The following is a 230,686-nucleotide window of genomic DNA, read 5'->3' as shown; positions in this document are numbered from 1 at the left end:
GACCAGTACCACCCTCGCGCCCCCGCATGTGATCGGGGACGCGGGAGGATGGAGAGCATGACGACGACACCCCCCGGAGCTGGACTGGGCGCGATGATCCGCACGTGGCGGAACCGGCTGCCCCCGTCAGCCGCTGGGCTGCCGGTCGTCCGCAAGCGACGGGCTGTCGGGCTGCGGCGCGAGGAACTGGCCGACCTGGCCGGAGTGTCGGTCGACTACGTCGTGCGCCTGGAGCAGGGGCGGGCCACGACACCCTCGGCGTCGGTGGTGGCGTCCCTGGCGCGCGCTCTCCAACTGTCCACCGCCGAGCGGGACCACCTCTACCGGCTGGCCCAGATCGTGCCGCCGGCGGACGGCACGATCTGCGACCATCTCCCGCCCGGTATGCAACGGGTACTCGTCCGCCTCGGAGACGTACCGGTGGCCGTGTTCGCGGCGGACTGGCAACTGGTGTGGTGGAACCACGGGTGGGCCGCCCTGCTGGGAGACCCCTTGGCCTCGCCGCCGCGGATGCGCAACTTCGCCCGCGACAGGTTCCCGGTGGACGTCGATCACACCCCCCTCGCGCTGTGGCCGGTCACCGAGACGGACCCCGACACCGCCGACGCCGCCCTCGTCTCCGATCTGCGCCGCGCCACCGGCCGCTTCCCCCGGGACAGCCGCCTGGCCGCGCTGGTCCGCGACCTGAACGCAGGCAACGAGAGGTTCGCCGAGCTGTGGGCGACGGGAGAGGTGACCGCGAACCGCGAGGTCCACAAGAGGGTCGATCACCCGTCGGTGGGCCCGGTCACGGTGGACTGCGATGTCCTGACCGACGGCGACACGGAGCTCAAGATTGTCATCATGACCGCCGCGCCGGGCAGTGAGGACGAGACCAAACTCCAGCTCACCACCGTCGTCGGCCCACCGGCCGGCACGCGCAACTGATCCGCCCCGCCCATCGGCCGACCGACGGCTCACGGTTTTCGTGACGCACCAAACCGTTGGACACGCACCGACGGGTGATCAGGACGGCCCGCTGGCGGACTGCCCGGACAGCGCCCTCGTTCCGCCTGGCCACGAACCGCGGTGCCCTGTTGACATCACCCTCGCCGCGCTGGGTGGTCGGTGGACGCCGCTGGTAGTCCGCGAGTTCCTACGCCGCGGTCAGACCACATACTCCGAACTGTCCGCCGCCCTGCCCGCTCTCTCGGACAGGCCGACCCAGTTGACCAGTGCGGGCGTCATCGAGCGTCACCGCACCCCGGGCTGGCCTCCGCGCGTCCGCTACATTCTGACCAGCCAGGGCCGGGCGCTGGAACCAGTGGCGCGCAGCATGTGGGAGCGAGGCACAGCGCGACGGGACGCCCTTAACCAAACGCCAGACCCGTAGAGCTCGCCGGGTGCCGACGCTGCCGACGCTGCCGACGCTGCCGACCGGAACAACGACTCCAGTACTGAGAGGTCGCCCCCACTCCGCGTCCAGCTCGAACGCGAACAGAGGCGCACGCAATCGCCACAGGGCCGGCGTGGCGGCGTGACGCCGCCGGAGTGGCGGCATGGTGGCGGACCGCTCGGTCAGCGCTGCATCATCGCGCGAATCCTTGAGGTCCATCGCTCCCCGCTCGTTCTCTTCGCCTCGGGGCAGTCCAGGGACCGCCGGTTCCCGCTGTCGTACCTCTGCGCCATGATCCATCCATGCTGTGTGCGAGAACCGAGCGCGGACTCACCGTGGAGAAGCCCGGCCAGACAGCCCTGAGTCGGCTGGTGGCAAACCTGGGACGCGGCGATTCCCACGTGGTCGTCGAACGACTCGGCGAGGACGAGCCCGAGGGCGACTGGTACATGCAAGTACGGCTCCGGGAGAACAACACCTACCAACTCGAGTTCCGCGACGGGATCGCGGCGGAGCACTACCAGACCATCACCGTCTCCCAGGAGAAAGTGATCGTCGCACTCACGGCCTGGGCTGCCGGCCGCTCGGGGTGGCGAGAGGCGTTCATGTGGACGAACATCGGCAGTTCGTTCACGACGAACGAGGTCGCCGCTCAGCCGGGCGAGGCCGCCGACCGATCCTCCGGCTGAAGGCCGACGCCGGGCGTTGGCGGTCCGGTGCGGTCTGCTCGCCATCGTGGACCCAGCGGCAGCGTGGAACGAGAAGCCGGCAGCCATCACCGTACCCAGCAATCGCCGTCCCTTCAGTGCGACTTGACCCTCACGCAACGGGAGGCCCTACGGTCCGAGCCATGAGGATTGTTGTTCACGACACGGCTTCCGCGATGCTCGACCTCCTCCAGCGGCCGGTGGAGGAGCGGCCCGACGCGCTGCGAGAAATGCTCAGCCCGCTCCAGAGCGTGATGTCCGCGGCAAGTGGCATAGACCTGGTTCGGATGCACCAGGTGGGCAGTGGCTTCCGGGTCGACCGTGAGGACGCGCGGTACCTACCCGCCCTGCGTCAGCTACAGGACGCGGGGGTGTGGAACCGGATCGAGGAGTCTCTCGCCGGCGCGTGGGAACGGATCAGCGGTGCGGTGCCCGGCGTCAGGCACGCCGAGACCGTGCACGTGGTGGTGGCGCTCGGCGACCCCGACGACGAGCATCTCACCGTCCGAAGTTCCGGCTATCTCGGCATGGGCGGGTTCCCGGGGGCGATCTACCTGCTGGTGTGGCCGACCGGCACGAGCCTGGAGTTGATCGGCCACGGCGCCGCACACGAGCTCCACCACAACGTGCGCTACGCGAACGTGGCGTGGAACCCGATGACCGTCACGGTCGGCGAACAGGTCGTCGCCGAGGGGCTGGCCGAGGCGTTCGTCCGGGAGCTGGCCGGCGAGCAGGCCATGGGCCCGTGGTCGAAGGCGCTGACCGGGACCGAACTGGACAGTGTGTACGAGAGGATCACCGCCCGGATCGATGTGGTGGGGATGCAGAACCTGACCGCGTACGTGCTGGGCGATGCCACCGCGCAGCGCATGGGACAACAGCCCGTGGGGATGCCGGACTTCGCCGGGTACGCGGTCGGACTGCGGATCGTGGACGCACATCTGGCGACCTCCGGTCTGACCGCTGCCCAGAGCATCGCCCTGCCGGCACACGAGATCCTCGCCAACGCGGGCGTGCCGACGAGCATGTGACCGCCCCCGGGCAGGTCGTGCCCCGCAGGGCACCTGGTCCGACCCCGCACCGCCGCGGGGCCGGACACCCGGGCGAGGACGGACCGATCGATGCGCCGGGCGACCTGAGCTGGGCGGCAGTCAATAACACAGCTCCTGCAGGAAGTCGCCGGGCTCGGGCTCGGCATCGCGCTCGACCGCGGTCCACCGCTGGCCGGCGTTCACAGGTAGCCCCGCCGACCGCAGCACGCGTCGCCGACGCAGGCAACTCCTCGCAGTGCAAGGGAACCGGCACTCCAGGCGCGCGTCAGGCTCCCGGGCCCGGCCGGCTCATGACCACCTCCCCGGCGAACGTCCGGTGCAGCCGGTCCAAGCCCGGCGCTCCGAGCGAACGGGCCGCCAGCCAGGCGGCGGCGCCGGCCGCGTTCCCCGCGTGCGAGATCTCGGCTTCCGGCCATCGCTCCGCGATCCGCTCGCGGACCACGGCCGCCAGCGGTGAGCCGACCGAGATGACCCCACCCGCCAGCACCACCGGACCGTCCGTGCCCGGTGGGCGGACGGTGCCCAGCGTCGCGAGCAGATGGTCCGCCGCCTCGCTCACCAGGCCCCGTGCGGCCGGCTCGCCCGCCTCGGCGGCCCGCAGCACCAGCGGCGCCAGGCGCGCCAGCCGTACGGGTGGCTCCGCATGCACCGCGCCGATCAGGGCCGACCGGGGGTCAGCTGCCTCCGTGCCGCCCAGCAGGGCTTCGACCACCGCCCCCGGGAGGCCGGTCAGCTCCTCCCGCCGGTCGATCCGACCGAGGGCCAAGCGGACGGCTGAGTGCCCCAGCCAGTAGCCGGAGCCCCGGTCGCCGAGCAGCCAGCCGTGCCCGTCCGCGAGCCGGACCGGGGCGAAGTCGCGGCACTCCCCCGCGACCGCGCCCGTGCCGCTGATCAGGACCGAGCCCGCAGGATGGCGGGTCCCCGCCGCGAACGCCAACTCCACGTCGCTGGCCGGCCGCGGTTCGACCGTCAGCCCGACCCGGGACCAGACCTCCGCCAGCCCGCCCGCGGTCACCAGCCCGCCGGCCAGCCCTAGCACTCCGGCGGCTACCCGGGCTGGATCCACTCCGCTCAGTGCCGAGCCGAGGGCGTCGGCGATGCTCCGCGCGGCCTCGGCCGCGCCGTGCGAGACCGGGTTCCCGCCACCACCGCGTGCCGTACCGACGACGCGGCCGCTCGTCTCCGCGACCACCACCCGAGTGGTGGTGCCCCCGACGTCCAGGCCCAGGACCAAGTCCTCCGGCGCGAATGGCGTGTTCACGGCCTAGTCCTATCGCACCGAGACTCGATCGGACCCCCGGCGACACGCCCGGTTCTCATGCCGTGCGCCGGATCCGGCCCGCGTACCGCGCCTCCGGCATCCGGTTGTGCTCGTCACCGCCGGGGATGTCGGCGGACAGATGGACCGGCGGGGTGCCGCCCGCCTCCTCGATCAGCGAGATCACCTCGGCGACCATCTGCTGCGCGGGCAGGGTGGCCGTGATCGAGGAGATCGCACAGGCCCGGCCGCCGCCGTCCATCGGCAGGACCGCGTCCCCGTACGGCGCGCCGTTGTCCAGCACCGCGTCGGCAAGGTCGCTCAGCCGCAGCCCGGACGGGTGCCCGGGCTCGACCCGGTCGGTGTGCTCGGCTGAGGTCACGGCGATCAGTCCGTGCCCGTTCTCCTTGACCACGGGAGGACGGCCCCGGCGGGTGGGGGCCCGTTCGGCCACCGGAACTGGCAGAGGATTCGCCCCGCGATCAGTGACATGAGCCTTTCAGCCGAGCGGATTTGCTGCCACGCTTTCCATTCGGCCTCAGGGGTTGGAGCGCCCCTCTGCGGCCGCCCGGGTGGTGTGTCGAGGCACGGCGTGGAACCGCTCATCCGCCGACCGGTCCTGACGCTTCCCGCCGGGCCGAGAGGCGCTGTCTCCTGAGAGGCTCGGATGAGAAGAAAGTTTCTTCTGCCCTTCGTCACCGCGGCCGCCCTGCTGCTGGCGGCCGGTACGGCGACTCTCGCCACCCCCTCTGTGGCGAGCGCCGCCGACTGCACTTCCACCCAAGTGGTCGCCAACGGCGGCTTCGAATCGGGGAGTTCGCCCTGGTCCGCGTCGAACGGAGTGATCACCAGCGGCGGGGGCCAGAACGCCCACTCCGGCAGTTCCTTCGCCTGGCTCGACGGGTACGGGTCCTCCCACACCGACACCCTCAGCCAGACCCTCACCCTGCCGGCCGGCTGCAGCACGGCCAGGCTGGCGTTCTGGCTGCACGTCGACACCGCTGAGACGAGCACCTCGGTCGCGTACGACAAGCTCACCGTCGAACTCGGCACCAGCACGCTCGCGACGTACTCCAACCTGGACGCCAAGTCCGGGTACGTGCAACAGTCCTTCGACGTGTCCGCCTTCGCGGGCCAGAGCGTCGCCCTCTCCTTCACCGGCGTGGAGGACTCCGGGCTGCAGACCAGCTTCGTCCTGGACGACGTCGCCCTCGACGTCTCCGGCGGCGGCACCCCTCCGCCGCCCCCGGCCGACGCCACCCGCACGCCGTCCTCGGCCGCCTACACCGTCAACCTGAGCAGCGACGCCTCGGGCGCCAACTGGACCGGCCACGAGAGCGTGAGCTTCACCAACGCCTCGGCCACCCCGCTCAGCGAGGTCTACCTACGGCTCTGGGACAACTACCACGGCAGCTGCCCCAGCACGCCGATAACCGTGACCGGTCTGACCGGCGGTACCGCGTCTGCGCTGTCGGTGGGCTGCACCGCTCTCAAGGTGACGCTGCCCGCGCCGCTGGGCCAGGGGCAGAGCGGCTCGATCGGCTTCTCGCTCGGCATCAGCGTGCCGAGCGGTGCCGACCGGTTCGGCCGGGACGGGGCGTTCAGCTTCATCGGCAACGCCCTGCCGGTGCTGGCGATCCGGGACGCCTCCGGCTGGCATCTCGACCCCTACACCAACAACGGTGAGTCCTTCTACTCGCTTGCCTCCGACTTCAAGGTCACCCTCGACCACCCGTCGAACCTGCTGGTGCCCGCCACCGGCACCTCGGTGGACACCCCCGGATCCGCCGGACGTACCGTCACCACCGCGACGGCGGGCAAGGTCCGCGACTTCGCCTGGGCGGCCGGGCCGTTCACGGAGATCTCCGGCAGCTCTCCCAGCGGGGTGAAGGTCAACGTCTACTCGGTGAGCGGCATCGGCTCGTCGGACGCCCAGTCGATGCTGAGCACCGCCGAGTCGGCGATCGACGCGCACGCCCAGCGCTTCGGTGCCTACCCGTACGGCGAGGTGGACGCCGTGCTGGACAACAACTTCTGGTTCGGCGGGATGGAGTACCCCGGCTTCGTGCTCGACCTGGTCAACAGCACCGCCCTGACCCATGAGCTCGGCCACCAGTGGTGGTACGGCATCGTGGGCGACGACGAGTACAACAGCCCCTGGCTGGACGAGGCGTTCACCGACTACGCCACCGACCTCGCCCTCGGCAAGACCGGCTCCGGCTGCTGGAACAGCGTCTCCTGGGCCTCGCCGAACGAGAAGATCACCAACTCGATGGCTTACTGGGACGCCAACTCCTCACGGTACTCGACCGTCGTCTACGGCTACGGCAAGTGCGCCCTGCACGACCTCCGCAACCTGATCGGCGATGGCGCGATGACCAAGCTGCTGCACGACTACGCGCAGGCCCACTGGTACGGCGTCTCGACCACCGCCGAGTTCAAGGCCGCCGCCCAGGCCGCCACCAGCACCGACCTGAGCTCCTTCTGGACCCAGCACCGGATCGACGGCTGAGCCGCCGTCCCCGCCCGGCCGCGTGCCCCACGCTGCCGGGCGGGGGCTCCGTACCTGGTACCGGCGGCCGGGCGCAGCCGGTCGCGGATGGTGCCGATGGCCGATTACGCGGGCGTAGGCTCGCTCGGCTGGGTGAATGGCGGGTGTGCTGACGGTTCTCCGGAGCGGGAGGTGCCGACACTTTTCTGCGGGACCGCCCCCGGAACCGTCCGGCAGCGGAGGTTCCCGCATGACCAGGCACCATCCCCCCAGGAATTGGAGAAGACCGTGAAGGACATCCGCAGGGCCCTCGTGCTTGCCGGGGCAGCCGGTGCGCTCGTACTCGGGTCGGCTGGAGTAGCCTCCGCCTCGGCCACCGCCACGGGCACCGCCACCGACTCGCCGGGTGTGCTCTCCGGCAACGTCATCCAGATCCCGATCGACATCCCGGTCAACCTCTGCGGGAACACCATCAACCTGGTCGGCCTGCTCAACCCGGCCTCCGGCAACACCTGCTCCAACGCCGGTTGATCACCCCACTCCCAACCCGACGACGGGGACCGGTGCCGCCCCAGCAGGCGGCATCGGTCCCCGTCATCCGTTTCCGGGCCTCGGCGAGCCGGGGCCCGCCGTCTCCGGGCATCACCTGCCCGGACCTCAGCGCGCCTGGGCCTCGATCGCCAGTACGATCCGCTCGCACAGCTCGTGGGTGCGCAGTGCGTCACGGGCGGAGACGGTGCGGCCGGCGCGGACGGCCTCCAGGAAGGCCAGGACCGCCTGCTCGATGCCGCGCTGGCGGGCCACCGAGACCCAGTCACCGCGTCGGCGGACCGTCGGCTGGCCCCTGTGGTCGATCACCTCGGCGAGGTTGAGCACCACGCGCTTGGAGTCACCGCCCGAGACCTCCAGGACCTCCTCCGCGGAGCCGCTGGCCCGGTTCATCAAGCCGAGCGCGGTGAAACCGTCCCCCGAGAGCGTCAGTACCAGGTGCTCGACCAGTCCGTTCCGGGTCCGTGAGCGGACGTCGAAGTGCTCGATCTCACCGGGGATCAGGAAGCGGAGCGTGTCCACGACGTGGATGAAGTCGTCGTAGACCAGGGTGCGGGCGGCCTCCGCCAGGCCCTCACGGTTCTTCTGCAGCAGTATCAGGTCGCGCGGCCGCTCCTTGGCCAGCAGGCAGCCCGGCGCGTGGCGCCGGTTGAAGCCGACCATCAGTGAGCGGCCGGTCCGCTCGGCGAGGTCGACCAGGTGCCGGGCGCCGTCCAGGTGGTAGTCGAGCGGCTTGTCCACGTACACGTCCACGCCCGCCTTGAGCAGCTGCTCGACGATCGGGACGTGCTGGTCGGTGGAGGCGTGCACGAACGCGGCGCGCAGACCGCTGTCGATCAGCTCACCCAGATCGGTGAAGCGGTGCTCGGGGCCGACCCGATAGGTGTCACCGAGACGGTCGAGCTTGGCCCGGTCGCGGGTCATCAACCTCGGATCAAGGCCGGGCAGCGCGGTGAGGACCGGCAAGTACGCCTTCTGCGCGATATCCCCCAGGCCGATCACACCGACAGGAAGCGGGGCGTCAACGGCAGCGGGCTGGCTCACGGGGTCTCCTGTCAGATGGACGATCATCGCCAGCCCCACCCTATGCGTCGGTCGCCACCCATGGTCGAGCCCTGATGGGCGGCCCCGGTCAGGGTTCAGCCACTCGACGTACCTGTCCGGTCCGCGCCGACCAACTCGGCCGCCCCGCTCAGCCGGACCCGGTCGTCGCGGTCCCCGATCAGTGTTCGAGCACCGTCCGGCCACCCGTGCGGGCGGGCACACCATCGACGTCGGCGGCGGACCACCGTGGTGCGTATTCGCTTACGGAACAGGCGAGTTGCCACTATCATCGGATGGCTTCACGCCCGCCGGGTCAACGGACGCAAAGGGGGGGACGATGGCGCAGCGGACGACGCGCAGGGCTCGTGGATGGTGGCGTGCAGGCGTGCTGGTGTGCGCGGTGGTGACGTTGGCGGGCTGCGGCTCGTCCGGGCAGCGAGTGGTGTCGGTGCCGTCCGTGCCCGAGTCGACGCTGCCGGACACGCCGACGCCCACACCGCCTCCCACGCCGACGCCCGCGCCGGATCCGCCGCCGACCACACCGTCGGCTGTGATCTACGGGTGCGACGGGCAACCGGCCGCTCGGCCCGACTCCTTCATCCTGCTCTGCGGTGACGGCGGGGAGCGTCTCGAGGGGATGACCTGGTCGGGTTGGGGCGGGTCGACGGCCACGGCGACCGGGCAGGTGTGGCGCAAGAGCTGCGTCCCGGACTGCGCGACCGGCAACGTCCTGCCGTACCCCGCCACGGTGACCGTCAGCGGCCTGAACGGCGGTAGTTACGGATCCATGCGCGTGGACGCGCCCGACTCCCCCACGCCCGCCGAGGAGTTCACGCTCGACTCCAGCGGGCCGCGCGTGGTGCAGAACGGCTGAGCGTCGGCTACGCCGCGCAGGGCTGCCAGTACGGGAGTTGGGGTACGTACTGGCTCCAGCGGTCGCGGGTGAGGGCGCCCGCACTGGTGGCGCAGAGCCGCCGGATCGCCGCGGCCGCGTTCAGGTCCAGCAGGCGGACGGTGGCGTCGGTGCTGGCGATGGCGAGGGTGTGGCCGTCCGAGCTGAACGCCACCGAGTTCACCGCGCCGACCGGGCCGGTCAGCGGCTGCCCTAAGCGGGCCGGAGCCCGGACGTCGCCGACGGTCCACCGCCAGACGGTCCCGTCGCTGCCACCCGCCGCCAGCGTCCGCCCGTCCGGACTGAACGCCACCGAGCCGACCGCGCCCGACGATCCCTTCAGCGGATCGCCGAGCGGGCTCGGAGCCCGGGGATCCGTCGCGTCCCACAGCCGGACCGTACCGTCGCCACCACCGGCCGCCAGCGTCCGTCCGTCCGGGCTGAACACCACCGAAGCCACCCCGCCCGACGCCCCCGTCGGCAGGCTGCCGAGCGGGCTCGCGGCCTGCGGGTCCGCTACGCTCCACAGCCGGATCGTGCCGTCGCCACCTCCCGCTGCCAGCGTCCGCCCGTCCGGACTGAACGCCACCGAACTCACCCCACCCGCGAACCCCCGCAGCGGCTCGCCGAGCGGGCTCGCGGCCCTGGGGGCCGTCACCTTCCACAGCCGGACCGTACCGTCGCTGCCACCCGCTGCCAGCGTCCGCCCGTCCGGACTGAACGCCACCGAACTCACCCCTCCGACAAAGCCCATCAGCGTCGTCAGCGGCACCGGCTTGCGCGGATCGGTGATGTCGGACAGCCAGACCGTCCCGCCGCCCGCGCCTGCGGTGCCGAGCGCCAGGGTGTGCCCGTCCGGGCTGAAGGCCAGGGAGCCGACCGGGCTCGAGGCGCCCGACTCGGGCATGCCGAGGGGCACGGGGCTGTGCGGATCCGCCACCTCCCACAGGCGGGCCATCGTGATGCCGTTGGAGGTCGCCAGCAGATGCCCGTCCCGGCTGAACGCCACCGGGCCGCCGCCGGGGAGGAGGGTCGGCGGCAGGCTCCACAGGGTGACGGCACCGTCGCGGCCGGCCGCGGCCAGGGTGTGCCCGTCCGGGTTGAACGCCAGTGACACGGCGGCGTGCTCCGATCCGCTCGGCAACTGGCCGAGGGTGTTGGGGAAGTAGGGGTCCGTCATGTTCCAGAGGCTGATGATCCCGTTGGCGTTCGCCACGGCGAGCACCCTCCCGTCGCGGCTGAACGCCACCGAGAGGACGTCGCTGGTGAGTCCGGCCAGTGGCTGACCGCGCAGCTTGGAGCCGGGCTGCCGCGGATTCTGGATGTCCCAGATCTCCAGGGTGTCGTGCTCCCCGCCGACGACCAGGAAGCCGCGGTCCGGGCTGACCGCCATCGGGGTGCCCGCGGCGTGGAACTCCGACAGGTGCTGTGCGGGGTGCGACGTGTCGCCCATGCCCCACAGCTCGACGTCGCCGCCCGAGTCGTCGGTGATCAGCAGCCTGCCGTCCGGGCTGAACAGCAGGGAGGAGACGACACCGATCGGCCGGATCTCGGGTCCGCTCGGCTGCGCCGGATGCGCGGGATCGGTGACGTCCCAGAGGTTCACGATGCCCGAGCCCCCGCCGCCGGCGCTGCCCACCTCGGCAAGGGTGTGCCCGTCCGGACTGAACGCCACGCCGGTGACGTCTCCGGCCGCGGTCAGCGGTGGGCCGAGCCGGGTCGGGTGCCGCGGATCGGTCACGTTCCACAGGGTCACCACCCCGCCGGTGTGTCCGGACGCGCCGAGGTTTCCGGCGGCGAGGAGGTTTCCGTCGGGGCTGAACGCCACCGAGACCACCGGGCTGGCCGTCGGCGGCTGTGCGTAGCCGAGCAGCACGGCATGGTGCGGGTCGCTCACGTCCCAGAGCCGTACGCCGTTGTCCGCGCTGCCGGTGGCGAGGAGCTGCCCGTGCGGCCCGGTGGCGACCGACCAGACGACAGCACCCGGGGACACGGCCAGGTCGGTGGCGATCGAGGTGTTCTCCAGGTTCAGCAGCCGGGAGGCGGTGTCCTGGTTCGGGGCCCGGTCGTGGGCGACCAGGGCGAGTTGGGCGGCGAGTGCCGGGTCCGTGCCGGCCAGTTGCAGCGTTTCGGCGGAGATCTGGTTGTTGATGGCCGTGGTGGCTGCGGACCGAGCCGCGGCGCTCTGCCGGAGGGCGAGCACTGCGGCGGTGAAGGCGATCAGGGCCAGGGCCGTGACGGCGGCGATCCCCCGGTGGCGCCGGCGTCGCGCCCGCTGCTCCTGGCGGCTCGCGGCGCGCAGGAAGGCGACGGCGGTGGCACTCAGGTCGCCCGGGTGACCGGCGGCCCAACTGAGCGCGGATTCCAGGAGGTTGCCGCGGTAGAGCAGGGCACTGTCACGGTCGGCGCGGCGCCAGGCGGCGGCCGCCTCCTCCATCTCCTGGCGGATCAGGTTCCCGGCGCGGTCCTGCTCGATCCAGCCCTTCAGCCGCGGCCAGGCGTCGATCAACGCCTCGTGGGCGATGGTCACCGTCAGCCGGTCCTTGGTCAGCAGTCGGTGCTGGATGAAGCCGTCGACCACCGCCGCGGTCAGCCCGCCTCCGGGCAGATCGCGAACGAGGTCCAGGTGGGCGACGTGCCGGCGGGCGTCGTCGGCGTCCCGGCCGACGGCGACCAGCCGGAGGAACAGGGTGCGCGCGACCTCGCGACCCTCGGGGGTGAGGGCGGTGAAGAGATCCTCCGCCGTCCTCGCGATGGCACCTCTGATCCCGCCGGTGAGCCGGTAGCCGTCGACGGTCAGGGTGCCGTCCCGGCGCTCCTGCCAGGTCAGCCGCAGCGTGTGCGCGAGCATCGGCAGCCCGCCGGCCCACGAGCCGGCCGTCCCGTCACCCGGTGCCGGGTCCCCGACGGCGCCGAGATCGGCCAGCAGGAGCTCGACCAGGCCGTCCTGGATCTCCAGCCCGACATCCTCCGCCGGGTGGCGGATCGCCTGCTCGATCTCGGCCTCGCTCATCGGGTCCAGCAGCACCGGGTCGGCCCGCAGCGCCGCCCGCAGCTGCTCGTACGCCGCGCACTGCGCATAGAAGTCGGCGCGCAGACCCAGCACGACCAGCGCGTTCCCGGCCGGCGGCCGGGCGAGGCGGTCGAGCACCTCGATGAACCAGCGCCGCTCCGCCTCGTCGGTGCACAGCGTGAAGATCTCCTCGAACTGGTCGACCACCAGCACGAGTCCGGCCGCACCGGCGCCGTGGAGGATCTCGTCTACGCACCGCTCGGCGTCCGACCGCCAGTCCTGCGCCGCGCCATCGTGGCCGACCGCCGTCGACAGCGCCACCGCCGGGGCGGCGGTCGGGGTCAGCAGCACCTGCCGCCAGTGCGCCGAACCCTCCACCGGAAGGCTCCCGTCGGCGATGTCGGGCAGGACCCCGGCCGCGAGCAGCGACGACTTTCCCGCCCCGGACGGACCGAGCACGACGAGCGGGCCGCCCTCCCGAAGCCGCGCGTCCAACCGCCCGCGCACCAGCGCGACGGCCTGCTCGCGGCCGTAGAACCACTCGGCGTACGGCGCGGTGAACGGTTCGAGGCCGGGGTAGGGGCACCGGTCGTCGGCACCGCGCCCGGCCGGTCGGCGGGGACGGGTGCGCCCGAAGGCCTGGATGATGCTGATGTCCCCGCCCGCGACGTAGGCGTCGCCCCCGCCGGTGACGCGGACATCCAGGCGCGCGGGCGGCTCACGCTCGGCGCCCCCGGAGGCCTGGGCGTCCGGCTGCCCGGTCACGCCGACTCGCTCCGTGGGGCCCGGGCTTCGCGGTTGACCGTGAGGTCCCGTCCCGCCACGTACGCGTCTCCCCCGCCGGTCACCTGGGCGTTGATCGTCGTCGAGCCGGCGCCGGGCCGCCGTCCGTCGGCGTCGGGCTCGGCGAGCGCGCCCTCGAGCAGCGCGCGCAGTTCGTCGGCCAGATCCGGCTGGGCGAGCAGCAGTCTGGACAGCCGCGCCTGCCACTCGGCCACCAGCACCTGCTGCAACTGCTCAGCGTTGCCGGCCTGCTGGGCGGCGAGCAGGTCCGCACGGGCCTGGGCGAGATCCTCCTCGGCTCGTTCCGGATGCGAGCGCCGCCATAACGCCAGCACGACGGATTTCACCGCGGCCCAGCTGTCGGTGGCGATCACGTTCATCAGCTGGCCAGCGGCGCTCGACGCCAGCGCCGCCAGATCCGGACCCAGATCCACTGCCTCATCAACCCCATCGTGTCGGGGTGGCCACGATACTTATATCGGGCCACAATCAAACTTGTTGATGCCTCGTCATACATGTTCACACAGCAGGAGATCCGCTCCAACCTTTCGGCTGGGGAACAGGTCCGTCGCACGCGGCGGGCCGGCATGTGGGGTTCCAGGAGTCAGCCCGGGCTCCTGACGCGCAGCAATGCAGGCATCATGGCGACTCAGGGCACAATCCCCGCCAACTACCCGGCCAGCCGGTTCCGCCGGGACCGGCGAGTGGGTGACCGAAGCCCGGCAAGGGGTGGCTCCGGCGGCCTTGATGGCAATGATCCGGTCCCGGCCGCAGAGGCGGGCGGTGGTGATCGCGGCGAGTCCAACCGCACCCCGATTGTCTCAACCTGTCACACTGACGGGCGACTTGGGCGATGAACACTCATCGGCTAGATTGACTGATGGACAGTCAGAGTGCCCTCGTCTGTCATTGAAGGGCCGACCGAGGTGCCTACGGCAGGGGGCCGACCATGGAGCCGGAACTGGCAGCACTGGCAACGGGCGCTGCGACCACGTTGGTGCGGCTTCTCGCGACCGAGAGCTGGGAGCAGGCCAGAGATGCGGTCGCCCGGCTCTGGCATCGGGTCCATCCCGAGCGGGCCGAGGCCGTCACGGCGGACCTGGACGATTCTCGGGCAGAACTCCTCACGGCGCTCCAGGATGGTGACGCACAGGCCGAACAGGAGCTGATCGGCGAGTGGCGCCGACGTCTCGGCCGGCTGATCCAGGCTGGTGGACCTGAGCTGGTGGACGAACTGCGGCGGGCGATCGATGAGTTGAGTCCGCGCCCTCCCGAGGCGACCGCACCGAGTCCGGCGGCGTCCGGATGCACGCGACGGCCTCCGACCGCGGCCGGATCTACCAGGCCGGGCGGGACCAGCACATCGTCGAGCGATGACCGACCCTGACTCCGGCGGCCGACCGGAGGAGCCTCGGATCCATCTGGAGGCGCACGCGTCCGGGGATGCCGACGTCCACATGGCCGGCCGGGACCTGCACATCCACCTGGAGGACGGCACCCACGGGGTGCGGCAGCTACTGTCCGGCGGTTCCGGGACGGAGTGCCCCTACCCGGGTCTGACGGCCTTCAGCCCGGACGAATCGCGACGGTTCTTCGGACGGAACCAGGCGACCGCAACTCTCGTTCTGCGGCTGACCGAGCGCCTTGGTTCGGGCGGTACGCAATTCGTGCTCGGCGCGTCGGGAGTAGGCAAGTCCTCTCTGCTGCGTGCCGGACTGCTGCCCGCTCTGGCCGGCGGTGCGTTGCCCCCGGCAGCGGCCGCCCGATGGCCGCGGCTGGTGTTCACTCCTACCGCCCGGCCCTTGGCCGAGGCCGCCCGCGCCCTGGGCGAGGCGTTGGACCTCGATCGGGAGGCGGTCGGGCCGACCGCGGCCGACCCCGCCCGGCTGGCCGCCGCCGTGCGCGCGGGGTTGCGCGGGGCCGCCCTGGACCGGCTGGTCGTCGTGGTCGACCAACTGGAGGAGCTCTTCACCCTCGCCCCCGACGAAGACGAACGGCGCGCCTTTCTGGAGTTGATGGCGCGGTTGTCGGGGCCGGACCAGGGCGACGGGCCCGCCGCCCTGGTCGTGTACGGGATGCGGTCCGACTTTCACGGCCGGGCCAGCGGCTACCCGCTCCTGCGGACGGCGCTGGAGGACCGGCCGGTGATTCTCGGACCGCTGTCGGAACAGGGCCTGCGCGAGGCGATCCTCTTCCCGGCGCGCTCCTCGGGCCTGGACGTGGAACCGGGTCTGGTGGAGTTGCTGTTGCACGACCTCGGCGCGACCGGCGGTGGGGAGTACGAGGCCGGCCGGCTCCCGCTGCTCGCCCACGCCCTGCAGGCGACCTGGCAGCTCCGGGACGGCCACGTCATGACCGTCCAGGCGTACCGGGACACCGGAGGCATCCTCCACTCCGTCGCGTCCACCGCCGAGCGGGTGTTCGCAGGCTTCGACGAGGACGGGCGGCGGTTGGCGCGCTCGCTGCTGCTTCGGCTGGTGGAACTCGGTGACGGGACGGACGACATCCGGCGACGGGCGACCCGGGAGAGCCTGCTGCGCGAGGGCCCGGATCCGACGAGTACCTCGGCCGTGCTGGACGCCATGATCAGCGGCCGGCTGCTCTCCCAGCGGGAGGACACCGTCGAGATCACGCACGAGGCGCTGCTGCGAGCCTGGCCGCGGCTCCACGGCTGGCTCGGTGAGGACCGCTCGGGCAAGGTGCTCCACCAGCGGCTCGCCGACGCCGCCGAGGCCTGGCTGCGGGCCGGCCGGAGCCGGGGCGACCTGCTGCGGGGCCAGCAACTGGCCCGGATACGCGAGTTGGTGAAGGGTCCCGACCGCGGAGCGGAACTCTCCGAGCTGCAGCGGGAGTTCCTCGCCACCAGCGTCCGCGCTGCCCGGTTCCGGCGGTCGGCTCGCATCGGCGGGGTGCTCACACTCGTCCTCGCGGTCGTGGCCAGCGTGATCGCCGTCCAGCAGCACCGGCAGTCCGCACGCCGCGAGGCGGTGATCGCCTCCCGCCAGCTCGCCGCGAATGCGGCGGCCGTCCGTTCCACCGATCCCGCCGCGGCGCTGGAACTGAGCCTGGCCGCCTATCGTACGTCGCCCACCCCGGAAGCCCGGGACCAGATGTACGCCTCCTACACGACCCGCTACCCCGTCACCCTCGAAGACCCCTCGGACAAGAACCACACCGGAAAGGTCCTCGGCCTCGCGTTCAGTGCCGACGGGCAGGTCCTTGCAAGCGGCGACAACAGCCACACGGTCAAGCTCTGGGAGGTGACCGACCCGGCCCGGCCCGCCTTCGGCGCAGCCGTGAACACCGAGGGCACCGCCGCGGTGGCCTTCGCCCCGAACGGGCGCGTGCTCGCGACGCACGGCCGCAGGTCCCTGCAGCTGTGGGACGTGGCCGATCCGCACCACCCCAAGCTGCTCAGCGGCACTCCCGACGGGACGGACACCGCGTACTCCCTGGCCTTCAGCCCGGACGGGCACACCCTCGCGACCGGCAGCGACAAGGGAGCCGCCCAGCTCTGGAACATCGCCGACCCCGCTCGTCCCGTACCCGTCCGCACGCTCTCCGCGGACTCCAAGGAGATCACCGGCGTGGCCTTCCACCCCGACGGTCGGATCCTGGCCACCGCGAGCACGGGCGGCAGCGTCCGCCTGTGGAACGTGGGATCCGAAGAGCCGACCGTCCTGGCCACCATGTCGGTCGGGAGCGCCTGGAGCCTGGCCTTCCATCCGGCGGGCAGGCTGCTGGTCGCCGGCGGCACGTACGGGCAGCTCAACTGCTGGGACGTCACCGATCCGAGCCGACCGGCGGCGAAGGAGATGACTCCCGATCCCCTCAGCGCACGGGGGGACTTCCTGGCCGTCGCCTTCAGCGGAGGCGGTGACGCGTTCGCCGCCGCCAGCAGCGACGGCAGCGTGAACCAGTTCCAGTTCGGCCGAAAGCCCGACCCCGGAACGGTGGACCTCAACCGATGGAACGTCCTGCACGGCTCGGGGCCGCTGCGCGCCCTGGCGTTCAGCCCCCAGAACGGCACCATGGCGACCGGAGGCGACGACGGCCGGGTACGGGTGTGGACCACCCCTGGGGTGTCGATCCCTCAGCACATGGTGGGTCAGACCGGGGGAGCTCCGGGGACGGCCTTCGGCGGGGACGGCCGCATCCTGGTGACCGGCGACCGGGACGTCGGCGTCAAGCTCTGGGACATCGCCGACCGGCGCCACCCCGTCCAGGGCGCCACGCTCCCCCGCCCGTGGGCGAAGGCCGCATTCCTGGCGGATGGCCACACCCTTCTCACCGAACCGGACGACGACTCGTCCGTCGGCCTGTGGGAGGTCACGGACGCTCATCGTCCCGTCCTGGAGTCCACCTTCGAACGGACCGGACCGGCGGACGGACATCTCGAGGTGGCGGCGAGTACCGAGTCCGGCCTCCTCGCGCTGAACAACTCCTCGGAGGGCGTGGTCCACCTCTGGGACATCGCCGACCGCCGCCATCCGCGGGAGAGCGCCGCCGTGACGGTACCGGGCACGCTGACCGGGCTCGGACTTCACCAGCAGGGGCGTGCCCTGGTGGCGATCGACGCCAATCAGGACGTGCAGCTGTGGAGCCTCGCGGATCCGAGCCACCCTGACGGTCCGCATCCACTGCCCCTGGAGTTCCACGACGCCTGGGGTGTGGCCAGCAGTCCACAGCACCGGATGCTGGTCATGGAGAAGGACCGTGACGTCCAGCTGGTCGACGTGGCCGAGATCAGGAACCCCGTACGGAAGGGATCGCTTCAGGTGGCGGCGGACGCCATCCGGTTCTTCGGCGGCGGTCGGTACGTCGTGGCCGCGTCCGACAGCGAAAGGGCCGTCAGCTTCTGGGACCTCGACAAACCGGACGCCTGGATCTCGAAGATCCCGCTGGCCAACTACGGCTCCGTAGGCGACCTGGCGGTGAGCGGGGACGGCCGTACCGTCGGCCTGGCCACCGGCGGACTCACCGGCTCAGACGTGCTGTTGTGGAACGCGGCCGATCCGACGAGCGTGTCCATCGGCTCCACCCTCACCCTGAGCGGCACCGACCTGGAGTTCACTCCCGACGGCCGCACCGTGGCCACCGATGTGCCCGACCCTCTGTACGGTGACGGCGTCCGCCTCTGGGAGCTGGATCCAGATCGCATGTACCAGGTGATCTGCGCCGATGTCGGCATCCCGGCCGACAGGCAGTGGACGGCGTACGCCGGGCAGCATCCGTACCGGCAGCCGTGCGTCTGACTCCGGGCCACCGAGCCTTTTCACGTCGGGTACACCGTCAGGACACGCCTTGGCTGTCGGCTGAACACCATGGGAAGGTTGTCCGAAAGGTCTAGATCGTTTTCTCTCTTTGCGCCAGGATGCTGCGCGGCCGGTGGAACGACAAGGTGGGAGTCAGGACTGCGCTGGCAGACCTACGCCGAGGCGCTGCAGAACGCCGGCGTGAGCTGGAAGGTCTACCAGAACGCCAACGACAACTTCGGCGACAACGCCCTGGCCTACTTCACCCAGTTCGCGAACGCCGCCCCCGGCACCCCGCTGCACGACCGCGGCATGGCCTCCGTGCCCGCCGTCACCGGCCGTACTCCGGACGACATCGCGCTGGCCATCAAGAACGACGTGCTGAACGGCACCCTGCCGCAGGTGTCCTGGATCGTGGCCGACCAGCAGTCCTCCGAACACCCCTACGCCACCCCCGAGGACGGCGCGCACTTCGTGCACATGGTGATGGACGCCCTGAACGCGGACCCGGGCGTGTTCAACTCCACCGTCCTGCTGCTCAACTACGACGAGAACGACGGCTTCTTCGACCACGTCCCGCCCCCGGCCGCACCCTCCGGCCCCCCGGGTGAGTTCTACAACGGCACCAACATCGGCCTCGGGTTCCGCGTCCCGCTGATAGCCATCTCGCCCTGGAGCCACGGCGGTTGGGTCAACTCCCAGGTCTTCGACCACACCTCGGTGCTGCGCTTCCTCGAGGTGTGGACGGCCGCCCTCGGCAAGCCCGCCGGCTGCGTCAACATCAGCGACTGGCGCCGCAAGGTCTGCGGCGACCTCACCGGCGTCTTCGACTTCGCCAACCCGGTGTACGGCATGCCCTCGCTGCCCGACACCTCGCAGACGATCGGCCTGGCCACCTGCGGTCCGCTGCCCAACCCCTCGCCGAGCACCAACTCCCGGCCCGCCCAGGAGCCCGGCACCCGCCCGGCCCGCGCCCTGCCGTACCAGCCGGGCGCCAACCTGGACCGCATCGAGTACGACAACACCAGCACCACGAAGGTGTGGCTGAAGATGTCCAACGACGGCGGACACGGCGCCGCACACTTCGCCGCCTACGCCAACGCCCACCGTGACGGCGGCCCGTGGCAGTACACCGTCGACCCCGGCAGCCCGGTGAGCGACTTCTTCAACTGCGGCTGGTTCTACGGAAACGGCGCCTACGACCTGAGCGTGGTCGGCCCGAACCGCTTCCTGCGGCGCTTCATCGGCGACACCACCAAGGCGGGTGGCAACGTCGGCGTCACCGCCTCCTACGCGCCCGCACCGGACACCGGCAAGCTCGCGGTGTGGTTCGCGCTGGCCAACAACAGCGGCTCGCCGGTGACCTTCACCATCACCACGAACCACTACCGCCTCGACGGCCCGTGGACCTACACCGTCCGGCCGGGCGCGTCCGTCAGCGACTGGTTCAACCAGGTGGCCTACTGCAACGGCTGGTACGACTTCACCATCACCGTTGACTCGGACGGCGGTTGGTCTCAGCGCTTCAGCGGCCACCTGGATGACCGGAAGCCCCAGCATCTCCGGCTGACCCCCGGGGCGCGCGCGGCATGTCGGACCGGTGCAGAATGCGGCCATGGCCATTGCGCGTTGGAACGGCGAGATCATCGCCGAGAGCTCACGGACCACGGTCGTCGAGGGCAACCACTACTTCCCCGTCGACTCGGTCCGGACTGAGTTCCTGGTCCCCTCTGCGACCACCTCCATCTGCCCCTGGAAGGGCACCGCCTCCTACTACACGCTGCGGGTGGCGGGCGCGGAGAACCCGGACGCGGCCTGGTACTACGCCGACCCGAGCCCGGCCGCCGCGCGGATCGCCGGGCACGTGGCGTTCTGGCGTGGCGTCGAAGTCACCGGCGAGTAGGGCCGGTTGCGGGGTCGGGGCGGCGAAGTCGCCGACGGGCCGGGCCGGTTGACGTTCGCGGGGCGTCAGTCGACCGAGAGCCCCCGGGCCGCCGCCGTCAGGGCGTCCAGGACCGGCCGGATCAGCGGATGCCGCTCGGCGCCGCTGCGTACGGCGGCGAAGACCTTGCGGGTGGCGAGTGCGCTGTCCACCTGGCGTACCGCGACCCGGGAGAGGTCGACCCCGCTCAGGGCCGAGCGCGGGACCAGCGCCACGCCCGCCCCCGCCGAGGCGAGGGCCACCACCGCACGGAAGTCGTCGGAGGAGTGCACCAGCCGGGGCTGGAAACCCGCGTACTCGCAGGCCAGCAGGACCACGTCATGGCAGGGGTTGCCGGGGTAGGGGCCGATCCACGGCTCGGCGGCGAGCTCGGACACGGCTACCGGGCCCGCGGCGGAGGCGAGCGGGTGGCCGAGCGGGAGTACCGCCTCGAACGGCTCGGCGTAGAGCGGGACCCTGGTGAGCCGCTGGTCGTCGGCGCGCGGCGCACCCCGGTACTCGACGGCGACGGCGATGTCCGCCAGCCCGTCCAGCAGCATCGGCAGGCTGGCGTCGCCTTCGGCGTCCAACACCTTGATCCGCACCCCGGGCGCCTCCCCCGCGAGGGCGGTGATCGCCGGGGCGAGCACCAGCGCGATCCCGGTCGCGAACGCCGCCACCGTGACCTCGCCCGCCGCACCCGCGCTGTACGCGGCGAGGTCGGCCTCGGCCCGTTCGAGCTGGGCGAGCACCGCGTCTGCGTGGCCGAGCAGGATCTCCCCGGCGGCGGTGAGGCGGACGCCCCGGCCGTCGCGGGCCAGCAGGTCGTGGCCGGTCTCCTGTTCCAGCGCGGCGAGCTGCTGGGAGACGGCGGACGGGGTGAGGTAGAGCGCGGCGGCGGCGGCCGTCACGGTGCGGTGGTCAGCCACGGCCCGCAGGGTCCGCAGCCGTCTTGCGTCGATCACTCACACATTCTGCCAGTGTGGAGCGGGTGCGCGGTCGCGGCCGGTGCCCTGCGGACTGCCGGTGCCCGGTGCGGGGCCGGGCGGGTACGGCCGCGCCCGTCCTCTCCGGTAGGTGGGCTCAGTGTCGCGGCGCGGCGGGCCGCAGGTAGGCGAACCAGGTCAGCAGCAGGCACAGCGCGTAGTAGCTCAGGAAGACCAGGTAGGCGGCGTCGCCGTTGTGCGCGGTCAGGAAGGCCTGCCGGAAGGCGATGTTGACCAGGACCCCGCCGAAGGCGCCGACGGCTCCGGCGAGGCCGATCAGGGCGGAGATCGACCGGTGCGCGGCCCGTTCGGTCGCCACGGGGTCGGCGCCGGCGCGGATCGCCGTGTCGGCCCGGGCGCGGTGGATCGCCGGGATCATCTTGTAGGTCGAACCGTTGCCGACACCGCTGAGCGCGAAGAGGGCGACGAAGCCCGCCAGGAACAGGACCAGCGAGTGCTGCCGGGAGGCGGTGAGCACGGTCGCCGCGCCCGCTGCCATGGCGGCGAAGGTCCAGAAGGTCACTCGGGCCCCGCCCCAGCGGTCGGCCAGCAGCCCGCCGACCGGACGGGCGAGCGAGCCGAGCAGCGGTCCCAGGAAGGTGAGGCAGGCGGCCTTGACCGCGGTGTCGAACCGCTCTGCGACAACGGTACGGCTGCCTCATCCCGCTCCGCGACCGCCTCGCCGAGACGGGTTGGGGCTGCGACCGGCCGGCCGGAGCCGGGCGGCCCGGCCCCCGGGATCCCCGGGCGGTCGTCCTCGCGGGGGCCGGCTCCAGCGACCGGGCGGCCAACGCCGACACGGCGCGCATGGCGCGGCTGCTGCAGGAGCGGCTGGGCGTCCGGTGACCGCCTCCCATCTGAGCGCCGCCGTGCCCACCCCGGCCGAGGCCGTGGCAGCCCTCCGTGCCCGGAGACACCGCCAAGTGGCCGTCGCCGGCTACCTGTCGGCCCCCGGCTTCTTCGCCCGGCGCGCCACGCAGGCCGGCGGCTGCCTGACCTCCGCGCCGCTGGGCCCGCACGAGGCCGTCGCCCGCCTCGTCCTGCACCGCTACGACCAGGCATTCGACTGCTGAACCGCCCTCGCCTCGGGGCGCGGTGTGAGTCCGCTCCGGCGAGAGCGGTGCTGCAACACCCGGCCGGGGGGAGCGCGCGGCGCCGTCGCACTGCCGGTGCGGCCGTCCTGTCCCGGTACGGCCGCACCGACAGCGTCTCCGGGCCGCCCCGCCGGCGGCGTTGCGGCGCCGGCGGGGCAGGTCGAACGGAGCGGCCGGTACTACTCGCCGAGCGCCGCGCGGGCGTCGATGAAGGCCGCCACGGCGCGCTCGACGTCCGCGGTGGAGTGGGCTGCCGAGAGCTGGACCCGGATCCGGGCCTGGCCGTGCGGGACGACCGGGTAGGAGAACCCGATCACGTACACGCCGCGCTCCAGCAGCAGTTCGGCCAGTCGGCCCGCCTTGGCGGCGTCACCGATCATCACCGGCGCGATGGCGTGCTCACCGGGCAGGATCTCGAAGCCCGCCTCGGTCATCTTCGTCCGGAACAGCTTGGTGTTCTCGGCCAGCCGCTCGCGCAGGTCGCCGGACTGCTCCAGCAGGTCGAGCACGGTGAGCGAAGCGGCGGCGATCACCGGGGCGAGCGAGTTGGAGAACAGGTACGGGCGCGAGCGCTGGCGCAGCAGTGCGACGATCTCCCGGCGCGCGGCGACGTAGCCGCCGGAGGCGCCGCCGAGGGCCTTGCCGAGGGTGCCGGTGATGATGTCCACCCGGTCCATCACGCCGTGCAGTTCGGGGGTGCCGCGCCCGCCGGGGCCGACGAAGCCGACCGCGTGCGAGTCGTCGACCATGACCATGGCGTCGTAGCGGTCGGCGAGGTCGCAGATCTCCCGCAGCGGGGCGATGTAGCCGTCCATCGAGAACACGCCGTCGGTGACGATCAGGCGGCGGCGGGCGTCCTGGGCGGCCTTGAGCTGCGCCTCCAGGTCGGCCATGTCGCGGTTGGCGTAGCGGTGGCGGCGGGCCTTGGACAGCCGGATGCCGTCGATGATGCTCGCGTGGTTGAGCGCGTCGGAGATGACGGCGTCGCGCTCGTCGAGCAGGGTCTCGAAGACACCGCCGTTGGCGTCGAAGCAGGAGGAGTACAGGATGGTGTCCTCCTGGCCGAGGAAGGCCGAGAGCCGGTCCTCCAGCTGCTTGTGGACGTCCTGGGTGCCGCAGATGAAGCGCACCGAAGCCATGCCGTAGCCCCAGCGGTCCAGCGCGTCCTTGGCCGCCGCGACGACCGCCGGGTGGTCGGCCAGGCCCAGGTAGTTGTTGGCGCAGAAGTTGAGCACCTCTCCGGGGCGTCCGCCGGCGGTGACGGTGACCGCGGCGCTCTGCGGGGTGCCGATCACGCGCTCGGGCTTGAAGAGGCCTGCCTCGCGGATCTCGTCCAGGGTGGCGGCGATGTCCTCGCGGACGTTGTCGAACACGATGTCTCCTAACGTGGTGTCAGACCGGAGCGGTTATCGGGTCTCAGACGGTCCAGTCGAGAATGACCTTGCCACAGTTGCCACTTGCCGCCTCGTCGAAGGCGGCCTCGAAGTCCGCGGCGGCGTAGCGGCCGGTGATCACCGGGCTGAGGTCGAGGCCGCCCTCCAGCAGGACGGACATCGCGTACCAGGTCTCGAACATCTCGCGGCCGTAGATGCCCTTGATGGTGATCATCGAGGTGACGATCCGCGCCCAGTCCACCGCGAAGTCGTCGGCGGGCAGGCCGAGCATGGCGATCTTCCCGCCGTGCGTCATGTTGGCGATCATCGACTGCATCGCCTCGGGACGGCCGGACATCTCCAGGCCCACGTCGAAGCCCTCACGCAGGCCGAGCTGCTGCTGGCCCTCCTCGATGGTGTGCTTCGAGACGTCCAGCGCCAGCGAGACACCGACCTTGCGGGCCAGGTCCAGGCGGTAGGGGGAGACATCCGTGATCATCACGTGGCGGGCGCCCGCGTGCTTGGCGACGGCGGCGGCCATGATGCCGATCGGGCCCGCGCCGGTGATCAGCACGTCCTCGCCGACCAGCGGGAAGGAGAGGGCGGTGTGCACGGCGTTGCCGAACGGGTCGAAGATCGCGGCGACGTCCAGGTCGACCGGCACCCGGTGCACCCAGACGTTGGAGGCGGGCAGCGCGACGTACTCGGCGAAGGCGCCGTCGCGGCCGACGCCCAGGCCCACCGTGTTGCGGCACAGGTGGCGGCGCCCGGCCAGGCAGTTGCGGCACTTGCCGCAGACCAGGTGGCCCTCGCCGCTGACCAGGTCGCCCACGTTGACGTCGGTGACCGCCGAGCCGATCTCGGCGACCTCGCCGACGAACTCGTGCCCCAGGGTCAGCGGGGTGTCGATGGTCTGCTGGGCCCAGCCGTCCCACTTGCGGATGTGCAGATCGGTGCCGCAGACACCGGTGCGCAGCACCTTGATCAGCACATCGGACGGTCCGATCTCAGGCATGGGGACGTCCATCAGCCAGAGTCCGGGCTCGGCCTTCTGCTTGACGAGTGCCTTCACGGCGAGGGCTCCTGACGCACGGTGGAACGGACCTGCCGGGGAGGGACAGGCCGAGGTCTACCCGGCGTACGGCCCCTGCCGGGCCGGGCAGAGTGAAATCTGCCTGGTCAGAGCGGGTGCGGTCCATCGAGGAATTCTTAAGGGCCGCCACAGCTGGGCTTCACGATCCTGCCCGAGCCGTGCCCCGCACCTCCCGGCGGCCCGCCGCGCACCACTCGTTCGGCGCAGGTGGCGACCGAGCCGGGCCCGCCTGCCGGGGCCGTCGATGCGGTCCGGCTCGTAAAATCTTGTCCGTGTCTTGTCAGATATCTTCTGGGGTGCGGTCCGGCCGAACTACCTTCGTCGTCTGTGACAGACCGTCGATTCCGTCCGCTCACCGTCATCGCCACGCTCCTCGCCGCCCTCACCATGGCGCTGCTCGGCCCCGCGGACGCGCGAGCGAGCTCCGCGGGCACCGTCCGCCACGGCGCCAGCCAGCCCGTCTACTCCTACGCCGACGCCGTCCGGGAGACGGTCTGGGTCGACACCGGCCTGGACGGTGACGGCGACGGCCGCACCGACCGGGTCGCCGCCGACATCATCCGGCCCCGCGAACCGGCCGCGGCCGGCCTGCGGATCCCGGCCATCATGGACGCGAGCCCCTACTACTCCTGCTGCGGGCGCGGCAACGAGCTCCAGCTCAAGACGTACGACCCGCAGGGCCACCCGGTCCAGTTCCCGCTCTTCTACGACAACTACTTCGTCCCGCGCGGCTATGCCGTGGTGCTGGTCGACCTGGCCGGGACCAATCGCTCCGACGGCTGCGTGGACGTCGGCGGCCCGTCCGACGTCGCCTCGGCCAGAGCGGTGGTCGACTGGCTGAACGGCCGGGCCAAGGGGTACAGCACCCGGACCGGCGGCAGCACCGTCCGACCGACCTGGGCGAACGGATCGGTCGGCATGATCGGGAAGTCCTGGGACGGCACCATCGCCAACGGTGTGGCCGCCACCGGGGTGAACGGGCTGAAGACCGTCGTCCCGATCTCCGCGATCAGCTCCTGGTACGACTACTTCCGCTCGGCCGGCGCCCCGCTCTACAGCGGCACCCCCGCCGACCTGGCGAACGTGGTGGAGAGCTCCGCGGCCGCCGCCAAGTGCTCAGCCGTCCAGCGCGAGTTGGCCGCCGGGTCGCCCGCCAACGGCGACTGGACGTCCATGTGGCAGCAGCGCGACTACGTCGCCGCCGCCTCTCGGGTCCGGGCCAGCGTCTTCGTGGTGCACGGCCTGCAGGACCTGAACGTCCGCGACATCAACTTCTCCCAGTGGTGGACGGCGCTGGCCCGAACCGGCGTCGAGCGGAAGATCTGGCTGTCGCAGACCGGCCACGTCGACCCCTTCGACTACCGGCGCCCGGTGTGGGTGGACACCCTGCACGCCTGGTTCGACCACTACCTGCTGGGCGTGGACAACGGGATCCAGCGCGGCCCGGTCGCCGACGTCGAGCGGGCGCCCGACCGGTGGACCCAGGACCAGGCCTGGCCCGCGCCGGGGACGGTGACCAGTCGGCTCGGCCTGCAGCCCGGTGCCCTCACCACCAAGGCCGGCGAGGGCACCGCGAGCTTCACCGACGACCCGTCGCACGGCGAGGCCGACTGGGCGGCCGCCGCCGATGCCACCACCCCCGACAAGGTGACCTTCACCACCGGCGCCCTCACCCGGGACCTGCGGATGTCGGGCGGCGGCTCGATCACTCTGACCGTCCGGCCGTCCACCACCAGCGCCCGCCTGAGCGCGGTCCTGGTGGACCTCGGACCGGCGGCCATCCGCAACTACCTGGGATCGGGCGAGGGCATCACCACCCTGGGCACCCGCTCCTGCTGGGGCGACAGCGCCCCGGGGGACAGCGCCTGCTTCCTGGACACCGCCGCCGACACCGCCCAGGTCGACTACACGGTCTTCAGCCGGGGCTGGGCCGACGTCGGGCACTACGCGAGCCTGTCCCGCGGCGTCCCGCTCACCCCCGGGAAGACGTACTCGATCACCTTCGCCCTGGCCGGCACCGACCACGTCGTGCCCGCCGGCCACCGGCTCGCCCTGATCGTGGCCGGCACCGACAACGGACTGATCGACCCTCCCTCCACCAAGCCCAGCGTCACCGTCGATCTGGCGCACTCCTCCCTCCGGCTTCCGCTGGTCGGCGGCGCCGGCCAACTGCCGGACGTCACGGGGCAGATCAGCTCCCGGCCACTGCACGGGCTGCCCGCCGGCAGCCCCGGCACCGGCGCCCGGCCGGAACGCTTCCGCTGACGCGGCCCCGAGTGCCGGCCGGTCGTCGACCGGTCAGTCCAGCTCGTACTCGAAGGTGTACGGGACCGACAGCTCGCCATGGCTGAAGACGAAGCCGCCGGTCCCGCGCCCGCCAACTCCCCGGTGCCGGAACCGGGGACCACCTCGAAGGTGCAGCGGGTGCCGTCGCAGTCCGGTCGCGGTCTGCGACCTGCTCAGGTTCGGGTCGGAGGCGGAGGTCCTCGGCCCGCCCGAGCTACGGGAGGCCCTCGCCCGTACGGTGGCCGAGCTGGCCCGCCGTTACGGGGTCGATCCGGCGGACACCGCCGCCGAGGGGCGGCCCGGGGAAGACCGCCCGGCTCAGGGGTGGAGCAGTTCCGCGAGGTTGTAGGAGACCGGTTCCTCCAGCTGGTCGTAGGTGCAGTCGGCCGGTTCGCGGTCGGGGCGCCAGCGGCGGAACTGGGTGGTGTGGCGGAACCGGGTGCCTTCCATGTGGTCGTAGGCGACCTCGCAAACGCGCTCGGGGCGGAGCGGCACCCAGGACAGGTCCTTGGTGCCGGTCCACCGGCTCACCGCGCCGGGCAGGCGGGAGGAGGCCTGCGCGGACTCGTCGGCCCAGCCGGCCCAGGGGTGCCCGGTGATGTCGGCCATCCGCAACGACTGCAGCTCCTCGGCGAGTTGGGCTCGTCGGGCCATCGAGAACGCGGCGCTGACGCCGACGTGCTGGAGTTGTCCGGTGGCGTCGTAGAGCCCCAGCAGCAGGGAGCCGACCACCGGGCCGCTCTTGTGCTCGCGGTAGCCGGCCAGCACGCAGTCGGCGGTGCGCTGGTGCTTGACCTTGAACATGGTGCGCTGGCCGGGTCGGTACGGCTGGTCCAGCGGCTTGGCCACGATGCCGTCCAGCCCGGCACCCTCGAACTGGGAGAACCAGGTGCGGGCTCGGCCGGGGTCGGTGGTGGCGGGGGCGGTGTGGACCGGTGGCCGGGCCCGGTCGAGCGCGGTGCACAGGGCCGCGCGCCGCTCGGTGAGCGGGAGTTCGGCCAGCGCCTCGGTGCCGAGCGCGAGCAGGTCGAAGGCGACGAAGGAGGCGGGGGTGCGTTCGGCCAGGGTGCGGACCCGGCTGGCCGCCGGGTGGATCCGTTCCAGCAGTTCCTCGAAGTGCAGCCGGCCGTCGTGCGCGATCACGATCTCGCCGTCCACCACGCAACGTTCGGGCAGTTCGGCGCGGAACGCGGCGACCAGTTCGGGGAAGTAGCGGGTGAGCGTCCTTGCGGTGCGGCTGCCGATCTCGACCTCGTCGCCGTCCCGGAAGACCACGGCCCGGAATCCGTCCCACTTGGCCTCGTACTGCATACCGGGCGGGATCTCGTCCACCGCCTTCGCGAGCATCGGCGAGACCGGCGGCATCACGGGAAGGTCCATGCTCCGATAGTGGCGGGCCGGTTGCCCGCCCGCGTGCCGGACACGTCGGGCGAAGCCCGCTCGGCCTAGCGTGGGCCCATGGCGGCAACGACACGAGCGGTGGAACTCGAGGTGGACGGCCGGGCGGTACGGCTCTCCAACCCCGACAAGGTGTACTACCCGCAACGGGGCTTCACCAAGCTGGACGTGGCCCGGTACTACCTGGCGGTCGCCCCGGGCGTGCTGCGCGGCCTGCGGAACCGGCCGACCACGCTGCAGCGCTTCCCGGACGGTATCGAGGGCGAGTCCTTCTACCAGAAGCGCGCCCCGAAGAACGTGCCCGACTGGCTGCCGACCGCGCGGATCGCCTTCCCCAGCGGACGCACCGCGGACGAGATCTGCCCCACCGAACCGGCCGCCGTGCTCTGGGCCGCCAACCTGGGCTGCCTGACCTTCCACCCGTGGCCGGTCCGCCGTGCCGACACCGAGCACCCGGACGAGCTGCGGATCGACCTCGACCCGCAGCCCGGCACCGGCTTCGGCGACGCCGTCCGGGCGGCCCACGAGCTGCGCGGCCTGCTGGACGAACACGGCCTGCGCGGCTGGCCCAAGACCTCCGGCGGACGCGGGCTGCACGTCTACGTACCGGTGGAGCCGCGCTGGACCTTCACCGACTGCCGGCACGCGGTGATCGCCCTCGGGCGGGAGCTGGAGCGGCGGATGCCGGGCAGGGTCACCACCGCCTGGTGGAAGGAGGAACGCGGCGAGCGCATCTTCGTCGACTACAACCAGATGGCCCGCGACCGCACCATCGCCTCCCCGTACTCGCTGCGCGCCCACCCGGAGGCCACCGCCTCGGCCCCACTGCGCTGGGAGGAGCTGGACGAGGTCGCGCCGACCGACTTCGACCTGCGGACCCTGCCCGAGCGGTTCGCCGAACTTGGCGATCTGCACGCGGAGTTGGATGACCACGCGTTCTCACTGGAGCCGCTGCTCGAACTGTCGGCCCGGCAGGCCCGCGACGAGGGTCTCGGTGATCTGCCCTATCCGCCCGACCATCCGAAGATGCCGGGCGAGCCCGCCCGGGTCCAGCCGAGCCGGGCGCGCAAGCGGGAGCATTAGCCGGACCGGACCGGATCCGGTCAGGTCAGGTCAGGTCAGGTCAGGTCACCTCAGGTCAGTGCGCGGGTCGATGGTCCAGTGGTTGACCGCATGGTGGTTCCGGCGAACTCCGCGCCGACGTCCCACTTCTACGCCACCGAGTCGTACTGATCGCGCACCTGCGTCACCGGTGCGCGAACTGGCCTACGGCCGCCCCGGGATGATCTCCGGCTACGAAAATCCTGCCGGAGCCACATTCACGTGTACGTCGACAGCAGGTCGACATTCGATGAGCGGATCCGTCAATCGACCGTCCATCAACCCCTCCTACGGTCCTGCCTAACGCACCGTCGGCCCGTCCGGTCCGACGGTACGCCTCAGGGAGGAGCGAGCAAGTGACAGTACGTGTACTGGGCAGAGCCCTGGCCGTCGCGGCCGTCCTGGTCGCCGCGGGCGCCGGGCTGACCGGCAGCGCTCAGGCCGCGGCAGGGCAGAGCGGCCAGATCCAAGGGAACGGCGGCAAGTGCCTGGACGTGCCCGGCGGGACCACCACGAACGGCACCCAGGTGCAGATCTACACCTGCAATCACACCAATGCCCAGGTGTGGACGGCGCCGCAGGAACCGTCCGACCCGTCCACGCTCCAGCAGCAGGTCATCGACCTGGTGAACAACTACCGCGCGCAGAACGGCAAGCCGCCGCTAGAGCCGGACCCGGCACTGACACGCACCGCGCAGGACGAGGCCGATGCGGAAGCCGCGCACGGGCAGGAGGGGCACTACACCTTCGACCACATCTTCGACTCGCTGCAGGCCTACGGCTACAGCCATCCGATGGGTGCGGTGGCAGAGAACGCCGCCGGCGCGCCCGGCTTCTGGACGGACGCCCAGTCGGTGGTGCAGGCCTGGATCGACGAGCCCACCCACCGGGCCTACATGCTCGGCGACTTCACCTACACCGGCGTCGGCCTGACCGTCGACAACGGCACCTACTGGTGGGCTCAGGACTTCGCCGGCTGACGATCCATCAGCTCCAGAGCCGGTCCTCCTCGCGACCGGCGTTCACCTCACCACTCACTCACCGAACAGGACAGCTCCCATGCGCATCACCCGTACCCTGACCCGCCTTTGCGCCACCGCCGCCGTCGGGGTGGTCCTGCTGACCGTGCCGGGTACCGCCTCGGCCGCCACGCCCGACGTGGTCACCCAGACCGCGACCGGGTCCGGCAGCCAGACGTTCGCCCTCACCATCGACGACGGCCCGAGCCCGACGTGGACGCCGCAGGTGCTCGACCTGCTCAAGGCCCACGGTGTGCACGCGACCTTCTGCCTCATCGGCGACCACGCGCAGGCGTATCCCGACCTGGTGCAGCGGATCGTGGCCGAGGGCCACCACCTGTGCAACCACACGATGCACCACATCAACCCCACCACCCAGACCCCGGACCAGCAGCGGGCCGACATCCAGGCCGCCTCGGACGCCATCCACGCGGCCGCGCCCGGCGCCAACATCGAGTACTTCCGCGCGCCGGAGGGCGGCTGGACCTCCGACGCCACACAGTACGCCGCCCAGCAGGGCATGCAGCCCATCGGCTGGTCCGTGGACACCGAGGACTGGCGCACCCCGGGCGTCGACACCATCTTCCAGAACTACAAGCGGGAGTTCAGCGGTGGTGGCGTGATCCTCATGCACGACGGCTCGGAGGAGAACGACCGCAGCCAGAGCGTGGCCGCCATGGACCAGATCCTCAGCGACCTCGCCAACAACAACGTCACCGACGACGCCCCGGCCGTGCTCGGTTGAGCACACCGCCGAGACAGACAGAAGGAGTTGCCACGATGACAGGAACAAGGCTGACCAGGTTGGCCGGGCAAGCGGTGGCCGCGGCGCTGCTCGCCGTGGGCGTGCCGGTGGTCGCAACGGCCCCGGCGCACGCCGCCGACTCCTGCACCGCCTCCTGGTACGGAGCGCCCGGCGAGATACCACCGGGTTCGACGACCGCGAGCGGTGAGGTGTTCGACCCGCAGGCGATGACCGCGGCCAGCCCCGACCTGCCCTTCGGGACGGAGGTGACGGTGACCGACACCGACACCGGGGAGTCGGTGACGGTTCGGATCAACGACCGGCCGACCAACACCAGCCGATGCATCGACCTCACCCTCGGCGCGTTCAGCACCATCGCCGACCCCAACCAGGGCCTGGCCACGGTGACGCTGGACATCGCGGGGAACTGACGCCCATCCGCACCGGCGGGGTCCTCGGCCGACCGGGCCGGGGCTCCGCCCCACCGTCCGTAGGAATATGGCGGCACTATGACGTGCCGCCAGAGCCACGGCGTCATCTGCCGGTCCGCGACCTGCCCCACCTCAGATCGGGCAGCTACCGCAAATCGCAGTGCCTCGCCGGCTGCGGAGTCCGACTCGGTCCATCGCCAACGGCGGGCCGGGACCGGGCAACTCACATCGAGTTGAGGCCCGTCCGCGGCTTCCGCAGCCGACGAATCCGGTGTGGCCTGAATCTCGGTCATCTGCCCCTCCAACCCAGCCAGGTTGGCGCTAGCCGATGCGATCGGCCCAGTCGGCCGGCACCCGGCCGGCCGGGCCGGGAACGGGCTGGTCCAGCGGGTGGCTGTCGGGCGGGGCCAGCTGCGGGCCTGACTCGTAGAACTCCGACGTGTCGTAGTTCCAGAACCAGGCCTCGCCCGGTTCGAAGGTGCGGATCACCGGATGTCCGCTCGCCTTGGCGTGCGCGGTGGCGTGCTTGGCGGGCGAGTCGTCACAGCAGCCGATGTGGCCGCAGGCGGCGCATCGCCGCAGGTGCACCCACCAGCCGCCCGCCGCGTCGCACTCGACGCAGCCGGTGCCACTCGGCGCCACAGTGGGGTCGATCGGGTTCTCGGTGCTCATGGCAGCGGCTCCTACCGGTTGACGGGCTCTGCGGGGCTGATCGGGAGGCGGACCTGGAAGCGGGTGTCGCCGGGCGCGGACTGCAGGCGCAGGTCGCCGCCGTGCCGGTTCACGATGATGCGCCAGGAGATGTCCAGGCCCAGGCCAGTACCTTCGCCGACCGGTTTGGTGGTGAAGAACGGGTCGAAGACCCGGCTCTGCACATCGGCCGGCACGCCCGGGCCGGTGTCCCGGAACTCCACCAGCACGCGATCCCCGTCCCGTGCGGTGCGAACGCTGAGGGTGCCGCCGTCGCCGGTGCTCCGCATGGCCCAGACGGCGTTGTCGATCAGGTTCGTCCAGACCTGGTTCAGCTCGGCCGGGTATCCGGGGATGCTGGGCAAGGTTCGGTCGTAGTCGCGGACGACGGTGATGTCAGGGCCGATCTTGCCGGAGAGGAGCAGCAGGGTGCTGTCCAGCAGCTCGTGCACGTCGGCCTTCTGGTAGGGAGCTCGGTCCAGCTGCGAGTACTCCTTCGCCGCGCCCACGAGCGAGGAGATGCGGTGGGTGGCGTCCTCGATCTCGCTGAGCAGGGTTTCGGCCTCGACCGTGCAGCCGATCCAGTTCAGCGCCCGGCCGAGCATGTCCTCGGGCACCGCCGAGGCGATCTGCTCCAGCCAGTCGGTGCCGAGACCCGCCTGGACGAGGACGGGTGCTAGCTCCCAGCCGTCGCCGATCCTGCGGTCCTCCAGCCAGTCGCCGACCTCGTCCTCGCGGTCCGCGGCCTCCAGCGCGCCGAGCGGCGGGGCCTGCCCGATCTGGCCGATGGTCATGTCCTGAAGGTCGTTCAGGTGTGCCAGTTCCTCGCTCCGGCGCGGATCGGCCGCGAGTTCACCGAACTCGCGCCGAATCCGTGCGATGCGCTCGCGCAACGCTGCGGTGGCCCGGACGGCGGCGGCCGCAGGGTTGTTGAGCTCGTGGGTGAGCCCGGCCGTCACGGAGCCGAGAGCGAGCAGGCGTTCGCGCTGGCCGACGGCCTCCTGGGTGTTCTTGAATCCGAAGAACAGGCCCTCCAGCAGGTGGACAGCCATCGGGAACCAGTCGCGCACGATCTGCGCGAAGGCTTCCGCCGGCAGCACGAAGAACCTCGATCGTTCGGTCACCCGCAGCGAGTTGTTGTACACCTGCGGTACCTGGTCACCGAGGTACGCCTGGAAGGCCCCGGCGTAGACCCCGGGCACCGACGTGCTGCTGACGTCGACCTCCTGGCCGCCGACGAGACGCGAGAGCACGACGGTTCCCTCGAAGAGCACGTAGAAGTCGGTTGCCGGATCCCGCTCCCGGTACACCGGGCCGGGATCGAACCATTCCACATGGCCGTCCCGGCACAGCTGGGCGAGCTGGTCGGGAGTCAGCTTCTCGAACAGGAACAGCTTCCGCAGCTCCTGCTCGTCACAGAGAGCCCAGCCGCCGGTCACGACTGCTCCAGGTAGCGGTGCGCGAGCATGACGGCCATCGCGCCCTCACCGACCGCGGAGGCCACCCGCTTGGCGGATTCGGCCCGCACGTCCCCAGCTGCGAAGACCCCCGGCACATTGGTCTCCAGGTGGTACGGAGGCCGGTCCAGTGCCCATCCGGCCGGGGGACGCCCGTCGACGGTCAGATCAGGGCCGGTCAGCACGAAGCCGTGCGGGTCCCTCAACACCGTGCCGTCCAGCCAATCGGTCAGCGGCTCGGCGCCGATGAAGACGTACATCCAATGTGCATCGACCGTCTCGGTCCGCCCGGTCGCTCGGTTGAGCAGCGTCAGCCCCTCCAGGCGCTCCCGGCCGTGGGCGGCCTCCACGACCGTCTCCGTGCGCACCGCGATGGTCGGGGCGTCCTCGACCCGCTGGAGCAGGTAGTACGACATCGAGGCGGACAGCTGCGGCGCCCGCACCAGCAGGGTGACGCTCCGGGCGCTGCGGGCCAGGAACATCGCGGCCTGGCCAGCCGAGTTCGCCCCACCGACGATGTACACGTCCTGACCCTGGCAGGCGGTCGCCTCGGTCAGCGCCGAGCCGTAGTAGACCCCACGCCCGGTCAGGTCGGCGGCCCCCGGCACCTCCAGCCGACGGTACGACACACCCGTCGCCAGGATCACGGCCTGGGCCGAGATGGCCGAACCGTCGGCGAAGCGCACAGTGCGAGCCGCACCGCTCACCTCCAGGCCGCTGACCTTGCACGCCGTGAGCAGCTCCGCGCCGAATTTCGTCGCCTGGCGACGCGCCCGGTCCGTGAGCTGAGCCCCGGAGACGCCGTCGGGGAAGCCCAAGTAGTTCTCGATGCGCGAGCTCTGCCCGGCCTGGCCGCCGGTCGCCTCGCGTTCCACGACGACGGTGCGCAGCCCTTCCGACGCCCCGTAGACTGCGGCGCCGAGGCCAGCCGGGCCGCCACCGACGATGACCAGGTCGTAGAAGTCGGCCGCCGGGGTCGTCGACAGGCCCACGTGCGCGGCCAGGTCCCGCTCCGTTGGTTCCGCGAGGGCGGTGCCGTCCGAGGTCACCACCAGCGGCAGCCGCAGCGCATCCTGCCCCGCGGCGGCCAGCAGGCGCGTGCCCTCCGGCTCCTCGACGGAGTACCACCGGTACGGCACCTGGTTGCGTGCGAGGAACTCCCGGATCTGCGAGGAGCGAGCCGACCAGCGGTGGCCGATGACCTTGGTTATGCCCACGGTCCGGCCGTCGGTTGCCCGCCACGTCGCCAGCAGGTCGTCCACGACCGGGTACAGCTTCTCCTCGGGCGGCTCCCAGGGCTTGAGCAGGTAGTGATCGAGGTCGACGACGTTGATGGCGTCGATCGCGGCGTTGGTGTCGGCGTAGGCGGTGAGCAGCACTCTGCGCGCCCCCGGGTGCAGATCGAGCGCCTCCTCGAGGAACTCGATGCCGTTCATCTGCGGCATCCGGTAGTCCGCGAGGATCACCGCGACCGGCGTACCCCGCAGCTTCAGCTCCCGCAGTGCCTCCAGCGCCGACTCGCCGGACTCGGCGCGGACCACCCGGTACTCGTCCCCGTAGCGGCGGCGTAGGTCCCGGGCAACGGCGCGAGACACTCCAGGATCGTCGTCCACGGTCAAGATCACGGTCCGCACCGCATCGGCGGCCTCTGCCATGGTTCACCACCTCGGACTGTCGCCGCGGGCGAGGGGAACAGCCCTTCCGGTTTGCTCGCCGGTTGGCGGCGCAGCCCACCGTCGGGGGTATCCCGGAGGAACGGCTCCATGCGAGCGAACGCTGGGGCCGACTCGCTCTCCGCCGGCCCGAAGACCATCTCTGGCCGTTGGCCCGAGCAGCGTCACCCTCGTCGCGCAGCCCGCTGGCAGGGGACTCCCGACCACGTAGTGGCGTCTGCCACTGACCACGGATCGCACGGGATGCCGCAACCTACATTTCGTCCCAGTCTGTTTGGGAGGGCCTCTTGGCGGCGAGGCCCCGACCGGGCCCTGTGAGCTGCCAACCGACTGCGGCAGTTCTCCCCGGTGTGGTGGGAGAGGGACGCGGGGTTCCCGATTGGTTCTTTCCTCCCAATGGTATCCGTGCGCCCACGCAGGCGCTTCGCATTGGCCATGCCACCGGCCTCCTGAGGAGGAGAGAACCAGCGACCTGGTCTCGGAGGGTCTCGAGGCCCACGGCGCTATCGAGCGGTGGCGGCAGTACGCGGCAGTACACGACCGCCACCGCGGTGATCGTCAGCGACGGCGATCTCTTGAGCATCGAGGGAATGCTGCAGGAACCGAGCCCCCGCGAGATGACGGTGTCTCTACACGAGGAGCACGCATCAGTGTGCCCCTTCGGTGCCTCGGACGCGGGTGCCGCGGCGGCCGTGGCCGCGCCGGCAGGCAGGCCGAAGGCCGATCCCCACGATGAGGAGCTCGCCGAGCTGAAGAGCGCGGTCGCCCGACTTGTTTCCAGGACACGGCTCCGGCCGAGGTCTACGCGACCTTGCTCGATGAGGGCGTGTACCTGTGCTCGGAGTCGACGATGTACCGGCTCTGACCGCGGCGAGGCGACGGCATGGCCCGCCAGACCGTCATCGAGCCGGCTGAGACCGCTGTCAGGCGTTGTCGTGACGGCCCGCCCACACGGTGGGGATCCGCTGCGCCCAGGGAGCGGCCTGTTCCAGCTGTCCGGCGAGGCGGAAGAGGACGTCCTCGCGCCCGTATCCGGCGGCGAACTGGATGCCGATGGGGAGTCCGGTGGCGGGGTCGGTCTCCAGGGGGACGGACATGGCAGGGGTGCCCGCGACGTTGAACGCGGCGGTGAAGGGCGAGCGGTGGAAGAGTTGCTTGAGCCAGCCGAGACCATCGGCGCCTTCGGCGCCCTCGGCGTACGTGCCCAGGGGGACGGGCAGTTCGGGCAGGGTCGGGGTGAGTAGCAGGTCGTAGTCGGCGAAGTACTGGCCGATCGCGCGCGCGACGCTGTTGCGCATCGCGAGCGCGTGGACGAACTCGGCCCCGGTGACTTTTTGTCCGTAGGCGTAACTGGCCAGCATCTCGGGTTCGACGGTGGTGGAGTCGATGGGTCGCTCGAATGCCGCGGCGAAGCCGTCGATCCACGTCGCCAGGTTGGTGCTCCACAGGCGGGCATTGGCCAGGATGAATTCCTCCCAGCTGACACCGAGGTCGACCTGGACCTCTTCGACCCGGTGCCCAAGGGACTCGGCCAGTCGTGCCGAGCGGAGTGTGGCGTCGACCACGCAGCCGTCGACCGCCCGATCGCCCCACGGCCGCGTGAGGAGGCCGATCCTGAGGCTGCCCGGGGAGCGGGTGACCTCCTGCGCGTAGGGCCGCTCTGGCTGCTGGGCGAAATAGGGGTCGCCGATCTCGGGGCCCTGGACGAGGTCCAGCAGCGCGGCGCTGTCGCGTACCGAGCGGCTGAGGGCGCCGTGGACGGCGAGCCCGTTGAAGACCTCGTCCGCGTCGGGGCCCATGGACACCCGGCCGCGGGTCGGCTTAAGTCCGAACAGGCCGTTGCTGGCGGCGGGGACACGGATGGAGCCGGCTGCGTCGGTGGCATGCGCGATCGGGACGATGCCCGCGGCGACGGCGGCTCCCGAGCCGCCGCTGGAGCCGCCAGGAGTGCGGGTCGGGTCCCAGGGATTGCGGGTGGCACCGTACAGGACCCCTTCTGTGGTGGTGCTGTAGGCGAACTCCGGAGTCGCCGTGCGTCCGAGCGTCACCAGCCCGGCGCGACGGAAACGCGCCATGAGCGATGAATCGGTCCTGGCGACGTTTCCCGCGGCGATACGGCTGCCCAGCTCCACCCGCTTGCCGGCCATCGCGACGGCGAGGTCCTTGATCAGGAAGGGCACCCCCGCCAGTGGCGTACTGCCCGGAGCCGGCGTGTCCTGTGCGGGCCAGGTCTCAACGACAGCGTTGATCTGCGGATTCACCACGTCGGACGCCAACTGGGCGGTCGAGGCGATTTCCGCGGGAGTCACTTCGCCGCGAGCGACCAGGTCGGCCAGGCCGACGCCGTCGTAGCCCACGTACTCGGAGAGCTTCATTCTCGTCCTTTCAGGAGAAGGGCTGGTCCCGGCCAGTCCTGCACTATACCGATCGGTATCTCAGGAGACCGCTCGGTATCATATGAGACTGTTCGGTACCGTAACGTTGGAGTCGGGGCGATGCAACGCCCACCGGGCCGGTGAAGGGCGGTATGGCGAGCATGGAGAGAGTCAGCAGGCAGAGCAGGGTGGCCAAACTGCCGCCCCGGGAGCGGATCCTCGACGCGGCGGAGGAGCTCTTCTCACGCGAGGGGATCAAGGCGGTGGGCGTTCAGGCGATCGCCAACCGGGCCGAGACCACCAAGATGGCGCTGTACCGCCATTTCACGACGAAGGACGCGCTGGTCGAGGAATGGCTCCGGATCGTCGCAGCCGACTACACCGCCGTGTTCGACCAGCTAGAGACCGCGCACCCCGGTGATCCCCGGGCGCAGATCCTGGGGATGGCCCGGTTCGTCGCCGATGGGCTTCCCGAAATTTCCCACCGGGGCTGCCCGTTCATCAACTCCATCGCGGAACTGCCCGACCGCACCCACCCGGCACGCCGGCTGATCGAGGCCCACAAGGCCGGCCAAGTGCGCCGGCTCGCCGACCTGTGCGCCCGCGCCGGGCTGTCCGATCCGGACGAGGCGGCCGCGGAGATCACCTTCGTCCTCGAAGGAGCCCAGGTGAGCACCCAGAACGGAAGCATCGAGCACGCGGGCGAGCGGCTCATGAGGCTCGTCGACGCCATCCTGGACCGCCACTCGGCCTCCAAAGCTGCCCCGTGAAGGACCGCGCCGCGGAGTGATCCTCGTGTGGTGGAGCGGCCGGACGGCGGTGGGATTCTGCTCGGCCCACCCCAGCGCCTTGAGTCCGCGAGCGAGCTCCGGCGCGATGATGCCGAGGAACTGTTCCCCCGCCACGGCGCACAGCGTGCCTGCTACCGCCGTGAACGTCGTCGGACTCCTGCAGCGTTGCGTCGTGAAGCTCACCTTCACCGGCGACACCTGGTAGAGCCGCAAGATCGCCCGCGTTTGCGGCTGGTGACACGTAGCAATGATCACAGGATCCGCGATGCTCGGCGCGGCGGTGGTGACCGGGACGGCGGCGATCGTGTTGGCAGTGACCTCACGCCGAGGCCATGGCGGCTCATGATGCTGGGTCAGCCAGGCGGACCGATGTCGCCCGCCACGCAGCCTCGTTGATCCCGGGTTCCGTGAGGTCTCAGTGGTTGATCGGGGCTCGACTTCCGCGGTGGGTGGCGCTGAGTCAGGTCGCACCCCTTGACGTGGTGCAGTGGTCGTGTGCCAACGTTTCCGGCGGGAGTCGTTCGTCACCCGCTCGATGGGGCCGGGCGAGGGGGGGATTTCGCTGGCTGGCAGGATGTCGGCTCCAGCAGGGAACGTTTGGCCCGGTGAACCTTCCGCACCGGACCCGCGTCTTCCCTCACGACCGCCACCACACGCCCAGGAGAACAGACCATGGCCGACAAGGACGTTGAGCAGACCGACGAGCGGGGTTACGTCCAGGCCCCCTGGTGGGCGGAGCTCGGAACGTGGGGGGCCGTCGCACTGATCGCCTTCGGAGGAGCGGTGGCAGCGTGGGTCTCTTTCAGGCTGCCCGGCACCCCAGAGGAACTGGCGTCCGGCTACTACCAGGCCGCTAGGGTCATCGCCATCGGCCTGGTGGCTGTGGGATGCACCTTGCTGGGCCGCCGTCGCGCCCGGTCCGCAGCCATCGAGGAGACGAGCGAGCAGGAACGCGTCTGACTGCCTTATCCGATCGGCCAGTTCAGCGCGCCGCGCCTCGCGAATGGTCGGCTCGGCCGGACGGTAGACACCCGAGCGTCACTGACGAGGCGTCGGAATCCCCGGCGCCGGCTGGGCCTAAATCCCGCCGCTCCCGGCCGAAGAAGCGTCCCCGGATCGGTGGCCATCCGCCCCGGGTCAGTCGGGCGGCCGGGGCAGGTAGCGGTCGGCCCCCGACTCGATGACGGCGGCGCAGGCAGTGAACGCCCCCTCCGGCCGGCCCATCGGGTCGGGTACGTCCACGCCCTCCAAGTAGAGCCGGAGCTTGGGGGCGTTGCCGGCGCCGGCGAGGTCGCGTAGCGCGTCCAGTACGGCGGTGTCCATGGCGAGCACCAGGTCGGCCCAGTCCAGCAGTTCGGCACTGACCCGCACGCCGCGGTGGGCGGTGAGGTCGTAGCCGCGCCGGGCGGCCGCGGCAATCATGAAAGGGTGGGCGGGCTTGCCCTCCCAGCTGGCGAGCAGGCCGGCCGAGCGGACGGTCAGGGCCGGCCCTCCTCGCGTGGCGAGCACCGTGGCGGCGAACGGTGATCGGCAGTAGTTGCCCAGACAGACCGTCACGATGCGCAGGGGTGCGGTCTCGTCGGTCATCGTGTCACTCCGGTGGCGGCGGGTGGCTGTTTCGGCCTGTACGGGTGGCCCGGCACCATCATGATCCGCCTCCCGGTCCGGGCGCAGTCCGGGAAGGCTCCGGGCCGTACGGGGAGCGCGGACCGGAGGATGCTCGGCGGGCGGCACTCCCGGGGGCCGCCCGCGCAAGGATCGGTACCGGCACAGCAGAGGCCTACCGCGGCCTCGGCTCTCCCGCAGCTCCACCGCGCCCAAGCAGAACAACCGTCCCCGTCGCCGTCCCGGAGGGGACGAGTGGCGGGCGCGCGCTCTCCCGCTGCCCGTGTCCGCCATGGCGGACACCCGGGTCCCGAGGCCGAAGCCATGGAGCCCGGGTGTCCGTCGCCCCGGATCAGGCCTTGGCGGCAGCCCCGGTCCGGCGGACGACGCGTACCCGGGTGCCCCTCTTGGCACCAGGATGATGTTGCGCATGGTCGCCTGTTCGTCGGCCATCCGATCGGGTCACAGGTCGACGTGCCGGAGCACGGTACGCAGGGTGACCTCCATCTCGATCCGGCGAACATCGTGCCGCGGCAGCGGTGCGTGCCGCCGCCTCTCCTGGTCCGGGCCGAGTGCCGGCGTCGGTCGCTGCCGGCCCGCCGCGGCCGGTCCCTTCCAGCCGAGGAAGTAGGGGTCGACGGGGAAGCTGGGTACGGGCTCGGCGTCGGGGGAGGCGGGTCGTAGGGTGTGGGCATGATAGGAAAGATCTTGGCCGAGGCCGCTGATGGCGTGTTCCCGCCCGCCGACGGGTCGGTGACGGTGGTTCCGCAGCCGGACGAACGCGAGGCGGGTGTAGTCGCGTTCAGTGCCCATACGGTGGTGTTCACGCGGGAGGACCCGGACTGGGTACGCGAGACGATCGCCGCCTCCCCGGCGGATCCGCTGGCCGCGCCGATGTCCCCGTTCTTCCTGAACGCCTTCTCCGCGCGGACCGGTCGTGTGATCAACACGATCGATCTGCTGACCGTGGCCGACCGGCTTCCCGGTGAACCGCCGCTCCCCGTCGTGCCGATCGAGGACCGTGAGCATCCGCGCGTAGTCCGCGCGCTGCTCTTCCGTGACGATGTCCGGGTCTGGACCACGCCGGGTGGAGTGCTGCTGCTCGGGCGTGGCGTGGCCGGGCGCTGGGAGGTGGCGATCGAGGTCGATCCGGAGGCCCGGGGCCGTGGACTCGGCCGGGCGCTGGCGGTGACGGCCCGGCACCTGCTACCGGAAGGCGAGCACCTCTGGTCGCAGCAGGCGCCGGGCAACGCGACCAGCGTCCGCACCTTCCAGGCCGCCGGATACCGTCCGGTCGACTCCGAGGCCCTGTTGGTCCACCGCACGGGTTGAGGTCTCGCGCGTCTCCCCCGGCACTGCCGGGCTTCGGTACAGAACTGGCCATTGCGAGACCTCTCGACGGGGCGGAGCGGAGCGGAGGGGAGACGGGCCCGGTGATCGGAACCGACGAACCCCTGTCGCGGAACTCGACTGTGTGGAGCGCGAGTTGGAGATCAGCCCTCGGGCCGCTCCTACGGGATGAAGCTGCCGGGCGAGGTGGCGGGCCGGTCGAACAGGCCGGCGTCACGGTGCTTCAACCAGCGGTCGAAGAATCCGGCGAGGTAGGTCTGCTGGGCGGTCAGCACCGGACCCGGCGATGACCAGCCGATCTCCGCCTGAAGGGCGTCGGCGGACAGCCCGGTCTGCTGGGCTATCTGCGGCAGCAGTTGCTCGGCGTCCGTGTAGGAGCCGTGCTTGGTGCCGCGCAGGTGCAGATCGCGGTGCCATCCCGGGGTGTTGTCCCAAAATGCCTCCCAGGAGCGGAAGGTGTAGTGATCGCTCGCCTGACTGCCCATCAGCAGAAAAGGCCGATCCAACCCGTCCACTGCGACCGGGGCGAGGTTGGGACCGCCGTCGTCCAGGTTGGTGCCGAGCGGGCCGTCCATGTTGACGCCGGCTTTGATCCGCTTGTCGTCATGCATGGTCTCCGCCGCGGTGTAACCACCCGCCGAATGGCCGAACATGCCGATCCGGTTCAGATCGGCGAGCTTGGCCAAGTCCGGCGGGAACGTACCCGGGGTGGCCAGTCGGTCGAGCACGAAGCGGGTGTCGGCGACCCGGGTGTCGATCGTCTTCTGTGCCAGCGCCTGCATCCCGCCGTCCCGGATCGTCTTCTGGATCAACTCGTCGGTGAGGACCGTGGTGCGCACCGAGTCGTCCGGAAAGCGGACGGCCGGGGACTCGTAGGTGTGGTCGATGGTCACCACCACATAGCCCCGGCTTGCGAGATCCTCGACCAGGGTGGTGTCCCAGGACCTCGGATCCCCGCCGCCCGGGGAGTAGAGCACCACCGGCAGCGGCCCGCCGCGGGTGTCGGCCGGTGCGCCCCGGTGTGCGTGGGTGAGTGTGGCGCCCCAGTCCACCGTGCCGACCGGTATGCCGTAGTTCCGGTTCCCCGTGAACGTGTCGAAGGCGACGGCTGTTCCGGGGTCGAGCTGCGGAGCCAAGGGATAGCGACCTGCCTGGACTGCGGGATAGACCACGCTGACCATCAGTTCACGGTGCGGGACCGTGGTCACCCAGGGGTCGGGCCGCGAGGTGTCGACCAGGTGCAGCGAGACCGTACCGAGCTCGTGCGGCCCGGTGGGCGAGGGCAGTGTGAGTCGCGCCTGCTGCCCGGCGGGGCGCGGCCCGGCCGGGTGCGCCTGAACCGACCGCTGCTCTACCGGGCGCTGCCCGGATGCGAGCAACCCTGACGAGAGCTGCCCTGACGAGGGCAACCCTGACGAGAGCTGCCCGGACCAGCGTTGCTCGACGGTCTGGAGGGCGCCGGGTACTGCCGGTGCGGCGGCCGCCGCGGTGAGGGCCGCCGGAGCGGCCAGCGAGAGGATCAGAGCGGAGGGCAGGATCAGCTTTCGGACCATGGCACAAGTCTGTTGACCAGCCGTCTGCCGATCGATAGTGCGGCCACCACTTTTCTTGGTACGGCCTGCACCACCCTCGCCCCTGCACCCAGGTACAGGGGCGTCCAGGGACCTGGATCCGAGAAGCACTGCAGAACGACCGCCCGACCGGGCTGCGGCATCCGCACCAGTCGGGGACGCCGCAGCCGCTACTCCTCCACGGGCTCCATAGCCCTGACGATCTCGACGGCCTGGGAGATCTGGTCATCGGTCAGGTCGCCGCGGGCCGTCAGGCGCAGGCGGGAGATGCCGTCCGGGACCGACGGGGGACGGAAGCAGCCCACGGCGAGTCCGGCGGTGCGGCAGTCGGCGGCCCATTGGACGGCGGCCTCCGGCCCCGGAGCGCGGACCGAGACCACGGCGGCGTCCGGTGTACTCGCCCGCAGACCGGCGGCGGTGAGGCGGTCCGCCAGGGTCCGGGCGACTTCGCGGGCACGGTCGGCGCGCTGCGGTTCGGCACGCAGCAGGCGCAGAGCGCCGAGCGCGGCACCGACCGCGGCGGGGGCGAGACCGGTGTCGAAGATGAAGGTGCGGGCGGTCTCGGTGAGGTGTCTGATCACCCGCCGGGGTCCGAGCACGGCGCCGCCCTGGGAGCCGAGCGACTTGGAGAGGGTGACCGTGGCGACCACGTCGGGCTGGCCCGAGAGCCCGGCCGCGGCCGGCGCGCCGGTGCCGCCGGGGCCGAGTACGCCGAACCCGTGCGCGTCGTCCAACAGCAGCGCGGCCCCGTGCGCGCGGGCGGCGGAGGCCAGACCGGCGAGCGGGGCTGCGTTGCCGTCCACCGAGAAGACGGTGTCGCTGACCACCAGAGCCCGGCGGTGGGTTCGGGTGGCGAGCGCCTCGGCCACGGCTGCCGGGTCGCTGTGCGGGGCACGGTGGACGTCGCTGCGGGAGAGGCGGCAGCCGTCGATCAGGGAGGCGTGGTTGTACGCGTCGGAGACGATCAGCGTGTCGGGGTCGGTGAGCGCGGTGAGGGCCGCGAGGTTGGCCGCGTACCCGGAGGAGAAGACCAGCGCCGCCTCGAAGCCGCAGAACTCGGCCAGTTCCCGCTCCAGTTCGGTGTGCAGCTCGGTGGTACCCGTGACCAGCCGGGAGCCGGTCGAGCCGCCGCCCCAGCGCATCGCGGCATCGGCGGCGGCCCGGGTGACGGCCGGGTGGTGGACGAGTCCGAGGTAGTCGTTGTTCGCCAGGTCCAGTACGGGGTCCTCGGCCGGCCGGCTGCGCAGGGTGCGGGTCAGCCCGGCTCTGGCCCGGAGCTCGGCCGCCTCGTCGAGCCAGTCGAAGACGGCTGCGGGGGTGAGGACCTGCTGCTCGGGAACTGAGGACGTGACCATGGCCCGCACTCTGTCATCCCCGGTGGCGGGCGGGCAACGTGCGTCGCAGCACACATGCGGACCCGGCGACGCACACACGCGGACCCGGCGACGCACACCCGCAGGCCCGGCCGCGAGCGCGCGCGGCCCCGCGCGGCGTACCCACCCCCCACACGGCCCGCAAGGCCACGGCGAAGGCAGAGTGCCGTACCGCACCGGCGCCGGATGCGCAGCTGCAAGCAAAACCGTGCCAGGATGCACGGCCGGGGCGTACGCACCAGGTACACCCCCGGCGCGTGCACCCCGAATCTCACGCCCCGCACGTCCCCTAAACGCCTCCCGCACCCTCAGCGCCAGGCCGAACGCACTACGTCGAACGCGCCGTACCGGACGCGCCGTACCGGACGACTGCCCCGTGGCCGGGCACCGGTGCTCGGCGCCGGACGTCCGACGCCGAGCACCAGAAGCATCAGAGGAACCGGGAGCTGGGCACCGGACCGGGGAAGCGGGAGCGGTCACGCGGTCCGTCCAGCCAGTGCTCCCGAACAGCGGTGGCGAAGGCCACCAGGACCTCGTCCGAGTCCTCCGGAGACTCACCGTCCCCCGCGTCCGGGGTCGGGTCAGCGGCGCAGATCTCCGCCGCGATCTCCTCGGCGGGCAGGTGACAGAGCTCGCGGGCCCGCCCTTGGATCACTGGGGCGCAGCAGTACGGTCTCGAAGGTGTCGGCCGGACGCCTCTTGTCCCAACCTCACGACCACACACTTCACGACGACGCGTACGACAACCATCGACCCGGCGGCGTGCGCCCGCCACGGCCGCGCGCTTCACAGCCGCGCGCCTCATGCTCTGGGGCGGTAGGCGCCCTTCCTGCTCACGTCGCACATGCGCCCGATCATTCCCGAAGCCGGACCCCAGCCACAACCGAAATACCGCTTCCCGCCGTCGAAAGCCCACCCCCGCCCGCGAATGACACGCCCGACCTCTCACCTCCGCGCGCCGGACGCTCTAGACTCCCGCTCCACCGAAAGGGGAGATCTTGCGAGCGGAGATCCGTTGAACGCGGAGCTGCCCCCGGCGGCGCGGCTGACCGTGCGGGACGTACTGCGGCTGGAGTTGGTGACGCAGTGGGCCGCCGAGGTGGTGGCCTGTCCGGATCGGCTTGAGCGGCCGGTGCGCTGGCTGCACGTGGCGGAGGCGCCGGATGTGGCGGTGATGCTGGCCGGGGGCGAGATGGTGCTGACCACCGGTCTGCTGCTGGCCGGTGACGAGCGTGCGCAGGTGGAGTACGTCGAGTCGATGCGGCGGGCCGACGCGGCAGCGGTGGTACTCGGTCTCGGTCGGGCGTTCCGCACGACTCCCGAGGTGATGCGGCGAGCCGCCGAGCGGTGCGGGATACCGCTGATCGTGCTGCACCGGCCGGCGCCGTTCACCCGGCTGACCGAGGAGGTGCACGCGCGGCTGGTGCACGGCCGGTTCGCGGCACTGGACCTGTCCGAGCGGATGCGCAGCTCGTTGACCGCGCTCAATCTCTCCGGGGTCCCGCTGCAGCGGTTGCTGGACGAGATCGCGGGTTACAGCGGTGGCCCCGTGGTGGTGGCGAACCTCGCGCACCGGGTGCTTGCGACGGCGGGTGAACGGGGCGCGCTGGACGACCTGTTGCGCGACTGGGAACGGGTCTCACGCCAGATCGCCGGCCTTCTCGCACCCGCGCCCCCGGACCGCCCCCCGGAGGCCGGCCGGAGTCACCGGCCTCGTCCCGCCCCGGAAACCCCCGACGTGCCGGAGGCCGGCGGCCCGGTCACAGTCGGGCCGGACGGCTGGGTGGTCGCCCGTCTGGAGGCGCGCGGCCGGCAGTGGGGTCAACTGGCGCTGTTCGGCCACCCGGGACCGGCCGAGGCCGGCCGGATGCTGGCGCGGCGGGCGGCCGAGGCACTGGCGGTGCACCGGCTGCTCTCCGACCGTCCCGGTGCCGCCGGGGACGGACGGGCGCACTGTTGGGAGGACCAGGCGGCCGAGGCGCTGCTGACCGACCTGGCCTCGGGGACCGCCCGCCTTGAGCAACTACTGCCCCGCGTCCGGGCGGCCGGGCTTCCGGTCGATCGGCGGCGGTTCGTCCCGGTGGTGTTCCGGCCGCGCCGGGCCGGTGGCTCGGCGGCGGTGCACGAGTCGGTCGAGCACGCGCTCGCGGACGGCCGGCCCGCCGCGTACGCGAACCGGCGGACCGACGGCCGCCGGGCTCCCGAGCGGGTACCGGCCGGTCTCGCGGCCCGGATCGGCCCGGATGCGACAGCGGTGCTGCTGAGTGTTCCCGACGGGCAGGACGTCGATGCCGAGGTGTCCCGCTTCGCCGAACGGGTCCACGACCGGCTCGGCGCACTGGGCGCGGAGGCCGCCGCGGGTGCCGGGTTCACCTGCCCCGTCCTGGACGAGGTGCGCCGCTCCTTCCTGGAGGCGGTACACGTGGCGGACGCCGCACTGGCCGCTCCCCCGGCCGGCCCGGTGGCCCGGCTGCGGGACGTACGGCTGCGCGGACTGGTCCGCCTGCTGCGTGACGAGCCGGAGCTGCAGGCCTTCATCGAACGGGAGTTGGGCCCGCTCCTCGGTCGCCCCGAGCTGCTGGACGTGCTGCGCGGCTACCTCCGCACCGGCCGGAACAAGTCAGTGACCGCCCAGGAGCACCACATCAGCAGGCCCGCTCTGTACCGCCGACTGCGGAACATCGAGCTGCTGCTCGGTACGGACCTGGACGATCTGGAGAAGTTCACGTCCCTGTACGTCGCGTTGCTGGCACACGATGCCCAGCAGCAGAGCGGGAGTTGAGCGGCCCGTACCCGTCGGCACGCCCACGGGTTCGGCGCCGACTCCCGGGCGACGGGCCATCGCGGCCGGGCCTCAGGCGTCCCCGTCCAGGAGGTGCTGCTGGATCTCGCGGAACGTCCACTTGCCCGAGGTGCGGGTGAGCACCCAGACCAGGTCGAAGCGGTCCGGCCAGGTCCCCGGAGCGCCGGAGTGCTCGGCGCCGAGTCCCTTGACGATGTGCGGGATCCGGGAGTGCTCCCAACAGATCAGGACGGGCGAGGAGATGCCCAGGACGGCCTTGGCCAGGTCGGCTTCCTGGGACTCGGCGTAGCTGAGGTCCAGTTGCAGACCGAGTGCCTTGGCCAGCGGGGTGACGGTCTGCCGCATCCGGTGCGCCCCGGCCTTGGGACCCTGGTCGGTCGCGGCGAAGATCCTGGTCGGACGGGCCAGGCCCGGCTTGAGCGGCTGGCCCTGTGGCGGGTCGAAGAGCTGCGGCAGGGCCTTGGCGCGGGCCCAGCCGCGCTCGGTGAGGGAGTGGCTGTCCTGGTGGCCGTTCTCGTCGATCCCGGGCTGGCTGCCGTCGGGCTTCTCACCGTGTCTGATGATCATCACGAACACGTCACCGTCATCGCCACCGGACGGCGCGGCCGCCGCCGATGCCATTCCTGACGCGCCCTTGCCGGACGAACTCGCGCCGGACGAGGCCTTTCCGTCCTTGCCACTGTGCGAGGAGCAGCCCGCCAGCAGCAGCGGGACGGCGGCGACCAGTCCGCCGAGCATCCCACGCCGTCCCAATGAACCGGTCGTGCGTTCCGACCGTCCGGCGCCCCACGTCGCCACCGTCGATACCTCGGTCATGCCGGCCTCTCCTCAGCCTCCAGTGTCCGTACGGACGATAGCGCCCGACTCGTACCCCGAAGCGAAGGGTCCGCCTGCTGAGCCGCACCGCGTCGAGCCGGACGGCTTCGATCGGCGTCAGCGGGCTGCGGTTCAGAGCGATGTGAATCGACATCAGCCCGCTGCACGTACATTCCGACCCGGGGTCGGGCTGTCAAGGTCGGGGCCGGTGTCGTTCTCACGACAGGCGGGTGACGCGGTGCCATGATGCACGGATGAGTCGCAAGACGGGTGCGGGTGTGCAGGCGCGGGTCGGCGCGCTCCTCGAAGGACTCGTGGAGTCGGGCGCGGAAAGCGGTCTCCAGGTAGCGGCCCATCTGGACGGCGAGCTGATCGTCGACGCCTGCGCGGACGCGGCCGTGAACGGAACGGACCGGATGCTCCTCGGCAGGTGCGCCAAGGGGCTCGGCTACTTCCTCGGGCTGCCCGAAATGGCCGGTGAGCTCGCGGCGTTCGGCCACCACGGCAGCGGCGGCAGCATCGCCTTCGCCGACCGCGAGCGCGGCCCCGCCTTCGCCCTCACCCGCACCCGCACCCGCCTGGTCGGCGGCGCGGCGAACACCACGGCGCGACTGCTCGCCGACGGGATCCGGTCCCAGCTGCCGTAGCAGGCCGCACCCCGACCGGACAATCTGCCGTATGGTGCCGAAACCCGGTCCGCCAGGCCGGAGTCCACCGGAGTGCGGAATGCTCTGCCACCGTACGGCGAACGGGTTTGAGTCTCCCGTAAGGGGAGACGCGAAGGTGGGGGCATGGACGGCGACACGCTCTACTCGATCGGTGACCTGGCCCGGCGGACCGGGCTGACGGTCAAGACCATCAGGTTCTACTCCGATCGCGGGCTGGTGGCACCGACGGACCGCAGCCCGGCCGGCTACCGCCTCTACGGCATCGACGCCGTCGAACGCCTGGACCTCGTACGGACCCTGCGCGACCTGGGGATGGACCTCGCCACGGTTCGGAGGGTCGTGGACCGTGAGCTCTCGCTCCCCGAGGTCGCCGCGGCGCATGCCGAGGCGCTGGCGGTGCAGATCCGCGCCCTGCACCTGCGGCGCGCGGTGCTGATGACGGTGGCCCGGCGCGGGTCCGACCCCGAGGAGATGGAACTCATGCACAAGCTGGCCAGACTCTCCGAGGACGAACGCCGGCGTCTGGTCGGCGAGTTCCTCGACCGCGTTCGGTGCGCTGGCCGACGACCCGCGCTTCGCGGCAGTCACCCGCTCGTTGACCGCGGAGCTGCCCGACAACGCCGAGGCGGAACAGGTGCAGGCCTGGGTGGAGTTGGCCGAGCTGTCCCAAGATCCCCGGTTCCGCGCCGGTGTGCGGCGCGCGGCCGAGGACCTGGCGGCCGAGCAGGCCACCCGGCCGGACGGCGTGCCCGTGCGCCGGGACCTCGCCGCGACCGTCCGGGATCTGGTCGCCCCGGCCCTGGCCGCCGAAGTCGCGCCGGAGTCGCCCCGGGCCGACCCGATCGTCGAAGCACTCACGACCCACTACACGCGGGCCTTCGGCCGCCTCGACGGCTCGGCGCCCCACCCGCGGCTGTTGGAGTGGCTGGAGAACGCGCACGACCCCCGCCGGGAGAAGTACCTGCGGCTGCTCGCGGTGGTCAACGGCTGGCCCGCCCCGCAGAGCCCGGCGCCGGAGTTCGACTGGGCGACCCGGGCCCTGCGCGCGCGACTGCCGTGACCGCGAGCGGCCGACGCCCGACCTCAGCCGACGGCACCAAGGCCAGCGGCGACACCGGCGCTGCCGACCGTGCCGGAGAGCCGCGCCGCCACCGCCGCCGGGCTCGGCATCGCCGAGATCTCGGAGCTGACCTCGCGCGCGGTCCGGGCCAGAGCGTCGTCGGTGAGCAGCCGGTCCAGCAGCGCCGGCCCGATCTCCTCGGCGCCGGCGCTCAGCCCGGCTCCCCGCTCGCGCACCGCGTCCGCGTTGATGAAGCGGTCGGACCCGTCGGGCAGCGCGAGCTGCGGGATGCCCGCGTCCAGCGCGGCGAGCGCGGTACCGCTGCCGCCGTGGTGGATCGCGGCCGCGCAGGTGTCCAGCAGCGCCCGCCACGGCACCCACCCGTACGAGCGGACGTTGTCGGGCAGCGTGCCGAGTGTGCTGAGGTCGAGCTCGCCGGTCGCCAGCACGAAGTCCGCGTCGACCTCGGCGGCCGCAGCGATCACCCGCTCGATCCTGGTCAGGCCGTCGGTCTTGGGCGGTACGGTGCCCAGTGTCACCGCCACGCGCGGGCGGTGGGCGGGCGCGGCCAGGCGCTCGGGCAGCACCCCTTCCCCGTTGTAGGCGACGGGCCGCATCGAGCAGCCGTACCGCTCTCCCCCGGCCATGCTCGGCGGTGCCAGGTCGATGGTGTCCACCGGCTCGGGCAGCCGGTCGACTCCGTGCCGGGCGAAGGTCTCCGCCATCTCCGCGAGCATCAAAGCGCGTAGCCTGGGCGTGCGGACGAACCCCAGGTCGTGCTGGACCGCGGGCACGCCCAGGCTGGTCGCCGCGAGCAGGGCCACCGGGAACAGGTACTCGTACACCACCAGGTCCGGGCGCCACCGCGCGGCGAGTTCGACGGTGGCGTCGGCCACCGCACTGTTGACGTGGGCGGCCAGCGGGACGAATGCCTCGCGGTCGGCCGCATTGGTCTCGACCACCTGCCGCATCAGGTCGGGCCGCCGGGTGCGGCCGGCCTCCCGGATCTCCTTGCGCCAGTCCACCCCCCGGGCGAGGGGCAGGTACGGCAGCCCGGACGCGGCGACCGGCTCGCCGCCGTCCATCGAGGCCACCGCGACCTCGTGGCCCAGCTCGCGCATCGCTCTGGCCAACGGGACCAGCGGGAAGAGATGGCCGACGCCGGGTGCGCCGGCGAACAGTACACGCATGAAAGAACCTCGGTAATCGACGGGCGGGATCAGCCGGCGGCCCGCTGCAGGGCAGCTTCCAGACCGTTCAGCACGGCGTTGCAGTCGCGGTGCAGGGTGGCGGCGTCGACCGCGCTCAGCAGGTAGACCCCGAGCCAGTTGCGCGACCCCGCGGAGGGGTCGAACGCGGGTACCCGCTGTCCCGCCGGCATGGCGAAGGCGGGTACGGCCTCGATGGTGCTGCCCGGTGAGAGCAGGCTCTGCCAGTCCACCGCCTGCGGGTTCCAGACCGGCCTGGTCCGCCAGGGCACTCCGGCCGCATCGGCGGGGACGACGGCCACCGACGCGGCGGCCCGGACCCCGTCGGTCAGCATGGCCCCGGGGAACTCGACCCGCTCGCCCAGCAGCTGCCGGACCAGCATGCCGATCGGGTCGAGCCCGAACACCTCGTGGACCTGCCTGGTCGTCAGCAGGCCGCCGAACCGGGCCGCGGTCTCGATGACCACCAGCTCGCCGTTCTTCATCAGCTTGAGCTCGGTGTGGGTACCGCAGTTCTCCAGCCCGAGCGCGTCGACGGCCTGCCGCGAGACCTCCTCGATCCGGCGCTGCAGCGGCACCGGCATGACGGAGGGCGAGGTGCTGGCCACCTCGACGAAGGACGGCACGGTCGGCAGTTTGGCGGTGATGGCCAGCGGCCGGTAGACGCCGTCCGCGACGATTCCCTCCACGCTCACGTAGTCGCCGTGGCCGGGCTCCCGGTACCAGCCCTCGGTGGAGCCCTCGGCGATCTCCTCGACCAGCCGGTCCCGGTCGGTGTCCGCGGCGTAGAGCTCGTTCATGCCGACCCGGCTGCCGGCCTGGAGTCCACGCTCGATCTCGGTCCACGCCGGGGCGGCGTCCGCGGCCGAGGCCAGCACGATCTGGGCGACCGACCCGGCGCCCCAGGCCGGCTTGAGCAGCAGCGGCGGTGTGAGCTCGGCCAGCGCGGCGTCCAGGTCCGCGAGGCCGTCGACCCGGCGGAACCGGGGTATCGGCACCCCGGCGGCGGCCCACGCCTCCCGCATCAGCCGCTTGTCCCTGGCACGGATGATCCCCTCGCCGGCACCGGCCAGGCCGAGGCGGCTCGCGGCGTGCGCGACGGCCAGCACCGCGAACTCCGAGAGCGTCAGCACCGCGTCGGCTCCGATCGCCTTCGCGTACTCGACGATCAGCTCGACCAGTTCGTCGCCGCGCGGCGCCTCGGACAGCAGCTCGATGCTGGTACAGCTGGGCCGCCACACCTCCTCCGCGGTCGTGGGCAGCGGCGCCAGCGCGAGTACGTGCAGCTCCCCGCAGGCGGCGATGCGAGGGAAGGCGTACTCAAGCGGTGCTCCGCCCTTGACGTAGACGTACAGAATCCTGTTCAACGTACTTCCTCCTGACGGAAGTTCACTCGGCCCGGGTCATCCGCCGGTGCGGAAGGGGCGCAGCTGCAGCAGGCTGACCCGGTCGTCCTCGATCGCCCACTCGATGTCGACCGGGGCGGCGTAGCTCTCGTCGGGCGAGAAGTGCGACTGCAGCAGCCGGCTGATCAGGGCCAGTCGGCACAGTAGGTCCTTGGTCGCGGCGTCCAGGTCGGCGGTGGCGGAGCCCAGCGAGACCGTGCGGCTGCCGCCCTCCATGGTGTTGCACAGGTACTGGAGCGGCGCGCCCTGACCGGAGACCACCTCGGTCACCGAGTGCGGCGAGATGTTGAGGTAGACGTTGCGGAAGTCCTGCGGGCTCAGTGGGTTGCAGGTGACCAGGACGCCGCCGGTGGTGGCACCGACCTGCTCCTGGACGATCACGCCCATGCGGCAGTGGTCCAGGTGGATGCCCGCCTGGTGCCGCAGCAGCACGGCGCGTGGCGAGAGCAGCGAGGCCCAGACCTCCCGCACCGCGTCGAGGACCGCGTCCGTGCCGGTGCGGTCTGCCACCGACTCGTAGAGTCCGGCGGCGGAGAAGCCGGGCAGGTCCTCGGCGTTGGACGAGCTACGGACGACCTGGACGGTCACGCCGTACAGGTGCCGGTCGATCGCCCGGTCGATCTCGGTCCGGATCGGGTCGGGCAGCGGGGTGGTGCGGATCAGCCGCTGCGCTTCGAGGCAGAGTTCCTCGATCCGCGAAGCCCCCTTCGCAAGTGCGGAGTTGATCCGGTCGACGGCGACCTGGAGCTCCGCCGAGGAGTCGAGGAAGCGCTGCTGGAGCGAGAACGGCAGCACGATCCCGCGCGGCACCTGGGCGTGCTCCTTCACCAAGCGCTGTGTGGCCGCGGTCAGCTCGGCGTCGCCCGCGGTCTCCGGGACGCCGAGCTGCCGGGCCAGGTAGCGCAGCAGGTTGTCCCGGGGCGGCCGGGGGACGCGGTAGAACCCGAGCCAGCGCGGTGAGCCGTGCTGCAGCAGATGGGTGAGCTCACCGAGGTTGGCCGCCTTGGTGCCGAACCGGACGCGGTCACCCGCGCGCAGTTCGGACAGCGGGGTGATCGGGGTGGGCGCGAGGTCGGGCCGGTCCACGGTGATGCGTTCGGTCGGCGGCGTCGGCCGAACGCCGTCGCGGCGCGGCTGCGCGGCTTCGAGGAGGAGGTCGGCGCCGTCGGCGTCGACCCGGTAGTGGACCCATCGGCCGGCCAGCACGGCGCGGTCGATCCGGTCGACGGCTCCGATGCCGACGGCGTTGGGGATCCGCCACCCGGCGGCCATCACGTTGATGTGGGAGAGCGGGGTGGTGTGCTCGGTGTGGATGATGCCGGACACCCGGGGGATGTCCTCGGGAACCTTGGGCATCACCACGATGTCGTGCCACTCCAGCGGCTCGGGGTCGGCCCGGTACTCCTCCTCGGAGCGGAACACCCGCAGCCGCCCGTGGGCCGTCCCGGGGTTCAGCGGCACGAAGGAGGCCGTGGAGTAGAGCTCGTGGGACAGGACGCGCGGTATCTCGGTCTCCGGGATCCGAGCGACGTAGCCCTCCTGCCGGTGGTTGGCCGGCTTGAGGACCAGCGGCAGCGACGGGTCGACGTGGTCGCGCACCCGGTGGTAGAAGAGCCGCAGCATGTCCTGGGACATGGTGTCGACGTCGACGGTCTCCAACGACAGGAAGGCGTCCGCCGCCTGGCCGCTCTCCGGGCCCTGCCGGGTGTGCAGGGCGAGGGTACCGAGATAGAAGCGGCGGTCGGGATTCCGGTAGACGTCGTCGTTGAACGAATCGAGCCTGCCGGCCAACTCGTCGATCGACATGCCGAGTATCTCGCACGCGATGTAGCGGACGTGGAGGGTGCCGTCCGCACTGTCGATGAAGTGGAGCACCGACTCGGCGCGGTCGAGCACGATTTTCACATAGGGATAGCCCCCGACGTTGCCGGCGAGCTGGGAAAACTCCTGGATGGTGAGCTTTTTGCCTGGGAGGCGAGGCCGCGTGGTCGCTTCGTTGCGATCCGAACGGGGAATGCGCACAGTTCAGCCATTCGTCATCGTGTACACGATCAGTGTGCACCAGGTCAGAAGGGTGGTACGGCTACACACATATTGCCATCACATCTGGACTTCTGACGAATGGTCACATGACATCCGGTCACTATGGATTGATTCGGCCATAAAGATCCCGCCCAATGAAACTGCACCGGCGGGTCAAGCTGTGGCAAAGGTCACAACAAGTAGGCACTCGGCCGGCCGGACAATCGAAGATTTCCGGAATGTTGATTCCTGCACGATCTCCAGCCCGGAGCCCGGTGCACCCCACGGCCGTCATCCAGCTGCATGTCATGTCCAGTGCCACAAAGGTCGTCACAGATCTACTCCGAGCGTGCTCCTGCCGGTACTGTGCTCGCCACCAACATCCCGTCGGGGAGGGGTCGTCCATGGCGATCGCACGCAGATCGGTGCTCAAGGGCTCGTCGGCGGCGGGCGCCGCCCTGGTGGTGGGCGGGTCCACGGAGGCCTCCGCCGCCGAACCGGCCGCCCCGCCGGGCCCGTTACTCCAATCCCGCCCGCACCGGCTCGGGGCGCCGAGCGTGAACGGACTCCACCTGCAGTTCGGCACCGACCCCGCCACCCAGATGACCGTCTCCTGGATCACCCCGCAGTCGGTCCGCCAGCCGCAGGTCCGGCTCGGCTCGCCCGACGGCGGCTTCGGCCGGACCGTCGCCGCCGAGACCAGGACGTACCGCGACGCCGCCACCAGGGAAGAGGTGTACGTCCACCACGCCCGCCTCACCGGGCTCCGCCCGGCGACCACCTACCTGTACACCGCCGGGCACGACGGCACCGCTCCGGAGACCGGATCGTTCACCACCGCCCCGCGCGGCCGCGCCGCCTTCACCTTCACCAGCTTCGGCGACCAGGCCACCGCCAACCTCCGCAGGACGGTCGACCTCCCACCCGGCGTCCCCTCGCCCACCGGGGGCTATCCCCTCTACACCAGCAGCCAGGTGGGCTCGGCCGCCTCCGCGGACATCGTGGCGGCGGTGGAACGGGTCGGCCCGCTCTTCAACCTGGTCAACGGCGACCTCTGCTACGCGGCCGCCAGCCCCCGCTTCGGCCAGAGCCGCACCGCGACCTGGGCCGACTGGTTCATCAGCAACAGCCGCTCCGCCCGGCTGCGCCCCTGGATGCCCTGCGCCGGCAACCACGAGAACGAGCAGGGCAACGGCCCGATCGGCGCCTCGGGCTACCAGACCTACTTCGAACTCCCCCACTCCGCCGCCTCCTTCGACCAGGAGACCCGGGGCATGTGGTACGCCTTCACGGTCGGCGCGGTCCGCTTCATCTCGCTCGCCAACGACGACGTCGCCATCCAGGACGCCGGTGACAGCTATGTGCACGGCTACTCCGGCGGAGCCCAACGGGACTGGCTCGAAGCCGAGTTGGGGTCAACGCGGGCGGACCGGTCGATCGACTGGATCGTGGTCTGCATGCACCAGCCGATGATCTCGAGCACCAAGTCCGGCAGCGGGAGCGACCTGGGCGTGCGCAGCTCCTGGGGCCCGCTCTTCGACCGCTACGGCGTCGACCTCGTCGTCAGCGGCCACGAACACCACTACGAGCGCTCGCACCCCGTGCGCGGCGCCCTCCCCAACGAGACGCGCACCCCGATCCCGGTGTCGACCCGGACCGACGTGATCGACACCGGCCGAGGCACCGTCCACATGGTCATCGGTGCCGGCGGCAACTTCGCCACCTCCCAGAACGACCTCTTCGACAAGCCGTACGGCCGGGTCATCGTCTCGCTCGGCGACCAGGTGGGCAACTACCTGGCGGGCCACCGGGATCCGGTCTGGGTCACCGAGGACGCCCCCTGGGCCTCGGTCCAGGACCGCCGGCACACCCACGGCTTCGCCGCGTTCGACGTCGACCCCGGCGACCGCCGGAGCGGCCGCACCCGGATGCGGGTCACCTACTACACCTTCGACGGCCCGCACGGCGACCTGACCCCGGTGGACGCCTTCACCCTGGAACGGCCGCGCTCCGACGCCCGCGCCTGAATCCCGACGGCGACCCGGGGTGCCGCGGGGGACCGAGCCCGACGACCCGGACCGGCGGTCCGGGCCGGGCCGTTGCGCTCGCGCTCTTTCGAGCGACCGTCAGATGATGCGCTCCAGGAAGTGATTGGCGACCAGCCAGCCCACGTTGAAGTCCCGTCCGGGCGGGGCCCCGGGGACGAGGCTCGAGTCCAGCTGGTACTGGGTGCCGAGTCCCGGCTGGGCGAACCAGGGCGCGACGGGTCCGGTGAAGACCTTGAACGGCTTGAGCACCCGGTAGTCGTGGTAGTTGCAGCCGGCCGCCGGGTCGCCGACCAGGTTCTGCGGCGGAATGGCCCGCTGCGCGTACGGCGTCCCCTCGGGGGCGAGGAATTGGCCGCGCTCACTGCCGAAGCGGTCGATGTCCTGGTCCTCCTGCAGGGTCACCTCGCTCTTCTGCGGCGTGCCGTCCGGATTGAGGACGTATCCGTCCTGCTTCGGGAAGATGAAGCCGCCGTCGCGCCAGTAGAGGTCCAGGAACCGCTCGGAGCCCAGGTCATCGGTGGGACGGTAGCCGGTGACCTCCTTGCCCACCAGGCCGAGGACGGGCAGGCGCAGCGGGCCGAGCCGCGGGTCCCCGTCGAGGAGCTCGGTCGAGCACTCGGTCAGCGACTTGTCGAATGCGGCTTGGCCGGGGCCATGCCCCCCGCCGTGATCGGCGCGGAACGTCTGCGCCTCGGCGGCGGCCGGCAGTGAACCGGCGAACAGGACCGCGGCGGCGGCCAGGGTCGTAAGGATGCGAGGAACCTTCACACTGCTCCCTCGAACGGGCCGGTGCGCCCCGATCACATGCGGACCTGACACACCGTCGACGATTCGGCCACGGTGTGTAGCCGCGCGCATACGTAACCGTCCGCGGTGACGGTGAGTCAACAGGGCGCGCCGAGTGCACCGTGCCCCGCGCGCTGCGGGCTCCCCCGGAACGCACCCGGTCGAGCAGAGGGAGCTCAGTCGAGGACGACGGGTTCGCCGGTCAGTGCGACGCCCGCCCGGCGCATCTCCCCGATGGCGCTGTCGGTGCTGTCGGCGGCGACACCGGCGGTGTAGTCCAGCAGGACGCGGACGGCGAAGCCCGCGCGGACACCGTCCAGCGCGGTGGCCCTCACACAGTGGTCGGTGGCGATGCCCACGACGTCGACGTCGCTGACGTTCCGCGCTCGGAGCCAGTCGGCCAGCGGTGTACCGTCCTCGGCCGAGCCCTCGAAGCCGCTCTTCGAGGCGGAGTGCGCCCCCTTGTAGAAGACTTCGTCGACGGCCCCGGAGTCCACGGCGGGCGCGAAGTCGGGGTGGAAGGCGCTTCCCTCGCTGCCGGCCACGCAGTGCACCGGGAAGGAGTCGCGGTAGTCGGGGTGGTCGGAGAAGTGGCTGCCCGGATCGATGTGGTGGTCCCGGGTGGCGACCACGTGCGCGTAGTCACTCGCGGTGGAGTTCTGGACCAGGCCGGCGATGGCGCCGGCCCGCTCCGCGCCGCCCTTGACGGGTACGCTGCCACCCTCGCAGAAGTCCTTCTGCACATCGACGACGATCAGTGCACGGTGCACGCTGCAACCCTTCCTCGCTGGGACTCGGGCCCCATCCGTGCCCGCCCCGCCGCCGCGGAGTGCGTCCCGGCCCGGTCATTCACCCGACCGCACCCCGCCCACTTCCGGCCGTTCCCAGATCCTGCGGTAGGCCTCGCGGTAGCCCGGCGGGTCCCAGGCGGTGACCCCGGTGCTGTTGGCAGCGGTGGCGACGTGGACCGGTGCGACGTATCCGCTGGCTGGGTCGCCGGCGAAGGCGCGGTTGAACTCGTCGACGACCTGCCAGCCCTGTTCGGTGAGCGGCTCGGGAACGGTGGCGGCCTGGAACTGCCTGCTCTGGATGCGCTGGAAGGCCGAGGGGTCGCCGTCGCCCGCGCCGATGTTGAACGGGGCGCCGTCACCCGGCTTGCCGGCCGCGCGCAGGGCGGGTGCGGCATCGGCGAAGTAGAGGTCGTTGATCGCGGCGGAGAAGGTCCACTGGCCCTGGAAGCGGGCGAGCAGCGAGGAGACCTCCTGGGGCGTACGGCCGCTGGCGTCGGCGATCGGAATGTTCGCGGAGGCCAGCAGCCTGACGTTGGGACAGTCGGCGAGACCGCTCTTGATCAGGTCGGACTTGTTCCTGGCGAACGGGATCGAGTCATCGGTGAAGACCACCACCCCGGCGTTGCCGTTGGACTCCGCGATGACCCAGTCCGCGGTGATCCGGGCGACCTCCGTGACGCTGGTGGTGACGTTGCTGAAGAGTTTGGGGTTCTGGCTCGGGCCGGGGGTGGCCTCCGCGTGCCAGCCGACCAGCGGGAGGTGCGCCGCTTCGGCCTGTGCCAACTGCTGCGCGGTCAGGGCGGGATCGAAACCGCCGATGACGATGCCCGAGGGTCTGAGGTCGATCGCCTGGCTGAACGCCGCCTGGATGCCGACCGGCGTGCCCTGCCCGTCGATCACCCGGACACTCCATCCGATGACCGCCGCGGCCTCGGCCACGCCCCTTGCCACGCCGGCGACGCCCGGGTTGGTCATGGTCTGGGCCACGAAGACGATCGTCTTGCCGGGTACCGCCGCAGGACCGCTGGTGGGGCCCCTCCAGGCGAGGTCGATCCGCTCCGCCTGCTGGACGTCGGACTTGGCCCGGTCGAGGACGGCCGGGCAGCCGGCTCTCGTCGGCCCCGCGGTGGCGGAGCCGGTGCCGGTCGACACGCCGCGCTGGCAGCAGGCCAGCAGACCGGCCGCAGCCAGCAGGGCGGCACCCCTGACGGCCCTACGGTTCACCGGGCGTCCCGGGGCGCGGCGGCGTCCGCCGGGGCGTGCCCGTTCCCGGCGGCGTCGGCGCGCAGCCGGCGGCGTGCGGAGTAGCCCGCCAGGCCGACCGCGACCAGCAGGGCCGCGCCGTTGAACAGCGGGACGGTCCAGAAGTCGGCGCCCAGTTGGCCGATCCCGGCGAGCCCGATGGCGAGGACGGCGACGGCGACCACGGTTCCCAGCGCGTTGGCCCGGCCGGGCCTGATCGCGGTCGAGCCGAGCAGCGCGCCGACGAAGGCGGGCAGCAGGTAGTCGATGCCGACGCTCGGGTTGCCGATCTGCTGCTGGGCGGCGAGCAGGACGCCCGCGCAGCCGACGACCAGTCCCGATCCGGCGAAGGCGTACACGCCGTACCGACGGATCGGGATGCCGACGAGTTCGGCGGCACGGGTGTTGGAGCCGATGACGTACATGTACCGGCCCAGCGGCAGCCGTTCCAGCAACAGCCACAGCGCGGCGGTGAGCACGACCACGTAGGAGGCGGACACCGGCAGGCCGAGGAACTTGGAGTCATAGAGGTCGGTGAAGCCTGCGGGCAGGCCGCCCGGGCCGGGCACGATCCGGGCGCCGCCGGTGATCCAGCCGGTGAAGGCGTACAGGATGCTGCCGGTGCCGAGCGTGGCGATGAAGGAGTCGATGCGGCCGTACTCGACGACCAGGCCGTTGAGGACGCCGAAGGCCGCCCCGCCGGTGATCACCGCCAGGCAGGCGAGGGGCCAGGGCCAGCCGCCGACGATGAGCTGCAGTGTCAGGACGTGGGCGAGCCCGAGGCCGTAGCCGATGGAGAGGTCGAACTTGCCGGTGACCACCGGGATCGTGGCGCCGAGCGCCAGGAGCGCCGGGATCGACTGGTTGGAGAGGATGGAGGAGATGTTGTCCAGGGTGGGGAAGGTGTCCGGCAGCACCACGGAGAAGACCAGGAACAACAGGGCGGCGAGGGCCGGCAGACCGTAGGTGCCGATGAGGTGGTGGCCGCGCGGCCACCGGCGGGAGCGGTTTGCGGTCATCGGTCCTGGTGCTTCAGTCGACGTCGCCGCCGCTGACGGCGGGCATGGCCGAGGCGGCGCGGGTCAGCCCGGCGACGGTGAGGGCCGCGCCGGTCAGTTCGCGGGTCACCCTCCCGCGGACGAACACCAGGGCGCGGTGGCACACGGTGGTGACCTCCTCGAAGTCGGTGGAGCTGAGCAGCACCGCGAGGCCGGCGGCCAGTGCCTGGTCCAGCAGGCGGTAGAGCTCGGCCTTGGCGCCCACGTCCACGCTGGCGGTCGGCTCCTCGAGGACCAGCAGGCGGCGGCGCACCCGGAGCCAGCGGCCGAGCATCACCTTCTGCTGGTTCCCGCCGGACAGCGTGGCGATCGGGGCCTCGCCGTCCCTGGGGCGTACCGAGAAGCGTTCGATCAGGGTGGCGGCCTCGGTGCGCTCGCGCCTGGGGCTGATCCAGTGCGGCGCCGGCCGCTCGCCCACCCCGGGGTTGGCCAGCAGGTTCTCACGGACCGTCAGTTCCGGTGCGCATCCTTCCTCCTGGCGGTTGCCGGTGACGAAGCCGACGCCGGAGGCGGCGGCCGCGGCGACCGTGCGCGGGGCGTAGGGCCTGCCGTCGAGCAGGGCGTACCCGGCGCGGATCGGCCGGGCGCCGGCGAGGGCGCGGCCCAGGTCGAGGTGGCCGGCGCCGGTGAGCCCCACCATCGCGAGGATCTCGCCGGCGTGGAGTTCGAGGCTCACCGGTCCGGCGTGCTCGGTCCGTACGCCGTGCAGGCTCAGCACGACCGGGCCGCTGGGGGTCGTGGCGCGGCGGTAGCCGGTCGGCTCGCGGCCCACGATGTCGTGCACCAGGCGCCGGGGGCTGTGGCCGGCGAGCGGGCCGGAGCTGATCAGGCGGCCGTCGCGCAGCACGGCGAAGGTGTCGGCGACCCGGTACACCTCGTCGAGGCGGTGGGTGACGTAGACGATGCCGTGCCCCCTCTCACGCAGGACGTGCAGCACGTGGAAGAGCCGGGCGCTGTCGGCGGCGGGGAGGCTGGCGGTCGGCTCGTCCAGGACGATCAGCTCCGCCCGCCTCGCCAGGGCGCGGGCGACGGCGACCAGCGAGCGCTCGGCCGGGGCCAGGTCGGCGATCCGCACGTCGGGGTCCAGGTGTCCGGCGACGGTCCCGAGGGCCTCGGCGCAGCGCTCCCGGGTCTGCCGCCAGGAGACCAGGCCGTGGCAGCGCGGGTAGCCGGTGCCCAGCGCGATGTTCTCGGCGACCGTCATCCACTCGACCAGCCCGAGGTCCTGGTGGATGAAGGACATGCTCCGGGTGGCGGCCTCGCTCCCGATCGGGTGGCCGGCCACCGTCACCTCCCCCTCGTCGGCGCGCTCGACCCCGGCGAGGATCTTGATGAGGGTGGTCTTCCCGGCACCGTTCGGACCGAGCAGGGCCAGGACGCTGCCGCGGTGGATGTCGAGGTCGACTCCGGCCAGTGCGCGGGTGCCGCCGAACCGCTTGCCGAGACCGCGGATGCGGACGAGCGGGCCCGCCGAGGCGTCGCCCACCGTGGTGTCGGGAGCGTCATGCATGGACCTCTCCAGGGCTCGGCCGCCAAGGGCCGTTGCCGCTGCCCCACCGGATCGCGCCGTCTCTCTCGCGGTGCACCGTTCCTACCAGCTGAGGCCCGGCCGCCGCACCGCCGACACACGGTTTCGCCGAGCCGCGTCGCTAGATGGCGGGTATGTCAGCCAGGTAGCTCGCGGACAGGTCCGGAAGGTCTCCGGACGGCTCCACGGCGCACTCGGCCCAGATGACCTTGCCCCGGTCGGTGTAGCGGGTGCCCCAGGCCTGGGCGAGCTGGGCGACCAGGAACAGGCCGCGGCCGCCTTCGTCGGTGGTGGCGGCGTGGCGCAGGTGCGGCGCGGTGCTGCTGGCGTCGGAGACCTCGAAGATCAGCGTGCGGTCGTGGATCAGTCGTACCTGGATGGGCTCGCTGCCGTAGCGGATGGCATTGGTGACCAGCTCGCTGAGCAGCAGTTCGGTGACGAAGGCGACCTCGTCCAGGCCCCAGTCTCCCAGCCTGCGGGTGACGGCGGCGCGGATGTCGGCGACCCGGGCGGGGTCGGCGGGCACCTCCCAGGTGGCGATCCGGTCGCAGGGCAGCGCCCGGGTGCGGGCGACGAGCAGTGTGACGTCGTCGACGAGCCGTTGGGGGACCACGGTGTCCACGATCGCGCGGCAGGTTTCCTCCGGAGAGCTGTCCGGGCGGGCCAGCGCGCCGCGCAGCCGGTCGAGCACGGTGTCGACGTCGCACCGGCGGTCCTCGATGAGCCCGTCGGAGTAGAGCACCAGTCGGCTGCCCTCGGGGAGGTGGAACTCGGCGGTCTCGAAGGGCAGGCCACCGAGCCCCAGCGGTGGCCCGGCGGGCAGCTCGGGGAGCGTCACCGTGCCGTCGGGCCGGACCACCGCGGGCGGGGGGTGGCCGGCGCGGGCCAGGGTGCAGCGCTGGTTGGTCGGGTCGTAGACGACGTACAGGCAGGTGGCGCCGATGATGCCGGTGCGGTCGGCGGCGGGTTCCGCGTCGTCCTCCTCACGGTCGAGGCGGCCGACGAGGTTGTCCAGGTGGGTGAGGAGTTCGTCGGGGGCGAGGTCCAGCTCGGAGAAGTTGTGCACGGCGGTGCGCAGCCGACCCATGGTGGCCGCGGCGTGCAGGCCGTGTCCGACCACGTCGCCGACGACCAGGGCGACCCGGGCGCCGGAGAGCGGGATGACGTCGAACCAGTCGCCGCCGACACCGGACTCGGCGGGCAGGTAGCGGTGGGCGACCTCGACGGCGCTCTGCTCGGGCAGGCCGCGCGGGAGCAGGCTGCGCTGCAGGGCCAGCACCATGCTGTGCTCGCGGGTGTACCGGCGGGCGTTGTCGATGCAGATGGCGGCGCGGGTGGCGAGCTCCTGGGCCAGCGAGCGGTCGTCGTCGCCGTAGGGGGCGAGGTCCCGCGCACGGTAGAAGCTGGCGATGCCCAGGACGACGCCGCGGGCGAGCAGCGGGACGGTGATCAGGGAGTGGACGCCCAGGGCGAGGATGCACTCGGCGCCCTTGGGGGTCTGGGCCTGCCAGCCGGCGGCCGTGCTCAGATCGGGTTCCAGCACCGCCTGGCCGCTGGTCAGGCAGCGGACGTGCGGTGTGGTGGGACGCAGGTCGACCCGTGTGCCGACCGGGTAGAAGGGGCAGTCATCGGTGACGCCGTGGACCACGGTGCGGTGCAGGTCGCTGCGCGGATCGGCGGACTCCTCGCCGCGCAGGACGGCCTCGGGCAGGTCGATGGTGACGTAGTCGGCCAGCCGCGGGACCGCCATCTCGGCGAGCTCCCAGGCGGTGCGGGTGACGTCCAGGGTGGTGCCGATCCGGGTGCTGGCCTCGGAGAGCAGCTCCAGGCGGCGGCGGGCCGCGACGGCGTACTTGCCGACGCCGGGCTCGCCCACGAGCAGCAGTCCGGCGGAGACGCGGCGCCCGGTGGCACCGCCGGTGGCGCGGGTGTCCGAAGTGCCGCCGGACGGGCGGGCGTCGATGGGGCACGACGGGGCGGCTTCGGCGGGGCCGGGCGGCGGGGCGGGGCGGGCGGGCGGGGCGATGGTCATCGGGAGGCTGAGCTGCTCGCCGAGGCGGCCCGGAACGGTGAGCTGCGGCCGGATCGAGCCGCTGTGCAGGACCACCTCGATGACGACGCCCTCCACCCCGGAGCTGCTGGTCACCGGGTGGCTCATCAGGGTGACCCGCCGGCCGCGGGACAGGGTCACCTCGACGGCGGCCCGCTGGGCCCGGGAGATGAGCTCGGTGGCCTGCTCCGCGAGGAGCACCTGGTCGTTGCGGTCCAGTCCGCTCTGGGCCAGCTCGTCCACCCCGAGCAGACGCCGCCCGTCCCCGGCCGTCTCACCCGCTTGCACCGGGCGGCCGGAGTCGAGGTAGGCCCGCAGCAGCGCGCGCTCCCGCGCCGAGCTCTGCGTCAGGAGCCTCTGTTCGATCACGGCGGCCGCCTTTCGGACCACGGTGTCCAGCGCCGGGTCGGCGTAGCTGCGGGGGAAGCCGAGGCAGAGGACCCCCTCGATGCGTCCGCTGAGCGGGTTGCGGACGGGGATCGCCGAACAGCCGTTGACCTGCGATCGCTCGGCGAAGTGTTCGGCACCGTAGACGTGGATGAGTCGCCGTTCGGCGAGGGCGAGACCGATGCCGTTGGTCCCCCCGTACTGCTCGGCGAACACGAAGCCGGGAAGGCTCTGGAACTCGGGCAGGGTCTTGGCCATGGAGATCTCACCGAAGCGGCGCTGCAGCACCGTACCGGTCTCGTCGGTGAGGGCCACGTTCATCCGGCTGCCCGCGAACCTGGCCGCCAGCCGGTCCAGCACCGGTACGGCCGCACGGACGAGCCGGCCGTCCGGTTCGAAGTCCGGCCGGTACGGCAGCTCGATCCGGTCCGGTGAGAGCCCCAGCAGCTGGGAGCGCTGCCACGAGTCGAGGATGAGGCTCCGCACGTGGCCCTCGACCGTCCCGTCGTGCAGGAAGCGCTCACGGACCCGTGCGGGGCCTATGCCCGCCTCGCCGGCACCTGTCACGATCGCCACGGCACTCACACTCCGGGAGCTGCCCCCTTCGAAGCAATATTAGGACTTTGACCACGAAGCGGATTCCTCAGCGGATTCCCCGCGCCCGGCCGGGCCGGGACGCCGCGGTGGCAGCGGCCCGGCAGCCACCGCATCATCGGCTGTACGGGGGAGACGGGACGGAGGAGCGCCATGAACGGTTCTGCCGTCCCACCGAGGCCGCCGGCCGGGGATCGCACGCCTCCCGCAGGCGGTGTCGCGATGACCCGTGACGAGTTCGACGCGCTCTTCGAGCGGCTGCGCCGCGACCGCCTCCCCGGCCTCCCCGGACGGACGCAGCGCGTGGTGGCGGCCGGTCTGGTACGCACCGGCGAGGTCGTCGCCATGGGCCGGCCGTGGGACAGCGTGCCGGGGCCCGACAACCGCAGGCCCGCGCTGCACCTGATGACCGAGCTGGCGGACGTCACTCCCCCGGAACCGACCGTGCACAAGGACTTCCTCGCGTCCGACTTCCACGGCAAGTCGCAGACGCACCTGGACGCGCTCTGCCACATCGCGTACCGGGGGCTGCTCTTCGCGGGCGTACCGGCGCGCGAGGTCGTCTCATCCCGGGGCGCCTGCTACGGCGCGGTGACCGACCTGCTGCCGGGGCTGGTGGGACGAGGGGTACTGCTGGACGTGGCCCGGCTGCGCGGCCGGGCCTGGCTGGAGCCGGGCGAGGCGGTCGAGGGCCCGGAGCTGCTCGCCTGCGCCGAGCGGCAGGGCAGCCCGCTGCTGCCCGGCGACATCCTGCTGCTCCGCACGGGCCATCTCGCCCGGCGGCGCAGCCTGGGAGCGTGGGATGCGGACGGCCTCAGTGCGGGGCTCCACCCCGGTGCGATGCACGTCCTGCACGAGTCGCGGGCCTCGGCGCTGGGCGGCGACGGCGACAGTGACGTGCGTCCGAGTCCCGTGCCGGGTGTGCACTCACCGATCCATGTGCTGGCCGTCACCGCCATGGGGCTGCCGCTGATCGACAACATGGACCTGGAGGCGCTGGCCGAGACCTGCGCCCGCACCGGCCGCTGGGAGTTCCTCTTCCTGGCCGCGCCCCTGAACATCCCCCACGGCACCGGCTCACCGGTCAATCCGCTCGCCCTGTTCTGACCGGGCCCTGCTCTCACCCGGAGCATCTGGAACTGTCAATCCAGTTGTGTGCCAAGGCGGTTGAGGCGGCGGGTCAGGCCATGCGGCGGGGAATTTGACGCATCCGTCGGGCGGCTCCGCCCGCTCGGTGCCCCGTGGGAGCCCGGGCGGCCCAGGCCGGTGGGTGCCGCGGCCGGGGCCACCCGGGGATCCGGGACGCGTCGGTCCGCTCAGCTGCTGCCGTTGACCACGGCGTTCTGGACCGCGCCGACGGAGAGCTGGCGCTTGGCGAGGACGCTGTCGTAGGTGCCGTTCCGGACAAGCGTGTTCATCGCCTTCGTCAGGACGTCCCGCAGCTTGCTGTCGCTCTTGCGGAGGGCTATCCCGTAGGGCCGGGGCTGGAACTGGGCACCGGCGACCTCCAGGCTCTGCCCGCCGTCGACACTCTGGGCGCTGTACTGCGCCTTCGGGTAGTCGGTGAGGTACACGTCTGCGTCGTCGCTGGTCAGGGCGCTCAGCGCCTTCTCGTCGGAGTCCGTCTCCGTGAGCTTCAGCGGCTTGTCGAGGCGCGCGCACGCACCCTGCTGGCTGAGCGCGAAGTCGTCGTGGATGGTGCCCTTCTTCACCACCAGCGTCCGGCCGCACAGGTCGTCCAGCTTGGTGATCTTCTTGGGGTTCCCCTTGTGGACCACCATCCCGAAGCCGGCCATGAAGTAGTCGACGAAGTCGACGCCGTCGTTGACCGGCTTGTTGTCCTTGTCGACGCCCTGCTCGCGCTCCCGGGTGTCGGTGATGCCGGACATCGCGACGTCGTACTTCTTGCTCAGCAGCCCGGGGAGCACGTTCGCGAAGGGGCCGACGTCCTGGAACTCGAGCTTGACGCCGAGCACCTTCTCCAGGGCGCCTGCGAGATCGGGGTCGAGGCCGCTCGGCTGTCCGTCCGGGCTCTTGAAGATCACCGGGGCGGCGGTGAGCGACGCACCCACCTCGATCACCCCGGCCTTCCGGATCGCCTCGGGCAGCTGGTCGTGCAGTGAGGCACTGCCACTGCCGCCGCTGCCCGAGCTGCAGGCGCTCAGCAGGAGGGCGCCGGTGACGACAGCGGCGATGGCACCGCAGCAGCGGTTGGTGAAGGCGGTCATCTTCGAAAACTCCCGGGTGGTCGACGCATGTGCCGCAGGTTCGGGACATGGTGGACACAGGTCGCGTCGACCGCACCCCACCGGCCCCGCTCCGGTGAAAACGGCACCCCGCGCCGGCACGGCCAGGCCAGAACCTGGCAGCGTCCCGAGGCGGAGCCGGTCAGACTATAGACGAGCCCGGTCACACGTTCGTCCAGCGGAGGTCGCGACCAGGTGTCGGCACCGCTCCGACACCGCCGTCACCTCCGCCGCAGGTGGCGCCCGTCACAAGGCCCCGGCCCCGCGCGGCCGGGGCTGCGCAGGGCCGGGGCCGGGGCCGAGGCCTACGCCTGGCGGGACCAGACGGCGGTCGGGCGGTCGTCCCGGAGCACGTCGTCGGTGTGGTCACCGCCGTGGGTGATGGCGATGACCCGGTACTGGTCCTGGTGGAAGACCCAGTACCAGTGCAGGCCGCCGGCGTTCTGCCGGCCTGGGACGGGGTGGAAGGCGTCGACCCGGGTGACGCCCTCCAGCGACTGCCAGGCGGTGAGCTTGCGGTCGTCCCGCCGCAGCCTGTCGGGGTGGGCCTGCCCGGAGCGGCCGATGGAGATCACCCGGTGCCGCTGGCCCACCGGCGTGGTGTGGAACATCCAGTACCAGTACGTGCCGTCGCTGCCGGGCTGCCCGTCGGGGAACGGCAGGAAGGCGTCCACGTGGGTGACCGGGCTGCTGCCCCCGAACGACGCCCACCTGCTCAACGGCAGGTCCTCGCCTGCCGTTTGAGGGGTGTACGGGTCGGTGTCCGCGATCGTGACGTACCGGTAGACCTGCTGTCCGCCCACCGTGTGGAAGACCCAGTAGCTGCTCTTCCCGTTCACCCGCTGCTCGTCGGGCACGGGCAGGATGGTGTCGAGCTGGGTGACGCCCTTGAGGGCGGGCCAGGTCGGGTACGGGCCGACGTTCTTGACGACCAGTGCGGTGCGGTCGCCGACGTCGCCGGTGGTGAGCTGTCTGATCTCGGTGCCGCCGGTACCGATCACCCGGATGGCGCCCTGCTGGAAGGTCCAGGCGCCGCCCTCGACGTCCGGCAGCGGGATGACGGCGTCCATCGGCAGGTTCTGCGACTGGGGCGGCTGCGTCGTGACGCCCGGCCCGGTCTCGGTGACCGCGCCGGTGAGCCGGCCCTGGGCGAGCAGGCGCAGGGTGCTGATGGACGGGGTGAAGGCGTAGAGCGCGCCACGGGTGCGGACGAACGGCTTGAAGTCCAGTGTGGTGGTCTGCCGTTCGCCCGAGGGGGCCGTGCCCTCGTAGCTGACCCGGCCGTCGTTGACGGTGGCCAGCTGGCCGCTGACCATCGGGTCGGGACCGGGCTTGTTCTCGCGGCCGGGCGGGAAGTCCGCGTCGTTGATCCAGTCGACCTGGATGAACTCGAACTGGCCCACCAGGTCGGCCTGGTAGCAGACGAACATCAGACCGCGGGGGGCGTCGGGACCGTTGTCCGGAAGGTCGCTCGTCGGGTCGAAGGGCTGTCCGTACGGGGCACCGCGGCGCATGATCCGGCGGGCGTCGATGAACCTCTCGTCCACCGGCGTCCCCCCGGCCGCCAGCCCTGCACGCGGGTTGGTCTTGCGCAGGTGGGAGAAGAGCGGGGTGGTGAGGCCGTCCGGGTCGTCCGTCCCGTGCAGGAAGTCGAAGTCGTTGTCCGCGGCGGCGCCCGGGTCGTCGGGCTGCCTGTCGGGGTGCTTGCAGACCGGCGCGCCGTTGCGCCAGCGGCCCACCAGGCGGGCGGCGAACCAGTCCCGCTTGGTGTCCTCCGGTACGGCCTTGAGGTCCTTCAGCCGCCTGAGCTGGGCGTCCACCTGCGCCCACCAGCCCGCGACGTCCTGCTCCAGCCGGCGCACCACCTGGAAGGAGCCGTTGTGCATCCAGGACGGGATGGTGGCCGTGGCGGCGGTGCCCTTGTCGTGCTCCGGGGCGAGCGGCTTGCCGACGACGAACTCGCCGGCCGGGATGAGCCGGGTGCCGGGGTGCTCCTTGGCGAAGCCCCTGCGGTTGGGATCCTCCTCGTCGAAGCCCGCCACGGCGGGCTCGCTGACCCCGTCCTTGAAGCCGAAGTGCTCCTTGCCCCGCTTGGCACCCGGCAGGGCCACGCCCTCCTGTTCGAAGACGATCATCGCGCCGGCCTGGCCGGCGGCCAGGCGCTGCTCGTCCAGGGCGGCCTTGAGCCCGTTCTGGGTGTCGGAGGCGACGGTGAGCACCGCGTGCACGGCGGGGTGGTTGGTGTCGCCGAACACCCAGAACCCGGGGGCGCTGTCGTCGGTGTCGCCGAGGGCCTCCACCCGGCCGGGGTCGGCGGGCCCCTGGATGAACGCCTCCAGGGTGTCGCCGGTCTTGGCCTCGGCATGCAGCAGGTCTGCCTGCCCGGTGAGGAACCGCAGGCCCTGGTAGGTGAAGCTGAGGCCCAGCCAGGTGGCCTTCAGGGTTGCGGGGTCGTCGCCGCCGGAGGACTTGCGCGCCTTGCTGAACTCCTGGTTGAAGGCGGCGACCTGCTGAGTGGTGGCGATCTTGGGGGTGATCCGCTCCAGCCAGCTCCGGGCCGCCATGGCGTTGCCGAACTGGAGGAGCAGCAGTCTGACGTAGTCCTTCTTGAAGCCGGCGATGATGTCGCCCTGGATCTCGGTATCCTGACGCAGGCTCAGATCGTTCATCGATTGGTCCGTTCGTTGACTCCGCCGGGTTGGGCAGACCCCGGGTGGCGCCGCGCGGCCGCCGGCCGCGAACCGGCCACCCGGGGAGTCGGGTAGGGGCTCAGGCGTTGGGGTTGAGCTGGACCCACTTGGCCTCGCTGGGCACGCCGGCGTCGTTGAGCAGGAAGAGCATGTAGAAGCCGGGAGGGGCGTCCTTGGCCGAGGCCGGGGTCTGCAGGACGAGCTGGCTGCCCGCACGGCCGGTGATCCTCAGCTCCAGGCGGCGCTGGCTGGTGTCCACCGAGTGCGTGGAGGTGATCGGCGCGACCAGGACGGCACGGGTGGCCTGGGTCGGGGTGTTGGTGTTGACCCGGAAGGTCGCGTTGTAGTTCAGCGGGTCGGTCGGCGCGGTCCGCAGGCTGGGCCGGTCGCCCTGGTGCAGGTACGGGGGTTCGTAGATCTCGATGGTGCCGTTCAGGCCCGACTTGATGTCCGGGTTGTTGGCGATCTGCTGGAGTTCGTCACCGGTGATCATGATCCGGCCGTCCGGCAGGATGACGGCGTTGGAGTGGTAGCCGCGCGGCAGGCGCTGGACCGGGCCGAGGGTCCACCTGCCGCCGGCGTCCCGCAGTTCGGTCTGGCGGTACTTCGGGTCGGCATTGGGGTTGTACGGGCCGTTGCCGTAGTCGCGGATGTCGTAGGCGCCATTGACGGTGAACAGGTTGCCGTTGGGCAGGACGAGGGTGTCGTCCTGGGTGCGGCCGAAAGCCCGCGGGGTGTCCTTGGTCCACTGGCCGCCGGCGAACCGGTAGGTGTTGGGGTCGTTGCGGTTGCCGCCGAGCACCAGCACGGAGTCGGGGCCGCTGGTGCCGTTGGGCAGGGCGACTGCGGAGCCGTAGTTGCGCATGCCCCCGTCTGGGCGGTCGGGCAGTGAGGCGCGGGTCTCGTTGGCGGGGTCGAAGACGAACTGCTGGTCGGCGTCGCGCCCGAAGCCGTACACCTTCCCGTCGTTGAGGGAGAACAGGTGCGGGTAGTCCATCCGGTACGGGGCGTCCGCCTTCCACTGGTCCAGCGCGACGCCGTCGGGGGCCTTCGACTTGTCGAAGAACACGCCGGTGCCCTTGGCCGGGAAGCGTTCGATGACCGGGGTCGGGGTGCCCCAGCCGAGTTCGGACTGGCCGGACATGATGAGCTGGCGGCCGTCGGCGCCGGTGACGGCAGTGGGGTACCAGCGGCCCACGGCCATGTCCTGCTCCTGGTGCCAGGTCTCGGTCCAGGGGTCGAAGACCAGGGCGAGCTTGGCGCCGGTGCCGCCGTTGCCGCCGAGGTTGCCGCCGAAGACGCCGACCATGCCGTTGGGCAGGTAGGAGTGGCCGGCGCAGAAGAAGGGTGCGGGGCGCGGTTCGTCCAGACCGTCGGGCATGTTGACGACGGGCGGCGGGACGGCCGTGAAGGAGTCCAGACCGGTGCCCTTGGCCGGGTCCCAGAGGTAGGCGCGGCCGGCGTTCTGCTTGCCGATCACATCGGTGGGGGCGGGTTCCTTCTGCGGATTGTCCTCGACTGCTTCGAAGGAGAAGATCAGGACCTTCCCGGTCGGCAGCAGGGCGATGTGGTCGCCGTACTCCGGGGAGGAGAAGTAATCGGTGAACCTCCCGAACTGGGCAGGATCGAAGGCCGCGTTGGTCTTCGCCTGCGAGTCGGTCAGTGCCTTCAGGCGCAGGGTGCGGGTGGTCTGCGGGTAGCCGGTCTGGACGGCCCGCAGGCCGATCCGATCGCGGGCCTCGGCCTCGGCGGCGGGCCGGCCGAGCGCGGCCACCTCTGCGGGCCGAACCTCCGCCTTCACCTGCTCGTCGGTGATGCGCAGCGCGCTGGTGCCCGCGAGGCCGTCCAGTGCGGCGGAGGAGGCCGACACGGGTGTGGTCAGGACGGTGGTGGTCGACAGGGCGAGCGTGGCGGCACTGGCCGCGAGTACCGCTCTCAGTCTGCTGCGGGACATGGAACTCCTCACGAGGTGTCGGTCGGGGCCGCGAAGCAGCCACCCGGGAGACAGCAATGCGCGGTCAGTACAGCACTCCACGCAGTTGTTCGTACGCAGACACCCCAGGTGTTTCATGATCGATCATCGACACGCCATCACTTTGCGTGTCGCCCCGACGGGTCATCACGGCCGTGCTGAAATGGCCGGAAATCCCCCCTCCCCACGACAGGAGTGACACGTGTTCAGCAAGTCCGGGATCGCGATGGCCGCCGCGGCCACAGCCGCGCTCCTCGCGGCCACCAGCGGCGGCGCTGCGGCGACCACGCGAGCGACAGTCCAGCCGCACACCGTGACCGGGGACGTCATCGAGGGCGGCGCCGACGGCAAGCCCCACCTGCTGCTCTGCCCGCCCGAGGAGAACGCGTTCGGCGGCGGATTCAGCGTAACTCCAGGCGCTGGCCGCCGACTTGACCGGCAGCCGACCGACGTTCTGGAGGACCACCCCAACGACAACGGCAGCGGCTGGATCGTCGCAGTGCGCAAGTACGACTGCCCTCCGGAGGGCGTCGAGGGCCGGCCCAGGCCGGCGAACCTCACCATCCGCGTCGTGTGCACCGAAGGCGAGAACACCCCGAGCGGCTGACCCCCGGCGCACCGACCGGGCCGTCCGGTCGGACCTCCGTAGCCGGACACCCCGGCTCCGGCTACGGACACGCATCCCGTCCGGCCGCAGCACCCCGGGCACCCCGCGAGGCCCCGGCTCCGCCCCTGCCCGCCGCGGGCCACAGCGCCGGGTGCGGGCGGTGCGGCTGAGGACGGCGTACCGGGCGAGGGCGGAGACGAAACCGATGAGTGATCACGGCGGCGGCGATGACGGCTTCGGTTCGCCGCCTCGCCTGCGGTCGCCTTCGGTCATCCGGCGGCCTGGACAGGACCCGTCTCGAACACTCCGCATACCTGCAGCCGGTAGGGGATGAGCATCTGCTGGAAACCGGCCGGCGGATAGATGCCGAGGTAGTCCGAGGTCCGCTGACAGGCCAGGCCGGTACCCGCGTCATTGGTGCGTATCGTCGCGCTCACCGTCCGGCCTGGTCGTACGGCAACCGTGGTCACCGGGCTGCCGTCGCGGGATGCCGGGCTGCCGATCTGGTGGTGGTTGACGTCCAGCACGCTCACTCCGGGGAATCCACGCAGGGCGCAGGTGTGCGTGGAGGTGTTGGTGAAGTTCACGGGGACGAGGATGGATCCTGCGGCGCCTTGCTCCTGGCCGACCGAGAGGCTTAAGCCGGCGGCCTGGCAGGTGGGGGTGGCGGGTGCGGCCTGGGCTGCGGGTACCGTGCCGACCGCGGCGGTGGCGGCGGCGATGAGTGCGGTGACGGTCAGTGCTGCTCTTCTCTTCCTAGGGAGCATGGCGGAACCTCCGTTGGCTGGGCAGCCGCCGGTGTGGCGCCTGCCACAACTCCAGGTTGCGACCACCCGGGCGTGGGCGCAGCTCGGCTGCGCGGTGGCGGTCACCGGGCCTCCGGGACGGGCCGCTGCACGTCGGCCGCAGCTACTACTCACCGCCAGAGGCGCTCACCAAGAGCGGCACCCTCCGGGACGCCGGGGAGGACGTAGGAAACGGCCGAGGCGGTGTGCTCCAGGAAGGGGTTCAGGGCGTCGCGGGCGGCGAGGCGGGTCTGGACGCGGGTGAACTGGGCGGGGTCACGCATGAAGGCGCAGAAGAGGAGCCCGCGGTCGGCCGGGCCGTCGTCGTAGCTGTAGCCGCGCCGGAGCATCCGGGCGCCGCCGTCGAGGCGGGGACTGGTGAGGCGGACGTGGGCGGTGGCCGGGATCACGTAGGAGCCGTCCGGGTTCTTGGCGTAGATGTCCGGGTCGTCATGTTCGACGGTGCCGGTGAGGGGGGAGCCGTCGCCAGCACGGCGGCCCATCGCCAGACCGCGCCGGCCTTCGGGGAGGGCGGCGAAGGCGGCGGTGTCCATGCGGATGCGCCGGTAGACCAGGACGGTGCCGTTCTCGTGCGGTCCCGGCGGGCCCCAGACCCACTGCCGCGCGGCCGCGTCATCCGGGTTCGCCGTGCCGTCCTTGAAGCCGAACAGGTTCCGCGGTGTGACGCCCGGGGCCGTCCGGGGCAGGAAGCCGGACTGCGACCAGCGGGGCTCGGCGCCACCGGCGTGGACGGCCGTCCCGACGATCTCGGCGACGACGGCCAACGTCCATTGGTCCGCGGCGCACAGCTGCAGCAGCAGGTCGCCGCCGCCGCGCGCCGGGTCGAGGCGGTCGCCGGGGAACGGCGGCAACTCGGCCAGCGCGGTGGGGACGTTGAGGCCAAGCCGGGCGGCGAGCGCGGGACCCACGCCGACCAGCGAGGTGAGCCGGGTCGTACCACCGCTCTCCAGACGCGGGTCGGGCGGAGTGTCGGAGGTCGCGGCGAAGAGGGTTCGGGTCAGCGCGGCGAGGACGTTGCGCAGGGTCTCCCGGTCCGCTGCGGCGGAGGTCTGCGGGAGGTCGAAGGCGAGCAGCCGCGTCGCAGGCTGCTGAGGAAACGTCACACCGGCCTGTTGGGCGCCGTGGAAGGGAATCGCGGCTGCGGGAGGCGGCGCGTCGGAAGCGGCACCGCGGCTGGACGTGCGATCGCCACCTGCCAGCTCGTCGGCCGTCGCGCCGATCCCGGCGGCGAGCACCGCCCCGGCCGCGAGCAGCGCCCTTCGCCTCCCTAAACCGGTCGCGGCAGATCGGGCCGACTCGTGCGCATTTCCCGGTTCGGTAGGCATGCGCGCTATTGGAGACGATAGAACACCTGTCATGCAAATCCTGTCTCCTGATCGCCTGTTGACCTGTACGCAGCCCCGACCGGCGCTGTTCCGGGCGGCGGCGCTGCGGTGCCTGCCGGTGCTGGTCGCCTCGGTCGCGATGGCGGCCACCGGGTGTTCCTCGACGGGTTCGAACTCCAACGACGCCAAGCACCCCGCCGGGAGCGTGCTGCGGGTGCCGGAGGACTTCTCCACCATCCAGAAGGCCGTGGACGTCGCTCGTGAAGGCGAGACGGTGCTGGTCGGACCAGGTGTGTACCGCGAGAGTGTGCACGTCACCAAGCCCCGCATCGTGTTGCGCGGGACGGACCGCAACACCGTGGTCCTCGACGGCGGGCTGCGGCTCGTCAACGGCGTCACCGTCACCGGGCCCGGCTCGGTTGTGGAGAACCTCACCGTGCACCGCTACCTTGCCAACGGCGTCCTGTTCACCGGCGTCACCGACGAGCGGCTGCAGCAGCACGGCGCCGGCGGCTCGGCGTACAACCCGCTGGACACGGCCCGCTTCCCGGTCATTCAGGGATTCCGGGCGACCCGGGTGACGGCCTACGACAACGGCCTGTACGGCATCTACGCCTTCGATGCGCGCGGCGGCGCGATCGAGGACTCCTACACCTCCGGACAGGCGGACTCCGGCATCTACGTCGGCCAGTGCAAGCCCTGCGACACGGTGGTGCGCGGCAACACGGTGGAGCACAACGCGGTCGGCATCGAGCTGACCAATGCCTCGGACGGGCTGTCGGTGCTGGGCAACCGCGTCGTCGGCAACCGGGTCGGCGTCACGGTGAACTCCAACGACCTGGAGGCGCTCGCCCCGCAGCACGGCGCGGTGATCGCGGGCAACGTCGTCGCCGACAACAACGCCACCCAGACCCCGGAGCAGGCGGACGGGGGCTTCGGCATCGGCATCGGGATCGGCGGCGGTACGGCGAACCAGGTGCTGCGCAACCTCGTCCGGGGCAACAGCGCCGCCGGGGTGATCATCACCGATCCGCCGGGGCATCCGGCGAGCGGCAACCGCGTCGAGGACAACCGCACGGAGGGCAACGGCGCCGACCTGGTCCTGGCCTCGGCCGACACCGGCAACTGCTTCACCGGCAACCAGCCCGCCGTCCAGAGCCCGGACGGCCTGGAGAACCCGGCAGGGTGCGGCGGCCAGGGCCGCGGCCCGCTGCCCGGTGGCCGGCCGGCCCCGGTCCAGGCGCCGCCCGGGATCCCCTTCAGCCAGGTACCGGCCCCGCCCACCCAGCCGTCACTGCCGGACCCGACGGCCCCCGCCCGCCCGGCCACCAACCTGCCGGGGGCCGTCGACCCGAACACCTATCAGCTTCCGACCGACCCCGCCGCCGTACCGCAGCCGCGGAGTTGAGTGCGGCAACACTGCGGAGCTCACCGGCTTCGGCCAACGTGCCGATCCACCGGGACAGTTGAGTAGTACGAGACAACTCTCCCATTGGGAGGCCGGGTCGGTGATCCGGCGTCAGCCAGCGACCCACGGTGCTTCGGGGAGCTTCGCTTCGCCGTTCCGCCCGGAGAAGTCCACCGTGGTCGGCGTGCCCAGGCCGGCCATCCGCATCGCGACCCTCCGTAGCGTGCCGTCGCCGTCGACCCAGTACGTCAGCGGCGACCGCCCGCCGTCGGGCGCGGCGCCCTGGGCGCGCGGTCCGGCGAACCGGTCGTAGCTCTGGTCGTCGATGCGGTCCCGGCCGAGCCAGCGCGCCCCGGACTGGGCGAGCAGCAGCGGGTTGTCCGGCCGGTCCGCGCCGAGCTGGATCAGCAACTGGAGCCCGGCGTCCAGCGGATCCGCCGTGTACGAGCGCGGCGACCAGCCCGCCCGGGGGACGTGCTCGGCCTGCTGCCAGGGCGGGTCGGTGTCGCCCTTCGGTGCGGGGGCCAGACCGAGTCCGCCGGTGTCCCAAACGATCAGACCGTGGTCGAGTTGTCCGGCGCCGGCCCGAGCGTCCCCAGCCGCCCCGGTGACCTCGTAGCTCCCCACGGCCCGGTGGGTGCGGTAGTCCACGATCCCCTTGACCCGCACCACCACACCTCCTCCCTCGGTGGCGGTGAGGGTCACCGTCACCGGGCTGGCCTGGTACAGGTTCAACCGCGACACGGCCAGTCGTGACGCTTCGTCACCTGTCACGGGCCTCTCCACGGCCTCTTCGGATACGGTCCGGTAGACGGCCAGGCCGCCCGCCGCGGTGCCGCACACCGCGATCGCGACAAGTGCCCTGAGCCAGAACGTCGGACGCGGCGTACGGACATCGGTCTTCGTCTTCCGGGCCATGCAGGTGCCTTCTCTCCTCGGTCGGTCACAACACACGGGCGGGTTCCCGGACCGATGGTCCGCGAACCCGCCCGATCCGGCCCTCTCCGACGGCCCGTGTGCCGACCGTCGGAGAGGGGGAGGGTTACCGCTGCTGGGCCCTGCGCCTGCGGAACAGCACGAGCAGCGCCGTGCCGAGCGCGGTGAGCACCGCGCCGCCGGCCAGAACCACCGGAAGCTCTTGGCCCCCACCGGTGTAGGCCAGGTGCGAGCCGGGCGTGGTGCCCGGTGCGGCCGGGGTGCCCGGCGTGGCCGGTGAGGTCGGTTCCGGCGTCGGCGTCGGTGTCGGTGTCGGTGTCGGGATGAGCCGGTTGACTGCAGTCACCGAGACTCCGGCGTCGAGGTTGTCGGAGGTCAACACCAGCGGGCCGAACACCGCGACGTCCGGGGCTTCGTAGCCTGCGGGCGGGCTGGTCTCCTGCCAGTAGTACGTCCCTGGTGCGCCGTTGCCCTGACAGATGCCGTCGGCGCCGGTCGTGCAGGGCTCGCCGACGGACGTGTCCGGCTTCGCACCGGTGCTCTGCAGCCCGTCGGTGCCGTTCGTCTCCTTCCAGAGCTGGAACTTCGCGCCGGCCAGCGGCTTGCCGTCCTGGTCGTGTTTGACGACCCGCAGCGCGCCTTCCTGCTGGCGGAAGCCGAAGTCGTAGGTGTGGTTGTTCTCGCCGGGTCCGCCGGTGGTCAGCGCCCGCTCGGGAAACTCGGCGCCGGACGGGACGACGCCCTTGGAGTCGATGAAGTGGTTGTCGCCGACATCGTGGTCGGTGGGAACCCACTGGTACAGCGGGCCGCCCTTGGCGTAGTCCGCCGGGTTGTCGATCCGGATGGTGTACTTCGTCCTGGGCTTCAGGCCGCCGTTGACGTCGGAGTCGTCGAAGTAGTACTCGCCGCGCTCCGTCGTCTTCGTCGTGCCGACGATCTTCCCCGACTCGTCGTACAGGTGGACGGTCGCCCCCGGGACCGGCCGCTGCCCGGGGCCCTGGATGCCCTTGCGCTCGGGGTCGTACCAGACCCGGTTGCCGATCTGCAGCGGCGCCTGGTCGCAGAGCACCTCGAGGTCACCCATCGAGGCGCCCTTGCCGAAGGGGGCGGTGGTCCCCTTCGGGGTCAGCCGCAGGCCGAACTGCGGGTCCTGCCTGCCGTCCTTGCGCTCGAGGAACGACGTGCCGTAGCCGACGGGGGTGTGGTCGGGGTCGAAGGCGGAGACCGCGATGGTGCTCTCGACCTTGGAGAGCGCCATTCCGGCGAACGCCGTGTTGTTGTGACCCACCGCAGCCCAAGCGGTGTTGAAGAACCGGGCGCCCCGGGCGGACATCCCACAGCCGTTGTTGGTGTCCATCACGTACATGCCGTTCGCCGGGCAGGCCTTGTTGAGGTCACCGCCGGACATGACGTTGAAGACGGAGCCCGGCGCGGGGGCGCCCGGCTCTCGGTCGGCGAAGCGGTCGCGGAAGGCGAGCAGCATCGAGCCGTCGGTCTCGAAGAGGATCTCGCCCAACTCCGGCTCGGGGTTGGCCATGGTGGCGTGGCCGCACGCCTTGCCGTTCTGCGTGGTCGGGTACGTGCTGGTCCACGGGAACCAGCCCGCGCCGTCGCACGGACCCGAGCCGACCGTCGACTGACGCGGGTAGTCCAGCGGCTGGTCCAGCACCGCCCTCTGGAACGCCCCGGTGGCGAGGTCGAACGGCAGGACCACGGCGCGCACGTCGGTGAGCTTGCCCGTGGACTGGCCGGAACAGACACCGCCGAGGAACCCGGTCCCGTCCTGGAGACCGAGACCGAACGGCCGCCAATCCCCCTCCGCCGGGCAGCCCGGGTCCGGGATCGCGTAGACGGCCTTCGGCGCCGAGGCCGTCGCCGCGGTGGCGTCGTAGCGGTACAGCTTGCGGTCGTTGAGGTTGACGACGAAGAGGTCCTTGCCGTCATCGGTGATCTTGATGCCGCCCAGGCTCTCCTTGCCGGGCACGTCGAGGAAGGCGTCGTCCGTCCCCGGCCCGTGCACGGTGCTGCCCGCGTTCGGCACGGTGGTGAAGAGCGTCGTCTTCTTCTGCGCGAGGTCGGTGACGTAGACCGCGCCCGCGCCGCCCGGGCCGTAGTCGGTGCCGCGCTTGGCCACCGCCGAAGAGAAGAGCCGCTTGTCGGCCTTGTTCCAGGCGACGCCGAACAGCGTGCCGGTGTCGGCGTTGGTGGCGAGGTTCGTCGCGGTGATGTTGCCGTCGGGGCCCTCCTGGCCACGCGCGCCGTACGGGAAGGAGACCAGCGTGCGCTTGGCCCCGCCCTCGGTGTTGGCGGGCTGACAGGCCGCCACCAGCGGCGCGTTCTTCTGGCAGTAGTCCCCCGGGTTCCACAGTCCCGTGGTGTACGCCACGTTCTTGCCACCGGAGAGGTCGACGAACTCCTCGTTGCTGCTCAGCTGGCTCGGCGCGCCGTCCAGCCCCTGGCGCGAGGCGAAGGCCGGGAAGAGCACACCCGGCTTCGGATTGATCACCTGCACCCGGTACTTGCCGCCGGTCGCCCTGCTCGCGGCGGGTGCCAGTGTCACCGTGCCGTCCGCCGCGGTGACACCCTCGACGCCGGCCCCGGCATCGTCCGTGAGCGTCACCTTCACGCCCGCGATGCCCGGCTCCAGCGCGGGTGTCCACACCCCGGACGCGTCCACGGCCCGTACCACGCGGACCGTCACCGTCCCATCGCCTGTCTGCGGAAACGCCGACGGGGCCGCCGCCAGCGAGCAAGCACCGATCCCGACGACCAGTGCCACGGCGCCGCCCACGGTGCGGCGACCAAGCACCCCCGGTCGGCGCCGATCCGGGCCGCGTGCGGCACCGGACGTTCGTTCACTTCTCGTTGTCATCCCTGCTCTCATCGTCCAGTTGGGCCTGCCGCCCGACCTCGTAAGGGAGTTCGCGACTGGCGGAAAGCCGCCATTGTTAATGGGAGCTTAAGGGGCCTTCACACAAGTTCGCAGCAAAACAGGAACTTTGACGTTACGTCAGACGTTATTGGAAGCTTTCGCACTGCGGCCCTCCCCCTGCTGTCAAAGGACGGGCCAGTGGAGGAGTACCCCGAAACGGTCGCTGCCGAGGAACAACTCCGCACGACGAAGGCGCTCAGAGGTGCGGAGATCACCATCGCCGCTGAACATCGCCGCTCCCCCTCGCCTCTACCCGCCCCGTCGGCGCGGCCGGCGCGCCATGCTGGGGTGGCGCCATGAACCGGACGACGAGCGGCGACGCGCGACGTTGTGGTGTCAGTGGTTGGTGCGGATCCTGGTGCCGAGCAGGAGGTGGAGGACGAGTGCTGAAGTCAGGCCGACGGCCCAGCCGTAGTCGGCGAGGCGTTTGAGGGCGGGGATGAGGCCGTTGGCCGGGAAGGGGCCGCCGTGGGAGCCGCCGATGGCGAGGATGCCGCCGGTGAGGAGGGCGGTGACGGCGCGCCAGTTCCAGCCGCCGTGGTACCAGTAGCGGCCTTCCTGGCGGTAGAGGGCGGCGAGGTCGAGGTGGGTGCGGCGCAGGAGCCAGTAGTCGGCGATGAGGACGCCGGCGACGGTGCCGAGCAGGCCGCCGACCACGCCGAGCCAGGTGTAGATGTAGACGTGCGGGTCGGAGATCAGCTTCCACGGGAAGATGAGGACGCCGACCAGGCCGGTGATGAGGGCGCCGCGGCGGAAGTTGATGCGACATGGCCAGAGGTTGGCGAGGTCGTAGGCGGGGGAGACGACGTTGGCGGCGATGTTGACCGAGATGGTGGCGATCAGGACGGTGAGCAGGGCGATGAGGATGCCGGCGGTGTTGTCGAGTTTGGCGGCGAGTTGGATGGGGTCCCAGATGGGGGTGCCGTAGACGGCTTGGGAGCCGGAGGTGACCAGGACGGAGAGGAGGGCGAAGAGGGTCATGGTGGTGGGCAGGCCGAGGGCCTGGCCGCGGATCTGGGCGCGTTGGCTGCCGCCGAAGCGGGTGAAGTCGGAGATGTTCAGCGACAGGGTCGACCAGAAGCCGATCATGCCCATCAGCGCGGGGAAGAAGACCTTCCAGAACTCGTGTCCCCACCCGAGCTTGGAGGGTTGGCGGAGGAGCGGGCCGAGGCCGCCGGCCTTGTTGGTGATCCACCCGAGCAGGCCGAACGCGCCGAGCAGGACGACGGGTGCGGCCCAGTTCTCGAAGCGGCGCAGGGTGTCCATGCCGCGGGCGATGATCAGCAGTTGCAGCGCCCAGAAGAGCAGGAAGGAGAGCCACTGCGTCCAGGGGTAACCGCCTACCGGGGTCGCGGTCTGCCAGCCGTGGCCGAGGAGCTTCCCGGCCAACAGGAAGATGGCCTCCCCACCGAGCCATGTCTGGATACCGAACCAGGCGCAGGCCACCGCGGCCCGCAGCATCGCGGGCAGGTTCGCGCCGCGCAACCCGAACGACGCGCGGGCGAACACCGGGAACGGGATGCCGTACTTCGTCCCCGCGTGGCCGGTGAGCAGCATCGGCGCCAGCACGATCAGGTTGCCCAGCGCGATGGTGAGGACGGCCTGCTTCCAGTCCATGCCGAGCGCGACCAGGCCCGAGGCCAGGGTCCACGACGGGATGTTGTGCGCCATTCCCACCCACAGGCTGAGGTAGTTGTAGACACCCCACCTGCGCCGCTCCATCGGCACGGGCAGCAGGTCGTGGTTGGCGAAGCGGGCGTCGTCCAGGACGACGTGGTCGGCGAGGGAGACCCGGCCGTCGGGATGAGTGCGCTGGACCGTCGAGGAGTCGGGGGTTTCGGGGGCGCCGGAGGACATCGGGACCACCTCGGTTCGCGGAGTCTCGTACGGGGGCGTCCGGGAGCCGGAACACCGGGCTCTCGGAGAGATTGCGAAGGAGCGCGGTACTGCGGCGGCACCGTCCGGGCGGTGGGGAGCCGTCGGGAACGGGCTGCTCGGCGGACGCCGTCCGGGTCGCGCCGACCGCGTGCGGAGGGGACGGTCCAGACGGTCGGGCGGCCCACCCGGCACCGGATGGGCCGCCCGACGAAGGGGTGTCAGCCGAGTTCGGGGATGACGCTCGTGCCGTACGCGTCGATGGTGGACTCCACCGCGTCGTGCATCGCGTAGACGGCGAACTGGTCGACGCCGAGGGCGCGCAGTTCGGTGAGGCGGTCGATTTGGGCGGCGGGCGGGCCGATCAGGCAGAAGCGGTCGACGATCTCGTCGGGGACGAAGGCGGTGTCGGGGTTCCCGGCGCGGCCGTGGTGGGCGTAGTCGTAGCCGTGGCGGTTCTTGATGTAGTCGGTGAGGGCGTCGGGGACCAGGCCGGAGTGCTCGCCGTAGCGGGCGACCAGGTCGGCGACGTGGTTGCCGACCATGCCGCCGAACCAGCGGCACTGCTCACGGGCGTGGGCGAGCGCGGCGGGCGAGTCGTCCTCGGTGACGTAGGCGGGGGCGGCGACGCAGATGGTGATCGAGGCGGGGTCGCGGCCGACCCCGGCGGCGGCGTCCCGGACGGCCTTGACCATCCACTCGGTGAGGAAGGGGTCGGCGAGCTGGAGGATGAAGCCGTCCGCCTGACGGCCGGTCAGGTCCAGTGCCCTGGGGCCGTATGCGCCCATCCAGACGGGGAGTTCGGCCCCGGGCCTGACCCACGGCAGTTGGATCGCGGTGCCGTCCACCTCGGCCTCGCGGCCCTCGGCGAGCTCCTTGATCGCGTGCATGGCCTGCGAGAGCCGCTCCAGGGTGGCGGGCCGGCGGCCTGCCACCCGCTGTGCGGAGTCGCCGCGGCCGATGCCGCAGACGGTGCGGTTGCCGTACATGTCGTTGAGGGTGGCGAACAGGGAGGCGGTGACCTCCCAGGTGCGGGTCGCGGGGTTGGTGACCATCGGACCGACGATCAGTCGGCTGGTCTCGGCGAGGATCCGGCTGTAGATGACGAAGGGCTCCTGCCAGAGCACCGCCGAGTCGAAGGTCCAGCCGTGGGTGAAGCCCGCCGCCTCGGCCCGCTTCATCCGCTCGATGAGCAGTTGCGCGGGCGGGTCGGTCTGGAGCACGAGTCCGATGTCCACTGGTCTCCTTAGGCGAGGTACTGACAGGTGGCGCGCGGCTGGAACCGTCCGTGCCCGGCCCGGCCGAGGTAGGCGTCGGCCTCGATCACGACGGTGCCCCGGGAGAGCACGGTGCGGACCTTGCCGGTGATCTCTTTCCCCTCGTACGCGGAGTAGTCGACGTTCATGTGGTGGGTGGCGGCGGAGAGGGTCTGCCGGACCGTGGGGTCGTAGAGGACGACGTCGGCGTCGGCGCCGGGGGCGATGGTGCCCTTGCGCGGGTAGAGCCCGAACATCCGGGCGGGAGCGGCACAGGCGATCTCGATCCAGCGGCGGCGGGAGATCCGGCCCTCCACCACGGCCTGGTGCAGCAGGTCCATCCGGTTCTCCACTCCCGGCAGACCGTTGGGGATCTTGGAGAAGTCGCCGCGGCCGAGCTCCTTCTGGCCGGCGAAGCAGAACGGGCAGTGGTCGGTGGAGACCACCTGGAGGTCACCGGTCCGCAGCGCCCGCCACAGCGCGTCCTGGTGCTCGCGCGGGCGCAGCGGGGTGGAGCAGACGTACTTGGCGCCCTCGAAGCCGGGTTCGGCCAGGTTGTCGGTGGACAGGAAGAGGTACTGCGGGCAGGTCTCGCCGAACACGTCGAGGCCCTGGCGGCGGGCGGCGGCGAGTTCGTCGACGGCCGAGGCGGCGGAGACGTGCACCACGTAGAGCGGGGCGCCTGCCACCTGGGCCAGCTTGACGGCGCGGTGGGTGGCCTCGGCCTCCAGGATCTCGCGCCGGACCTCACCGTGGTGGCGCGGGTCGGTCCTGCCCGCCGCGAGGGCCTGTTCCACCAGTACGTCGATGGCGATGCCGTTCTCGGCGTGCATCATGATCAGGCCGCCGTTGCCTGCGCCGCGCTGCATGGCGCGCAGGATCTTGCCGTCGTCGCTGTAGAACACTCCGGGATAGGCCATGAAGAGCTTGAACGAGGTCACGCCCTCGGCGACCAGCAGGTCCATCTCCTTGAGGCTGTGCTCGGTGACATCGGCGAGGATCATGTGGAAGCCGTAGTCGATCGCGCAGTTGCCCTGGGCCTTCTCGTGCCAGGCGTCCAGGCCCTCGCGCAGCGAGGAGCCGACCGACTGGACGGCGAAGTCCACGATGGTGGTGGTGCCGCCCCAGGCGGCGGCCCGGGTGCCGGTCTCGAAGGTGTCGGAGGCGAAGGTGCCGCCGAACGGCAGCTCCATGTGGGTGTGGGCGTCCACGCCGCCGGGGATGACGTACAGCCCTCGGGCGTCGAGCACCTTCTCGGCCGTCCAGCTCTCGGCGGCCGCGCTGCCGTAGGCGGCCAGCGCGACCACCTTCTCGCCCTCGATCAGCACGTCGGCGTGCATCTCCTCGGCGGCGGTGACCACCAGGCCGCCGCGGATCACGGTGCGGTTCACGTCCGTCCTCTCAGGCCTGGGTGAGCGGGCCGTAGGCGTCCGGGCGCCGGTCACGGTAGAACGCCCACTGCTGGCGGACTTGATCGATCAGGCCCAGGTCGAGGTCGCGGACCACGAGTTCCTCGTCCTTGTCGGAGGCGATCTCGCCGACGAACTGGCCGCGCGGGTCGACGAAGTAGGAGGTGCCGTAGAAGTCGTTGTCCCCGTACTCCTCCACGCCGACCCGGTTGATCGCCGCGACGTAGTACTCGTTGGCGACGGCGGCGGCGGGCTGTTCCAGCTGCCAGAGGTAGGCGGACAGGCTCCGACTGGTCGCGGAGGGGTTGTAGACGATCTCGGCGCCGCCGAGGCCGAGCGCCCGCCAGCCCTCGGGGAAGTGCCGGTCGTAGCAGATGTAGACGCCGACCTTGCCGACGGCGGTCTCGAAGACCGGCCAGCCGAGGTTGCCGGGCTTGAAGTAGTACTTCTCCCAGAAGCCCTTGACCTGCGGGATGTGGTGCTTGCGGTACTTGCCGAGGTAGGAGCCGTCGGCGTCGATCACGGCGGCGGTGTTGTAGTAGAAGCCGGCCTGCTCGACCTCGTACACCGGGACGACGATCACCATCCCCAGCTCGCGGGCGATCTCCCGCATCCGCCGTACGGTCGGGCCGTCGGGGACGGGCTCGGCCCAGCGGTAGTGCTCCGGCTCCTGCACCTGGCAGAAGTACGGGGCGTTGAAGACCTCCTGGAAGCCGATGATCTGGGCGCCCTGTGCGGCCGCGTCCCGGGCGGCCCGCTCGGCGGCCGCGATCATCGTCTCCGAGTCACCCGTCCAGGCGGCCTGGAAGAGGGCTGCTCGAACGACTCGGCTCATCAGTCCACTCCTTCGACGAAGGTGCTCTAGACCGTTGAGACTAGGAGCTTCCCGGCGCCAGGTGTAGTGCCACGCTGTAACGCCGGGAAGCCTCTTTCATTCCGTCGCGGAACCCGGTGCCCTCAGTTCTCCAGCCAGGTCGCCCGGCGCAGCACGGCCGGCTCGACGAGGACCTCGTCCATCACCTCGCTGGCGTGCTGGAAGTGCGGGGTGGCGAAGTGCTCCTGGAGCGCCTCCTCGTCCCGCCACTCCTCCAGGACCACCATTCGCTCGGGGCGGTTCGGGTCGACCAGCAGCTGGTAGCCGAGGCAGCCGGGCTCGTCCAGGGAGGGCTCGATCATGCCTTCCAGCATGGTGCGCAGGCGGTCCTCCCGGCCGGGTGCGGCGGTCAGCTCGGCGATCAGGATCATTCGGTGCTCTCCTTCGGGTGGGCGGGGCCGGTGCCGGCCCCGGTGTGATCAAGGCTAGTCGCGATCTCCGACAGGTCGTCAGCGGTCAGGTGCAGGGCGGCCGCCGAGACCCAGTCGTCCAGCTGTCCGGGGCGGCGGGCGCCGACGATGGCGCCGGTGACGCCGGGCCAGGCCAGTGTCCAGGCGATGGCGACGGCCGGGACGGTGCTGCCGTGCCGCCGCGCGATCGGGCGCAGCGCCTCGACCAGGGCGAGGTTGCGGTCCAGGTGGGTGGTGAAGTCGGGGTGGGTGCGCCGCCAGTCGGCCGCGTCCAGGGCGGCGACGCGCTCGGCGGAGAAGGCGCCGGTGAGCAGTCCGGAGCCGAGCGGCTGGTAGACGATGCCGGCCGTGCGGTGGTCGGCCGCCCAGTGCAGTTCGGCCGCCGCGTCCCGGCTGAGCAGGGAGAACTGCGGCTGGATCGAGTCGACGTGGGCGATCTTCTCGGCGACGGCGAGCTGCTCGGGGCCGTGGTTGGACAGCCCGATGGCGCGGACCTTGCCCTCGGCCTTCAGGTCGGCCATCAGCTGCCAGTACTCCTCCAACCGGGTTCCGCCGCCCTGGTCGGCGCCGCCCTCGTTGCCCCACTCCAGCACTTGGCCGTCACCGGGCCAGTGCACCTGGTACAGGTCGAGCCGTTCGACGCCGAGCCGGCGCAGCGAGTCCTCCAGTTCGCGGCGGACGCTCGCGGGGGTCATGATCTTGCGCGGCGGGGCGAGCCGGTCACTCTCGTCCCAGACCAGGCCGCACTTGGTGAACACGTACGGGCGGCGGCTCTCCGGCAGCTTCGCCAGCGCCCGGCCGACGACCTCCTCGGAGTGGCCGAGACCGTAGACGGCGGCGGTGTCGATCCAGTTGATCCCGAGGTCGACGGCGCGGTGGACGGCGGCGATCGAGTCGCCGTCATCCTGCGCGCCCCAGCTGTAGCGCCAGTCGGCGCCGCCGAGCGCCCAGGCACCGAAGCCGATCCGACTGATCGTCATATCGGTGCTGCCGAAAGGCACGGGGGAGGTTGTGGTCATGTCGCTCTCTCACGTTCGTTGTGCTGACGACGACGAGCCTGCTCCTGCCGGATCGGCCGTTCCAGGTCCGCGCTTTACCTGGGTCCGGCAGGACCAGGCTGGGCAGGGCGCCGTCCGCGATGATGGTCCGCATGGACCGACGAGCAGAGCTGGGCGAGTTCCTCCGGTCGCGCCGGGCCAGGCTGCGTCCCGAGGAGATCGGGCTGCCGCCGTACGGCGGGCGGCGCCGGGTGCCGGGGCTGCGCCGAGAGGAGCTGGCACAGGTGGCGGGCGTCAGCGTGGACTACTACGTACGCCTGGAGCAGGGCCGGACCGAGCATGTCTCGCAGGCGGTGCTGGACGCCGTGGCCCGGGCGCTGCGGTTGGACCCGGACGAGCGCCTGCACCTGGGCAACCTGGCCCGACCGCACCGGCCGGACGGGGTGCCGCGCCCGCCGCAGCGGGTGCTGCCCGGGCTGCAGCGGCTGCTGGACTCGATGGCCGACGTCCCGGCGTACGTGGTCGGGCTCGGCACCCGGGTGCTGGCCTGGAACCGGCTGGCGGCGGCGCTGATCACCGACTTCGGCGCGCTGCAGCCGGACCGCCGCGAGCTGGCCCGGCTGGTCTTCCTGGACGAGGCCGCCCGCGAGCTGTACGAGGACTGGGAGGGCAAGGCCCGCGACGTGGTCGCCTACCTGCGCCTGGACGCCGGCCGCCACCCCGGCGATGCGGGCCTGTCGGCGCTGATCGGCGAGCTGAGCATCGGCAGCCGGGACTTCGCCCGGCTCTGGGCGGGGCAGGAGGTCAGGGACAAGACCCGTGGCGGATACGTGTTCCGGCACCCCGCGGCCGGCCGTCTCGAACTGGCGTACGAGACGCTGCGACTGCCCGACGACCCCGACCAGGCACTGATCGCCTACACCGTGGAGCCGGACAGCCCGAGCCGGGCCGCCCTGCTCCTGCTGGCCGGCTGCACCCAGCGCTTTGCCCGGGAGGATCACCAGCAGGCAAGATAGCGATGTGACCCTCCTGGACCTGATGCCGAGCCCTGCCACCCCCGATGCCCTGTACGAGACCTTCGTCGAGTGGGCGCAGGAGCGGGGCATCACCCTCTACCCGGCCCAGGAGGAGGCCCTGATCGAGCTGGTCTCCGGGAACAACGTGATCCTGGCGACCCCGACCGGCTCGGGCAAGAGCCTGGTCGCGGCGGGCGCGCACTTCGCCGCGCTGGCCGAGGGCAAGCGCACCTTCTACACCGCGCCGATCAAGGCGCTGGTGTCGGAGAAGTTCTTCGACCTGGTGAAGATGTTCGGCACCGAGCAGGTCGGCATGATGACCGGCGACGCCAGCGTCAACCCGACCGCGCCGATCATCTGCTGCACCGCCGAGGTGCTGGCGCAGATCGCGCTGCGCGACGGCGAGCGGGCCGACATCGGCCAGGTCGTGATGGACGAGTTCCACTTCTACGCCGAGCCGGACCGCGGCTGGGCCTGGCAGATCCCGATCCTGGAGCTCCCGCAGGCGCAGTTCCTGCTGATCTCCGCGACCCTCGGCGACGTGCGCCGCTTCGAGGAGGACCTGGCCCGCCGTACCGGCCGCGCGACCACGGTGGTGCGCTCCGCCACCCGCCCGGTGCCGCTGTTCTACGAGTACCGCCGCACCACCCTGCACGACACCCTGGAGGAACTGCTGAAGACCGGTCAGGCGCCGGTCTACGTGGTGCACTTCACGCAGAAGGAGGCGGTCGAGCGGGCGCAGTCGCTGATGAGCATCAACATGTGCTCCAAGGCGGAGAAGGACGCCATTGCCGCGCTGATCGGCAACTTCCGCTTCACCACCAAGTTCGGCCGCAATCTGTCCCGTTACGTCCGGCACGGTATCGGCGTGCACCACGCGGGCATGCTGCCCAAGTACCGCCGCCTGGTCGAACGGCTCGCCCAGGCAGGCCTGTTGAAGGTCATCTGCGGTACCGACACCCTCGGCGTCGGCGTCAACGTGCCGATCCGCACCGTACTGTTCACCGCGCTGTCCAAGTACGACGGCCAGCGGGTCCGGGTGCTGCGCGCCCGGGAGTTCCACCAGATCGCCGGCCGGGCCGGCCGGGCCGGCTTCGACACCGTCGGCCAGGTCGTCGCCCAGGCGCCCGAGCACGAGGTGGAGAACGAGAAGCTGCTCGCCAAGGCCGGCGACGACCCCAAGAAGCGCCGCAAGGTGGTGCGCAAGAAGGCGCCGGAAGGTTTCGTCGGCTGGAGTGAGCAGACCTTCGAGCGCCTGATCGCCGCCGATCCGGAGCCGCTGGTCTCCCGGTTCAAGGTCAGCCACGCCATGCTGCTCTCGGTGATCGGCCGCCCGGGCAACGCCTTCGAGGCGATGCGCAAGCTGCTCACCGACAACCACGAGGACCGCGCGGCGCAGCGCCGGCACATCCGCAGCGCCGTCGCCATCTACCGCTCCCTGCTGGAGGGCGGCGTGGTCGAGCGGCTGGCGGAGCCGGACCCGGAGGGCCGGGTCGTCCGCCTCACCCTGGACCTGCAGGAGAACTTCGCGCTCAACCAGCCGCTCTCCACCTTCGCCCTGGCCGCCTTCGAACTCCTCGACCCCGCCTCGCCCTCGTACGCGATGGACGTGGTCTCGGTGGTGGAGGCGACCCTCGACGACCCGCGCCAGATCCTCGCCTCGCAGGAGAACAAGGCGCGCGGCGAGGCCGTCGCCGAGATGAAGCGCGACGGCATCGAGTACGAGGAGCGGATGGAGCGGCTGCAGGAGATCACCTACCCCAAGCCGCTGGAGGAGCTGCTCGGCCACGCCTACGACGTGTACCGCCGGGCGCACCCGTGGATCGGCGACCACCCGCTGCAGCCCAAGTCGGTGATCCGCGACCTGTACGAGCGCGCGATGACCTTCTCCGACTACGTCGGCTTCTACGAACTCGCCCGTACCGAGGGCATCGTGCTGCGCTACCTGGCCGGGGCCTACAAGGCGCTGGAGCAGACCGTCCCCGACGACCTCAAGACCGACGACCTCAAGGACGTCATCGCCTGGCTCGGCGAGCTGGTCCGCCAGGTCGACTCCAGCCTGCTGGACGAGTGGGAGCAGCTGGCCAACCCGACCACGCTGGAGGCCGCCGAGGTCAGGCTGGACGAGAAGCCGGCCCCGGTCACCGCCAACGCCCGCGCCTTCCGGGTGCTGGTGCGCAACGAGATGTTCCGCCGGGTGGAGCTCTGCGCGCTGGAGCACTACGACGGGCTCGGCGAGCTGGACGGCGAGTACGGCTGGAACGCGGACCGCTGGGCGGACGCGATGGACGGGTACTGGGAGGAGTACGACGACCTCGGTACCGGGCCGAACGCCCGCGGGCCCAAGATGCTCCTGATCGAGGAGGACGAGGACGAGGGCGCCTGGCGGGTCCGGCAGATCTTCGACGACCCGAACGGGGACCACGACTGGGGCATCAGCGCCGAGGTCGACCTGTACGGCTCGGACGAGGAGGGCCGGGCGGTGCTGCGGGTCACCGCGGTGGACCGCCTGGGCGGCTGAACCCGCGCGGCCGGTCGCGCGGGACGCCGCGCGACCGGCGGTACCGTGCGGGGCCCGCGTCAGTTGCACCGGCCCGGCCGGCGGCGTCCTCCCGTCCGCGCGGGGCTCACATCCACAGGAAGGTCGAGCCGGCCGTGAAGGAGACGGCCCGGGTGGCCCGGTCGAGGGCCGGGTCCGGGGTGGCGCTGCCGGTGGTGCGGAGGTCGGCGTAGCGGGAGCTGGTGATGGTCAGGTAGTGGCCGACCACCTCGACCTGGCTGTCCGTCAGCGGCTTGGGGGTGGCGGGATTGCTCGACGGGCTCCCGGTGGGCTGCTGGCTCTGTGACGGCGCCGGCGACGGCTGCCCACCCGGGCCCGGCGACTGGCCGGCCGCCGAGGAACTGGGCGAGGGCGAAAGGGACGGCGTGGGCGGGGGCCCGTCCGCAGTCTCCGGGGTGAGGAAGGTGATCGCGTCCGGGGTGTCCTTCAACGCGTTCAGCGCCTTGCGGGCGGACGCCTCGTCGGCGAACCGCAGCACCGTCAGGCTGGTGACCACCGACGGGTCCGCCTCGTTGAGGCCGACCGCGAGGAAGCTCTGGCAGCCCGTGTCGCGGAGCACGTCGTGGGTGCGGTCCTGGAGCGTCTCGGCGCAGTCGTCGCCCTCCCGGTCGGCGATCCGGCGGGCCTTGTAGCCGTCCTGCTCGACCGGCCGCTGGGGCGGGAAGTAGTGGTCCGCGGTGAAGGCCTCGGCCTCCGTCAACGGCTCGCCGGACGCCACGCCGCCGACCGGAAGCGTCTTGCCGACGTCGGAACTCGTCCGGCCGAGGCCGGGTATCAGGTCGCCCTTGCTGGAACTGGTGGCGATCCAGCCCGCCCCCGTGGCGGCCACCACCACCAGCGCGCACCACACCAGTACGGGACGGCGCCCTGCGCCCCGATGGGTGTGGGCGGACTTGCCCTCCTGCTGGCCTACCGGATGCGGATCGCGCTCCCCCTGCGTGGTCATGGCGGAGATTCTAAGCAGACGGACCCTCAATCGGCTGACTTCACCCGTCAACCTACACCAACCGTCCCCGACCCCACCGACCTGCCCTCTTCGTCAGGGATCGAAGAACCACGGCATTGTGACAACTCGCACACGCCCAATGGGCCATCTTGGTGGGTTCTCCCTAGCGCGAGCACGGGTTGTTTGGGCAGGATCAAGACCATGGATCTGCTCGACACCCTCACCGCCAAGGGCCTGCGCCGGGAACTCCCCACCAGGGACGAGGCGCTCGCAGTTCTCTCCACCACCGACGACGAGCTGCTGGACGTGGTCGCGGCAGCCGGCCGGGTACGCCGGCAGTGGTTCGGGCGCCGGGTCAAGCTCAACTACCTGGTGAACATGAAGAGCGGGCTCTGCCCGGAGGACTGCAGCTACTGTTCACAGCGGCTCGGCTCCAAGTCCGAGATCCTCAAGTACACCTGGCTGAAGCCGGAGCAGGCCGCCGAGGCCGCCGCCGCCGGGCTGGCCGGTGGTGCGAAGCGGGTCTGCCTGGTGGCCAGCGGGCGCGGTCCGACGGACCGTGACATCGAGCGGGTCGCCGACACCATCTCCGCGGTCAAGGAGGCCAACGAGAACGTCGAGGTCTGCGTCTGCCTCGGGCTGCTCTCCGACAACCAGGCCGAACGGCTGCGCGCGGCCGGTGCGGACGCGTACAACCACAACCTGAACACCTCCGAGGGCACCTACGGCGACATCGCCACCACCCACACCTATGCCGACCGGGTGGACACCGTCCAGAAGGCGCACGGCGCCGGTCTCTCGGCCTGCTCCGGTCTGATCGCGGGCATGGGCGAGAGTGACGAGGACCTGGTGGACGTGGTCTTCGCGCTGCGCGAGCTGGGTTCGGACTCGGTGCCGGTCAACTTCCTGATCCCGTTCGAGGGCACCCCGCTGGCCAAGACGTGGAACCTCACCCCGCAGCGCTGCCTGCGGATCCTCGCCATGGTCCGCTTCGTCTGCCCGGACGTCGAGGTCCGGATCGCCGGCGGCCGCGAGGTGCACCTGCGCACGCTGCAGCCGCTCGGTCTGCACATCGCCAACTCGATCTTCCTTGGTGACTACCTGACCAGCGAGGGGCAGGCCGGACAGGCCGACCTGGACATGATCAAGGACGCCGGCTTCGTGGTCGAGGGCGCCGACGAGGCGACCATGCCCCGGCACCGGGCCGACGTGGCGGGTGCGGGCTCCTGCGGTTCGGGCGGCGGTTGCCACCCGTGCGGCGACGCCACCGCCGACGTCGCCACCGACACCGCGGCCGACACGGTGGCCGGCAGCGCGGACGAGGCCCGCACCGACCTGGTCCGGGTGCGGCGCCGCGGTGCCGGTACCGAGCTGGCGCCGAACGCCTGAGGCCGCACGACCATGGCACCCTTCTCCCCCGGCACCCCTCTCCCGGTCGACCGGCTCGTCGCGCTGGATCGGGCGCACGTCTGGCACCCGTACTCGCCGATGCCCGGCAAGGCCACCCCGTACGTCGTCGAGTCCGCCTCCGGGGTACGGCTGCGGCTCGCCGAACCGGCGGGCGGGCACCGCGAGTTGGTCGACGGCATGTCCTCCTGGTGGGCCGCGATCCACGGCTACGGCCACCCCGAGCTGGACCAGGCCGTCCGCGACCAGCTCGGCCGGATGAGCCATGTGATGTTCGGCGGGCTCACCCACGAGCCCGCCGTCCGGCTGGCCGCCAGGCTGGTCGAGATCACTCCCGAACCGCTGCAGCACGTCTTCCTGGCCGACTCGGGCTCGGTGTCCGTCGAGGTCGCGATGAAGATGTGCCTGCAGTACTGGCAGTCGATCGGCCGTCCGGAGAAGCGGCGGCTGCTCACCTGGCGCGGCGGCTACCACGGCGACACCTTCCACCCCATGTCGGTCTGCGACCCCGAGGGCGGGATGCACCAGCTGTGGGGCGGGGTGCTGCCGCGCCAGCTGTTCGTCGGCGAGCCCCCGGCCGGCTTCGACGCCCCGCTGGACGCCGGCTACGCGGCCGAGCTGGCCGAGCTGATCGAGCGTGAGGCCGACGAGCTGGCCGCGGTGATCGTGGAACCGGTGGTCCAGGGCGCGGGCGGGATGCGCTTCCACTCCCCCGAGTACTTGCGGCTGCTGCGCGAACTGTGCGACCGGCACGGCGTTCTGCTGGTCTTCGACGAGATCGCCACCGGCTTCGGCCGCACCGGCGCGCTGTTCGCCGCCGAGCACGCCGGGATCTCCCCCGATGTGATGTGCCTGGGCAAGGCCATCACCGGCGGCTACCTGACCCTGGCCGCCACCCTGTGCACCGGCGAGGTCGCGAACGGCATCAGCAGGGGCGAGGTGCCGGTGCTGGCCCACGGACCTACCTTCATGGGCAATCCGCTGGCCGCCGCCGTCGCGAACGCCTCGATCGACCTGCTGCTGCGTCAGGACTGGCAGCAGGAGGTCAAGCGGATCGAGACCGGCCTGCGGGACTCGCTCGCGGGCGCGGCCGGGGTACCCGGCGTACGCGACGTGCGGGTGCTCGGCGCGATCGGCGTGGTGCAGCTGGACCACCCGGTCGACATGGCCGCGGCCACCGAGGCCGCCGTCCGCGAGGGCGTCTGGCTGCGGCCGTTCCGCGACCTGATCTACACCATGCCCCCGTACATCACCGGGGACGAGGACCTGGCGCGGATCGGCGCCGCAGTGACCGCCGCGGCGGTGGCGGGATGAACGGCGACGAGGCGGCCAACGGCACGGAGAGCACGGAGAGCACGGAGAGCAGCGGCATGAGCGGCATCGACGGCGTCCTGTTCGTCACCGGCACCGGCACCGAGGTCGGGAAGACCGTCGCCACCGCGGCCGTCGCGGCGCTGGCGCTGGCCGCCGGACGCACCGTGGCGGTGCTCAAGCCGGGCCAGACCGGGGTCGGCCCGGACGAGGCCGGCGACGTGGACGAGGTCTGCCGCCTGGCGGGCCCCGTCCACCGGGTCGAACTCGCCCGTTACCCCGAGCCGTTGGCACCCGACACCGCCGCCCGGCGGTCCGGGCTGCCCACGGTCGGCCCCAAGCGGGTGGCCGAGACCGTGGTCGAACTCGCCGAACAGTACGACCTGGTGCTCGTCGAGGGCGCGGGCGGCCTGCTCGTCCGCTACGACGAGGAGGGCCACACACTCGCCGACATGGCCCTCGCCACGGCCGAACTCGGCCTGCGGCCCGCGGTGTTGCTGGTCGCGGCGGCCGGACTCGGCACCCTGAACGTCACCGCGCTCAGCGCCGAGGCACTGCGCGCCCGCCGCCTGGACCTGGCCGGTGTGGTGGTCGGGTGCTGGCCCGCCGAGCCGGACCTGGCCTCCTGCTGCAACCTCGCCGACCTGCCGGCCTCGGCCGGCGCGCCGCTGCTCGGCGTACTCCCCGAGGGCATCACCGGCAGCCCCGAAACCCCCTTCCAGCACTCCGCCCGGATCTCGCTCGCGCCCGCCCTCGGCGGCACCTGGGACGCGGCGGCGTTCACCGCCGGGCACCGGATCGATTTCTGACGGCCCGCCGATCTGCGCCGTTCGCCCTCCCGCCGTTCTTACCGCGGGAGGGCGAACGGCTTCCGGCTCGGCCTGCGTCAGACCAGTGCTCCCGCCAGCAGCTCCGCCGCCTTGGCGACCAGCAGGTCGTCAGCCGGTGCGTCGGCCACGTGCCTGGTCGTCAGTACGCAGAGCAGGATCGGGGCCCGGTCCTGCGGCCAGGCGATGCCCACGTCGTTGTTGGTGCCGTACTTCCCGGCACCGGTCTTGTCCGCCAGCGCCCAGTCGGCGGGCAGACCGGCCCGCAAGCGCTGCCCGCCGGTCGTGTTGGCCAGCAGCCATCCGGTCAGCCGGTCCCTGGAGCGGGCCGCGAGGGCGTCGCCGAGCGTCAGGCTCGCGTAGGTCCGACCGATGGCGCGCGGGCTGGTGGTGTCCTCGACCCGCCACGGCTCGGCCGAGTCCAGCTCGGGTTCCCAGCGGTCGAGCCTGGTCGTCGTGTCGCCGACGGTCCGACAGAACCTGGTGATCGCGGTGGGACCGCCGAGTTCGCGCAGCAGCAGGTTTCCCGCGGCGTTGTCGCTGTAGCTGATCGCGGCGGCGCACAGGTCGGCGACGGTCATGCCGTCAGCGAGGTGCTCCGGCCGGCCGGTGACCGGCGCGTAGCCCGAGTCGGTGACGTCCTTCTCGGTGTACCGGATGCGCCTGGCGAGGTGGTCCCCGCTCTGGGCGAAGTCCCGCAGCAGCGCCGCGGCGGCGAGCGGCTTCCACACCGAGCAGATCGGGAAGCGCTCGTCCGCGCGGTACTCGACGGTCTCGCCGGTGGCCTCGTTGCGGGCGAACACCCCGAGCCGGGCGGCGTGTTCGAGTTCGAGCTCGCGCAGGCGCCCCGCGATCCCGTCCGCGTCCCGCGGCGCCGCCTCCGCTCCGCCGCCCGTGGAGACGACCGCGGTGAGAGCCGCCGCGGCCCCAACGGCGAGGAACTTCCGCCGGACGGGTCGGACTTGTGAGGATTTCTGCATCAGACCTTCCTCCGTGACGTCACAGGGACTTCTCCTTGCACTCACGCCATCGGGGCCATCGGCAGTTCCGCGTCCGCCGTCCGCCCGGAGTTCCGAGCGGAGTTCCGAGCGGACGGCGGACGGCGGGGACGGGTCAGCGGGCGCTGCCGAGGTTCCGGTCGGCCTCGGCACCGGCGAGCATGAGCGTGGTCTCCTCGATCCGGCGGAAGCGTCCGTCGGGCGCGAACTCCCCGAAGAGGTAGACCTCCATGCGCACGGTGGACCCGTCGGTCTTCGTCACGTCGACGGTGTGCCGGTCCGCGTACCGGTCACCGTCGACGAGCTCCTCGTGCACGGTGATGGAGCCGCCGGCCACCACCTGGCGCAGGTGGTCGATGTGGGTGAGGAACCCGGCGCGGTCGTCCCAGCGGCCATCGGTGCGCTGACGGTAGTCCGGGGCGAAGTGCCGGTCCGCGGCCTGGTGCAGATCCAGCGCGGGGTTGAAGAGCAGGTCGGTCAGCGCGGTCGCGATGTCGGTACGGGACATGGTGTTTCTCCGTTCATGCGGCGAGATGCGTGCCTCATGCACGCTTCTAGAGGAGCGTATCACTCGGGTGCGTGCGCGTTGCACGCTATTCTGGAGACGTGGCTACCAATGACGCAGGACTGAACGACACGGGACACGAGATCGCCGACGCACTGGGGCTACTCCTGAGGCGGACCACGCGCGCCCGCCTCTACCACCAGCTGACCGAGGGCCTGGGCGAGGCGGTCGACGAGCTCACTTACCCGGTCCTCAGCGGCCTGGCCCGCACCGGACCCATCAGTGCCGCCGACCTCGCCCGTGAAGCCGGTCTCGACCGCTCCAACGTGACCCGGCGCGCCGACCGCCTCGAACAGGCCGGTCTGCTGCGGCGCGAACCCGACCCCGCCGACCGTCGCGCCACCCTGCTCGTCCTGACCGAGCAGGGCCACCGCATCGTACGGACCACCCGGCAGCGGCTGGCCACCCGGATCGAGGCCTCCCTCGACGCCTGGCCGGCCGAGGAGGCACGGACGTTCGCCCGCCTCCTCCAGCGCTTCGTCGAGGAGGGTCCCTTCGCCCCCTGACAGGGCGCCGCCGGCAGCCCGATGCCCGGTCCCGGCAGGACGGTGCCCGGTCCCGGCAGGACGGACCCGCCCTTGCCGCCACGCCCGGCCGGCCGGCCACACAGGAACGCTCCGGCCGCGGACGCCCCGCACGGGCCCGGCGCCTCACCCTCGGGCGCCGCCGTGTCCGTTCCGGGCATCGGCGATCCGGGCGGGGACCGTGCCGAGCCACCAGGCAGGGTCGGCGGTGTGGTCGGTGGTGCGTCCGTCGCGGTGGACGTAGTGACGCACGTCCCGGCCCGTCTCGGCGAACTCGCCGTTCAGCGCCCGCTCCAGCCACTCCGCGCCGAAGCGGAAGACCTCGGCGGCCACCCCGCCCAGCGGGTGGAACTCGTTCTCGTAGACCCGCAGTTCCTTCGGGGCGGCGATCCGCTCGAAGCTCTCGATCGCCTGCTCCAGCGGGGTGAGCTCATCGAACTCACCGATGCCGTACAGGACCGGGCACTCGATGCTCCCGACCAGGTCGCCGAGCGGCATCCGCTCAGCGAGGTCGCGGTCGAAGGCCTGCTCGTCGGTGTAGCCGGCCATGTACATGTAGTTGTTCTTGAAGGTCGGCTGCGCCCCCTCGAAGATGGTCCGGAAGTCGCCGGTCACCGCCTCGAAGGCGGCCAGTGCCGCCAGGCGCCGGTCGGTGGCGGCCGCCCGCGAACCCCAGTATCCGCTCATGCTGATGCCGAACATGCCGATCCGGGCCGGATCGACCTCAGGCAGGGCGACCAGGTGGTCGAGGTAACGGCCGATCGCGCGCTCGTAGTTGGCCAGGTCGACGGCAAGGCCGTTCGCTCGGCTCTCGCCCTGCCCCGGACCCTCGATCGAGAGCGCGACCATGCCGCGCGAGGTGTAGTAGCGCTCCGCGGCGTAGATGTAGTCCTCCTTGATCATGTCCATCCCGGGGCCGAGAATGACCGCCGGCGCGCCCTTGACCTCCCCCGCCGGGAGGTGCAGCAGTCCGTGGATGCGGCCGCCCTCGAAGTCGAGGACCACTCGGCGGACCCGTCCGCCACGCAGGGCGCCGAGCCGCTCGACGCAGTGGTTGGCGTGCTCGCGCATCGCGGCCTTGCGCGGGTCGGACGCGTCGAAGACCGAGTACTGGGCCCGGCCCCACATCACCGCGGCCCGGACGTACAGGTCGGCGGCCGTCTGCGCGAAGCCTCCCCGCTCATGGTGCGCGGCGCGCTCCTCGGCCTGCCCGGCCACGGTGGCCCACGCCTTGGGAAGCATGGCACCGCTCTTGACCAGGGCGAAGACCTTGTCGAAGTCCGTGTGGTCGTGGCCGAGCTGCTCAAGGGTGCCCTTGGCTTCGGGGTGCAGCGCGTCGAAGCCGCCCTGGGCGAGCGCGATGTCCAGGGCCCAGCTCTGGCCGGTCGAACGAACGGTCACGGCAGCCGTCCTCTCATGGGGTGTGCGGAGTACGTCCGACGCACTCCGGCACTCAGCAGTTCGCTAAGTACTTAATCAATAAGTACTTAGGCTAAGCTCGTTGTCAACCCGCACGAACCCGCGCCGATACCGGACCCACCACCACTGATCCATCCGACGGGAGAGCCGCAGATGACCCAACCCTCGGCCGCCACAGCCCGCGAGCAGGCCCTGGACCAACTCGCCCGCGCCGCCTACAGCCTCAGCGCCGCCGATGCGCGTCTGCGCGGACGCGCCACCCGCACCCCCGGCGCGCTCTCACTCACCCACGCCCGCGCACTACGGGTGCTCGCCGAAACCGGCCCGCTCTCGATCAACCAACTGGCCGCCGGCACCGAGACCACCGGAGCCGCCACCACCCAACTGGTCAACGGACTCGTCGCGGCCGGCTACGTCACCCGCGAACGCCGGCCGGACGACAAGCGGTCAACCCTGGTCGCCCTCACCGACGCCGGCCGCGCCCGCCACCGGGAACGCCAGGACGGCCTGCTCCAGGCCCTGCACACCGCACTCGCCCACCACGACGACGAAGCCCTGGGCACCACCACCGACGTACTGCGCCGGCTCGTCGCCATCTACGACCAGCTGTGAAGGCGGACGGTTCCCGCGCCGCCGGCGGCAGGCCCCCGGACGCCCGCCCGCCCCGGGCGCAGCGCGGAACCGGCCCCGTCGCCACTCCCCCGCCCGGGGCGGCGCGGCGGCTCGTGATGCCGTCGGGCCATACCGCCGACCCAGCGGACGCGACCCTCCTGGAAAGCCGAACTCCCTTTGCCGTCGAATGAGTTCTTCGACATCAGGTGCGTCCTTTGCCGGCAGGTGGGTTCAGTGGTCCTGCGCGGGCACCGCGGGCGCCCCGTCGAGCCGCCACACCGTGGTCCTCTTCACCGCCCGGTCCTCCAGGTCCGCCATCACCGGCACCTCGTAGGCGGCGAGGGCCCGGAACCGTTCCCTGGGCAGATACGCCCGGCCCGGGTCGCCGACCAGCACCAGCGCTCCCCGGGCGTGCGCGCGCTCCAGGAACGGCAGGAAGCGGGCGGCCATCGCACGCTCGTAGAACACGTCCCCGGCCAGCACCACGTCGGCGCCCGCACCGTCACCGTCCAGCAGGTCGGCACACTCGGCGGTGACCGTGACGCCGTTCGCCTCGGCGTTCAGCGCGACGGCGGCCACCGCGTAGTCGTCGATCTCCGCGGCCCGCACCGAGGTTGCCCCGCTCAGGGCCGCCGCGATGGCGACCACGCCCGAACCGGCGGCAACATCCAGCACCCGCGTGCCCGCCACCGCCTCCGGGTGGTCAAGCACATAGCGGGCGACCGCGACTCCCCCGGCCCACGCGAACGCCCAGAACGGGGGCGGCAGTCCGGCCTCGCCCTTCGCCGCCTCGGTCCGCTCCCAGAGTTCGATGGCCTCCTCAGCCTGGTGCAACCGGATCTCCGGCACGAACGGGACGGGGCCGAGGCTGGTCTGCTCCAACACGAAGGCCTCACCGGCCCCGGTGGTTGCGGTGGCACCGGACATGGCGCTCCCCTCTGCTCACAGCGGCAAGTGAACAGACCTTACCGCTGCGGCAGGTGGCCCGGCCGGGCCCGACCCGCTCGCCCAAGATGCACACCCGACCCTCACCCGGTATGTACCGTTTCGATACCGAAGCCACTATGAGCTGGGGAAATGCTCGCCAGAGCGGTGACCGGCGAGTAGCATCCGGCTCACGCCCTCCGGCGCCGTAACCCCGTGTCGCGCCGTCCGGTCGGCGGATGCTCGCGGGACGGTCGGGGGTCTGCGCGCACGGCACCGCGCGCCAGAGCTGTCGCGCGTACGCGGAAGGGCAGGGACTTGGCAGGTCGGCTCACCGTGGGGGACTCCTCCCTGCTGCGACGGATCAACGCGGCGGTCACGCTGCGCACGCTGCGAGGCGGCCGGCCGGTCACGCTCACCCAACTCGTCGGCGACACCGGCCTGTCCCGGCCGACCGTCGAGGGGGTGGTCGAGGGCCTGATCGAGTCCGGCCTGGTCGCCGAGGTCGACCACACCCCCGCCAAGGCGCCGCCGGGCACCCGGCAACGCGGCCGCCCGGCCCGCTGGTTCCGCTTCCGCGCCGAAGCCGGACATGTGCTGGGCATCGAGATCGGCGTGCACGGCATCCGGGTGGTGGTCGCCGACCTGACCGGCCAGCTGCTCGGCACCGCGGCCAGAAGGGTCGACGAGGCCCTGGACGCCGACGAGCGGCTCGGCGCGGTGCGCGCGATCGTCGCCGAGATCCTGCGCGGCACCGGCGTCGCCCGCGACAGCCTCTGGGCGGTCGCCGTCGGCAGCCCCGGCATCGTGGACCGCGAGGGCACCATCCGACTCGGCACCGCGATGCCGGGATGGACCGGCCTGGACCTCGGCGCCCGGCTGCGCCGCTCCTTCCGCTGCCCGGTGATCATCGAGAACGACGCCAACCTGGCCGCCATCGCCGAACACTGGCAGGGCGCCGCCGTCGGCAAGGGCGACGTGGTCTTCGTGATGGCCGGGCTCAGCCCGGGCGCGGGTTCGCTGATCAACGGCAAGCTGCACCGGGGCTTCGGCGGTGCGGCCGGCGAGATCGGCGCGCTGCACCTGCTCGGCCAGGAGGCCGCGCCCGAGCGGCTGCTGTCCACCACCGGCAAACCGCTGGACCCGCTGGACGAGGCGGCGGTGGCCCGGGTGCTGCGACTGGCACGGGAGGGCGACGAGGTCGCCCGGGTGGCGATGGACCGGTTCCTGCGGCGGCTGGTGCACGACGTCGCGGCCCTGGTGCTGGCCCTGGACCCGGAGTTGGTGGTGGTCGGCGGCTGGGCGGCCGGCCTGGACGGCGTACTGGAGCCGCTGCGCGAGCAGTTGGCGCTCTACTGCCTGCGCGCGCCGGAGGTGGCGCTGGCGGCACTCGGCGAGGAGGTGGTCGCGATGGGGGCCCTGCGGGTCGCGCTCGACCACGTCGAGGAACAGCTCTTCGCGGTCGACCCGCCGGGGGCCGGTGCGCGGTAGGGGCGTTGCCCGGCCGCCGGGCCGGACATGCCAGGGGCCACGCGTGGCCGGGGACCCGTCAGACCCGGTCGGCCGAAGTCCCCTGCCGCTTCGCGTAGTTCACCGCACCCCCCGGGGGTTCACCGGCTGCCTCCGGGACGTGTGTGCTTCGGTACGGCTCAGGAGGCGGTACGGATCGCGCCCGCCTGGACCGGGGTGACCTCGACCTTGCCCATCTCGCCGAAGGTGAGCTTGCAGGTGTCCGCCCGGTAGGTGGAGAGCGCGAGGGCGACCAGCCGGCCCGCCACCGCGTACTGGGTGGTGACCACCAGGACCGGGGTGCCGGGCGGGCGCTCCAGCAGGGCGGCCTCCTCGGCCTCGGCGACGCCGAGTTCGACCGAGCGGGACTCACCGTCCACACCGAGCCGCTCCAGCTGCCGGAGCACCGACTTCGCCCGGTCCTGCTCGGCGGTACCGCCGACCACGCGCGGAACGGCGGGCAGGTGCGGAACGGCCGACTCCGGCACGTGCAGCGACTCGGCGGCCATCGTCCGCCCCTGCACCACCCGCAGCCGGCGCACGGTGTGCACCGTCTCACCCGCCGGGATGCCGAGCGCCAGGGCCAGCTGGGCGGAGGCGGGGGCGCTCACACAGTCCACGGTGCGCCAGGTCGAGCCACCGGCGGATCCGGGACCGTTCTCGGCCGGGCCGCCGACCGGACTGCCGACCGGGATGCCGACACGGGGCGCGGCGATCAGGGTGCCGATGCCGCGCCGGCGGACCAGTCGGCCCTCCAGCTCCAGCTGGTCAAGTGCCTGCCGGAGGGTGGCGCGGGCCACGCCGAACCGGGCGGACAGCTCACGCTCGTTCGGGATGACCTGACCGGTGGAGAACTCCGCCTCGATGGTACGGAGCAGCACCGTGCGCAGGTGCCAGTACTTGGGCTCCGGTGCTGCCGCCGGCTGTCCTTGCCCCACCGTGTCCTCCGCCCTGAAGGACCTCACAGCGACCCCGTGCCCGGTGTTGTGGCAGGTGGGAGGGGCAGGCTTTATCAGTCCTTCTTTATTAAAGGTCTTTGCAGTAAGCGACCCTAGGGGCGCCCGGAGAGATGGTCAAGACCAATGCAACCGCACACGTCCTTCTCATCGGACCCTCATCCGGGCCGGTGCGGCCGGGCGCGGTCGCTCGCTGCGACGGAGGCCGGACGGATACCCTTCCCCGGTGATCGTGGTGACGAGTGTGAATGTGAACGGCATCCGGGCTGCTGCCAAGAAGGGCTTCCTGGAGTGGCTGGCGGCCACCGAGGCGGATGTGGTCTGCCTGCAGGAGGTGCGCTCCGAGCCGGAGCAGCTGCCCGCCGAACTGCGTGACCTGTCCGGCTGGCACGCCCTCTGGGCACCGGCCGCCGCCAAGGGCCGGGCCGGGGTGGCCGTGCTCTCCCGGCGGGCTCCGGAGCGTACGGTGATCGGCTTCGGCTCGGCGGAGTTCGACAGCTCGGGCCGCTACGCCGAGATCGACCTGCCGGGGCTGACGGTGGCCAGCCTCTACCTCCCGTCCGGCGAGGTCGGCACCGAGCGCCAGGAGGAGAAGGAGCGCTTCATGGCGGAGTTCCTCGTCCACCTGGTCCAGCTGCGCGAGCGGGCCGCGGAGGACGGCCGCGAGGTCGTGGTCTGCGGCGACTGGAACATCGCCCACCAGCCCGCCGACCTGAAGAACTGGAAGGCCAACCAGAAGAACGCCGGCTTCCTCCCGGAGGAACGCGCCTGGCTGACCCGGGTCCTGGACGAGGCCGGCTACGTCGACGTGGTCCGCCGCCTGCACCCCGACCAGGACGGCCCGTACAGCTGGTGGTCCTACCGGGGCCGGGCCTTCGACAACGACAGCGGCTGGAGGATTGATTATCTGATGGCCAGTCAGATACTCGCGGCCACCTGCATCGAGGCCTACGTCGAGCGGCCCGCCTCGCACGCCGAGCGCTGGTCCGACCACGCACCCGTCACAGCAGTTTTCGACTTCGGCCAACTCCACTAGCACTGGCGGAAGATAGAGCGGCCAGGTGAGACCCCCTCAGTCAAACCGCATCCGGTCGGGGCCGAAACAAAGCGTTTGCCTGCCCGTCAGAGCATCCGCACACCACGCGGTGGAAGGTCTCACCGTGTGGTGTGGAGAGGCCGGACGCAGGTCAAGGAAACGACTCGATTTGTAGAAGTCGGATGAGCCAGCCTCAGGCGCCGGCCCGGATCCCGCAAAAGGACGTGGGGGCGAAGGCCAACGTGAAGCGCCTGCTTCAGCGCCGCTCGAGGATCGCTGCCGCAGGCGTGACCGGTGGAGGGATCGCCGAACAGGCGGGAGTACGTGGGGCAGCATCGCCCTCCTGCGGGTTGCCAGTCGCCGCCAACACCGTGGTGGTGGCCACCGGCGCTCGCTACCGACGGCTGACCGCCCGCGGCATCGAGCGGTTCGAGGGACTTGGGGTCCACTACGCCGCCACCCTCTGGGAGGCACGGACCTGCCGTCTTGACACGGTGGCCGTCGTCGGCGGCGGCAACTCTGCCGGCCAAGCAGCCCTGTTCCTGGCACGCGAGTCGCCCGCCGTGCATCTGCTAGTCCGCGGCGAAGACCTGGGCCACAACATGTCCCGCTATCTGATCGACCGGATCGAGCAGAACCCGCGGATCCATGTCCGGCTGCATACCGAGGTCCAAGAGGTCACCGGCGAGGACCGGGTCGAAGCCGTCGTCGTCCGGGACAACCGCACCCGCGAGCAGCAGGTGCTGGAGGCCCGTGCCCTCTTCGTCTTCATCGGCGCGCGCCCTGCCACCTCCTGGCTCGTCGGCGCCGTCACTCTGGACCCGCGTGGCTTCATTCCGACCGGGCAGGACGTGGCCCATGTGGCAGCGGACCTCTGGAATCCCCTGGGCCGCGCCCCACTCGCCCTGGAGACCGGCCTGCCCGGGGTCTTCGCCGTCGGCGACGTCCGCAGCGGCTCGGTCAAGCGGGTGGCCTCCGCAGTAGGCGAGGGCGCCATGGCCGTCCGCCTGGCCCACGAGCACCTCGAGGAGGTGAGACCACCCGCCACCCGATGACCTCAGCTCATCCATCGAGCGAGAAAGGAAAAATGCCATGCCCGTCATGGGTGTTCCCAAGTTCGAACGCTTCTTCCGCGCAGCCGCCGGCCTCGATGTCCACAAGAACGACCTCAAGCGCTACAACGACTTTGTGGACGCCAAGCTCTACGACCTCTTTCTCATCGGCGCGGCCAATGCCAAGGCCAACAACCGGGACATCATCGAGCCGCAGGACCTCCCCGTCACCAAAGGCCTGCAGGAGAGCATCCACGCCTTCAACAAGCTGGAGGAGGGCATCGAACTCCGCCCATTGCTCGACCAGCTAGCCGCCCGCCCAGCCCTCGGCATGGAGGCCGCCGAGGACACCCAGCAGCGGCTGCCCGTCCTGGCCGGCGGCCTCAGCGTCGCCCTCGCCCGCGCCCTCAAAACCATCGCCCGCGACACCCGCCGCCCCTCCACGGACCAGTGGGATGAGGCCTTCGAACTCTTCGACCTGCTGATCTGAGCGGGGCATCCACCAGACCGGCGGTTCCGCCGGCCCTGCCGGTCCCCCGCGCGTACCGGAGACGATCAGCAAGACATCCCCCGCAAGTACCAATAGCCCTGACTTACCGATACCGCCGGTCGGCCTCGCCCGAGTGCTGCTGGGGATTCTTGGAAACGACCGGTGTTGCTCCTCGCCTCACTTGATTCAGTTCTCAACGACTTGGGAGGGTTGGCAGGTACCACGCCAGCGACAACCGGTGCTGCGAGGCGGTCAGGTGCAGCCCGTGCTCGCGGCCCTGCTCAAGGCTGTACGAGGCTCTTCTGGGCGGGCTTACGCCTCTTCCGCGGGAACGGCCGGCCGTGCCGCGTAGCGGCTGCGCATCGCGTCGCTGGCTGCGGGGCCCGCGGCGAAGACGTAGGCGGTGCTGTCGTCGAGTCGGCGGCCGGTTTTGGCGTCGACGACGACGGGCTCGACTTCCTCACCGCTGCGCGCGTCGACGAGGATCATGCTGCGCTCCGTCGGCCTGAGGCGGGCATTGCCCCACGCGGCCAGGGCGACGATCACCGGGCGCAGCGAGCGCCCGAGTTCGGTGAGTACGTACTCGTGCCGGACGGGGCTGGTCTGGTATGGCCGGCGCTCCAGCAGACCGTCCGCGACCAGGGTCTTCAGCCGGGTGGTGAGCATGCTGGAGGAGATGCCCAGGCTCTCCTGGAACTGGTCGAAGCGGGTGTAGCCGTCGAAGGCGTCGTGGAGGATCAGCAGTGTCCACCACTCGCCGACGTGTTCCACCGTCGTGGACAGTGGGCACTCCCGGTCCTCCAGCCTGATCCGGCTTGCCAAGGCGACCATCCCCTCAGTTACTGCTAAAGTCGAAGTTAGTAGCTTCTATTTTAGCAGTAGGGGCGGGGGGTGGCGCCATGACTACCCGCACCCGGGAACGGAGCACACCGTGACCACATCCATCAGCGAATCCCTCGAAGGCCAACGCGCTCTGGTCACCGGCGGCACCAAGGGCACCGGAGCCGCCATCGCCCGACGGCTCGCCGAGGCCGGCGCGACCGTACTGGTCACCGCCCGCAGCCGCCCCGACGACGTCGAGGAGAAGACCTTCATCACCGCCGACCTGTCCACCGCCCAGGGCGCCGCCCAGGTCGCCTCCGAGGTGGAAGCCCGCGTGGGAGCCGTCGACATCCTGGTCAACACCCTCGGCGGCTCCGAGGCACCGGCAGGAGGATTCGCCGCGCTCGGCGAGGACGACTGGGCCAGGGAACCGAACACGAACCTGCTGGCCGCCGTCCGACTGGACCGCGCCCTCCTGCCGCACATGATCGCCACGGGCAAGGGCGCGGTCGTGCACGTCACCTCGATCCAGCGCCGCATGCCGCTGTGGAACGGCACCCTGGCCTACGCCGCTGCCAAGGCCGCCCTGACCACGTACAGCAAGGGCCTGGCCAACCAGGTCGCCCCGCACGGCGTCCGCGTCAACACCGTCTCACCCGGCTTCGTCCAGACCTCGGCCGCCGACAACCTCGTCGCCCGGATCGCCCACGACGCCGGCATCAGTCAGGAAGCGGCGCTGGGCCGGCCCATGGACTCCCTGGGCGGCATCCCGCTCGGCCGTCCCAACCGGCCCGAGGAAGTCGCCGAGCTCGTCGCCTTCCTCGTTTCCGACCGCGCCTCGGCCATCGTCGGCGCCGAACACGTCATCGACGGCGGCACCACCCCCACCGTCTGAACCCGCCACCACCATCAGGAGCGTCATGCACGGCAACCAGCCCCGGACCATCACCCCGGACGACCTGCCCGAGGTGATCACCCGCTACCTCACAGCGCACCGCGCCCATGACACCGGCACCGCGATCACGACGTTCACCGACGACGCCACAGTGATCGACGACGGCAACACCTACCGGGGCAGCTCCGCGATTGAGCAGTGGCTGGACCGATCCGCCACCGAATTCACCTACACCATCCACCTCACGAACGCTCAGGAGGCCGACACGGCCCACTACATCGCCACACACCACCTCGAAGGCAACTTCCCCGGCGGCACCATCGATCTCCGCTATCGGTTCACGCTGCGCGACGACCTCATCGAACACCTCTCCATCGAACCCTGAGACCGCTCCCATGTGCCCACCCAGCCACCCGATCAAGAGCCAGCCGTCGAGTTCGGCATCCACCCGCAGACCAGCACGTGCACGCCTGAGGAATCAAGGCGAGCAACTCCGGGGCCATCCTCAGCACAGGGTGAGGAGATTCAAAGATCCCCATCAGTGCAACAGGTCGAACGCCACGAAGTGCGCTGGCCGCTCCCAGGACGCCGCCACCGCCCGGGCGCCCCGCGCACCGGCACGGGCTTGGAGCGCATCGAAGGCGAGCCGCCAGTCCTCCCAGACCACGAGTTCCCCGTCCAGCCCGATGCCCTCCGGCAGCTGGGCGAGCGCGGTGTCCCGGATCTCAGGGAACGCACCGGACAGGCCGGTGCCAAGGCGGGAACGCACGCACCACCACCTGGTGCGCGTGCACCTCCAGCCCCCAGCGATAGCCGTCCCACTTCGGTTCAGCTGCCCGCCCCGCGCGCAGCTCGGGACTGTTCACCGCTACGGTCAACATCGGGTCCGGCAGCGACCAGTCCATGCCCGACATCTACTACCCCGCTGCGCGTCCCGCTCCAGGCGCAGCGACCGCCACAGGCGGGACTATCACGATCTAGGTGTACGGCACCTGGTTGGCCTAGGTGTTGATCTTCGTGGCGGGTGTGGGCCGGGTGGCCTACGTCCGTCCGGCTGACAGGCGCCCGTCGAAGGCGATGTCGAAGGCGTTGAGGGCGGCCATCCAGCGGCTGCTCCAGCGAGCGCTGGCGGCCGCGTCCGGTGGGGTCGAGGGCGAGGGTGGCCAGGTAGAGCCGTTTGAGGGCGGCCTGGCCGTTGGGGAAGTGGCCGCAGGCGCCGGCGGCCCTGCGGTAGCGGGAGTTCAGGCTCTCGATGGCGTTGGTGGTGCATATGATCTTGCGGATCTCGTCGTCGAAGGCGAGGAAGGGACCATCTGCGGCTAAGCCTTCTCCCACAGTCGCACGACGGCTGGGTAGTTCGCCTGCCAGGCGGCCGTGAAGTCGGCGAAGCGGTCCCCGGGCCGCTGCTGGTCGTCATGTCGTAGACCTCGGCCACGTGGGCGACGATCTCGCCGCTGGTCAGGCCTTTCGCGGTCAGCGAGACCACAAGGTTGTCCAGGCCCTCGGTGCGGCGTGCGTGCCGGGGCACGACCTTGGGGTCGAACGTGCCGGCCCGGTCCCTGGGCGCCTCGAGTGTGACCGGTCCGGCTTCGGTCATCACGGTCTTCATCCGGTGGCCGTTGCGCGCGTTGCCGCCGTTGCGCACCGAGCGGCCCGGCTCCGCGGTCGAGGCCAGGTGTTCGTCCATCTCGGCCTCCAGGGCTTCCTGGAGCAAGTGCCGAGTCAGCTGCTGCAGCAGCCCGCCATCACCGAGCAGCTGCTCCCGCCGGCCCTGGCCTGCTCGGTCGCCAGCCCGGCGACCGAGGCCACCACATCCGACGCACCCGTACTCGTCCTCGGACCCATGCCCAAGGCATCGGCAGTTTCCGGCTCCGACGAAACCGACCCGTCAGGAACCGACCCGATCTGCTGATCCGTCAGCGAGCTCATCAGTGTCTCCCTTGAACAGGGTGTCCACCTGATTCATGACACTCCCTTTGCGGTGGCTCCCGACCCTGTCAGGCAGGCCGGTTGTTCGCCGGAGTGGTTTGCGGACTGCCCGGATCAGGGTCGGGCAGTGGCCAGTTGGGGTGGGTGAGGTGGTGGCGCAGGGCGTCGAGCCGGGCGAGGTGGTGGTCGAGGGCGGCGTTGACGCTGCTCGTGGTGGCGGCCACTCGGGCTTCGAGGTCGTGGATCCGGTCCAGGAGGTCCTGCCAGCGCCTTTCGGCGGCGGAGACGGGGTCAGGCGCGGCGTCGGTCGCTGTCATCGCGGAGCTGGGTGGTGTGGTGGGTGAGGGCGTCGAGGCGGGTGGCGAGGTCGCTCTGGCCGGTGCCGAGGTGGGGGCGGATGGCGGCGAGGGGCTCTATGAGGTCGGCGGGGTCGGTGGCGCCGAGGGCGGCGGTCAGGGCGGCCTGGGCAGGACGGGCGCCGGGAGCGAGTGCGGCCGTGGTGATCTGGGCGGCGAGGACCCGCAGCTCGGCGGCGTTGTCGCGGGCCCAGGCGGTGACCGATCGGTCGGCGGCCCGCCGGTCGCGGGCGGCCTTGACCCGTTCGGCGCCGGTACCGGACCGCGAAGCGTCGCCGGCGGCGGGCTTGAGGCGCAGGTAGCGGTTCTCGGCGGCCTGGCGGCTGGCGACGCCCATCGGGTGGGCGAGGTCGGCCCAGGTGGCGCCGGCCTCCCGGGCGCTCTCCACCAGGCCGGCTTCCCAGCCGGCGAGCTGGCCGCGCAGTTCGCGCAGCAGGACGAGTGCGGCCAGGGCCTGCTCGGGGCCTTCATGCTCGTCAGGGGCGGTCGGGGGCTGGGACGCGGGGCTCTGGGCGGTGCGGACGGCGTCGTCGATGGCGGCCAGCGCCGCCGCGGCCGCCAGGAACGAGGCGGGCCCGGCTGGCGGGGAGGCGTCGGGGGCGGCTCTGCGGGACTTCTCACTCATGCAGTCACTCTATAGGCGACATAGCAACTTGTCATCGGATGGATGACGCGCTAGAAAGGAGTCAGGTGAAGCGCACTGGCACCCATTCGATCAGTGGAGGTGTTTCGCAATGCTGCTGCGCACTGACCCGTTCCGCGAGCTGGACCGGCTGACCCAGCAGTTCCTCAACACGACCGGCACCTGGTCGCGTCCGACGCCGATGCCGCTGGACGCCTACCGGGCCGGCGACGAGTACGTGATCTGCTTCGACCTGCCGGGGGTTGACCCGGAGGCGATCGACATCGACGTCGAGCGGAACATGGTCACCGTCAAGGCCGAACGCCGCCCGCGCCAGGAAGGCGAGGGCATCAAGTGGGAGCTGTCCGAGCGCCCCCTCGGCGTGTTCTCCCGCCAGGTCATGCTCTCCGACACCCTCGACCCCGCCGGGATCACCGCCGACTACGACGCCGGCGTGCTGACCCTGAAGATCCCGGTCGCCGAGAAGGCCAAGCCCCGCAAGGTCGCGATCAGCCACAGCGGAAGCCGCAAGCAGATCCAGGCCTGACCCGTTCCCCGATGCCGTTCCGGCCGCCCCCGATCTCTCCCCCCTCGATCGACAGGGGCGGCCGGAACACCCCCCGACCGCCGGGCTGGCCTCGCCCGGACCGGCCTACCCGCAGCGACGCACAAACGCCATGAACGGCCAGAGCAACCAGCCCTTCCTCGTGCGAGCGCACGGCGAGATCGACCTCGGCACCGCCCCTCGCTGCGCCGTGCTCTGGCCACCGCGCTCGAGTCACACCGGGAGGTGGTGCTGGATCTGTCAGAGGTGACGTTCATGGACTGCGCGGGCCTGGGCGCCCTGGTGCGGGCCCGCAACCAGGCCGACCGGTGCGGTGCCCGCCTGGTCCTGCGCGGGGCCGGCCGCTGCGTGGTGCGGCTGCTCAAGCTGACCGGTCTGCATCGGCGCCTGGCCGTTGAGCCTTGAGGTCGCCCGGGCGCGCCGGGCCTTGGAACGGAGGGAGAACCGCGATGACGCTTCGATGGGAGGCGTTCCTGGAGGAGGTTCGGGAGCGCGGTGAGTACGACAGCCCGCAGGAGGCCGAGCGGGCCGCCCGGGTGGTCCTGGCCCTGCTCGGCGCCCATCTGGTCGGCGAGGTGCGGGCCGAACTGGCCGCCCGACTGCCCGAGACCATGGCCCTGATCCTGCTCAACCCGCTGCAGGCCGCCGAGCCCCTCAACGCCGAGCGGTTCGTGCGCGCGACCGCGGCCTGGATCGAGGGCGCCACCGAGGCCACGGCGCTGTGGGACATCGGCGCCGTCCTGTCCACGGTGGCCGACGCTGCCGGCGACGACCTCATGGACCAGGTCTTGCTCCAGCTGCCGCCCGGCTACGCCCTGCTGTTCGGCCGCCCGACCGCAGGGACACGGCCCTGACCACCCCCTCACACGCCGCCGGCCCGCCCAGCGGCCAGCCCTGGAAGGCCCCACGGTCATGACCCGCTACCGCCACCTCCTCCAGCAGGTCCGCCACCTCGGCCGCTACCCCACCGACGAGGAAGCCGAACGCGTCCTTGACGCCGTCCTGGCTCTCCTCGGCTCCCAGCTCACCGGCGACGAACGCTGCGACCTCGCCGCTGCCCTGCCCGAGCGGGCCCGCGCCGTCTTCGCCGCCCAGATCCCCCTGCCCCGCCCCGTCACCGCCCCAGCCTTCGTCGAAAGCCTCGCCCACACCCTGGGCACCAGCCTCACCGCAGCCCGCTGGGACGCCTCCTCCGTCCTGGCAGCCCTCACCACCCTCACCGACGACAGCCTCACCGACCGCCTCCTCACCCACCTACCCCGCGGCTACGCCCTGCTGTTCGGCCGCGCGGACCTGGCCGCCGTCGCCTGAAGCAGCGGCCCCGACCCGCCAGCGCGGAAGCGCTCCGCGCCGCCCTGGCAAGCACCCAACCGCACACCGGATGAGGCGAGGCGACCCATGGACAGACCCCAGCGCTACGCGGTCACCCTGCCCGGCCCGCCCGGCCGGCACGGGCCGCCCGAGATCGTCGTCGTCCACCTCACCGGTGCGTACACCGCTGCCGGGGAACCGGTGTACGCGGATGACACGGGCGCATTCCGGGTGGCGATCGAAGGAGAGGTGGCCCGCCCGCTCACCGCGTTGCCGGGACCCGGCCGCCATGCCTGCCTTCACGCCGTGCCACTGCCCTGACCGGATGCTCGCGGCCCTCGGTTCCGGGGCGCCGTGCCGCACTCCCGAGCCGGTGGGCAGCCGTTTACAGGCCGAGTTCCCGTCACCGCCGTGACATCGCCGGTTGCACATGCACCCTCACGCCTGTGCACGCAGAGCAACGTGCTCGGCCGCTACAGCGCCACCGCCTCCACCCCGGCCGCTGCGGCCTTGCGCCCGCTGCGTGACCCGGACGCGGCCGGGCTCGGCCTGGATGAGGACGACCAGGTGTAGGGCGCGCGGGCTAACTGGTGATGGCCGGTCCGGGCTGGATCTAGTTCTGCTGGGATTGGGCGACGGGGAACATCACGCCGGTGAGGTCTTCGGAGACGGCCCACAGCCGTTGCTGGACGGCTGTCTCGTACGACTGCGCGCTGGAGGTGGCCAGCTGAGGGTGACCCTTGAACTCAAGGCGTCCGCCGGGGCCGTAGTACTGGCCGCCCAGCACGGCGGGGTCGGCGGCGGCGCGTAGGGTCGGCAGCGCGCCCATCGCCGGGGTTTGGGTGACCAGCGGCGCGAGCCAAGTGAGCGGAAGCCGGATGGCCGCAGGGCTGTTACGGACCAGCTCGGTGCTGGACAGGCCGGGATGTGCGGCCACCGCAACGGTGGTGCCGTGCGAGGCGAGCCGGCGCTGCAGCTCGTAGGTGAACATCAGGTTGGCCAGCTTGGACTGGCCGTAGGCGCCGGCCCGGCTGTAGGACCGCTCCCATTGCAGGTCGTCGAAGTGGATCGCGGCCCGGATGCGGTGGCCGGTGCTGCTGACCGTCACGACGCGCGAGCCGGGCACCGGCAGCATCAGGTCCAGAAGGAGGCCGGTGAGTGCGAAGTGGCCCAGATGGTTGGTCCCGAACTGCATCTCGAAACCGTCGGTGGTCGTCTGCTTCGGGGTGTACATGACGCCGGCGTTGTTGATAAGCATGTCGATCCGGTCGTACCGGGATCGCAGGCCTGGGCTGCGGCCCGGACGGAGTCGAGCGAGGTCAGGTCCAGAGCCTGCACGGTCACTTCGCCGCTGATGCGGGCCGCCGCCTGCTCGCCCTTCTCGACGTTGCGCACGGCGAGCACCACGGAGGCCCCGCGTTCGGCGAGCGCCCTAGCGACCATCGCGTCCCACTCGCCCTGGCGGTCGGTGAGCCACGGCCCCAGGTCCGGTCGCTTCCACGGAGCGATCTCCGCCGAGACGTCCAGGTCCTCGAAAGATCCGACGATCTCCCACTCCTTCGACAGCGCATGCCGGGCGGCAGACTCCGCCTGGATCAGGTGCGAAACCTTCCCGTCCTGCCCGTGCGTGTCGGAGACACGCGAACCAACCACCGCCCGAACCGGCGCCGCAGTCGTCATGCTGCCCACGGGTAGCCCCCTTCCGCCCAGGCCAGCAGACGCATCCGAACCACCCACACTCGAACGGGTGGACCTTTTGGAAAACGCGTCGTTCCGCTGGCGGATCGACTACCAGATGACCACCGCCGGCCTGGCCGGGCACGTCGCCACCGCCCGCATCGAACGGGCCGCCACCCATGCCGAGCGCTGGTCGGACCACGCACCGGTGACCGTGGCCTACCACCACAAGGTCTGACGCCGGCCGAGCCGGCCGAGCCGCTGTCCATGGCAGACAGCTCCACCCGGGGGCGAGCAGGTGATTCGCGGCGCCCGCGTCTAGATCGCTGGTGAGATCCAGAGATGCTGAAGTGCCGCCCGGACTGGGCCAGTTCGCGTCGGCCCCGCGCTCGCGGGGGTTGCTCCCCGGTGCTGCGCACCCGGCGGCTGCCCTACCGACTCGCACCACCACTGACACCGAACCGATAACTTGCACTCCCGTCCATCGGGAGGCACGGCCCCCCACGGCCCGGCCGGCGGCCAGGCGGGGCCTCCCCTGGCCGGGTGGGTTCACGTGAAGCTGAGTGCGGCCATCTTGCCGGAGAGGGCTTCGGCGTGGCCTTGGACGGTCTCGGCGTGCCGGGCGAAGACCTCGGCGTGGGCGCGTAGTTGTTCGGGGTGCACCATGAAGCCGTCGCCCCGGCTCTGGCCCGCGCCGGAGACGCCGAGCAAGTCCTCCAGAGCAGAGTAGGCCATGCCCGCGACGGCCTTCTCGATGAGAGCGAGCAACGGCGGGAGGGCGGCCTCGATGACCTTCGAGGTGATGTACTGGACCAGCTGCTGCTCCAGGTAGTCGACGGCCTTCTCGGCCGCCGCGATGACCAGTGCCTCGGCGGCCTCGGCCAGGCCCAGGGTGAGGACGGCGGCGGCCTGGTCGGCGACGAAGGAGACCGCCAGTGCGATCAGTTCGGCGATGCACTCCAGCTTCATCGCCACGATGAACTCCGCGGCCGCGTCCAGCGCGGTGGCGAGCACGTGGCAGGCCTCCACCAGCTCGTTCATGTGCCCCTGCGACAGGTGGGCCCACTTGGAGACCAGCAGTTCGTAGGAGTTGGCCTGGTAGGCGTCGGCCATGGCCTTGATGGTGCCGGTGGCCTGGTGGTGCGTGTCGTCGATGTTGGTGGCGAACTCACGCACGTGGTCGGCGAAGCTCCGCACCGAGTCCTCGTTCACCATCGGCCAATTGATTCCGATGAGCTGCAGGAACTGTGCCACCTCGTCGGGTAGTTCGATCGCCATCCGGCTGCCCCCCTTTTCTCATCGGTTTCAGATCAAAGAATTCCGGGCGAAGCTCAGCAGCCCGTCCCGGTCGAGTTCCAGGCGGCTGCCCTCACCGGTCAGGACGAAGGTCCCGTCCCACTCGGCGCGCCACACCTGGTGGCGGAAGTTCTCGAACTCCACGAGGCTGCCCGGGGCACCCTCCAGCAGCGCCAGCTCGCGAAGGAGCGTGTCCTCCTTGGCGAGGGCGCGCCTTGCCGAGGCGCTCCGCGACTCGGTCGCGGTGTTGTGGTAGCTCATCTTGAGGAACGGCACCGGCTGCCGGTCCAGGCGGGTGGCCCTGAGGCCCTGGGGGTGCGAGGCCTGGAACAACGCCTCACTGTCGGTCTCGGTGCCGGAGAACTCGAAGTGCCAGCCCGGGAAGAGCGCGTAGGTCACCGCGTGCAGGCTCGCGTCCTGGGCGTGGTAGCGGTTCGCACGGGGCGCCACCGCCACTGCGGTGTCGAACCCGTAACCCGGGACGGTGAACCCGTTCACCGCGGTCAGCGGGTGCTGGTTGCCGAGGATCTCGGCGCTGTGCTCGCGGGCGAAGGCGAGGAGCGCGCGGACCAGCTCCTCGTCGTGGAAGTCGAGCGCGATCACCTGCAGGAGGTGCCGGCGGTCGGTGGTGAGGACGGCGGAAAAGTTGAACCGAGGATTGGGGGACCAGTGCCAGGCGTCGGGCAGGTCTGCCCACTGCTCGGCTCCTGGCATTCCCGCCAGTGTCGCGGTCAGGTTCATGAAGGCTCTCCAGGGCAGGGGGATCCACGGTACGGCTAGTCTTTTTTGTAGCTCGCTCCGGTTTGCTGCGTGTAGTGCTGTCCCATTTGGGACATTGTGCCACCACCGCTCGAGTTCTGACTCCTTGACATTGCCTCCATGTGCGCAGTGTCGTTGAAGAACTCGTTCCGAGTCTCCCGGTCCGAGTTTTTCCCTATGGTGTTCCAGTGGTCGACAACCGGTGTTATGTGCTCGTAGGTCTGCTGCCCGGGAGGGATGTCATTTCCCTGGGCATCGAACCAATGCAGATCCTTGTTCGGTATCCGCTTGCCGTTGGCGTCACGAATATCTCCGGTACCTTGCCCGATCCCCTCGTACGTCCAATTTGCTCTCATGTGGTCGTGGGTGGACTGCCAGTACCCTTTGGGGTACTCACTCGTGCGATCGTGCTTCGGTGGCATGAGGCCGAGCGGGTCGCACGCGAGCAGTGGGTTGCTGACGTAGGCGTAGGCGTCCGGTGCGGGTGAGAGGCCGAGCGGGTCCGCGCTGAGGTAGCGGGCGGTTGCGGGGTCGTAGTAGCGGAAAACGTTGTAGTGGAGTCGGGATTCGGGGTCGTAGTACTGGCCGGGGAAGCGCAGCGGCGTGGTGGTGCTGTGCCGGCCGGTGGTGACCGGCAGGCCCCAGAGCGTGGTGCGTTGCTCCCAGGCTGGTGTTCCGTCGGGTGCGAGGAGGTGGGTGGGGGTGCCGACCAGGTCGGTGACGATGGCGAAGAACCGGCGGTCGGTCTCGTCCTGGGTCGCCAGGTGCTCGCTCTGGGCGACGGGGTGCAGTCCGCGGTGGTCCCAGGTGAGGGTGTAGGGGCCGGGCAGGTGGGGGCCGTGTGCGGTCTGTTCGGCCAGGGTGTAGCCGTCCCAGCTGAAGTCGGTCCACTCGTGGAGCGTCCATGCCTCGCCGTCGGCGACGAAGTGCTGCTTGGTGATGCGGCGGCCGAGGGGGTCGTAGCGGTAGTGCCAGCGGTCGCCGCTGGGTGTGATGACGTCGGTGAGGTGGTTCTCCGCGTCCCAGGTGTACTGCCACGTCCTGATGCGTCCGGAGAGCGTGCGCAGTTGGCGCGCTGTGGTCCGTCCCTGGGCGTCGTATTCGTAGGTGACGCGCCCGGCGGAGCTGATCAGTGAGCCGTTGAAGGCATGCTCGCCACCGGTCGCCGCCTCGTGCTGGCCCGGCCAGGTCGCCCCGACCAGGTGGCCGCCCTGGTCGTAGGCATAGGTCTCGGTCCAGTCGGCGGCCTGGACGGCGGTCACTCTTCCGGCCCGGTCGTGCTGGAAGGAGGTGCTGCGTGCAGCGTTCGCGGCTGTCTGTTCGGTGAGGGCGGTCAGTTGGCCGTCGGCGCGGTAGCTGTAGGTGCGGCGGATCAGGGGCGTGCCGGCGGTGCCGGACAGGGTCTGGCCGGTCAGCCGGTTCTCGGGATCCCACGTGAAGGCGAGGGTGAGGTCCGGCGCGAGGCCGCGGTTGACTTCGCGGCCGGCCGCGTCGTGGTCGAAGGTGATGAGGTGTCCGGCGGAGGTGAGCGTCTGCGGGTTGCCCAACTGGTCGTAGGTCCAGTGGCTGGTGCTGCCCGAAGGGGTCTGGCGGCCGGTCACCTGGCCGCGCACGTCGTAGGCGTAGCTGACCGTGCGGCCGTCGACGGTCTCGCTGAGCACACGGTCCAGGGGGTCATAGGTCCGGGTCAGCTCCGTGCCGGGGTCGCGGGCGCTCAGCAGGCGGCCGTCGTCGTCGTAGCCGTACTCGGTGACGTGCCCGTCCGTGTCCTTGGACACGACCCGGCCCATTGCGTCGAGCCGGTAGACGATGCTCTGGCCCAGGCCGTTGCGGCGCTCCGTCAGCTGCCCTGCGGCGTCGTACGCGTAGCGGAAGGCGTGCCCCTCGAAGTCGCTCTCCCCGGTCAGCCTTCCCGCTGTGTCGTGGGTGTAGTTCCAGGTCAGGCCCTGCGGCTGGGTGACCTGGGTGAGGCGCAGTTCGCTGTCGTGGGTGAAGGTGTAGCGCGTGCCGTCGACTGTTGTCCGGGCGGCCGGCAGACCGAAGTGGGTGTACTCGAGTTCGGTGACGCCGCCCGTCGCGTCGGTGTGGCGCACCATGTTGCCCTCGGGATCGTAGGCCCAGGCTTCCGAGGCACCGGTGTGGTCGTGGCGGGTGAGGAGTTTTCCCTCCACCGTCCAGGTGAGCCGGGTGCGCTGTCCGAGCTCGTCGGTGATCGTCACGGGCCGGCCGAAGGCGTCGCGTTGGAACTCGGTACGGCCACCGAGAGCGTCGGAGGCCGCGATCAGCAGTCCGCTTCGGTCGCACTCGGCCCGGGAGGTGTTGCCGAGGGCGTCGGTCACACTGGCGAGGTGGCCGTGCTCGGTGTACCCGAAGCGGGTCGTGGCCCCGGACCGGTCGGTGATCGCGGTGCGGTTGCCGCGCCGGTCGAACGTCTGACTCCAGGTCAGGCCGCCGGGCGTGCGGATCTCGGTGGGCTGGTGGAGGTGGTTGTAGGTGAACTGGACGTTGGTGCCATCGGGACTGTCGACGCGAACCACGTCGTGGCGGGAGTCCAGGGTGAGGCGCGTGGTGTTGCCCAGCGGGTCGGTGTAGGAGAGCAGCCGACCGTAGCGGTTGTGCTCCGTGCGTGTGGTGTTGCCCAGGGGGTCGACGATCCGGGTGAGGTGCTTGTGCTCGTCGTAGTGGAATTCGGTGGGCTCGCCCTGGCTGTTGGTCATGGTGGTGACCCGGTTGGCCAGGTCGTAGCTGAAGTCGGCGTCCATGGCGCCGACCGGGCCGCGTCCGGTGGAGACCCTGCCGTCGAGGCCGTATTCGTAGGCGTACCAGTGGCCGTTGCGGTCGGTCCAGGACGTGACCCGGTCGTAGTCGTCGTGCTGGTAGACCAGCGGGAGACCGGAGGAGTTGACGACCTGCTGCAGCCGGCCCGTGCCGTCGTACCCGAACGTCATCACGGTGGTGCCCAGACCGCCCTGGCTGTCGTCCAGCAGGCGGAGGCCCTCGATCCGCCAGCCGGCGGCGGTGTACCCGGTGTCGACGGCAACCGGCCGACCGCCTGAGCGGCGGACCTCGACCGGAAGCCGCTCTGCGTCGTACAGGAACTCGATCCAGTTGCCGTTGCGGTCGGTGATCGCCACCAGGGGCCGGGACGAGCGCCGAGACTGGCGCGCGGGATCGCCCTCGGTGACCGGGGGTGCGGGGAAGTGGCGTGTCCAGCCGGTCTGCGGGTCCTCGATGCAGATCGTGTCTTCTGTCCTGTCCCAGGTGAGCGGCCAGCGCGCGCCGTCCTCGGGGTAGGCCTCCTGCCCTTGGGCGGGGACCGGGTAGTGCAGGATCTGGCCGTCGTCACCGGCGTAGTGGATGCCCAGATGATCAATTTGCAGTCGCTGGGTGAGCGTTGACGACCAGCCAGGCCCGAACAAGGTACCCGCCTGGTATCCGGAAGCGTAAGCACGGCGTAGGACCAGTGGTAGCAGCCCGGGCAGCTCCAGGTCGGTCGCGGTCATGACCATCTGCCCGGAGACCACATCCACAGGATCGCCGCCGGTCTGGAGCTTTCCGTTGCCCTCGGTGCCCTGACCGCCTCCCGACCTCCCCTTGCCGAGGTCGGGCTCCCGGCCCTCGCCCCTGTCCGGCCCGGCGGGCGGTTTCGGGGCGCCGCCCTCCCCTCCGTGGCCCCCGCCGCCCCTGGCAAGGTCGTCAGCGACCTTTCGCTCATTCTCGGCGACCTGCTCTGCGACCTGCTTGCCCTTCTGCTCGGTCTCTTTGAGAATTCCGCTGTAGGCCTTCGACAGATCCCGGGCAAGGGCCTGCTCGGTCTTCTTCGCGGCATCTGCCAGTGCGTGACCTATCTGTCCGACCACGTGTGTTGCTCCCCCTTGGGCAGGCCCTGAAGAAATCTGGCAAGGCCTGGCCGGTACGACCGGCGTCCCCGCGAACTGATTCCTCAAGTCGACCATCGTGACCGAACGACCCACCAGGCGGTTCCACCGGCAGAACTGCGGTCCGGCATACTTCTGCCGGTACGGGACGGCTATTCGGGGCGAATCCTGACAATCAGGGGGCATCGGCAGTGGGGACGGGCACATCGGCCGCAGGCGGCTTCGCGAGCCGGCTGCTCGCTCTGCGGACGCGCGCTGGGCTCAGCCAGGAGGGCCTGGCCCACGCCGCGGGAATCAGCGTCCGCGCACTGGCGGACCTCGAACGCGGACGCTCCAAGGGACCTCAACGCCGCACCGTGCGGGCGCTCGCCAAGGCACTGAAGCTGGACCGCGCAGCCGCCGGGGAACTGGAGGAGTCGGCCAGCCTCGGCCGGCCGCGGCCCAGGCCCGAAGCGGCGACCGCCACGCGCCCCGCCTTGGTGCTGCCACGTGACATCGGCGACTTCACCGCGCGCGGCCCCGCCCTCGACCGACTGCACGCCCTGGCGCGAAACGCGGAGCCGGGCCACCCACCGGTCGCCGTGATCGCGGGCCAACCCGGCCTCGGCAAGACCGCCTTCGCCGTGCACGTCGCGCACCGCCTCGCCGCCGACTTCCCGGACGGGCAGTTCGTCGTCGATCTGCGCGGCATGGATCCCGAGCCGACCACCGCGCGCGACGCGCTCGCCTCGCTGCTGCGGGCACTGGGCGTCGCAGAGAGCGGGATTCCGTCCGGAACGGACGACCGGGCCGCGCTCTACCGGGCCGAGGTGAGGGAGCGCCGGCTGCTGCTCGTCCTGGACAACGCGGCATCGGAGTCCCAGGTCCGCCCACTGCTGCCGGGCACCGGCCGCTCGATGACGATCGTCACCAGCCGTCACGCCCTGGCCGGTCTGGAGTCGGTCCACCGCACCGCTCTCGGCCTGCTGCGGCGCGAGGAAGGCGTCGAGCTGCTGACCCGCATCATCGGCCCGGAGCGTGTCCGGCACGAGGCCCAGGCCGTCCGGGACCTGGTGGATCTCTGCGGGTACCTGCCGCTGGCCGTACGCATCGCCGGACAGCGCCTGGCGGTGCGGCCCATGGAGCGGGTCGCCAAGCTGGTCACCCAACTCGCCCGGGCGGAGCGGCGTCTCGACACGCTCCAGGCGGGCAGCCTGCGGATCCGGGCCGCCTTCACCATGTCGTACCAGCACCTGGCTCACCCCGCGAGGATCCTCTTCCGCCGGGCCTCCCTCGCGGCCGGTCCGGACTTCAGCCCCGAGACCGCTGCTCTGCTCGCCGACCTGCCGGTCACCCAGGCCGCCCGGTACGCCGAGGAGTTGACGGACGCCGGGCTGCTCCAACCCGACCCCGACGCCGAGCGCTACCGCTTCCACGACCTGCTCAGGCTGTTCGCCACCGAGCAACTCGCCGCCGAGGACAGCCCCGAGGTCTGCGAGGCCGCACGGGACAGGACCGCTCAGTGGGTGCTGCGGCGGGCCACCGCCGCGGCACTGCGCTTCGACGCCGACCGCCACCTCGACCCTCCGGTCGGCGACCCCGACCCCGACCACGCGCCCGCCGACCGCGAGGAGGCCCGCGCCTGGCTGGAGGCCGAACGGGCCGAGTGGCTCGCGGCCCTGCAACGGTCCCGGACGGCCGGACGGCACCAGCAGGTCATCGACGCGGCGGAGGCCATGCACTGGTTCTCCGACCTGAACCAGCACTGGGACCTGTGGGCGGAGGTGTTCGCCTGCTCCACCGAGTCGGCCCGTGCCCTGGGCAGCAGGCGGGACGAGGCCGTCCACCTCAACTACCTCGCCTGGGCCCACAACATCTGCCGCCACGACCACCCCGCCGCACTGGCAAGCGCTGAGCGCGCCCTCACAGCGGCGCGCGAGGTCGCCGACGCGCTCCAGGAGACCTGGGCTCTGGCCTACGCCGCAGGAGCCCTCCACAAGCTCGGCCGGACCAGCGAGGGCATCGAGCGGCTCCAGGAGGCGGCCGCCCTCGTCGGTACGCTGACCTCTCCTCAGGGACGCCTGGCCGAACTCAGCGTGCTTAACGGGCTGGGCCAGTACCTGCGCGTCTCCGGCCGGGTGCAGGAGGCGCTGGTCGTCCACCGGCGAAGCGAAGCAGTCTGCCGGGACGGCATACCCGGACAGCCGGCCGAGCTGATCGCCATGTACCACGCAGCCGCCCTGCAGGAGGTCGGCAAAGACCTCTCCGCCCTCCACCGCTGGACCGAGGCCGAAGCCCCGCTGCGCCAGGCCCTCGCACACTTCGAAACCGCGCAGATGCCCGCCTGGAGCGAGCCGGCCCGGCTCGACCTCGGCATCGTCCTCCGCCGGCTCGCACGCTACGACGAAGCCCGCGAGACCCTCGTCGCCGTCGGCAACGCCCTGGCCCTCCTGAAGAGTCCGCGACAGTCAGAGGTCGCGGCAGAACTCGACGAACTCGACCGGACCATCACCGGCGAGTAGTGCGGCACTCCGTACGGCTCGGTCCCGAACGCCTGACGATCGCTCGCGCCGCAGCCGTCGTCTGCGACGGCCCAGGCGGGTGCGTCCGGACTCCCTCGAGCGGACAGCCTGGGCGCCAGTTGATCAAGCAGCCCGCCCCCGCCCAGCAGGGCCGCACCCTAAGCGTCCGCGCGGTCCATCAACCGCTCGACGACCTCGTCTGTGTGGCCATCGGCTTGACTCGCCTTCCGCTCTGTCCTGATAACGGCATGAGCAGCGTCAGCGCATGCCGCCGGAAGCGAGGATGACGTCCCCGGTGATCCAGCGCGCGTCGTCGGAAGCCAGGAAGGCCACCAGCGGGCCGTAGTCGTCCGGGGTGCCCGTACGGCCCAGCGGGGTGGCGGCGATCGCCTGTGCTTCCTGGTCCGACCCGACGTATCCCATGGCCCTGGTGCCCTCGGTGTCCGACGGTCCGGGCATGATCGCGTTGACGCGGATGCCGCGCGGGCCCAGTTCCTTGGCCGCGACGATGGTGAAGGCGTTGACAGCGCTCTTGGACGCGACGTAGAGCGAGGCGTAGGGAGGGTGGCTGACCGTACCCGCCGTCGAGACGTTGATGATCGACGCGGCGTCGATGTCGTCCTGCGCGGCCAAGGCCTGCGTGGTCAGGATCGTGCCCAGGAGGTTCGTGGTCATCTCGCGCTGGAACTCGTCCTCGGTGATGCCCGACAGCGGCGCGAACGTGGCGACGGCCGCGTTGTTCACGAGCACGTCGACCGGGCCGTACGCCTCGCGCGCCCGGTCGAAGAGACGGCGCACGTCGTCGCCGCTGGCAACGTCCGCCTGGACCGCGATCGCCCGGCCGCCCTTGGCGGTGATGCCCGCGACGACCCGCTCGGCGCCCTCCGCGTCCCCCCGGTAGTTCACCACCACGGCTGCGCCGGTCTCGGCCAAAGCCTCGGCGATCCCCGCGCCCAGGCCCTTTGACGCGCCGGTGACGATCGCCGTACGTGCGTTGTTGCTGCTCACAGTGGCTCCTTGGTCATGAGTGCTTGTGGAAGTCACCGTAGGAAAGCCAGTTACCACTGGGAAGTACGTACTTTTTTGTAAGCTGCTGTCATGATGGAGACAGAGCAGGTCGCGACAGCCACCAGGCTCCTGGCCCATGACACCTTCGACAACAAGTGCGCACTCAGGCCGATCATGGATCAGACGACGAGCCGCTGGGCGACACTGATCATCTCGGCCCTCGTCGCCGGCCCGCACCGATTCGCGCGGCTGCACGCACGAGTGGGTGGCATCAGCCAGAAGATGCTGTCGCAGAACCTCAAGGCGCTGGCCCGGGCTGGGCTTGTCGCCCGCCATGTCGCGCCCACCAACCCGCCCCAGGTCACTTACAGCCTGACGGAACTCGGTGTCAGCCTGGCTGGACCGCTGACCGATCTCATCCGATGGTACGGCCAGCACGGAGACGAGCTCCTCGCCGCCCAGAAGCACTACGACAGCCGGCAGGCGTGACCGCGGCCAACCATCGGAGCGGCGCAGTGCCCGCCGGGTTCCGTTGGTTCCTCTCACGCTCGACCACCCTGCGAACCCCCCAACCCACCAGGACGCATCACGCAGCCGGAAACCGCCGACAGGACCGACTCCGCGGAATCCTCCATGAGCACCAACATGCCGGTTGACCAGGCCGGATGATCCATCGACACCCACAACGCCGCCGAGGGCCCGGTGTTGCGAGGACGCGAGGATCCCGCACCGGACCATGACACGGACCCTCTGATCCGTTAACCGTTCAGTAACCTGCGCATGGCAGGCTCGACACAGAACTGACAGGAATGTTTCTTTTCTTGTCTTGATCACCGCGCGTAGACATGGTCTGATGTGCTACGCACAAGGCGTCGGGTAGGGATCGGGATTTGCGTCCGCTGAGTTCACTGGGGGAGCTCCAGCCGCTGACGGACGGTGAGGTGAGCCTGCGCCGTCCGGCGGTCGAGGATGCCGCCACGCTGCTGGCGGGCACTCATGACCCGCTGGTGCGCGAGTTCATGCAGGCGGTCTTCCCCCATCCGGACCTGGCCTCCGCCGAGCGCTGGCTCGCCACCGTGCCGCCCAGGCTGTGGGAGGACGATGTGGCGGCGTACTTCTCGGTGGTGCTGGACGGCGGACGGGCCGCCGGCTGGGCCGAACTGGTCGACATGCGCCCGGAGGAGGGCGTCGCCGAGGCGTCCATCTGGCTGCTGCCCGAGGCGCGCAGCCTGCGCATCGCGGCGAGCGCGCTCCGGCTGGTCTGCCGCTTCGGCTTCGAGCAGCTCCAGTTGCGCCGGATCGACGCGTACGCGGCGGCCGACAACATGCCGATCCAGGTGGTCGGGGCGTACATCGGCTTCCGCCGGGCGGGATTTCGGCCCAGGCTGTTCCGCAACTCACGGAACCACGCGCTGCGCGATGCTGTCTACGCCACCGTTGTGCCTGAGGACCTGTGCTGACGCCGGGTCGGGGCTGACATGTTCGTACCAGGGGAGGGTTCCGGATGACGGAGACGGCAGGCATAAGGCTCGGCTATGGCGCCGAGCAGCTGCCAGGCGGGCGGACCGATTTGACGCTCGGGCTGGACGGCTCGCTGGTGGTCGAACGCACCGCCGGTGCCCGGCGTGACACCAGCCGCGGGCGGGTCGACCTGGCCGTGCTGACCCGGGTGCTCACCTCACTGCGCTCCGCGCCCAGCGGCAGCGACGCCGGTGCGGCACCCGAGGCGCGTCGACTCACCGTCAGCGGCCTGTCCGCCGGCCCCGCGAGCTGGGCCGACGGCACGACCACCCCGGTGCCCCCGGTGGCGGACGCCCTCCAGGCGCTGGCCGAGCAGGTGCTCGACCCGGCCGCCCCCGCCCGGCTCGCCGCTGGTCTGTTCGCGGTCGACGAGCGGACCACCACCGGCCCGGACACCCGGCAGGCGGCGGCGCTCGGTACCGTCCGCGGCCGGACCGCCTATGCGCTGGCCGAGCCCGGGCAGGGCTTCGGCCTGGCCGCGTTGGACGACCAGGAGCCGCTGGGCGGCTCCGGCGACGAACCGGGCCTGCGCCCCAGCGCGCTGGCCCTCGGCACGGCCGGGGAGCGCGAGCTGTTCGCGGTCGGCAGCGAGGACGGCTCGGTGCAGGTCTGGGACGCCGCCGGGGGTGCGCTGCTGCACGGGACTTCGGGTGGCGAGGGCACCCAGCAGGTGGCCGCCGCCGTGGTACAGGGCATCCCTCTGGTGTTCTCGGTCGGCACCCAGGGCGAGGTCCGGGCCTGGCGGGCCGAGGACGGCCGCTCGCTCGGCCTGCTCTCGGTCGGCGAGCAGGGCGCCGCGGCGCTCTGCTACGCACACTGCGCCGGGCTCGACCTGGTGGCGGCCGGCGGCGACGACGCCGTGGTCCGGGTCTGGGACGTCGCCTCCGGCGAACAACTGCACCTGCTGGTCGGCCACGGCGCCCGGGTCACCGCGCTGGCCATCCTCAGCCTCGGCGAGCAGGCCGTGCTGGCCTCGGCCGGACTGGACCAGACCGTACGGCTGTGGGACCTGGCGACCGGTCAGCCGGTCGCCGAACTCACCGGCCACTCCGGCTCGGTGACCGGCCTCGCCTTCCTGGAGGCGGACGGCCGCCCGGTGCTCGCCTCCTGCGCGCTGGACGGCACCGTCCGCACGTGGGACGTCTACACCGGTACGGCGATCCACGGCTGGCCGGCCGGCGGGGGTTGGCCGACCGCTCTCGCCGCCACCGTGCTCGACGGCGCACCCGTGATCGTGACGGGCGACGAGAACGGCGCGGTCTCGCTGTGGCGGCCGAACGGCTCGGCGCTCAGCACCGGTACGGGCACGGGCGCTCCCGTGAACGCCCTGGCGGTGGGGGAGTCGGTGCTCGCCGTCGGCTACGGCGACGGCTCGGTGCAGCTCTTCGGCCCGGACCTGCGGACGCCGGGCTACCGCGTAGAGCCCGAGGGCGGCCCGGTCAGCTCGCTCGCGCTGACCACCGACCTGCTGGTCTGCGGCACGGCCGCCGGCTCGGTGCGCGGCCACCGGCTGAGCGACGGCGCGCAGTTGACCGTACCGACCCCGCACACCGGCCCGGTCAGCTGCCTGGCCTTCCACGACGGCGGCACGCCGGTGCTGGCCTCCGGCGGCGAGGACGGCACCGTCCGGGTCCGGGACGCCGTGGGCGGTGCCCCGCTGCTGCACCTGGCGGCCCATCGGGAGGGCGTCACCGCGCTCGCGGTGGGCTCGGCGGACGGACACCGGCTGCTCGCCACGGCGGGCCGGGACGGGACGGTCCGGCTCTGGCACGGCGGCAGCGGCCAGGCCGGTCCGGTGCTCGCCACGCTGGCGCGGCCGGCCGAGGTACTGGCCTTCGACGAGCTGGGCGGCCGCCCGGTGGTGATCGGCGGCAGCGCGGACGGCGAGGTACGGGTGTGGGACGTCCGGGAGGGGCGCCAGGTCGGCGCGCTGACCGGCGGCGGGCCGGCGGTACGCGCCCTGGCCTGCCAGAACCTGGACGGCGAAGTCCTGCTGGCGGCCGGCGACGCCGCTGCCACGCTGCGGCTCTGGCACCTCGCCAGCGGCTCGTTGCTGAACGAGGCGGTGCTGGACCGGGTGCCGCTGGCGATCGCCTTCGGCGACTCCGGCCTGCACGTGGTCGGGCCCGGCGGGGCGACTCAGCTCTGAACCGGTCGCCGCTCGGCGACCGTTCGGGAATGTTTTACCGTCCGGCACGCGCTGGACGGTCAGTCAGTCAACGGGGGCGGGGAGGTGGAACACGCATGAGCGGAAACTCGTTCCAGATCGATCTTGACGTGGTCGAGGGCGCGGCGCAGCAGATCCAGAGGATGTTGGAGGATCTGCAGGCCCCGACGGCCAAGCTGCAGGCCGTGGTGAAGCAGATCACCGAGGTCGCGTACGGCACGGACCCGCTGGGGCACGCCCTGACCGGCGGCACGTCCGGGGTCGGCGGGCTGCCGCAGCACCAGGACGAGGTGCTGGCCGGTATTCAGGAGTACCTGCAGAACTCGGCGGTGATGGCGCAGAACCTGCTGACCATGTGCCAGCGGTACCGGGAGACGGACGATCAGCAAGCGGCCCAGCTGCGGGCGATCGGCGGGCCGGACATGCCGCCCGCGCCGGTCTCCGCGCCCGTGGCCCCGGTGGCTCCGGTCGCCGCGCCGGTCACCGACCCGGGCTGGCGCGCGCCGACCGGCGTGGTCTACCAGGACCCGAACGCACCGGCCCTCGGCTCGGACCAGTCAGCGTCGACGGAACGGCAACCGCCGTCGCGTCCGGCCGGTGGCGGCGGCCACCAGGCGCAGTTGATCTGAGTCCTGTAACCCAACCTCTGAGAGTGACCCCTCATGATCGAGCTGCCGTCCGACCTCGCTGAGGTGCTCAAGGACGTCCAGGGCAACGAGCACGGCGCGGACATCGTCTTCCCCAACGGCAACGAGGAGTTGCTGGCCGAACTCGCCGCCGCCTGGCAGACCTGGCACCAGGCCGCCGACCCGGCCATCCGCTCCATCGTGTCCAGCGCCCGGACCGCGATGGCGAACATGTCCGGCTCCGCCGCCGACGCCTTCCAGCAGTACTACGAGAAGTACGCGGCGCGGGACGACTCGCACGCGGCGACCACGCTCGACGCCTCCCTCGCCGTCGCCCAGTCCTTCGACGGCGCCAACCGGGCGGTGACGCAGACCAAGCAGGAGATGATCCGCGAACTCGAGTACGCGAAGGAGTACATCGCCAGCCACCCCGGCGGCAAGCACGACGACGTAGCGCAGTCGGAGGGCATCAAGAACGCGGTCACGGCGTACCACACGTACATCGGCGAGGTCGGGCAGAACGTCGACGGGATGCTCCGGCAGAGCGCCGGCCACGTCGAGGCGATGAACGGCGCCGCGAAGGCCGCGACGCTGCACGGTGCCTCTGGCGGCGGTACCGGGACCTCGGGTACGACCAGAGGCGGGCCGGGGCTCGGTGGCAGCGGGGTGCCCGCGCCGGGTAGGCCCGGTGCTCCGGGCTCGCTGCCGGGCGCGCCGGGTGCTCCGGCCATGCCGGGGACCCAGACGCTGAGTGCGCCCGGCGCGCTCGCGCCATCGCTGGACCCGAGCCTGCCGACCGCCGACGGCGGGCCAGACGGAGCGCCCGGTGGCGGATCCGGGCACGGGTCCGGCGGTCCGGGGGCGGCTCTCCCGGGCATGATCTCGCCGCGCCTGCCCGGCGGAGCCGACGGGCACGGCTCGTACGGGTTCAACGGCGGCTCGGGCAGTACGGGCGGGCCCGGCGGTCCGGGGGCGGCTCTCCCGGGCATGATCTCGCCGCGCCTGCCCGGCGGAGCCGACGGGCAGGGCTCGTACGGGTCCGACGGCGGCTCGGGCGGTACGGGCGGCCGTGGGGACGGGCGCTGCCTGCCCGGGATGCGTCCGTTCACTGCGCCGACGCCGCAGTTCCAGCCCTACGACCCGGGTGCCAACGGCGGGGTGCCACACTTCAAGCCGCTCTCCGGCGATTCCAGGCCGAATCTCAGCCTGGACGGCCTCGGCAACCTGCCCAACGGCACGGAGACGACTGCGGGCCCCGGCCTGAAGCCCTGGGGCAGCGGCGACCTGCCCGGTCAGGGATCGCACGGGACCGGCGGCTCGTTCGGCCTTGCTACCCCGTTCGGCAGCGGTGGCTCGGGGGGCGCGCTCGGAGGAGCGCCGAAGGGCGCGCTCGGCGGCAAGGGCAGCCTCGGTGGCGGGCTTGGCGGCGGCGTCGGTGGCGGGGCCGGTGGTGCCGCCGCGTTCGGCGGCCTGGGCGGTTCGTCCGCTGGAGGCGCGGGCCGAGCGGGTGCGTCCGGCGGCAGCGGTTTGGCCGGGCGGGGCATCGCCGGCTCGGGTGTGGCCGGGCGGGCGGGCGGGCTCGCGGGTGGCGGTGCCGGCGCCGCCGGTGGCGCCGCAGGCCGTACGACCGGTCCGGCCGGGATGGGCGGTGCCCACATGCCCGGTGGCATGGGCGGCGGCAAGCGGGACGGGCGGCGCGGGACCAAGTTCGTCCGACCGACCCGCTTTGGAGCTGAGGGCGAGGAAGAGGAGGAGCTGCTGCTGTCCGACTCCGGCGTGCTCGGTCAGGCGACCCGGCACGAGGGCGACCGCCGGTGGCAGCGGATGCGGCAGCGCTGGCTGGACGCCGTCCGTACGGACGCTCCGATACCTGCGGCGGCGGAGGGGCCCGAGCCCGAGCCGGAGAAGCAGCAGCAGGAGATCCTGACGCAGTTGGCGAGCGCGGTACTCGGGCCCGAGGCGGCGGCGAAGCTCGCGCCGACGGAGGGCGCGGAGGCGCCGTCCGGCGGCGACGGCGGTTCGGCTGGTCCGACCGGCTCGACCGGTGAGGCGAAGACGGCTGCCGAGCAGACCGAGAGCGCGGCGGACGCGTACCTCGACCGTGCCCGGGACGTCGCTGCCCGGCGCGGCAGGCCGGACGCGGAGCCGGCACCCGCTGCTTCGGCGGGGGCGCCAGCTGCTTCGATGGGGGCGCCCGCTGAGGCGGCGGAGGGCGCAAAGCCCGAGCGCGGGAAGATCCGGGAGGAGGGCGGGTACCAGGTGCCCAGCCCGTTCCTGCGCGCGGCACTGGCCAAGCTCGCCACTGCGGGCGCCTTCGAGACCCCGGCCGGGTGATGAACGTGCCGCTCCTGAGCCTGAGTTGCCCGCAGCGGAGCAGCCGCCCGCACCGAACTGCCGGTCAGCAGACCGTCGGTACCCCGACCTCGTGGATACGGAAGCGCCATGGATGACCAACTCGACCAGCAGCCGACCATGATGGCCCGGGAGGAATCGGTGCCCCTAGAGGCCGAGCGGGTCCGGATGACCGTCGCGGAGCCGCGGATCGGGGTCGCCGAGACGCCCGAGTTCCAGCCTCGGATCGGCGTCGCCGAGGAGCCGTTCGTCCAGGCCACGCCGCGGGTGGGCCTTGCAGAACCGACCGAGGTCACGCCGCGGGTGGGCATGGTGGAGCCGACCGAGGTCACGCCGTTGCAGCGTGCGGATGCCTTGCAGCCGACCGAAGCCTTCCAGCGCGCAGATGCCCTGCAACCGACCGAAGCTTTCCAGCGCGCAGATGCCCTGCAACCGACCGAAGCCTTCCAGCGTACGGATGCCCTGCAACCGACCGAAGCCTTCCAGCGCGCAGATGCCCTGCAACCGACCGAAGCCTTCCAGCGCGCAGATGCCCTGCAACCGACCGAAGCCTTCCAGCGCGCAGATGCCCTGCAACCGACCGAAACGCGGCGGATGGTCGACGCGCAGCCGCTGAACCTGACGGCCGCGCAGCCGGTCGAGCTCGGGCGGCTGCGGGATTCGGCCAGCCCGCTCCAGCCCCTGCGGGGCCGTACGGCTGCCGTGGCCGCGAATCCCGTCTCGGCGAGTCAGCCGGCCGGCGGTGGCGGCGGTGGCGGAGCTTCGGCCGGTTCGGGATTCCGGGTCGACCCGGCCCAGTACCAGGCAGCGGTCTCCCCGCTGCTCGCCGCCGCCGACCAGATCTCCCAGCTGGTCACCAGCCTGACCGGCTTCCTCTCCAGCATGGAGGCGAACAAGCCGTGGGGGAACGACGAGTCGGGCAAGCAGTTCGCCGAGGGTGACAAGGGCTATCTGAAGTACACCGCGGACACCCAGAAGTCCCTCAAGGGCCTCCCGGACGGCCTGCACTTCGTAGCCGACGGCCTGAAGGCCATGGCCCAGGGCTACCAGAACGCGGAGGACTCGGCGATCTCCGACCTGAACCGGGACGACGACCAGCTCCAGGCCGGCCCGGCGATTCCCCAGTCGCCTAACATCCCGGGGAGCCCGACTCTTCCCATTCCTCCCCGTGCCACTCTGGGCGACATCGCCCGTGGAAAGAACCGCTGACCGGAAGGCGTTGAGGTAATCCCATGGCGGTCGAACTGCCCGAGCCCCTGCAGTGGGTGCTGCTCCTGCTGGCGGGTACCCGCTGGCCGGAGGCGGACGAAGACCAGCTCCGCGAGATGGCGGACCACTGGCGCAAGGCGGCCCAGAGCCTGCAGGACGCGGCCCACTCCGCCGACGCCGCGGTGAAGCGCGCGCTCGACGGCCAACAGGGCGCGGCGGCGGAGGCGTTGACGAAGCACTGGGCCCAGTACACCACCGGCAAGGGCACCAAGGACGATCCCGGATTGTTCCCCGGTCTGATCGACGGCTGCAACGGCATGGGCGACATGCTGGAGGCGATGGCCAACTCGGCGGAGACGGCGAAGATCCAGATCGTCGCCCAACTCGGCATTCTGGCCTTCGACATCGCCACCGCCGAAGCCGAGGCGCCGGTCACCTTCGGAGCCTCGATGGCCCAGATCCCGATCGTGGTCGGGATCACCCGCGAGGTGGTCGGGCAGATCCTGAAGAAGCTGCTCACTGAGGCGCTGGAGCACGCCGTCAAGCAGGCGGTGCAGATGGCGGCCATCAACCTGATGGCGCAGACCATCGAGGTGATGCAGGGCCACCGCAAGAGCATCGACATGAAGGAGCTCGGCCAGAACGCGCTCGGTGGCGCGGTGGCCGGTGCGACAGGCCACGTGCTGGGCAAGGGGGTTGGCGCGGCCGGCGAGAAACTGGGCATGGGCCAGGCCATGGGCTCGCTCCCCGGCAAGATGGCCACGGGTGCGGCGGTCGGCGTAGGAACGGACGTGATCACCCAGGGCATCACCACCGGCCACGTGGACACCAACAGCCTGCTCGGCTCCGGCCTGAGCGGCGCGGGCGGCGTCGGCGCGCACGCGGCCGGCTCCGCCGTGAAGGACCACTTCAAGGTCCCGGACACAGCCAACGTCCCGCACGGGGGCCAACTGCCCACCTTCTCCGGCACGCCGCACGCCGACTCGCCGTCCAACAGCTACCGCGGCCCGGGCAGTTCGGACCACAGCGCGCCGTCATCCGCCCCGGCGGACCGGCCTTCGCTGACGCCGTTCACCCCGCACGACCCGTCCACCGCCGGCCCCGGCCGCGGCGGTTCGGAGCCGTTCGCGACCCCGCACCTGGACTCCACGCCCCCGAGCCACTCGGCCGCGCCGTCGGAGTCCTTCGCGCCTCGTCCGGCCGCTTCGGAGCCGCACCCAGCGACTCCCGCGCCTACGCCGTCGAACACCTTCACCCCGCACCCGGCCACATCGGAGCCGCACGTTTCGACGCCTGCGCCGGAGCACACACCTACGCCGTCGTTCACCCCCCACCCGGCCACGCCCGAAACGCACATCCCAACTCCCGCGCCCGATCACACGCCTACGCCGTCGAACACCTTCACCCCGCACCCGGCCACATCGGAGCCGCACGTTTCGACGCCTGCGCCGGAGCACACACCTACGCCGTCGTTCACCCCCCACCCGGCCACGCCCGAAACGCACATCCCAACTCCCGCGCCCGATCACACGCCTACGCCGTCGAACACCTTCACCCCGCACCCGGCCACATCGGAAACGCACGTCCCAACTCCCACGCCCGATCACACGCCTACGCCGTCGAACACCCCCCACCCGGCCACGCCCGAAACGCACATCCCAACTCCCGCGCCCGATCACACGCCTACGCCGTCGAACACCTTCACCCCGCACCCGGCCACGTCGGAAACGCACGTCCCAACTCCCACGCCCGATCACACGCCTACGCCGTCGAACACCTTCACCCCGCATCCGGCCACATCGGAGCCGCACGTTTCGACGCCTGCGCCGGAGCACACACCTACGCCGTCGTTCACCCCGCACCCGGCCACGTCGGAAACGCACGTCCCAACTCCCGCGCCCGATCACGAGAGCAACCCGCGCCCGGCCAGCACCGAACCGCACCTTGCCGCGCCCACGCCCGCGCCGGACCATACGGCTGCGCCGCGTCCGGAGCAGCACGAGCCGCAGCCGGCGACCCCGAAGCCGGACCACATGGCCACGCCGGTCACCGACCCCGGTACGACCCACCCGGTCACCACCGAGCCGTCCGTGGTGACGCCGCACTCCGACGTACCGTCAGCCGGGGCGACCCCGCACGCCGACGTACCGTCGCCCGCGTCCGCAGCGACCCCGCACCAGAGCGGCGTACCCGCCGCCCCGCCTGCGCCGTCCGCGCCCTCGATGCCCGCGTTCCGGCCCGAGCCCACGGCGCCTGCGGCGCCCAGGAACGAAGCGCCGTCGCGGCCCGCGCCCACCCCCGGTGACATCCACCTGGACAACACGGCCGTCCCGACCGAGTCGGTGCCGCCCCAGGCGTCGCCGGCCGAGCACGTACCCACCGACGCGCCCGCGTCCAGCCCCACGGCCGCACCGGGCAGCATCCCGGTGCCGCCGCCCTTCCCCACCGGCGGCGGTGGTCACTCCGCTGGCGGCGGAGCTCACCCCGCCCCGCCCACCACGTCGTCGTCCCCTCACAGCAGCGCCACGCCGCCCGCCCCGCGGACCACCACTCCCACCACGGGCGGTACGGGGCTCGGCAGGTCGGGCCCGCGCCCGGGCCGTTCCGAGGGTGTCTTCGACAAGCGGCGCGCCGAGCGTCAGGCGGAGCTGGACCAGCTGCGCGCGGACGGCGGCGGGCACCGGGTCTCGGACACCGCCAACGCCCTGGGCCACGACCAGCGCCAGACGTCCCGGCCGCCGCAGGACGAGTTCTTCGACCGGCGACGCGCCGAGCGTCAGGCGGAGCTGGACCAGCTGCGCGCGGACGGCGGCGGGCACCGGGTCTCGGACACCGCCAACGCCCTGGGCCACGACCAGCGCCAGACCGCGACGCCCCCGCACGACGAGATCTTCGATCGCCGACGGGCCGAGCGCGAGGCGGAACTAGAGCAGTTGCGCAGGCAGGGCAACGACCTGATCAACGACGAGGTCCGCGCTCTGGGGAGGCAGGGCGGCGCGCTCTCGCACATGTCCGAGTCGGACCGGCTCCACGCGATCGACGGCATGAGCCTGGCGGACCGTCGCAAGCTGGCGACGAACGCGATGGCCGTCGACCAGCTCCGCGCCAACCTGACGCCGAAGGAGTTCGCACGCACGGCGGCCCACCTGCTGGTGCACGTGCCGCAGGAGGTGCACGCCCCCATCTCGGCGCGCAACGAGGCTCACGCACAGGTCGAGCGCATGCTCCAGGACCCGGACGTCGCGGCGCGGCTGCTGAAGAACGGCGCCAACATCGGCGTCGCCCCCAAGGACAAGCCGCAGACCACGCTGCCCGGCCTGGAGCAGTACGCGGGCCGGACCACGCACACCGGCGCAGGCGGCGGCCGGAACTACGACGACATCCGCGGCTCGGGCGGCAAGAACACCTCCTTCACCGAGGAGAACCTGACCGGCGACCACACCACCGTCGGCGGTTCGTCCCACTACGCGGAGGGCTACTCCACCACGACCCACGAATTCGCCCACACCATCCACGACTTCGCGCTCTCGGACGCCGACAAGAAGCTGATCAAGGACACCTACGACAAGAAGTTCAACGACCCGTCCGCGATCTGGGTGGACGGCACGCACCAGGACAACTACTCCCGCAGCGACGACCACGAGTACTTCGCGCAGGTCACCAACGCCTGGCTGGGCACCAACCACGGCAAGGACACCAAGGCCGGCCCGAACGACCCGGGCCGCAACAACGGCCCCGACTGGGTGCGCCAGCACGAGCCGGACCTCGTCCCGCTGCTGGAGCGCCTGTACGGTGCGGACCCGAAGGCGATCCACTCGGAGCCGGCCAACCAGGTGCGCGCCAACACCGGCCAGTACGAGGACTTCCGCGAGTTCTGGGCGGGCGTCGACGAGCGCATGCCGGAGAGCCCGGCACCCGCCGGCCACGCCGCACCGACTCACCAACCGGCCGCTGGACCGCACAGCCCGGTCGATGACCCGTTCTCGGATGCCCACGCGATCGAGGATCCGTTCTCGGACGCCCACGCGATCGAGGACCCTCACCCCGCTGCCCCGCAGGGCTCCCACGTCCCGCCCGCGCCGCCGATGCCGCACGAAGGCCCCGGCGCCGTCCACGACCTGCCCCGCCCGGCGCCGTTCTCGGACGGCGACGTGGTCATGGACGATGCGTCGCAGCACACGCCGAGTCCGGCACCGCAGCTGGAGAACCGCCGCCCGCTGCCGGTGGCCGTGCGGCTCGGGGTGGACGGTCCCCAGCAGCACGGACAGGTGACACCCGACAAGGTGTGGGTCACGAAGCTCGACCTTTCGACCGACCGGCCGATGACTCGTTTCGGCGAGAAGCAGGAATCACACACCGTGCCGTGGGGTCTGACCACGCGCGCCGTCGCCGGGATGTCGCGTCGGCCGGTCAGCGAGCTGTGGCCCGACCTGAAGCACGAGATCACGGAGATGCAGCAGTTCAAGCCGACCGGCGCCGGCGTCTCCGCGTCGACCCACCAGAAGGTCCTGAACCGCTGGAACGACATCACGGCACGGCTGAACCAGATACCCGACACCCCGCCGCCGGGGCAGTCGGTGCACGAGTGGCACAAGCAGGTCGGCGACCTGGTGTCCGGCTACGTCGAGCTGTCCCAGCTGACCTCGTTCGCGACCTACAAGGTCGGGCGCGCCGTCGGGCACGGTGAGGCGTCGATCTTCAGCGAGCTGGAGAAGGGGCCCGTCTCGGCGGATCGCGTCAGCGAACTCTTCGACGGCAGGAACAACTCGTCGCTGACACCGGAGAACCGGGTGGAGGCCAAGCTGCACATGCTGCGGACCCTCCAACGGGCCTACCCGGAGCACTACAGCGTCGACGCCCTCGGGCAGGAGTCCGCTCCCCTGCGCGAACTCCGGCAGAAGCTGGACATCCCGGCCGCGGTCGGAGTGTCCCCGGCGCATGCCCAGCTGCCGCAGGGCATCCACCAGCCGCACCAGGTGGAGATCGGGTCCTCGTTCTTCACGGACCTCTCGATCGAACCCGGGAACCCGCCGCGGATCGGACGGGTCATGGTGAGCAACACGCGGCCGGACACCAAGTTCGGCAGTGCCCAGATGTCCCACACCTCATCGTGGTCCCTTATGCGGGCGGCGGCGCACTCCTTCGAGGGCAAGCCCGTCGGCGAGCTCCACAGCTGGCTGACCGAGCGGTTCAACGACGTCCCCCCGAACGCGCTGACCGCCGACCCCTTCGTGAACCACTGGGTGACGGCCGCGCGCACTGAGCTGGGCGGGCTCGAGAACACTCCCCAGCACGAGTGGCCGGAGCGGTTCAGCAACCTGATGAAGGTCTATGTGGCGGTCCATCAGAAGCTGCCGCACGCGACGTTCGCGGATGAGCTCCAGGGCGGCCAGGCCACCGGCAGCGGTGAGCTGGACCTGCCGTACCTCAACGGAAGGTCGGACATCGCGGCCACCCCGGAGCAGCTGGCCAGCCACTTCGACGGCGCGGCGCCCTTCAGCAGCCACGTGTCGGCGGACGAGCTGCAGGCGTCCTATCACGACTGGCGGGGGCTGGCGGGAGCGGTCGGACCGGTGAACGAGGACGCGGTCGTGGCACTCGCAGACCGGACCTTCCACCACAAGACCCTCGGGGTGCTCAACGCCGGTGCGGCGAGGAACCCGGTTCAGGAGCAGCATGCCGCGAACTACTTCGAGGGTGTGCTGAAGTGGGAGCATGCGCTCCGGGCCGAGTTCGGTCCGGAGGTGGGTGGCCGTGCGGTGTCCCAGGCCTGGCAGGAGGGCCGGGAAGCGTTCAGTCCGGAGCGCTTCGGTATGGCCTTCCTTCCGGATCGGGGCGGCAACCAGCACCTGCACGACCTGGTGGAGACCGTCCGCACCTCAGGGAGTCCGTCGGAGGCCAGGGCTGCGATCGAGGAACTGGTCAGGTACTTCCGCAACCCGCAAGCGCGACGGTAGGAAAAGCCGCACGGTGACCAGTGGGCAAGGTCCCGGGCGATAGCCACGGTCGGGTCTCAAGGGACGGACGAAGCACCTGACGGCCTATCGCCCGAGACCTTGTGACTCGGTCCCGCTGTTGCGGCCCGGGACCTTGTGACTCGGTCCCGCTGTTGCGGCTCGGGATGCCCTCGTGGGCATGGGCACGATCGGCGACCCGCCGGTACCCGGTCCCGTAGTCGGTGCTGCGGCTGGCCGTGGTCCTGTGTGCGATGCCGATGGGCAGGCTCGCCACGACGCCCATCCGGCAGCTCTTCTCGGTGGTGCTCGCGGCGAGGCCTCGTGGTCCGGCACCGCTGCCGGCCCCTCTGGGCACTCCCCCGGCTGGCGGTACCCTCGTCACTGCGATCGCCCTGATCCGGTACGCCGCCGCCTTCGGTACCTGAACGGCTTCCAGGCGCCCGGCCTGTGAGCAGAACGTGATGCCTCTCTCAAGGCGGCTGCGACGCCGACCAGTTGCAGCCGCCGGGTCGTACGACGCCGGGCCGCGGTCTGTTGGAGCGACTGCTCCGACAGACCTGGCTCGAACACCCTTGGCATGGACGGCCCGGCTGGCGGAGCAGCCCATCGGCCAGCCGCCGTACTCGCATACCGGTGTAGCCGCCCAACGGCTCGCCTAACCGAGAGCGCGGCCTTGAACGCGGTAGCGGTTCGCCTCCCGAGGCCCGCTCTGCGTGGCGGCCGCCCGGAAAATGGGTGCGCCACCCCCATGTCCGTTCGGGCGTGTACGGGCATCATCGGCAGCGTTCTTCTCTCCTACGATCAGGGGGACGGATTGTTCGGCGCCGAATGGTGGGGCACGTCAGGTGAGCAGGACCCGGTGACCGTGCCGGGCTGGCTACGCCCTCCGGCATTGCCCGACGCGTGGGTGGCGCGCCCGGAGCTGACGAGGCTCCTGGATTCCGCGGTGCGGCGCCGTGTCACTCTCCTGCTCGCGGGAGCGGGCTGGGGGAAGTCGACGGCACTGGCGGCGTGGGCCCGCGGGCGGCCGGTGGCCTGGCTCACCGTCGACGAGGACCACCAGCTCGCCGGCCGGTTCGTCCGGGACCTGCTGACGACGCTGCGGCCCTTCCTCCGTGCTCCGCAGCCGGAGTGGACCGCCCCGGCCGAGTCACCGCGGGCCGCCCTGCTGGACGCGCTGAACGCGGGGCTCCGCGAGGACGTCGTCCTCGTCCTGGACGACGCCCACCAGTTCGCCCACGAGAGCGCGACCGCACACCTGGTGGACCACCTGTGCGACCGTGCTCCCGGCGGCCTTCGGATCGTCCTGGCCGCGCGACACGAACCCGCCGTCCGGCTGCACCGGTTGCGCGGGCGTGGCCAGCTGTCCGACCTCGACGCCCGCGCGCTGCGGATGGACGAGGAATCCGTCGCGAGGTTCCTGTCCCTGGCGGCCGGGCCTTGTGACCCGAGGCTTGCCGGGCTGATGGCCGGATGCACCGACGGCTGGCCGGCCGCCCTCCGGCTCACCGTGGACGCGCTGCGCGACACGCCGCCCGACGGCTGGCCCGGCCTGCTCGCGAAAGTCCACGCCGGTCCGCAGGTCCTGATGCGTTACGTGCGCGAGGAGGTCCTCGCCAAGGAGCCCGCGGAGAACCTCGCGCTGCTCAGCCGGTGGGGCCGGGTGGAGAGCGCCGGCCCGGGTCCGCTGGACGACCTCCGCCGGCGGGGTCTGGTCCTCGACGGTACCGGTCCCATCGCGGAACCGAGGCTCCTGGAGCCGGTCCGCAGGTGCCTGGCAGCCGAAGTCCCCGCACCCACGCGTAAGGACAGCCGCCGGGTCTCCTTCCGAACCCTCGGTGGCTTCCAGGTCCTGCGCGACGGCCGCGCCGTGCCCGCCGCCGAGTGGAAGTCGGCCAAGGCCAGGCAGGTGCTGAAGCTGCTGCTGGCCAGGCGCGGGGCTCCCGTGCCCCGGGAACAGCTCATGGACTTCCTCTGGCCGGGCGAGGCCCCGGACCGGCTCGGAAACCGCCTGTCCGTGGTTCTCTCCGCCACCAGGACCGCCCTCCTCGGCACCCGGCGATGCGGTGGCGAGAGCCCCCTGGTCGCCGACCGCGATGCGGTGCAGCTCGACCTCCTGCGCACCGAGGTGGACGTCATGCGGTTCCTCGACCAGGCCGCCGAGGCCCTGGACGCGGACCGGCGGGGCGGTGACTCGACCAGGCCGCTGGCCTTGGCCCAGCAGCTATACAAGGGCGCATTCCTGGCGGACGACCTCTACGCGGAGTGGGCCCTGCCGTTGCGGGAGGAGGCACACTCCGAGTACCTCTGCGTCCTGCACGCACTGGTCCGGCAGGCAGGGCGGTCGGGGGACAGCGCCCTCGCCGGCCGGGCCGCGCTGCGGTTGCTCGAACACGACCCCTATGACGAGCAGGCCCACATCGGCCTGATCGAGTCGCTCACCCGGGCCGGGCGTCATGGCGAGGCGCGGCGCCGCTATGACGCGTACACCAGGCAGATGCGCACCATCGGTGTCGTCCCCGTCGTAGTCCGCTCAGATCCCGCGACCGCCGCGCCGAGCCCCTGAAGCGGCGTCATCGTGCCAGTAGCCCACGAGCCGGGCGTAGAGCGGCGAGGCCAGCAGCAGACGCTCCGGAGAGTCGACGGTCGCCTTGGCGCCGTCGAGCAGCAGGACCCGCGAGGCCCGCTCGGCCGAGCTGATGCGGTGGGCGATGACGACCAGCGCCCCGCCGCGCCGGAGGAAGGCCTGCTCCACCCGTGCCTCGGTCTCGGGGTCGAGGTGACAGGTCGCCTCGTCCAGGATGACCAGTCGGGCCGGGCTCAGGTAGACCCGGGCCGCCGCGATCAACTGCCGCTCGCCACCGGAGAGTCCCGCGCCCCCGGAGGGGAGGCGGCCGTCGTACCCGCCGAGGCGGTCGACCAGTGGGCGCAGTGCCAACGTGTCCACGGCCGCATCGAGAGCCCGGTCGCCCGCGCCGGGGTCCAGGTAGCAGAAGTTGTCGCGGACCGTGCCCGCGAAGACGTACGCCTCCTGGGGGATGAGGGCCACGCACCGGCGAAGGTGGGTGGGATCGACCCGGTCCAGTGGCACACCGTCGAAGGTGACCCGGCCCCCGGTCGGCACCAGGCCGCCGATCAGCAGCTGGGCCAAGGTGGACTTCCCCGCGCCGCTGGGCCCGACCACGGCCAGGTGATCCCCCTCCGTGACGTCCAGGTCCAGGGCGTCCACGATCGCTTCCGAGTGCGGGCCGTACGAGAAGCCCAGACCACTCGCCCGCAGCGGGCTCCCGGCAGGCGGTTTCCGGTCTCCCGCGGCCGGGGCCGGCACACCGCCGCTCTCGCTGAGCCGTTGCAGCACGGTTCCCAACTGGATGCCCCAGGTCGAGGTGAGATTCACGATCGACCGCAGGGCCGGCAGGAGACTTCCAGCCAGACAGGCGACGGCGCCGACCAGTTGGCCACTCGTCAGCTGGCCTTGCCTGATCATCCACGGCGCGGCGGCCAGTACCAGGAGCAGTGGAAGCTGCCCGCCCAGCAGCACCACCAGAGTGCGCAGTGCCCCGGCCCGGGCCAGCCGCACCACGGCCGCCGCCTGCCGGTCGATCGCCTCGCCCACACGCGCGGCAGCCCGCCGCTCGGCCCTGCAGGCGACGATGTCCCGGACGCCTCCCAGCACCTTCCCGGATTCCGCGGCGATCTCCTCGTCCAGGAGGACGACAGCCAGGCGGCGGTCGGCCAGTGTTCGCAACGACAGCGCGAACAGGGTGCCCGACACCGCCAACGGCGGCAGGACCAGCGCCGCCAGCAGCGGCGCCAGCGTGAACAGGCCGGCCACCGTCGCCACCAGCGTCACCGCCGTGCGCCGCAACGACCGCAGCATCCCGCCGACCAGACCACGCACGGTCTCCACCTGGCCGGTGAGCCGCGCCACCGCCGGGCTGTCCGGCCGGCCGGCGCTGTGCACGGCGTCGGCCAGGGTTCCGCCGACCAGCCTGCGGACCAGGGCATCGCGCAGCGGCTCCACCGTCGCCCCGAGCCACGGGAACATGCCCCGGCTCGCCACCGCACCCACGACCGAGACCGACAGCAGGGCGGCCAGGCAGCCGAAGCCGACCGCGGGACGGTGGCGCAGGAAGCCGTCGTCGAGCGCGGCGGCGATCAACCGTCCCGAGAGCAGCGCCGGTACGCCCTCAAGGAGCGACCAGAAGGCGACCCGGCTCAGCGCGTGCCGCTGCCGGGCCAGCTCTCCGGCCAGCAGGGACCATCCCCGTCGGGTGCGGCCAGGTCGCCTCATGCCGCGTCTCCCCGGCCGAAGACCGCCCGGTACTCCGGATCGGACCACAGGACCGGGTGCCGGCCGACCGCACGGATCCGGCCGTCGTCCAGCCAGACCACCAGGTCCGCCCCGGCGGCCGCGGCCAGACGCCGGGCGATGATCACCCGGGTACGGCCCGCCAGGTCCTCGGCGATGACCTGGCCGATCCGCATCTCGGTGACCGTATCGAGACTCGACGTGGCGTCATCCAGCACCAGGACTCCGGCCTCACCGACGAGGGCGCGGGCAAGGCCCAGCCGCTGCGCCTCACCGCCGGACAGTCGCAGGTCCGCCAACGGGGTGTCGTAACCCTCCGGCAGCCGCCGGACGAAGGAGTCCGCGCAGGCGAGGCGGGCGGCGCGTTCGACGACCGCACGGCTGAGCGGCTCATGGCCGTATGCGACCGCCTCGTGCACGGTCTCGCCCAGCAGCACGGGTCGCTCGAAGGCGTACGCGACCGCCCGGCGCAGCGCGACCGGGTCCAGCCGGGTCACCGGGGTGTCGTCCAGCATCACCTCACCGCCGTCCGGTTCGACCAGACGACCGATCAGCTGGGCGAAGGTGCTCTTTCCCGCGCCGGGACGCCCCACCACGGCGACGGCGTATCCCGCTGGTATCTCGACATCGACGCCATCGAGCACGGCGCGGCCGCCTCGACGTACCGTCACCTGTCGTAGTGTCACCCGCCCGGGCCCGGGTGCGGGAGCCGCTCCCGGCGTGGCCGGCCCTTCCGCGGCCGCCCCCGGAATCTCGGTCACCCGCCGGGCACTGGCCGTGGCCCGGGCGAGCTCCGCCAACGAGTCGACCTGGTTGAGGAATCCGAGAGCCAGCGTGGTGTAACCGGCAGCCGCGAGAAACTGGCCGGCCAGCAGGCGGCCCTGCACCACGGCGAGTCCGGCTGCGGTCAGCACGGCCACCTCGATCAGCGGCACCAGCAGGGACATCCGCCAGACGACGGACCGCTGCCTGGCCCAGGTCTCGGCCCCGGTGGCCGACAGGTCCGGCAGCGGTTCGAGCACCCGGGCGATCTCCTGGTCCAGCGTGCCCGCCGCCCGGATGGTACGGATACCGTCCAACGCGTCGAGGAGCCTGGCGGCGATGTCGGCCTGGAGCTCCTGGTACCGGACGAAGAGATCGGACATCCGGGTGGCGAACATCCGCACCAGCAGGAGCGCCGGAACGAGGCTGAGCAGCAGTACGACGCCCAGGCGGACGTCCACGCGCCACAGCAGCACCGTTCCGGCCAGCGAGGTGACGGCCGAGGTCGCCAGGCCGACCACGGTGACCGCGATCTGCCCGGCATCGGTGGCACTGCCCACCACGCGACTGGTGAGGTCACCCGCAGGGTGGCGGTTCCGCCCCGACACGCCAACGGCAAGGATGCGGCGCAGCAGGCTGCGCCGCAGGGTGGCGGTGGCCCGGGCTCCGCACGAAGCGGCGGCGATCTCGGCGCTCACCTCGCACACGGCTGCGGCGGCGAGCAGGAGCGCGATCCCGGATACCGCCCATCCGCCGCCACGACCGGCCAGCACCCGGTCCACGGCGTCGGCCATCGCGGCCGGGAGAGCCAGGGAGACGGCTGCGCCGCCGACCTGGGCTGCCGCCAGCAGTATCAGCCGCCCTACAACCGGCCGCACGGCCTGACGGAACATCATTTCGCCCGATCGCACCGTCAGTCCCTCTCGTTCTTCCGTAGCCGTCAGGTGTACCTGGGGGCACCGCACGGAGGGCCGTGCGGTGCCCCCGGGGCGGTGTTACTCGGCGGCGCTGGTCCAGGAACACGTCCAGCTGCACGTGCTGGCGCAGATCAACAGGCCCTCGGCCTCATCGCCCGGCAGCATCTCCAGGGCCTCGACGATCTCGATCTCCATGGTGCTCTCCTTCTCGTTGGTGGGTTACCTACGAACTGTCACTCGGCGGCGCTGGTCCAGGAACACGTCCAGCTGCACGTGCTGGCGCAGATCAACAGGCCCTCGGCCTCATCGCCCGGCAGCATCTCCAGGGCCTCGACGGCATCGATCTCCATGGTGCTCTCCTTCTCGTTGGTGGGTTACCTACGAACTGTCACTCGGCGGCGCTGGTCCAGGAGCACGTCCAGCTGCACGTGCTGGCGCAGATCAACAGGCCCTCGGCCTCATCGCCCGGCAGCATCTCCAGGGCCTCGACGGCATCGATCTCCATGTCCGTTCACCTCCTCCTACGCGCAGGACGGAACACCGCGGCCGGGCGGCCGCGGAGACTCAGGGGGTGCCGGTCAGGAAACCGGCGGCCGCGTCGACGAGGGCGGCTTCCGCCGTACCGTCGTCAAGCGGGGAGTGACCGCCGAGCGGCACCTCGTGGCAGAACAGGTCCCGCCCCTCGGTCCACCCGGCGCGCAGCAGCACCTCGCGCAGCTCCCGCGACTGGCCGACCGGGATCACCTCGTCCCGGCGGCCGTGCACCAGGAACAGCGGCAGTCCGCTCGGCGGCCGTGCGGCGAACACCCGGGCCAGGTCGCGGGCGCCGATCCCGTCCGGCGGTTCCCGCAAGGCGTCCAGCCGCTCGAGCAGGGCCCTGGTGGGTGGGAGCGCCTCCCGGTGGAGGTGGGGGCCGGACAGGAAGGGCGCGACCGCGAGGCAGCCGCTCCAGAGCTGCGGGCGCAATCCGGCGGCGAGCAGGGCGAGGTAGGCACCGTAGCTCGTGCCGAAGAGGGCGGGGGGTGCCAGACCGAGGGCAGCGCGCCGCCGCGCCACTTCGTCGGCTATCCGCAGCACGTCGGCCAGATCCGGCACGCCCCAGCAACCGTTGAGCACGTCCCGGTGGGCGCGGCCGTATCCCGTACTGCCCCGCTGGTTGGGGGCCAGCACCCCGGCTCCGGTGGCGGCCAGGCGCTGCAGGAACGGCTGGTGACCGAGGTCCCAGTGCGCCTGCGGACCGCCGTGCAGGGCGATCACGACCCGGGGCCTGCGCCACCAGCCGGCCCCACCGTGGACGACGGCCTCCACCGGCCCCCCGGCACCGTCCAGCCACTCGGTGTGCGCCTCGACGCCGACCCGCTCGGAGCCGTTGAAGGCCCATCCGCCGTTCTCCTCGACGAGAGCCATGCCGGTCGGCAGTGTGGGGGCGGAGAAGGGGAACCGCAGCCCGGCAGCCGTCCAGCCGGCCTGCCCCCGCACCACACCCTCCGGCAGGTGGAGCCGCGACACGCGGTCCGTGTCGACGTCGTAGACGACCACCTCGGAGCGCGCGCCGACCGCCGCGTGCAGGGCGACGCGGCGCCCACCGGGAGCGAAAGCCAGCGGACGGACCTCTCCGCCCAATCCAGGTATCCGACATATCGTCAGATCTGGTCCAACGAGCGTGAGTTCCGCTCCAGCGCGGGAAACCAGCACCCGCAGGCCGGAGTCGGGGGAGGCCAGCACCACCTCGCCCGCCGTACTGCCCGGCAGAGCAGGGTCCGGTACGAGATCACCCGTGGCGAGGTCCAGCACCGCGGGGACGGCCCGTCCCCCGACTCGTCGGCTCACCGAGAGCAGCCGCCCGGCCCGGTCGAGCCAGGTTCCTCCGCCGAACCGCTCGGAGCTGCGCAGGGCCTCGGCGACAGTGGGGTCGCCACCGGCCTCGATCCGCCACACCGACATGGAGTCTCCCGCGGTGACGAGCCATCCCAGGAGGCCTGGATCGGGGCTGGCGAGCAGCCGTGCTCCCCGGGTGGCCACGGTGCCGAGGAGCCGCTCCTCGACCGCACCCCCGGTGTGTTGCAGCAGTGTCAGCCGATGACCCCCCGGTCCGGGGCGGAGGACCAGGACCCGCCCGTCGAGTGTCGGGACCGGTTGCGTCCGCAGGGTCTCCCCGGCGTCGGACGGCAGGGCCCGCCACTGTGCCGATGAGCCGTCGAACGACCACAGCTCGACCCACATCCGGCCATCGCAGCCGGCCAGACCCGCTGCGAACCGGCCGTCGGCCGAGAAGCGGATGCTCGTGCGAAGCGTCGGCCTCGTCGTCTGCATCCCGGTCGCCGGGGCGGACATCGCCGCCGTACTCATCGGGCGGCCCCCGCTTCGGCCGGTGCCCGGAAGGCGGGCAGCCAGAGCCGTGGGCCAAAGTCGCGCAGCCGCAGCAGGAAGCCCAGCACACCCGCCAGCCCGGTACCGTAATCGGCGATGACCTCCCGCTGGGTGTCGTCCGGCCACACCCTTCGGCCATCGCGCAGGACGTCGCGGACCAGGATCGCCTCGGCGATCTCCTCGGCGCCCGCGCGGTGTCCCCGATCCGGGAAGGCCTCTGCCAGGTCCAGCAGCAACTCGCCGTTTCCGGCCAGTCCATGGCACGCGGCCGGGGACGCCTGCCACCGGGTGTACCGCACCGTCGTGCCCGCCTGCTCGGCCGGCACCGCGAACCGCTCCTCCCCGGTGGCGGACCACAGGCGGACCAGGAACGTGCCGATCCCGGACACCCCGCTGCACCAGTGCAGGGCCATCGGCTGGACCGGGTCGAGTGCCTTGCCGCGCTCCGAAGGCCAGGTGACGCACCCGTCGTCAGGACCCGCCGCCGCGAGAAGGGTCTCCCCGGCAGCGCGGGCCAGCCGAAGACAGGACTGATCACCCGTCTCCAACCCGGCGGCCAGCAGGAAAGCACCGACCCCCGCGACCCCGTGGCCGAAGCCGTAGTGACTCAGCCCGGCGAGCGCGGAGTCGAAGGTCCGCGGGATGCTCCAGAACACCCCTTGCCCGCTCGGCTCGGCGCACTCCACCAGCTGATCCGCACACCTGCGGACACCGTCCTCGAACCGGGTGTCGCCGGTCGCCTGCCAGAGCTGAAGCTGCGCGAGGCCGGCGCCGGCCAGGCCGTGGCAGACATCCGGATTCGGCCAGTCCAGGGGGATGGCGGCCGCCAGGTCGAGCGCTTCGGCGGCCATCTCCTCGTCGCCGAGCAGGCGCCCGGCCTCGAACAGCGCCACGGCCGTCCCGGCCGAGCCGAAGTACAACCCTGGCAACAGCCTGGGGAGTTGTCGCACCTTGACGCGAAGCCACTCGGCAGTCCGGCGCACCGGTTCCCGCAGCCGTTCCTCCTCGGCAGCCGCTCGGGTGAGCACCGCCAGCACCCCGGCAGCACCGTGCTGCACACTGCACCGGTCGGTGCCCGCGCCGAACTCGCTGGAGTCCCACAGTTGTTCCGGGTCCTCGTAACGCGCGGTCGCCACCAGATGGTCGAGACCGTCGCGGAGGGCGCGGTCGAGCGCATCGCGCGGTGGCGCAGCGGCGGCCGTGACGGGAACGGGAGCCGGGCCCGGCCGCTCCAGGAACCGTCGGACCCGGCCGAGGTCCCACCGCTGCTCCGGGTCCTCCGCCAGCAATCCGAGAATGGGCTCGGCCAGGGTCCGCAGCGCGGTGTTGCGGCGGCTCATCGCCGTCGTCAGCGCGCGCAGCCGGGCATCGGCCGACCGCGCCGGGTCGCCGTCCTGCGCCTCGTCCTGCGGCAGCAGCGGGGGGACACCCGACACCAGGAAGTACAGGGTCGCTCCGAGGGCGTACAGGTCGGCACGAGGGCCGAGTGCCGGGCCGAAGCGCCCGGCGGTGATCTGCTCCGGGGGCGCGTAGCCGACCGTGTAGGCGTTCGAAACCGCCTCCCCGGGCACGCAGACGTGCTCCAGGTCGATCAGCCGTACCGCTCCGTCCGGGGACACGATCAGATTGCCCGGCTTGAGGTCGCGCAGCACCAACCCGCGGGCGTGGACGGCCTCTACCAACGCGACCAGTCGCAGCGACATCTCCCGGGCCCGCGCCAGGTCCAGGCCGTGATCGGTGCGCGGGAGCAGCCGATGGCGCACCCAGGAATCGAGGTTCTGACCGTCGAGGAACTCCTCGACCAGGAAGAGACTGCCGCTCTTCTCGAACAGCTCAAGCCTGCGCGGCGCGATCCCGTCGTCCTGAAGCAGGTCGAGCACCCGGGCCTCATTGCGCAGAGCGTCCCGGACGTCCGCGCCGGTGAGCGACGAACCGACGTGCGGCCGCGCCTGCTTGACGACCACCTGGTCGGTGCCGAGTCGGTCCTCCGCCAGGTAGACCCCGCCCTTGTTCGCATGCTGGAGCGCTCGCCGCACCGCGTAACGTCCGTTGAGCAGAACCACGTCGGGCCGTTGCGGCGCGGCCGGAGCGGCGACGCCCTCGGGGAAGGGCGAGGGCGCCCACGCGGGCGGCGAGAACCAGGCACGACGGCTGTCCCTGACCGGCGAGCCGTCCGGGGCCTCCAACACGGCCTCGTACGAACCGTCATTGCTCAGCCGGCGCAGGCCGAGGAACGCCCCGTACCGGTAGTACACCTGGCTGCCCGGCCGGTAGGGCCGGTCCGAGAGCACCGCCGGGCCGGGGAGGCCCGTGGTCGCCCGGTCCAGCAGCTGAGCCACTTCACGGAAGTGTTCGTCGTCGTCGGGATAGGCGGTCAGGAACTTCCCACCGCTGCCCCTGTCGCACCGAGTGGAGACCAGGTGGGACACCTGCTCGAGGCTGCGCGCGAACTTGAACGAGCAGCCTCGCTCGAACAGAACCGGCGCGGTTCGCGCGAGCACGACCGCCGCGGACAACGGCGTCGCGGACACATGGAGCTTCCACCCCTGCCGACGACCGACATGCTTGGGCGGCTCCAGACGGAACCAGAACCGGTCGGCCCGCATCCGCCACTCATCCGCCCCCGAGCGAACAGCCGCGGCCCGGACGAGGTCTTCGAGGAGGAAGGCATCCGGCGCGGCGATGTCCCCTCCGGCCCCCGATGCATCCGTCAGACCACCCACGAACTACCTCCCATGGCCACCGTCGCGCGGCTTTCGAGCCGCCACACCGAAGACGATAGGGACGCTCGTTCGGACGTCCTTATGGTCGCCTGAGGAAATCCTTCGGATCACCGACGTCTCGTCAGCCACGTTGCGAAGACGCCCTGGTCAGGGACCGGCCTTGATGCCTTCGCGTAACGCGCGTTCCGGCACGCCTTTCACCGTTGCCGGACGCCGTCGAAGACCGGGCCCACGCTCTCGGTCGCTCGCCAGGGAGCGGTCCGCTACGACTGGCCGGCGTCTGTTGCCGGTCGGTCTTTCACCGCTGCCCGATACCGGCGACATCCCAGGTGGTCGATCCAAGGGCCGGTCGTGCAGAGCCGGTTGAGCGGCCACAGGCGGCCTGGTCGAGCAGCTTGGCACCGGCCGACGCGAGCGCGCCGGCCTTCGACTGGTCGTAGGGGGTTACGGAGATGACCAGCTGCCGGTGTCCGGAGGGATCGCCCACGACCAGGGTCTCGTAGCCGGGGACGCTGCCGGAGTGGCCCCAGAGGTCGCCGCAGCCGACGGAGAACTTCTGCAGGCCCAGGCCGTACTCACCGGGCGCGGCTGCCGGTGAGATGGTCTTCATCTCGGCCAGTTCCGCCGGCCGCAGCAGCTCACCACCGAGCAGTGCCGCGTTGAACCGGGCCAGGTCGTCCGCGGTGGAGATGCCGTCGCCGGCCGAGCCGGCCCAGGACGGATTGAACTCCGTGATGTCGGCCGGACCGGTGGAGAGCTGGAGGTAGCCGTGGGCGTGCGGGCCCGGCACCTCGGTGTCGGTCTCCGGGAAGGAGGAGTGGTGCAGGCCCAGCGGATCGAGGATCCGTTCGCGCACTTCCTCGGCCCAGGGCCGCCCGGTGACGTACTCGATCAGCATCCCGGCCAGGATGTAGTCGGTGTTCGAGTAGTGCCAGCCCTGGCCCGGCGCGAAGTACGGCGGGTGACCCACGGCCGTGCGGACCAGGTCCTCCGGCCGCCTGGTCTCCCACCGGCCGGTGGCCAGGTAGGCCAGCCAGCCCGACTCGTCCTGGGGGACGGCGGTGGGGTCCTCGGTGTAGTTGAAGATCCCGGCGGTGTGGCTGAGCACCTGACGGACCGTGATCGCACCGCCTCCCGGGACCACACCCGGCAGGTACGACTCGATGGAGTCGTCCAGGTTCACCCGACCTTCCGCGCGCAGCTGGAGGACCACGGTGGCCACGAAGGTCTTCGTCACGCTGCCGATCCGGAACCGGCCCTGCACCGGAACGGGCCGCCCGGCGCCGAGGTCGGCCACGCCAGCACTCCCCCGCCACACCGGCCGGCCGTCCTCCCGGAGCTCGGCGAGCGCGCCCGTCGCCCCGCCATCGGCCACCAGCGCCCGAAGGTCCTGCTGCAGCGCGGCGGCATCCTGACGAGCCGCGCTCACCGCCAGCGGCCGCCCCGGGGCAGCCTCCGCAATCGGAGCGAACGAGAGCACGGTGGCCCCCACGAGCAGGCCCGAGGCAAGCCGTAAGGCCGTGGCGCTGATCCGCCGATGTGTCATTTCCCGTCCTCCTTGGCTGGAGACCCCCTTGGTCCTCAGCCAGGCTGACGGCCGTGGCGGCCCTGGCGAGTCCTGCGGCAGGACCATTCCCGGGGGCTGACTCCGTAGGTAACCACCCTCATAACAACGAGGGTTGACGACTGCCTGCCGATCGGCTCGCCGATCTCCGGAAGCACTTGCCCGGCCAGGCCGACACGCCACGGAGCCAGGTGCCCAGGCCCTGCTCCGGCTTGGGCCGATGGACCGGCGCGGTCGGGCCGGCTCGGCGAAAGCCCGGTACCCGTCCGCGAATCGCGGTGTGCTCGTCCAGCATTGCGGGCCCGCCCATATGACGGTGTTTCAGAGGCTGTCCGCGTCCCGGTCGGCTGCTGCTCGGATCGTGAACCGGATCGGCCGGTCCGGAGCGGGCGAGATTATGCTGGGGGCATGGCTGAGTCGTTACCCTCCGCGGTTGCAGGCCGGTGGCGGCAGAGTGCCGGGTTCGCCGTCCGCGTGGGGCGTCGCACGCTCGTTGAGTCGCTGTACTCGGTCTGTTGCTGCTGTTCACCCTGCCGCTGGTGACCCGGGCGTGCGTCGCCGCCCAGGCCGGGCTTGGACAGGCGCTGTTGTCCGACATGTCCGCGTTGCACCGCAGGATCAGCGGGCTTGAGAAGGAGCGGGACACCGCCCGTGCGCAGGCCGTTGCCGCGGTGACGGCCGAGGCTGTGGCCCTGCGTCGGCTCGAACGCGATATTCACGACGGGCCCCGGCAGCGGCTGGTCCGTCTGGCGATGGAACTGGGCCGCGCCCGGCATCAGTTCGACAGCAGGCCGGAGGTCGTCCGGGAGGCGCTCGCCGACGCGATCGTCCAGGCGCAGGAGGCGCTGGAGGAGTTACGGGCCCTGTCGCGCGGCATCGCCCCGCCGATCCTCGCCGACCGAGGACTGCGGGCGGCGCTCTCCGCCCTGGCCGCGCGCTGCGTCGTCCCCGTCGAGCTCGATGCCGGCCCCGTGAACGGGCGGCCGGACGCCGCTGTCGAGACGGCCGCGTATTTCGTGGTCGCCGAGGCCCTGACCAATGTGGCCAAGCACAGCCACGCCCGCCGGTGCACGATCGGGATGCGCCACACTGGGGGAAGCTTGCGGGGCTGGGTGACGGACGACGGAGTGGGCGGCGCGGTGTTGGGCAAGGGACACGGACTGCAGGGCCTGGACGACCGGGTGCACGCGGTCGACGGCCGGCTGCGGGTCACCAGTCCCGATGGCGGCCCGACGACGGTCGTCGCGGAGGTGCCATGCCACTGGGTCGCCGCATGGCGGATCGACATGCGTCGCCCAACGGCGGGGCCGGCCGTCGGCGCGGTTCCGGGAGCACGCGAGCAGACCGGCCGCTTCCGCATCACTGCGGAAACGGCCGGTCTGCTCACGGAAACGCTGATCGGGACGACAGGGTTCGAACCTGCGACCCCTTGCCCCCGTCAGCAGGTCTCTCTCGTGACCGCACGCTCCCGCAGGTGTACGCCGCGCCGGCGCAACGCCTGTGGGTCGCACAGCTCGTGCGCGAGCAGACGTTCGGCGAACCCGGCGCGCTGCTCCGGGGCGAGCGCGAGGACGGCCTTGACCAGCCTTTCGGCGGTGGCCTGATCGACCGCACCACCCCGGTCCTGGTAACCGAGCAGTCGCGCGGTCTCGGCATCCAGGTGCCCGTGCCCGGCCGCGTCCTCCGCGTCATCCGGCTCCTCCACGACAAGGCGCAGCGGCTGTGCGGCCTGCGCTGGGAGCAGCTCCGCGTACTTCGACAGGTCGGAGTACCTGGCAGTGAGGAGCAGGTGTTTGGCGACCAGGCCGGCCTCGGGGAAGGAGCCGTGCACGGCCAGCGGGGCCAGCTGTTCGGGTGCCAGGCCCAGGACGCAGCCGGCGTGCAGCAGTACCTCGCGTACCCGTGTGGCGCGGGGGACGTCGGGCAGCAGGGCCGTCGTGCGCTCGAGGAAGCGGGCGAGCACCTGCTGGGCCCCGTGCGTGTCGGCGTCCTCGCAGCCGCGGTAATAGCGCGCGAGGTACCCCTGCCACCAGGCGAGTTGGACCTCGTAGAGTTCGCCGACCAGGGTCTCGTAGGCCTCCTGCGGGAGCATGCCGGCGTCGGCGAGCTCCTTGAGCGCGGGGACCAGGTCCCGGTACACCAGCCGCATCCAGGTGTGCGGGGATCGCTGGATCCCCCAGCACTCCGCTTGCGCGTGGTCACCCAGCAGTTCGGCCAGGCTGAGCTCCCCGGTGGTGAACTCGGTGGCGACGCCGGTACCGGTGGCCTCGAAGCGGTAGAAGTGATCGGAGCTGAGGGGCGGCAGGGGGGTGGGCAGCCCGTTGTCGATCAGCTTTTCCAGCTCCGCGTAGCCGGCCTGCAACGCGTCGTGGTCCAGAGCTGGTTGGGGCGAGAGCGGATCGACGAAGCGGGTCTTCACCTTGGCGATCTCCTCGGAGATCGCCTGATAGAGGAAGACCTTGTCGAACCGGTAGCTGAACGAGAGCCCGATGTAAGGGAAGACGGTGCAGCTGCGGCACTCTGTGCGGTGCCCGACCTCCTCGTCGCGAACGCGCAGGAACTCCGGCTCCTGCACCAGTTCGCGCAGTGGGCGGTTCCATTCCACCGAGTTGTCGAAAGCGTGGTAGCAGGGCAGCACCAACCGCCCGTCCGGGCCTACGGTCAGGATCCGCTTGTTGGCGTAGCAGTCGGTCGGGGCGGTGGGGTCAAGGTTCTCCCCGTACTTGCGGAAGTGCAGGTTGATCAGCGCGAACGGCTGGTAGAGCAGCCGGATGAGTTCGGCGGCGACCAGGTCGGTGGTCGGCTCCGACTCGTTCATCCGCCCGGCCCGTCCGGCCGGGGCCACGAGCGGCTTGCCGTTCTGCTCGATCAGCTTGAGCTTGCGGGCCGTGCGGTTGGTGTCGCGGACGGTGTCCTGCTCGTCGAAGTAGTCGAACATCCCGGAGAAGTAGACGGTGATCCGGTTCTCCTGGGCGAAGCGCAGCAGGTCCGGTATCTCGTCCACGTTCTCGCGGGTGACCACGCAGATCAGCTTGAGGTTGCCGGAGCCGGCGGCGATCACCCGCTGGATCACGTCGAGCGCCCGGTCCAGGGTCGGAACGCCGCGGATCTGACGGTAGCGGTCGGGACGGAGGGTGTCCAGGGAGACGTTCATGGTGTCGACGTACGGCACGATCGCGTCGATGTGCTTGGCGAAGCGGATGCCGTTGCTGGTGATCTCCACCGTCATGCCGAGCGACTTGGCGTACTGCACGATCCCGTTGATGTGCGGGTGCAGCACCGGCTCGCCGCCGGTGAAGTCGACGTAGCGGACGCCGAGTTCGTACAGCTCGTCCAGGATCTGGCAGGCCCGTTCCAGGGTGAGCTCCTGGTAGCCCTTGAACTTGTCGTCCTGCCAGACATTGCAGTAGCCGCAGAGCGAGTTGCAGCGGAAGGTGATGTAGAAACGGGCCGACTGGAGCCGGCTCTGGGGATCGGTCTGGGGGGCGGCGGTCGCGGGAGTGATGCGCGCGGTCACGGGTGTGGGTTCTCCGACGGTAGGGGCGGCGGGGGCGGAAGGGGTGGCACCGGGCCGGTCAGGGCGGTGGGGCGCCCCGTGCGGCGGTCCAGAGGGCGTACCACTTCGCGTGCCGGAACCCGTTGACGCGGGAGGAGCCGCCCACGACTCGGGCGCGGATGCGGTGGACCTCGGCGCCTCGCTGCCGGACACCGGCGCGCGGCAGGGCACGGGCGTCCGACGGCGGACGCGGCCATGCCTCCTGCTCAGGCCCGTGGTCGGGCCCGGCCTTCACGAGGCGGACGGTCCGTGCCGGGTCCTCGCTCAGCCGGGAGGCCGGCACGCGGCCGGCTACGCCCCCACCGGGTGTCACCACGTCGTAGCCGGACCGGAGCCCATCCGCCGCCGTGTACGTCATGCGCCGCTCTCGGCGGACGCGGCCTTCCGGGCGGTCCCCACCGCCGGGTCCGAGGTCAGCACCGGATCGGTGGCCCGAGCCAGCAGGTCGTCGCGGCCGATGGCATCGGCGCGGGTCGACGGCACCGTGCACGCGTACGCTCCGGCCACCGCGCCGTACAGCGCGCAGCGGTACACGTTCTCGCCGGCGAGCCAGCCGAGCAGGAAGCCGGAGGCGAATGCGTCGCCGGCGCCGTTGGTGTCCACCACCGGGGCGGGCGGGGTGACCGCGGGGACGTGCGTCAGCTCCCCGTCGGCCAGCAGGTACGCGCCCTCCGCACCGGCGGTGGCCACGACGATCCGAGCCCGGCCGCGCGCCGCGATGTCGCGCATGGTGCGCTCTGGGTCGGCGAGGGCGGTGGTGGACAGGAAGACGAGGTCCGCGGCAAGCGCGAAGGGCTCGTGGTACGGGTTGACACCGTCCCAGTTGTGGAGGTCGGTGGAGATGGTGACGCCGGCCTCGCGCAGGGCGGGCAGCGCCAGGGCGCACGGGTAGGTGATCACCACGTGGGCGTGCCGGCTGGCCGCGGCCAGGGCGCGCACCGTGGCGTCCGGGAGGCGGTCGCTCTCCTGGGAACGGGTGTTGTCGTACAGCGAGAGCCGCCGCCCGTCGGGGCCGACCAGGTTGACCGCTCGCTTGGTGCCCTGGACCGAGGGCACCTCGGTGAGCGGGATGCCCAGGTCGCGGTGGAACGCACGGACCAGGTCGCCTTCGGGGTCGTCGCCGAGCAGGTCGATGTGGTGGGTGCGCAGGCCGAGGGCTGTCACGCCGAGGGCCACGAAGTCGCCGCTCTGCCCTGCGCGGGTCACGATGCCCGGGTTGATCATGTAGCTGTCGGCGTACGGGAGCGGCAGCTCGGGGACGTGGACGATGGTGTCCACGCCGGCGCCGCCCAGTACGAGGATGTCGGTCTTGGTACTCATGGGATGGGATTCCTCTCGGCTGCGGATGGTGTCAGAGGTCGCGGTAGAGCTCGGCGACCGCCCTCGGGCCCGGGTGGGCACGCACGTCCTCCAGCGTCAACGTGTTTCCCTGCGGATCGGCCACGGGGAGCCGCCAGTTGGGGTACTCGTGGGAGGTGCCGGGCAGGTTCTGCGGGCGCCGGTCGCCCACGGTGTCCGGGAGCCAGACGCCGAGGAGTTTCGCCGGGGTCCGGGCGAGGAAGCGGTGCAGGGCCAGCGTCTCGCGGCTCGGGACGGCCCCGGCTTCCGTCTCCTCCGCCGGGCGGTCCGGTCCGATCAGCCCGCACCGTCCCAACTCCGCCAGCCAGCCGTCGCGTTCGGTGGCCGCTGCGGCCTCGGCCTGGTCCACCGGCTGGGTGAGCAGGCCCAGCCGCTGGTGCAGCCGAACGTGCTCGCCGTCCAGCCAGGCGGCCGTACTGGGCAGGTCGTGGGTGGTCAGCGTGGCGAGGCAGTCCGCGCGCCACTCCTCGGCCGGCAACGGCCCGGAGCGCTCCTCCGAGCCGCCCGCGTACTCGAACCGCAGGACCGAGGTACCGAGGATGCCTCGGTCGGTCAACTCCTCGCGCACCCCGGGCTCGACGGTGCCCAGGTCCTCGCCGATGACGATGCTCCCGGCCCGGTGCGCTTCCAGGGCGAGCACGCCCAGCAGCGCCTCGTGGTCGTAGCGGACGTAGGTGCCCTGGTCGGCCGGGGCGCCCTCGGGGATCCACCAGAGCCGGAACAGGCCCATCACATGGTCCAGGCGCAGGGCGCCGGACCGCCGAAGGGTCGCCCGCACCACCTCGGCGAACGGCGCGTAGCCGGACGCGGCCAGGGTGTCGGGGCGCCAGGGTGGCAGCCCCCAGTCCTGCCCGCTGCGGTTGAAGTCGTCGGGCGGGCACCCGACCGTCATCCCGCCGGCGAGGTACGGCTGGAAGCACCAGGCGTCCGCGCCCTCCGGGTCCACGCCCACCGCGAGGTCGTGCATCAGCCCGATCGCCATGCCCGCCTCCGTCGCGGCGGACTGCGCCCGGTCGAGTTGCTCGTCGACCTGCCAGGCCAACCACCGGTGGAAGGCGACCCGGTCGCCGAGCGCGGCCCGGGCAGCCGCGATCCCGGTGCCGTCGGGAGTGCGCAGCCCGTCAGGCCAGGAGCGCCAACGCGGGCCGTACACCTCGGCGAGCGCGCACCACAGCGCGAAGTCGTCCAGCCCGGGACCGCCGGCCTCGGCATAGCGCCGGTACGCCTGCTCCCGGGCGGGAGCGAGCGGGACCCGGTGCGCCAGCTCCAGTGCCTGGAGCTTCAGGGACCAGGCGGCCTCCCGGTCGATCAGTGCGCCCGCCCGCACCCGCTGGTTCGACTCCCGTGCCCGCGCGAGCAGTCGGTCGGCCCGCACGCGGTCGTCGCCGGTCAGCTCGGCGAACCCGGCGACGGCCTCGACGCGCAGGTTCATCGGGTCGGGGTGGCGCCTGCTGCTCGGCCGGTACGGGGAGGGGTCGGGCAGCGGCCCCGGCGCGTAGGCGTGCAGCGGGTTGAGCAGGACGAACCCTGCGCCCAGCCCGCCCGCCCAGGAGGCGAGTTCGGCCAGGTCGCCGAGGTCGCCCAAACCCCACGAGCGGTGCGAGAGCAGCGAGTACAGCTGCACCAGAAAGCCCCAGTGGCGGCGCCCCGGCCCTGCCAGGCGTTCCGGGGCGACCAGCAGCAGAACGGCCTCGGCCCGGCCGTCGCGTTCGGCGTGCAGGACGTGGCGGCCGACGGGGAGGTCAACCAGCTCCTTGCCGAGGGCGCCGATCCCGTGGCGGGTGCCCTGCTCGGTCTCGATCCACAGCTCGGCCCCGGGCGGGGTGGCCAGGCCGGTCGGCGGACGGCCCGCGCGCAGCACCACGGTGGGCGGCAGCAGTCGGTGGGCCGATGCCTCCTGGCGCTCGGCGAGGGCTTCGCGGATGCCGGCGGAGCTGCTCGTGTCGGCGCCGAGGGCGGCGAGCACGGCGCGCAGGGTGTCGGGCGAGATGTCGACCGGCCGGCCCAGGTCGGTGGTGTAGCGGGTCGCCACACCGTGGAGGCGGGCCAGCTCGGCCAGGTCGCGGTTGATGTCAGCGGAGCGGGGCATGGGTGCGGCCCGGTTCTGTGTGGTGATGGGCGGGTGGGAAGAGTCGCTCCAGGACCGCGGCAACGCCGTCCTCCCCATTGGTGGGGGCGATCTCGTCGGCACGGTGGAGCACGTCCGGGTGGGCGTTGCCCATGGCGACGCCGTGCCCGGCCCAGTCGAGCATCGGGATGTCGTTGGGCATGTCGCCGAACGCGACGGTGTCGGCGGCGGAGAAGCCGAGCAGACGGGCGGCTGCGGCCAGCCCGTTGGCCTTGCTGACTCCGGCGGGCAACAGCTCGACCATGCCCTCCCCGGAGTGGGTGACCGCGACCCGGCCGGCGCAGATCCGCGCGGCCAACGCGGCCAGCCGGTCGTCGTCCGTCCGGCGGCCGCGGATCAGCACCTTCTCCACCGGCTGCGCCCACAGCTCCTCTGGGTCGCACACCAGGCGCCACCCGTGCCGGACCCGCTCGCCGAAGGCGCTGGTGACCAGGAACTCCCCGGTCAGGCCCGCGGTGACCACGCCGAACTCCAGTGGTCCGGCGGCCTCGGCGATCCGGTCGACCAGCGCCCGTACGGTGGGCCGGTCCAGGCGGGCCGTGGACAGCAGCCGGTCCGCGGTGGCGTCGTACAGCTGCGCGCCCTGGCCGCACACGGCCAGGCCCCCGTAGCCCAGGGACGCCAGAAGACTGCGGAGGTTGCCGGCCGGGCGGCCGGTGACGACCAGGTGGCGGGCGCCGTACGCCTGTGCCCGGGCGAGCGCGGTGCGAGTGCGGACGGAAACCGTCAGGTCGTCGCGGAGCAGGGTGCCGTCCAGATCGGTGGCGACGACGGTGAAGCGGGGTGGCGCGGTCATCGCCCCTCCGGCTGGTGCAGCATCAGCAGGGTGTGTGCGGCGAGCGTCGCCGCGTCGGTGATCCGGCCGGAGCGGACCAGCTCGCGCCACTCCTGCGGGTCGGCCCGGCGCTGGCACATGTCGGCCTCGGTGGCCTCCCGTTCGGGCGCGCCCTGGGTCAGCTCCTCGGCGAGGAAGACGTGGCAGCCCTGGCTGGAGTAGCCGTAGGCGACGTGCAGCCGACCGAGGTAGGTCATCCGGGCGGCCCGGAGTCCGGTCTCCTCGCGCAGCTCGGCGCGGGCCAGGTCGAGCGGCGCGGCGCCCCGGTGGCCGACGGGCCAGGAGCCCTGGGGGAACTCCCAGTAGCGTCCGCCGACCGGGTAGCGGTACTGCTCCACCAGGTGCACGCTGCCGTCTCCCTGACGGGGGATCACCAGTGCGTAGTCGGGCTTGTCGACGACTCCGTACAGGCCCGGGCCGCCGTCGGGGCCCAGGACGTCGTCCTCGCGGACGGTCATCCACGCGTTGCGGTAGACCTCACGGGAGCGGACGGTGCGGATCACGGTCGGGCCTCCAGCAGCTCGCGGGCCCCCTCGGCGACGCCGCGCACCCGCAGCCCGTGCCGCAGGAGGAAGTCGTCCAGGAGGGAACTGGTCAGACAGGTGTGGGCGGGGCGGCTCGCGTACCGGCCGCCGGCCCGGGGCACCCGGAGCACACGGGTGCGCGGCACGCCCAGAGCGTCGGCGATCGCCTCGGCCCAGGCGGCGCGGGACACCCGGTCGGGACCGCCGAGGTGGAGCAGCGCGGGCGCACCCGGTGCCAGGGCGGCGGCGGTCACCGCCGCGACGTCGTCCACCAGGACCGGGGTCGTCCACTGGTCGTACGGGGCTTCGACGGTCTCCCCCGAGCGGAGCCGATGGGCGCAGGCGGCGAAGAAGTTAAGCCACTTCGCCGAGTCGGCCGGCTCCCAGCCGTAGACCAGGCTCACCCGCAGCACCGTGGTGTCCGGGGCGGCGCGGACGATCCGCTCGGCGGCCAGCTTGGCCCGCCCGTACGCGTTGGCGGGAGCGGGGTCGGCGGACTCGTCATTGTCGGGGCGGGAGCCGTCGAAGACGTTGTCGGTGGAGACCAGGACGAGGCGGCGGCCGGCCGCGGCGGCCGTGAGGTGGGCCGCAGCAGCGGTGTGCAGCTCTTCGGCGCGCTCCGGGTTGGCCTCGCACCAGGTGACGTCGGAGGGCCCGTGGACCAGGACCAGCCGGTCGGGCCGGACCCGGTCCACGACGCGGGCGCAGGCGGCCGGGTCGGAGGCGTCCAGGCACATCCACGGCGCACCCACCCGGTCGGGCGGGCGGCGGGAGGCCAGCACGGCGTGGCCGCCGTCACGGGCCACCCGGGCGGCCACCGCGCGGCCGACGAAGCCGCTGCCGACGATCAGCGTGGTCGCCCCGTCGGTGCGGGGCACGGTGGAGGTCACGCGGCCGTCACCACCCGGTGCGTGGCGCCCCGCGCCGCCAGTAGCCGTCCGGCGCCGATCAGGCCGTGGTCGTCGTCGGGCGCCCCGAGCACGGCCATCCTGCGGATCCCCGCCGGATCGAGGCCGAAGCAGCCGAGGCGTTCCAACTCCTCGGTGAGCAGTGCGGTGTACCGGGGGCCCACGGCGAGAGCGAAGCCGCCCATCAGGATGTACCGGCGCACGCCGATCGAGGTGAACACCGAGGTGATGGCGCAGGCGAGGTGGGCCAGGCCGCCCCGCAGCACCGCCGTGGCGAACGTGTCCTCAGCGCGGACCGCCGCCACCAGGGCCGGGTTGTCCAGTCGGTCCGGATCCGGGGTCGTGCGTGCGAGCACTGAGCGGGCGTAGCCCTCCGGATCGGCGTGGGCGGCGCGGCGCGCGGCGGCCAGCATGCCGCGGCCGGAGGCGATCGCGCCGAGGTGGCCGCGCCGACCGCAGTCGCACAGCGGCGCATGCGGGGAGGGATCACACGTCCAGTGGCCGAGCTCGCCGCCGTGGCCCTCGGCGTCCAGCAGCACCTCGCCCGCCCGGTACACCTTGCTGCCGATGCCCGAGCTCACCGTGATCAGACAGAACGGGGCCTCGTCCGGGCCTTTGACGTAGCGCCACACGGCGGCCGTCAGGTCGTTGACGACGACCACGGGGAGCCCGAGCCGCTCCTCCAGCGGCACCCGCAGCGGGAGCGGCCCGCCGCGCTCGCCCCAGATGGTGGGCGCGGTCAGCACGCGCCCGTCGGCGGTGACCGGTCCGGCGAAGGCGACGCCGAGCGCGTGACTGCCGTGCCTCGCCACGGCCTCCGCGGTCAGGTCGGCCAGCTGCCGCGCCACCTTGGCCTGCAGTAGCGGCACCGGGGCGCCGGGATGGCGGGCCAAGCCCTCGGTCGGGATGCGGCGGATGTCGGTCAGGGCGTCTGTCGCAGGCTCGTAGCGGGCGGTGCGCAGGGTGGTGCCACCCACGTCGACGACCGTGTAAGCGTCAGCCACGGAGGCCTCCCAGGGCGGGCAGGACCACTGCGGTCCGGACTGCCCCGGCAGGCTGCGGGGGTGCTACCTGCTGCACGGTGCCGTCCTCCAGAACGATCGCGCCGTCGATCTCGGCCCCGGCCGGGACGGCGGCGCCGGGCAGCAGCACGCTTCGGCGCACCCGCGCCCCGGCCCCGACGCGGGCGCCCGGGAAGGCGACGCTGTGCTCGACGAGTCCGTCGTTGGCCAGGTCGGCCGCGACCAGGCTGCGGGTCAGTCCGGGGCCCGCGGTGACCAGTCGGCGCGCCATCGCGGACCGTACGGTACACGGTAGTTGATCGACCGTCATGGTCGGATCGTGATCCAGCAGCGCCAGGTGGGCCCGGTGGTACCGCTCGACAGTACCGATGTCCTCCCAGTGCCCGCGAACCTCGTGGCCGAGGATCGGCTCGCCGCCGGCGAGCATGGCCGGGATGACGTCCCTGCTGATGTCGTGTTGCCAGTCGGTGCCGTCCAGGCGTTCCAGGTAGTGGTGCAGCCGGGCCGCGTCGAAGACGCAGAACGCGGCGAAGACCAGGTCGCTGGTCGGCTCGGCGGGCTTCTCGACGAAGGAGGTGAGCCGGCCCGCGGTGTCGAACTCGACCATGCCGAACAGGTGGACGTAGCGCCGCTCGATCCGCTGGTAGGCGAGGGTGAGCGCGGCGCCGGAACGGCGGTGGGCGGCGATCAGCGGCCGGTAGTCGAAGCGGTAGACGTGGTCCGCGTGCAGCACCAGGACCTCGGAGGTGCCCGGACCGAACAGGTACGGGGCCTTGCGGATCAGCGCGTCCGCGGTACCCCGCTCCGGCGGCGTGGTCCGGTCCGGGGCCTGGTAGCCCTCGCCGGCACGATAGGCCCGGTCGTAGGGCCCGAAGTGGACCCGGAAACCGGGCCGCCACCAGGTGCGGTACAGGTCGTCCATCAACTGCCGTTCCTCGTACTGGGACAGCAGCAGCACCTCGCCGAAGCCGGAGGCCTCGGCGTTGGCGAGCGAGAAGTCGATGAGCCGGCAGGAGCCGCCGAACGGGACCAGCGGCTTGAGCCGACCCGAGCCGAGCGCACCCATGCGGCGGCCCTCGCCGCCGGCCAGCAGCGCGGCGCGCACCCCGTCAGTCATGGCGCACCACGTCCCAGGCGGAGCGACCGTCGGCCAGGGTCAGCAGCAGGGTCAACTCCCCTCCAGGGTGGATGTGTTCGCGTTCACCGCCGAGGACACCGGCGAACACGCCGGGCGCCGTGCGCTCCAGCGGGCGTACGGAGACCTCCCGGCGGCCGGGACCGGGCGGGGCGAGGGTGACGACCTCGACGCGTTCCGCGTGGGGCAGGCGGTAGACGATCCGGCCGTCCGCCACGGTGCGGCGCCCGGACAGGCGGGCGCGCAGCGAAGGGTCGGCCTCGGCGGCGGCCGCGCAGCGATCGAAGTCGGCGCGTAGCCAGGCCGCTTCGAACAGGGCGTGCGCCGCGGTCGGGTCGAGCTCACGGCAGCGCCGGTAGGCGTCGGCGTCGCCGAACCTGGCGGCGGCCTCGGCGATGGCGTCCGGACGGGTGCGGTAGGCCTCGGCCGGCAGCAGGTCGAACCAGCCGTGCCGCAGCAGCAGGTCCGCGTCCGGCTCGGGGCGGCGTTCCTCCCACAGCGGGGTGAATGCCTCCAGGTGGAGCCGGGCGACCTGCTCCCAGGTGAACTCCCTTGCCGTGGCGATGGCGTTGGCCCGGAGCCGGCGGTACTCCTCGGGGCGCTCGCGCAGCAGGGCGGCGGCCTGGCGGATGCGCGCGGCGAGGGCGTCGACGAGGAGCGCGTCGTCCTCCGCGAAGGAACGGTTGACGGCGAAGCCGGTGGCCCGCGCCGCGAAGGGGCCGTCCAGGGGGTCGGCGACGTGCCCGAAGTGGGCCATGCCCAACTGGGCGGTGGCGATGGGCACGGCGCCGACGGACATGGCCTCACCCTGGGCGATGAGGAACGTGTCCATTTCGAACTTCGAGGGGAACAGGCAGAAGTCGGAGGATGCCGCGTACTCCAGGATCCGCTGCTCCTCGACCCGCTCGCACTCCAGGTGGATGCGACCCCTGTGGCGTTCGACGACCTCGCGCAGGTACGGGTCGTCGATCCCGCCGTCGCTGATGCAGCGCAGCACGAAGTTGGCGGCAAGCCCCTCGTCGAGGACCCGGTCCACCGCCCGGAACAGCTCGACCTGCCCCTTGTGGTTCACCGCGTAGCGGGCGTTGTGGAAGAAGGTCGGCAGGTCGGGGTCGAGCCCGAGCCCGCCGAGGACCGCCGCCCGGTCCGCGGCGGGCCGTGCCGCGTCGGTCCAACGGGAGCCGATGGCGCAGCCGCCGACGAAGCTTTTGTGAGCGTTGCGGGCCACCGTCTCGCGCACCGGGAGTCGCGTGAAGGGCCGTTCGAAGGGGGTGTCCGCGAAGTCCGTGTAGAACGCCAGGTGCCCCGGCGACAGGAAGTCGAGCAGATCGGCGTGGTCGGCGACGAGGTCGTAGATCCGCACGTGCCCGGGGCCGTACTCGTAGTGCAGATGCGTGCGCTGCTGATAGGCGCTCAGGACGGTCTCGTGCTCGCTGCACGACCGATCCGGCGCCTCGTCCTCGGCGGGCAGCGTGACCTGGGCGTCCAGAAACCGCAACAACCGCTCGACCTTGGGCCGGTAGACCTTCTTGGTGATCGGCATGTTGCTCTGCACCGTCCCGACGACCAGCTTGGACGGGTCGTCGCGGAAGGCCGCGGGGAGCAGGTAGTGGTAGTACGGCTCGTGTGCGTGGATCAGCGCCTTCTCGTCGGCGAAGTACCGGCGGACGAACCGCACGGTGTCCACCTGGTAGCCGAGCGGCTTGAAGAAGACCAGGTCGCTGCCCTTGGTGTGGTAGGGCGGGTAGAAGCGGTCGGGCAGTTCGTCCAGCAGGCGGTTGGACAGGAAGTACAGGTCCACACCGTCCAGGCGCAGCCGGTGGGCGGTGGTGGTCAGCGGGATGCCGACCTCGGGCGGGAAGGCGGCCCAGGTGGCCGGGTCGAGCACCAGCGGCAGCTCGTAGCTGTCCTCGTAGTCGAGGGTCTCCAGGTCGTAGGAGGCGCGGAGGTCGTCGAGGCGGCCGTGGGCGGGGGTGACGACGGAGACGCGGTGGCCCTGTCCGGCGAGCGCCTTGGACAGGTTCCACAGGTAGACGGAGATGCCGCCCTGCAGGAAGCGGTGGTCGAAGCCCCCGCACTCGAAGTAGGTCTCGATGACGTGCACGGGATGTCGCTCCTTCATCGGGCGGCCGGGAGGCCGCCGGCCTCGACGGCGTGCCGCAGGTTGATCGCGGCGTGGTAGGCGCGGTCGTGGGCGTAGGCGTAGTCGAGTTCGTGCAGCAGTCGGCGTAGCCGGAACAGCCGCCACGCCGGGTGCCCGCCGAGATCCGGGTCGCGGCCGACGAGCAGGTCGCCGACCCGCACGGCCCACCGGCCGGCGGCGCGGCGCAGCCGCTCCAGTGCGGCCAGGCGCTCCGCCGTCCAGCCGGGGGTGTCCGGCCTGACACCGGCCGCCTGGAGCAGGGCGGTGCGGCAGGTGTCCTCGGGGTCCATGCCGAGGGTCTGCGCGGCGTGGTCGGCGAACTCGTCCGCGGTGAAGATCTCGACGCCGCGACGGAGGGCGGCCAGGTCCTGCCAGGGCGACTGGGCGGTGCCGGGATCGGCCGGGTCCGACCGCCCCGTGGACAGGTCGATGACGCACAACTCCCAGGAGGTGTCCGAACGCTCCCGGCGCACCAGGTGCGACAGGTGCAGGTCGCCATGGCACGGGCCGCTCGGCCACGGCCGCGGTGGCAGCTCCGCGATGCGGCCGAACTCGGCGTCGAGGCCGCGGACGGCGGCCTCGCGCACCGGAACGGGGAAGCGCGCGTCGGCGCGGATCAACGGGGTCAGTGCCGCCAGCCGCTCGGCGGTCTCGGCGAGCCACCCGGCGGCGGGGAACTCCGGGTACGAGCCGAGGCGTTCGGCGAGATCCCGGTGGAAGTCGCGCAGGAACCTCCCGGTCGCACGCAGCGGCGCGACCAGGGCCTGCTGGGACGCGGTGACCGCGGCCTCCGGGTCGGCGCCCGCGTGCACCAGCGGCCACAGCGAGCGGATCCCCGCGCTCAGCGGGACGTTGAGGCCCTCGCCCTCGGCGTAGCGGTAGACCACACCAAGGGGTTCGCGCCGCCCGGTGGCGGTGTCCACGTAGCTGTAGTCGCCGACGGGCTGCTGGGTGCGGCCGCTGCCGCTCATCAGCCGCAGCAGTTCGGGCTCGCGGGTGCCGCCGCTGACCCGGCGGTAGGTCTTGTGGGCGTGCGCCGTACCGCCGAGGTCCAGCAGCGACAGGGCGTTGGAGCACCAGCCCGGCTCGAAGGGCAGCTGGCCCCGGTAAGGGGCGGGTTCACCGTGGAACTCGATCACGTTGCCGTGCCGGGTGGGCAGCCGCAGTCCCTCGCGCAGCGCGTCGACCACCGCCCGGTCGAAGGCGGCAGCGCCGGTCGCGGCCCGGCCCGGGTCGTCGTCGAGGACCGGGACGAACCAGCGGGAGTCATCGGCCGACGCTGCCGGGTCGCCCCCGGCGCCGACCAGCAGCAGCCGGATCCCGCCCAGGGCGGCCTGGTCGAGCACCTCGAAGCGCCCGGAGCGGCGGCTGGTCTCGTCCAGCCAGGGGGCCGCACGCAGGAGGGCGGCCGTGGCGGGCGCGAGGTCGTCCGACAGCAGGGTTTCCAAGGATCAGCTCCCGGTCATCTCGTAGCGGTCCACACCCCGGTGCCAGACGGCCAGGGCGAGCGCCACCAGGCCCGCGGTCACCGCGAACAGCCAGGGCAGCGGCCGAGCGCGACCGAACAGCAGGTAGGAGGCGGGGACGTAGGCGGTGAACGCGTAGGGCAGCAGCCAGGTCAGCAGCCACCGCAGCGACGGGTGGTAGAGGTCGAGGGGGTAGCCGGAGAAGTCGCCCAGCTGGTTCGCGGCGTACAGGGCCGGAAAGCTGTTGGTGGTCCAGAAGGCGAGCGAGGCGAACAGCGTCTTGATCGAGGCGAGGATCAGGGTGCCGCACAGCACCAGCACCGGGGCCACCAGGAGTCGGGTGGTGTCCGCAGTGAGCGTGAGCCGGCCGGCGGCGTACCAGACCAGCCCGGCGCCGGTGAGCAGCTCCCCGAAGCCGTCCGGGTAGAGGAAGCGCTCGGACAGCAGCGAGAACAGCGGGTGCACCGGCCGGATCAGGTAGCGGAAGAACTCGCCGTTCTGTACGAGCTTGCGGGCCAGGATCCACAGCTGGTCGGTGAACATCCGGTCCAGGCCACGCGGCAGAAGCGAGAACCCGAGCAGGAACAGCACCTGGTCGTAGTGCCAGCCGGCGATCTCCGGGACCTGCCGGAAGACCATGCCGATCACCGCGACCTGGCAGACCACCCGCAGCAGCAGGCCGCCGGCGCCGAGCAGGAAGTCCATCCGGTACTCCGTCAGCCGGTGCACGCTGACGGCGCTCAGCTGCCAGGTCAGCCGGACGTAGCGGACCGTGGTGGAAACGGGCCTCATCCGCCGAGCACCTCCACCCGGCGCACCGCCCCGCGCCAGGCGAGCGCGGCCAGGCCGCTCAGCGCCGCGGCCCACGCCAGTTGCACGCCAAGGATCGCGGCGGCACCCAGCGGCCCGTGGTAGCGGCCGAGGAGCAGCCGCAGCGGCCCGTCGACCATGCCCTGGAAGGGCAGCGCCCGCGCGACCGCGGCCAGCGGGCCCGGCATCAGCGCCAGCGGCACGACCTGCCCGGCGAAGAACGCCACCACGCTGTCCTTGACCACGCGGACTCCCCAGATGTTGGTGGTGACGAAACCGGCGAGGCCGACCAGTAGGTTCACCCCGAAGCCGATCACCAGGGACAGGACGGCGGAGCAACCGAAGAGCAGCACGCCCTCCGGGCTGGGAGCGGAGAGCGGCAGCGACAGGGCGTACAGCACCACCACGGGGACGGCGACCAGCGTGGCGTTGGTCAGCGACACCGGCAGGCCGGCTGCGAAGCGGGCCAACGGATAGCTGACCGGACGCAGCAGCGAGACGGCGATGTCGCCGCGCTGGACCTCCCCGGCGACCTCCTCGTCCACCCGGTTGGACTGGAACAGCGCCAGCACCTGGGCGAGCAGAACGTACGTGGTGAGCCGCGGCAGGTCGTAGCCGCCGGGCAGGCCCCCGCCGGCGTACACCGCGCGCCAGAGGGCGACCTGCACGCCTACGGCGGTGGTCGCGGTCAGAGCGTTGATCAGGAACATCGACCGGTACCGGAGCAGGCTCTGCAGGCTGCCGACGGCGAACGGCGCGTACCGGCGCAGGGTGGCGGCCGTCATACCGGCACCTCCCGCGTCCCCGCCCGGCGGGCGTAGATCCGGCGGAGCACCGTCTCCAGGTCCGGTTCCGGGGCGACGCAGTCGGTGAGGTCGAAGTGCTCCAGCAGGAAGCCCATCACCTGCCGGACGGACCAGCGGCGGGCCGGGTACTCGACCTTGATCCGCCCGCCGTCGATCCGGCCGGCCGACGCGCCGTCGAGCCGGTCCTCCACCAGGGCGACGGCCTGTTCCGGAGTGGGCCCGTCCCGGTACTCGAAGACCACCGCCCGGGTGTCGGCCGTGCGCAGCAGTTCGTGCATGGTGCCCTGGTGCACCACCTCGCCGTGGTTGACCACCAGCACCTGGTCGCAGATGGCGGTGATGTCGCCGATGTCGTGGCTGGTGAGCAGGACGGTGGTGCCGAGTTCCGCGTTGACCTGGTTGACCAGTTCCCGGACGGCTTCTTTGAGCACCAGGTCGAGGCCGACGGTGGGCTCGTCCAGGAACACCACCGCCGGGTCGTGCAGCAGGCTCGCGGCCACCTCGGCGCGCATCCGCTGCCCCAGGCTCAACTGCCGTACCGGCGTGGAGCCGAGCGCGTCGAGATCGAGCAGTTGGCGGTACCGCGCCATGTTGCGCCGGTACACCGGATCGGGGATCTCGTGGATCCGGCGCAGGATCCGGAAGGAGTCCGGAACGGGCAGATCCCACCAGAGCTGGCTGCGCTGGCCGAACACCACACCGATGCCGGCCGCGGTGCGCCGCCGCTCCCGGTACGGCTCCAGGCCGTTCACCAGGCAACGCCCCGAGGTCGGACGCATGATTCCGGTCAGCATCTTGATGGTGGTGGACTTCCCCGCGCCGTTGGCTCCGATGTACGCGGCCTTGACTCCGGCCGGAAGCTCGAAGGAGACCCCGGCCACCGCGCGCACCACGCGGTACTCCCGGCTGAACAGCGTGCCGAGGCTGCCGAGCAGTCCGGGCCTGCGCTCGAGGACCTTGAACTCCTTGACCAGGTTCTCCGCGACGATCACCGGGCGGCCTCCACGGCGCGTTCCAGCGCGCGGGCGAGCAGGGCGATGCCCTCCTCCAGCAGCGCGGGCTCGATGGTGAACGGCGGGGCGAGCCGGATGATGTGCCCGCCTATCGAGGCCCGCAGGCCCAGGTCGAGGGCCGCGAGGTAGACCGCGCGGGCGATCTCGGGCGCCGGCTCGCGGGTGGCCCGGTCGCGGACGAACTCCAGCCCGTGCAGCAGGCCGATGCCCCGCACCTCGCCCAACACCTCGAAGCGGGAGTGGAGTTCGGCCAGCCGGTCGTCCAGCAGCGCGCCCAGGACACGCACTTGTCCGATCAGCCTGTCCCGGGCCACCACTTCCAGCGTCGCCTTCGCCGCGGCGATGCCCAGCGGGTTGTTGGAGTAGGTGGACGCGGTCGAGCCGGCCCTGGCCGCGTCGGGGTGGCGCAGCACCGCGGAGCGGCCGGCCAGGGCGGCGAACGGGAAGCCGGAGGCGAGGCCCTTGGAGAGGGTCACCAGGTCCGGCTCGATGCCGAGCCGGTCGCTGGCCAGGAAGGTCCCCGTCCGTCCGCCGCCCGTGAGCACCTCGTCGGCGACCAGCAGGACGCCGTTCTCCCGGCAGCTCTCGGCGATCTGCTCCCAGTACCCGGGGGGTGGAACGATGACGCCGGCCGCGCCCAGCACAGGCTCGAAGACCAGCGCCGACACATTGGGCTTCTCGGCGATGTGCCGCCGTACCAGCGTCGCGCAGCGAACGCCGCAGGAGGGGTACTCCAGGCCGAGCGGGCAGCGGTAGCAGTACGGCGAGTAGCCGAGGATGCTGTTTCCGGCGAGGGACTGGTGCCCGATGTCCCAGTGGACCAGCATCCGGGCACCCTGGGTCTTGCCGTGGAAGCCGTGGCGCAGCGCCCCGATCCGGTTGCGTCCCGGCTCGGCGACGGCCTGGACGGCACGCAGGGCGGCCTCGACGACCTCGGCGCCGGTGGAGAAGAACGCGTAGGTGTCGAGCTCCTCGGGCAGCAGCCGGGCGAGCAGTTCGCAGAGTTCGGCGCGGTCGGCGGTGGCGGAGTCGTGGACGTTCCACAGCCGGGCGGCCTGCTCGGTGAGTGCGCCGACCACCTCGGGGTGGCAGTGGCCGAGGGACTGGGTGAGGGTGCCGGCCGCGAGGTCGATGTACTGGTTGCCGTCCAGGTCGGTGAGCACCGCGCCGCGTCCTTCCACGAAGACCCGGCGGCCCAGCGCGGACTCCTCCGAGGCACCCGGAGCCAGGTGGGCGGCCTCGCGGGCCAGCCGGTCCAGCTGGCGGGGGCCGGTCACCGGTCGCCGTCCAGCGGTCCGATCTCGAAGACCAGCAGCTGGAGATCGGCTTCGGTGTCGTTGGCGAGACCGTGCTCACCGTACGGCCGGTTGGGTATCACGTCGCCGGCGCGAACCTCGAACTCCGAACCGTCCAGGGTCATCCGGCCGCGGCCGGAGAGGATCACATAGGTCTCCCGGTCGTCGGCGTGGCGGTGCAGGCCGATGGAGGTGTGCGGGGGCAGTACCACCAGGTCGATGAAGGCGATGGGAGCCGGTGCGTCGTCCGCACGGTAGACCCGGTGGGCGAGGATCGTGCCGGCGCCGCCGTGGTCGCCGGTGATCGATTGGAGCAAGTCCTCGTTCAGGTTGGTGATCTGATGGTTCGTCATATCGCGAGCCGGCGTCGGTTCGGTGGTACTCATCTCGGTGCGGCTCCTGTCGAGGCGTGGTGCGGGCGTGGGCGGCAGTCGGCGAACGGCACTGATCAGCCGGCCACGGCGAGCGCGCTGGGGAAACCGGCCAGCACGTCCAGCGCCTGCTCGAGTGCCACGGCCGGAACGTCCGCCAGGTCGTCGAGGAAGACGGCCGAGCCGATCCCGCTGGGCACCACCAAGTGCAGCTTGCGGCCACGCCGCTCCCACGAGGCTCGCAGTGCGTGCTGCATCAGTTCGGGCGTGCAGGTCCGCGGATCGTGGACCGGGAGACCGAGGCCGACGATGAGCCGGGTGATCCGGTCGGCGTCCTCGGGGCCGATCAGGCCGAGCACCTGGGCGAGTTGACTGGAGATGGCCATGTCGATGGCCACCGACTCCCCGTGCGCGATCCGGTAGTCACTGGCCGTCTCGATCACCGGGCCGAAGGTGTGGCCGAAGTCGACCAGGCGGGCCAGGTCGTGCTCACGGAGGTTCGGACAGAGCTCGTCCAGCATCAGCGCCATCGCGGTGCGCAGCACATAGTCCTCCAGCCCGCGCTCGCCGCCCGCGACGGCGGGCAGCCAGGACGGCGCGGGGCAGGGTCGCCGGAACACCTCGGGGCACTCCTCCAGTACACGGAAGAGCCGCGCGTCCTTGATGATCGCCATCTTGGCGATCTCGCCCAGGCCGCACCTGACCTGACGATCAGGCAGGGTGCGGAGAAGGGCCGGGTCGTTGATCGAGGCGTGGGCGGGGTGGTACGCCCCGAGCATGTTCTTCGTACCGAGGGCGTTGACGCCGGTCTTGATGCCGACACCGACGTCGACCTGGCCGACCAGGGTGGTGTTGACCTTGATGTAGCGCACACCCCGGCAGTAGATCGCCGCCGCGAACCCCACCAGATCACAGGTGACCCCGCCGCCCACGGCCAGCATCACACCGTGCCGGTCCAGCCCGGCGGACTTGGCGTGGGCGCAGATCTCCTCCACCGAGGCCATCGTCTTGCGCCCCTCACCGCCTCCGATCACCACGATGCTCCAACTTCCCGGCGCCAGCCGGGAAGCGAGGTAGTGGCGCAGCTGCTGCCCGAACAGCCGGTGGACGGTAGGGCCGAGGAACGCGATCACCCGACGGCCCGCGCAGTACTCGGCCAGCAGCGGGTTGTCCGGCCCGAACACTCCGTCCGTGATGTCGACCCGGTACGAAGTCCGCTCCGGTGCAACGAGCGTGAAACCCGCGCCGTCGCTGCGGACTCCGGGTTCAGCAACTGCTGTCTGCACCGCCACGACCCCTCGGCTCAGTCGGCATCCAGATCGGACTGCCCGTCAAATGGAGGAACACGAGAGGTGATTCAAACAGGTGACCGACAGTCAGGCAAGGATCTTCGGAAAGGTTCAGCAAGAACTTGCGATCTTGCACCCCTCGAGCCCTTGGTGCACGATCTCGACGCCGGCCCCGGACCGAGACTCCGGCCGGCGCAGGTCCCACCAGCCCTCCATACGGGCCTCCCCCGGGTTCCCGCGGCACACCACGGCGAGGGAGCCCGTCCGAAGCTCGAGAGATCGGACCGGCGCCCGGCGAACGCGAACGACGGCCCCTCCCGGCGACCCCATGATCTTGGAAACCGCGCCTGTCACGCCCCCGGGGTCGACAGACCGGCAGACCGTCACGAACCGGACGTCACTCGACCACGCCGAAGCCCTGGCGGGAGGACCGGGCCATCGCCGTGCCTCCAACCGATTTGGACCTGAATAGGACAGGCCACCCGGATGGCCGAAACAGGAAGGCGAATGACCCTGCGGATCGCAGCCCGGCGGCACTAGCATCAGCCTTTGGACAATCTCGGGAATTTGCGAGGTGCAGCCGTGCGAACTGGCAGAATTCACTACGTCACATATTTTGACTTCACGCACTGCAATCTTGCGGTCGCGTCGATGATATCCCTACTGCGGACCCAGAGATTCGACCGAGTCACCATGATCGTCCCGGAGTACGACCCGGACGATCCACGCGCCGGGGTCTTCTCCCGGATGGTCGGCGAGATCGTCGGGATGGATCCCAGGTTCGCGACGGTCCCGGCCTCCCGGATCGTGGCCGAGTGCGCGGACCCGACCGTCCAGCAACTGCTCGATCAGTCGCGGTCAACCCTGCTGAGCCCGGCACACGCTTCCGTCGACGCCCTCAGGGCCTGCCTCCACCCCTGGTTCCGGGAACCGGTCGTCTGGTTCGACGTCGACATGCTGTTCACCGGGGACGTCTCCGACGTCTTCGGCCTCGTCTCCCACGTGCGCGTCGCCGCCGCTCCCGACCTGATCAGCACGCTGGGGGACCGCCGCGGCTCCGAGATCTACGGCCGCTTCACCACATTCGTGAACGACCGGGAACCCGGGGCGATGCGGTCGGCGGTCGCCCGGAATATCGGCTTCATGGTCCTCGCCGGCGACACCCGCGAGGAATTCTCAGCCGGATTCCGGCTGGCACTGGACTTCCTGGATGAGGAGCGCGACCCGATCGCATCGTTCTCGGTTGGCCAGCTCGCCTGGAATTACGTGATGGAGAAGGTGCGGTCGGCCACCTTGGAGCAGGATTACAACATGCCGTCCGCCTGCTTTCCGGTCTCCTGGGATTCCGGCCCGGAAGGCACGGGCGAGGCCCAGGTCCGCGTCAGGCACTACGTGGGGGTGGAGCAGAAGAAGCGGATGACGCTGGACTTCGCCCTGGAGTTCGCCGATGCCGGGCGTGGCCGCCGGACGCCGGACGCTCAGCCCGTACCCACCGGTCGATAGCTTCCCGGTCCACCAGGGCCCCGCTGCGGGCGGAGGCGCAGGCCGCGAGGACCCCGGTCCGGCAGACCTCGGATGCGGCCGGCGGTACCGGAGTACCGGCGTTGCCCGCCCGCGGAGGTGGCGCCCTTCCTGACCGAGCCGGTGCCGTCGGCGATCAGGACTCCGTCGCCCTCGCCGAGGCGTTCGGCGACGTAGTCCTGAAGCTCGTCGCGGATCTCGCCCGCGCCCCAGCGGGCACCGGCGAGCAGGTGCCGGAGCCCGTCAGAGGTGGCGTGGCCGGCGTATTCGGCCGGCCGCCGGCCGTTCTTGCGGCAGACCGGGCCGAGCAGGCCGCGGACATGGCGCGCATCCGGCGCCCCCGCCCGGCGCAACAGGCAAGCCTCTTCAAATCCATGACACCTCGTCATCGGACCACCGGGTTCCACCGCCGACGCCACGGTCACCGCGTGGCGCGGGGAGGCATGGCCAGGCTTCCTGTTTCGGCCACGAAGCAGCCTGCCCCGCGACGGCCACTCAGCGGTTCGCGCCACTTGGGCCGATTAATCCAGCCGTTACCCATTTGCAACCCCCTTGCAATACCTTTCAGCAAGCGGCAAGACTGTCCACTGAGACGGAAGTGGCGGACTGGGGATACGCATGAGTGAGCTTCTGGGTTTGGATCCGATCGCGGACGAGGTCTACCGGGCGATCCTTGCCCGACCCCACGATGATCTTGAACTCATCCTCAAGGAAACGAAGTTGACTCAAAATCAGCTGGCGACGGCGCTCGAGCAACTGGTTCGGATACGACTGCTCCGCCCGGCCCGGGACCGCCCCGCGGGAGTCCGGCCGCTCCCGCCGGAGGCCGCAGTCGGCTCTCTCCTGCTGGCCCGCGAGGCGGAACTGGCCACCCAGCAACACCGGCTGGCGCTGGAACGAGCCGCTGCGGCCAAGCTGATAGCCGAATACGCCATCCTCAGCCCGCGCGTGGACCAGCCGGCGGTCGAGCAGCTCAGCGGGCTCGACCAGGTGCGGGATTTCCTCTCCGATCTCTCCCGCGACGCCCAGGAGGAGGTCCTGACCTTCGCACCCCAGGGGGCTCATCTGCCGGAGAGTATCGCGGCGGCCCGGCCACTGGACGAGCAACTGCGGGACCGCGGGGTCAAGGTCCGCACGATCTACCTCGACAGTGCGCGCAACAATCCGGCCACCTCCGACTATCTGACCTGGCTCACCGAGATCGGGAACGACGTCCGCACCGTCGCCGCGCTCCCGGTGCGGATGGTGATCTTCGACCGCCGGGTCGCGCTGGTCCCCACGGAGAGTGCGGACAGTTCGCGCGGAGCGGTCGTCCTGCGGGCCGAGGGCGCACTGGCCGCGCTCCACGCGCTGTTCGAAGCCTTCTGGTCCACAGCGACCGAGTTCGCCCGCCGTCCCGTGCAGGACCACCGAGGTCTCACCCCCCAGGAGTCCGCCGCTCTCCGCCTGCTGGGCGAGGGCATGACGGACGACGCGATCGCCAAGCGGCTGGGCGTCAGCCCGCGCACCGCCCGGCGGATCGCCGCGGACCTGATGCTGGGCCTGGAAGCCACCAGTCGCTTCCAGGCCGGCCTGCACGCGGCTCACCGGGGCTGGCTGCCTGGCCCCACGAGCCTGGGTGGTGGTACAACGCCGGGGTTGAAGGACTCGTGAACATAGATGAGCCCCCCGCTGCTGTCGTGGATGAGGTACGCCTTGAACGCACAGGCCGCGGGAGTCGACGCCCCATCGGGCAGCCACGTCCCGGTACCACTGCCGACCAGCTCCCTGAACTGCGGGACACGATCGCCCCGCAGCCGGATTCCGATCGGAACGGCGAGGTCGGGTGCCCCGTGCGTACGGACGGCGGCAGGGTCGAGCACCACGTGGTTGATGCTGACCACCCGTCGCTCCGGGGTCAGCAGGCGAGAGCGCCGCTCGACCACGATCGCACCGTCGTCGGTGAGTCCGAGTACCGCGCGGATGGCGGGCGGCAACCCGGCAGCCCGGGTCTCGCCCTGTGCATCGACCTGCACCGCCAGCGGCTGTCCGGTGATCGCCTGCAGCAACCGGGTGGTGGATCCGTCCGAGGCCAGCAGCATCCTCGTCACCGAGCCGTCCGTCGCCGGCGGCCTCGATCCGATCATCTCCGTTGTCTCGAGCATCTTCTGACTTTCAGTCATCGAGCGACCTCGCCGACATGGACGAGTTGATGGCCCCAGCGGTCCAGGCCGAACGGCTGCTCGTCCATACCGTGCGCGGCGAGGGCCGTACGGACTGTGGGCTGCGCGGCCGTGGGCACGTGCAGCAGTAGGAATCCCCCGCCGCCCGCGCCGATCAGCTTTCCCCCGGTGGCCCCGGCGGCGAGGGCGTCGCGGTACGCGCGGTCGACCGCCGGGAGGGTCACTCCGGAGCCGAGAGTCTGCTTGATCTCCCAGTGGCGCCCCAGCGCCGCCCCCAGCAGACCCGTGTCGCCCGTGCTCAGTGCGTCCCCGACGACCGCGGTGAGTTCCTTGATCTCGTGCAGCCGGTTCTCCACCTCCCGGTCCCCCACCCGGACGCTGTCGCCCTGGGACGCCAGGACGGCCCCGGCGTCCCGGGTGATGCCCGTGAAGAACAGCAGCAGCTCCTCGTCGAGGTGGCGGACGACCGCGGGGTCCGGTTCGATGCGCTCCGCCCCGACCGTACCGTCCCGCTCGAACCGCAGTCGGCGGAACCCGCCGAGCGCGGCGAGGTAGTGGTCCTGCTTTCCCACCGGCCGATGCAGTGCCTCGATCTCGATCGCGGCGGCTGCTTCGGCCAGTTCGGTTCCCCGCAACCCGCCTTGCCGCCCCGTCGGACCGCTGGTCAGCCCGCCGATCAGGGCGACACAGAAGGCCGCCGAACTGCCCATGCCCGTCCCGCCCGGCACGTCACCGAACGAGGCGAGCTGGATTCGACCACCGTCCCAGTGCCTTCCCAGAGCCGCCCGCGCGAACGGGTTCGACAGCCCGTCAGCGGACGGGACGGCGGCGCAGGAGTCCAGGCAGGCGCGGACCTCCGTGCCCGCACCGCCGGGCCGGCCGACGACCGTCACCCGTAGGTTCGTGCTCACCCCGACGACGGTGCCGCCGAACCTGCGCGCGTACACCGGCAGGTCGGTCCCGCCCCCCGCCAGGGAGATTCGGAGGGGTGCACTGCTGATCCACAAGGTTCTCTCCGTTCTTCGAGTCCGGCTCATTCGAGTCCGGCTGATGTCCGGACCGCGCGAAGCTCCTCGGCGGCCCGCTCCGGGTCCACCTCGCTCACAAAGACGCCGGCACCGAGCTCGCCCGCCGCCAGCCGTTTCGGTCCGCCGGTACCCGCGCGGTCCGTGAAGATCTGCAGATGGAGGTGGAAGACCTCGCGGTCCTCCGTGACCGGCGCCTGGATCCAGAGCGCCATGTACGGCAACGGCCCGCCCGGGAGTCCGGCCAGCCGACGCAGGACCGAGCCGTAGAGCTGCGCCAGCTCCGCCCGCTCGGCCGGGGTCAGGGCGGCCAGATCCGGCAGGTGGCGCCGAGGGTAGAGGTGGATCTCGTAGGGCCACCGCGCGGCGTACGGCACGAACGCCGTCCAGTGATCGCCGCGCTCCACCACCCGCGAGCCGGCGGCCTCCTGCCGCTGCACCTCGCAGAAGAGGCAGCCGGCACCCCGGGCCGCCGAGTGGCGGGCCGCGTCCCGCATCCGGGCGATCCGCGGCGGCACGAACGGGTAGGCGTAAACCTGGCCGTGCGCGTGGGAGACGGTGGCCCCGACCTCGGCTCCGTGGTTCTCGAAACAGAAGACGTACTGCACGCCCGGCATCGCGCCCAGCTCGGCCGTCCGGTCCGCCAGCGCCTCGATCACGGTGACCAGCCGAGCAGCCGGAAGCAGCGCCGGGGTGACGTCGTGTTCGCTGCTGTAGCTGATCACCTCACAACGGCCGGCCGCCGCTGCGGATCTGGGCAGCGGTCCGACCGGAGCGAAGTCCGCCGTCCAGGGCCCGGAAAGGGCCGGGAAGCGGTTCTCGAAGACCGCGACGTCGTACCGGGCGGCCGGAATCTCCGTCAGGTCGTCGCCACGCGTGGGGCAGAGTGGGCAGAGCGCCCCGGTCGCCGCCCGCCGACGGCGGTGCGGGGCGACGATCACCCACTCCTCCATCAGCGGATCCCAGCGCAGCTCCGAGCGGTCGGGAGTCCAGTGCCCCGCGCTCGGCCCGTCCGAGGGGTCGGCCAGGATCGGGGCCTCGCCGTAGTAGTAGATCTCCCGCCCGTCCGGGAGCCGGTCGCTGCTCCGGGTGGCGGTCATGACGGCCCTCCCCCCGGAGCCGCCGTCCGGGCCAGCTCCATCAGCTCCGCCTGCCGGGGCTTTCCGGTCGGTGTGCGCGGGATCTCCGCCAGCACGATGAAGCGGCGCGGCAGTTGGTGGGGAGCGAGCGACCTTGCGCAGTGCTCGAAGAGTCCGGCCTCGGAGAGTGAACCGGATGAGGCCCGCGACGCCGTCACGAACGCCGCGATCCACTGGTCACCGCCGGCCGCGTCCACGCCGATCACGGCCGCCTCCCCGACACCGTCCGCGCGGCGGATCACCGCTTCGATCTCGTAAGGGTCCGCCTTCCGGCCGTGCACGTTGATCACGTCGGTGACCCGGCCGGTCAGGTGGAGCCGCCCCTGCCCGTCGAGCCAGCCGAGGTCGCCGGTCAGTACCCCGTCACGGGTGAACGGGTCCACCGGAAGGGAGAGTTGGGCGGCCCCGACGTACCCGGAGGCCGCGTGGTCACTGCGCACGACCACAGCCGCCGGGGCATCGGCGGTACCGGCGGTCACCGTCACGCCCGGGTACGGGGCGCCGACGCATCGCGCGTCCGGGGAGGCGTCCAGATCGATCGAGACCGCCCCGCACTCCGAGGAGCCGTACTGCTGCGAGATCGCCCTGCCCCAAGACGCCGCGAACCGAGCGGCCGTCTCGGCCGCCAGCGGGGCGCCGGCGCTGACGCACAACCGTGGCGGTTCCACAGCCGACGGGGCGGGCGCGCCCGCGGCCCACAAGTCGTACAGGGCGGGGACCGCCACCACCGCCTCGGGCGACCACTGGGCCAGACAGGCGCCGAACTGACGCCAGGTCAGCGGCCGGGAGACCACCGCACTGGCTCCGGCCGCCAGCACGGCAAGGCCGCCCATGACGAAGCCGTACGCGTGCGGCAACGGAGCCGCGCACAGTACACGCACGCCGGGCCGGTAACCGACCCTCCGCAGGACAGCCGCGACTTCCGCCGCCAGCGCCCGCGCCTCGTGGATCGCGGCCTTGCGCACTCCGGAGGTCCCCGAGGTGTGGAAGTGCACACCGGGCCGCGCGTCCCGGACCGGATCTGCCACCGCCAGCATCCGCAGCTCACCGGTCGCGCCGGCGGGACTGTCCGCCACCAGGGCGACCGCCCGTTCGTGGCTCGCGATCCCCTCGGCCTCGGACGCCGGCAGGTCGGGCTGTGTGAGGTAGACGGCGTGACCGCGCCGCAGGGCGGCCATGCTCCAGGCCAGCAGCCCCGCAGGATCGGACACGCTCACCCCGACGACCATTCCCGGAGCGATCCGGTCGGCCAGCAGCACCGAACGCTCGGCGACCATCTGGCGCAGGGCACGGTAGGACACGACCCGTCGTCCGGGGACGATGACGGCCGGCTGCTCGGAGTCGGGAAGGCCGTCGATGAGGCTGTCGAGGTCCACGACGCGGTCGTGGGCTGAGTCGGCGGCCATGTCAGCGCACACCTCCCTGCTGGACGGATCCGGTGGACCTGGTACGCCCGGCGGACGCCAGGATGTGCCGGAGTGCCTCGGCCGTCGTCGGTGCGACGACGTCGGGTTCGGCCGTGCTGCCGGTGGGCGGCAGCGAGCCGCCGACCAGCGCGGTACGGCAGCCGGCCCGCCGGCCCGCCTCGACATCGCCGAGGACGTCCCCGACCATCCAGGAGGCCCGGAGATCGATGCGGAGATCCGCCGCCGCTGCGGTCAGCATGCCGGGTTCGGGTTTGCGACAGCCGCACCGGACCGCCAACTGCCCGACGACGCCGTCCGGATGGTGCGGGCAGTGGTAGATCCCGTCCAGCCGCACCCCGGACTCGGCCAGTCGGTCGCGCAGGTGGTCGTGCATCGCCGCCAGGTCGGCCTGGCCGAAGTAACCACGGGCCAGGCCGGACTGGTTTGTGACCACCACGAGCAGGCGGCCCTGGGCCTGCAGCGCCCGCAGCAGCGTCGGCACCCCCGGCTGGAGGACCAGGTCCGCCGGCCGGCTCGGATAGTGCCGGGGCAGTGTCAGGGTTCCGTCGCGGTCCAGGAACACCGCCGGGCGGCCGCTCACCGGGTCCCGGCCACTGTGCCCGCCAAGACCGGCTGAGCTCGCCCTCGCACCACCGAGCGCAGGTGTCTGGTGATGACGTGCACCAGCATCATATGGATGTCCTCCTCGCGCTCGATGCTCCCGCCGGGAACGGCGATGAAGGCGTCGCAGAGCTCCCTGGCAGCCCCACCCGGCGAGCCGAGCAGCCCGACGGTGACCGCCCCCGACTCGCGCGCGAACCGCAGGGCGCGCAGCACGTTCGGCGAGTTGCCGCTGGTGCTGATGCCCACCACGACGTCCCCGGGCTCCAGCAGGCCCGCCAACTGGCCGCTGAACACGGTCTCGTAGCCCTCGTCGTTGGCCCAGGCGGTCAGCGCCGGCACGTGGTCGACCAGGGACACCGCCCGGACCGGCGGCGCGCCCGGGAATCTGGTGTTCTTCACGATGTCGACGGCCATGTGGGACGCGGTGGCCGCGCTGCCGCCGTTGCCGCAGACGAAGATGGTCCGGCGGGCGCGGTAGGCCTGTTCCAGCAGGCCCAGTACCGGAAGCAGCGCCGGGACCGGGAGGTCGGCGAGCGCGAGGCGGAGCGCCTCGACGTACCCCCGGGCAGCGGCCGCCGGGTCCGGGTCGGTGAGGTCCGGTCCCGTGGGGGCCGGTGCGGGGACAGTGGTCATGACGTCCTGGCCGATGTGCTCTGGCGGACCGTGCCGAGGCTCCGCATGCGGAGGTCGGCCTCGGCGGTCCCGTCGATGAAGTCGGGCTGGGCGACCGCCCAGTCGAGGTACTCCTGGATGACATCCCGGAGCGGCACCTCGGGGCGCCAGCCGAGTTGCTCCAAGCGGCCGATCGCGGAGAGGACGTGCCGGGTGTCGCCCGCCCGGTAGGCCCCGGGCACCTCGGGCGTCACCTCGACCCCGGCGCACTCACCGACCAACCGGGCGTAGTCGAGAATGCTCACCCGGCGGCCGCCTCCGACGTTGAGGGCCTGGCCCACCGCGCGCTCGTCCTCGAGCACCAACCGGTTGGCCCGGACCACGTCGTGAACGGAGACGTAGTCGCGAAGCTGGCTGCCGTCCTCGTAACAGACCGGCGGCTGCCCGTTGAGGACCCGCTGGGCGAAGATCCGTAGGATGCCGGAGTAGGCGTTCCGGAAGGACTGCCGGCTGCCCTGGACGATCGAGTAGCGCAGCGCAACGGTGGGAATGCCGTACCGCTCGCCGAGTGCGAGGGCGGCCAACTCCTGCCCGTACTTGGAGATGGCGTAGGAGTTGTGCGGGCTGACCTCGCTCTCGTCGGTCCAGTCCGGCACCGGCACGGCTCCGCACCGTGGACATCGCAGCTCCCAGTCACCGCGGTCGAGCCGCTCCACGGACCGCGCGCGCAAACGCAGCACCTCGTCCCCGCCGCAGTCCAGGCAGCGGTAGGCACCCTCCCCGTACACCGCCTGGCTGGAGGCCACCACCACCCGCTGCGGCCGCTGGCCGCGTGCCACCAGGACCTCGTAGAGCAGCGCGGTGGACGCGGTGTTGGTGGTGAAGAAGGTGGAGAAGTCGGGCAGGTAGTCCTGATAGGCCGCCAGATGGTAGACCGCGTCGACGCCATCCAGAGCCGTCTCCCACGCGGAGCGGTCCCGGACATCGCCGTCGATCCACTCCACGCCACGGGCCAGGAGGTGCTCCGGGAACCGTCGGTCGGCGTGGACCGGAGGCAGCAGCGCGTCAAGCACTCTGACCTGATGGCCCTCGTCGAGGAGGCGGTCTGCGGTGTGGGAGCCGATGAATCCGGCCCCACCGGTGATCAGTACCCTCATGTCGAATCCCTCGGGTCTCGGGTGAACAGCTCGCCCAGTCGCTCGGCCACGCACAGTGCGAGCAGATGGGTGTTGGCACGCAACGGAGTCGGCATGACGCTGGTGTCACCGACGTGGAGGCCCTCGACTCCGTGGACTTCGCATCGCTCGTCCACGACGTCGCCCCGGTCGGGGTCGGGCCCCATCGGGCAGCCGCCGTGCAGGTGGTGGGCGGTCACTGCGGATCCGGCCACGTCCTGCACGCCGACCGTGTAGGGGGAGGCGGAGCCCCCCGCCACCGGCAGTGCGCGCGGCAACAGGGTGTCCGAGCGGCCACCGTGCCCGGCGACACTCACCAGGCGGGGCGCGTGGGCGCCCAGCCGTAGCAGAGCGGTGGTGCGCAGCACCCGGTGCCCGAAGGTGACGGCTCGGTGGAGATCCGCCAGGTCCGCTGCGGGGTAGTCGAACTCGATCAGCGGGTTTCCGTCCGGGCCGCGCGGGTCGAGCCGGATCCGGCCGGTCCCGCGTGGTGCCGACAACGAGGCCACCAGGACTCCGCGTTGCAGGGCGGCCGGCGCCGGGAGCAGCCGGAAGTCGTGGTACATCTCCAGGACGAGGTCGGGCAGTCCGTCGCCGTCCTCGGCGGTGTGCCGCATCATCACCTGGAACCAGAGTGGGTCCGGCCGGCCGTGGCCCGAACGGAGGCCGAAGCTGGTCCAGACCGCCGGGTGGTCTCGCAGCCTGGTGCCGACACCGGGAAGCGGCACCAGGACCGGAAGCCCGGCCGCCCGAAGCTCGGCGGGCTCCCCGACGCCGGATCGCAGCAGAAGCATGGCGGAGGCCACCGCCCCGGCGGTGAGCACCACGTGCCGGGCCAGGTGCCGCTCGCACCCTCGTTCGGCGCTGACCGTCTCCACGCCCTCGACCCGCCCACCGCGCAGCAGCAGCCGGGTGGCCCTCGTGCCGGCGAGCAGGGTCAGGCCCGGTCGGGCGCGTGCCGGGTCGAGGTACGCGCGCCGGGCGGTCTCCTTCACGGTCCCCCTGCGGGCCTGGGGGACGAGGCCGACGCCGGTTGCGGTCTGGGCGTTGAGATCGGGGCAGTACGGCACGCCGAGTTCGCCGCAGCCGTCGAGGAACGCCTCGTGCAGCGGCTGCCGTTCAACGGCCAGGCTGCGCCGGATGCCCAGTACGCCGGTCGACCCGGTGTCCCGGTCCGCCTCGACCCGGGCGAGGACGGGCAGCAGCCGCCGGTGGCTCCAGGATGCCCCGGCCCGCTCCGCCCAGCGGTCGTAGTCGGCGGGCAGGCCGCGCAGCGCGACCCCGCCCTGGAGCAGGGAGGTCCCGCCTACCGCCCTGATTCTCGGGAGCGGAAACTCGGTCCGCCAGCCGGGCACCCGGGCCGTCAGCCGCCAGTCCGCTCCGGGCGGTAACCTGCCCGGTTCCGCCATCGCCCGTGCCAGCTCGGCGTCGTCCGGCCCGGCCTCGATCAGCAGCACCGTCCGGTCGCCCGCCGCGCTCAGCCGGGCGGCCAGCGCACAGCCGGCCGCACCGCCTCCCACCACGATGGTGTCGTGGTGGGAGGCCGGTGCCGGGTTCGCCGTGCTCATCGGGTACCGCCCGTCGGCCAGCCGTCAATCCCGCGCAGGACCTCGGCGCTGAGGCGGGCGTTCTCCCGCAGCGTCCGGGTGACCCTGGTGTCGCGGTCGTACTTCATCTCGACCGCGCAGGCTCCGAGCGCGGGCAGGTCGCTCAGGGCCTTCGCGACGGCGGGCAGGTCGAGAACCCCCTCGCCGACGCTCTCGCACCAGCGGCCGTCCGGTGCGACGTCCCGAACGTGCAGGGTGCGCACCACCGGCCCGAACCGCCGCAGCAGGTCCACCGGGTCCTCCCCGGCCCGCACCACGCAGCCGAGATCCAGGCAGAGCCGCACGGGTGCGCCGAGGGACCGTTCGACGGTCTCCTCGGCCAAACGCGCGCCGCCCTGCAGTGCGGTCTCGTGCGGGTGCCAGCAGACCGCCAGGCCGTGCGGTTCCAGGCGTCGCGCGAGTTCGACGAGGACTCGCGCGATCGCGACGGGCGCGCCGTCGTAACCGGCGGGGTAGCGACGGCGCTCGGCGGCCGGGGGAACGGTCACCACGTTGAGGAACCGGTAGCCGAGCGGCACGGCCTGGACCGCCTGTTCGACCAGTAGACCGAGGGCCTCGTCCGGGATGCCGGTGCTGACCTGGACGAACAGGCAGTCCAGGCCCAGCTCCCACCCTTCGAGGCTGCGCCGGGCAGCGGCGGCGGCCTGCGGCGAACCGCCGACCCAGCTCAGGCTCGCCTCCAGTCCGTCGTAACCGCCGTGAACCGCGTCCGCGATGCCCCGTAGCAGGATGCCGGGGATACCGTCCTCCGCGGTGCGCCCGTCGGCGGGCCGCCACGCGTACGCGTGCGGCGTCATCCGCCACAGCAGCGTCGGCGGTGTGGTGGCACTCATCGCGACCGCATCCCGGCCACTCGGAGCAGCGCGGTCCGGGACACCGGAATGGTGACGCCGGTGATGTCCCGCGCCTCGTCACTCGCCAGGAAGAGCACCGTGGTGGCGATCTCCTCCGGCCGCTGCCAGCGTTCGGCGACCGCGTCCGGGACCGGGGTGTCCTCGGCGGCACCGGTCTCCTGCTGCCAGGTACGGGTCGTCATACCGGTCAGCACCTGCCCGGGCGAGACGCAGTTGGTCCGGATGTTGGCGCCGTGGAACCAATCGTTGGAGAGCTGCTTCGCGAGCACCGGCATGGCCGCCTTGGCGGCGGTGTACGCGAACCGGCCGGCGCACCCGATGTGCGCACAGTTGGACCCGCTCAGGACGATGGAGCCGCCGCCGCGCGCCCGCATCGCCGGGACGGCGTACTTGCAGGTGAGGAACGTCCCCTTGAGCAGGGTGTCGATCTGGACGTCCCACTCCTCCATGGTCTGGTCGACGACGTTGCCGCGTTCGAAGATGCCCGCGTTGCAGAACGCGATGTCCAAGCCGCCGTACGTGGCGACGGCCGCGTCCACGGCCTCCCGGCAGTCGTCGGCGTTGCGGACATCCCCGGGCACCGCGAGCGCGCGACCGCCCGAGGCCCGAATCTCCTGCTCCACCCGGAGCGTCTGCTCCTTCTGGATGTCCAGAAGGACGACCGCCGCGCCCTCGGCGGCGAACATCCTGGCGGTGGTCTCACCGATTCCGGACGCGGCGCCGGTCACCAGGGCCACCCGGTCGGCGAAGCGCTGGGTGTCAGCCACCGAGGACCACCTCCTCGCAGATGTCGGTCCAGGTCGACATGCCGGTGAGCACCTCGTCCCAGAACCGGCGGTCCTCCGCCGGGGTCGCGTCCGAGGTGAAGGCGGAGCGGAGCGCGTCGACCAGCTCTCGGTAGCAGTCCAGGTAGCTGGAGCCGGTGAACCTGATACCGCGCAGGGCGTCCACCAGCCGTTCGGTGAGCACCATGCCGGGCAACTCCCCCCACAGGTCCTGCAGGTGGTCGTGCGGATTCCGGTCCTGCCGTACCAGGGGGCGGCCGAAGGTGACCAGGTCGCCGAGGTGGTCGGCGATCGCCCGGGTGGCGTAGGACATCCAAATGTCGTCGTACCGGTCGATGCGCACGCCTCGGTAGCGGGGGCCCATGACGACCAGGTACATGGACGCCAGCAGGTCGCGGTGGAAGGCGGTGTTCTGCGAGTTGAACGGGCACCACGTCCCGGTGTCCAGGCCCAGCGGGAGCTTGGCGTCGCCGGCCAGTCCGATCACCTCGGCCGGGGTCACGAGCCGGCTGACGGCGTCCACGTCGGGTTCGCCCAGCCACAGTCCCGCGTTGACGACGACGCGGCCGGTGCGCCGGACGGTCGTCCAGGTGTCCTCCTGTTGCCGCAGGCTCTGCGGCCAGCCTCGCGGCACGATCCGGTGTGAGTCGGTCCGCAGCAGGTTGCAGACGTTGGCCCAGCCTCCCTCCGTCCGCACGCAGTCCACCTCAGCAGTGGTGCCGACGATGGAGTGGCCGGCCAGGAAGTCGTCCTCCGTGACGTGGTTGTCGTCGTCGATGCTGATGATCACCTCGGCGCCCTGCTCGGCGGCGTGCAGATAGCCGAGGTTGCGCCGCTGGATGGAGTTCCACGGCAGCAGCGAGCCCAGCGCGGGAACCCGGGCGTTCCACTTCTCCTGGTCGTCGACGTCGAGGTAGGTCCAGCTGTTGCCTCCCCAGTCGAGGCCCTCCAGCCAGCCCCGGGTCTCCGGCGGACTCTTCCGGTCGCCGACGATCACCAGGTCGAGGTCGGTACGGCCGGACGCCGCGAACTGGGCCAGGTAGTCCTTGAGCAGGTAGGGGATGTTGATCGTCGTGGTGACGATCGCGGTACGCGGGGTCATCCTGTGGATCCTTCGGTCAGCTGGGAGTAGAGCGAGGAGAATTCGGCCGCAGTACGCGACCAGGACCAGTCCTGGGCGAGGGCCCGGCCACGAGCGGCTGCCACCGCATCCGGATCGGCGCGCAGCCAGTCAAGGGCCTCCATGACGGTCTGCCGAACGGCTTCGGCGGTCTGCTCGGGGATGAAGAAGCCGGTGCCGTCCGCCGGTGCCGTCCGGATGTCCGTGACGGTGTCGGCCAGGCCGCCCACCCGGGTGACCACCGGCAGGGTGCCGTAGGCCATGGCGATCAGCTGGTTGAGGCCGCACGGCTCCGCGCGCGAGGGCATGACGGTGAAGTCGGAGCCCGCGTACACCAGCCAGGCGACCTCCTGGTCGAACCGCGGCAGGCAGGCCACCGCGCCGGGGAGCTCGTCGACCAGTTCGTCACATGCCCCGCGCAGCTCGGCCACGGCCGGTCCGACCAGGACCAGTTGTGCCCGTCCTGCCCTCAGGAGCGGCCGGAGCCCGTCGAGCAGCAGGTCGGTGCCCTTCTCGGCGACCAGCCGGGAGCAGACACCGAGCACCGGGATGCCGTCGTCCTCCCGTAGCCCGAGCCGGTGTTGCAGCCTCAGCTTGTTCAGCTGCTTCCCCGCCTCGACGGACTCGGGGTCCGCGGGGTCGAAGGGCTGGGTCGGGCGGCCGGCCGCTCCGGGGTGCCAGACGCCGGGGTCGACTCCGGAGACGATCCCGCTGAGTGACAGGTCGGCCAGCGCCCTACCGACGGCGGTGCCGTCGAACTCACCTGCCAGTCCGGCCGCGTAGGCGGGGCTGCAGGTGACCGCGGCGTCCGCTGAGAGCAGCCCGAGCAGCAGCAGACTCGCCTCGCCGGGTGCCCGGAGGAGTGTGGCCACCGCCTCCTCGGGCAGGCCGAGCTCGTCCGGCGGGCCCGTCAGCGCACCCTGGTAGACCGCACTGTGAATGTTCATCAGCAGCCTGGGCCGCTGCCCGTCCCGCCGGGCCGCGGCCAGGTGGGCGAGCGCCGCCCCCGACTGCCAGTCGTTGGCGTGGACGAGGTCGTAGCGGATGCCCGTACGGCGCACCCACTCCGCCACGCACCAGCCGAAGAACGCCGCCCGTTCGACCGCGTCGGGGAACTCGACGTACGACTCGTCGCGGTAGAGGCCGCCGCGCGCGTACCAGCGGTCCGCCCGGACCAGGTAGACCTCACAGGGGCCCCCGTGGTCGAGCAGGCGCACCACCGTCGCCTCGGCCCTCACCCCGGCGACGGAGCGGGCCGGCAGCCGGCAGACCTCCTCCACCCGGTGACCGCTCCGCTCGACCAGCCACGGGTAGTAGGGCAGCACCAGATCGTGCCGGATGCCGCGCTCCGACTGCAGAGCCGCCGGGAGCGCGCGGCTGGTGAGACCCAGCCCGCCCTCGGTGAACAGTGGGGCGTACTCCTGGGTGATGTACAAGCACCTCACGGGCTCTCCTCCCCGTCCTCGGCGTGGTCACGGTCCACCGGCTCGGCATGCACCCAGATGCCGAACACGTGTATGTCGGGATTGACCGGCAGCCACACGGCCACGGTGTCGTGGGGCGGTTCGAGCTCGACCTCCCGGCGCCACAGCCGCGGGACCGGCCCTTGGACGTCGCGGCCGTTCTCCCGCAGGAAGGAGCAGGCTGCCACGCAGCTCTCGCCGTTCGCCGGGGTGGCGGCCAGGAAGTCGGTCAGCCCCAGCCCCACCGGACGCCGGGCGATCCCCGGGGTGCCGCTCTCCAGCAGCAGCTCGTCCCGGTAGGAGCCGCCCGTGCACGCGCCCAGGACCCCGAGGGAGCGCACCCGCAGGGGCTCCGGGAGGTCGATCCGCTGGCCCACGCACTCGACGTTGTCGGGCGCGCCGAGCCCCCAGCGCGGAGGAAGCCCGCCCATCAGGTCCTCGAGATGGCGCAGTTCCTCCGCGGGGAAGGAACGGCCCAGGCCGTCCAGGCCGGTCCCGGCGGCGGCGCCCGGAAGGGCGCACCCGGCGTTGTTCCGGTGGTCCCTCAGATCCAGCGCCCGCAGGACGGACGCGCGGCTCAGCCTTCCCATGCCGGAACCTCCGGTCCTCCCCCGAGCAGCTCGCCGGCCGCCTGGAGATCACCGGCGACCCGCCCGAGCCGCCGGGCGACCTCGTCCCGGTAGCGCGCGGTGCGGGCCGGGCTCGCCAGGCCCGAGTGCAGCAGCATGGAGCGGGCCGCCAGCCAGTCCTGTGAGGCGCGTTCGACGGCGGCGGCTGTCGGCCGCGTGTCGTCGGCAGCCGGGAGGGCCAGCAGGTACCTGGCGAACCAGCGCAGCGTGTGGTGGTAGTTCCACATGCCCCGCATCAGCCGGGTCACCCTCCGGCGCTCGTCGTCCGCCCCACCACGTGCGTCGGGCCGGGCCAACCGTGGTGTGAGTTCGAAGAGCCGGTCCAGCGAGTCACTCAGGTACGCGGCCAGCTCGACGCCGCTGAGCTCCTCGCCGCCGCACCCCGAGAGGGCGGCCGCATGGACCTGAAGCTCCTTTGGCGAGCCGACCCCGACGGTGCCGGCGACCGGCCCCCAGTCCGCCACCTCGAGCCAGCCCTGGCCGATGTCCGAGCCGAGCAGCGCGGGTTCCAGATCGGCCAGCGGCACCCGGTTGTCGACGAAGGTCACGTCGACCGCGTCGGTCAGTCGCACCGTGCCGTCGGCCGGGTTGAACTGGCGCAGGGTCAGCGCGTGCAGGGCGTGCACCCGCCCCCGGTCCAGCCAGTAGTGGTCCAGGTGGAAGGTGTCCACGACGACGACCAACGGGTCGCCGGCGTGGAGCGCCGCCGTCAGGCCGCCCCACCCGTCCTCGTCGGCGAGCCGGCCGCGCACGACCCGGTGACCACGGGCGGCCATCGAATCGATCAGCGCCGGGACCAGGTCGCCGAAGACGGGGCCGTCCTGGGTCCGTCGCGCGCGGGTCGCGGCGGTGTTGCCGAGCACGGTCGTCGGTTCGGCCCGGCCGTCGTGCTCCAGCAGCAGGGTTCCGAGGGTCGCGTGGTAGCAGCTCGCGTCCGTGAAGGCCGCCCCGGGCACCGCCGCCTGCGGCGCCGAGTCGATGTCCGTCTTCGGTGTGGTCACGCGAAGTGCCCTCGGGCGTCGGGCCGGGACGACCGGTCCTGGACCAGCTGCACCGCGTCGCGGACGGTCTTGAGGCTGAGGAAGTCGCTGTCGTAGGCGATGAGCCCGAAGGTCTCCTCGATGCTGACGACGAGATGTGCGAAGTCGAGCGAGTCCATGGCCAACGGCGGCTGCTCGAAGACGGAGTCCTCGGTGATCTCCGCTGCGGAGACGGGGGCGGTGGTGCTCTTGACCGCGACGATGAGTTCGCGGATCTGCTCGAAGACTTCCTGGCCGGACATGATTCTCCAAGGTGGGGGGCCTGACAGGGGGCCGGGCGGATGGGAGTGGTGGGTGGGCGTCAGCCGTTGCGGCGGTCGAGGAAGGCCGTGATCGTCCGGGTCAGTGCCCGGGCCTCGGTGACCTCGCGGATCGCACCGGAGATCCGGGCCGCACCTGCGGCGAACGAGCTGTCCGAGAGCACCTCCTCAACGGCCAGCCGCCACTCCTCGGCGGTGCACCAGCCATCGGTGGACTCGCCGGAGTAGCGCAGCCGGTGGGTGAAGTGGCGCGGCCCACCGTCCGAACGGGAGGTGCGGCGCAGGACGAAGCCCGCCTTGTGGGCTTCGGCGAAGAGCACTCCGTTGGCCTCCTGCTCGGACATGAACGGCAGGATGATCTGCGGTTTTCCGTGCATCAGGCTGGTCAGAACGGTGGAGTAGCCACCATGGTTGATCACCAGGTCGGCCCATCGGATCGGCTCGGAGATCCCGGTGAACCCGCCTGCCAGGACGTTCGGCGGCAGGGTGGGAAGCGCGTCGTCGGGGCGGAAGCCCAGGGACACGAAGGCCGCGCAGTCCAGCTCCGCGCACATGTCGAGGATCGGCTGGAGCTGATCGCCGGTGGCCTTGCCGCCGTGCCCGAGGGTGATGTAGATGCGGGTGCGGTCGCGACCGTGTCCGGCCAGCGTCTGTGCCACGGTGGACCACGGCGGATCCCAGAAGATCGGCCCGACGAAGTGCATGTCCTCGCGCCAGGGCAGGGGCTCCTGGTCCGCCTCCAGCTCGGGCACACTGGCTACCAGGGTCAGGTCCCCGATCAGCAGTTCGGTGACGTGGTCGACGGGGTCGACCGCCAGCTCGGCCGCGACCGTGTTGAAGGCGGGCACGCACGAGGGATACGGGCTGACCATGTCCTCGTCCGGCAGCCAGGGCATCCAGCTGTTGGCCGTCGGGCGGTAGAAGTCCGAGTCGCCGACCGAGATCACCGGCACGCCCAGATGCCGTGCCGCCAGCGCCGCGGTGGGCTGCATGTCCACCACGACGGCATCGGGCGCACAGTCCCTGATGGTCGCCACGTCGGTGAGGACATCCGCCCTGACCCGGTCCGCGTGGTAGTACCCGGCGATCGCGAAGGCGGTGTCCAGGGTGTCGATGGATATGTACTGGCCCTGGCGCCGGCCCATGTCCGGTACCGCGCGGTTGTGCCCGCTGGGGGCACCGACCACCTCGAAACCGGATCGGGCGACGATGCCCTCGGCTGTGTCGCAGGCGAACAGGCAGCGGTGCCCGGCTTCGCGCAGTTCGGTGGCGACCGTCAGGGCTCGGCCGATGTAGCCGAAGCCGACGCCGTGACTCCATGGGCTGAAGAGGAAGGTACGCGTGGCAGGTGTCATCAGAACTTTCCCGTGGTCGGGGCGAGTTGTGGAATGAAGTGGAGCGGGGCAGGGCTGCCGGCCGGGCCGGACAGGGCCTACAGCAGCCCGGCCGTGTCCAGCAGACCGAGGATGCGTCCGGGAGCCTCGCCGGCGGCGGCCCGAAGGCGCAGGCCCAGGGCCTCGGCCCGGGCCCGGTAGGAGGGGACGGAGTGCAGCTCGGTCACGGCTGCGGCCAGCAGCTCACCGTCCAGCTCCGCGCGGGTCCCGACGCCCGGGGCGGACCACCGGGTCACGATCGGCGCGGATTCGGCGCCGCCGGCCGGGGCGGCGGTGTCGACGGACGCGGGCGCGGCGCCGGCCTCCGTCTTCAGGAGGCAGAGCCCGGTGCCGGTGCTCTCCACCATGTACCGGCCGTTGCCCTCGTTCTCCGACATGGCGGGGATCACCAGGACCGGCTTGCCGGCCAGCAGCCCGGCCAGGATGGTGCTGTGGCCTCCGTGGCACACCACCACGTCGGCCCAGGCCGCCGCCGCGTTCAGCCCGCCGAAGGAGTGCGGCAGCACCCGTGCGCCCGCCGGCACCGAGGAGGGTGGTGCGGCCAGGCCGGTGGCGAGGAGCAGCGCCCATGGTTCCCGGCCCGCGGCCGTCACGGCGGCCGTGGCCAGGCCGGCTGCGGCTACCGCGCCGCCGCCCACCGAGGCGTAGACCCGGGTCCGGTCCTCGGTGTCGAACGCGGCCAGCCGGTGGCCCAACTCCCCACCCCCGTCCGGATCCCAGATCAGGGGGCCGACGTGATGGACCCTCGGGTCGGTCGCGTAGCGGTCGGCGGGCCGCTCGACGTCCGGGATGCTTGCGATCAGTGCCAGGTCTCCCACCAGCAGGTCGCTGGTCTCCTCCGGCGCCGGGACCCCGAGTTCCCGCGCCACCTGTCGGAAGGCGGGCAGACTCGCGGGGAAGGGCGACAGTCTCGGTCCGCCACTCCCGGACACCATCCAGGGCATCCAGCCGTGGGTACCGGTCACGAAGAAGTCCGCGTCGGCGACGGACACCACCGGCACCCCCTCGCTCCGAGCCGCCAGCACCGCGGTCGGCTGCATGTGGGTGACCACCACATCGGGCGCGACGCGACGGATCAGCTCCCGGTCGCGCTCGACGTGCTCGCGTACCCGGGCAGGGTGGTAATAACCCACGCTGGCATAGGCGTTGTCCGGTCCGGTGACCGCGAGATAGCCGCGGCCGCGAAGCCCGGACCGGCGGATCGCGGGCGCCCCGCCGAGGACCGGCAGTCCGGCCGCGCGCACCATGTCGCCGACCGGATCGGCGGCGAAGAGCACCTCGTGACCGGCCGCGCCGAGCAGCCCTGCCAGCGCCAGGCATCGCCCGGTGTGCCCGGCACCGACATGCCACGGGAACATCAGGAACCGGCGGCCCATCAGCTGTCCTCCTTCCCGGTGCGAAGCTCGCCGGTGCCCGCTTCCCCGATGCCCAGTTCGGTCGCCCAGAACAGCGCCCGCAGAGCTCCCGACCGGACGTCCTCCAGGTGTGCCGACAGCGCGTCCGCGGAGCCGTCGAACACCCCCTGGCGGACGGCGGTCAGGCCGGGCCCGAGACGTAGGTGGAGTCCCCAGGTCAGGTGGCAGACGGCGAATCCCAGCTCCGCGTCCCGGCGCAGGTCGCGGCCCGCGATCTCGCTCAGGGCCGTGCCGTACTCCGCGAGGAGCGCCCGCTCGTCCGGTTCTCCCTCGCCGCCGAAGAGGCGGTAGAGCGAGACGAAGGTGGCCAGGTCGACGCCGACCGGTCCGACCCCGACGTGTTCCCAGTCGATCAGCACCAGGGTCCGGTCAGCGGTGAGGCCGAGATTCCGCAGGTGCAGATCTCCGTGGAGCAGCGTCGGGGTCAGCCCGTCGGCGACGGCCGTGAGCCGGCCGAGGGCGGCCAGACAGCCGTGCAGCCGCCGGACCTGCTCCGGTGAGAACAGCCCGGCCAGCCGCTCGTCCTGACCGAGCAGTTCGAGGTTCTCGTGTCCGGCCGGTACGTGGTGCGCGTAACCCGCGTACCCGTTCCGCTCCAACCAGGGGGTCGCCAGCACGCCGGGGTCGGCGGTCACCGGAGCGTGCAACCGGGCCAACCGGGCGGCCACGAGGTGCGCGTCCGCCACTGTCCAGCGCCGGTCCATCGCCTCCCCGATGTCCCGCATGAAGATCCACTCGCTGCCGCCGTGCCGCAGCGCTCCGGCGTCGGGCGCCGTGGCGAGCCCGTCCGGGAGGATCCCGCGCAGCGGGCTGCCGAAGAACCGGGTCTCCCGCTCGGTGAGCGCCGGGTCGCTCAGTTCCAGCAGCGACTGGTTACCCCCGGCCGGGAGCTTGGCGATCCACGAGGCCGGGCCGCCGTCTCCGAGGTCTGCGGACACCCGCAGCACGGTGGCCTGCCCGAGCCCCGGGGAGAGGTCCTCCGTCGAGAGGACCTTCACCGTGCGCCCGTGCTGCCACTGCCCGCTGGGCCCGAGCTGCCGGAGATGCTCCGCGAGAGCGCCCCCCACCTCTTCGGGAGACGGAAGCCGGCGATCGTTCATGTCATCCACCCAGAGTCGGTCGGGAGTCGTCTCAGACTGCGGCAGGGACGGTGTCCGGGGCGATGTCGCCGGTGGACGCACCGCCGGGCGTGACACCGCGCTCGGTCAACAGCTGGTCGAGGTTCTGCGCCAGCAGAGCGGGATCCCGGTGCGCCAGGTACCAGTCGAAGGTCTTGCGCACCCCCTCCGCGAACAGCGTGCCGGGCTGCCAGCCAAGGATATCGGCGGCGCGCTCAAAGCTGGCGATCCGGTTGACCGGGCCGGTCGGCATGTCGGTACGGAAGGCGAACTCCGGCTGGTAGCCAGCCATTTCGCAGATCATGTGAGCCGCCTCGAGAACAGTGATCCGCTCGGTGGTACCGAGGTTCACCGCGCTGCCGTCGTCGATGTGCTCGCCGGCCAGAATGGTGCCCGAGACGATGTCGTCGACGTAGGTCCAGTTCCGCACCTGGGTGCCGTCGCCCCAGATCTCGAACGGGTTCTGACGGATCAGCGCCCGGGCCATCATCGCGATGACCGCGTGGTTCTCGATGCCGCGCGGACCGTAGACCGTGAAGTAGCGGCAGGACGCGGCCTTGAGCCCGTACTCCTGGTGCATCGCTCGCAGGGTGAGCTCGCCCATCAGCTTGGCGTGGCCGTACATGCCGTCCGCGTCGTACGGCGGGCCGGCCAGATCCTCGGTGAGCAGCAGGTCGACGCTGAGGTCACCCTGCAGGTGCAGCGGGTAGATGCAGCCGGACGAGGCGTACACCACCTTCCGCACACCCGACTTGAGCGCGGTGCGGAAGACCAGGCCGTCGAGGTAGAGGTTCTCCGCGCACGCCGCCTGGTGGAGGTCCACATAGCCCCGGCCGCCGTGCGCCGCCGCCAGGTGGAACACGGTGTCGGCACCGGCGAGCACCCGCTCGGTCGCGGCGGCGTCCCGCAGGTCCGCCTCGTGGAAGGTGATGGCGCCGGAGGCCACCTGGTCCGCGATGTTCTCGAGGAGACCGCTGCTGAGGTTGTCCACCACGGTCACCCTGGCGCCCAGGGCCACCAGGGCGTCGGCCAGATGGGAGCCGATGAAGGAGGCGCCGCCGGTGACGACGACCGGTCGACCGGCCCAGAATGCCGAGGTGGGAATACCGGATCGGATGGACATGGTTATGTTCCCTTTCGTTGTCGGATCTCCTGACTGCGACAGAAATTCCACCGCAGTCAGGAGGAGGCGCTCGCATAGCGCCGTAGACCGCGCTTCCAGAGCCATCGGGAAAGTACGCACAGTGCCCCGCAGGCGAGGACTGCGAAAGTTCCCCTGAGGAGGCTTCCCCGCCCGGTCGCGAATTCTGCCGGGACGGCGGTCGAAACTGTCATCGGTAGAACGACCGTGAGGAACGTCCTGAGCCATCGGGGATAAACACCGGCGGGCCATTTCGCCGACTGGAAGCAGCTTTGTAGAATCGCCAGAATATTGTCAATACGGATCAGCCAGAAAACCGATGTCGCGGCAATGAACCAGACCGCACACATCAGGCACGCCCCGACGCCGACCAGGAGCAGCGCACCGGCGACCGGCGCCGGACCGGGGAGTCCCTGTATGCCGAGGGCGACGCCCACCACGGCGCAGCCGAGCGAGATGTCCACGGCCTTCCAGACCTGCACCTCGCGCAGTCCGACCAGCAGTTGCGCGTCGATGGGCTTGAGCAGGACGAAATCGAAGGTGCCGTTCAACACCTCGCGGACGAACCGGCTCAGGCTCGGATGGACCACGAGGTTCACGATCCCGCCGACGATCAGGTAGATGCCCGTGAGTAGGACCAACTGCGGAGCCGTCCAACCGGCCAGACTGTCGACCCGGCTGAACAGCACCTCGATCGCGCCCAGGGCCACCCCGAGCCCGATGACGGCGTCGAGAGCCTGCGCCGCGAAGTTTCCTCGGTACTGCAACTCCGCCTTCAGGGCCGCACGGAGATGGACCGTCAGCAGTCGCGCCCGGTTCATCCGCCCACCGCCGTGTGCCGGCGGAGCGCACGACGCCAGACCGTACGCAGCAGAACCAGACTCGCCACCAGCCAGCCGGCCTGGACGAGCAGCCCCCGGACCGCCTCCGCTGCCGGGTGCCTTCCCATGGCCAGCTCGACAGGGAACGCCACCATCCACGGGAACGGCGTCCACGACGCTGTCGCGTGAAGGGCGGCCGGCAAGGCCGTCAGCGGCGCGGCGAAGCCGCCGAGGAAGTGCGACACGAACCCGTAGACCCGTCCGAACGACTCCACCCGGGTCGTCCACAGGGCTGCCAGCGAGAGCGTCCATTCCAGCGACATCCGCAGCACCGCGCCGGTGAGCACGCTCGGAGCCGCCAGCGTCAGGTCGAGCACCCCGAGCCGGAACCGGACCTCCATGGTCAGGCAGAGCAGCACCGCCATCGGCACCACCGCCACCGCGGTGATGGCCTTGAAGGTGAGGTTCTCCGCGATGTCCCCGTGCAGCGGATGCACCGGTCTGAGCAGCAGGGCGGAGAAGCCACCCTCGCGGACCCTGCGGTCCATCACCATGAAGAACCAGGTGTAGCTCACGTGGTTCACCAGCATGACCAGCAGGTAGTAGGCGGCGAAGTCGCCGCCGGAGAACCCGCCCAGCTGCCCGCCGCCGGCTGCGGTGTGCCAGACCGCCAGGTAGAGCACGGGCTCCAGGGCGACCCCGAGGACCCATATGCACATGGCCGCCGGATACCGCCGTTGAACGCCCCACGAACCGGCGCAGTACGCCCGGTACAGGAGCAGTGCCGCCCTCATCGGGACAGGCCTTCCGTGAAGAACTGCCCGATCACGTCCTCCAGGCTGGGGTCCATGACCTGGAAGTCGTACACCTGGTCGATGGCCAGTAGACGGGCCACCGCATCGGGCGCCGCTGTGGACTCGACCCGGATCTCCGCCTCCTCCGAGCTCTGCGAGACCACCGTGCCGAGACTGCCGAGCTCTGCTGCCCCGCCCCGCAGTTTCACGGAGATCCGCTTGAACGGCGCGATGCGCGCCCTGAGCGCGTCCAGCCCGCCGTCGTACACCAGGCCGCCCTCGTGGATCACCAGCGCCCGGTCGCACAACTCGGCGATGTCGCCCATGTAGTGACTCGTCAGCAGGACGGTGGTGCCGCGGCGGCGGTTGTGCTCCCGGACGAAGGTCCGGATCCGCCGCTGCATCGAGATGTCCAGGCCGAGCGTCGGCTCGTCGAGGAACAGCAGGCTGGGGCAGTGGATCAGCGACGCCGCGATCTCGCAGCGCATGCGCTGCCCCAGCGACAGCGTCCGGGCGGTCCGGCCCAGCAGCGGGCCGAGCTCGAGCATCTCGACGAGTTCCTGCCGGGTGCGCCGGAACTCACCGTCCGGCACCCGGTAGACGATCCGGTTCAGCTCCAGGGAGTCCTTGATCGGGATGTCCCACACCAGTTGCTGGCGCTGGCCCATCACGAAAGCGATCGAACGCAGGAAATCCCGGTCCCGGTCGGCGGGCCGGTAGCCGCCGACCCGAACCTCCCCGGCGGTCGGATGCAGCAGGCCGGAGAGCAGCTTGAGCGTGGTCGTCTTGCCTGCCCCGTTGGGCCCGAGAAATCCCACCACCTCGCCCGGCTCGATGTGGAAGCCGATGCCGTCGACCGCGGTGACCTCACCGGCCGTCCGGTCGGCTGCCCGCCGAAACCACCGCCCACCGGCCGGGCGCAGCCGGAAACTCTTCCGGAGCCCCTCGACCACGATCCGGGCCTCGCGGATATCCGTCACTGCCAGATCGGGTTGTCGGGGGCGAGCGCAGGAGTCGTGTCCGTCGCGCCGGCCGTGACGGTCGAGGCCGCTTCGGAATCCGCCGTGACCGCTCGCGTAATCACCGGTGAATCAGCGCCTCGCACAGGCCCGGAGACAAGGACTCCGACAACGGCGAGAGCGGTGACAATTAATCCTTTGACAACTCTGTGACGGCTCACGACTTATTCTCCCGGTTTCCGCTGGTCCATCCGTGCTCTCGCACTCAGTATGGAATCCCGCCGAAGGCATCACCATAGGTTGCGGATGGCCCGTTTATGCAGTTGCATAAACGGGCCACCCGTACGTTGAAATCCCGCTCGAGTACCACTCGAGGTCATTCACCGCAGTCGGGGCGGGCCGGCGTCGGGGGCGGGTGGCATCGCCGCCACCAGACGTCGCCACCGTCACGACACGGTTCTGCCCCCGCCGGTCGCGCCGCCCCGACGCCCAGCGCTCTGCCGGCGATTCGCTGCTGTTGGACGCCGGATTCACGTTCGGCTCCGGGTCCGACCGACACGAGCGGGCCGGCGCCGGCGCCAGGCTGCGCGGCGTCGTCCGGCGGATCCCGGCCATGCCGCTCCTGGCCTGGCGCCTGGCCTGGCGGGAAGACCGGTGTGCCCTCCTCTGGGAGGTGAGTGCCGAGGTCGGCCGCGGCCGCTGCGGGGTCGTCGAGCAGGTCCCACGCACCCTCCGGGATCAGCGCGCGAGGGCGCTGAAGCATCCCGGCTCCGAATCCGCATGTGGGAACAGGCGGGCCCCGGGCCGGCGGTGGCGCCGGCCCGGGGCCCGATCAGGGTTCCCCGGCGGGATCGGAGCAGGATCAGCCGTCGTTCTCCGCGGACGGCAGGTACGCGCCGGGCACGTCGTCCGGCGCATGGATCTCCCTCTCGCCCGGGTATGGGGTGGTCCAGTTGTGCGTCTCGTACCAGACCAGGTGGTTCATCTGCGCCGGGTTCGCGTAGTCCGGCACCGCGTTCGGGCCGGTGAGCCGCTGCTTCGCCTTCCACGCGGCCCACTGGGCCGCGACGGCCTGCTCCGCCGCCGGCGGCGCGGTCGTGGCCGGAGCCGCCGCCGCGTGGCCGTCCTGAGCCCCGGGCACGTCGACACCGCACGAGGGCGGCGTGGACAGGCCGTCGGTCAGCGCGGTCCGGTTGGGCACCGCCGTGAACGACGTGAAGTCCGGCTTGTCGGTGAAGGCCGTGGCCATCGGGCTGGCCGCGCTGTCCTTCTGGTTCATCGGGTGGATCCCGAGGATCTGCTCGATGGTGCGGATCATCGTGATCTGTGAGTAGTACCGGCTGTCGACGGTCCCGTGCTGCGCCCAGGGGCTGATGATCTGGATCGGGGCGCGGTGGCCGTCAACGTGGTCGAGGCCGGCCTGGGAGTCGTCCTCGACCACGAAGATCGCCGAGTCCTTCCAGTACTCGCTGTGCGAGATCTCGTCGACGATCTTGCCGACCGCCAGGTCGTTGTCGGCGACCTGCGCGGCCGGGCTCGCCGGACCACCGGTGTGGTCGCTGGACAGCCACAGCGTGTTGAGGTTGGCCGGACCGTTCTGCTCGAAGTCCCGCTTCCAGATCTGGTACCGGTACTGGTCCGGAACCTCGAGGTCGAACTTGGGGAAGCCGGGTACCGACACGCTGTTGAGCGAGGGGATCGGCGACGACGACTTGAGGGGGTAGGCGCTGTCCTGCCCGGTCGCGTCCATGTTCTTCGCGTCGCAGTACAGGTTCTGCCAGCTCGCGCCGTCGGGCTTGGTCAGGAACTGGTGGAACTCCCCGTAGTCCCGGACGTCCTGGCCCGCCGCCTGCGCGCCCGTCCACAGGAAGCCCGACCTCTGGTGGCCCAGGCCGTCGTCCTCGGTGTCGTAGCTGCGCTCGTACTCACCCGCCGAGGACTCGGTGTACTCCGGGTTGTCGGCCTGCATCAGCCAGTTGTGGCCCTCGGCGGAGTTCGTGCCGATGTCGTAGGTGTTGTCGTAGAGCCCGAACTGCTCGGCCAGTGCGTGCTGGTTCGGCGTCACGTTCGTGCCGAACTGGGTCAGCTTCGGATCGCCGTTGCCCTTCGCCATGTCGCCGAAGAGCTGGTCGTAGGTCCGGTTCTCCTTGACGATCAGGAAGACATGCTTGATCGTCGACGGGTCGCCGATCCGCGCCGGCACCGGCACCGGCTTCGCCTTGTGCCGGCCGGCCGTCTGGACCGAGCCGCTGGTCCAGCCGTTCTGCCGGAAGACCTTGGCGGTCTGGGACCGGATCTCCCGGTCACCGGGCAGCGTGAACCGGGTCAGGCTGGAGGTCGTGTCGTGGGTGTTGTGCGCGCCGGTGGAGTTGGGCCGCCGCGCGTCGACGCCGCGGGTGTTGGAGACGACCACCTTCGAGCCGACGGTGGTGATCTCCGTCGGGAAGTAGTCCGTGGGCAGCAGGCCGACGTAACTGACCGGCTCCTGCGGGCTGGTGTAGCGGTAGACGGCCACCGCGTTGGCGCGGCCGAGGGTGACCAGCAAATGCCCGTCGTCGGTGAGCGTCACCGCGTCGGGCTCGTAGCCCACCGAGGCCTCCGGCCACGGCTTGGTGGAGATCCGCTGCACGACCTTGTCCTGCTTGGTGTCGATGACCGACACGTCGTCGGTGGCGGTGTCGGTGACGAACAGCGCCCCGTTCTTCGCGTACACCGCCGTCGGGTGCAGGCCGACGGCGATGGACCCGCTGGTGGCGGCCGGGTCCGCGAGGTCGATCACGCTGACGGTGCCCGTGGTCGTGGCACCGGTCGCCGGGTCGGCCGGCACCTGCGTGCCGTAGGAGTTGAGCGTGTCGTCATCGGGCGTGGCCGCGCGCCCGCCCTCGTTGCTGACGTACAGCTTGTGACCGACCTGCACCATGCCGCGCGGCGCGTTGCCGACCGTCCAGCTCTGCCCGATCGCTCCGGTCGCCGCGTTGATCGCGACCACCCGGTTCTGCCCGTTGACCGCCGCGTACACCGTCGAGCCGTCGGAGGAGAACACCGCACCCGACGCCAGCGCGTGCTTGTCCCCGTCGGCCGGGATCGACACCTTCACCGGGTTGGACAGGGATCCGTCGGCGTTCACGGAGAACCTGGTGTAGCCGTCGAGCTGGCCCAGCCACAGCTGCGAGCCGTCCGGCGAGTACACCGGGGCCGCCTGGCCGACCGACCCGTCGGTCAGGTGCAGGTCGTCCACCTTGGCCTTGCCGACGCGCTGCTGCACCCGCCCGGTCTTCAGGTCCACCACGACCAGCGACGCGTCGCCGTCGGCGACCGAGGCGGCCAGGTGACCGCCGTCCGGGCTGGCCGTGGACGCCATGACCTTGCCGTCGTTGATGACGAGCCGACTGCCGTACGGGGCGATGTACTGGTCGCTGGAGATGACCTGGCCATTGGCGGTGACCTGGCCGACCTGGTCCGTACCGAACTGATGGGTGGTCGCGAATGCCGTGCCCGTGGCCACGGCCACCGCCGTGATGCACGCCGTGGCGAGTGTGGCACGGCGGCCCGTACGCCGACCGAGAAGGACGAAGTGCTCCTTCTGGACGCGTCGACGACGCGTTACCTGCATGGCGTCATCCCTTCGTTGAATTCGTCGAGTTCGCGTAGTTCGCTCGGCTCGCCAAGTTCGTTGCGGAGGAGAGCAACTCGACCTGGCCGTCGAACTGCCACAGCGGGTTCGGCGCGTCCCCGGTCGGGGTGTGCACCAGGAAGTAGCCGTTCACTTCCTTCGGTCCGTCGCCGTCGGCCGTCAGCCGTCCGTCCGAGGCGACGTCGAGCTGGTAGATCGCCGTCCCCGGCGCGGCCGTACCGGGCAGGTGCCAGGTGACGACGCAGCGCCAGTCGTTGCCCGGCCCCACCGGGTCGACCTGGCCGTCACCCCGCTCGCACTCCGCCGTGACCTGCAGCTGTGCCTCAGTGACGGCAGGGCGGTGCAGTTGCTCGGTCTGCAGCCGGTACAGGTGCGCGAACACGGTGGCGACCGACTGCTGCACCTTCGCCTGCGAAATCCCCGAGCCCGTCGAGGGCGTGGCCACGGCGATCGCCACGAAGGTCAGCGCGAGCAGCCCGGCCGGCGGCAGCACCCCGAAGACGAGCGCGCGGCGCCCCACGCCGTCCTCGTTGCCATTGGTGAAGTCCCGCCGCACGAAGAGCAGGTAGGCCGCAGCGGTCGCCACCACGACCCACACCAGGCTGACCACGATGGAAATCAGCAACTCATCGAGCTGCACGGGGCTGGCGAACAGCCCGTTCCAGGAGACGAAGGCGTAGCCGGGCAGCGCGAGGCGCAGCGCCACCGGCAGCGGCAGCGTCTGCGCGAGCTGCATCGCGACCGCCGCCAACGCGGGGACGAGCAGCCCCATCGGCGAGCGCCCCAGGATGACGGAGCCGAGCAGCCCGATCGCCGCGAGCGCCAGCGTGGGCGCCAGCGCGCACCCCCACGCCGGCAGCACGCTCCCGGCCGCGTCCGACGGCGACAGCGGGTGGCCGTCGACGCCGACCAGCGGCCTGTTCCCGACCGCGGCCAGCCCGCCCACCGTGCTCGCGCCCACCAACCCGGCCACCAGCAGCACGATCACGGTTCCGCTCGCCAGTGCCTTCGCCACGAAGATCCGCCGCGGCGAGCGGACCATCACCAGCAGGTGCCGCCAGGTCCCGAGCCGGTCCTCGGCGGCGAACACGTCGCCCGCGACCACGGAGGTCAGCAGCGGCAGCGCCCACGAGCCCGAGAACCCCAGCACCACCAGCGGGCCGGCCCAGCCCGTGGCGTGCATCCAACGGCCGAACAGCGTGTCGGACGGCAGCGTCCCCTGCTGGGCCACCGCGGCCACGAACAGCCCCGGCAGGGTCCAACAGGCCAGCATCAGCAGCCGGATCCGCCACTGCGAGACGAGCTTGACCACCTCGAAGCGGTACACGCGGCTCACCGGCACCCGGCGCGCCTCGGGTGCGACGCCGGCACCGGCCACCGCGCCCGGGGCCATGGCCGTGCTCATCGCTCACCTTCCTGCTGCTGTTCGGTCAGGGCGAGGAATGCGGCCTCCAACGGCGGGACCACGGGCGCGACTTCGCGCACCCGCACGCCCGCGTGCACCAGCGCGGCCACCAACTCCTCGACGGCCGGTGCCGAGGCGCGCACGACCAGTGCCTCGTTCCCACGCCGCGTCCCGGCTTCCGCCACGACCCGCGCCCCCGCAGCTTCGGCGGCCACCCGCCGCGCGGTCCGCGGATCGGAGGTGAGCAGGCGGTGCTCGAGCTCGCGGTTCTCGGCCGCCAGTTTCTCCAGCGGGCCGGAGAACCGGACGCGCCCGGTCGCGAGGATCGTGACCTCGTCGCACAGCGCCTGGAGGTCGTCCATGCGGTGGCTGGACAGCACGACCGTCACCCCGTCGGCCGCGAGCCGTTGCAACGCCCGGTGCACATGCTGCTTGCCCGCCGGGTCCAGACCGTTGGAAGGCTCGTCGAGCACCAGCAGCCGCGGATCCGTGAGCAGCGCCGCGGCCAGCCCGAGCCGCTGCCGCATCCCCAGCGAGAACCCCCGCACCCGGTCGTCGGCGACCTCGGTCAGCCCGACCTCGGCCAACACCTCGTCGATCCGCCCCGCCCGCGTGTCCTTCCCGTGCAGCGCCGCCAGCGCGGCCAGGTTCTTCCGCGCGGTCAGCGACGGGTACAACCCGGGCCCGTCCACGAATCCGGCCACTCCGTGCGGCGCCGCCAGGGCCCGCCCGACCGGTCTGCCCAACACCTCCAACTCGCCGCCGTCGGCGACGGCCAGCCCGAGCAGCAGCCCGAGCAGCGTCGTCTTCCCGGCACCGTTCGGTCCGGCCAGCCCGTGGATCCGCCCGGGCGCCAGGTCCAGATCAACACCGTCGAGCGCCACGACGCCACCGAAGCACTTCGTCAATCCACGTACGCGTGCGGCAAGTTGTGTGTCGCCCATGGCCCCTTCTCGCAATCCCCTCAGGAAACGTAGGGCGTTGACTGGGCGCCGTCAGGAGCGCTCGGTTGAACACCGATGAAACAGCAGACGGTCGAGTCTTTGGCGACGTGCGGCTGGTACTGCCGTTGCTTCTCTGGGAGTGGCAGGACGGGTGGAAGCGGTTCACCTGGTCACCAACACCTGGGCTCCGGGCGCGTTGTCACCCGCTGCTCAGGGGTGCGTCCGCGCCCCTCGGCGAGCCGTCCGAGGGCGGGGACCGGTCTGCACCGCGCCCGCGGCAGCCCGGACGGGGTACGCCCGGCCGCTCCCGCGGACCGTGTGCGGCCCGGCGTGGAGGTGCGCGGACGGTCCTGCAATCTCGCTCTCCGGGGTCGGTCCGGCCGGTGCCCCACCGAGGAGGTGTCTTGCCTCAATCCCCTTGGGATTCCTGCTGATCCAACGTCCGTGCTGTGGAATCATCATCTCGATGGTCAGCGTGGTGGGACGGAGCCAACGGACGCAAAGGGGCCGCGGTGGGAGATGTTCACGAACGGAGTGTGGGGCCGTTCCGCATCGTGAAGCGGCTGGGAGTCGGCGGCATGGGTGAGGTGCTGCTGGGGCTGGCCGAGGACGGGACGCTCGCCGCCGTGAAGACGATCCGGCCGGCCCTGCTGCACAGTCCTGCGGTGCGGGACCGTTTCCGGCGTGAGATCGAAGCCGTCCGCTCCGTCGAGAGCCCCTGTGTCGCTCAGCTGCTCGACGGCTCGGCAGAGGACGAAGTCCCGTGGATGGCAACCGAGTTCGTACCCGGTCCGACGCTCGACCACGCGGTCGCCGTGTGCGGTCCGCTGCCCGTCGCCGTCGTCGCGGGGCTCGGGGTGCATCTGGCGTCGGCGCTGCTCACCGTGCACACCCGGGGGCTGCTGCACCGTGATCTCAAGCCGAGCAATGTTCTGTTGTCCTCCACCGGCCCCAAGCTCATCGACTTCGGCATCGCCCGCGCCATGGACATGGATGCGCTCACCGCCACCGGAACGGTACTCGGCACCCTCGGGTTCATGGCACCCGAGCAGGTGGTGAACGCCCGGCAGGTCGTCCCGGCCTCCGACGTGTTCTCCCTGGGCGCGGTCCTGGTGTACGCCGCCACCGGGTCGGGCCCCTACGGGGACGCCCCGCCCCACGTGCTGCTGCACCGGATGGCCAATGCCGGGACCGATCTGAGCGCGGTCCCGCCCGAGTTGCACGAGATCACGGCGGCCTGCCTGCGCCCGGCGGCCGACGACCGGCCCACACCGGCCGAACTGATAGTGGCGCTGGAGCGCATCGGATCCTTTGCGGGGTGGCCGACGGAGATCTACCGGCTCATCGAGGAGAGCCGGTCCTCGGCGCAGGCCGCGGCTCTGGCCCCGGTGCGGGCCGGGGCCGACGACAGACGGGCGGACGCCTCGGCGGACACCGAGGCCGCAGGGCCGCGGCGCAGGCGGATCATCACGATCGCGGGCGCCAGCGCCTTCGTTCTCTTAGCCGGCCTGGCGGCCGCGATTCACTTCGGGAGCGGCGCCGGGCCCGCCGCCTCGGGACCCGCCGCGAGCCCGCCCCCGGCCGCCACGGTCACCGGGGTGACCGAGTCCGGCGGACCAGGCCACAACGGGGTTTTCCCCACGTCGAGAACGGGGCTGCCGAGCGGATTCCACCCGTGGTCCGGCTATCTGGCCGACCAGCCGACCGGGTGCTCCCTCGGCGCGGGGACCCTGATATGCCGCCTGGTGGACGGCAGCCTCCAGGCCATCGATACCGCCAACGGCCGGCAACGCTGGCGCGTCGACCTCCCGGCGGATCCGAGCCTGCTGGACCAGCCGACGACTGCGGACGGTCTGCGGCTCATACCCGGAGACGGTGACGACCCGGCGATCAACGGCGACCGCGTCGCCAGTAAGGACAACGCCGGAGCCCTCCGCATCCAGGACCTCGCCAGCGGGCGGATCCTGTCGACGACGTCCTTCGGCAAGGACGTCCACCTCGCCGCCGAACCGCTCGCGGACGGGAACCGGCTCTTCCTGTCGCTGTGCCACAGGCACAGCGACGGCTTCGGCTGTGACTACACGCTCAACGAGTCGAGCTTCGACGGCAAGCAGGCCCCGTGGAGTCACCAACTGGGCAGCAGTGGCCCGAGTATCGCCACGCTCCACAACGTATACGGCCCCTGGGCTGCGACCGGCCGCACCGTCTACGCCCCCACCACCTCCGGGCTCTCCTCCTTCGACGAGGACAGCGGCGCGCCGACCGGGGCGCTGTCGAACAACTGCGACTCGTTGGCCGTACCAGGTCCCACCGTGCTGTGCCGGGTCGCGGACGGAGGTCTGGTGCGGGCCGAAGCCAGGAGCCTCGCCAAGCCGAACGACCTCGGCGGGCTCAATCCGCGGCTTCAGGACCGGAGCACGCGGGTCACCGCCGCCGACGATACCGTGATCATCGCGCAGAGTCCGTCCGACGGTTCCATGATGGCCATCGACGCCGCCACCGGCACGCTGCGCTGGCGGATCGTCGTCGACCAGCCGCACGGCGGCCAGAACCTGCTGTATCCGACCGCAGCCTCGGCCATCCTCCTCGACGCGAAGGCTGTCACCATGACCGACACCCGACTGCTGATGGTCCCGGTGGCCCCGGGCGACGCAACAGCGCCCACGACGCCCACCACGCTCCCCCTGGCGAAGCCCTCCGGATCGCCGGGTCCGCACGCGGCCATCTCGTCCTTCGTCGAGTACCAGCACCCGCGGCTGCTCGCCCTGGGCGGGGTGCTGCTCGCCGTCGGCGGCGATGGAGCACTCCACGCCTTCACCACCCAGGGATGACCGCTCGTCACAAGAAGGAGCCCGCTGTGCTGGACGAACTGTCCCCGGACAACCGGCGCCGGATCGGACCGTACATGACCCTCGCACGGCTGGGAGCGGGAGGCATGGGAGAGGTCTTCCTGGCCCGTCGTCCCGAGGTGGCGGGCCAGAACAGCCTCGTCGCCGTGAAGACACTGCACCCGGACCTGACACGGAAACCTGAGCTCAGAGCCAGATTTCAGCGGGAGATCGCCGCCGTGGGCGCGGTGTCCGGCACCTTCCTGGCCTCATTGCTGGCCTGTGACGCGGGCGCCGAGCCGCCTTGGCTGGCCACCGAGTTCATACCCGGCCCGACGCTCGCCGAGGCGGTGGACGCGGCCGGTCCCCTGTCCGAGGAGACGGTCCGGGCTCTCGGTGTCGATCTGGCCACGGCACTGCGTGCCGTCCATGCGCGGCGATTGCTGCACCGCGACATCAAGCCCGGCAACGTGCTGCTGTCGTCCGGCGGTCCGCGGCTGATCGACTTCGGTATCGCCAAGGCCCTGGAAGGCATCGAGCTGACCACGGCAGGTCAGGTGATAGGAACCCCTGGATACATGTCACCCGAGCACCTCGACACCGGGACGGAGATGAGCTCCGCTTCGGATGTCTTCTGCCTCGCCTCGGTGCTCGCCTACGCCTCGTGCGGGCGGGGGCCCTTCGACGGCGGTCAGACGGAATCGGTGCTCTACCGCATCAGCCGGGCCGAAGCCGACCTGTCCGGGGTGCCTGGTGGTCTGCGCGACGTACTCGCCGAGTGCTTACGGCTGCGCGCGGAGGACCGACCGGACCTCGCCCAACTGATCGGGCTGCTCGATCCGGGCTCCGCGCCGTATGCCTGGCCTTCGGCTGTCGCGGCCCTGTGCGAGCGCTACGAGCAGGACGCCACCCGCCTCGCGGCCCTACCTCTGCCGCCCTTCAGCGACTTCTCCGGTACCCGTCCCCCGGATCGGGCCCCGATCGGCAAGCGGTCGGGCCGGAGCAAGGGCACCATGACGGGCCTGGCGGTGTTCGGGCTGGCGCTGGGCGTGCTCGGGGCACTGCTCGTCCCGCGGTTGATGCCCGGCCACCACGCCGCGTCCCCTTCCACCTCCGCCTCCCCCTCCGCCTCCGCCTCCGCTTCCGCCTCCGGCAAGCCTGTGCCCACTGCCGGCAGTTCCGGTCAGGCCGCCACCAAAGTGGCGCAGCCGTCCGCCATGGCAGGGGCGGACGCCGGAGCCAGCGGCGACTTCGGCTCCGCGGCGCTCACCGTATCGGCACTCCGGACCAACTGGGCTCCGTGGCACCGGGATCTGGGCTACCGCCTGGGCGGCTGCGCGCTGGGGGACGGTCTGTACGTGTGCTCACGGTACGACGGCGGGCTGGTGGCGCTCGACGCCGACAACGGCGTCACCAGCTGGAGCCTCGACCCCCGGGTTCCGTTGAACGGCCGACTGGGGGACGCGGCGGTAGGTGCCCCGGCCCTGGCCGACGGCATCGCGTACACGACCGACGGCACCTACACCCGCGCGGTCCGGCTACGCGACCACTCGATCCTGTGGGAGAAGCAGGCCGAGGGCGGGCAGATCGCCGTCAGCGTGCTGCCGGTCGGCAAGACCCTCGTCACCTATCTCGTCAGCGCCGACAGCCCGCAGATCGGCGGCAGCGGGACGACGAACACGAGCGCGCTGCGCGCGAATGCCGCCGACGGCGGACAGGAGTTGTGGACGACGTCGCTGAAATCCGCGGGCACCACGCCGATCGCGCTCGACGACCGGCTGTATGCGATGTCGGACCAGCACCTGGTGATGCTGGAGACACAACACGGCGCGGTGACCGCCTCGGCCCCCGCCGCGTGCTCCGTGCTCCACGGCAACGGGCAGTGGGTGATCTGCGCCGATACCGGAGCGGGCAAGGTCGAGTCCTTCGGCGCCCAGCACCTGGACGGCGGACGGATGCTGTTGGACAGTGCCGGACAGTACCTGGCGCTGGGAAGGAGTGGCCTGCTGATCGCCGACGGGATGAATCCGGGCGCGTACACAGCCGTGGACCTCGCCACTGGCCGAACGGTCTGGAGCTACCAGCTCCCGGCCGAACAGACCAGCAAGGCCACCGCTCTGCTGCTGGCCGGCAGCAAGGTCATCGACCTGACAGTCGCCTCTCCCGGAATCATCGACCTTTCGCAAGGAACGAGCGCAAGCCCGAAACCCGAAGAAGGTCCGCAGGGTTGGCCCGGCTCGCGCAACGACGGGGGCGTCTCTGCGGGCCAGCCCTCGGCTGTCCTGGCCGACGGCCTGCTGTATGCCGGATTCGCCGACGGGACGGTCCTGTCCGGCTACGCACCGCAGTGATGCACGGACCGGCCCGCCGGAGCAGTGCCGTACCTCGGAGGCGTCAGCTGAGCAACGTGCTGCCGCCTCCGCTGCCGCCCAGCTCCGGCAGGGACGCCTGCTCCCCCGTGAAGTGCCGCTGTCCGGAGATGCGCAGCGTCACCGTGCCCCCGAGAACCAGCCGGTCCTTCTCACCGAACGCCACCCGCTCGCCCGGTTCGAGCCGCCGCTCGACAGTGGAGCCACCGCGCAGCAGCACCGTGCCGTTCCCCGAACCGAGGTCCACCGCGTAAACCTGCGGATTGCCCGACGAGTCCTCCAACGAGACGGTCAGATGAGTCCGGCTCACCCGCTTCACGCCGAGCGGGGGACGCAACTCATCCGCCCCCAGGTTGATGCCGTGGCTCAGCGTGCCGCGACCGAGTTGCACCGCATCGCCCAGACTGACCGGGAAGCGCATGAACTCGCCGGCCGACAACCCGCCCGGCAGATCCGCGGCCATCGCGTCCGAGACGACGAACATCCGGGTGACGCCGCGGGGCCCCAACTCCTCCAACAACGCGCCGCAGTCACAGACGGCACGACCGCTGCGGCTGACGGAGGGCCAGTCCAGCAGCCTGTCCGGCCACCTCATCGCTTTGTCACAGCCGCGCGCCGTGCACCGCCAGTGGCTCCGCAGGATGCGCACGTGCTCGCGGTTCTTGGGGTCGAGGCGCTGCACGTGCTTGAGTTCCTTGTACTCGATCGCCTGGGACACCTTGTGCGCGGGTACCGCCTGGATACCACTCGGGCGCAGCCGCACCCGGGCGTGGCCGGCCTTGCTGCCGACGTCGGTGCTCCAGGAGAGGAAGCGCTCCGGCTGCTGTTCGATCCATGGTTCAGAGCGCCGCAGGTCGACGAACTGGTCCGCACTGACCACGTACCAGCCCCGCTCCCGCGCCAGCCGCAGGAACTCAGGATCCGCATGGGGCACGAACCGCACCTCACGCGCACCTTTTGCCCCGGCCTCCCGCTGCAGCTGCCGAAGCCGGCGACTGTCCTCCGGCAGGAGGGATCTCAGCAACGAGTCGTCCGCGACCAACCCCAGCGGGGCACCCGCGCCGTACTGCTCCCGCCATGCGTCGAGAACCAGGAACAGCCGCCTCAACAGCGGGAAGTGGCGTCCGAGCGGGGGCAGGTGCTCGGACCAGCACACATTGGAGACGTCAACGACGGCGCCAGGCGATCCCGTGCCCGGAGTCACTGGCCGCCGCCCTTCCTCGCCGAAGGCCGTAGGCCACGGGCCTCACCCGCACGGAGCTCCATGCCGCCGGACGTTCGCTTCTCCGCCATGGCCTACCCCCAACTCCCTTATAGCGCACGGCTCCACGCATCGAGTGGGATCGTAGCGGGTCGAGCTCTGGTCACGTGAAGACTTTCCGCACACGGCCATCGGGCTGCACTACCGGATGCGACACCTTCCCCCCATCCCCATGCGTGTCCGACGGCCGCGGACCCACCGCCGCCCGAACCGGCACCGAAGTCCTCATGCTGGCCACAGGTAGCCCCCTCCACGCGGCACGGCCGCCACCACGAACCACTGCTCCGCGCGGCTGCGCCAGCCTGCCGCGGTGGTCCGGCGGACGCAACCCACCCTGCCCGGAGAATCGCGGTGCGGGCGAGGGCGAGCAGGTCGGCGGGGGTCAGTTGGGCCAGGGTGGCGCTCGCGTGGGTGAGCAGGTCGGCGGCCGGAACTGGCACGAGCACGCCGGCGTCGCCCTGGCCGACACCGCCGCCGTCCGGCGACTCACCGGCCGCCCGCCGCGAGCCGTCTGGGTCCACCTGCTCCCAGGGCACGTGCAGCCCCTGGCCGGCATGGTCGACCAGGACGTCGACGCGGCCGAAGTGCTCCGGCTGGCGACACTTCAGTTGTCGTTGCCGGCGCGCAGCCAGGTGATGTAGTCGGCGGCGGCTCGTTCGGTGTCGTACTCGGGGTGGTAGCCGGTGTCTTCCTTCAGGCGGCTGATGTCGAGGACGAGGTGCGGCGTGGCGCCTCCGGTGGGGAGGTCGACCTGGGCGTCGGGGACCGAATTCTTGATCGCTTGGCTGATCTGGGCGTTGGTGGTGGCCCGGCCGGAACCGACGTTGTAGGTGCGGTAGTTCAGCTTGTCCGCGAGTTGGAGGAGGGCGATCGCCCGCCCGGTGTCCTTCACGTAGGTCAGGTCGAGCCCGTCCTCGGCGAACGCCGGGTGGACGAGGTGGGACAGGTCCGGGGCGGCGCCGCGCGCGGCGGAGTGGATGAGGGCGGGCGCGGCGAAGAACGGGTCGGGGTGGCCGAGCGGCCCCCAGGTGCCGGAGATGCGGTAGTTGACGATGTCGAGGCCCGTGGTGTCGGCGAGGAACCCGCTCAGCATTTCGCCGACCTTCTTGAAGGTGGGGATGGAGCCGGGTGCGGTCATCGACAGCGGGGCGTCCTCGCGCAGCGGTCCGTCGCCGGCGGCGCCGAGGTAGACGCCGATCGTGCTGGCGATGCCGAGGCGCCGTACGCCCCACTCCTGTGCCGCCTCCGCGACGTTCAGCAGCCCGCCGAGCGCCTGCCGGGTCGCCTCGACGGGCGCGTCGGGGACGGGCGGCCAGGGGTAGGAGCCGGCCAGGTGGACGATGCCGGTGATGTCGTGGCGGCGGCCGACGGCGAGGAGGGCGTCGCGGTCGGTGGTGTCCGCCTGCTCGACCATCACCCGTGTTCCGTCGAGTACGGGCGGGAGTTCACTGGCGCGGCGCTGGACCACGACGCAGTCTTCACCCAGGTTGAGCAGGGCGCGCACGGTGTGGGATCCGATGAAGCCGCAGCCTCCGGTGACGAGGATCATCTCGAGTCCTTACGCATGTCCGTATCGGTCGTTGGCGGTGGGGGCGGTTCTTCACTTGCTCCGCAGGGTCCCGAGCGGCTCGAGGTCCTGCGCCAGCGAGGCGGCCGCCGCCTTCCAGCCGGCGTCGTCGCCCTGGAGGGCGCTGCGCAGGAAGGCCGTGGTGAGCTGCTGGATCAGGGCCACGCGCGCCGGGTTCTCGTCGGTGGTCTCGGCGACCTCGTGGCCGGGGATGCCGCCGAGCGAGTGCTCGGCCCCGAACAGCGTGAGCAGGCTCTTGCAGCCGGGGCTGTAGGTGTAGGGGTCGGTGAACCAGTCCGGTCCGCGGGTGGACAGGTGGGACTGGTCGTTGTCGCCGGCGACGATGAGGGCCGGGGTGGTCATGGTGTCGAACGAGGGCTTCATGAAGGGGAAGTGCTCGGCGGCGAACGGGGTCAGGTCATCGCCCAGGCCGGTCAGCGCCAGTAGCACCCCTGCTTTGACGCGGGGGTCGGACATGTCCTCGCCGGGTGCGCCGTCGGCGTCGAGGACGCGTGCGCCCAGCAGGGCGCTCACGCTCTGGGCTCCCCAGGAGTGGCCGGCCACCGCGATGCGGCTCGGGTCGATGCGGCCGGCGAGGCCGGGGACGGCCGCCTCCAGGACGTGGAGTTCGTCCAGTACGCGCGTGATGTCCTCGATGCGGTAGCGCCAGATCCGCGGGGTGCGGGGGTCCTCGGCGGGGATGGCGAGCGTCCGGGAGTCCAGGTGGGTCGGCTGGACGACCACGAAGCCGTGGGCGGCCCAGTGGTCGGCCAGCGGGGCGTAGCCGTTCATCGACCAGCCGAAGCCGTGCGAGAAGACGACGACGGGCAGATCGCGGCCGGTCGCGGGGGCGGACACGCGGACCTGGAGGTCCTCGCCGCGGCCACCCGAAGCGGGCAGGACGACCGGCTTCACGGACACCACCGAGGTGGGGCCGCCCGCGGGATTCTGCGCGTTCACGGTGCTGGAGTCAGACATGAGAGGGCCTTCCGATCGGTGTCTTCGATGCTTCGGCTGGTGGGGTTCTGCGGTTGGCGGTGCCGCGGGGCCGGCCGGGAGGGGAGCGGGCAGCGTGCTTGTCACGCGCGGCATCCATGCCCGGGTGTTCTTCCAGCTCTCCGGCGGGGCGCGGAGGCGACGGCCTGGCGGCCGGTCCCCCGGGTCTGGCATCATGAATGAAACGGAACCTTGTTCCACATACGATACGGAACACTGTTCCGCTTTACAAGACCAGTCGTCGAAGGAGTGCCCCGGTGAACGAGAGCAGTCCGCGCCAGGGCAGTTCGGCCGCCTCCAAGCGCAAGGACGCCCGCCGCAATCAGCAGACCCTGCTGGACGCCGCCGCCGCAGTCTTCGTCACCTCGGGCGTGGACGCCCCGGTACGCGAGATCGCCGCCAAGGCCGGCGTCGGGCTGGGCACGTTCTACCGCCACTTCCCCACGCGGGCCGACCTCGTCATCGCCGTCTACCGCCACCAGGTCGACACCTGCGCCGAAGCGTGCCCGGCCCTGCTGACGGCCGGCCCGACACCCTTCGCCGCCCTCGAACGCTGGATCGACCTCTTCGTCGACTTCCTCGTCACCAAACACGGCCTGGCCGCCGCGATGCAGGCGGACAGCACCGGCTTCGAGGCGCTGCACGCCTACTTCCTCGACCGCCTCGTGCCGGTGTGCACCCAGCTCCTCGACGCCGCAGCCGCCGCCGGCGAGATCCGCCCCGGCCTCGACGCCTACCACCTCATGCGCGGCATCGGAAACCTCTGCATCGGCACCGACAGCGACCCCCGCTACGACGCACGCCGACTGATCGCACTCCTCCTCACGGGACTGCGCCAGCCGCACCGAACCTGACGCCCGCAAATGACGGAGCCTCGCACAACGGTCCTCCGTCCGAGCGAGATCACTCGGCGGCCGGGAAGGTCCTCGGACCTGGGATCGGTTCGCAGGACTTGTTCTCGGCTCCCGGCCGGCCGCCACTCTCAACGGGCGCCCCCTGCACGGCGAATGCGGTCACGCCTCCCGAGTGACGGCGAAAGGTGTCCGATCGCCGCGGAACCGGACGGCGTACCAGTAGCCCTCCTGGCAGTACGTGCCACTGCTGTCCTCGAAGTTCACCGTGAACCCCCCTGCCCGCTCGGCCACCAGAGCGGTGGCTGTCACCGCCTCCAGGAAGTGGGTCTTCTCCTCCTCGGGCTCACCGCCCTCCGCCCCCCAGCCCCAGAGGAACTCGGCGCCGGCCTGGCGGAGGGCGGCGAAGTCCGCCAGCACTTCGCGGGCACGCGGCAGCAGTTCGGCGACGGCCTGCAGGTCGGCACCGTCGAAGCCCACGGTCAGCTCCTGGTCCGCGGCTGACACGGTGACGTACCGCTGGCGGACCAGCCGCTCGGTCAGCCACCCCAGCAGGTCGTCGGTCACCCACTCGCCGACGCCAGGACGGTCGATGTCGCGGTCGCCGTCGCCGAGGCCGAGGCTGTACACGGACGGACGATCCCCGCCGGCCCGCCGCATGAACAGGCCGCGCCCACCGCTGTCGTCGCCTATGAGCACCCAGTCCGGCTGGTACTCGCCCACCTCGTAGGTCTCGTTGCGTTCGGGAAGGTCCTGCGGGCCGTAGACCACCACACCGTCGGGGAACTGGAGCCCGGGCGTGCAGCGCCACAGCCGCGTCAGCACGGGAACGGGTCCTTCGAGATCGGGTGCCATGGCCAGGAGTCTGGCATCGGCCGCCGACAGCCAGCCGGCGCAGCGCCACCCTGCGAGGCCTCCCCGCCCCACGGGTTCCGCCACCCCCTTCGGCCACCCCCTTCGGCCACCACCACCGCCGCCGAGCCCGGAGTAGCCGAGGGCCGGCTTCGCGGGGCGTTCGCGGCGGCTGCGGGGTGCGGAGGAGCGGGCGGGCATGTGACCTGCGGTAGTGAACGCGTTCGCGACGACCTCGTGACCCCCGTCCTCATACTCTGGTCGGCGTAAAAGTGTTCCTCGGCGCCGCAGCCACGCCGGGATTCGCTGGCTGAGTTCGGGTTGAGATCACCCCTCAACCTGTGGGCATGCCGATCTGGTCGCGTTCGAGGACCGAGCGCAGTTCTGCGAGGACCTGGCCGGCGGCGGAGATGAGGGCTGGCGTGAGCTGGTCCGTGATCAGCTCGGTCAGTCGTTCGGTGACGGTGTCTTCAGCCTCGTCCGCCAGTTGCCGGCCGGCGTCGGTCAGGGCCAGCAGTGACGACCGGCGGTCCGACGGGTTCGGTTGCCGGGCGACCCATCCCTGCTTCTCCAGGCGGTCGACTCCCTTGCTGGTCGCCCCGATGCCGATGGCGAACTCGGCGGCCAGGTCCGCCACTCGGGCAGCGGGGTGGTCACGGAGGTAGCGCAGGAACTCGAACTGTGAGGTGGCGATCCCGTGCCGGGTGCGAAGACGGTCGTTGAGGGCGTTGTACAGCCGCGTCTCGCACCGCACGAGGTCGGAGAAGAAGGCTTGGAGGTCGACGTCGCGAGATTTAGATGCCACGGCATATAGTGTAGTGGAAGCTACTTTCGACGGGGGCAGAACCATGAGCAGGGAACAGCGCGCGAAGGTCGACACGATCCTGCGGCAGCCGCGACCCGAGGGCCCGCAGCCGGTCGAGGCGATCCGGGCCGGGTTCAGGGCGATGATGGCCCAGATGATCATCCCGGACGACATCCGCACCACGGAGACGGCACTCGGCGACCGGCCGGCGGTGCTCGTCGAACCGGTCGACGGCCCGCGCAGTGGCACGATCCTGTACTTCCACGGCGGCGCCTACGTCTTCGGCTCACCGCAGACCGCGCTGTCGCTGACGGGCAACCTGGTGGCCAGGACCGGGTTCAGGTCCTTGTCGGTGGACTACCGACTCGCCCCGGAGCACCCGTTCCCGGCCGCGATCGACGATGCGCTCAGCGCCTACCGCGCGCTCCTGGACAGCGGCGAAGACCCCGCAGCGATCGCGTTCGCCGGGGACTCCGCCGGCGGCGGCCTCACCGTCACCACCTGCCTCGCCGCCCGCGACGCCGGCCTGCCGCTTCCCGCCGCGATCGTTGCCTTCTCCCCCAGCCTCGACGCCACCCGCACGGGCGAGAGCATGGACACCAAGGAGGGCATCGACCCGATCTTCACCCGCGACAGCCTGGCCCACACCGGCGCCATGTACCTCGCGGGACAGGATCCGCACCAGTACCTGCTCAGCCCTGCCGTCCTCGCCGACGCTTCCGGCTTCCCGCCGATGCTCCTCCAGGCGGGCACCAACGAGGTGCTTCTGGACGACTCCACCCGCATGGCCGCCCGCGCCCGCGCAGCCGGAGTCGACGTGATCCTCGACATCACCGCCGACGTCCCACACGTGTTTCAAGCCTTTGCCGGGGTCCTCGACGAGGCCGACCAGGCACTGGACCGCGCCGCCCTCTTCCTCACCCAGCAGCTTGCGCCCCCGACAGCGCGATGACGCGGGTCGGTGCAGCCTGAAGACGCGGGACTGCGGCGAATCGGCCCGCTGCTTCACGGCTGGTGATCCTTGGCCTCCTTCGGCCAAGGATCACCAGCGCGTTTGCCGCGCCTGTCTCTGCTCGACCCCTAGGGGCCGATGGGTTCTCAGCTCTTGCCGTGGGCTTCGATCGAGAGCGGCTCCCAGATGCGCCAGGTCTCCAGTCGTGCCCGGTACTCGGCGGCGGCGGTGGCGAGTGGTCCGTCGCCGAGGAACACCCGCAGCGGCGGCTCGGCCGCGTCGACGAGTCGGAGCACGGCGGCCCGGGTGGCCGCCGGGTCACCGAGCTTTCCGTGGCGCCGCCGCCTGGCCTGCTGAACGTGTGTCAGGAGATCGGCGTATGCCGGGTGGGGCGTCGCGGTGTGCACGGACGGGCCGCCGAAGTCGGTGGCGTACGCGGCGGGTTCGATCAGCGTGACCTTGATGCCGAACGGTTCGACCTCCTGGGCCAGCGACTGACTGAGGCCTTCCAGGGCCCATTTCGAGGCCGCGTACATACCGGTGTTGGGGAAGGCGCAGACGCCGCTGATGGAGCTGACCTGCAGGATGTGGCCCGAGCGCTGCTCGCGCAGGATGGGCAGTGCTGCCTGCGTCACCCAGAGCGCGCCGAACAGGTTGGTGTCCAGCTGGTCGCGTGCCTCCTGTTCGCTGATCTCCTCGATCATGCCGAACTGCCCGTAGCCGGCGTTGTTGACGACGACGTCGAGCCGGCCGAAGTACTCGCGGGCCGCCCGCACGGCCGCGAAGGCGGCGGCGCGGTCGGTGACGTCGAGCCGCTGCGGGAGGACCAAGGCGCCGTACGCCGTGACGAGGTCGGCGAGGGCGGCGGTGTCACGGGCTGTGGCGGCCACCTGGTCGCCGCGTTCGAGGGCGGCGGTCGCCCACTCGCGCCCGAAGCCTCGTGCGGCACCGGTGATGAACCAGGTCTTGCTCATGTGCGCTCCAGTACGGATGGTGTGCCGGCCCGGGCAGGACTGTGCCGGTGTCCGGCGGTACGGATGGGTGGCGGCGGTGGGCAGGGCCGGCCGGCCTGTCAGGCGACGTCCGCGGTGCGCGTGGTCTCGGCCGCCCGTACGGCGTCCGCCGGCGCCTGGGTGGGAGTCGTCCACTGGCCGTAGGCCCACACCAGCAGACCGGCCAGCGGCAGCGCCGTCCCGAAGACACAGACACCGGTCCAGCCGTGGGCGGTGTGCAGCACACCGGCGACCGCGGATGAAGTGGCACCGCCGACGAAGACGGAGGTCATGAAGACGGTGTTGATGCGGGCCCGGGCATCGCCGCGCAGGGCGTAGATCTCGGCCTGGCTCAGCACCTGGTGGCACTGCACGGCGAAGTCCAGCAGGACGGCGGCAAGGGCGAGCAGCGGCACGCTGCCGTGGCCGACGGCGGCGAGCACGAAGGCGGACGAGGCTAGCAGCAGCGCGGCGCCGCTGGCGGAGCGGCCGCGCCCACGGTCGGCGATCCGGCCGGCGACCGGCGCGGCGGCCGCACCTCCGGCACCGACCAGTGCGAACAGGGCGATCTGGACCTGGCCGAAGTGGTGCTCGTCGATGAGCTCGTAGGCGATGGCCGTCCAGAACGTAGTGAAAGCGCCGAACATCGTCGCTTGGCACACCGCACGGCGACGCAGCACCGGCTCGCGCCGCACCAGCCCTCCCAGGCTGGCCATCAGCGTGAAGTAGCCAGCCGTGTGGCCAGGTGCCCGCCGCGGCAGCATCCGGCGCAGGACGACGGCGAGGGCGAGCATCAGGACTGCGGAGATCACGTAGATCGCGCGCCAGCCGAGCAGGTCGGCGACCAGGCTCGCCACCGTCCGCGCGAGCAGGATGCCGGTCAGCAGACCGCTCATGACCCGGCCGACGGCCTTGCCGCGCTGCTCGGGCGGAGCCAGGTGGGCCGCCATCGGCACGAGGACCTGCGCGACCACGGACGTGGTCCCCACCAGCACCGAGACTGCGAGGAACATCCCGAACACCGGGCTCGCCGCGGCGAGCAGCAGGGCGGTCGCCGTCACGAGCAGCGTCCGCGTCGCGAGTCTGCGGTTCTCGACGAGGTCGCCGAGCGGCAGGACGAACAGCAGGCCCAGGGCGTACCCGGCCTGGGTCAGCGTCACCACGGTCGTTGCCGCGCCCTGGCCGACGCCGAAGGAGCGGGCGACGAGGTCGAGCAACGGCTGCGCGTAGTAGAGATTGGCCACGGTCAGCCCGCAGGCCACCGCCAGCACCAGGGTCAGTGCGGGATTCATCCGCTGCGGTGCGGCCGACTCGGGCACACCCACCAGCTGACTCATGTCTGTTCACCTTCCGGACGTCGTTCCGGGGACAACGCTAGGAAGGCGGCGGCGGGCGAAGAAGGGCGTGCTGCACCCCCGCTGGGAGAGGGTGCAGCACACCCAGGCTCGCCGACCCGCCCGGCGGTACCGTTGCCGGTATGACGAGGGCAAACGAGCTCGGCAACTTCCTTCGCGCCCGTCGCGACCTGGTCTCACCGGAGCGGGCGGGCCTGGTGTCACACACCTCGCGCCGGGTCAAGGGCCTGCGCCGGGAGGAGGTCGCGCTGCTCGCCGGAGTCAGCACCGACTACTACACCCGGCTCGAACAGGGCCGCGAGCGCAACCCGTCGGAGCAGGTGCTCGGCACCGTCGCCCGCGCCCTGCAGCTCGACGACGACGGCGCCGCGCACCTGTTCCGGCTGGCCCAGCCCGCGCCGCGAACCGCCGCCGGCCCGGTGGCCACCGTCGGCCCCGAACTGCGGCGGCTGATGGACCACTTCCTCGACCTGCCGGCCGTCATCGTCGGCCCCGCGCTGGACATCCTGGCCGCCAACCACGCCGCCCGGCAGCTCTACAGCGGCTTCGCCCGGACGGACAACCAGCTGCGGATGCTGTTCCTCGACCCCGCCGGCCGCCGGTTCTACCGGGACTGGGACCGCGCCGCCCGCAGCATGGTCAGCAACCTGCGCGCGCAGGCCGCTCCCTTCCCCGACGACCCGCGCATCGCCCAGGTCATCGGCGAACTCTCCCTGCGCAGCCCGGCCTTCGCCGACCTGTGGGCCCGGTACGACGTACGGCCCTGCACCAGCGACGACAAGCCGCTGTGGCACCCGCGGGTCGGCGAGATGTACCTGCACTACGAGTCGTTCACCGTCACCAGCGCCCCCGGCCAGCGGTTGCTGGTCTACTCCGCCGAGCCCGGCACCCCAAGCGCCGACGCCCTCGTCCTGCTGCGCACCCTCGCCGACGACCCCCGCCCCAGTCGGCCGACCCGAACCGTGTCCAACACCAAGGGGAAACTCCAGGTGTAGGGGCGTCCTTCTGCTGCCCCCCTTCCTCGGTACCGCCGTGCTGGCCACGCTCGTCCGATGATCTCGTTCTTGTTCCTCGTTCATCACGCAGGCTGACACACCCGACGGGCGACTCCTGCCAGCCGATCGACCGCCCCGCACGGCCGGACAGGACGAGCTCACCCACCGGTCCCCGATCGACTCCCAGGCATCAGATCCGGCCCCCGACAGCCCCTCCCCCGCCACTCGTCATGCCTCCACGGCGGTCATGCGGCCGACGGCCCTGATGACCTGCCGCCGGGGAGCCAGGCGGGCGAGGAAGGCCATGACACGGTTCATGCGCCCGGCGATGACGCTCGGCGGCGGGTTCCTGCGGTCCAGCGCGGCCAGCGCGGTACGAACCACGTCGGCGGGCGCGGCGAGCCTCGTGCCCCCGGCGGCCCGGTCGGTGCCGACGACCTCGAAGAACTCGGTCCGGGTCGCGCCCGGGGACAGCGCCAGCACCCGCAGCCCGGTGCCGCGCGACTCCTCCCACAGCGCTTCCGTGAGGCTCAGCACGAACGCCTTGGTCGCGCCGTAGAGCGCCATCCGTGGGTTGGGCTGGTAGGCGGCCATGCTCGCCACGTTGACCAGGCCCCCCCAGACCGCTCCACTGCCGCCGGACCTGGTCCGGCGCCCGGTGGTGGCACCGGAGGTCCACTGGACGTGGTCGCTGGTCCGGCGTGCCGACGAGGTGCGCCCGGCGGTGCTCGCGGTGGTCGACGCGCTCGACGGTGTCGGGGACCTCGGCCTGCACGGCCCGCAGGCGTGGCTGCCCGCCGGGGACCCCTACCGGCGCTGAGGCGCTGACCAAGTCTGGAAGGCCGCGCCTTCCAGCAGGGAGGAAGCCCGTCCCGGCGCCGGGCCGCTTCGGCGTTGCCATGCATATGGCGGCCTGCCTACCGTCGAGGAGTCGACCGGCGGCCCGGATCGCGGTCGGTCAGGGCTTCCAGTGCAGCGAACACGTCCTTCACGCGGCCACCTCGGTGCGCTCGACCAGGACGCCGTTCTCGAACCGGGCTCCCGCACGGACAAGAGGCATCAGGCGGGCGCCGGTGATCGCACGCCATCGCGCCTGGGCGGATTCGACGAGCTTGAACACCATCGTGAGGACCGCGGCCGGGTCACCGGCCCCGCGGGTGACCTTGGTGCGGAGCTTGACCGTGGAGAACGTCGACTCGATCGGATTCGTGGTCCGCAGGTGAACCCAGTGATCGGCCGGGAAACCGTAGAACGCCAGCAGTTCCTCCTGGTCGTCGGTGATCTTCGCGACGGCCTTGGGCCACTTGGCACCGTAGGTGCGGGCGAACGCATCGATCGCCTTCTCGGCGTTCGCGCGGTCCTCCGCGTTGTAGATCTCCTGAATCGCCTTCGTCGCGCCCGGTTGTGCGGACTTCGGCAGGCAGTTCGCGACGTTCCGGGCCTTGTGAACCCAGCAACGCTGATGGCGGGCGGCCGGGAAGACCTCGGCGAGTGCCTTCCACAGGCCCATCGCGCCGTCGCCGATGACGAGTTCGGGGTCTCGCATGCCGCGTCGGCGGCAGTCGCGCAGCAGGTCGGCCCAGGACTCGGTGGACTCCCGCAACCCCTCGGCCAGGGCGATCAGTTCCTTGGTGCCGTCCAGGCGGACGCCGAGCAGGACCAGGACGCACGAGTGCGCCGGGCCGAGCCGGACCTTGGGGTGGACCCCGTCGGCCCATACGTAGACGAAGTCGCGGTCGGACAGATCCCGCTCCTGGAAGCCGGCGTGGTCGTCGCTCCACTGCTTCGTCAGCCGGGTGACGATCGCGGGCGACAGGCCGGCCGTGCCGCCGAGGAACTGCTCCAGTGCGGGAACGAAGTCCCCTGACGACAGTCCGTGCAGGTAGAGCAGCGGCAGGACCTCCGAGATCCTCGGCGACTTGCGGCACCACGGCGCGAGGATCTTGGCGGAGAACCGCTTGCGCTCGCCGGTCTCGTCGTCGGCGCGGCGGTCGTTCACGCGGGGCGCGGTGACCTCGACCGGGCCGGCCGCGGTGACCACCGTACGGGGCCGGTGGTGACCGTTGCGGACCACCAGACGCCGTCCATGCTCGTCGGTCTCGGCCGCCAACTCGGCTATGTACTGATTGACTTCCGCCTCCAGCGCGGCAGCCAGCATCCGGCGGGCGCCCTCGCGGACGATCTCGTCGATCAGGTGACCGGACTGGGCGGAGCCGTCATCGGTGACTACGCCGAGCACGGGCGCACCTTCCCGAGCCGCGCTGCAACGCGGGCCTACTCGGAGACCATCACGGATCACTCGGGAAGGTACGCCCTCCGCGTCCCTCCCCGCACCGATCCACAAGTCCTGAGCATTGCTCGGCGGCTCGATGGCGGGGCGCGAAACCGGCACCGGCGGTTCGGCCGACTGCTGCCGCATCTGGATGCGCTGCCAGGCCGACTGCCAGCGTGCGAGTTCCTCGGCGGACGCGCCGAAGGCAGTGACCAGCGCCAGCACCCGTTCCAGGGGCGGGAGACGACTCCGCTGATGGCTCAGGTCTCCCGAGAGAGTGCTGCGTGGAAGGCCGGTGCGGCGCTCGAGTTCGCGCAGCGACGGGCTGCCCGACCATGCCTTGAACGCCTGGAGCCGGCGAACGAACTCCTGCGGTGTGGCCGTTTCGCCCGAATCGGGCATCGTGGCTGAAACCTGCTGCGATAGCCGGTCTGGATCCCCGTGTTGCCCGGTCATGTGTCCCCCTCTGAGGGATCGGCTCGATCGGCCGATCCGGCGTGTGCCGGGGACCATCCTGGCCAACACCAACTGAGCGCTCCATGGCGTTTGCTTGGCGTTCTATGGACGCTCTGCTGTCAGGGACCCGCCAGGGTTGCAGGCTGGGAGTCGCCGACGGGGGTACGCGTCCGGGGCGCCGGGCCGCTCCTGCCGTCGTCACTCCCGCAGGGTGACCACCGTTCAGAGTCCGGCGTGAGGCAGCCGCGCTACGGCGTCTCGGGCCGGTCCAGTACCAGCTCGGCGGCTTTCCCCAGGCGCGTGACCTGTACCAGGAGGCGCTGGGGCTGCTCCAGGGCCTCGGCGACACCTTCGGCCAGGCCGAGGTCGCACACTCTGCTCGGCGACGCCCTGCTGGCCTTGGACGCTCCGGCGAGCGCTCTCCAGCACTACCGGGCCGCGATCGAGTACCTCCCGCACACCGGTGAGCGGTACGACCTCGGCCGCATCCACTTAGCGGGTCGACCGGAGTTGCTCCCGCCGTGGCGGTGCCGGGCCGTGCTCAGTTGAGTGGATCGCACACCGGGGTAGCGGTCATGGCCGCGAACAGGCAGCCGGACAGCTTCTTGCCGGGGCCCGGGTAGATCGAGAGCCACTGGGAGCCGAGGGGCGCCGGTCCTTCGAGCCAGCTCCCGCCGGTTGAGTCGAAGACGCCGAAGGAGCAACCGCCGTTGTCGGCGAGCGGCCGGATGGCCAGGTAGCCGTTCATGTATTCCGCCAGCACTGAGCAGCTGCCGTTGGTGATCGTCGTGCCGCCTGTCGTTGCAGCCTGGGCCGAGGATGTGGCGCCCGAGCCGAGCGTGGCTGCTGCGAGCGCGACGGCCACTGCGCGTCCGGCAGTTGTGGTGAATCGCACGGTACTCCTCCAGTGACGAGGTCCGGACCCGGACTCGACGCCGGGGTGGGGATCGAGTCTCGGGCGTACTTCGATGGCGTCATCGTCCGGGCAGAGCCGGATGGTTGGGTTCGCGTCATGCCCTCGCGGCAGTCGAGCGGCGGGAGCGGACCCGCGAGGGCCCGCGCCCGCCTCACTCACCGCACCTTGCTCAGTTGATCGGGCCGCATGCCCAGGTGTTGTTGTTGGCCGTGTCGATCAGGCACGCTTCCAGGCTCTGGCCCGGACCGTCGTAGAACCACCCTTGCGCGTTGGAGCTGCCGCTCGCGCCGCTGCCCTCCCAGCTCCAGGTGTTCCGGTTGAAGACACCGAACAGGCAGTGGCCGGGGTTCTGGGTCGGGATGATCTCCATGTAGTCGTGGTAGTCGCCCCCGAGGGTGATGTCCTCCACCGCCGCACAGCCACCGGTACCGAACGCCCAGCTGCCCTCGGCGGCCTGGGCCGAGCTCGCGGTCCCTATCCCGATCCCGGCCACCGCCACCGCGGCGATCACGGCAGCCGCGGCGCGCTTCCTGGTCTTGGTGAATCGCATGGAACTCCTCCAGTGAGTCGGTTCCGCCCCGGAGTCGGCACCGGGGCACACCCCGAACCTCAGCAACCGGCGGAACGCGAAACAACTGGTCGAGCACCGTCCCGGACGCTCCCGGACGCTCCAGGACGTCGTCGGACGCCCCCTGGCCCGGTCCGCCGCTGTCATCGGCGACGAGGGCTGCAGTGGGACTGCCACTGGGGGAGCAACCAACAGTGGCACCTCGCGTACCCCGACGGCGTCGGCCCCGTCACGGAGTTCGCCTCCGGCTCATACACCTGCCCGCCGAGCCGGACCGCCACGAGAAGCGCCTCGCCAGGCTGCGGGCCACCCGCGCCGAGATCGGGACCGAAGCCGCCGACAAGGCCCGCACACACGCCGAGGACAAGGACCGCCGCCGCCAGCAGCGCGCGGGCACCAGCGACGAGCAGGCCGTCGCCGACGCGGGCGAGAAAGCCGCCAGGACGGCACAGCCGAAGCCCAAGGCCCAGGCCAACTTCACCGACCCCACTCGCGGATCATGAAGAACAACGACGGCTCCTACATCCAGGCCTACAACGCCCAGGCCGCCGACCCGGGACACCGCCGCCTGGCAGTAGGACGGCGTCCCGGGCCACAGCCTCATCTGTCCCGGCGACTCACCGAAGTCACCAAAGTCACCGATCAAGGTCCCGCGCTTCATCCCCGACAACGAACTGGACCGGCTGATGCCGGTGCCCGGACCGGACGTGCGAGCATGACCGGATGACTGCAAGTTCCCATGTGCCGCACGAGCTGCACCGGGTGGCGACACCGGTTCTGGAGATCGCCTACCGCCGGACTGGCGGGCGCCGCCGGAAGGCCGACACCCCGGTGATCCTGCTGCACGGCTTTCCCTACGACGTCCGGGCCTACGACGAGGTGGCGCGGCTGCTCGCCGGCGCCGGCCGGCAGGTGCTGACGCCGTACCTGCGCGGTTACGGGCCGACCAGGTTCCTGGCCGAGGACACCCCGCGCAGCGGCCAGCAGGCCGCGCTCGCGCAGGATTTGGTCGAGTTCATGGACGCGCTGGGGATCCGGCGGGCCGTGGTCGCCGGCTACGACTGGGGCGGGCGCGCGGCCTGCGCAGCGGCGGCGCTGTGGCCGGAGCGGATTCACGGCCTGGTCACGGCGGGCGGCTACACCGTCCAGGACATCGCCCGCGCGATGGAGCCCGCCGCACCGGAGGCGGAGCACAGATATTGGTACCAGCACTACTTCCACTCGGAGCGCGGCCGCAGAGGTCTGGAACAAAACCGCGAGGAGCTGTGCAAGCTGCTCTGGCGGCTGTGGTCGCCGACCTGGCCGGAGGCCGAGCAGGCCTTCGCCGCCTCCGCGCCCAGCCTGCACAACCCGGACTTCGTGGACGTGGCGATCCACTCCTACCGGCACCGCTACGGCCTGGTGGCGGGTGATCCGCGCTACCAGGCCCTGGAGGACCGGTTGGCCGAGCTGCCGCCGGTGACCGTTCCAACCGTGGTGCTGGTGGGCGAGGAGAACGGCGTGATCCCGGCCGCCGACCAGACCGGCACCGAGCACTTCACCGGTTCGTGCGAGGTGCGCACCCTGCCCGGGGTGGGCCACAACGTGCCGCAGGAGGCCCCGGCGGCGTTCGCCGCGGCGATTCTGGAGCTGCCCCTCTAGCCGGTGCTCGGACGGTGGGTCAGGAGAGCAGCGCCGAGCCGAAGGTGTCGTTCGGTGCCTTGACGCCAGGCAGGGCGAAGAAGGACGAGATGCACCCGGCATACCCGGTGCCTCCGGCCGGCAGCCGACCGGAGGTCAGCCATGGTGCACTCCTCGGGCGAGCCGGGCCGAGCACGGCGTGGACACGTTCGTCTTCCGTGACGGCCTGATCCAGGCCCAGACCGTCCGTTACAGGCTCACGCCGAACTCCTGAGCCCGCCGGGGCGGCGTTGCCCATGCAACAGGCTCGACGCCGTTGCCGGCCAGGGTCCACGGCAGCTCGCGCAGCCACAGCGGATTGCCCCGCGTCACCCGGCGCAGGCGGCGGCGCACCCCGGACCGGCTTCCCGCCCCAGGCCCGGTGAGCGAGCCCGGTCACCTCGCCTGCGGGTCGGTGACCTGGCCGAGGAAGACCGACCGGCCTGAGGTGGTGTCCCGGATCAGGAACAGGAACGGCCGGTCGATGCGGAGTTGGACGGCCTTCGTCGGGGCCCCGGCGCCCGGCACCATGACGACGCCGCTGCCGGCCGCGGCCACCGTGCCGTCCTCGTCCACCTGGATGGTGGCCTTCTGCACCACAGCGCCGACCTTGAGCCGCTCGGACGTCCCGGGCCCGAGGAGGCCGGTGAAGTCGGCGCGGTTGTCGAAGGCCGCATGGACGCCGAGCACGTGGAGAGCGGGGACGAGGTCGTTGGACGTGTCGAAGTGGAACTTCGGCAGGGTGAGGTCGATTTGCCGGTCGCCGAGCCCGCCGAGGATCCGGTCGAGCTGGGCCTGGTCCAGCGCCTTACTGAAGGCGGCGAAGCCGCCCTGCGCTGGCACGATCAGATCCATCGCCAACCCGCCATCCGTGTACGGGAGTTCAACGGCTTGCCAGGGCTCGCCGAGGATGCCGCCGGAGCCTTCGGCGTAGCGGAAGGTGCTGTTCTGCCTCATCGTGCTGACCGCGGGGGTGGAGCCGTCGAGGCGGTGGAACGGCTGGTCCGAGGTGTGCGCGTGCTTGAACGGGGAGGCCCACTTCGCCTTGAGGTAGAGGGCGTCGGTGAGCGCCAGCCGGGTGTCCTTGGTGATCTGCTTCTCGTTGAAGAGGTCCTTGATCCGGCCGTCGGTGGCCTTCTCCACAGCCTGATTGACCTTCCTGCGGGAGCCGTCCGGGTCCTTCTTGAAGTCGGTGGTGTGCACGCCGGTGTCGAAGGCGGCGGCGAGGGTGGCGAGGTACGCCTGGGCGAGCGGGAAGCCCTGCTGGGCCCAGAGGTCGTCGGCCTGGCGCAGGGTGAGCCCGTCGGTGGGCGGGATGCGGCGGTCCAGTGCGCCGGCGGCCAGCGCGTACTGCTGCGGGGTGAGGCCGGTGTGCAGGGCCTTGGCGAGTTCGTCGGCGGTGGCACCGCGGGCGCCGGGCAGCACCATGGCGAGCGCGGCGGCCAGGCCTGACGGGGAGAGGACGAGGTTGCGGCTCGCGCCGTCGGGCGTACCGGCGAGGGCGTGCAGGAGGTCCAGGCCGAAGGCGCTGGTGGCGGAGGAGACCGCGGTGACCTGTGCGGGGTCGACCGGAGTCAAGGTGGCGGGCGCGGAGGCCCGGACCACCACGGGGGCGGCGCCGCTGCCACCGCAGCCGGTGAGCAGCGGAGCGGCGAGCGTGGCGCTGAGGAGCAGGGCCGCGCCGCGGCGGTTTCCGGAACTGCGGTTCGTCATGGCCCTTCGACGTGACGGGGGCGGCGACGGTTCCCCGCTCTCCGGTTCCGGTCACCGCCACGGCCGCCCGCCCGTTGACAGCCCCGCCCGCCGGCGCGACGCCCTGTTGCGAGCCCGTGACAGCCACCGCACCGTTCCAGGACGCCCTGCGGGAAAGCTCCATCCGTCGTGTCCGTGACCTCACCTGGAACCCGGACGGCAGCAGGGCCGCCTTCGTTGACGGCGACCTGGCGTCACCACGCGGGCGAGCTGCGCGGCTCGGACAGCACCACCCGTCCACGCCATGGCCCATCGCTCCAGTCCGGCAAAACCCATCACCTTGAAGTGCCGAGGTCAGTAACGGCCCCTCCGCTCACGGGTGAGAGGAGGGGCCGCCCCTTGTCCCGCACCGTCTACGGCAGGCCGGCGCGGTTCGCCAGCACGCGCAGCGCATCGTCCAGCGACTTCCGCCGGCTTCTGGACGCAATCCGTACGTGCGCCGGCCGTGGGCGCATCGCGGCTCCGGGGTCGGCGGCGGGGCCGGGTCCGAATCGGGTGCCGGTGGTACCGGATTCGGAGGGAGCGGTTCGGGGACAGGTTCGCCCCGCCGAGTCCTGGACCGGTCCGCGCGCCGCGCGCCCTGCTGGCGGCCGGCTCCGGTCACTGCAGGGCCCGGTCGTACGTCCGCCTCCTCCCGCACGACCGCCTTGTTCAGGTGCAGGTCACTGTGCGGTGGAAACGCCGTCATCTGCTGTCGGCGCGCCGCTACTTACTACCAGTCAGGCCCCAAGCGCCCAGCGCACGTACCGCGTCTTCGGCACGAAGCCAGCCCCCTCGAAGACTCCGAACGCCCCGGAGGGGCTCGCCGCGTCCATGCTCAGGATGTGGCTACCTCCCGGTGTTCACCGCCCGTGCCAGACGGTGAACCGCGCCCATGACCGTCTCCCAGCACGGTCGGACCTGGACGATTCCTCCCGATGTGATCAGTGGTCATGGGCGATCCGCGAGCAAGTGATCGGGGAGTCTTGGTTGTTGTGCCAGACGACGGCGACGTTCGACCTCGCGGCATCACGGTGAAGCCGTCCGGGAAACGCGGCCGCTGCCGACCGCACTGCGGCCCGTCAACCTCCGATCAGTACAGCCGGTAGCCGGCGCACCCCGACGGCAGGTAGGCAGACGGCAGACGGCGCGCCCGAAAACCTCGCACCGGACGCACCGTCATTTTCGGCAAATCTGGCGGTCGTTCCAAGCGCAAGGACGTTTCGAACTCCCGCTGCCCCCTGGACGGGCTGCTCAGGACACGTCCGGGCGCTCTAGCGACCGACCGAAGGAGTCGAAGGAGGCGCGGCGGAGCAGCAGTTACACCGATCCGACGTACTCCGTTCAAGCTCTGATTACCCCATCATGGAACGGTGTCCGGCGCGCCTACGCGCGTAGCACCGTCCTCTGTCACCCCACAGCACGAGGAGTCTGACTCATGCTCAGATCGAGATGCGCCACCCGCCCGCTCGCCCTGACCGCCGCCGCTCTGGCAGCGATCGCGGGCGCGACCGCCACACCCCACCGCGCTGCGGCGGCGACGCCGGCCGCAGCGACCACGCAGCACCGGATCCTGTTCGACAACAGCAAGGCGGAGACCGCCGGCAACGCGGACTGGATCATCAGCACCAGCCAGCCGGACCCGCTCGGGCAGAACGCCAACCCGCAGTCCGAGACCGACTGGACGGGGGCCATCTCCAGCTGGGGCGTGGCCCTCCAGAAGACCGGCCAGTACAGCCTGAAGACCCTGCCGAGCGGTTCCACCATCACCTACGGCACCGGTGGCGCGCTGGACCTCGCCAACTTCGACGAGTTCGTCCTGCCCGAGCCGAACATCCGGCTGAGCGACGCGGAGAAGACCGCGGTGATGAAGTTCGTCCAGAACGGCGGCGGTCTCTTCCTGATCTCCGACCACACCGTCAGCGACCGCAACAACGACGGCTGGGACTCCCCGGCGATCATCAACGACCTGATGACCACCAACTCGGTCGACAGCAACGACCCGTTCGGGCTCTCGGTCGACCTGCTCAACATCCAGACCGACAACCCGACCGCGATCAACGACGCCACCGACCCCGTCCTGCACGGGCCCTTCGGCACCGTCACCGGCAGCATCATCCGCAACGGCACCACCTTCACCCTCAAGCCGGCCGACAACCCCTCGGTCAAGGGCATCGTCTACCGCACCGGCTACTCCGGCACCACCGGCGCCGCCTTCGCGACCAGCACCTTCGGCAAGGGCCGGGTCGCCATCTGGGGTGACAGCTCGCCCATCGACGACGGCACCGGCACGGCCGGGAACACCCTCTACGACGGCTGGAACGACCCGGCCGGCACCGACGCCGCGCTCGCCCTGAACGCCAGCGCCTGGCTCGCCTCGGGCAGCGGCGGCACCACGACCGGCAGCGTCAGCCTCATCAACCCCGGTGCCCGGACGGCCACCGCCGGCACCGCCACCAGCCTCCAGCTCTCCGCCACCGACACCGCCGGGGGCAGCCTGAGCTACACCGCGTCCGGCCTCCCCTCCGGCCTGAGCCTCAACTCCTCGACCGGGCTGATCAGCGGCACCCCGACCACCGCCGGGACCTACTCCGTGACGGCCACCGCGACCGACTCCACCGGTCCGTCGTCCTCCACCACCTTCACCTGGACCGTTCAGCCCTCCGGCGGCAGCGGCTGCACCGCGGCCCAGCTGCTCACCAACCCGGGCTTCGAGGCCGGTTCGACGGCCGGCTGGACGGAGACCAGCACCGGCGGCAGCGGCACCATCAACAGCAGCTCCAGCGAGCCGCCGCGCTCCGGTACGTACGACGCCTGGCTGGACGGATACGGCAGCACCAACACCGACACGCTCGCCCAGACTGTGACCCTGCCGGCCGGCTGCACCAGCTACAACTTCAGCTTCTGGCTGCACGTTGACACCGCCGAGCCCGGCACCGCCGCGTACGACAAGCTGACGGTGACCGCGAACGGCACCACCCTGGCGACCTACTCCAACGTCAACGCGGCCGCCGGCTACCAGCAGCACAGCTTCGACCTGGCCGCCTACGCCGGCCAGACGGTGACCCTCAAGTTCAGCGGCGCCGAAGACTACACCAAGCAGACCTCCTTCGTCCTCGACGACACCGCGGTCAACGTGTCGTGACCGAGCGCCGGTTGCCCTCCGCGCCGGAGGGCAACCGGCGTTCGCGATCGGACCGCCCACGGCAGCAAGCGCATCCGGCACGCGTCGGTCGGTGGGCTGACCGTCTGCTACGACGTGCTCGCCGCCCCGGGCGGTTCGGATCAGCGCCTGATCGCGCTCACCCCTACCAACGCCGCGGCCGGACAGGCCCTGCGCACGCTGGTGGCCGGCCGGGCCAACTCCCTTGCCCGCCCCGGCGTCCACGCCATCGCGGTCTGACGCTCCAGACGGCAGTTCACCGCACCACCGGCTGGCCGTCACCCGTCAGCGCGGGCGCACCCATGGGACTCGGCCACGAAGGATCGGTTCCGGGAAACCTGGAGACCCTGCGGAAGGAGGGAGATACGCTGCCCCGGACGCCGATCAAGGTGGCGTCTTCGTCGACGGTCCGAGTTGTGTTGGGGTGTGTGGTTCGTGTTGGTTTCCGGCAGGGTTCTGAGGTTCGACGACGTCCGCGGGTACGGTTTCATCGCATCCGACTTGGGTGGTGAGGACGTCTTCATGCACGCGAACGACCTGACGGAGGAGAAGTACCTGTTCCGTTCCGGCGTGCGGGTCGAGTTCGAACTCCAGGACGGCGATCGCGGCCCGGTCGCGTCTCAGGTCCGGCTGCTCGACTCCGCCGGATCTGACGGCTCGGCAGCGAGGCCGGCACCACAGCGGCGACTGCTCCGCTCGGGCGACCTCGCGAACGGCGGCGTGAGCGCAGACGCGAGCTGCGGCGCGAGCGATGCGCTGCCGACCGCCGACTTCCGGCAGCAGCTGACCGAACTCCTCCTCAAGGAAGTGCCGACACTGACCTCCGCCCAGATCCTTCAGATCCGGGAAGCCGTCATCGCGTCCGCGCAGTCACGCGGCTGGGTCGCAGCCTGACTCATCGCCCCTGCCGGATGGCCGATGCCCTCGCCGGTCCGAATCGCACCCAGATGAGCGTCGAGTCCGCCCGAGCCGGCCCCCGGCCGGTATCAGGCGGACTCGATCCGCTCGACGATCAGCTCCCGCAGTTCTCCGGTTCTCGGCAGGTGGAGTCCGGGGCCGGCGGCGGCCTTGGCATCCGGTTCTTCCGGATGGGCGCCGGCCGCGAACGGGGGGAGACCGCTGGGCCGGATCGCACGCCAGGAGCTCCTGGGTGCCTGCCCCGGTCCGCCGCTCCGCCTCCCTGACGAGACAGAGGAGTTGGCGCCTCACACACGCCCACGAGCCGCCCCGGCGCATCGGTTGGACGGGCGCGTCACACCCACCGGAGCCAACCAGTCCTGCCGGACGGTGATTCGGGCTACCACCGAGAGGGCCGGTCAACCCAGAAGTAGTGGCCCTTCTCCAGATCGTCGACGAGCCCGGGACCGGTCGGCCGCCACCCCAGCAGCTCACGGGTCAGCGCGCTCGAAGCCGGGCTGTCCACCGCGACGAGGCTGGCCAGCCAGCCGAAGTGCTCGCCCGCGTCCTCGTGGGAGACGGCGGCCACCGGGAGGTCGAGCTGCCGGCCGATCACCTCGGCGACGGCACGGATCGGCACGCCCTCGTCGGCGACCGCGTGCAGCATCGATCCCGCCGGAGCCGTCTCCAGCGCCAGCCGGAAGAGGTGCGCGGCATCGGTCTGGTGCACCGTCGGCCAGCGGTTGGACCCGTCACCGAGGTAGCCGGAAACGCCCTTGTCGCGAGCGATCGCGACCAGGGTCGCCATGAAGGCGTGATCTCCCTCGCCGTGCACCGTCGGGGGGAGCCGCACGACGGACGAGCGGACGCCGCGGGAAGCGAGGGCGAGCGTCGCCCGGGCATTGGCCATTCGAGTCTCCGCACCGCTGATCAGGGACGCCGCCGCCCCGGAGTCGGGACCGAGCCCGTCGGCTTCGGTCACCACCTGCCCCGGTGCGAGCCCGATCATCCCGGAGGCGATGACGAACGGTCGATCAGATCCCGCGAACACCTCTCCGAACGCCTCGATGGCGCGGCGATCCGCATCGGCAGCGCCCTGGAAGTCCCCCGAGAAGGCGATGTCGTGCTTGAACGCGAGGTGGATCACACCATCCGACGCGGCAGCCGCACTCCGCAAGCTGTCGAGATCGTCAAGAGTGCCGCGGTGCACCTCGGCCCCGGCCTCGGTGAGGGCGGCGGCCGAGGCGTCCGAGCGGGCGAGTCCGACAACCTGATGGCCCGCGCCGATGAGCTCGGGAACGACGGCGGAGCCGATCCAGCCGGACGCTCCGGTGACAAAAACACGCATGAGAAGACCTCCAGGTGAGTTCTGGATCCCTGCAACAGGCATGCGCGACGACAGGTCGCGATGTCAGGGACTGTCATCGCTCACAGCGTAGCTCCGATGTCAGTCGCTGTCATCAGCTAGGATTCAGCACATGGGTCGATGGGAGCCAAACGCGCGCGGCCGGCTCGAACAGGCGGCACTGGAGCTCTACATCGAGCGCGGGTACGAGCAGACCACGGTGGCGGAGATCGCCAAACGGGCCGGGCTGACGGAGCGGACGTTCTTCCGGCACTACGCCGACAAGCGCGAGGTCCTGTTCGCGGGCGCGGGCGCACTGCAGGAGCTCTTCGTGAGCGCCGTCGCCGGGGCACCTGGTTCCGCGGCGCCGATCGAGGCGGTGGGCGCGGCCCTCGAGGCCGCCGCCGTCGTGCTCCAGGAGCGCCGTGACAGCGCTCGGCGGCGTCAGACCGTCATCGCCGCGAACGCGGAGCTCCGAGAACGGGAACTGATCAAGCTCGCGTCGCTGTCCGCGGCACTCGCCGACGCACTGCGTCAGCGCGGCGTCGCGGACACGGCCGCAGGTCTGGCCGCCGAGGCGGGGATCGCCGTATTCAAGATCGCGTTCGAACGCTGGCTCGACGAAACCGGCCGGCGGAGCCTGGCGCAACTCATCCAGGAGTCACTCGACGAGCTCAGGGACGTGACGGCGGGCCGCCCGTCCGCAGAGCGCTGACCGGCTTCCCCCTCCCCGAGGAGTTCGAACTCCGCACCGCCGATCCGAGCGCTCCGGGGGCAAGGGCTCTTCGGCTCCTGGGACGCCGCTAGGCAGTGTCCTGGCGATCAGTTGAGTCGTTGATACGACTATGGGGTGTAGGAGTGATCTGACGGATGCCCAGTGGGAGCGCCTGGCGCCGCTTCTACCGGTGAGCAATGGGCGTTGTGGCAGGTGGCGGG

At 71.5% G+C, this 230,686-nt stretch carries 183 protein-coding genes and 12 pseudogenes; 75 read left to right on the top strand and 120 right to left on the bottom strand.

Annotation, left to right across the window (positions count from 1 at the left end; genetic code table 11):
• The first annotated feature begins 48 nt into the window (after positions 1–48).
• The 4 genes from ACWDAK_RS05360 (at position 49) to ACWDAK_RS05345 (ending at position 3,113) form a co-directional block, all read left to right on the top strand.
• Complete coding sequence (locus ACWDAK_RS05360; protein ID WP_067136177.1) at positions 49–927, top strand: helix-turn-helix transcriptional regulator; 879 nt, start codon at positions 49–51, stop codon at positions 925–927.
• Positions 863–1,372, top strand: coding sequence for a winged helix-turn-helix transcriptional regulator (locus ACWDAK_RS05355; RefSeq protein ID WP_427393133.1), 510 nt, complete (start codon positions 863–865; stop codon positions 1,370–1,372). Before ACWDAK_RS05360 ends, ACWDAK_RS05355 begins: the two co-directional genes overlap by 65 nt.
• A gap of 305 nt (positions 1,373–1,677) precedes the next feature.
• A complete protein-coding gene (locus tag ACWDAK_RS05350) occupies positions 1,678–2,064 on the top strand; it encodes a hypothetical protein (RefSeq protein WP_344639063.1) in 387 nt (128 codons plus the stop codon).
• Positions 2,065–2,225: 161 nt separating this feature from the next.
• Positions 2,226–3,113, top strand: a complete 888-nt coding sequence (locus ACWDAK_RS05345; RefSeq protein WP_427393132.1) for a DUF2268 domain-containing protein — start codon at positions 2,226–2,228, stop codon at positions 3,111–3,113.
• Positions 3,114–3,399: 286 nt separating this feature from the next.
• On the opposite strand, the gene ACWDAK_RS05340 is transcribed toward ACWDAK_RS05345, so the two are convergent.
• Positions 3,400–4,395, bottom strand: coding sequence for an N-acetylglucosamine kinase (locus ACWDAK_RS05340; RefSeq protein ID WP_427393131.1), 996 nt, complete (start codon positions 4,393–4,395; stop codon positions 3,400–3,402).
• 55 nt (positions 4,396–4,450) lie between these two features.
• Positions 4,451–4,807, bottom strand: a complete 357-nt coding sequence (locus ACWDAK_RS05335; RefSeq protein ID WP_344639066.1) for a hypothetical protein — start codon at positions 4,805–4,807, stop codon at positions 4,451–4,453.
• Positions 4,808–5,059: 252 nt separating this feature from the next.
• Here ACWDAK_RS05335 and ACWDAK_RS05330 point away from each other — a divergent pair, with 252 nt between their 5' ends.
• The gene (locus tag ACWDAK_RS05330; RefSeq protein WP_344639067.1) at positions 5,060–6,904 is read left to right on the top strand and encodes a M1 family aminopeptidase; all 1,845 of its coding nucleotides are present in this window, start codon (positions 5,060–5,062) and stop codon (positions 6,902–6,904) included.
• Positions 6,905–7,159: 255 nt separating this feature from the next.
• Entirely contained in the window at positions 7,160–7,414 is a 255-nt protein-coding gene (locus ACWDAK_RS05325) for a chaplin (protein WP_344639068.1), read from the top strand.
• 126 nt (positions 7,415–7,540) lie between these two features.
• On the opposite strand, the gene ACWDAK_RS05320 is transcribed toward ACWDAK_RS05325, so the two are convergent.
• Entirely contained in the window at positions 7,541–8,476 is a 936-nt protein-coding gene (locus ACWDAK_RS05320) for a Gfo/Idh/MocA family protein (protein WP_427393129.1), read from the bottom strand.
• A 457-nt stretch (positions 8,477–8,933) separates the two neighbouring features.
• Here ACWDAK_RS05320 and ACWDAK_RS05315 point away from each other — a divergent pair, with 457 nt between their 5' ends.
• Positions 8,934–9,350: a hypothetical protein gene (locus ACWDAK_RS05315; RefSeq protein ID WP_344639070.1), complete on the top strand. Its 417-nt coding sequence runs from the start codon at positions 8,934–8,936 to the stop codon at positions 9,348–9,350.
• Between the two features lie 7 nt (positions 9,351–9,357).
• Here the strand turns inward: ACWDAK_RS05315 and ACWDAK_RS05310 are convergent, their stop codons facing one another.
• Positions 9,358–13,146: an nSTAND1 domain-containing NTPase gene (locus ACWDAK_RS05310; protein ID WP_427393128.1), complete on the bottom strand. Its 3,789-nt coding sequence runs from the start codon at positions 13,144–13,146 to the stop codon at positions 9,358–9,360.
• The gene (locus tag ACWDAK_RS05305) at positions 13,143–13,598 is read right to left on the bottom strand and encodes a hypothetical protein (protein ID WP_344639072.1); all 456 of its coding nucleotides are present in this window, start codon (positions 13,596–13,598) and stop codon (positions 13,143–13,145) included. The genes ACWDAK_RS05310 and ACWDAK_RS05305 overlap by 4 nt, the downstream gene beginning before the upstream one ends.
• A 515-nt stretch (positions 13,599–14,113) precedes the next feature.
• Between ACWDAK_RS05305 and ACWDAK_RS05300 the strand changes: the two genes are divergently transcribed.
• From ACWDAK_RS05300 to ACWDAK_RS05285, 4 genes and pseudogenes are all read left to right on the top strand, one after another.
• On the top strand, positions 14,114–14,551 hold the full coding sequence (locus ACWDAK_RS05300; RefSeq protein ID WP_427393127.1) for a hypothetical protein: 438 nt from the start codon (positions 14,114–14,116) through the stop codon (positions 14,549–14,551).
• Positions 14,538–18,419, top strand: a complete 3,882-nt coding sequence (locus ACWDAK_RS05295) for a WD40 repeat domain-containing protein (protein ID WP_344639074.1) — start codon at positions 14,538–14,540, stop codon at positions 18,417–18,419. The genes ACWDAK_RS05300 and ACWDAK_RS05295 overlap by 14 nt, the downstream gene beginning before the upstream one ends.
• Before the next feature lie 150 nt (positions 18,420–18,569).
• Positions 18,570–19,989 (top strand): annotated as a pseudogene (locus tag ACWDAK_RS05290) (alkaline phosphatase family protein); the annotation flags it as partial.
• Between the two features lie 45 nt (positions 19,990–20,034).
• A complete protein-coding gene (locus tag ACWDAK_RS05285) occupies positions 20,035–20,322 on the top strand; it encodes a DUF427 domain-containing protein (protein WP_344639075.1) in 288 nt (95 codons plus the stop codon).
• Between the two features lie 65 nt (positions 20,323–20,387).
• Here ACWDAK_RS05285 and ACWDAK_RS05280 read toward each other — a convergent pair whose 3' ends face one another.
• Both ACWDAK_RS05280 and ACWDAK_RS05275 read right to left on the bottom strand, forming a co-directional pair.
• Complete coding sequence (locus tag ACWDAK_RS05280) at positions 20,388–21,305, bottom strand: LysR family transcriptional regulator (protein ID WP_344639076.1); 918 nt, start codon at positions 21,303–21,305, stop codon at positions 20,388–20,390.
• A gap of 118 nt (positions 21,306–21,423) precedes the next feature.
• Positions 21,424–21,849, bottom strand: coding sequence for an MFS transporter (locus ACWDAK_RS05275; protein WP_427393126.1), 426 nt, complete (start codon positions 21,847–21,849; stop codon positions 21,424–21,426).
• A gap of 319 nt (positions 21,850–22,168) precedes the next feature.
• On the opposite strand from ACWDAK_RS05275, the gene ACWDAK_RS05270 reads away from it, so the two are divergent.
• Positions 22,169–22,399, top strand: a complete 231-nt coding sequence (locus ACWDAK_RS05270; RefSeq protein WP_344639078.1) for a hypothetical protein — start codon at positions 22,169–22,171, stop codon at positions 22,397–22,399.
• 200 nt (positions 22,400–22,599) lie between these two features.
• Here ACWDAK_RS05270 and ACWDAK_RS05265 read toward each other — a convergent pair whose 3' ends face one another.
• Complete coding sequence (locus tag ACWDAK_RS05265; RefSeq protein WP_344639079.1) at positions 22,600–23,793, bottom strand: glycine C-acetyltransferase; 1,194 nt, start codon at positions 23,791–23,793, stop codon at positions 22,600–22,602.
• Between the two features lie 43 nt (positions 23,794–23,836).
• Positions 23,837–24,865, bottom strand: a complete 1,029-nt coding sequence (tdh, locus tag ACWDAK_RS05260; protein ID WP_344639080.1) for an L-threonine 3-dehydrogenase — start codon at positions 24,863–24,865, stop codon at positions 23,837–23,839.
• A 408-nt stretch (positions 24,866–25,273) separates the two neighbouring features.
• Here tdh and ACWDAK_RS05255 point away from each other — a divergent pair, with 408 nt between their 5' ends.
• Positions 25,274–27,151, top strand: coding sequence for a Xaa-Pro dipeptidyl-peptidase (locus ACWDAK_RS05255; RefSeq protein WP_427393138.1), 1,878 nt, complete (start codon positions 25,274–25,276; stop codon positions 27,149–27,151).
• A 55-nt stretch (positions 27,152–27,206) separates the two neighbouring features.
• Positions 27,207–27,521: a hypothetical protein gene (locus ACWDAK_RS05250; RefSeq protein ID WP_449806445.1), complete on the top strand. Its 315-nt coding sequence runs from the start codon at positions 27,207–27,209 to the stop codon at positions 27,519–27,521.
• Here ACWDAK_RS05250 and ACWDAK_RS05245 read toward each other — a convergent pair.
• The gene (locus ACWDAK_RS05245) at positions 27,491–28,552 is read right to left on the bottom strand and encodes an ATP-dependent DNA ligase (RefSeq protein ID WP_344639081.1); all 1,062 of its coding nucleotides are present in this window, start codon (positions 28,550–28,552) and stop codon (positions 27,491–27,493) included. The genes ACWDAK_RS05250 and ACWDAK_RS05245 overlap by 31 nt on opposite strands.
• Positions 28,553–28,651: 99 nt before the next feature.
• Here ACWDAK_RS05245 and ligD point away from each other — a divergent pair, with 99 nt between their 5' ends.
• From ligD to ACWDAK_RS05225, 4 genes are all read left to right on the top strand, one after another.
• Positions 28,652–29,653, top strand: a complete 1,002-nt coding sequence (gene ligD, locus ACWDAK_RS05240) for a non-homologous end-joining DNA ligase (protein ID WP_425557789.1) — start codon at positions 28,652–28,654, stop codon at positions 29,651–29,653.
• Between the two features lie 374 nt (positions 29,654–30,027).
• Positions 30,028–30,651 carry a CAP domain-containing protein gene (locus ACWDAK_RS05235; protein WP_427393125.1) on the top strand — a complete coding sequence of 208 codons (624 nt, stop codon included), beginning with the start codon at positions 30,028–30,030 and terminating at the stop codon, positions 30,649–30,651.
• A gap of 79 nt (positions 30,652–30,730) precedes the next feature.
• Positions 30,731–31,435: a polysaccharide deacetylase family protein gene (locus tag ACWDAK_RS05230; RefSeq protein ID WP_344639084.1), complete on the top strand. Its 705-nt coding sequence runs from the start codon at positions 30,731–30,733 to the stop codon at positions 31,433–31,435.
• 35 nt (positions 31,436–31,470) lie between these two features.
• Complete coding sequence (locus tag ACWDAK_RS05225; RefSeq protein WP_344639085.1) at positions 31,471–31,866, top strand: septal ring lytic transglycosylase RlpA family protein; 396 nt, start codon at positions 31,471–31,473, stop codon at positions 31,864–31,866.
• Positions 31,867–32,187: 321 nt separating this feature from the next.
• Here ACWDAK_RS05225 and ACWDAK_RS05220 read toward each other — a convergent pair whose 3' ends face one another.
• The 4 genes from ACWDAK_RS05220 to ACWDAK_RS05205 form a co-directional block, all read right to left on the bottom strand.
• Positions 32,188–32,538 carry a UBP-type zinc finger domain-containing protein gene (locus ACWDAK_RS05220; RefSeq protein WP_344639086.1) on the bottom strand — a complete coding sequence of 117 codons (351 nt, stop codon included), beginning with the start codon at positions 32,536–32,538 and terminating at the stop codon, positions 32,188–32,190.
• Positions 32,539–32,549: 11 nt separating this feature from the next.
• Positions 32,550–33,995, bottom strand: a complete 1,446-nt coding sequence (locus tag ACWDAK_RS05215) for an ATP-binding protein (protein WP_344639087.1) — start codon at positions 33,993–33,995, stop codon at positions 32,550–32,552.
• Positions 33,992–35,668, bottom strand: coding sequence for an FAD-dependent oxidoreductase (locus ACWDAK_RS05210; RefSeq protein ID WP_344639088.1), 1,677 nt, complete (start codon positions 35,666–35,668; stop codon positions 33,992–33,994). Before ACWDAK_RS05210 ends, ACWDAK_RS05215 begins: the two co-directional genes overlap by 4 nt.
• Positions 35,669–36,609: 941 nt before the next feature.
• The gene (locus ACWDAK_RS05205) at positions 36,610–38,061 is read right to left on the bottom strand and encodes an amidase (RefSeq protein WP_344639089.1); all 1,452 of its coding nucleotides are present in this window, start codon (positions 38,059–38,061) and stop codon (positions 36,610–36,612) included.
• Between the two features lie 161 nt (positions 38,062–38,222).
• On the opposite strand from ACWDAK_RS05205, the gene ACWDAK_RS05200 reads away from it, so the two are divergent.
• Both ACWDAK_RS05200 and ACWDAK_RS05195 read left to right on the top strand, forming a co-directional pair.
• A complete protein-coding gene (locus ACWDAK_RS05200; RefSeq protein WP_427393137.1) occupies positions 38,223–38,831 on the top strand; it encodes a TetR/AcrR family transcriptional regulator in 609 nt (202 codons plus the stop codon).
• Between the two features lie 693 nt (positions 38,832–39,524).
• Complete coding sequence (locus tag ACWDAK_RS05195; RefSeq protein ID WP_344639091.1) at positions 39,525–39,812, top strand: hypothetical protein; 288 nt, start codon at positions 39,525–39,527, stop codon at positions 39,810–39,812.
• 177 nt (positions 39,813–39,989) lie between these two features.
• Here the strand turns inward: ACWDAK_RS05195 and ACWDAK_RS05190 are convergent, their stop codons facing one another.
• Complete coding sequence (locus tag ACWDAK_RS05190; RefSeq protein WP_427393124.1) at positions 39,990–40,439, bottom strand: low molecular weight protein-tyrosine-phosphatase; 450 nt, start codon at positions 40,437–40,439, stop codon at positions 39,990–39,992.
• 480 nt (positions 40,440–40,919) lie between these two features.
• A complete protein-coding gene (locus tag ACWDAK_RS05185) occupies positions 40,920–41,270 on the bottom strand; it encodes a hypothetical protein (RefSeq protein ID WP_344639159.1) in 351 nt (116 codons plus the stop codon).
• Between ACWDAK_RS05185 and ACWDAK_RS05180 the strand changes: the two genes are divergently transcribed.
• Positions 41,151–41,789, top strand: coding sequence for a GNAT family N-acetyltransferase (locus ACWDAK_RS05180; protein WP_427393123.1), 639 nt, complete (start codon positions 41,151–41,153; stop codon positions 41,787–41,789). The two genes, ACWDAK_RS05185 and ACWDAK_RS05180, sit on opposite strands and share 120 nt — an antisense overlap.
• Positions 41,790–41,968: 179 nt before the next feature.
• Here ACWDAK_RS05180 and ACWDAK_RS05175 read toward each other — a convergent pair whose 3' ends face one another.
• From ACWDAK_RS05175 to ACWDAK_RS05165, 3 genes are all read right to left on the bottom strand, one after another.
• Entirely contained in the window at positions 41,969–43,360 is a 1,392-nt protein-coding gene (locus ACWDAK_RS05175) for an alpha/beta hydrolase family protein (RefSeq protein ID WP_427393122.1), read from the bottom strand.
• A gap of 188 nt (positions 43,361–43,548) precedes the next feature.
• Positions 43,549–44,733, bottom strand: coding sequence for an 8-amino-7-oxononanoate synthase (locus ACWDAK_RS05170; protein WP_427393121.1), 1,185 nt, complete (start codon positions 44,731–44,733; stop codon positions 43,549–43,551).
• 448 nt (positions 44,734–45,181) lie between these two features.
• On the bottom strand, positions 45,182–45,406 hold the full coding sequence (locus ACWDAK_RS05165; protein ID WP_344639096.1) for a hypothetical protein: 225 nt from the start codon (positions 45,404–45,406) through the stop codon (positions 45,182–45,184).
• Positions 45,407–45,766: 360 nt separating this feature from the next.
• On the opposite strand from ACWDAK_RS05165, the gene ACWDAK_RS05160 reads away from it, so the two are divergent.
• On the top strand, positions 45,767–47,533 hold the full coding sequence (locus ACWDAK_RS05160; RefSeq protein WP_344639097.1) for a PucR family transcriptional regulator: 1,767 nt from the start codon (positions 45,767–45,769) through the stop codon (positions 47,531–47,533).
• 72 nt (positions 47,534–47,605) lie between these two features.
• Here the strand turns inward: ACWDAK_RS05160 and ACWDAK_RS05155 are convergent, their stop codons facing one another.
• A complete protein-coding gene (locus tag ACWDAK_RS05155) occupies positions 47,606–48,370 on the bottom strand; it encodes a histidine phosphatase family protein (RefSeq protein ID WP_344639098.1) in 765 nt (254 codons plus the stop codon).
• A 254-nt stretch (positions 48,371–48,624) separates the two neighbouring features.
• Here ACWDAK_RS05155 and ACWDAK_RS05150 point away from each other — a divergent pair, with 254 nt between their 5' ends.
• Together ACWDAK_RS05150 and ACWDAK_RS05145 are read left to right on the top strand one after the other, a co-directional pair.
• Positions 48,625–49,017, top strand: coding sequence for a hypothetical protein (locus ACWDAK_RS05150; protein ID WP_344639099.1), 393 nt, complete (start codon positions 48,625–48,627; stop codon positions 49,015–49,017).
• Positions 49,018–49,161: 144 nt separating this feature from the next.
• Positions 49,162–50,098: pseudogene (locus ACWDAK_RS05145) on the top strand (MerR family transcriptional regulator).
• A 23-nt stretch (positions 50,099–50,121) separates the two neighbouring features.
• On the opposite strand, the gene ACWDAK_RS05140 reads toward ACWDAK_RS05145, so the two are convergent.
• Genes ACWDAK_RS05140 through ACWDAK_RS05130 form a run of 3 tightly spaced genes read right to left on the bottom strand, consistent with a single transcriptional unit; the run spans position 50,122 to position 54,608 of the window.
• Complete coding sequence (locus ACWDAK_RS05140; RefSeq protein ID WP_344639101.1) at positions 50,122–51,288, bottom strand: nucleotide disphospho-sugar-binding domain-containing protein; 1,167 nt, start codon at positions 51,286–51,288, stop codon at positions 50,122–50,124.
• Between the two features lie 29 nt (positions 51,289–51,317).
• Positions 51,318–52,673 (bottom strand): ATP-grasp domain-containing protein, encoded by a 1,356-nt coding sequence (locus tag ACWDAK_RS05135; protein WP_427393120.1) that lies wholly within the window; start codon positions 52,671–52,673, stop codon positions 51,318–51,320.
• 36 nt (positions 52,674–52,709) lie between these two features.
• A complete protein-coding gene (locus ACWDAK_RS05130; protein ID WP_427393119.1) occupies positions 52,710–54,608 on the bottom strand; it encodes a PEP/pyruvate-binding domain-containing protein in 1,899 nt (632 codons plus the stop codon).
• Positions 54,609–55,138: 530 nt separating this feature from the next.
• On the opposite strand from ACWDAK_RS05130, the gene ACWDAK_RS05125 reads away from it, so the two are divergent.
• On the top strand, positions 55,139–56,761 hold the full coding sequence (locus tag ACWDAK_RS05125; RefSeq protein ID WP_344639104.1) for a purple acid phosphatase family protein: 1,623 nt from the start codon (positions 55,139–55,141) through the stop codon (positions 56,759–56,761).
• A 99-nt stretch (positions 56,762–56,860) separates the two neighbouring features.
• On the opposite strand, the gene ACWDAK_RS05120 is transcribed toward ACWDAK_RS05125, so the two are convergent.
• From ACWDAK_RS05120 to ACWDAK_RS05095, 6 genes are all read right to left on the bottom strand, one after another.
• Positions 56,861–57,550, bottom strand: coding sequence for a TNT domain-containing protein (locus tag ACWDAK_RS05120; protein WP_344639105.1), 690 nt, complete (start codon positions 57,548–57,550; stop codon positions 56,861–56,863).
• A gap of 194 nt (positions 57,551–57,744) precedes the next feature.
• Positions 57,745–58,338, bottom strand: coding sequence for an isochorismatase family protein (locus ACWDAK_RS05115; RefSeq protein WP_427393118.1), 594 nt, complete (start codon positions 58,336–58,338; stop codon positions 57,745–57,747).
• A 75-nt stretch (positions 58,339–58,413) separates the two neighbouring features.
• Entirely contained in the window at positions 58,414–59,583 is a 1,170-nt protein-coding gene (locus ACWDAK_RS05110; protein ID WP_427393117.1) for a substrate-binding domain-containing protein, read from the bottom strand.
• Positions 59,580–60,620, bottom strand: a complete 1,041-nt coding sequence (locus ACWDAK_RS05105; protein WP_344639108.1) for an ABC transporter permease — start codon at positions 60,618–60,620, stop codon at positions 59,580–59,582. Before ACWDAK_RS05105 ends, ACWDAK_RS05110 begins: the two co-directional genes overlap by 4 nt.
• A gap of 13 nt (positions 60,621–60,633) precedes the next feature.
• A complete protein-coding gene (locus ACWDAK_RS05100) occupies positions 60,634–62,169 on the bottom strand; it encodes a sugar ABC transporter ATP-binding protein (RefSeq protein ID WP_427393116.1) in 1,536 nt (511 codons plus the stop codon).
• Between the two features lie 139 nt (positions 62,170–62,308).
• Entirely contained in the window at positions 62,309–65,200 is a 2,892-nt protein-coding gene (locus ACWDAK_RS05095; protein WP_427393115.1) for a SpoIIE family protein phosphatase, read from the bottom strand.
• Between the two features lie 240 nt (positions 65,201–65,440).
• Between ACWDAK_RS05095 and ACWDAK_RS05090 the strand changes: the two genes are divergently transcribed.
• On the top strand, positions 65,441–66,325 hold the full coding sequence (locus tag ACWDAK_RS05090) for a cyclase family protein (protein WP_344639111.1): 885 nt from the start codon (positions 65,441–65,443) through the stop codon (positions 66,323–66,325).
• Positions 66,326–66,534: 209 nt separating this feature from the next.
• Here the strand turns inward: ACWDAK_RS05090 and ACWDAK_RS05085 are convergent, their stop codons facing one another.
• The 3 genes from ACWDAK_RS05085 to ACWDAK_RS05075 all read right to left on the bottom strand — a co-directional run bounded on the left by ACWDAK_RS05085 (position 66,535) and on the right by ACWDAK_RS05075 (position 72,108).
• Entirely contained in the window at positions 66,535–67,446 is a 912-nt protein-coding gene (locus ACWDAK_RS05085) for an ABC transporter substrate-binding protein (RefSeq protein WP_344639112.1), read from the bottom strand.
• Between the two features lie 323 nt (positions 67,447–67,769).
• On the bottom strand, positions 67,770–70,133 hold the full coding sequence (locus ACWDAK_RS05080; RefSeq protein WP_344639113.1) for a Dyp-type peroxidase: 2,364 nt from the start codon (positions 70,131–70,133) through the stop codon (positions 67,770–67,772).
• Between the two features lie 100 nt (positions 70,134–70,233).
• Complete coding sequence (locus ACWDAK_RS05075; RefSeq protein ID WP_427393114.1) at positions 70,234–72,108, bottom strand: galactose oxidase-like domain-containing protein; 1,875 nt, start codon at positions 72,106–72,108, stop codon at positions 70,234–70,236.
• A gap of 220 nt (positions 72,109–72,328) precedes the next feature.
• Here ACWDAK_RS05075 and ACWDAK_RS05070 point away from each other — a divergent pair, with 220 nt between their 5' ends.
• On the top strand, positions 72,329–72,733 hold the full coding sequence (locus tag ACWDAK_RS05070; protein WP_344639115.1) for a hypothetical protein: 405 nt from the start codon (positions 72,329–72,331) through the stop codon (positions 72,731–72,733).
• 269 nt (positions 72,734–73,002) lie between these two features.
• Here ACWDAK_RS05070 and ACWDAK_RS05065 read toward each other — a convergent pair whose 3' ends face one another.
• Together ACWDAK_RS05065 and ACWDAK_RS05060 are read right to left on the bottom strand one after the other, a co-directional pair.
• Positions 73,003–73,500: a DUF4232 domain-containing protein gene (locus ACWDAK_RS05065; protein WP_427393113.1), complete on the bottom strand. Its 498-nt coding sequence runs from the start codon at positions 73,498–73,500 to the stop codon at positions 73,003–73,005.
• A gap of 149 nt (positions 73,501–73,649) precedes the next feature.
• Entirely contained in the window at positions 73,650–74,864 is a 1,215-nt protein-coding gene (locus tag ACWDAK_RS05060) for a Dyp-type peroxidase (RefSeq protein ID WP_344639117.1), read from the bottom strand.
• A gap of 58 nt (positions 74,865–74,922) precedes the next feature.
• Between ACWDAK_RS05060 and ACWDAK_RS05055 the strand changes: the two genes are divergently transcribed.
• Complete coding sequence (locus tag ACWDAK_RS05055; RefSeq protein ID WP_427393112.1) at positions 74,923–76,272, top strand: right-handed parallel beta-helix repeat-containing protein; 1,350 nt, start codon at positions 74,923–74,925, stop codon at positions 76,270–76,272.
• 111 nt (positions 76,273–76,383) lie between these two features.
• Here ACWDAK_RS05055 and ACWDAK_RS05050 read toward each other — a convergent pair whose 3' ends face one another.
• The 8 genes from ACWDAK_RS05050 to ACWDAK_RS05015 all read right to left on the bottom strand — a co-directional run bounded on the left by ACWDAK_RS05050 (position 76,384) and on the right by ACWDAK_RS05015 (position 86,983).
• Positions 76,384–77,190: a hypothetical protein gene (locus ACWDAK_RS05050; RefSeq protein WP_344639119.1), complete on the bottom strand. Its 807-nt coding sequence runs from the start codon at positions 77,188–77,190 to the stop codon at positions 76,384–76,386.
• A gap of 124 nt (positions 77,191–77,314) precedes the next feature.
• Complete coding sequence (locus ACWDAK_RS05045) at positions 77,315–79,909, bottom strand: SdrD B-like domain-containing protein (RefSeq protein WP_427393111.1); 2,595 nt, start codon at positions 79,907–79,909, stop codon at positions 77,315–77,317.
• A gap of 567 nt (positions 79,910–80,476) precedes the next feature.
• Entirely contained in the window at positions 80,477–81,997 is a 1,521-nt protein-coding gene (locus tag ACWDAK_RS05040) for an NCS1 family nucleobase:cation symporter-1 (RefSeq protein ID WP_427393110.1), read from the bottom strand.
• Between the two features lie 239 nt (positions 81,998–82,236).
• Complete coding sequence (locus ACWDAK_RS05035; RefSeq protein ID WP_344639122.1) at positions 82,237–83,253, bottom strand: TIGR03842 family LLM class F420-dependent oxidoreductase; 1,017 nt, start codon at positions 83,251–83,253, stop codon at positions 82,237–82,239.
• Positions 83,254–83,261: 8 nt separating this feature from the next.
• Positions 83,262–84,662, bottom strand: a complete 1,401-nt coding sequence (gene hydA / locus ACWDAK_RS05030; RefSeq protein WP_344639123.1) for a dihydropyrimidinase — start codon at positions 84,660–84,662, stop codon at positions 83,262–83,264.
• Positions 84,663–84,672: 10 nt separating this feature from the next.
• Positions 84,673–85,515 carry a nitrilase-related carbon-nitrogen hydrolase gene (locus tag ACWDAK_RS05025; protein ID WP_344639124.1) on the bottom strand — a complete coding sequence of 281 codons (843 nt, stop codon included), beginning with the start codon at positions 85,513–85,515 and terminating at the stop codon, positions 84,673–84,675.
• 122 nt (positions 85,516–85,637) lie between these two features.
• Positions 85,638–85,925, bottom strand: coding sequence for a putative quinol monooxygenase (locus tag ACWDAK_RS05020; RefSeq protein ID WP_344639125.1), 288 nt, complete (start codon positions 85,923–85,925; stop codon positions 85,638–85,640).
• Entirely contained in the window at positions 85,922–86,983 is a 1,062-nt protein-coding gene (locus tag ACWDAK_RS05015; protein ID WP_427393109.1) for an aldo/keto reductase, read from the bottom strand. Before ACWDAK_RS05015 ends, ACWDAK_RS05020 begins: the two co-directional genes overlap by 4 nt.
• A 131-nt stretch (positions 86,984–87,114) precedes the next feature.
• Between ACWDAK_RS05015 and ACWDAK_RS05010 the strand changes: the two genes are divergently transcribed.
• A complete protein-coding gene (locus ACWDAK_RS05010) occupies positions 87,115–87,978 on the top strand; it encodes a helix-turn-helix domain-containing protein (protein ID WP_427393108.1) in 864 nt (287 codons plus the stop codon).
• Between the two features lie 22 nt (positions 87,979–88,000).
• Entirely contained in the window at positions 88,001–90,499 is a 2,499-nt protein-coding gene (locus ACWDAK_RS05005) for a DEAD/DEAH box helicase (RefSeq protein WP_427393136.1), read from the top strand.
• Positions 90,500–90,605: 106 nt separating this feature from the next.
• On the opposite strand, the gene ACWDAK_RS05000 is transcribed toward ACWDAK_RS05005, so the two are convergent.
• On the bottom strand, positions 90,606–91,484 hold the full coding sequence (locus ACWDAK_RS05000; RefSeq protein ID WP_344639129.1) for a hypothetical protein: 879 nt from the start codon (positions 91,482–91,484) through the stop codon (positions 90,606–90,608).
• Between the two features lie 201 nt (positions 91,485–91,685).
• Here ACWDAK_RS05000 and bioB point away from each other — a divergent pair, with 201 nt between their 5' ends.
• The 3 genes from bioB to bioD are packed head-to-tail and all read left to right on the top strand — an operon-like array spanning position 91,686 to position 95,011.
• Complete coding sequence (bioB, locus tag ACWDAK_RS04995; RefSeq protein ID WP_427393107.1) at positions 91,686–92,873, top strand: biotin synthase BioB; 1,188 nt, start codon at positions 91,686–91,688, stop codon at positions 92,871–92,873.
• Positions 92,874–92,885: 12 nt separating this feature from the next.
• A complete protein-coding gene (locus ACWDAK_RS04990; protein WP_427393106.1) occupies positions 92,886–94,205 on the top strand; it encodes an adenosylmethionine--8-amino-7-oxononanoate transaminase in 1,320 nt (439 codons plus the stop codon).
• A gap of 56 nt (positions 94,206–94,261) precedes the next feature.
• Positions 94,262–95,011 (top strand): dethiobiotin synthase, encoded by a 750-nt coding sequence (bioD, locus tag ACWDAK_RS04985; protein WP_427393135.1) that lies wholly within the window; start codon positions 94,262–94,264, stop codon positions 95,009–95,011.
• Between the two features lie 77 nt (positions 95,012–95,088).
• On the opposite strand, the gene bla is transcribed toward bioD, so the two are convergent.
• Together bla and ACWDAK_RS04975 are read right to left on the bottom strand one after the other, a co-directional pair.
• Positions 95,089–96,009: a class A beta-lactamase gene (gene bla / locus ACWDAK_RS04980; RefSeq protein WP_427393105.1), complete on the bottom strand. Its 921-nt coding sequence runs from the start codon at positions 96,007–96,009 to the stop codon at positions 95,089–95,091.
• A 133-nt stretch (positions 96,010–96,142) separates the two neighbouring features.
• Positions 96,143–96,535 (bottom strand): nuclear transport factor 2 family protein, encoded by a 393-nt coding sequence (locus ACWDAK_RS04975; RefSeq protein WP_344639133.1) that lies wholly within the window; start codon positions 96,533–96,535, stop codon positions 96,143–96,145.
• 98 nt (positions 96,536–96,633) lie between these two features.
• Here ACWDAK_RS04975 and ACWDAK_RS04970 point away from each other — a divergent pair, with 98 nt between their 5' ends.
• Positions 96,634–97,098, top strand: coding sequence for a MarR family winged helix-turn-helix transcriptional regulator (locus tag ACWDAK_RS04970; RefSeq protein WP_344639134.1), 465 nt, complete (start codon positions 96,634–96,636; stop codon positions 97,096–97,098).
• A 144-nt stretch (positions 97,099–97,242) separates the two neighbouring features.
• Here ACWDAK_RS04970 and ACWDAK_RS04965 read toward each other — a convergent pair whose 3' ends face one another.
• Entirely contained in the window at positions 97,243–98,517 is a 1,275-nt protein-coding gene (locus ACWDAK_RS04965; protein WP_344639135.1) for an alpha/beta hydrolase, read from the bottom strand.
• A gap of 171 nt (positions 98,518–98,688) precedes the next feature.
• Between ACWDAK_RS04965 and ACWDAK_RS04960 the strand changes: the two genes are divergently transcribed.
• The gene (locus ACWDAK_RS04960; RefSeq protein WP_344639136.1) at positions 98,689–99,147 is read left to right on the top strand and encodes a MarR family winged helix-turn-helix transcriptional regulator; all 459 of its coding nucleotides are present in this window, start codon (positions 98,689–98,691) and stop codon (positions 99,145–99,147) included.
• Positions 99,148–99,378: 231 nt separating this feature from the next.
• Here ACWDAK_RS04960 and ACWDAK_RS04955 read toward each other — a convergent pair whose 3' ends face one another.
• A complete protein-coding gene (locus ACWDAK_RS04955; protein WP_344639137.1) occupies positions 99,379–100,074 on the bottom strand; it encodes a class I SAM-dependent methyltransferase in 696 nt (231 codons plus the stop codon).
• A gap of 333 nt (positions 100,075–100,407) precedes the next feature.
• Here ACWDAK_RS04955 and ACWDAK_RS04950 point away from each other — a divergent pair, with 333 nt between their 5' ends.
• Complete coding sequence (locus ACWDAK_RS04950; protein ID WP_425557787.1) at positions 100,408–101,562, top strand: ROK family protein; 1,155 nt, start codon at positions 100,408–100,410, stop codon at positions 101,560–101,562.
• Positions 101,563–101,720: 158 nt separating this feature from the next.
• Here ACWDAK_RS04950 and ACWDAK_RS04945 read toward each other — a convergent pair whose 3' ends face one another.
• On the bottom strand, positions 101,721–102,518 hold the full coding sequence (locus tag ACWDAK_RS04945; protein ID WP_427393104.1) for a GntR family transcriptional regulator: 798 nt from the start codon (positions 102,516–102,518) through the stop codon (positions 101,721–101,723).
• Between the two features lie 244 nt (positions 102,519–102,762).
• Here ACWDAK_RS04945 and ACWDAK_RS04940 point away from each other — a divergent pair, with 244 nt between their 5' ends.
• From ACWDAK_RS04940 to ACWDAK_RS04930, 3 genes are all read left to right on the top strand, one after another.
• Positions 102,763–103,572 carry an exodeoxyribonuclease III gene (locus ACWDAK_RS04940; protein WP_427393103.1) on the top strand — a complete coding sequence of 270 codons (810 nt, stop codon included), beginning with the start codon at positions 102,763–102,765 and terminating at the stop codon, positions 103,570–103,572.
• 182 nt (positions 103,573–103,754) lie between these two features.
• Positions 103,755–104,627 carry an NAD(P)/FAD-dependent oxidoreductase gene (locus tag ACWDAK_RS04935; RefSeq protein WP_344639141.1) on the top strand — a complete coding sequence of 291 codons (873 nt, stop codon included), beginning with the start codon at positions 103,755–103,757 and terminating at the stop codon, positions 104,625–104,627.
• Positions 104,628–104,664: 37 nt separating this feature from the next.
• A complete protein-coding gene (locus ACWDAK_RS04930) occupies positions 104,665–105,114 on the top strand; it encodes a DUF1931 family protein (RefSeq protein ID WP_427393102.1) in 450 nt (149 codons plus the stop codon).
• A 312-nt stretch (positions 105,115–105,426) separates the two neighbouring features.
• Here ACWDAK_RS04930 and ACWDAK_RS04925 read toward each other — a convergent pair whose 3' ends face one another.
• Entirely contained in the window at positions 105,427–105,945 is a 519-nt protein-coding gene (locus tag ACWDAK_RS04925) for a winged helix-turn-helix transcriptional regulator (protein ID WP_344639143.1), read from the bottom strand.
• A gap of 100 nt (positions 105,946–106,045) precedes the next feature.
• Between ACWDAK_RS04925 and ACWDAK_RS04920 the strand changes: the two genes are divergently transcribed.
• Both ACWDAK_RS04920 and ACWDAK_RS04915 read left to right on the top strand, forming a co-directional pair.
• Positions 106,046–106,831 carry an SDR family oxidoreductase gene (locus ACWDAK_RS04920; protein WP_427393101.1) on the top strand — a complete coding sequence of 262 codons (786 nt, stop codon included), beginning with the start codon at positions 106,046–106,048 and terminating at the stop codon, positions 106,829–106,831.
• Between the two features lie 25 nt (positions 106,832–106,856).
• On the top strand, positions 106,857–107,216 hold the full coding sequence (locus ACWDAK_RS04915; protein ID WP_427393100.1) for a nuclear transport factor 2 family protein: 360 nt from the start codon (positions 106,857–106,859) through the stop codon (positions 107,214–107,216).
• A 153-nt stretch (positions 107,217–107,369) separates the two neighbouring features.
• Here the strand turns inward: ACWDAK_RS04915 and ACWDAK_RS04910 are convergent, their stop codons facing one another.
• The 3 genes and pseudogenes from ACWDAK_RS04910 to ACWDAK_RS04900 form a co-directional block, all read right to left on the bottom strand.
• The gene (locus ACWDAK_RS04910) at positions 107,370–107,600 is read right to left on the bottom strand and encodes a DNA ligase-like domain-containing protein (RefSeq protein ID WP_427393099.1); all 231 of its coding nucleotides are present in this window, start codon (positions 107,598–107,600) and stop codon (positions 107,370–107,372) included.
• 271 nt (positions 107,601–107,871) lie between these two features.
• Positions 107,872–108,198: pseudogene (locus tag ACWDAK_RS04905) on the bottom strand (transposase); the annotation flags it as partial.
• Between the two features lie 98 nt (positions 108,199–108,296).
• Positions 108,297–108,545: pseudogene (locus tag ACWDAK_RS04900) on the bottom strand (transposase); the annotation flags it as partial.
• Between ACWDAK_RS04900 and ACWDAK_RS04895 the strand changes: the two are divergent.
• Positions 108,507–108,743 carry a hypothetical protein gene (locus ACWDAK_RS04895; protein WP_344639161.1) on the top strand — a complete coding sequence of 79 codons (237 nt, stop codon included), beginning with the start codon at positions 108,507–108,509 and terminating at the stop codon, positions 108,741–108,743. The pseudogene ACWDAK_RS04900 and the gene ACWDAK_RS04895 sit on opposite strands and share 39 nt — an antisense overlap.
• An 85-nt stretch (positions 108,744–108,828) precedes the next feature.
• Here the strand turns inward: ACWDAK_RS04895 and ACWDAK_RS04890 are convergent, their stop codons facing one another.
• Both ACWDAK_RS04890 and ACWDAK_RS04885 read right to left on the bottom strand, forming a co-directional pair.
• Positions 108,829–109,077: a hypothetical protein gene (locus ACWDAK_RS04890; RefSeq protein ID WP_344639147.1), complete on the bottom strand. Its 249-nt coding sequence runs from the start codon at positions 109,075–109,077 to the stop codon at positions 108,829–108,831.
• Positions 109,052–109,741, bottom strand: coding sequence for a hypothetical protein (locus ACWDAK_RS04885; RefSeq protein ID WP_344639148.1), 690 nt, complete (start codon positions 109,739–109,741; stop codon positions 109,052–109,054). Before ACWDAK_RS04885 ends, ACWDAK_RS04890 begins: the two co-directional genes overlap by 26 nt.
• Before the next feature lie 109 nt (positions 109,742–109,850).
• Here ACWDAK_RS04885 and ACWDAK_RS04880 point away from each other — a divergent pair, with 109 nt between their 5' ends.
• From ACWDAK_RS04880 to ACWDAK_RS04855, 6 genes and pseudogenes are all read left to right on the top strand, one after another.
• Positions 109,851–110,285, top strand: a complete 435-nt coding sequence (locus tag ACWDAK_RS04880) for an Hsp20/alpha crystallin family protein (RefSeq protein ID WP_344639149.1) — start codon at positions 109,851–109,853, stop codon at positions 110,283–110,285.
• A 195-nt stretch (positions 110,286–110,480) separates the two neighbouring features.
• Positions 110,481–110,708: pseudogene (locus ACWDAK_RS04875) on the top strand (STAS domain-containing protein); the annotation flags it as partial.
• A gap of 44 nt (positions 110,709–110,752) precedes the next feature.
• Positions 110,753–111,157 (top strand): DUF2267 domain-containing protein, encoded by a 405-nt coding sequence (locus ACWDAK_RS04870; protein ID WP_344639150.1) that lies wholly within the window; start codon positions 110,753–110,755, stop codon positions 111,155–111,157.
• A gap of 58 nt (positions 111,158–111,215) precedes the next feature.
• The gene (locus ACWDAK_RS04865) at positions 111,216–111,614 is read left to right on the top strand and encodes a DUF2267 domain-containing protein (RefSeq protein ID WP_344639151.1); all 399 of its coding nucleotides are present in this window, start codon (positions 111,216–111,218) and stop codon (positions 111,612–111,614) included.
• Positions 111,615–111,701: 87 nt separating this feature from the next.
• On the top strand, positions 111,702–111,935 hold the full coding sequence (locus tag ACWDAK_RS04860) for a DUF6296 family protein (RefSeq protein ID WP_344639152.1): 234 nt from the start codon (positions 111,702–111,704) through the stop codon (positions 111,933–111,935).
• A 90-nt stretch (positions 111,936–112,025) separates the two neighbouring features.
• Positions 112,026–112,187: a hypothetical protein gene (locus ACWDAK_RS04855; protein WP_427393139.1), complete on the top strand. Its 162-nt coding sequence runs from the start codon at positions 112,026–112,028 to the stop codon at positions 112,185–112,187.
• Between the two features lie 40 nt (positions 112,188–112,227).
• Here the strand turns inward: ACWDAK_RS04855 and ACWDAK_RS04850 are convergent.
• Positions 112,228–113,051, bottom strand: a pseudogene (locus ACWDAK_RS04850) (SDR family NAD(P)-dependent oxidoreductase); the annotation flags it as partial.
• 340 nt (positions 113,052–113,391) lie between these two features.
• On the opposite strand from ACWDAK_RS04850, the pseudogene ACWDAK_RS04845 reads away from it, so the two are divergent.
• A pseudogene (locus ACWDAK_RS04845) lies at positions 113,392–113,529 on the top strand (exodeoxyribonuclease III); the annotation flags it as partial.
• Between the two features lie 311 nt (positions 113,530–113,840).
• On the opposite strand, the gene ACWDAK_RS04840 reads toward ACWDAK_RS04845, so the two are convergent.
• Genes ACWDAK_RS04840 through ACWDAK_RS04830 form a run of 3 tightly spaced genes read right to left on the bottom strand, consistent with a single transcriptional unit; the run spans position 113,841 to position 119,206 of the window.
• Positions 113,841–114,569 (bottom strand): WXG100-like domain-containing protein, encoded by a 729-nt coding sequence (locus tag ACWDAK_RS04840; RefSeq protein WP_344639154.1) that lies wholly within the window; start codon positions 114,567–114,569, stop codon positions 113,841–113,843.
• A gap of 27 nt (positions 114,570–114,596) precedes the next feature.
• Positions 114,597–115,328 carry a hypothetical protein gene (locus tag ACWDAK_RS04835; RefSeq protein ID WP_344639155.1) on the bottom strand — a complete coding sequence of 244 codons (732 nt, stop codon included), beginning with the start codon at positions 115,326–115,328 and terminating at the stop codon, positions 114,597–114,599.
• 35 nt (positions 115,329–115,363) lie between these two features.
• Positions 115,364–119,206: a DUF6531 domain-containing protein gene (locus ACWDAK_RS04830; protein ID WP_427393098.1), complete on the bottom strand. Its 3,843-nt coding sequence runs from the start codon at positions 119,204–119,206 to the stop codon at positions 115,364–115,366.
• Positions 119,207–119,415: 209 nt separating this feature from the next.
• Between ACWDAK_RS04830 and ACWDAK_RS04825 the strand changes: the two genes are divergently transcribed.
• Positions 119,416–121,725 carry an ATP-binding protein gene (locus tag ACWDAK_RS04825; RefSeq protein ID WP_427393097.1) on the top strand — a complete coding sequence of 770 codons (2,310 nt, stop codon included), beginning with the start codon at positions 119,416–119,418 and terminating at the stop codon, positions 121,723–121,725.
• A gap of 258 nt (positions 121,726–121,983) precedes the next feature.
• Here ACWDAK_RS04825 and ACWDAK_RS04820 read toward each other — a convergent pair whose 3' ends face one another.
• The gene (locus tag ACWDAK_RS04820; protein ID WP_427393096.1) at positions 121,984–122,733 is read right to left on the bottom strand and encodes an SDR family oxidoreductase; all 750 of its coding nucleotides are present in this window, start codon (positions 122,731–122,733) and stop codon (positions 121,984–121,986) included.
• 90 nt (positions 122,734–122,823) lie between these two features.
• On the opposite strand from ACWDAK_RS04820, the gene ACWDAK_RS04815 reads away from it, so the two are divergent.
• The 8 genes from ACWDAK_RS04815 (at position 122,824) to ACWDAK_RS04780 (ending at position 139,131) form a co-directional block, all read left to right on the top strand.
• Positions 122,824–123,222 carry a winged helix-turn-helix transcriptional regulator gene (locus ACWDAK_RS04815; RefSeq protein WP_344634422.1) on the top strand — a complete coding sequence of 133 codons (399 nt, stop codon included), beginning with the start codon at positions 122,824–122,826 and terminating at the stop codon, positions 123,220–123,222.
• 401 nt (positions 123,223–123,623) lie between these two features.
• Complete coding sequence (locus ACWDAK_RS04810) at positions 123,624–124,193, top strand: GNAT family N-acetyltransferase (RefSeq protein ID WP_427393095.1); 570 nt, start codon at positions 123,624–123,626, stop codon at positions 124,191–124,193.
• A gap of 44 nt (positions 124,194–124,237) precedes the next feature.
• Positions 124,238–126,403, top strand: a complete 2,166-nt coding sequence (locus tag ACWDAK_RS04805) for a WD40 repeat domain-containing protein (RefSeq protein WP_427393094.1) — start codon at positions 124,238–124,240, stop codon at positions 126,401–126,403.
• Positions 126,404–126,498: 95 nt separating this feature from the next.
• A complete protein-coding gene (locus tag ACWDAK_RS04800; RefSeq protein ID WP_344634425.1) occupies positions 126,499–127,050 on the top strand; it encodes a hypothetical protein in 552 nt (183 codons plus the stop codon).
• Between the two features lie 33 nt (positions 127,051–127,083).
• Positions 127,084–129,381, top strand: coding sequence for a WXG100-like domain-containing protein (locus ACWDAK_RS04795; RefSeq protein WP_427393093.1), 2,298 nt, complete (start codon positions 127,084–127,086; stop codon positions 129,379–129,381).
• Positions 129,382–129,519: 138 nt separating this feature from the next.
• Positions 129,520–130,608, top strand: coding sequence for a hypothetical protein (locus ACWDAK_RS04790; RefSeq protein ID WP_427393092.1), 1,089 nt, complete (start codon positions 129,520–129,522; stop codon positions 130,606–130,608).
• Positions 130,609–130,631: 23 nt separating this feature from the next.
• Entirely contained in the window at positions 130,632–136,565 is a 5,934-nt protein-coding gene (locus tag ACWDAK_RS04785) for a WXG100-like domain-containing protein (RefSeq protein WP_449806444.1), read from the top strand.
• A gap of 946 nt (positions 136,566–137,511) precedes the next feature.
• Positions 137,512–139,131 (top strand): AfsR/SARP family transcriptional regulator, encoded by a 1,620-nt coding sequence (locus ACWDAK_RS04780; RefSeq protein WP_427393091.1) that lies wholly within the window; start codon positions 137,512–137,514, stop codon positions 139,129–139,131.
• Here ACWDAK_RS04780 and ACWDAK_RS04775 read toward each other — a convergent pair.
• From ACWDAK_RS04775 to ACWDAK_RS04755, 5 genes are all read right to left on the bottom strand, one after another.
• Positions 139,099–140,859, bottom strand: a complete 1,761-nt coding sequence (locus ACWDAK_RS04775; protein ID WP_427393090.1) for an ATP-binding cassette domain-containing protein — start codon at positions 140,857–140,859, stop codon at positions 139,099–139,101. The two genes, ACWDAK_RS04780 and ACWDAK_RS04775, sit on opposite strands and share 33 nt — an antisense overlap.
• Positions 140,856–142,517 (bottom strand): ABC transporter ATP-binding protein, encoded by a 1,662-nt coding sequence (locus ACWDAK_RS04770; protein ID WP_344634431.1) that lies wholly within the window; start codon positions 142,515–142,517, stop codon positions 140,856–140,858. The genes ACWDAK_RS04775 and ACWDAK_RS04770 overlap by 4 nt, the downstream gene beginning before the upstream one ends.
• A 603-nt stretch (positions 142,518–143,120) precedes the next feature.
• Positions 143,121–144,890, bottom strand: a complete 1,770-nt coding sequence (locus tag ACWDAK_RS04765; protein WP_427393089.1) for an alpha/beta hydrolase family protein — start codon at positions 144,888–144,890, stop codon at positions 143,121–143,123.
• 11 nt (positions 144,891–144,901) lie between these two features.
• Positions 144,902–147,649, bottom strand: coding sequence for a class IV lanthionine synthetase LanL (gene lanL, locus ACWDAK_RS04760; protein WP_427393088.1), 2,748 nt, complete (start codon positions 147,647–147,649; stop codon positions 144,902–144,904).
• Positions 147,650–147,947: 298 nt separating this feature from the next.
• Positions 147,948–149,195, bottom strand: coding sequence for a serine hydrolase domain-containing protein (locus ACWDAK_RS04755; protein WP_427393087.1), 1,248 nt, complete (start codon positions 149,193–149,195; stop codon positions 147,948–147,950).
• 614 nt (positions 149,196–149,809) lie between these two features.
• Here ACWDAK_RS04755 and ACWDAK_RS04750 point away from each other — a divergent pair.
• Positions 149,810–150,088: pseudogene (locus ACWDAK_RS04750) on the top strand (histidine kinase); the annotation flags it as partial.
• Between the two features lie 563 nt (positions 150,089–150,651).
• Here ACWDAK_RS04750 and ACWDAK_RS04745 read toward each other — a convergent pair.
• The 17 genes from ACWDAK_RS04745 to ACWDAK_RS04665 form a co-directional block, all read right to left on the bottom strand.
• Positions 150,652–152,730 carry a radical SAM protein gene (locus ACWDAK_RS04745; RefSeq protein ID WP_344634435.1) on the bottom strand — a complete coding sequence of 693 codons (2,079 nt, stop codon included), beginning with the start codon at positions 152,728–152,730 and terminating at the stop codon, positions 150,652–150,654.
• Positions 152,731–152,788: 58 nt separating this feature from the next.
• Positions 152,789–153,127 (bottom strand): hypothetical protein, encoded by a 339-nt coding sequence (locus ACWDAK_RS04740; RefSeq protein WP_344634436.1) that lies wholly within the window; start codon positions 153,125–153,127, stop codon positions 152,789–152,791.
• Positions 153,124–154,089 (bottom strand): adenosine kinase, encoded by a 966-nt coding sequence (locus ACWDAK_RS04735; protein WP_344634437.1) that lies wholly within the window; start codon positions 154,087–154,089, stop codon positions 153,124–153,126. Before ACWDAK_RS04735 ends, ACWDAK_RS04740 begins: the two co-directional genes overlap by 4 nt.
• Positions 154,090–154,120: 31 nt before the next feature.
• A complete protein-coding gene (gene malQ, locus ACWDAK_RS04730) occupies positions 154,121–156,217 on the bottom strand; it encodes a 4-alpha-glucanotransferase (RefSeq protein ID WP_344634438.1) in 2,097 nt (698 codons plus the stop codon).
• Positions 156,201–157,052 carry an HAD family hydrolase gene (locus ACWDAK_RS04725; protein ID WP_344634439.1) on the bottom strand — a complete coding sequence of 284 codons (852 nt, stop codon included), beginning with the start codon at positions 157,050–157,052 and terminating at the stop codon, positions 156,201–156,203. Before ACWDAK_RS04725 ends, malQ begins: the two co-directional genes overlap by 17 nt.
• The gene (locus ACWDAK_RS04720; protein ID WP_344634440.1) at positions 157,049–157,594 is read right to left on the bottom strand and encodes an NUDIX hydrolase; all 546 of its coding nucleotides are present in this window, start codon (positions 157,592–157,594) and stop codon (positions 157,049–157,051) included. Before ACWDAK_RS04720 ends, ACWDAK_RS04725 begins: the two co-directional genes overlap by 4 nt.
• The gene (locus ACWDAK_RS04715; RefSeq protein ID WP_344634441.1) at positions 157,591–158,505 is read right to left on the bottom strand and encodes a sugar nucleotide-binding protein; all 915 of its coding nucleotides are present in this window, start codon (positions 158,503–158,505) and stop codon (positions 157,591–157,593) included. Before ACWDAK_RS04715 ends, ACWDAK_RS04720 begins: the two co-directional genes overlap by 4 nt.
• Complete coding sequence (locus ACWDAK_RS04710; RefSeq protein ID WP_344634442.1) at positions 158,502–159,527, bottom strand: ROK family protein; 1,026 nt, start codon at positions 159,525–159,527, stop codon at positions 158,502–158,504. Before ACWDAK_RS04710 ends, ACWDAK_RS04715 begins: the two co-directional genes overlap by 4 nt.
• Positions 159,520–160,662, bottom strand: coding sequence for a sugar phosphate nucleotidyltransferase (locus ACWDAK_RS04705; RefSeq protein ID WP_344634443.1), 1,143 nt, complete (start codon positions 160,660–160,662; stop codon positions 159,520–159,522). The genes ACWDAK_RS04710 and ACWDAK_RS04705 overlap by 8 nt, the downstream gene beginning before the upstream one ends.
• Entirely contained in the window at positions 160,655–162,784 is a 2,130-nt protein-coding gene (locus ACWDAK_RS04700; RefSeq protein WP_427393086.1) for a glycosyltransferase, read from the bottom strand. The genes ACWDAK_RS04705 and ACWDAK_RS04700 overlap by 8 nt, the downstream gene beginning before the upstream one ends.
• A 14-nt stretch (positions 162,785–162,798) precedes the next feature.
• The gene (locus tag ACWDAK_RS04695) at positions 162,799–164,271 is read right to left on the bottom strand and encodes a hypothetical protein (protein ID WP_344634445.1); all 1,473 of its coding nucleotides are present in this window, start codon (positions 164,269–164,271) and stop codon (positions 162,799–162,801) included.
• Positions 164,272–164,274: 3 nt separating this feature from the next.
• Positions 164,275–165,081, bottom strand: a complete 807-nt coding sequence (locus ACWDAK_RS04690; RefSeq protein WP_344634446.1) for an ABC transporter permease — start codon at positions 165,079–165,081, stop codon at positions 164,275–164,277.
• Positions 165,078–165,884, bottom strand: coding sequence for an ABC transporter permease (locus tag ACWDAK_RS04685; protein WP_344634447.1), 807 nt, complete (start codon positions 165,882–165,884; stop codon positions 165,078–165,080). Before ACWDAK_RS04685 ends, ACWDAK_RS04690 begins: the two co-directional genes overlap by 4 nt.
• Positions 165,881–166,897 carry an ABC transporter ATP-binding protein gene (locus ACWDAK_RS04680; protein WP_344634448.1) on the bottom strand — a complete coding sequence of 339 codons (1,017 nt, stop codon included), beginning with the start codon at positions 166,895–166,897 and terminating at the stop codon, positions 165,881–165,883. Before ACWDAK_RS04680 ends, ACWDAK_RS04685 begins: the two co-directional genes overlap by 4 nt.
• Positions 166,894–168,195, bottom strand: coding sequence for an aspartate aminotransferase family protein (locus ACWDAK_RS04675; RefSeq protein ID WP_427393085.1), 1,302 nt, complete (start codon positions 168,193–168,195; stop codon positions 166,894–166,896). Before ACWDAK_RS04675 ends, ACWDAK_RS04680 begins: the two co-directional genes overlap by 4 nt.
• A complete protein-coding gene (locus tag ACWDAK_RS04670; RefSeq protein WP_427393084.1) occupies positions 168,192–168,566 on the bottom strand; it encodes a cupin domain-containing protein in 375 nt (124 codons plus the stop codon). The genes ACWDAK_RS04675 and ACWDAK_RS04670 overlap by 4 nt, the downstream gene beginning before the upstream one ends.
• Positions 168,567–168,661: 95 nt before the next feature.
• The gene (locus ACWDAK_RS04665) at positions 168,662–169,870 is read right to left on the bottom strand and encodes a sedoheptulose 7-phosphate cyclase (protein ID WP_427393083.1); all 1,209 of its coding nucleotides are present in this window, start codon (positions 169,868–169,870) and stop codon (positions 168,662–168,664) included.
• Positions 169,871–170,455: 585 nt separating this feature from the next.
• Between ACWDAK_RS04665 and ACWDAK_RS04660 the strand changes: the two genes are divergently transcribed.
• Entirely contained in the window at positions 170,456–171,376 is a 921-nt protein-coding gene (locus tag ACWDAK_RS04660) for a hypothetical protein (protein ID WP_427393082.1), read from the top strand.
• Between the two features lies 1 nt (position 171,377).
• On the opposite strand, the pseudogene ACWDAK_RS04655 reads toward ACWDAK_RS04660, so the two are convergent.
• A pseudogene (locus ACWDAK_RS04655) lies at positions 171,378–171,783 on the bottom strand (transposase); the annotation flags it as partial.
• Between the two features lie 229 nt (positions 171,784–172,012).
• On the opposite strand from ACWDAK_RS04655, the gene ACWDAK_RS04650 reads away from it, so the two are divergent.
• Entirely contained in the window at positions 172,013–173,047 is a 1,035-nt protein-coding gene (locus tag ACWDAK_RS04650; RefSeq protein WP_427393081.1) for a helix-turn-helix domain-containing protein, read from the top strand.
• Here the strand turns inward: ACWDAK_RS04650 and ACWDAK_RS04645 are convergent.
• The 25 genes from ACWDAK_RS04645 to ACWDAK_RS04525 form a co-directional block, all read right to left on the bottom strand.
• The gene (locus ACWDAK_RS04645; protein ID WP_344634455.1) at positions 172,978–173,538 is read right to left on the bottom strand and encodes a chorismate pyruvate-lyase family protein; all 561 of its coding nucleotides are present in this window, start codon (positions 173,536–173,538) and stop codon (positions 172,978–172,980) included. The genes ACWDAK_RS04650 and ACWDAK_RS04645 overlap by 70 nt on opposite strands.
• 14 nt (positions 173,539–173,552) lie before the next feature.
• A complete protein-coding gene (locus tag ACWDAK_RS04640; RefSeq protein WP_344634456.1) occupies positions 173,553–174,467 on the bottom strand; it encodes a GHMP family kinase ATP-binding protein in 915 nt (304 codons plus the stop codon).
• 122 nt (positions 174,468–174,589) lie between these two features.
• Positions 174,590–175,681, bottom strand: coding sequence for a galactose-1-phosphate uridylyltransferase (gene galT / locus ACWDAK_RS04635; RefSeq protein ID WP_427393080.1), 1,092 nt, complete (start codon positions 175,679–175,681; stop codon positions 174,590–174,592).
• Complete coding sequence (locus ACWDAK_RS04630) at positions 175,678–177,126, bottom strand: class I adenylate-forming enzyme family protein (protein WP_344634458.1); 1,449 nt, start codon at positions 177,124–177,126, stop codon at positions 175,678–175,680. Before ACWDAK_RS04630 ends, galT begins: the two co-directional genes overlap by 4 nt.
• Before the next feature lies 1 nt (position 177,127).
• A complete protein-coding gene (locus tag ACWDAK_RS04625; RefSeq protein WP_344634459.1) occupies positions 177,128–177,727 on the bottom strand; it encodes a D-glycero-alpha-D-manno-heptose-1,7-bisphosphate 7-phosphatase in 600 nt (199 codons plus the stop codon).
• A complete protein-coding gene (locus ACWDAK_RS04620) occupies positions 177,724–178,383 on the bottom strand; it encodes a D-sedoheptulose-7-phosphate isomerase (protein ID WP_344634460.1) in 660 nt (219 codons plus the stop codon). Before ACWDAK_RS04620 ends, ACWDAK_RS04625 begins: the two co-directional genes overlap by 4 nt.
• Entirely contained in the window at positions 178,380–179,519 is a 1,140-nt protein-coding gene (locus ACWDAK_RS04615) for an NAD-dependent epimerase/dehydratase family protein (RefSeq protein ID WP_344634461.1), read from the bottom strand. The genes ACWDAK_RS04620 and ACWDAK_RS04615 overlap by 4 nt, the downstream gene beginning before the upstream one ends.
• Positions 179,516–181,105 (bottom strand): GMC family oxidoreductase, encoded by a 1,590-nt coding sequence (locus tag ACWDAK_RS04610; RefSeq protein ID WP_344634462.1) that lies wholly within the window; start codon positions 181,103–181,105, stop codon positions 179,516–179,518. Before ACWDAK_RS04610 ends, ACWDAK_RS04615 begins: the two co-directional genes overlap by 4 nt.
• On the bottom strand, positions 181,102–181,977 hold the full coding sequence (locus tag ACWDAK_RS04605) for a sugar phosphate isomerase/epimerase family protein (protein WP_344634463.1): 876 nt from the start codon (positions 181,975–181,977) through the stop codon (positions 181,102–181,104). Before ACWDAK_RS04605 ends, ACWDAK_RS04610 begins: the two co-directional genes overlap by 4 nt.
• Positions 181,974–182,765 (bottom strand): SDR family NAD(P)-dependent oxidoreductase, encoded by a 792-nt coding sequence (locus tag ACWDAK_RS04600; protein ID WP_344634464.1) that lies wholly within the window; start codon positions 182,763–182,765, stop codon positions 181,974–181,976. The genes ACWDAK_RS04605 and ACWDAK_RS04600 overlap by 4 nt, the downstream gene beginning before the upstream one ends.
• Positions 182,758–183,885, bottom strand: coding sequence for a hypothetical protein (locus tag ACWDAK_RS04595; RefSeq protein WP_344634465.1), 1,128 nt, complete (start codon positions 183,883–183,885; stop codon positions 182,758–182,760). Before ACWDAK_RS04595 ends, ACWDAK_RS04600 begins: the two co-directional genes overlap by 8 nt.
• Entirely contained in the window at positions 183,882–185,348 is a 1,467-nt protein-coding gene (locus tag ACWDAK_RS04590; protein WP_344634466.1) for a glycogen synthase, read from the bottom strand. Before ACWDAK_RS04590 ends, ACWDAK_RS04595 begins: the two co-directional genes overlap by 4 nt.
• Positions 185,345–185,956 carry a hypothetical protein gene (locus ACWDAK_RS04585; RefSeq protein ID WP_344634467.1) on the bottom strand — a complete coding sequence of 204 codons (612 nt, stop codon included), beginning with the start codon at positions 185,954–185,956 and terminating at the stop codon, positions 185,345–185,347. The genes ACWDAK_RS04590 and ACWDAK_RS04585 overlap by 4 nt, the downstream gene beginning before the upstream one ends.
• Complete coding sequence (locus ACWDAK_RS04580; protein ID WP_427393079.1) at positions 185,944–186,996, bottom strand: cysteine peptidase family C39 domain-containing protein; 1,053 nt, start codon at positions 186,994–186,996, stop codon at positions 185,944–185,946. Before ACWDAK_RS04580 ends, ACWDAK_RS04585 begins: the two co-directional genes overlap by 13 nt.
• A complete protein-coding gene (locus ACWDAK_RS04575) occupies positions 186,993–187,277 on the bottom strand; it encodes an acyl carrier protein (protein ID WP_344634469.1) in 285 nt (94 codons plus the stop codon). The genes ACWDAK_RS04580 and ACWDAK_RS04575 overlap by 4 nt, the downstream gene beginning before the upstream one ends.
• A 59-nt stretch (positions 187,278–187,336) precedes the next feature.
• Positions 187,337–188,650: a glycosyltransferase gene (locus ACWDAK_RS04570; RefSeq protein ID WP_344634470.1), complete on the bottom strand. Its 1,314-nt coding sequence runs from the start codon at positions 188,648–188,650 to the stop codon at positions 187,337–187,339.
• 77 nt (positions 188,651–188,727) lie between these two features.
• Positions 188,728–190,065 (bottom strand): glycosyltransferase, encoded by a 1,338-nt coding sequence (locus ACWDAK_RS04565; protein WP_344634471.1) that lies wholly within the window; start codon positions 190,063–190,065, stop codon positions 188,728–188,730.
• Complete coding sequence (locus ACWDAK_RS04560) at positions 190,065–191,204, bottom strand: phosphotransferase family protein (RefSeq protein WP_427393078.1); 1,140 nt, start codon at positions 191,202–191,204, stop codon at positions 190,065–190,067. The genes ACWDAK_RS04565 and ACWDAK_RS04560 overlap by 1 nt, the downstream gene beginning before the upstream one ends.
• A gap of 31 nt (positions 191,205–191,235) precedes the next feature.
• Entirely contained in the window at positions 191,236–192,345 is a 1,110-nt protein-coding gene (locus ACWDAK_RS04555; protein ID WP_344634473.1) for an SDR family NAD(P)-dependent oxidoreductase, read from the bottom strand.
• A gap of 56 nt (positions 192,346–192,401) precedes the next feature.
• Complete coding sequence (locus ACWDAK_RS04550; RefSeq protein ID WP_344634474.1) at positions 192,402–193,184, bottom strand: ABC transporter permease; 783 nt, start codon at positions 193,182–193,184, stop codon at positions 192,402–192,404.
• Complete coding sequence (locus ACWDAK_RS04545; protein ID WP_344634475.1) at positions 193,181–193,903, bottom strand: ABC-2 family transporter protein; 723 nt, start codon at positions 193,901–193,903, stop codon at positions 193,181–193,183. Before ACWDAK_RS04545 ends, ACWDAK_RS04550 begins: the two co-directional genes overlap by 4 nt.
• A gap of 71 nt (positions 193,904–193,974) precedes the next feature.
• Positions 193,975–194,958 (bottom strand): ABC transporter ATP-binding protein, encoded by a 984-nt coding sequence (locus tag ACWDAK_RS04540; protein ID WP_344634476.1) that lies wholly within the window; start codon positions 194,956–194,958, stop codon positions 193,975–193,977.
• An 841-nt stretch (positions 194,959–195,799) separates the two neighbouring features.
• Positions 195,800–198,550 (bottom strand): bifunctional YncE family protein/alkaline phosphatase family protein, encoded by a 2,751-nt coding sequence (locus ACWDAK_RS04535; RefSeq protein WP_427393077.1) that lies wholly within the window; start codon positions 198,548–198,550, stop codon positions 195,800–195,802.
• Between the two features lie 4 nt (positions 198,551–198,554).
• Positions 198,555–199,976, bottom strand: a complete 1,422-nt coding sequence (locus tag ACWDAK_RS04530; RefSeq protein ID WP_425557517.1) for an ABC transporter permease — start codon at positions 199,974–199,976, stop codon at positions 198,555–198,557.
• Positions 199,973–200,920, bottom strand: a complete 948-nt coding sequence (locus ACWDAK_RS04525; RefSeq protein ID WP_427393076.1) for an ABC transporter ATP-binding protein — start codon at positions 200,918–200,920, stop codon at positions 199,973–199,975. The genes ACWDAK_RS04530 and ACWDAK_RS04525 overlap by 4 nt, the downstream gene beginning before the upstream one ends.
• Before the next feature lie 554 nt (positions 200,921–201,474).
• Here ACWDAK_RS04525 and ACWDAK_RS04520 point away from each other — a divergent pair.
• A complete protein-coding gene (locus tag ACWDAK_RS04520; protein ID WP_427393075.1) occupies positions 201,475–203,751 on the top strand; it encodes a protein kinase domain-containing protein in 2,277 nt (758 codons plus the stop codon).
• Positions 203,748–206,099, top strand: a complete 2,352-nt coding sequence (locus ACWDAK_RS04515) for a protein kinase domain-containing protein (protein WP_427393074.1) — start codon at positions 203,748–203,750, stop codon at positions 206,097–206,099. Before ACWDAK_RS04520 ends, ACWDAK_RS04515 begins: the two co-directional genes overlap by 4 nt.
• Positions 206,100–206,142: 43 nt before the next feature.
• Here the strand turns inward: ACWDAK_RS04515 and ACWDAK_RS04510 are convergent, their stop codons facing one another.
• Positions 206,143–207,051 (bottom strand): FHA domain-containing protein, encoded by a 909-nt coding sequence (locus tag ACWDAK_RS04510; RefSeq protein WP_344634481.1) that lies wholly within the window; start codon positions 207,049–207,051, stop codon positions 206,143–206,145.
• A 734-nt stretch (positions 207,052–207,785) separates the two neighbouring features.
• Between ACWDAK_RS04510 and ACWDAK_RS04505 the strand changes: the two genes are divergently transcribed.
• Entirely contained in the window at positions 207,786–208,019 is a 234-nt protein-coding gene (locus ACWDAK_RS04505; protein ID WP_427393073.1) for a hypothetical protein, read from the top strand.
• Here ACWDAK_RS04505 and ACWDAK_RS04500 read toward each other — a convergent pair.
• The gene (locus ACWDAK_RS04500; RefSeq protein WP_344634483.1) at positions 207,983–208,927 is read right to left on the bottom strand and encodes an NAD-dependent epimerase/dehydratase family protein; all 945 of its coding nucleotides are present in this window, start codon (positions 208,925–208,927) and stop codon (positions 207,983–207,985) included. The genes ACWDAK_RS04505 and ACWDAK_RS04500 overlap by 37 nt on opposite strands.
• A gap of 51 nt (positions 208,928–208,978) precedes the next feature.
• On the bottom strand, positions 208,979–209,923 hold the full coding sequence (locus ACWDAK_RS04495; RefSeq protein WP_344634484.1) for an alpha/beta hydrolase family protein: 945 nt from the start codon (positions 209,921–209,923) through the stop codon (positions 208,979–208,981).
• A 275-nt stretch (positions 209,924–210,198) separates the two neighbouring features.
• Here ACWDAK_RS04495 and ACWDAK_RS04490 point away from each other — a divergent pair, with 275 nt between their 5' ends.
• Positions 210,199–210,795: a TetR/AcrR family transcriptional regulator gene (locus ACWDAK_RS04490; RefSeq protein WP_427393072.1), complete on the top strand. Its 597-nt coding sequence runs from the start codon at positions 210,199–210,201 to the stop codon at positions 210,793–210,795.
• A 159-nt stretch (positions 210,796–210,954) separates the two neighbouring features.
• On the opposite strand, the gene ACWDAK_RS04485 is transcribed toward ACWDAK_RS04490, so the two are convergent.
• Together ACWDAK_RS04485 and ACWDAK_RS04480 are read right to left on the bottom strand one after the other, a co-directional pair.
• A complete protein-coding gene (locus tag ACWDAK_RS04485) occupies positions 210,955–211,647 on the bottom strand; it encodes a hypothetical protein (protein ID WP_344634486.1) in 693 nt (230 codons plus the stop codon).
• Positions 211,648–211,978: 331 nt separating this feature from the next.
• Positions 211,979–212,449 carry a MarR family winged helix-turn-helix transcriptional regulator gene (locus ACWDAK_RS04480; protein WP_427393071.1) on the bottom strand — a complete coding sequence of 157 codons (471 nt, stop codon included), beginning with the start codon at positions 212,447–212,449 and terminating at the stop codon, positions 211,979–211,981.
• Between the two features lie 43 nt (positions 212,450–212,492).
• Between ACWDAK_RS04480 and ACWDAK_RS04475 the strand changes: the two genes are divergently transcribed.
• Complete coding sequence (locus ACWDAK_RS04475; protein WP_427393070.1) at positions 212,493–213,401, top strand: alpha/beta hydrolase; 909 nt, start codon at positions 212,493–212,495, stop codon at positions 213,399–213,401.
• Positions 213,402–213,547: 146 nt separating this feature from the next.
• Here ACWDAK_RS04475 and ACWDAK_RS04470 read toward each other — a convergent pair whose 3' ends face one another.
• Both ACWDAK_RS04470 and ACWDAK_RS04465 read right to left on the bottom strand, forming a co-directional pair.
• Complete coding sequence (locus tag ACWDAK_RS04470; RefSeq protein WP_427393069.1) at positions 213,548–214,375, bottom strand: SDR family NAD(P)-dependent oxidoreductase; 828 nt, start codon at positions 214,373–214,375, stop codon at positions 213,548–213,550.
• Between the two features lie 98 nt (positions 214,376–214,473).
• A complete protein-coding gene (locus ACWDAK_RS04465) occupies positions 214,474–215,730 on the bottom strand; it encodes an MFS transporter (protein ID WP_427393068.1) in 1,257 nt (418 codons plus the stop codon).
• A 140-nt stretch (positions 215,731–215,870) separates the two neighbouring features.
• Here ACWDAK_RS04465 and ACWDAK_RS04460 point away from each other — a divergent pair, with 140 nt between their 5' ends.
• Complete coding sequence (locus tag ACWDAK_RS04460) at positions 215,871–216,743, top strand: helix-turn-helix domain-containing protein (RefSeq protein WP_344634491.1); 873 nt, start codon at positions 215,871–215,873, stop codon at positions 216,741–216,743.
• Positions 216,744–216,971: 228 nt separating this feature from the next.
• On the opposite strand, the gene ACWDAK_RS04455 is transcribed toward ACWDAK_RS04460, so the two are convergent.
• The gene (locus ACWDAK_RS04455; protein ID WP_427393067.1) at positions 216,972–217,337 is read right to left on the bottom strand and encodes an SDR family NAD(P)-dependent oxidoreductase; all 366 of its coding nucleotides are present in this window, start codon (positions 217,335–217,337) and stop codon (positions 216,972–216,974) included.
• Positions 217,338–217,362: 25 nt separating this feature from the next.
• Between ACWDAK_RS04455 and ACWDAK_RS04450 the strand changes: the two are divergent.
• Positions 217,363–217,563 (top strand): annotated as a pseudogene (locus ACWDAK_RS04450) (LysR family transcriptional regulator); the annotation flags it as partial.
• A 168-nt stretch (positions 217,564–217,731) separates the two neighbouring features.
• On the opposite strand, the gene ACWDAK_RS04445 reads toward ACWDAK_RS04450, so the two are convergent.
• A complete protein-coding gene (locus tag ACWDAK_RS04445) occupies positions 217,732–218,982 on the bottom strand; it encodes an IS256 family transposase (protein WP_427393066.1) in 1,251 nt (416 codons plus the stop codon).
• Positions 218,983–219,771: 789 nt separating this feature from the next.
• Here ACWDAK_RS04445 and ACWDAK_RS04440 point away from each other — a divergent pair.
• Positions 219,772–220,020 (top strand): hypothetical protein, encoded by a 249-nt coding sequence (locus ACWDAK_RS04440; protein ID WP_427393065.1) that lies wholly within the window; start codon positions 219,772–219,774, stop codon positions 220,018–220,020.
• Here the strand turns inward: ACWDAK_RS04440 and ACWDAK_RS04435 are convergent.
• Together ACWDAK_RS04435 and ACWDAK_RS04430 are read right to left on the bottom strand one after the other, a co-directional pair.
• Entirely contained in the window at positions 220,013–220,366 is a 354-nt protein-coding gene (locus ACWDAK_RS04435) for a hypothetical protein (RefSeq protein ID WP_427393064.1), read from the bottom strand. The two genes, ACWDAK_RS04440 and ACWDAK_RS04435, sit on opposite strands and share 8 nt — an antisense overlap.
• Positions 220,367–220,556: 190 nt before the next feature.
• A complete protein-coding gene (locus tag ACWDAK_RS04430) occupies positions 220,557–220,937 on the bottom strand; it encodes a hypothetical protein (RefSeq protein WP_344634495.1) in 381 nt (126 codons plus the stop codon).
• A 272-nt stretch (positions 220,938–221,209) separates the two neighbouring features.
• Here ACWDAK_RS04430 and ACWDAK_RS04425 point away from each other — a divergent pair.
• A pseudogene (locus tag ACWDAK_RS04425) lies at positions 221,210–221,502 on the top strand (IS5/IS1182 family transposase); the annotation flags it as partial.
• A gap of 176 nt (positions 221,503–221,678) precedes the next feature.
• The gene (locus ACWDAK_RS04420; RefSeq protein WP_427393063.1) at positions 221,679–222,596 is read left to right on the top strand and encodes an alpha/beta fold hydrolase; all 918 of its coding nucleotides are present in this window, start codon (positions 221,679–221,681) and stop codon (positions 222,594–222,596) included.
• Positions 222,597–223,010: 414 nt separating this feature from the next.
• Here the strand turns inward: ACWDAK_RS04420 and ACWDAK_RS04415 are convergent, their stop codons facing one another.
• Positions 223,011–224,327, bottom strand: coding sequence for a serpin family protein (locus tag ACWDAK_RS04415; RefSeq protein WP_427393062.1), 1,317 nt, complete (start codon positions 224,325–224,327; stop codon positions 223,011–223,013).
• A 1,456-nt stretch (positions 224,328–225,783) separates the two neighbouring features.
• On the opposite strand from ACWDAK_RS04415, the gene ACWDAK_RS04410 reads away from it, so the two are divergent.
• From ACWDAK_RS04410 to ACWDAK_RS04400, 3 genes and pseudogenes are all read left to right on the top strand, one after another.
• Positions 225,784–227,490, top strand: a complete 1,707-nt coding sequence (locus tag ACWDAK_RS04410) for a putative Ig domain-containing protein (RefSeq protein ID WP_344634498.1) — start codon at positions 225,784–225,786, stop codon at positions 227,488–227,490.
• A 57-nt stretch (positions 227,491–227,547) separates the two neighbouring features.
• Positions 227,548–227,748, top strand: a pseudogene (locus ACWDAK_RS04405) (MmyB family transcriptional regulator); the annotation flags it as partial.
• 186 nt (positions 227,749–227,934) lie between these two features.
• Positions 227,935–228,402, top strand: a complete 468-nt coding sequence (locus tag ACWDAK_RS04400; RefSeq protein ID WP_427393061.1) for a cold-shock protein — start codon at positions 227,935–227,937, stop codon at positions 228,400–228,402.
• A gap of 403 nt (positions 228,403–228,805) precedes the next feature.
• Here the strand turns inward: ACWDAK_RS04400 and ACWDAK_RS04395 are convergent, their stop codons facing one another.
• On the bottom strand, positions 228,806–229,753 hold the full coding sequence (locus tag ACWDAK_RS04395) for an SDR family oxidoreductase (RefSeq protein ID WP_427393060.1): 948 nt from the start codon (positions 229,751–229,753) through the stop codon (positions 228,806–228,808).
• A 130-nt stretch (positions 229,754–229,883) separates the two neighbouring features.
• Between ACWDAK_RS04395 and ACWDAK_RS04390 the strand changes: the two genes are divergently transcribed.
• Positions 229,884–230,465 (top strand): TetR/AcrR family transcriptional regulator, encoded by a 582-nt coding sequence (locus ACWDAK_RS04390; RefSeq protein ID WP_344634501.1) that lies wholly within the window; start codon positions 229,884–229,886, stop codon positions 230,463–230,465.
• Positions 230,466–230,686 lie beyond the last annotated feature (221 nt).

This window comes from Kitasatospora sp. NPDC001175 (assembly GCF_053598215.1).
Note: the sequence above shows the minus strand (reverse complement) of the source record. Positions and strands in the feature narration are given on the sequence as shown.

Bases quoted from the DNA above. Each gene is read 5' to 3' on its own strand.
- ACWDAK_RS05360 (WP_067136177.1), top strand. From the start codon at position 49: ATGGAGAGCATGACGACGACACCCCCCGGAGCTGGACTGGGCGCGATG.
- ACWDAK_RS05350 (WP_344639063.1), top strand. From the start codon at position 1,678: ATGCTGTGTGCGAGAACCGAGCGCGGACTCACCGTGGAGAAGCCCGGC.
- ACWDAK_RS05345 (WP_427393132.1), top strand. From the start codon at position 2,226: ATGAGGATTGTTGTTCACGACACGGCTTCCGCGATGCTCGACCTCCTC.
- ACWDAK_RS05330 (WP_344639067.1), top strand. From the start codon at position 5,060: ATGAGAAGAAAGTTTCTTCTGCCCTTCGTCACCGCGGCCGCCCTGCTG.
- ACWDAK_RS05300 (WP_427393127.1), top strand. From the start codon at position 14,114: ATGGAGCCGGAACTGGCAGCACTGGCAACGGGCGCTGCGACCACGTTG.
- ACWDAK_RS05295 (WP_344639074.1), top strand. From the start codon at position 14,538: ATGACCGACCCTGACTCCGGCGGCCGACCGGAGGAGCCTCGGATCCAT.
- ACWDAK_RS05285 (WP_344639075.1), top strand. From the start codon at position 20,035: ATGGCCATTGCGCGTTGGAACGGCGAGATCATCGCCGAGAGCTCACGG.
- ACWDAK_RS05255 (WP_427393138.1), top strand. From the start codon at position 25,274: ATGGCGCTGCTCGGCCCCGCGGACGCGCGAGCGAGCTCCGCGGGCACC.
- ACWDAK_RS05245 (WP_344639081.1), bottom strand. From the start codon at position 28,552: ATGGACCTTCCCGTGATGCCGCCGGTCTCGCCGATGCTCGCGAAGGCG.
- ACWDAK_RS05230 (WP_344639084.1), top strand. From the start codon at position 30,731: ATGCGCATCACCCGTACCCTGACCCGCCTTTGCGCCACCGCCGCCGTC.
- ACWDAK_RS05225 (WP_344639085.1), top strand. From the start codon at position 31,471: ATGACAGGAACAAGGCTGACCAGGTTGGCCGGGCAAGCGGTGGCCGCG.
- ACWDAK_RS05220 (WP_344639086.1), bottom strand. From the start codon at position 32,538: ATGAGCACCGAGAACCCGATCGACCCCACTGTGGCGCCGAGTGGCACC.
- ACWDAK_RS05210 (WP_344639088.1), bottom strand. From the start codon at position 35,668: ATGGCAGAGGCCGCCGATGCGGTGCGGACCGTGATCTTGACCGTGGAC.
- ACWDAK_RS05205 (WP_344639089.1), bottom strand. From the start codon at position 38,061: ATGAAGCTCTCCGAGTACGTGGGCTACGACGGCGTCGGCCTGGCCGAC.
- ACWDAK_RS05200 (WP_427393137.1), top strand. From the start codon at position 38,223: ATGGAGAGAGTCAGCAGGCAGAGCAGGGTGGCCAAACTGCCGCCCCGG.
- ACWDAK_RS05195 (WP_344639091.1), top strand. From the start codon at position 39,525: ATGGCCGACAAGGACGTTGAGCAGACCGACGAGCGGGGTTACGTCCAG.
- ACWDAK_RS05190 (WP_427393124.1), bottom strand. From the start codon at position 40,439: ATGACCGACGAGACCGCACCCCTGCGCATCGTGACGGTCTGTCTGGGC.
- ACWDAK_RS05180 (WP_427393123.1), top strand. From the start codon at position 41,151: ATGATAGGAAAGATCTTGGCCGAGGCCGCTGATGGCGTGTTCCCGCCC.
- ACWDAK_RS05185 (WP_344639159.1), bottom strand. From the start codon at position 41,270: ATGGGCACTGAACGCGACTACACCCGCCTCGCGTTCGTCCGGCTGCGG.
- ACWDAK_RS05175 (WP_427393122.1), bottom strand. From the start codon at position 43,360: ATGGTCCGAAAGCTGATCCTGCCCTCCGCTCTGATCCTCTCGCTGGCC.
- ACWDAK_RS05170 (WP_427393121.1), bottom strand. From the start codon at position 44,733: ATGGTCACGTCCTCAGTTCCCGAGCAGCAGGTCCTCACCCCCGCAGCC.
- ACWDAK_RS05155 (WP_344639098.1), bottom strand. From the start codon at position 48,370: ATGACCGAGGTATCGACGGTGGCGACGTGGGGCGCCGGACGGTCGGAA.
- ACWDAK_RS05150 (WP_344639099.1), top strand. From the start codon at position 48,625: ATGAGTCGCAAGACGGGTGCGGGTGTGCAGGCGCGGGTCGGCGCGCTC.
- ACWDAK_RS05140 (WP_344639101.1), bottom strand. From the start codon at position 51,288: ATGCGTGTACTGTTCGCCGGCGCACCCGGCGTCGGCCATCTCTTCCCG.
- ACWDAK_RS05125 (WP_344639104.1), top strand. From the start codon at position 55,139: ATGGCGATCGCACGCAGATCGGTGCTCAAGGGCTCGTCGGCGGCGGGC.
- ACWDAK_RS05105 (WP_344639108.1), bottom strand. From the start codon at position 60,620: ATGACCGCAAACCGCTCCCGCCGGTGGCCGCGCGGCCACCACCTCATC.
- ACWDAK_RS05100 (WP_427393116.1), bottom strand. From the start codon at position 62,169: ATGCATGACGCTCCCGACACCACGGTGGGCGACGCCTCGGCGGGCCCG.
- ACWDAK_RS05090 (WP_344639111.1), top strand. From the start codon at position 65,441: ATGACCCGTGACGAGTTCGACGCGCTCTTCGAGCGGCTGCGCCGCGAC.
- ACWDAK_RS05085 (WP_344639112.1), bottom strand. From the start codon at position 67,446: ATGACCGCCTTCACCAACCGCTGCTGCGGTGCCATCGCCGCTGTCGTC.
- ACWDAK_RS05080 (WP_344639113.1), bottom strand. From the start codon at position 70,133: ATGAACGATCTGAGCCTGCGTCAGGATACCGAGATCCAGGGCGACATC.
- ACWDAK_RS05075 (WP_427393114.1), bottom strand. From the start codon at position 72,108: ATGTCCCGCAGCAGACTGAGAGCGGTACTCGCGGCCAGTGCCGCCACG.
- ACWDAK_RS05065 (WP_427393113.1), bottom strand. From the start codon at position 73,500: ATGCTCCCTAGGAAGAGAAGAGCAGCACTGACCGTCACCGCACTCATC.
- ACWDAK_RS05060 (WP_344639117.1), bottom strand. From the start codon at position 74,864: ATGCCTACCGAACCGGGAAATGCGCACGAGTCGGCCCGATCTGCCGCG.
- ACWDAK_RS05050 (WP_344639119.1), bottom strand. From the start codon at position 77,190: ATGGCCCGGAAGACGAAGACCGATGTCCGTACGCCGCGTCCGACGTTC.
- ACWDAK_RS05040 (WP_427393110.1), bottom strand. From the start codon at position 81,997: ATGTCCTCCGGCGCCCCCGAAACCCCCGACTCCTCGACGGTCCAGCGC.
- ACWDAK_RS05025 (WP_344639124.1), bottom strand. From the start codon at position 85,515: ATGAGCCGAGTCGTTCGAGCAGCCCTCTTCCAGGCCGCCTGGACGGGT.
- ACWDAK_RS05020 (WP_344639125.1), bottom strand. From the start codon at position 85,925: ATGATCCTGATCGCCGAGCTGACCGCCGCACCCGGCCGGGAGGACCGC.
- ACWDAK_RS05015 (WP_427393109.1), bottom strand. From the start codon at position 86,983: ATGACCACAACCTCCCCCGTGCCTTTCGGCAGCACCGATATGACGATC.
- ACWDAK_RS05010 (WP_427393108.1), top strand. From the start codon at position 87,115: ATGGACCGACGAGCAGAGCTGGGCGAGTTCCTCCGGTCGCGCCGGGCC.
- ACWDAK_RS05005 (WP_427393136.1), top strand. From the start codon at position 88,001: ATGCCGAGCCCTGCCACCCCCGATGCCCTGTACGAGACCTTCGTCGAG.
- ACWDAK_RS05000 (WP_344639129.1), bottom strand. From the start codon at position 91,484: ATGACCACGCAGGGGGAGCGCGATCCGCATCCGGTAGGCCAGCAGGAG.
- bioB (WP_427393107.1), top strand. From the start codon at position 91,686: ATGGATCTGCTCGACACCCTCACCGCCAAGGGCCTGCGCCGGGAACTC.
- ACWDAK_RS04990 (WP_427393106.1), top strand. From the start codon at position 92,886: ATGGCACCCTTCTCCCCCGGCACCCCTCTCCCGGTCGACCGGCTCGTC.
- bioD (WP_427393135.1), top strand. From the start codon at position 94,262: ATGAGCGGCATCGACGGCGTCCTGTTCGTCACCGGCACCGGCACCGAG.
- bla (WP_427393105.1), bottom strand. From the start codon at position 96,009: ATGCAGAAATCCTCACAAGTCCGACCCGTCCGGCGGAAGTTCCTCGCC.
- ACWDAK_RS04975 (WP_344639133.1), bottom strand. From the start codon at position 96,535: ATGTCCCGTACCGACATCGCGACCGCGCTGACCGACCTGCTCTTCAAC.
- ACWDAK_RS04960 (WP_344639136.1), top strand. From the start codon at position 98,689: ATGACCCAACCCTCGGCCGCCACAGCCCGCGAGCAGGCCCTGGACCAA.
- ACWDAK_RS04955 (WP_344639137.1), bottom strand. From the start codon at position 100,074: ATGTCCGGTGCCACCGCAACCACCGGGGCCGGTGAGGCCTTCGTGTTG.
- ACWDAK_RS04935 (WP_344639141.1), top strand. From the start codon at position 103,755: ATGAGCCAGCCTCAGGCGCCGGCCCGGATCCCGCAAAAGGACGTGGGG.
- ACWDAK_RS04930 (WP_427393102.1), top strand. From the start codon at position 104,665: ATGCCCGTCATGGGTGTTCCCAAGTTCGAACGCTTCTTCCGCGCAGCC.
- ACWDAK_RS04925 (WP_344639143.1), bottom strand. From the start codon at position 105,945: ATGGTCGCCTTGGCAAGCCGGATCAGGCTGGAGGACCGGGAGTGCCCA.
- ACWDAK_RS04915 (WP_427393100.1), top strand. From the start codon at position 106,857: ATGCACGGCAACCAGCCCCGGACCATCACCCCGGACGACCTGCCCGAG.
- ACWDAK_RS04890 (WP_344639147.1), bottom strand. From the start codon at position 109,077: ATGACAGCGACCGACGCCGCGCCTGACCCCGTCTCCGCCGCCGAAAGG.
- ACWDAK_RS04885 (WP_344639148.1), bottom strand. From the start codon at position 109,741: ATGAGTGAGAAGTCCCGCAGAGCCGCCCCCGACGCCTCCCCGCCAGCC.
- ACWDAK_RS04880 (WP_344639149.1), top strand. From the start codon at position 109,851: ATGCTGCTGCGCACTGACCCGTTCCGCGAGCTGGACCGGCTGACCCAG.
- ACWDAK_RS04870 (WP_344639150.1), top strand. From the start codon at position 110,753: ATGACGCTTCGATGGGAGGCGTTCCTGGAGGAGGTTCGGGAGCGCGGT.
- ACWDAK_RS04865 (WP_344639151.1), top strand. From the start codon at position 111,216: ATGACCCGCTACCGCCACCTCCTCCAGCAGGTCCGCCACCTCGGCCGC.
- ACWDAK_RS04860 (WP_344639152.1), top strand. From the start codon at position 111,702: ATGGACAGACCCCAGCGCTACGCGGTCACCCTGCCCGGCCCGCCCGGC.
- ACWDAK_RS04840 (WP_344639154.1), bottom strand. From the start codon at position 114,569: ATGGCGATCGAACTACCCGACGAGGTGGCACAGTTCCTGCAGCTCATC.
- ACWDAK_RS04835 (WP_344639155.1), bottom strand. From the start codon at position 115,328: ATGAACCTGACCGCGACACTGGCGGGAATGCCAGGAGCCGAGCAGTGG.
- ACWDAK_RS04815 (WP_344634422.1), top strand. From the start codon at position 122,824: ATGATGGAGACAGAGCAGGTCGCGACAGCCACCAGGCTCCTGGCCCAT.
- ACWDAK_RS04805 (WP_427393094.1), top strand. From the start codon at position 124,238: ATGACGGAGACGGCAGGCATAAGGCTCGGCTATGGCGCCGAGCAGCTG.
- ACWDAK_RS04800 (WP_344634425.1), top strand. From the start codon at position 126,499: ATGAGCGGAAACTCGTTCCAGATCGATCTTGACGTGGTCGAGGGCGCG.
- ACWDAK_RS04795 (WP_427393093.1), top strand. From the start codon at position 127,084: ATGATCGAGCTGCCGTCCGACCTCGCTGAGGTGCTCAAGGACGTCCAG.
- ACWDAK_RS04790 (WP_427393092.1), top strand. From the start codon at position 129,520: ATGATGGCCCGGGAGGAATCGGTGCCCCTAGAGGCCGAGCGGGTCCGG.
- ACWDAK_RS04785 (WP_449806444.1), top strand. From the start codon at position 130,632: ATGGCGGTCGAACTGCCCGAGCCCCTGCAGTGGGTGCTGCTCCTGCTG.
- ACWDAK_RS04775 (WP_427393090.1), bottom strand. From the start codon at position 140,859: ATGAGGCGACCTGGCCGCACCCGACGGGGATGGTCCCTGCTGGCCGGA.
- ACWDAK_RS04765 (WP_427393089.1), bottom strand. From the start codon at position 144,890: ATGTCCGCCCCGGCGACCGGGATGCAGACGACGAGGCCGACGCTTCGC.
- ACWDAK_RS04755 (WP_427393087.1), bottom strand. From the start codon at position 149,195: ATGACACATCGGCGGATCAGCGCCACGGCCTTACGGCTTGCCTCGGGC.
- ACWDAK_RS04740 (WP_344634436.1), bottom strand. From the start codon at position 153,127: ATGACGTACACGGCGGCGGATGGGCTCCGGTCCGGCTACGACGTGGTG.
- ACWDAK_RS04735 (WP_344634437.1), bottom strand. From the start codon at position 154,089: ATGAGTACCAAGACCGACATCCTCGTACTGGGCGGCGCCGGCGTGGAC.
- malQ (WP_344634438.1), bottom strand. From the start codon at position 156,217: ATGCCCCGCTCCGCTGACATCAACCGCGACCTGGCCGAGCTGGCCCGC.
- ACWDAK_RS04725 (WP_344634439.1), bottom strand. From the start codon at position 157,052: ATGACCGCGCCACCCCGCTTCACCGTCGTCGCCACCGATCTGGACGGC.
- ACWDAK_RS04705 (WP_344634443.1), bottom strand. From the start codon at position 160,662: ATGACTGACGGGGTGCGCGCCGCGCTGCTGGCCGGCGGCGAGGGCCGC.
- ACWDAK_RS04690 (WP_344634446.1), bottom strand. From the start codon at position 165,081: ATGAGGCCCGTTTCCACCACGGTCCGCTACGTCCGGCTGACCTGGCAG.
- ACWDAK_RS04685 (WP_344634447.1), bottom strand. From the start codon at position 165,884: ATGACGGCCGCCACCCTGCGCCGGTACGCGCCGTTCGCCGTCGGCAGC.
- ACWDAK_RS04670 (WP_427393084.1), bottom strand. From the start codon at position 168,566: ATGACGAACCATCAGATCACCAACCTGAACGAGGACTTGCTCCAATCG.
- ACWDAK_RS04650 (WP_427393081.1), top strand. From the start codon at position 172,013: ATGAGTGAGCTTCTGGGTTTGGATCCGATCGCGGACGAGGTCTACCGG.
- ACWDAK_RS04645 (WP_344634455.1), bottom strand. From the start codon at position 173,538: ATGCTCGAGACAACGGAGATGATCGGATCGAGGCCGCCGGCGACGGAC.
- galT (WP_427393080.1), bottom strand. From the start codon at position 175,681: ATGACCGCCACCCGGAGCAGCGACCGGCTCCCGGACGGGCGGGAGATC.
- ACWDAK_RS04630 (WP_344634458.1), bottom strand. From the start codon at position 177,126: ATGGCCGCCGACTCAGCCCACGACCGCGTCGTGGACCTCGACAGCCTC.
- ACWDAK_RS04620 (WP_344634460.1), bottom strand. From the start codon at position 178,383: ATGACCACTGTCCCCGCACCGGCCCCCACGGGACCGGACCTCACCGAC.
- ACWDAK_RS04615 (WP_344634461.1), bottom strand. From the start codon at position 179,519: ATGAGGGTACTGATCACCGGTGGGGCCGGATTCATCGGCTCCCACACC.
- ACWDAK_RS04610 (WP_344634462.1), bottom strand. From the start codon at position 181,105: ATGAGCACGGCGAACCCGGCACCGGCCTCCCACCACGACACCATCGTG.
- ACWDAK_RS04605 (WP_344634463.1), bottom strand. From the start codon at position 181,977: ATGAGTGCCACCACACCGCCGACGCTGCTGTGGCGGATGACGCCGCAC.
- ACWDAK_RS04595 (WP_344634465.1), bottom strand. From the start codon at position 183,885: ATGACCCCGCGTACCGCGATCGTCACCACGACGATCAACATCCCCTAC.
- ACWDAK_RS04585 (WP_344634467.1), bottom strand. From the start codon at position 185,956: ATGGGAAGGCTGAGCCGCGCGTCCGTCCTGCGGGCGCTGGATCTGAGG.
- ACWDAK_RS04575 (WP_344634469.1), bottom strand. From the start codon at position 187,277: ATGTCCGGCCAGGAAGTCTTCGAGCAGATCCGCGAACTCATCGTCGCG.
- ACWDAK_RS04570 (WP_344634470.1), bottom strand. From the start codon at position 188,650: ATGACACCTGCCACGCGTACCTTCCTCTTCAGCCCATGGAGTCACGGC.
- ACWDAK_RS04565 (WP_344634471.1), bottom strand. From the start codon at position 190,065: ATGGGCCGCCGGTTCCTGATGTTCCCGTGGCATGTCGGTGCCGGGCAC.
- ACWDAK_RS04560 (WP_427393078.1), bottom strand. From the start codon at position 191,204: ATGAACGATCGCCGGCTTCCGTCTCCCGAAGAGGTGGGGGGCGCTCTC.
- ACWDAK_RS04555 (WP_344634473.1), bottom strand. From the start codon at position 192,345: ATGTCCATCCGATCCGGTATTCCCACCTCGGCATTCTGGGCCGGTCGA.
- ACWDAK_RS04550 (WP_344634474.1), bottom strand. From the start codon at position 193,184: ATGAACCGGGCGCGACTGCTGACGGTCCATCTCCGTGCGGCCCTGAAG.
- ACWDAK_RS04545 (WP_344634475.1), bottom strand. From the start codon at position 193,903: ATGTGCATATGGGTCCTCGGGGTCGCCCTGGAGCCCGTGCTCTACCTG.
- ACWDAK_RS04535 (WP_427393077.1), bottom strand. From the start codon at position 198,550: ATGCAGGTAACGCGTCGTCGACGCGTCCAGAAGGAGCACTTCGTCCTT.
- ACWDAK_RS04530 (WP_425557517.1), bottom strand. From the start codon at position 199,976: ATGAGCACGGCCATGGCCCCGGGCGCGGTGGCCGGTGCCGGCGTCGCA.
- ACWDAK_RS04525 (WP_427393076.1), bottom strand. From the start codon at position 200,920: ATGGGCGACACACAACTTGCCGCACGCGTACGTGGATTGACGAAGTGC.
- ACWDAK_RS04515 (WP_427393074.1), top strand. From the start codon at position 203,748: ATGACCGCTCGTCACAAGAAGGAGCCCGCTGTGCTGGACGAACTGTCC.
- ACWDAK_RS04500 (WP_344634483.1), bottom strand. From the start codon at position 208,927: ATGATCCTCGTCACCGGAGGCTGCGGCTTCATCGGATCCCACACCGTG.
- ACWDAK_RS04495 (WP_344634484.1), bottom strand. From the start codon at position 209,923: ATGTCTGACTCCAGCACCGTGAACGCGCAGAATCCCGCGGGCGGCCCC.
- ACWDAK_RS04485 (WP_344634486.1), bottom strand. From the start codon at position 211,647: ATGGCACCCGATCTCGAAGGACCCGTTCCCGTGCTGACGCGGCTGTGG.
- ACWDAK_RS04475 (WP_427393070.1), top strand. From the start codon at position 212,493: ATGAGCAGGGAACAGCGCGCGAAGGTCGACACGATCCTGCGGCAGCCG.
- ACWDAK_RS04470 (WP_427393069.1), bottom strand. From the start codon at position 214,375: ATGAGCAAGACCTGGTTCATCACCGGTGCCGCACGAGGCTTCGGGCGC.
- ACWDAK_RS04465 (WP_427393068.1), bottom strand. From the start codon at position 215,730: ATGAGTCAGCTGGTGGGTGTGCCCGAGTCGGCCGCACCGCAGCGGATG.
- ACWDAK_RS04460 (WP_344634491.1), top strand. From the start codon at position 215,871: ATGACGAGGGCAAACGAGCTCGGCAACTTCCTTCGCGCCCGTCGCGAC.
- ACWDAK_RS04455 (WP_427393067.1), bottom strand. From the start codon at position 217,337: ATGGCCGCCTACCAGCCCAACCCACGGATGGCGCTCTACGGCGCGACC.
- ACWDAK_RS04430 (WP_344634495.1), bottom strand. From the start codon at position 220,937: ATGCGATTCACCAAGACCAGGAAGCGCGCCGCGGCTGCCGTGATCGCC.
- ACWDAK_RS04420 (WP_427393063.1), top strand. From the start codon at position 221,679: ATGACTGCAAGTTCCCATGTGCCGCACGAGCTGCACCGGGTGGCGACA.
- ACWDAK_RS04415 (WP_427393062.1), bottom strand. From the start codon at position 224,327: ATGACGAACCGCAGTTCCGGAAACCGCCGCGGCGCGGCCCTGCTCCTC.
- ACWDAK_RS04410 (WP_344634498.1), top strand. From the start codon at position 225,784: ATGCTCAGATCGAGATGCGCCACCCGCCCGCTCGCCCTGACCGCCGCC.
- ACWDAK_RS04395 (WP_427393060.1), bottom strand. From the start codon at position 229,753: ATGCGTGTTTTTGTCACCGGAGCGTCCGGCTGGATCGGCTCCGCCGTC.
- ACWDAK_RS04390 (WP_344634501.1), top strand. From the start codon at position 229,884: ATGGGTCGATGGGAGCCAAACGCGCGCGGCCGGCTCGAACAGGCGGCA.